The sequence below is a fragment of the Delftia sp. BGA-UO-ETr-SB1 genome, from assembly GCF_059567865.1.
In genome coordinates this window covers 1-221624 of the sequence record NZ_JCAQOW010000004.1, presented here as the reverse complement: position 1 = coordinate 221624, position 221624 = coordinate 1, and the positions used below count along the sequence as shown (strand labels likewise).

General features: G+C 66.8%; 216 protein-coding genes, 7 tRNA genes and 6 pseudogenes (1 of these 229 running past the window's edge). 96 read left to right on the top strand and 133 right to left on the bottom strand.

Annotated features, from left to right (window positions below; genetic code table 11):
• The 5 genes in view from pilV to AC57B5_RS01525 are tightly spaced (at most 10 nt apart) and all read left to right on the top strand, a layout consistent with a single transcriptional unit that may run on beyond the window.
• A protein-coding gene (gene pilV, locus AC57B5_RS01545) for a type IV pilus modification protein PilV (RefSeq protein ID WP_496398564.1) crosses the window boundary here: on the top strand, window positions 1-304 show its 3' portion. 185 nt of this gene lie to the left of the window's left edge; 304 of the gene's 489 nt are visible here — the last part of the coding sequence; its start codon lies beyond the left edge, outside the window; its stop codon occupies window positions 302-304.
• Entirely contained in the window at window positions 301-1401 is a 1101-nt protein-coding gene (locus tag AC57B5_RS01540; RefSeq protein ID WP_496398563.1) for a PilW family protein, read from the top strand. The genes pilV and AC57B5_RS01540 overlap by 4 nt, the downstream gene beginning before the upstream one ends.
• 2 nt (window positions 1402-1403) lie before the next feature.
• Window positions 1404-1961 (top strand): pilus assembly PilX family protein, encoded by a 558-nt coding sequence (locus AC57B5_RS01535; protein ID WP_179217907.1) that lies wholly within the window; start codon window positions 1404-1406, stop codon window positions 1959-1961.
• 10 nt (window positions 1962-1971) lie between these two features.
• On the top strand, window positions 1972-5286 hold the full coding sequence (locus AC57B5_RS01530; RefSeq protein ID WP_496398562.1) for a PilC/PilY family type IV pilus protein: 3315 nt from the start codon (window positions 1972-1974) through the stop codon (window positions 5284-5286).
• Between the two features lie 2 nt (window positions 5287-5288).
• Window positions 5289-5738 carry a type IV pilin protein gene (locus tag AC57B5_RS01525; RefSeq protein WP_269447115.1) on the top strand — a complete coding sequence of 150 codons (450 nt, stop codon included), beginning with the start codon at window positions 5289-5291 and terminating at the stop codon, window positions 5736-5738.
• A 30-nt stretch (window positions 5739-5768) separates the two neighbouring features.
• On the opposite strand, the gene AC57B5_RS01520 is transcribed toward AC57B5_RS01525, so the two are convergent.
• Both AC57B5_RS01520 and AC57B5_RS01515 read right to left on the bottom strand, forming a co-directional pair.
• Window positions 5769-6308, bottom strand: coding sequence for a DUF2721 domain-containing protein (locus AC57B5_RS01520; RefSeq protein ID WP_051941074.1), 540 nt, complete (start codon window positions 6306-6308; stop codon window positions 5769-5771).
• A gap of 116 nt (window positions 6309-6424) precedes the next feature.
• Window positions 6425-7414, bottom strand: coding sequence for a LysR substrate-binding domain-containing protein (locus tag AC57B5_RS01515; protein ID WP_492802636.1), 990 nt, complete (start codon window positions 7412-7414; stop codon window positions 6425-6427).
• 191 nt (window positions 7415-7605) lie between these two features.
• On the opposite strand from AC57B5_RS01515, the gene AC57B5_RS01510 reads away from it, so the two are divergent.
• From AC57B5_RS01510 to AC57B5_RS01500, 3 genes are all read left to right on the top strand, one after another.
• Entirely contained in the window at window positions 7606-8634 is a 1029-nt protein-coding gene (locus tag AC57B5_RS01510; RefSeq protein WP_447916251.1) for a tripartite tricarboxylate transporter substrate binding protein BugE, read from the top strand.
• Window positions 8631-10058: a M20 family metallopeptidase gene (locus AC57B5_RS01505; RefSeq protein WP_496398561.1), complete on the top strand. Its 1428-nt coding sequence runs from the start codon at window positions 8631-8633 to the stop codon at window positions 10056-10058. The genes AC57B5_RS01510 and AC57B5_RS01505 overlap by 4 nt, the downstream gene beginning before the upstream one ends.
• A gap of 238 nt (window positions 10059-10296) precedes the next feature.
• Window positions 10297-10431 carry a DUF3149 domain-containing protein gene (locus tag AC57B5_RS01500; RefSeq protein WP_012204679.1) on the top strand — a complete coding sequence of 45 codons (135 nt, stop codon included), beginning with the start codon at window positions 10297-10299 and terminating at the stop codon, window positions 10429-10431.
• A gap of 55 nt (window positions 10432-10486) precedes the next feature.
• Here the strand turns inward: AC57B5_RS01500 and AC57B5_RS01495 are convergent, their stop codons facing one another.
• The 4 genes from AC57B5_RS01495 to AC57B5_RS01480 form a co-directional block, all read right to left on the bottom strand.
• A complete protein-coding gene (locus AC57B5_RS01495) occupies window positions 10487-10744 on the bottom strand; it encodes a SlyX family protein (protein WP_088165271.1) in 258 nt (85 codons plus the stop codon).
• Window positions 10741-11937 (bottom strand): aminotransferase-like domain-containing protein, encoded by a 1197-nt coding sequence (locus AC57B5_RS01490; RefSeq protein ID WP_230356014.1) that lies wholly within the window; start codon window positions 11935-11937, stop codon window positions 10741-10743. Before AC57B5_RS01490 ends, AC57B5_RS01495 begins: the two co-directional genes overlap by 4 nt.
• A 137-nt stretch (window positions 11938-12074) precedes the next feature.
• Entirely contained in the window at window positions 12075-13061 is a 987-nt protein-coding gene (locus tag AC57B5_RS01485; protein WP_065346291.1) for a Bug family tripartite tricarboxylate transporter substrate binding protein, read from the bottom strand.
• 59 nt (window positions 13062-13120) lie between these two features.
• Window positions 13121-14608, bottom strand: a complete 1488-nt coding sequence (locus AC57B5_RS01480) for an amidase (RefSeq protein ID WP_492904633.1) — start codon at window positions 14606-14608, stop codon at window positions 13121-13123.
• Window positions 14609-14723: 115 nt separating this feature from the next.
• On the opposite strand from AC57B5_RS01480, the gene AC57B5_RS01475 reads away from it, so the two are divergent.
• Window positions 14724-15632, top strand: coding sequence for a LysR family transcriptional regulator (locus AC57B5_RS01475; protein WP_448677591.1), 909 nt, complete (start codon window positions 14724-14726; stop codon window positions 15630-15632).
• Between the two features lie 71 nt (window positions 15633-15703).
• Here AC57B5_RS01475 and AC57B5_RS01470 read toward each other — a convergent pair whose 3' ends face one another.
• Window positions 15704-16777 carry a PDDEXK nuclease domain-containing protein gene (locus AC57B5_RS01470; protein ID WP_496398560.1) on the bottom strand — a complete coding sequence of 358 codons (1074 nt, stop codon included), beginning with the start codon at window positions 16775-16777 and terminating at the stop codon, window positions 15704-15706.
• A 231-nt stretch (window positions 16778-17008) separates the two neighbouring features.
• Between AC57B5_RS01470 and nth the strand changes: the two genes are divergently transcribed.
• A complete protein-coding gene (nth, locus tag AC57B5_RS01465) occupies window positions 17009-17662 on the top strand; it encodes an endonuclease III (protein WP_043819386.1) in 654 nt (217 codons plus the stop codon).
• Window positions 17663-17665: 3 nt separating this feature from the next.
• On the opposite strand, the gene AC57B5_RS01460 is transcribed toward nth, so the two are convergent.
• Complete coding sequence (locus AC57B5_RS01460; RefSeq protein WP_013803189.1) at window positions 17666-18673, bottom strand: Bug family tripartite tricarboxylate transporter substrate binding protein; 1008 nt, start codon at window positions 18671-18673, stop codon at window positions 17666-17668.
• A gap of 48 nt (window positions 18674-18721) precedes the next feature.
• Window positions 18722-19210 carry a DUF3237 domain-containing protein gene (locus AC57B5_RS01455; RefSeq protein ID WP_448677594.1) on the bottom strand — a complete coding sequence of 163 codons (489 nt, stop codon included), beginning with the start codon at window positions 19208-19210 and terminating at the stop codon, window positions 18722-18724.
• 106 nt (window positions 19211-19316) lie between these two features.
• On the opposite strand from AC57B5_RS01455, the gene AC57B5_RS01450 reads away from it, so the two are divergent.
• Window positions 19317-20204: a helix-turn-helix transcriptional regulator gene (locus AC57B5_RS01450; RefSeq protein WP_496398559.1), complete on the top strand. Its 888-nt coding sequence runs from the start codon at window positions 19317-19319 to the stop codon at window positions 20202-20204.
• 9 nt (window positions 20205-20213) lie between these two features.
• On the opposite strand, the gene AC57B5_RS01445 is transcribed toward AC57B5_RS01450, so the two are convergent.
• Window positions 20214-21221 carry a tripartite tricarboxylate transporter substrate binding protein gene (locus AC57B5_RS01445; RefSeq protein WP_496398558.1) on the bottom strand — a complete coding sequence of 336 codons (1008 nt, stop codon included), beginning with the start codon at window positions 21219-21221 and terminating at the stop codon, window positions 20214-20216.
• A gap of 143 nt (window positions 21222-21364) precedes the next feature.
• Here AC57B5_RS01445 and AC57B5_RS01440 point away from each other — a divergent pair, with 143 nt between their 5' ends.
• The gene (locus AC57B5_RS01440) at window positions 21365-22270 is read left to right on the top strand and encodes a LysR family transcriptional regulator (RefSeq protein ID WP_026062687.1); all 906 of its coding nucleotides are present in this window, start codon (window positions 21365-21367) and stop codon (window positions 22268-22270) included.
• Here AC57B5_RS01440 and AC57B5_RS01435 read toward each other — a convergent pair.
• Window positions 22246-22992: a GNAT family N-acetyltransferase gene (locus tag AC57B5_RS01435; RefSeq protein ID WP_349613085.1), complete on the bottom strand. Its 747-nt coding sequence runs from the start codon at window positions 22990-22992 to the stop codon at window positions 22246-22248. The two genes, AC57B5_RS01440 and AC57B5_RS01435, sit on opposite strands and share 25 nt — an antisense overlap.
• Before the next feature lie 105 nt (window positions 22993-23097).
• Between AC57B5_RS01435 and pdxR the strand changes: the two genes are divergently transcribed.
• On the top strand, window positions 23098-24561 hold the full coding sequence (gene pdxR, locus AC57B5_RS01430) for a MocR-like pyridoxine biosynthesis transcription factor PdxR (RefSeq protein WP_097202814.1): 1464 nt from the start codon (window positions 23098-23100) through the stop codon (window positions 24559-24561).
• Window positions 24562-24581: 20 nt separating this feature from the next.
• On the opposite strand, the gene cobT is transcribed toward pdxR, so the two are convergent.
• Window positions 24582-25712, bottom strand: a complete 1131-nt coding sequence (cobT, locus tag AC57B5_RS01425) for a nicotinate-nucleotide--dimethylbenzimidazole phosphoribosyltransferase (RefSeq protein WP_496398557.1) — start codon at window positions 25710-25712, stop codon at window positions 24582-24584.
• A 206-nt stretch (window positions 25713-25918) separates the two neighbouring features.
• Between cobT and AC57B5_RS01420 the strand changes: the two genes are divergently transcribed.
• The 7 genes from AC57B5_RS01420 to otnI all read left to right on the top strand — a co-directional run bounded on the left by AC57B5_RS01420 (window position 25919) and on the right by otnI (window position 32983).
• A complete protein-coding gene (locus AC57B5_RS01420) occupies window positions 25919-26686 on the top strand; it encodes a FadR/GntR family transcriptional regulator (RefSeq protein WP_013803197.1) in 768 nt (255 codons plus the stop codon).
• A gap of 146 nt (window positions 26687-26832) precedes the next feature.
• Window positions 26833-27471, top strand: coding sequence for a 3-oxo-tetronate 4-phosphate decarboxylase (otnC, locus tag AC57B5_RS01415; protein ID WP_097202816.1), 639 nt, complete (start codon window positions 26833-26835; stop codon window positions 27469-27471).
• Window positions 27472-27585: 114 nt separating this feature from the next.
• A complete protein-coding gene (locus AC57B5_RS01410; RefSeq protein WP_492385357.1) occupies window positions 27586-28917 on the top strand; it encodes an MFS transporter in 1332 nt (443 codons plus the stop codon).
• Window positions 28918-28960: 43 nt separating this feature from the next.
• Complete coding sequence (gene denD / locus AC57B5_RS01405; RefSeq protein WP_496398556.1) at window positions 28961-29941, top strand: D-erythronate dehydrogenase; 981 nt, start codon at window positions 28961-28963, stop codon at window positions 29939-29941.
• Window positions 29938-30870: an L-threonate dehydrogenase gene (ltnD, locus tag AC57B5_RS01400; protein ID WP_065347925.1), complete on the top strand. Its 933-nt coding sequence runs from the start codon at window positions 29938-29940 to the stop codon at window positions 30868-30870. The genes denD and ltnD overlap by 4 nt, the downstream gene beginning before the upstream one ends.
• Entirely contained in the window at window positions 30867-32150 is a 1284-nt protein-coding gene (gene otnK, locus AC57B5_RS01395) for a 3-oxo-tetronate kinase (RefSeq protein ID WP_496398555.1), read from the top strand. The genes ltnD and otnK overlap by 4 nt, the downstream gene beginning before the upstream one ends.
• Window positions 32151-32185: 35 nt before the next feature.
• Window positions 32186-32983: a 2-oxo-tetronate isomerase gene (gene otnI / locus AC57B5_RS01390; RefSeq protein ID WP_496398554.1), complete on the top strand. Its 798-nt coding sequence runs from the start codon at window positions 32186-32188 to the stop codon at window positions 32981-32983.
• 85 nt (window positions 32984-33068) lie between these two features.
• On the opposite strand, the gene AC57B5_RS01385 is transcribed toward otnI, so the two are convergent.
• On the bottom strand, window positions 33069-33440 hold the full coding sequence (locus tag AC57B5_RS01385; protein ID WP_486640118.1) for a Gfo/Idh/MocA family oxidoreductase: 372 nt from the start codon (window positions 33438-33440) through the stop codon (window positions 33069-33071).
• 110 nt (window positions 33441-33550) lie between these two features.
• On the opposite strand from AC57B5_RS01385, the pseudogene AC57B5_RS01380 reads away from it, so the two are divergent.
• Window positions 33551-33838 (top strand): annotated as a pseudogene (locus AC57B5_RS01380) (TIM barrel protein); the annotation flags it as partial.
• 290 nt (window positions 33839-34128) lie between these two features.
• Window positions 34129-34692 (top strand): hypothetical protein, encoded by a 564-nt coding sequence (locus AC57B5_RS01375; RefSeq protein ID WP_013803205.1) that lies wholly within the window; start codon window positions 34129-34131, stop codon window positions 34690-34692.
• Window positions 34693-34832: 140 nt separating this feature from the next.
• Here the strand turns inward: AC57B5_RS01375 and AC57B5_RS01370 are convergent, their stop codons facing one another.
• From AC57B5_RS01370 to AC57B5_RS01295, 16 genes are all read right to left on the bottom strand, one after another.
• Window positions 34833-35264 carry a hypothetical protein gene (locus tag AC57B5_RS01370; protein ID WP_013803206.1) on the bottom strand — a complete coding sequence of 144 codons (432 nt, stop codon included), beginning with the start codon at window positions 35262-35264 and terminating at the stop codon, window positions 34833-34835.
• Between the two features lie 143 nt (window positions 35265-35407).
• Entirely contained in the window at window positions 35408-36913 is a 1506-nt protein-coding gene (locus tag AC57B5_RS01365; protein ID WP_496398553.1) for a cobyric acid synthase, read from the bottom strand.
• Window positions 36900-37943 (bottom strand): aminotransferase class I/II-fold pyridoxal phosphate-dependent enzyme, encoded by a 1044-nt coding sequence (locus AC57B5_RS01360; RefSeq protein ID WP_496398552.1) that lies wholly within the window; start codon window positions 37941-37943, stop codon window positions 36900-36902. The genes AC57B5_RS01365 and AC57B5_RS01360 overlap by 14 nt, the downstream gene beginning before the upstream one ends.
• Entirely contained in the window at window positions 37940-39034 is a 1095-nt protein-coding gene (gene cbiB / locus AC57B5_RS01355; protein WP_496398551.1) for an adenosylcobinamide-phosphate synthase CbiB, read from the bottom strand. The genes AC57B5_RS01360 and cbiB overlap by 4 nt, the downstream gene beginning before the upstream one ends.
• Complete coding sequence (gene bluB / locus AC57B5_RS01350; RefSeq protein ID WP_496398550.1) at window positions 39031-39738, bottom strand: 5,6-dimethylbenzimidazole synthase; 708 nt, start codon at window positions 39736-39738, stop codon at window positions 39031-39033. The genes cbiB and bluB overlap by 4 nt, the downstream gene beginning before the upstream one ends.
• 39 nt (window positions 39739-39777) lie before the next feature.
• On the bottom strand, window positions 39778-40347 hold the full coding sequence (gene cobO / locus AC57B5_RS01345) for a cob(I)yrinic acid a,c-diamide adenosyltransferase (RefSeq protein ID WP_496398549.1): 570 nt from the start codon (window positions 40345-40347) through the stop codon (window positions 39778-39780).
• Between the two features lie 63 nt (window positions 40348-40410).
• Window positions 40411-41067 carry an aspartate/glutamate racemase family protein gene (locus AC57B5_RS01340; RefSeq protein ID WP_496398548.1) on the bottom strand — a complete coding sequence of 219 codons (657 nt, stop codon included), beginning with the start codon at window positions 41065-41067 and terminating at the stop codon, window positions 40411-40413.
• Between the two features lie 29 nt (window positions 41068-41096).
• On the bottom strand, window positions 41097-41534 hold the full coding sequence (locus AC57B5_RS01335; protein WP_012204648.1) for a TA system VapC family ribonuclease toxin: 438 nt from the start codon (window positions 41532-41534) through the stop codon (window positions 41097-41099).
• On the bottom strand, window positions 41531-41776 hold the full coding sequence (locus tag AC57B5_RS01330) for a DUF6364 family protein (RefSeq protein ID WP_012204647.1): 246 nt from the start codon (window positions 41774-41776) through the stop codon (window positions 41531-41533). The genes AC57B5_RS01335 and AC57B5_RS01330 overlap by 4 nt, the downstream gene beginning before the upstream one ends.
• A 212-nt stretch (window positions 41777-41988) precedes the next feature.
• A complete protein-coding gene (locus AC57B5_RS01325) occupies window positions 41989-42780 on the bottom strand; it encodes a phytanoyl-CoA dioxygenase family protein (protein WP_496398547.1) in 792 nt (263 codons plus the stop codon).
• An 85-nt stretch (window positions 42781-42865) separates the two neighbouring features.
• Entirely contained in the window at window positions 42866-43666 is an 801-nt protein-coding gene (locus AC57B5_RS01320; RefSeq protein ID WP_496398546.1) for an aminoglycoside phosphotransferase family protein, read from the bottom strand.
• Between the two features lie 17 nt (window positions 43667-43683).
• Window positions 43684-44487, bottom strand: a complete 804-nt coding sequence (locus tag AC57B5_RS01315) for an ABC transporter ATP-binding protein (RefSeq protein WP_496398545.1) — start codon at window positions 44485-44487, stop codon at window positions 43684-43686.
• Window positions 44484-45467 (bottom strand): FecCD family ABC transporter permease, encoded by a 984-nt coding sequence (locus AC57B5_RS01310; protein WP_199139119.1) that lies wholly within the window; start codon window positions 45465-45467, stop codon window positions 44484-44486. Before AC57B5_RS01310 ends, AC57B5_RS01315 begins: the two co-directional genes overlap by 4 nt.
• A 41-nt stretch (window positions 45468-45508) precedes the next feature.
• Window positions 45509-46387, bottom strand: coding sequence for an ABC transporter substrate-binding protein (locus AC57B5_RS01305; protein ID WP_496398544.1), 879 nt, complete (start codon window positions 46385-46387; stop codon window positions 45509-45511).
• A complete protein-coding gene (locus AC57B5_RS01300; protein WP_013803219.1) occupies window positions 46384-46977 on the bottom strand; it encodes a bifunctional adenosylcobinamide kinase/adenosylcobinamide-phosphate guanylyltransferase in 594 nt (197 codons plus the stop codon). Before AC57B5_RS01300 ends, AC57B5_RS01305 begins: the two co-directional genes overlap by 4 nt.
• The gene (locus AC57B5_RS01295; protein WP_043781464.1) at window positions 46974-48374 is read right to left on the bottom strand and encodes a cobyrinic acid a,c-diamide synthase CobB; all 1401 of its coding nucleotides are present in this window, start codon (window positions 48372-48374) and stop codon (window positions 46974-46976) included. Before AC57B5_RS01295 ends, AC57B5_RS01300 begins: the two co-directional genes overlap by 4 nt.
• 316 nt (window positions 48375-48690) lie before the next feature.
• Between AC57B5_RS01295 and AC57B5_RS01290 the strand changes: the two genes are divergently transcribed.
• The 3 genes from AC57B5_RS01290 to AC57B5_RS01280 all read left to right on the top strand — a co-directional run bounded on the left by AC57B5_RS01290 (window position 48691) and on the right by AC57B5_RS01280 (window position 50544).
• Window positions 48691-48900 (top strand): hypothetical protein, encoded by a 210-nt coding sequence (locus AC57B5_RS01290; RefSeq protein ID WP_012204637.1) that lies wholly within the window; start codon window positions 48691-48693, stop codon window positions 48898-48900.
• Window positions 48901-48933: 33 nt separating this feature from the next.
• On the top strand, window positions 48934-49335 hold the full coding sequence (locus AC57B5_RS01285) for a cell division protein ZapA (RefSeq protein WP_012204636.1): 402 nt from the start codon (window positions 48934-48936) through the stop codon (window positions 49333-49335).
• Window positions 49336-49725: 390 nt separating this feature from the next.
• Window positions 49726-50544 carry a sulfite exporter TauE/SafE family protein gene (locus tag AC57B5_RS01280; protein ID WP_012204635.1) on the top strand — a complete coding sequence of 273 codons (819 nt, stop codon included), beginning with the start codon at window positions 49726-49728 and terminating at the stop codon, window positions 50542-50544.
• Here the strand turns inward: AC57B5_RS01280 and AC57B5_RS01275 are convergent.
• The 4 genes from AC57B5_RS01275 to hemN form a co-directional block, all read right to left on the bottom strand.
• A complete protein-coding gene (locus tag AC57B5_RS01275) occupies window positions 50508-52994 on the bottom strand; it encodes a bifunctional diguanylate cyclase/phosphodiesterase (protein ID WP_013803222.1) in 2487 nt (828 codons plus the stop codon). The two genes, AC57B5_RS01280 and AC57B5_RS01275, sit on opposite strands and share 37 nt — an antisense overlap.
• Window positions 52991-54337 (bottom strand): cyclic di-GMP phosphodiesterase, encoded by a 1347-nt coding sequence (locus AC57B5_RS01270; RefSeq protein WP_071954957.1) that lies wholly within the window; start codon window positions 54335-54337, stop codon window positions 52991-52993. The genes AC57B5_RS01275 and AC57B5_RS01270 overlap by 4 nt, the downstream gene beginning before the upstream one ends.
• A 69-nt stretch (window positions 54338-54406) precedes the next feature.
• On the bottom strand, window positions 54407-55123 hold the full coding sequence (locus tag AC57B5_RS01265) for a sulfite exporter TauE/SafE family protein (RefSeq protein ID WP_496398543.1): 717 nt from the start codon (window positions 55121-55123) through the stop codon (window positions 54407-54409).
• A 5-nt stretch (window positions 55124-55128) separates the two neighbouring features.
• A complete protein-coding gene (gene hemN, locus AC57B5_RS01260) occupies window positions 55129-56511 on the bottom strand; it encodes an oxygen-independent coproporphyrinogen III oxidase (RefSeq protein ID WP_034391810.1) in 1383 nt (460 codons plus the stop codon).
• A gap of 162 nt (window positions 56512-56673) precedes the next feature.
• Between hemN and fnr the strand changes: the two genes are divergently transcribed.
• Window positions 56674-57393, top strand: coding sequence for a fumarate/nitrate reduction transcriptional regulator Fnr (gene fnr / locus AC57B5_RS01255; protein WP_034391808.1), 720 nt, complete (start codon window positions 56674-56676; stop codon window positions 57391-57393).
• 81 nt (window positions 57394-57474) lie between these two features.
• Here the strand turns inward: fnr and AC57B5_RS01250 are convergent, their stop codons facing one another.
• The 9 genes from AC57B5_RS01250 to AC57B5_RS01210 form a co-directional block, all read right to left on the bottom strand.
• Entirely contained in the window at window positions 57475-57762 is a 288-nt protein-coding gene (locus AC57B5_RS01250) for a hypothetical protein (RefSeq protein WP_013803226.1), read from the bottom strand.
• A 179-nt stretch (window positions 57763-57941) separates the two neighbouring features.
• Window positions 57942-58256, bottom strand: a complete 315-nt coding sequence (locus AC57B5_RS01245; RefSeq protein ID WP_486640132.1) for a FixH family protein — start codon at window positions 58254-58256, stop codon at window positions 57942-57944.
• A gap of 57 nt (window positions 58257-58313) precedes the next feature.
• Window positions 58314-59768, bottom strand: a complete 1455-nt coding sequence (ccoG, locus tag AC57B5_RS01240; RefSeq protein ID WP_013803227.1) for a cytochrome c oxidase accessory protein CcoG — start codon at window positions 59766-59768, stop codon at window positions 58314-58316.
• A gap of 77 nt (window positions 59769-59845) precedes the next feature.
• Window positions 59846-60763 (bottom strand): cytochrome-c oxidase, cbb3-type subunit III, encoded by a 918-nt coding sequence (ccoP, locus tag AC57B5_RS01235; RefSeq protein ID WP_012204626.1) that lies wholly within the window; start codon window positions 60761-60763, stop codon window positions 59846-59848.
• A 27-nt stretch (window positions 60764-60790) separates the two neighbouring features.
• Complete coding sequence (locus tag AC57B5_RS01230) at window positions 60791-60928, bottom strand: cbb3-type cytochrome oxidase subunit 3 (RefSeq protein ID WP_012204625.1); 138 nt, start codon at window positions 60926-60928, stop codon at window positions 60791-60793.
• A gap of 11 nt (window positions 60929-60939) precedes the next feature.
• Window positions 60940-61572 carry a cytochrome-c oxidase, cbb3-type subunit II gene (gene ccoO, locus AC57B5_RS01225; protein WP_012204624.1) on the bottom strand — a complete coding sequence of 211 codons (633 nt, stop codon included), beginning with the start codon at window positions 61570-61572 and terminating at the stop codon, window positions 60940-60942.
• 19 nt (window positions 61573-61591) lie between these two features.
• The gene (gene ccoN / locus AC57B5_RS01220; RefSeq protein ID WP_012204623.1) at window positions 61592-63028 is read right to left on the bottom strand and encodes a cytochrome-c oxidase, cbb3-type subunit I; all 1437 of its coding nucleotides are present in this window, start codon (window positions 63026-63028) and stop codon (window positions 61592-61594) included.
• Window positions 63029-63091: 63 nt separating this feature from the next.
• A complete protein-coding gene (ccoS, locus tag AC57B5_RS01215; protein WP_013803228.1) occupies window positions 63092-63229 on the bottom strand; it encodes a cbb3-type cytochrome oxidase assembly protein CcoS in 138 nt (45 codons plus the stop codon).
• 163 nt (window positions 63230-63392) lie between these two features.
• Window positions 63393-65828 carry a heavy metal translocating P-type ATPase gene (locus tag AC57B5_RS01210; protein ID WP_496398542.1) on the bottom strand — a complete coding sequence of 812 codons (2436 nt, stop codon included), beginning with the start codon at window positions 65826-65828 and terminating at the stop codon, window positions 63393-63395.
• A gap of 116 nt (window positions 65829-65944) precedes the next feature.
• Between AC57B5_RS01210 and AC57B5_RS01205 the strand changes: the two genes are divergently transcribed.
• Window positions 65945-66388 carry a universal stress protein gene (locus AC57B5_RS01205; RefSeq protein WP_012204620.1) on the top strand — a complete coding sequence of 148 codons (444 nt, stop codon included), beginning with the start codon at window positions 65945-65947 and terminating at the stop codon, window positions 66386-66388.
• A gap of 108 nt (window positions 66389-66496) precedes the next feature.
• Here the strand turns inward: AC57B5_RS01205 and AC57B5_RS01200 are convergent, their stop codons facing one another.
• The 4 genes from AC57B5_RS01200 to AC57B5_RS01185 form a co-directional block, all read right to left on the bottom strand.
• Complete coding sequence (locus tag AC57B5_RS01200) at window positions 66497-68050, bottom strand: malonate--CoA ligase (protein WP_496398541.1); 1554 nt, start codon at window positions 68048-68050, stop codon at window positions 66497-66499.
• A gap of 43 nt (window positions 68051-68093) precedes the next feature.
• On the bottom strand, window positions 68094-69281 hold the full coding sequence (locus AC57B5_RS01195; RefSeq protein ID WP_239974612.1) for a CaiB/BaiF CoA transferase family protein: 1188 nt from the start codon (window positions 69279-69281) through the stop codon (window positions 68094-68096).
• A gap of 162 nt (window positions 69282-69443) precedes the next feature.
• Entirely contained in the window at window positions 69444-70412 is a 969-nt protein-coding gene (locus tag AC57B5_RS01190) for a Bug family tripartite tricarboxylate transporter substrate binding protein (RefSeq protein WP_496398540.1), read from the bottom strand.
• 182 nt (window positions 70413-70594) lie between these two features.
• Window positions 70595-71344, bottom strand: coding sequence for an enoyl-CoA hydratase/isomerase family protein (locus AC57B5_RS01185; RefSeq protein ID WP_238002893.1), 750 nt, complete (start codon window positions 71342-71344; stop codon window positions 70595-70597).
• A 39-nt stretch (window positions 71345-71383) separates the two neighbouring features.
• Here AC57B5_RS01185 and AC57B5_RS01180 point away from each other — a divergent pair, with 39 nt between their 5' ends.
• Entirely contained in the window at window positions 71384-72100 is a 717-nt protein-coding gene (locus AC57B5_RS01180) for a GntR family transcriptional regulator (protein WP_013803234.1), read from the top strand.
• 12 nt (window positions 72101-72112) lie between these two features.
• Here AC57B5_RS01180 and AC57B5_RS01175 read toward each other — a convergent pair whose 3' ends face one another.
• The 9 genes from AC57B5_RS01175 to AC57B5_RS01135 form a co-directional block, all read right to left on the bottom strand.
• The gene (locus tag AC57B5_RS01175; RefSeq protein WP_496398539.1) at window positions 72113-73267 is read right to left on the bottom strand and encodes an esterase-like activity of phytase family protein; all 1155 of its coding nucleotides are present in this window, start codon (window positions 73265-73267) and stop codon (window positions 72113-72115) included.
• Between the two features lie 116 nt (window positions 73268-73383).
• Window positions 73384-74382 carry a Bug family tripartite tricarboxylate transporter substrate binding protein gene (locus AC57B5_RS01170; protein WP_012204613.1) on the bottom strand — a complete coding sequence of 333 codons (999 nt, stop codon included), beginning with the start codon at window positions 74380-74382 and terminating at the stop codon, window positions 73384-73386.
• A gap of 96 nt (window positions 74383-74478) precedes the next feature.
• Complete coding sequence (locus AC57B5_RS01165) at window positions 74479-75924, bottom strand: malonyl-CoA decarboxylase (protein ID WP_043819465.1); 1446 nt, start codon at window positions 75922-75924, stop codon at window positions 74479-74481.
• Between the two features lie 233 nt (window positions 75925-76157).
• Entirely contained in the window at window positions 76158-77003 is an 846-nt protein-coding gene (gene lgt, locus AC57B5_RS01160; RefSeq protein ID WP_496398538.1) for a prolipoprotein diacylglyceryl transferase, read from the bottom strand.
• 61 nt (window positions 77004-77064) lie between these two features.
• The gene (locus AC57B5_RS01155; protein ID WP_496398537.1) at window positions 77065-77529 is read right to left on the bottom strand and encodes a MarR family winged helix-turn-helix transcriptional regulator; all 465 of its coding nucleotides are present in this window, start codon (window positions 77527-77529) and stop codon (window positions 77065-77067) included.
• A 109-nt stretch (window positions 77530-77638) separates the two neighbouring features.
• A complete protein-coding gene (locus AC57B5_RS01150; RefSeq protein WP_496398536.1) occupies window positions 77639-79429 on the bottom strand; it encodes an acyl-CoA dehydrogenase in 1791 nt (596 codons plus the stop codon).
• The gene (locus AC57B5_RS01145) at window positions 79426-80796 is read right to left on the bottom strand and encodes a spinster family MFS transporter (RefSeq protein WP_496398535.1); all 1371 of its coding nucleotides are present in this window, start codon (window positions 80794-80796) and stop codon (window positions 79426-79428) included. Before AC57B5_RS01145 ends, AC57B5_RS01150 begins: the two co-directional genes overlap by 4 nt.
• Before the next feature lie 106 nt (window positions 80797-80902).
• Window positions 80903-83074 (bottom strand): acetate--CoA ligase family protein, encoded by a 2172-nt coding sequence (locus AC57B5_RS01140; RefSeq protein WP_496398534.1) that lies wholly within the window; start codon window positions 83072-83074, stop codon window positions 80903-80905.
• A 149-nt stretch (window positions 83075-83223) separates the two neighbouring features.
• Window positions 83224-84066, bottom strand: coding sequence for a p-hydroxycinnamoyl CoA hydratase/lyase (locus AC57B5_RS01135; protein WP_013803241.1), 843 nt, complete (start codon window positions 84064-84066; stop codon window positions 83224-83226).
• Between the two features lie 263 nt (window positions 84067-84329).
• Here AC57B5_RS01135 and bfr point away from each other — a divergent pair, with 263 nt between their 5' ends.
• Entirely contained in the window at window positions 84330-84806 is a 477-nt protein-coding gene (bfr, locus tag AC57B5_RS01130) for a bacterioferritin (RefSeq protein ID WP_013803242.1), read from the top strand.
• Between the two features lie 192 nt (window positions 84807-84998).
• Here bfr and ilvD read toward each other — a convergent pair whose 3' ends face one another.
• Together ilvD and AC57B5_RS01120 are read right to left on the bottom strand one after the other, a co-directional pair.
• A complete protein-coding gene (ilvD, locus tag AC57B5_RS01125) occupies window positions 84999-86858 on the bottom strand; it encodes a dihydroxy-acid dehydratase (RefSeq protein ID WP_013803243.1) in 1860 nt (619 codons plus the stop codon).
• Window positions 86859-87047: 189 nt separating this feature from the next.
• Window positions 87048-87296: a TIGR04438 family Trp-rich protein gene (locus tag AC57B5_RS01120; RefSeq protein WP_013803244.1), complete on the bottom strand. Its 249-nt coding sequence runs from the start codon at window positions 87294-87296 to the stop codon at window positions 87048-87050.
• A gap of 106 nt (window positions 87297-87402) precedes the next feature.
• Here AC57B5_RS01120 and AC57B5_RS01115 point away from each other — a divergent pair, with 106 nt between their 5' ends.
• The gene (locus AC57B5_RS01115; protein WP_034398318.1) at window positions 87403-87708 is read left to right on the top strand and encodes a c-type cytochrome; all 306 of its coding nucleotides are present in this window, start codon (window positions 87403-87405) and stop codon (window positions 87706-87708) included.
• A gap of 103 nt (window positions 87709-87811) precedes the next feature.
• Here the strand turns inward: AC57B5_RS01115 and AC57B5_RS01110 are convergent, their stop codons facing one another.
• On the bottom strand, window positions 87812-88294 hold the full coding sequence (locus AC57B5_RS01110; RefSeq protein WP_013803246.1) for a hypothetical protein: 483 nt from the start codon (window positions 88292-88294) through the stop codon (window positions 87812-87814).
• A 175-nt stretch (window positions 88295-88469) separates the two neighbouring features.
• A complete protein-coding gene (gene acs / locus AC57B5_RS01105) occupies window positions 88470-90470 on the bottom strand; it encodes an acetate--CoA ligase (protein WP_013803247.1) in 2001 nt (666 codons plus the stop codon).
• A 231-nt stretch (window positions 90471-90701) separates the two neighbouring features.
• Here acs and AC57B5_RS01100 point away from each other — a divergent pair, with 231 nt between their 5' ends.
• From AC57B5_RS01100 to proX, 4 genes are all read left to right on the top strand, one after another.
• A complete protein-coding gene (locus tag AC57B5_RS01100; protein WP_012204594.1) occupies window positions 90702-91310 on the top strand; it encodes a TIGR00645 family protein in 609 nt (202 codons plus the stop codon).
• A gap of 743 nt (window positions 91311-92053) precedes the next feature.
• Window positions 92054-93376, top strand: a complete 1323-nt coding sequence (gene proV, locus AC57B5_RS01095) for a glycine betaine/L-proline ABC transporter ATP-binding protein ProV (protein ID WP_141834109.1) — start codon at window positions 92054-92056, stop codon at window positions 93374-93376.
• On the top strand, window positions 93373-94563 hold the full coding sequence (gene proW, locus AC57B5_RS01090; RefSeq protein ID WP_486301413.1) for a glycine betaine/L-proline ABC transporter permease ProW: 1191 nt from the start codon (window positions 93373-93375) through the stop codon (window positions 94561-94563). The genes proV and proW overlap by 4 nt, the downstream gene beginning before the upstream one ends.
• A gap of 110 nt (window positions 94564-94673) precedes the next feature.
• Entirely contained in the window at window positions 94674-95720 is a 1047-nt protein-coding gene (gene proX / locus AC57B5_RS01085) for a glycine betaine/L-proline ABC transporter substrate-binding protein ProX (RefSeq protein WP_012204550.1), read from the top strand.
• Window positions 95721-95778: 58 nt separating this feature from the next.
• On the opposite strand, the gene AC57B5_RS01080 is transcribed toward proX, so the two are convergent.
• From AC57B5_RS01080 to ptsP, 3 genes are read right to left on the bottom strand one after another with little or no spacing between them, the layout of a single operon-like run.
• Window positions 95779-97509: a PTS fructose transporter subunit IIC gene (locus AC57B5_RS01080; protein ID WP_496398533.1), complete on the bottom strand. Its 1731-nt coding sequence runs from the start codon at window positions 97507-97509 to the stop codon at window positions 95779-95781.
• A gap of 23 nt (window positions 97510-97532) precedes the next feature.
• Window positions 97533-98498, bottom strand: a complete 966-nt coding sequence (locus AC57B5_RS01075) for a 1-phosphofructokinase family hexose kinase (RefSeq protein WP_496398532.1) — start codon at window positions 98496-98498, stop codon at window positions 97533-97535.
• Window positions 98495-101038 carry a phosphoenolpyruvate--protein phosphotransferase gene (gene ptsP / locus AC57B5_RS01070; protein ID WP_496398531.1) on the bottom strand — a complete coding sequence of 848 codons (2544 nt, stop codon included), beginning with the start codon at window positions 101036-101038 and terminating at the stop codon, window positions 98495-98497. The genes AC57B5_RS01075 and ptsP overlap by 4 nt, the downstream gene beginning before the upstream one ends.
• 135 nt (window positions 101039-101173) lie before the next feature.
• Between ptsP and AC57B5_RS01065 the strand changes: the two genes are divergently transcribed.
• The gene (locus tag AC57B5_RS01065; protein WP_099734154.1) at window positions 101174-102160 is read left to right on the top strand and encodes a LacI family DNA-binding transcriptional regulator; all 987 of its coding nucleotides are present in this window, start codon (window positions 101174-101176) and stop codon (window positions 102158-102160) included.
• A gap of 21 nt (window positions 102161-102181) precedes the next feature.
• Here the strand turns inward: AC57B5_RS01065 and AC57B5_RS01060 are convergent, their stop codons facing one another.
• Both AC57B5_RS01060 and AC57B5_RS01055 read right to left on the bottom strand, forming a co-directional pair.
• Window positions 102182-103807 (bottom strand): SulP family inorganic anion transporter, encoded by a 1626-nt coding sequence (locus AC57B5_RS01060; protein ID WP_496398530.1) that lies wholly within the window; start codon window positions 103805-103807, stop codon window positions 102182-102184.
• Window positions 103807-104445: a ParB-like protein gene (locus tag AC57B5_RS01055; RefSeq protein WP_496398529.1), complete on the bottom strand. Its 639-nt coding sequence runs from the start codon at window positions 104443-104445 to the stop codon at window positions 103807-103809. Before AC57B5_RS01055 ends, AC57B5_RS01060 begins: the two co-directional genes overlap by 1 nt.
• Before the next feature lie 139 nt (window positions 104446-104584).
• Here AC57B5_RS01055 and AC57B5_RS01050 point away from each other — a divergent pair, with 139 nt between their 5' ends.
• The 4 genes from AC57B5_RS01050 (at window position 104585) to AC57B5_RS01035 (ending at window position 108205) form a co-directional block, all read left to right on the top strand.
• Window positions 104585-105271: a DUF3334 family protein gene (locus AC57B5_RS01050; protein WP_012204543.1), complete on the top strand. Its 687-nt coding sequence runs from the start codon at window positions 104585-104587 to the stop codon at window positions 105269-105271.
• A 150-nt stretch (window positions 105272-105421) separates the two neighbouring features.
• A complete protein-coding gene (locus AC57B5_RS01045; protein ID WP_496398528.1) occupies window positions 105422-105931 on the top strand; it encodes a MarR family winged helix-turn-helix transcriptional regulator in 510 nt (169 codons plus the stop codon).
• Between the two features lies 1 nt (window position 105932).
• Entirely contained in the window at window positions 105933-107159 is a 1227-nt protein-coding gene (locus AC57B5_RS01040) for a multidrug effflux MFS transporter (protein ID WP_216293632.1), read from the top strand.
• Window positions 107160-107305: 146 nt separating this feature from the next.
• Complete coding sequence (locus AC57B5_RS01035; protein ID WP_012204540.1) at window positions 107306-108205, top strand: alpha/beta hydrolase; 900 nt, start codon at window positions 107306-107308, stop codon at window positions 108203-108205.
• Between the two features lie 66 nt (window positions 108206-108271).
• On the opposite strand, the gene fumC is transcribed toward AC57B5_RS01035, so the two are convergent.
• On the bottom strand, window positions 108272-109663 hold the full coding sequence (fumC, locus tag AC57B5_RS01030; protein ID WP_310635558.1) for a class II fumarate hydratase: 1392 nt from the start codon (window positions 109661-109663) through the stop codon (window positions 108272-108274).
• A 313-nt stretch (window positions 109664-109976) separates the two neighbouring features.
• Between fumC and AC57B5_RS01025 the strand changes: the two genes are divergently transcribed.
• The 4 genes from AC57B5_RS01025 to murI all read left to right on the top strand — a co-directional run bounded on the left by AC57B5_RS01025 (window position 109977) and on the right by murI (window position 113796).
• Window positions 109977-111530 (top strand): fumarate hydratase, encoded by a 1554-nt coding sequence (locus tag AC57B5_RS01025; RefSeq protein ID WP_034391754.1) that lies wholly within the window; start codon window positions 109977-109979, stop codon window positions 111528-111530.
• Window positions 111531-111630: 100 nt separating this feature from the next.
• Window positions 111631-112263: a class I SAM-dependent methyltransferase gene (locus tag AC57B5_RS01020; RefSeq protein ID WP_063326648.1), complete on the top strand. Its 633-nt coding sequence runs from the start codon at window positions 111631-111633 to the stop codon at window positions 112261-112263.
• Window positions 112260-112847, top strand: coding sequence for a GNAT family N-acetyltransferase (locus AC57B5_RS01015; RefSeq protein WP_097202846.1), 588 nt, complete (start codon window positions 112260-112262; stop codon window positions 112845-112847). Before AC57B5_RS01020 ends, AC57B5_RS01015 begins: the two co-directional genes overlap by 4 nt.
• A gap of 58 nt (window positions 112848-112905) precedes the next feature.
• Entirely contained in the window at window positions 112906-113796 is an 891-nt protein-coding gene (gene murI / locus AC57B5_RS01010; RefSeq protein ID WP_496398527.1) for a glutamate racemase, read from the top strand.
• 1 nt (window position 113797) lies between these two features.
• Here the strand turns inward: murI and AC57B5_RS01005 are convergent.
• The 13 genes and pseudogenes from AC57B5_RS01005 to tig all read right to left on the bottom strand — a co-directional run bounded on the left by AC57B5_RS01005 (window position 113798) and on the right by tig (window position 123490).
• Window positions 113798-114407: pseudogene (locus AC57B5_RS01005) on the bottom strand (M48 metallopeptidase family protein).
• Between the two features lie 32 nt (window positions 114408-114439).
• The gene (locus AC57B5_RS01000) at window positions 114440-115066 is read right to left on the bottom strand and encodes a DUF6806 family protein (RefSeq protein ID WP_013803265.1); all 627 of its coding nucleotides are present in this window, start codon (window positions 115064-115066) and stop codon (window positions 114440-114442) included.
• Window positions 115067-115395: 329 nt separating this feature from the next.
• Window positions 115396-115486 (bottom strand) — tRNA-Leu (locus tag AC57B5_RS00995).
• Between the two features lie 98 nt (window positions 115487-115584).
• Window positions 115585-115660: transfer RNA gene (locus tag AC57B5_RS00990), tRNA-Gly, on the bottom strand.
• A 149-nt stretch (window positions 115661-115809) separates the two neighbouring features.
• Window positions 115810-116574, bottom strand: a complete 765-nt coding sequence (gene loiP, locus AC57B5_RS00985) for a metalloprotease LoiP (protein ID WP_043824220.1) — start codon at window positions 116572-116574, stop codon at window positions 115810-115812.
• A gap of 382 nt (window positions 116575-116956) precedes the next feature.
• Window positions 116957-117030 (bottom strand) — tRNA-Cys (locus AC57B5_RS00980).
• Between the two features lie 43 nt (window positions 117031-117073).
• A tRNA-Gly gene (locus AC57B5_RS00975) sits at window positions 117074-117149 on the bottom strand.
• 59 nt (window positions 117150-117208) lie between these two features.
• A tRNA-Gly gene (locus tag AC57B5_RS00970) sits at window positions 117209-117284 on the bottom strand.
• Window positions 117285-117351: 67 nt separating this feature from the next.
• A tRNA-Gly gene (locus AC57B5_RS00965) sits at window positions 117352-117427 on the bottom strand.
• Window positions 117428-117530: 103 nt separating this feature from the next.
• The gene (gene lon / locus AC57B5_RS00960; RefSeq protein ID WP_012204531.1) at window positions 117531-119945 is read right to left on the bottom strand and encodes an endopeptidase La; all 2415 of its coding nucleotides are present in this window, start codon (window positions 119943-119945) and stop codon (window positions 117531-117533) included.
• Window positions 119946-120065: 120 nt separating this feature from the next.
• Window positions 120066-121328 (bottom strand): ATP-dependent Clp protease ATP-binding subunit ClpX, encoded by a 1263-nt coding sequence (gene clpX / locus AC57B5_RS00955; protein WP_012204530.1) that lies wholly within the window; start codon window positions 121326-121328, stop codon window positions 120066-120068.
• A gap of 107 nt (window positions 121329-121435) precedes the next feature.
• Complete coding sequence (clpP, locus tag AC57B5_RS00950) at window positions 121436-122044, bottom strand: ATP-dependent Clp endopeptidase proteolytic subunit ClpP (protein WP_012204529.1); 609 nt, start codon at window positions 122042-122044, stop codon at window positions 121436-121438.
• Window positions 122045-122179: 135 nt separating this feature from the next.
• Window positions 122180-123490, bottom strand: a complete 1311-nt coding sequence (gene tig / locus AC57B5_RS00945; RefSeq protein ID WP_012204528.1) for a trigger factor — start codon at window positions 123488-123490, stop codon at window positions 122180-122182.
• 571 nt (window positions 123491-124061) lie between these two features.
• On the opposite strand from tig, the gene AC57B5_RS00940 reads away from it, so the two are divergent.
• The 24 genes from AC57B5_RS00940 to AC57B5_RS00825 all read left to right on the top strand — a co-directional run bounded on the left by AC57B5_RS00940 (window position 124062) and on the right by AC57B5_RS00825 (window position 143272).
• A complete protein-coding gene (locus tag AC57B5_RS00940; RefSeq protein ID WP_012204526.1) occupies window positions 124062-124280 on the top strand; it encodes a hypothetical protein in 219 nt (72 codons plus the stop codon).
• 385 nt (window positions 124281-124665) lie between these two features.
• On the top strand, window positions 124666-124869 hold the full coding sequence (locus AC57B5_RS00935; RefSeq protein ID WP_043824232.1) for a tail protein X: 204 nt from the start codon (window positions 124666-124668) through the stop codon (window positions 124867-124869).
• Between the two features lies 1 nt (window position 124870).
• Window positions 124871-125137, top strand: coding sequence for a hypothetical protein (locus AC57B5_RS00930; protein WP_099751452.1), 267 nt, complete (start codon window positions 124871-124873; stop codon window positions 125135-125137).
• On the top strand, window positions 125134-125715 hold the full coding sequence (locus AC57B5_RS00925) for a glycoside hydrolase family protein (RefSeq protein ID WP_496398526.1): 582 nt from the start codon (window positions 125134-125136) through the stop codon (window positions 125713-125715). The genes AC57B5_RS00930 and AC57B5_RS00925 overlap by 4 nt, the downstream gene beginning before the upstream one ends.
• Window positions 125715-126281, top strand: a complete 567-nt coding sequence (locus AC57B5_RS00920; protein WP_496398525.1) for a DUF2514 family protein — start codon at window positions 125715-125717, stop codon at window positions 126279-126281. Before AC57B5_RS00925 ends, AC57B5_RS00920 begins: the two co-directional genes overlap by 1 nt.
• Window positions 126265-126774, top strand: coding sequence for a phage tail protein (locus AC57B5_RS00915; RefSeq protein WP_313238680.1), 510 nt, complete (start codon window positions 126265-126267; stop codon window positions 126772-126774). The genes AC57B5_RS00920 and AC57B5_RS00915 overlap by 17 nt, the downstream gene beginning before the upstream one ends.
• A gap of 95 nt (window positions 126775-126869) precedes the next feature.
• Window positions 126870-127466, top strand: coding sequence for a phage baseplate assembly protein V (locus tag AC57B5_RS00910; RefSeq protein ID WP_202396721.1), 597 nt, complete (start codon window positions 126870-126872; stop codon window positions 127464-127466).
• On the top strand, window positions 127463-127813 hold the full coding sequence (locus tag AC57B5_RS00905; RefSeq protein ID WP_180317590.1) for a GPW/gp25 family protein: 351 nt from the start codon (window positions 127463-127465) through the stop codon (window positions 127811-127813). The genes AC57B5_RS00910 and AC57B5_RS00905 overlap by 4 nt, the downstream gene beginning before the upstream one ends.
• Before the next feature lie 8 nt (window positions 127814-127821).
• On the top strand, window positions 127822-128667 hold the full coding sequence (locus AC57B5_RS00900; protein ID WP_224986493.1) for a baseplate assembly protein: 846 nt from the start codon (window positions 127822-127824) through the stop codon (window positions 128665-128667).
• Entirely contained in the window at window positions 128664-129644 is a 981-nt protein-coding gene (locus AC57B5_RS00895) for a phage tail protein (protein ID WP_496398524.1), read from the top strand. Before AC57B5_RS00900 ends, AC57B5_RS00895 begins: the two co-directional genes overlap by 4 nt.
• A 2-nt stretch (window positions 129645-129646) precedes the next feature.
• A complete protein-coding gene (locus AC57B5_RS00890) occupies window positions 129647-130132 on the top strand; it encodes a BW3TFN family phage tail fiber component (protein ID WP_012204516.1) in 486 nt (161 codons plus the stop codon).
• Between the two features lie 10 nt (window positions 130133-130142).
• Window positions 130143-133259, top strand: a complete 3117-nt coding sequence (locus AC57B5_RS00885; RefSeq protein WP_496398523.1) for a DUF4815 domain-containing protein — start codon at window positions 130143-130145, stop codon at window positions 133257-133259.
• Window positions 133256-133795 (top strand): hypothetical protein, encoded by a 540-nt coding sequence (locus tag AC57B5_RS00880; RefSeq protein WP_349613003.1) that lies wholly within the window; start codon window positions 133256-133258, stop codon window positions 133793-133795. Before AC57B5_RS00885 ends, AC57B5_RS00880 begins: the two co-directional genes overlap by 4 nt.
• Window positions 133792-134931, top strand: coding sequence for a hypothetical protein (locus AC57B5_RS00875; RefSeq protein WP_496398522.1), 1140 nt, complete (start codon window positions 133792-133794; stop codon window positions 134929-134931). The genes AC57B5_RS00880 and AC57B5_RS00875 overlap by 4 nt, the downstream gene beginning before the upstream one ends.
• The gene (locus AC57B5_RS00870) at window positions 134921-135406 is read left to right on the top strand and encodes a hypothetical protein (protein ID WP_343740061.1); all 486 of its coding nucleotides are present in this window, start codon (window positions 134921-134923) and stop codon (window positions 135404-135406) included. The genes AC57B5_RS00875 and AC57B5_RS00870 overlap by 11 nt, the downstream gene beginning before the upstream one ends.
• Window positions 135407-135711: 305 nt before the next feature.
• The gene (locus AC57B5_RS00865; protein ID WP_496398521.1) at window positions 135712-136107 is read left to right on the top strand and encodes a hypothetical protein; all 396 of its coding nucleotides are present in this window, start codon (window positions 135712-135714) and stop codon (window positions 136105-136107) included.
• Window positions 136108-136593 carry a hypothetical protein gene (locus AC57B5_RS00860; protein WP_496398520.1) on the top strand — a complete coding sequence of 162 codons (486 nt, stop codon included), beginning with the start codon at window positions 136108-136110 and terminating at the stop codon, window positions 136591-136593.
• Window positions 136594-136650: 57 nt separating this feature from the next.
• On the top strand, window positions 136651-137844 hold the full coding sequence (locus AC57B5_RS00855; RefSeq protein ID WP_016450710.1) for a phage tail sheath subtilisin-like domain-containing protein: 1194 nt from the start codon (window positions 136651-136653) through the stop codon (window positions 137842-137844).
• 63 nt (window positions 137845-137907) lie between these two features.
• Window positions 137908-138417 (top strand): phage major tail tube protein, encoded by a 510-nt coding sequence (locus AC57B5_RS00850; protein ID WP_012204508.1) that lies wholly within the window; start codon window positions 137908-137910, stop codon window positions 138415-138417.
• A gap of 68 nt (window positions 138418-138485) precedes the next feature.
• Complete coding sequence (locus AC57B5_RS00845; RefSeq protein ID WP_012204507.1) at window positions 138486-138845, top strand: phage tail assembly protein; 360 nt, start codon at window positions 138486-138488, stop codon at window positions 138843-138845.
• 8 nt (window positions 138846-138853) lie between these two features.
• Window positions 138854-138970 carry a GpE family phage tail protein gene (locus AC57B5_RS00840; RefSeq protein WP_012204506.1) on the top strand — a complete coding sequence of 39 codons (117 nt, stop codon included), beginning with the start codon at window positions 138854-138856 and terminating at the stop codon, window positions 138968-138970.
• 113 nt (window positions 138971-139083) lie between these two features.
• A complete protein-coding gene (locus AC57B5_RS00835; RefSeq protein WP_496398519.1) occupies window positions 139084-141819 on the top strand; it encodes a phage tail tape measure protein in 2736 nt (911 codons plus the stop codon).
• A gap of 11 nt (window positions 141820-141830) precedes the next feature.
• Window positions 141831-142271, top strand: a complete 441-nt coding sequence (locus tag AC57B5_RS00830; protein WP_160856151.1) for a phage tail protein — start codon at window positions 141831-141833, stop codon at window positions 142269-142271.
• Window positions 142271-143272, top strand: a complete 1002-nt coding sequence (locus AC57B5_RS00825) for a contractile injection system protein, VgrG/Pvc8 family (protein WP_448677643.1) — start codon at window positions 142271-142273, stop codon at window positions 143270-143272. The genes AC57B5_RS00830 and AC57B5_RS00825 overlap by 1 nt, the downstream gene beginning before the upstream one ends.
• 48 nt (window positions 143273-143320) lie before the next feature.
• Here the strand turns inward: AC57B5_RS00825 and AC57B5_RS00820 are convergent, their stop codons facing one another.
• The gene (locus tag AC57B5_RS00820) at window positions 143321-143653 is read right to left on the bottom strand and encodes a helix-turn-helix domain-containing protein (protein ID WP_012204502.1); all 333 of its coding nucleotides are present in this window, start codon (window positions 143651-143653) and stop codon (window positions 143321-143323) included.
• Window positions 143654-143739: 86 nt separating this feature from the next.
• Between AC57B5_RS00820 and AC57B5_RS00815 the strand changes: the two genes are divergently transcribed.
• The 6 genes from AC57B5_RS00815 to AC57B5_RS00790 all read left to right on the top strand — a co-directional run bounded on the left by AC57B5_RS00815 (window position 143740) and on the right by AC57B5_RS00790 (window position 147410).
• A complete protein-coding gene (locus AC57B5_RS00815; protein WP_224986487.1) occupies window positions 143740-143961 on the top strand; it encodes a hypothetical protein in 222 nt (73 codons plus the stop codon).
• A gap of 61 nt (window positions 143962-144022) precedes the next feature.
• Entirely contained in the window at window positions 144023-144346 is a 324-nt protein-coding gene (locus AC57B5_RS00810; protein WP_043825225.1) for an Ogr/Delta-like zinc finger protein, read from the top strand.
• Window positions 144347-144498: 152 nt separating this feature from the next.
• A complete protein-coding gene (locus AC57B5_RS00805; protein ID WP_232244042.1) occupies window positions 144499-144903 on the top strand; it encodes a hypothetical protein in 405 nt (134 codons plus the stop codon).
• A 4-nt stretch (window positions 144904-144907) separates the two neighbouring features.
• On the top strand, window positions 144908-146881 hold the full coding sequence (locus AC57B5_RS00800; RefSeq protein ID WP_496398518.1) for a replication endonuclease: 1974 nt from the start codon (window positions 144908-144910) through the stop codon (window positions 146879-146881).
• Between the two features lie 21 nt (window positions 146882-146902).
• The gene (locus AC57B5_RS00795) at window positions 146903-147169 is read left to right on the top strand and encodes a hypothetical protein (protein ID WP_099734182.1); all 267 of its coding nucleotides are present in this window, start codon (window positions 146903-146905) and stop codon (window positions 147167-147169) included.
• Window positions 147170-147203: 34 nt separating this feature from the next.
• Window positions 147204-147410, top strand: coding sequence for a helix-turn-helix transcriptional regulator (locus AC57B5_RS00790; protein WP_012204496.1), 207 nt, complete (start codon window positions 147204-147206; stop codon window positions 147408-147410).
• A gap of 26 nt (window positions 147411-147436) precedes the next feature.
• Here the strand turns inward: AC57B5_RS00790 and AC57B5_RS00785 are convergent, their stop codons facing one another.
• The 6 genes from AC57B5_RS00785 to AC57B5_RS00760 all read right to left on the bottom strand — a co-directional run bounded on the left by AC57B5_RS00785 (window position 147437) and on the right by AC57B5_RS00760 (window position 155135).
• Window positions 147437-148744: a type II toxin-antitoxin system HipA family toxin gene (locus AC57B5_RS00785; protein WP_279214878.1), complete on the bottom strand. Its 1308-nt coding sequence runs from the start codon at window positions 148742-148744 to the stop codon at window positions 147437-147439.
• On the bottom strand, window positions 148744-149160 hold the full coding sequence (locus AC57B5_RS00780) for a helix-turn-helix domain-containing protein (RefSeq protein WP_496398517.1): 417 nt from the start codon (window positions 149158-149160) through the stop codon (window positions 148744-148746). The genes AC57B5_RS00785 and AC57B5_RS00780 overlap by 1 nt, the downstream gene beginning before the upstream one ends.
• A gap of 119 nt (window positions 149161-149279) precedes the next feature.
• On the bottom strand, window positions 149280-150296 hold the full coding sequence (locus AC57B5_RS00775) for a tyrosine-type recombinase/integrase (protein WP_496398516.1): 1017 nt from the start codon (window positions 150294-150296) through the stop codon (window positions 149280-149282).
• 185 nt (window positions 150297-150481) lie between these two features.
• A tRNA-Leu gene (locus tag AC57B5_RS00770) sits at window positions 150482-150568 on the bottom strand.
• Between the two features lie 119 nt (window positions 150569-150687).
• Window positions 150688-153903 (bottom strand): efflux RND transporter permease subunit, encoded by a 3216-nt coding sequence (locus AC57B5_RS00765; RefSeq protein ID WP_013803309.1) that lies wholly within the window; start codon window positions 153901-153903, stop codon window positions 150688-150690.
• Window positions 153900-155135 carry an efflux RND transporter periplasmic adaptor subunit gene (locus AC57B5_RS00760; RefSeq protein ID WP_496398515.1) on the bottom strand — a complete coding sequence of 412 codons (1236 nt, stop codon included), beginning with the start codon at window positions 155133-155135 and terminating at the stop codon, window positions 153900-153902. Before AC57B5_RS00760 ends, AC57B5_RS00765 begins: the two co-directional genes overlap by 4 nt.
• A 174-nt stretch (window positions 155136-155309) precedes the next feature.
• On the opposite strand from AC57B5_RS00760, the gene hpnC reads away from it, so the two are divergent.
• The 4 genes from hpnC to AC57B5_RS00740 all read left to right on the top strand — a co-directional run bounded on the left by hpnC (window position 155310) and on the right by AC57B5_RS00740 (window position 159635).
• Window positions 155310-156194 carry a squalene synthase HpnC gene (gene hpnC / locus AC57B5_RS00755; RefSeq protein WP_496398514.1) on the top strand — a complete coding sequence of 295 codons (885 nt, stop codon included), beginning with the start codon at window positions 155310-155312 and terminating at the stop codon, window positions 156192-156194.
• A 67-nt stretch (window positions 156195-156261) separates the two neighbouring features.
• Window positions 156262-157107: a presqualene diphosphate synthase HpnD gene (hpnD, locus tag AC57B5_RS00750; protein WP_013803312.1), complete on the top strand. Its 846-nt coding sequence runs from the start codon at window positions 156262-156264 to the stop codon at window positions 157105-157107.
• Window positions 157104-158492 (top strand): hydroxysqualene dehydroxylase HpnE, encoded by a 1389-nt coding sequence (gene hpnE / locus AC57B5_RS00745; protein WP_496398513.1) that lies wholly within the window; start codon window positions 157104-157106, stop codon window positions 158490-158492. Before hpnD ends, hpnE begins: the two co-directional genes overlap by 4 nt.
• Window positions 158493-158615: 123 nt before the next feature.
• Window positions 158616-159635: a Bug family tripartite tricarboxylate transporter substrate binding protein gene (locus AC57B5_RS00740; RefSeq protein WP_319073532.1), complete on the top strand. Its 1020-nt coding sequence runs from the start codon at window positions 158616-158618 to the stop codon at window positions 159633-159635.
• 33 nt (window positions 159636-159668) lie between these two features.
• Here AC57B5_RS00740 and AC57B5_RS00735 read toward each other — a convergent pair whose 3' ends face one another.
• Complete coding sequence (locus tag AC57B5_RS00735; protein WP_012204486.1) at window positions 159669-160352, bottom strand: GntR family transcriptional regulator; 684 nt, start codon at window positions 160350-160352, stop codon at window positions 159669-159671.
• A gap of 167 nt (window positions 160353-160519) precedes the next feature.
• Between AC57B5_RS00735 and AC57B5_RS00730 the strand changes: the two genes are divergently transcribed.
• The 3 genes from AC57B5_RS00730 to AC57B5_RS00720 all read left to right on the top strand — a co-directional run bounded on the left by AC57B5_RS00730 (window position 160520) and on the right by AC57B5_RS00720 (window position 162908).
• Window positions 160520-160918 (top strand): carboxymuconolactone decarboxylase family protein, encoded by a 399-nt coding sequence (locus tag AC57B5_RS00730; RefSeq protein ID WP_012204485.1) that lies wholly within the window; start codon window positions 160520-160522, stop codon window positions 160916-160918.
• A gap of 10 nt (window positions 160919-160928) precedes the next feature.
• A complete protein-coding gene (locus AC57B5_RS00725) occupies window positions 160929-161792 on the top strand; it encodes an NAD(P)-dependent oxidoreductase (RefSeq protein WP_026062100.1) in 864 nt (287 codons plus the stop codon).
• 132 nt (window positions 161793-161924) lie between these two features.
• Window positions 161925-162908: a tripartite tricarboxylate transporter substrate binding protein BugD gene (locus AC57B5_RS00720; RefSeq protein ID WP_496398512.1), complete on the top strand. Its 984-nt coding sequence runs from the start codon at window positions 161925-161927 to the stop codon at window positions 162906-162908.
• Window positions 162909-163082: 174 nt separating this feature from the next.
• Here AC57B5_RS00720 and AC57B5_RS00715 read toward each other — a convergent pair whose 3' ends face one another.
• Genes AC57B5_RS00715 through AC57B5_RS00705 form a run of 3 tightly spaced genes read right to left on the bottom strand, consistent with a single transcriptional unit; the run spans window position 163083 to window position 164986 of the window.
• Window positions 163083-163295, bottom strand: coding sequence for a DUF2788 domain-containing protein (locus AC57B5_RS00715; RefSeq protein WP_012204482.1), 213 nt, complete (start codon window positions 163293-163295; stop codon window positions 163083-163085).
• A gap of 56 nt (window positions 163296-163351) precedes the next feature.
• Window positions 163352-164185 (bottom strand): DUF2189 domain-containing protein, encoded by an 834-nt coding sequence (locus AC57B5_RS00710; protein ID WP_496398511.1) that lies wholly within the window; start codon window positions 164183-164185, stop codon window positions 163352-163354.
• 30 nt (window positions 164186-164215) lie between these two features.
• Window positions 164216-164986: an HAD family hydrolase gene (locus tag AC57B5_RS00705; protein ID WP_496398510.1), complete on the bottom strand. Its 771-nt coding sequence runs from the start codon at window positions 164984-164986 to the stop codon at window positions 164216-164218.
• 91 nt (window positions 164987-165077) lie between these two features.
• On the opposite strand from AC57B5_RS00705, the gene hemH reads away from it, so the two are divergent.
• From hemH to AC57B5_RS00685, 4 genes are all read left to right on the top strand, one after another.
• Window positions 165078-166175 carry a ferrochelatase gene (hemH, locus tag AC57B5_RS00700; protein WP_071954862.1) on the top strand — a complete coding sequence of 366 codons (1098 nt, stop codon included), beginning with the start codon at window positions 165078-165080 and terminating at the stop codon, window positions 166173-166175.
• Between the two features lie 146 nt (window positions 166176-166321).
• Window positions 166322-167296 carry a sulfurtransferase gene (locus AC57B5_RS00695; protein WP_197942923.1) on the top strand — a complete coding sequence of 325 codons (975 nt, stop codon included), beginning with the start codon at window positions 166322-166324 and terminating at the stop codon, window positions 167294-167296.
• Window positions 167297-167389: 93 nt separating this feature from the next.
• Window positions 167390-168487 (top strand): YeeE/YedE thiosulfate transporter family protein, encoded by a 1098-nt coding sequence (locus tag AC57B5_RS00690; RefSeq protein WP_047218325.1) that lies wholly within the window; start codon window positions 167390-167392, stop codon window positions 168485-168487.
• An 11-nt stretch (window positions 168488-168498) separates the two neighbouring features.
• Window positions 168499-168672 (top strand): hypothetical protein, encoded by a 174-nt coding sequence (locus AC57B5_RS00685; protein ID WP_012204476.1) that lies wholly within the window; start codon window positions 168499-168501, stop codon window positions 168670-168672.
• Between the two features lie 104 nt (window positions 168673-168776).
• Here AC57B5_RS00685 and AC57B5_RS00680 read toward each other — a convergent pair whose 3' ends face one another.
• The 14 genes from AC57B5_RS00680 to AC57B5_RS00615 form a co-directional block, all read right to left on the bottom strand.
• Window positions 168777-168995, bottom strand: coding sequence for a hypothetical protein (locus AC57B5_RS00680; protein WP_197942922.1), 219 nt, complete (start codon window positions 168993-168995; stop codon window positions 168777-168779).
• A 69-nt stretch (window positions 168996-169064) separates the two neighbouring features.
• Entirely contained in the window at window positions 169065-169385 is a 321-nt protein-coding gene (locus AC57B5_RS00675) for a DUF2845 domain-containing protein (protein ID WP_197942921.1), read from the bottom strand.
• A gap of 262 nt (window positions 169386-169647) precedes the next feature.
• Window positions 169648-170643: a rhodanese-like domain-containing protein gene (locus AC57B5_RS00670; RefSeq protein WP_012204475.1), complete on the bottom strand. Its 996-nt coding sequence runs from the start codon at window positions 170641-170643 to the stop codon at window positions 169648-169650.
• A 109-nt stretch (window positions 170644-170752) separates the two neighbouring features.
• Window positions 170753-171661, bottom strand: coding sequence for an alpha/beta fold hydrolase (locus AC57B5_RS00665; RefSeq protein ID WP_141834023.1), 909 nt, complete (start codon window positions 171659-171661; stop codon window positions 170753-170755).
• Window positions 171662-171726: 65 nt separating this feature from the next.
• A complete protein-coding gene (locus AC57B5_RS00660) occupies window positions 171727-173919 on the bottom strand; it encodes a 3-hydroxybutyrate oligomer hydrolase family protein (RefSeq protein ID WP_197945238.1) in 2193 nt (730 codons plus the stop codon).
• 77 nt (window positions 173920-173996) lie between these two features.
• Window positions 173997-175064, bottom strand: coding sequence for a branched-chain amino acid ABC transporter permease (locus tag AC57B5_RS00655; RefSeq protein WP_197942920.1), 1068 nt, complete (start codon window positions 175062-175064; stop codon window positions 173997-173999).
• Between the two features lie 13 nt (window positions 175065-175077).
• Window positions 175078-176070 carry a branched-chain amino acid ABC transporter permease gene (locus tag AC57B5_RS00650; RefSeq protein ID WP_197942919.1) on the bottom strand — a complete coding sequence of 331 codons (993 nt, stop codon included), beginning with the start codon at window positions 176068-176070 and terminating at the stop codon, window positions 175078-175080.
• Entirely contained in the window at window positions 176067-176816 is a 750-nt protein-coding gene (locus AC57B5_RS00645; protein ID WP_197942918.1) for a branched-chain amino acid ABC transporter ATP-binding protein, read from the bottom strand. The genes AC57B5_RS00650 and AC57B5_RS00645 overlap by 4 nt, the downstream gene beginning before the upstream one ends.
• Complete coding sequence (locus tag AC57B5_RS00640; RefSeq protein WP_197942917.1) at window positions 176813-177595, bottom strand: ABC transporter ATP-binding protein; 783 nt, start codon at window positions 177593-177595, stop codon at window positions 176813-176815. The genes AC57B5_RS00645 and AC57B5_RS00640 overlap by 4 nt, the downstream gene beginning before the upstream one ends.
• Window positions 177596-177598: 3 nt before the next feature.
• Entirely contained in the window at window positions 177599-178801 is a 1203-nt protein-coding gene (locus AC57B5_RS00635; RefSeq protein WP_183018491.1) for a substrate-binding domain-containing protein, read from the bottom strand.
• 258 nt (window positions 178802-179059) lie between these two features.
• On the bottom strand, window positions 179060-180085 hold the full coding sequence (locus tag AC57B5_RS00630) for a methionine synthase (RefSeq protein ID WP_034391642.1): 1026 nt from the start codon (window positions 180083-180085) through the stop codon (window positions 179060-179062).
• Window positions 180086-180189: 104 nt separating this feature from the next.
• Entirely contained in the window at window positions 180190-181173 is a 984-nt protein-coding gene (locus AC57B5_RS00625) for a DUF1852 domain-containing protein (protein ID WP_197942916.1), read from the bottom strand.
• A gap of 44 nt (window positions 181174-181217) precedes the next feature.
• Complete coding sequence (msuE, locus tag AC57B5_RS00620; protein WP_197942915.1) at window positions 181218-181799, bottom strand: FMN reductase; 582 nt, start codon at window positions 181797-181799, stop codon at window positions 181218-181220.
• A gap of 283 nt (window positions 181800-182082) precedes the next feature.
• Complete coding sequence (locus AC57B5_RS00615; RefSeq protein ID WP_197942914.1) at window positions 182083-182985, bottom strand: LysR family transcriptional regulator; 903 nt, start codon at window positions 182983-182985, stop codon at window positions 182083-182085.
• Between the two features lie 111 nt (window positions 182986-183096).
• On the opposite strand from AC57B5_RS00615, the gene AC57B5_RS00610 reads away from it, so the two are divergent.
• The 3 genes from AC57B5_RS00610 to AC57B5_RS00600 all read left to right on the top strand — a co-directional run bounded on the left by AC57B5_RS00610 (window position 183097) and on the right by AC57B5_RS00600 (window position 186209).
• Window positions 183097-184071, top strand: a complete 975-nt coding sequence (locus AC57B5_RS00610) for a Bug family tripartite tricarboxylate transporter substrate binding protein (protein ID WP_034391632.1) — start codon at window positions 183097-183099, stop codon at window positions 184069-184071.
• A 66-nt stretch (window positions 184072-184137) separates the two neighbouring features.
• On the top strand, window positions 184138-184995 hold the full coding sequence (locus tag AC57B5_RS00605) for a substrate-binding domain-containing protein (RefSeq protein ID WP_197942913.1): 858 nt from the start codon (window positions 184138-184140) through the stop codon (window positions 184993-184995).
• A gap of 146 nt (window positions 184996-185141) precedes the next feature.
• A complete protein-coding gene (locus AC57B5_RS00600) occupies window positions 185142-186209 on the top strand; it encodes a porin (RefSeq protein WP_496398509.1) in 1068 nt (355 codons plus the stop codon).
• Window positions 186210-186330: 121 nt separating this feature from the next.
• On the opposite strand, the gene AC57B5_RS00595 is transcribed toward AC57B5_RS00600, so the two are convergent.
• Entirely contained in the window at window positions 186331-186504 is a 174-nt protein-coding gene (locus AC57B5_RS00595; RefSeq protein WP_197942911.1) for a hypothetical protein, read from the bottom strand.
• Window positions 186505-186591: 87 nt separating this feature from the next.
• On the opposite strand from AC57B5_RS00595, the gene AC57B5_RS00590 reads away from it, so the two are divergent.
• Together AC57B5_RS00590 and AC57B5_RS00585 are read left to right on the top strand one after the other, a co-directional pair.
• Window positions 186592-186849 carry a hypothetical protein gene (locus tag AC57B5_RS00590; protein ID WP_155294193.1) on the top strand — a complete coding sequence of 86 codons (258 nt, stop codon included), beginning with the start codon at window positions 186592-186594 and terminating at the stop codon, window positions 186847-186849.
• 501 nt (window positions 186850-187350) lie between these two features.
• The gene (locus AC57B5_RS00585; protein WP_034391624.1) at window positions 187351-187674 is read left to right on the top strand and encodes a hypothetical protein; all 324 of its coding nucleotides are present in this window, start codon (window positions 187351-187353) and stop codon (window positions 187672-187674) included.
• Between the two features lie 92 nt (window positions 187675-187766).
• Here the strand turns inward: AC57B5_RS00585 and AC57B5_RS00580 are convergent, their stop codons facing one another.
• From AC57B5_RS00580 to AC57B5_RS00565, 4 genes and pseudogenes are all read right to left on the bottom strand, one after another.
• Window positions 187767-188126 (bottom strand): hypothetical protein, encoded by a 360-nt coding sequence (locus tag AC57B5_RS00580; RefSeq protein WP_197942910.1) that lies wholly within the window; start codon window positions 188124-188126, stop codon window positions 187767-187769.
• 22 nt (window positions 188127-188148) lie between these two features.
• Window positions 188149-188310: pseudogene (locus tag AC57B5_RS00575) on the bottom strand (transposase domain-containing protein); the annotation flags it as partial.
• A gap of 170 nt (window positions 188311-188480) precedes the next feature.
• Window positions 188481-188729, bottom strand: coding sequence for a hypothetical protein (locus AC57B5_RS00570; RefSeq protein ID WP_197942909.1), 249 nt, complete (start codon window positions 188727-188729; stop codon window positions 188481-188483).
• 29 nt (window positions 188730-188758) lie between these two features.
• Window positions 188759-189385, bottom strand: coding sequence for a hypothetical protein (locus AC57B5_RS00565; RefSeq protein ID WP_197942908.1), 627 nt, complete (start codon window positions 189383-189385; stop codon window positions 188759-188761).
• 479 nt (window positions 189386-189864) lie between these two features.
• Here AC57B5_RS00565 and AC57B5_RS00560 point away from each other — a divergent pair, with 479 nt between their 5' ends.
• Window positions 189865-190293, top strand: a complete 429-nt coding sequence (locus tag AC57B5_RS00560; protein WP_197942907.1) for a hypothetical protein — start codon at window positions 189865-189867, stop codon at window positions 190291-190293.
• Between the two features lie 207 nt (window positions 190294-190500).
• Here AC57B5_RS00560 and AC57B5_RS00555 read toward each other — a convergent pair whose 3' ends face one another.
• The 3 genes from AC57B5_RS00555 to AC57B5_RS00545 form a co-directional block, all read right to left on the bottom strand.
• The gene (locus AC57B5_RS00555) at window positions 190501-191007 is read right to left on the bottom strand and encodes a hypothetical protein (protein WP_197942906.1); all 507 of its coding nucleotides are present in this window, start codon (window positions 191005-191007) and stop codon (window positions 190501-190503) included.
• Window positions 191008-191425: 418 nt separating this feature from the next.
• On the bottom strand, window positions 191426-192094 hold the full coding sequence (locus tag AC57B5_RS00550) for a hypothetical protein (RefSeq protein WP_197942905.1): 669 nt from the start codon (window positions 192092-192094) through the stop codon (window positions 191426-191428).
• Window positions 192091-192555: a hypothetical protein gene (locus AC57B5_RS00545; RefSeq protein WP_197942904.1), complete on the bottom strand. Its 465-nt coding sequence runs from the start codon at window positions 192553-192555 to the stop codon at window positions 192091-192093. Before AC57B5_RS00545 ends, AC57B5_RS00550 begins: the two co-directional genes overlap by 4 nt.
• Before the next feature lie 221 nt (window positions 192556-192776).
• Here AC57B5_RS00545 and AC57B5_RS00540 point away from each other — a divergent pair, with 221 nt between their 5' ends.
• A complete protein-coding gene (locus AC57B5_RS00540) occupies window positions 192777-192911 on the top strand; it encodes a phage integrase N-terminal SAM-like domain-containing protein (protein WP_415750683.1) in 135 nt (44 codons plus the stop codon).
• 538 nt (window positions 192912-193449) lie between these two features.
• Here the strand turns inward: AC57B5_RS00540 and AC57B5_RS00535 are convergent.
• Window positions 193450-194100, bottom strand: a complete 651-nt coding sequence (locus tag AC57B5_RS00535; protein WP_197942903.1) for a LexA family protein — start codon at window positions 194098-194100, stop codon at window positions 193450-193452.
• Window positions 194101-194173: 73 nt separating this feature from the next.
• Here AC57B5_RS00535 and AC57B5_RS00530 point away from each other — a divergent pair, with 73 nt between their 5' ends.
• The 5 genes from AC57B5_RS00530 (at window position 194174) to AC57B5_RS00510 (ending at window position 197319) form a co-directional block, all read left to right on the top strand.
• A complete protein-coding gene (locus AC57B5_RS00530; RefSeq protein ID WP_012204455.1) occupies window positions 194174-194404 on the top strand; it encodes a helix-turn-helix domain-containing protein in 231 nt (76 codons plus the stop codon).
• A 4-nt stretch (window positions 194405-194408) separates the two neighbouring features.
• Entirely contained in the window at window positions 194409-195107 is a 699-nt protein-coding gene (locus AC57B5_RS00525) for a hypothetical protein (RefSeq protein WP_197942902.1), read from the top strand.
• Window positions 195108-195130: 23 nt separating this feature from the next.
• Entirely contained in the window at window positions 195131-195829 is a 699-nt protein-coding gene (locus AC57B5_RS00520) for a hypothetical protein (protein ID WP_197942901.1), read from the top strand.
• 37 nt (window positions 195830-195866) lie between these two features.
• On the top strand, window positions 195867-196610 hold the full coding sequence (locus AC57B5_RS00515; protein WP_197942900.1) for a hypothetical protein: 744 nt from the start codon (window positions 195867-195869) through the stop codon (window positions 196608-196610).
• 232 nt (window positions 196611-196842) lie between these two features.
• Entirely contained in the window at window positions 196843-197319 is a 477-nt protein-coding gene (locus AC57B5_RS00510) for a hypothetical protein (protein ID WP_496398508.1), read from the top strand.
• Window positions 197320-197358: 39 nt separating this feature from the next.
• On the opposite strand, the gene AC57B5_RS00505 is transcribed toward AC57B5_RS00510, so the two are convergent.
• From AC57B5_RS00505 to AC57B5_RS00405, 21 genes and pseudogenes are all read right to left on the bottom strand, one after another.
• A complete protein-coding gene (locus tag AC57B5_RS00505) occupies window positions 197359-198537 on the bottom strand; it encodes a DUF4272 domain-containing protein (RefSeq protein WP_197942899.1) in 1179 nt (392 codons plus the stop codon).
• Between the two features lie 180 nt (window positions 198538-198717).
• Window positions 198718-200250 (bottom strand): sigma-54 interaction domain-containing protein, encoded by a 1533-nt coding sequence (locus AC57B5_RS00500; protein WP_071954838.1) that lies wholly within the window; start codon window positions 200248-200250, stop codon window positions 198718-198720.
• Between the two features lie 71 nt (window positions 200251-200321).
• Window positions 200322-200642, bottom strand: a complete 321-nt coding sequence (locus AC57B5_RS00495; RefSeq protein WP_013803351.1) for an ArsR/SmtB family transcription factor — start codon at window positions 200640-200642, stop codon at window positions 200322-200324.
• Window positions 200643-200795: 153 nt separating this feature from the next.
• Window positions 200796-203318: a TonB-dependent receptor gene (locus AC57B5_RS00490; RefSeq protein ID WP_197942898.1), complete on the bottom strand. Its 2523-nt coding sequence runs from the start codon at window positions 203316-203318 to the stop codon at window positions 200796-200798.
• 86 nt (window positions 203319-203404) lie between these two features.
• Complete coding sequence (locus tag AC57B5_RS00485) at window positions 203405-204442, bottom strand: siderophore ABC transporter substrate-binding protein (protein WP_269670325.1); 1038 nt, start codon at window positions 204440-204442, stop codon at window positions 203405-203407.
• A gap of 64 nt (window positions 204443-204506) precedes the next feature.
• Complete coding sequence (locus tag AC57B5_RS00480; RefSeq protein WP_197942897.1) at window positions 204507-205469, bottom strand: iron chelate uptake ABC transporter family permease subunit; 963 nt, start codon at window positions 205467-205469, stop codon at window positions 204507-204509.
• The gene (locus tag AC57B5_RS00475) at window positions 205469-206473 is read right to left on the bottom strand and encodes an ABC transporter permease (RefSeq protein WP_269670324.1); all 1005 of its coding nucleotides are present in this window, start codon (window positions 206471-206473) and stop codon (window positions 205469-205471) included. The genes AC57B5_RS00480 and AC57B5_RS00475 overlap by 1 nt, the downstream gene beginning before the upstream one ends.
• The gene (locus AC57B5_RS00470) at window positions 206470-208275 is read right to left on the bottom strand and encodes an ABC transporter ATP-binding protein (protein ID WP_496398507.1); all 1806 of its coding nucleotides are present in this window, start codon (window positions 208273-208275) and stop codon (window positions 206470-206472) included. The genes AC57B5_RS00475 and AC57B5_RS00470 overlap by 4 nt, the downstream gene beginning before the upstream one ends.
• Window positions 208269-210083 carry an ABC transporter ATP-binding protein gene (locus AC57B5_RS00465; protein ID WP_496398506.1) on the bottom strand — a complete coding sequence of 605 codons (1815 nt, stop codon included), beginning with the start codon at window positions 210081-210083 and terminating at the stop codon, window positions 208269-208271. The genes AC57B5_RS00470 and AC57B5_RS00465 overlap by 7 nt, the downstream gene beginning before the upstream one ends.
• 153 nt (window positions 210084-210236) lie before the next feature.
• Window positions 210237-211244: a FecR domain-containing protein gene (locus tag AC57B5_RS00460; RefSeq protein WP_496398505.1), complete on the bottom strand. Its 1008-nt coding sequence runs from the start codon at window positions 211242-211244 to the stop codon at window positions 210237-210239.
• A gap of 17 nt (window positions 211245-211261) precedes the next feature.
• On the bottom strand, window positions 211262-211780 hold the full coding sequence (locus AC57B5_RS00455) for a sigma-70 family RNA polymerase sigma factor (RefSeq protein ID WP_013803359.1): 519 nt from the start codon (window positions 211778-211780) through the stop codon (window positions 211262-211264).
• 137 nt (window positions 211781-211917) lie between these two features.
• Window positions 211918-213231, bottom strand: coding sequence for an SGNH/GDSL hydrolase family protein (locus tag AC57B5_RS00450; protein ID WP_496398504.1), 1314 nt, complete (start codon window positions 213229-213231; stop codon window positions 211918-211920).
• Between the two features lie 227 nt (window positions 213232-213458).
• Complete coding sequence (locus AC57B5_RS00445; protein ID WP_496398503.1) at window positions 213459-214007, bottom strand: YbbD-related protein; 549 nt, start codon at window positions 214005-214007, stop codon at window positions 213459-213461.
• A 363-nt stretch (window positions 214008-214370) separates the two neighbouring features.
• A complete protein-coding gene (locus tag AC57B5_RS00440; RefSeq protein ID WP_139093465.1) occupies window positions 214371-214685 on the bottom strand; it encodes a hypothetical protein in 315 nt (104 codons plus the stop codon).
• A 105-nt stretch (window positions 214686-214790) separates the two neighbouring features.
• Window positions 214791-215147 (bottom strand): hypothetical protein, encoded by a 357-nt coding sequence (locus AC57B5_RS00435; RefSeq protein WP_496398502.1) that lies wholly within the window; start codon window positions 215145-215147, stop codon window positions 214791-214793.
• 186 nt (window positions 215148-215333) lie between these two features.
• Window positions 215334-215417: an RHS domain-containing protein gene (locus AC57B5_RS00430; protein WP_071957083.1), complete on the bottom strand. Its 84-nt coding sequence runs from the start codon at window positions 215415-215417 to the stop codon at window positions 215334-215336.
• 171 nt (window positions 215418-215588) lie between these two features.
• The gene (locus AC57B5_RS00425) at window positions 215589-216029 is read right to left on the bottom strand and encodes a hypothetical protein (RefSeq protein WP_496398501.1); all 441 of its coding nucleotides are present in this window, start codon (window positions 216027-216029) and stop codon (window positions 215589-215591) included.
• 456 nt (window positions 216030-216485) lie between these two features.
• Window positions 216486-216820, bottom strand: a pseudogene (locus tag AC57B5_RS00420) (RHS repeat-associated core domain-containing protein); the annotation flags it as partial.
• 304 nt (window positions 216821-217124) lie between these two features.
• Window positions 217125-217451 (bottom strand): Imm58 family immunity protein, encoded by a 327-nt coding sequence (locus AC57B5_RS00415; RefSeq protein WP_492904896.1) that lies wholly within the window; start codon window positions 217449-217451, stop codon window positions 217125-217127.
• A 4-nt stretch (window positions 217452-217455) separates the two neighbouring features.
• Window positions 217456-218835, bottom strand: a pseudogene (locus AC57B5_RS00410) (RHS repeat-associated core domain-containing protein); the annotation flags it as partial.
• 20 nt (window positions 218836-218855) lie between these two features.
• Window positions 218856-221624, bottom strand: a pseudogene (locus tag AC57B5_RS00405) (RHS repeat-associated core domain-containing protein); the annotation flags it as partial.

Genomic DNA, 221624 nt, shown 5'->3' with positions numbered 1-221624 from the left:
GCAAAAGGCCGCCGACATGGTGGAACGCCTGCGCGCCAACCGCCGGGGCGCACTGGCAGGCGACTTCGACGGCGGTGGCGGCACCGCGCCCAGATCCTGCAGCGACCCTGGCGAAGGCGGCGACGACAAGGCCCATGCCCAGTACCGGCTGTGCCTGTGGCAAAGGGACCTGGGCAACGCCCTGGCCCAGGGCCAGGGCAGCGTCAAGACTGCCGAAGGCAAGACCCTCATCACCGTGACCTGGAGCCATCCCCGCAGCGGGGATGGAAACCCCGAAGAACACAGCATCGAGGTCATCCCATGAGAGATCGGCTGGCATCCCGTGGCCCGCAGCAAGGCCCGCAACAGGGCCTGACCCTGGTGGAACTCATGGTGGCGGTGGTCATCGCCCTGTTTCTCCTGGCCGCCTTGGCGGGACTGTATGTGAACGCAAGAGGCCTGCTGCGCCATGAAAATGCACTGGCGCGCATGCAAAGCGATGCACGCCTGAGCTTTGGCGTGATGGGCCAGGCGGTGCGCAATGCGGGCTTCACGGGCTGCAGCACGGCCCTGACCAAGGTTCCCCCCTTCATCGCCGAGCCCGAAAGGCTCGGGCCCCACTGGAACCTGCTGGACCCCATAGGCATCCGGCGCGGACAGGCACAGGATGCCTGGACCAGTTTCGCGGAAGATGTCCCTGCCCAGGCCAGCGCCCGGTCGGACGTGCTCAGGACCGCGGGTACGGGCACGCACAAGAGCAGCCAGCAACTGAGCGACAACGATGTGGTCGTCGCGACCGATTGCTCGCAGACCTACATTTCCCGCCGGGCGCTCCTGGATACCTGCATCAAGCCCCCGCCCGGATCGGGAATTTCCGGCTTCTCCCCGGACCGGGGCGCCTGCGGCCTGACGCCCCTCAAGCGCGACGCACGCGTGCTGCCCGCAATCAATGACCTGTTCTTCATCGGGCGGCTCAAGGACGGCAGCGCCACCGGCCTCATCCACTGCTCCAGCAGCCTGATCGATCCCAAGCCCGGTCACCGCAAAGCCAATGACCTGAGCTGCCGCATGCTGGCCGAAGGGGCCGTGGATCTCAAGATCGAGTCCATACACGGCCAGCCCTCGGCCGCCGTGCAGCAAAAGGCGCCGGGCAACAGCGTATGGAACAACACCGGCTCCGGCCTGGCCGGCAGAGCGACGACGCCGGGTCCGACCCCGCCGCCACCGCCTCCTGCCATGCGCGCCGTGGAAGTGCGCCTTCTCATGGCCTCCGCGCCTGGCATGGGTGCGCTGCTGCACGCACCCCAGAGCTACACCTTCTATCGCGACAGCAACGGCGCTCCCCAGCGCACCACCGCAGCCGATCGGCGGCTGTACCGTGAATTCAGCGCGGTCTTCACGCTGCGAAACCGGGTGGAATGAGCATGGCAAGGACACGGACACAAACACGGACACAGGGCGGCCTGGCGCTCATCACCACCATGATCATCATGATGGCCCTGGTGATGCTGTCGCTGGCCGCCATGAACATGGGCCTGCTGCAGGGCCGGTCCACGGGCAACCGCAACGACTGGCACATCGCCTTCCAGGCCGCCGAGGCCGCGCTGCGCGACGGGGAGCAGGACATCACCACCCGCAACCCGGCCCTGGAGGCCTTTGACGATGCCTGCACAGCGGGCCTGTGCCTGCCCAGGGAAGACGGCAGCTCGTGGTCCGAGGCGCTCATTGCCCAGGACACGCTGGGCGTGGCGCTGGGCACGCACACCGGGCAGACCGCCCCCGGCCCCCAGGGAGCACCGGCACCGCGCTACCTCATCGAGCGGCTGGAGACCCCTGCGCAAAGCGTGGTGGTGCAGGGCTATGGCGCCGACCAGGGCCGCCCTCCCGTCTTTCGCGTGACGGCCATCGGCATGGGAGCGGCCCGGCGCGCCGATGGCAGTCCGGCCTCGCGGGTGGTGCTGCAAAGCATGTACATCAATTGAAGGAAAGACCATGCGCAAACTCCCTCTGCAAAAGCCAGCCCAGCACCCCCTCTTGCCGGCGGCAGTGGCGATGCTGCTGCTCGCCTGCATGGCCGGCCCCCGCGCGCAGCAGCCGGCGCGCCCCGTGCCACTGAACATCTCACAGGCGCCCCTGATGGCCACGCAGAACGCCACGCCCAACGTGCTGCTCATCATGGACAACTCCAACAGCATGGACGAGGCCCCGAACGGCTCCGCCGTAGGCAGCGACAGCACTGACAGCAAGTCCGAGATCGCCCGCGCCGCTGCCCGCACCATCATCGAACGCTACCAGGGGCGCATGAACTTGGGCCTGATGGCCTACCAGCAGGAAGACGTCGTCCCGCGCAGCCTGAGCAACTCGCTATACGACGTCAGCTACGACCCCAACCACTTCGACCCGCAATGGACGGGCACGCGCGCCAGCCCCACCCGCAAGCGCTTCAGGGTTCCCAACCCCAACGACAACGGGCGTTTCATCTACTACAACGTGGCCTTGCCGTTCTATGGTGGCGGCAACACCTCCAGCCACTGCTTTTCCGCCACGGCCAACGCCGGGCCCACGCCCGCCAATCCCGACGGCTTCCGCACCAACGAGACCGTCGATGGCCCCTGGGACGTCTATTCATGCTTCAGCGGCAAGACAGGCACTACCAACGCCACCAACACCACCGGCAATGCGGGATACCGAAACTTCCGGGGCCAGGCAGAGTTCATCCCCACCGACTCCGACTATGCCCAGGGCATCTACGACTTCGGCAGGCAGATCTTCGACACCCCCATAGGACAGGCCTGGTTCAGCGCAAGCTTTCCGGGCCGCGGCTTCCTGCACCAGCCCATCCGGCCGCTGGACGGCGCCCACAGGGCCGCCCTGGAACGCAAGCTCGCCACCTCGCAGTTTCTGCTTAACGCGCCCCGTGATCCCGCCCGGCCCCTGCAGAACGCGGGCAACACACCGCTTGAGGGAACGCTGCTGACGGCGCTGGACTACTTCCAGGGCGAGGAACTTTGGCGCAATGCCGGAGAAGGCTATGTGCCCGCCTGCTATCCGCTGCCCCAGTCCTGCGGCCGCAACTTTGTGGTGCTGCTCACCGACGGCCTGCCCTCGACCCGGCCCGACGGCACCATCATCCAGGACATGGCGGCCGGCCTGCGCCAGACGGCAGAGGCCGCGCGGCGCCTCAGGCAAGAGGCCAACGTGGAGACCTTCGTCATCGGATTCGCCCTGCCCTTCGGCACCAATCCCGAGCAATTGAACGAGGTGGCCGCCGCCGGGGGCACGGAGCGCGCCTTCGCGGCCAACGACCCCGCCACCCTCGATACCGCCCTGCAGGCGATCTTCGCCGACATCGCCGCCCGCTCCTCCAGCGTGGCCGCCGTGGCGGCCAACTCCACCAACGTGTCCAGCAGCACCAGGATCTACCAGGCACGCTTCGATCCCCGCGACTGGAGCGGCACGCTGTCAGCGCACAGCATCACAGGCACTGCGGTGGCCGAACAGGCGCAGTGGGAGGCACGCATTCCTGCGACACGCCGCATCCTCAGCTACCGGCCCGACACGCGCCAAGGCGTGGCCTTTGCCTGGGATGCACTGAACCCCGAGCAGCAAAGGCAGATCGGATCGCTCGACGTGCTGGCCTACCTGCGGGGCAGCCAGGCGCAGGAAGCGCCCCGTGGACCCCTGCGCAGGCGCACCAGCCTGCTGGGCGACATCGTGAACTCGGCCCCGGTGTATGTGGGCGCGCCCGAGATGCCCTACACCGAGGCCTCCTACCGCGAATTCCGCAAGGCACGGGCCGATCGCCGCAAGATGGTCTACGTGGGAGCCAACGACGGCATGCTGCATGCTTTCGACGCGGATACGGGGCAGGAGCTCTTTGCCTATGTCCCCTCGACCGTGATCCCCCACCTGCGCCAGCTGTCCGATCCGAACTACCGCCACCGCTTCTACGTGGACGGCTCGCCCATGGTGTCCGATGCCTTCATCGGCGGCCGGTGGCGGACCATCCTCGTGGGGGGTCTGGGCGCAGGGGGCCAGGGCGTGTACGCGCTGGACATCACCGATCCCGATGCGATCACCGAAGCCGCCGCCAAGGACGTCGTGCTGTGGGAGTTCGGCGACCGCGACCGGCGCGCACCGGGCAGCAACCGACCGGCCGGTTTCGATATGGACATGGGCTTCAGCTTCGCGCAGCCTTCCATCGCCAGGACCCGGGCAGGCTGGATGGCCCTGTTCGGCAACGGCTACAACAATGTGGAGGCGGACGGCGCGGCCAGCACCAGCGGCAATGCCGTGCTGTACGCCATCAACCTGGAGACCGGCGCGCTGCACAGGAAATGGGACACTCGCCGAGGCGTGCAAGACAGCACTCGCAGGTGGCCCAATGGCCTGAGCACGCCGGCTGCCGTGGACCTGGATGACGACGGGCTGGTGGACCGCGTCTATGCGGGAGACCTGCAGGGCAACATGTGGCGCTTCGACCTCATGGCCGCGAGCGGGGACGGGGACGGGATCGTTCCTTCGGTCAACGGCACTCCTGCACCGATGACCACCCCCTGGGGCGGCAGCTTCCACGGGCAGCCCATCACCACGCGGCCCGAGGCCAAGATCAGCCACGGCACGCTGCAATCGCACGTGCAGCTGCTGTACGGCACGGGCAAGAGCTTCGAGGTCGGCGACCATGACGCTGCGGCCCTGGCCTCCGCATCCCAGTACTTCTTCAGCCTGCTGGACGAAGGCACCGGGGGCTCCTCCGCAAGCCACAGCGTGCTGAAGGTCACCAGTGTCGACGCCGGCGCCGCCAACGGCGATGGCCGCACCACGCAGATGTCCCTGCGGCTGATCTCCGACGGCCGCCCCGGCAACAGGAACTGGATCATGCCCCTGGCCGACGCGGGCGAGCGCTTGATCACCCATCCCATGCTGCGCCGCGACCGCATCATCTTCACCACGGCCGTGCCCAGCACGCAGATGTGTACGGCAGGCGGCCATAGCTGGCTGATGGAACTCTCCCTGGACGGCCAGGGCGCGGAGAAGTATGCCGACGGCCTGTTCGACATCAACGGCGACGGTACGGTGGACGGCAGCGACCGCTACGGCGACAACGACCGCGCCACCGGGGGCGCGCGGCTGGAGGGCATCAGCTCGCAGCCCGCCATCCTGAACAACGGCAAGCAGGAAACCAAGGTCATGAACAGCACCGCAGGCCTGCAGTCGCTGGCCGAAAGCAAGGGGCCGCTGAGCAACAGGCGCATTTCCTGGCGCGAGGACACCCCGGCCGACATCCATCCGCTGGGCCTGGACTGACCATGGGCATGCAGAACAACCCGTTGCCGACGCCCGGCCGCCGCCGCCGGGCGGCAGGCGGCTTCACCCTGATCGAGCTGATGGTGGTGGTGGCCGTGATCGGCATCCTGTCGGCCATCGCCTATCCCAGCTATGCCGAATACCTGCGCAAGTCCCGCCGCACCGATGGCAGGCGCGCCTTGCTGGAGGCCGCAGGCGCCATGGAGAAGTACTTTTCCGCCAACCTGACCTACGAGGGTGCGACGCTGGGAGGCACCGGCGTCTATGCCAGCCGATCTCCCGACGGTTTCTACGAACTGTCGCTGAGCCCTGACCCCACCGCATCGAGCTACACCCTCATTGCCTCGCCGCTGCGAAGCCAGCTCAGCGACAAATGCCATACCTTCACCTACGACCACCTGGGCGTGGGCGGGGTCCGCAATGGCACCCTGCCTGCGCGCGATTGCTGGTAGCAGCCGCGCAGCGTGGCCCGGCAGCCGCGCTCAGGGTTCGCTGCCCGGCCCAGGGCTCGGGGCCGGCGCCCCGGGCCCGGCAGGCTCGGGCCGCTGTATGGTGCGCACGGCCGCGCGCACGCGGGTCAGGGTGTGGAAGTCCAGCAGGCTGGTGGCCATGATGGTTTCCCAGAGAAAGCAGGCCAGGGCCGAGAGAAACATCAGCACGCCGAACAGAAAGCCCAGCACCGCATAGCCATGGCCGTTGATGCCGTAGGCCTCGCCCAGGAACAGCAGGGCAATGGTCAGGCCGATGCAAAAGCCGCAGACGGTCAGCAGCCCTATGCAGACATTGGCCAGCCGGCCGCGCTTGCGCAGAAAGTGCAGTTCCGTGAGGCTGCGCGCGATGAAGTCCTCTTCCTGCGGGTTGCGCAGCAGTTCTTCCAGCTTGCGCGCGCGGTCGATGATGCGGGCCAGCCGCCCGGCCACGGCGCCGATCATGCCGGCCACGGCCGTCAGGAAGAACACCGGCGCCAGCGCCAGCTGGATGCTGTGGGTGACGGTATCGGCGTCTAGCGACCAATTGATCATGCGGTCCTCTGCGTGCTTTCTGTTGTCTGGTGCGGCCATGCTGCCGTGTTTTCGCGCGGACAGTATTGTGGCCGCAAGCGGGGGCCGCAAGAAGCCATGTCGCCAGCTTTTGGCATTCAGCGGGCCGGTGGCGCTGGCAGCATCTGCCGGCACAGCGACAGCATCTCGGTCAGCAGGGCGGGCGCCTGGTCGCGCCGGCAGACCACGCCCAGGGGCGCCAACCTGCCCGTCAGCCGCACATCGAGCCGGCACACGCGCGCATGGGTCTGCAGGCCCGGCGCAATGCTCAGTGGCACCAGGGCCACGGCTCCGGGCTGGCTCAACAGGCCTTCCAGTATCGGCAGGGAAACGGTGGAGACAGGAAACCAGGGCGCATCGGGCAGCGCCTGGAGCACCTCGGCCTCGAAAATCCCGCGCACGGCGATGTTGGCCGTGGGCAGCACCCAGCGCGCGCCGGTCAAGGCCTGCAGCGATACATCGCGGCGCCCGGCCAGTGCATGCGAGCGTGCGGCCACCACCACGGCCGTGTCGGCCAGCAGCGGCTCGAAGGCGAAGGGGCCGGGCAGCAGCGCCGGCTCGCGGCAGAACACCGCGTCCAGCCCGCCGCCCAGCAGCTGGGACAGCAGCCGGGTGCTGGCGTCTTCGTGCACATCGACATGCACCTCGGGGTGCTCGGCATAGAACCGCGCCAGCAGGGGCGAAAGAATGGCCAGGGCTGCCGCCGGAATAGCGCCCAGGCGCAGCGCGGCCGCGGCGCCCCGGCGAATGGCGGCCAGCGATTCCGCCACCTCCTCCAGTGCGGCCAGCACGCCGCGCACCGTGTCCACGAGGGTCTGGCCGGCCAGCGTGGGGCGTATGCCGCGCGCATGCCGCTCGAACAGGCGGATGTCCAGCACGCGCTCCATCTCGGCCAACGCCTGGGTGGCGGCCGACTGGCTCATGTGCAGCGTGGCGGCGGCCTGCACCACCGAGCCGCATTGCTGCAGCGCCACCAGCAGCTGCAGCTGGCGCAGGCGCACATGCTTGGTCAGGCGCGAATACAGCAGCCGCCCCTGGGGCGTGGCCGCATCGTCCAGGCCGTCGCGGTCATCGAAGTCATTGCTCATGGGAGTCTCAGTGTTTTCCCCAGGCAGGCCCTGGCGCGCCACAGGCGGCGCAGGGCAAGCTATCGGAACGGCTTATAGCTTGGCACAAATACCGTGGCCCACGCGGGCGGCAGGATTTCTATAGTCGCCTGCATCGGGAGCCGGCGCGGCCCAGGCCTGCGGCTCCTTCCCCCGTAGATGGAACCCATGCCATGCAAGCCAAACCCCTCTTTCAGCTGCCGCGGCGCACCCTGCTCTCGCTGGGCACGTCCGGTCTTGCCGCCGTGTTGTGCGGCCTCACCCTGGCCCACACGGCCTCCACGGCCCATGCGGCCGACGCCTATCCGAACAAGCCGGTCAAGCTCATCGTGCCGTTTGCGGCAGGCGGCTCCACCGACATCGTTGCGCGCGTGATCGCAGAGGGCCTGCGCAGCACACTGGGCCAGCCCGTGGTGGTGGACAACAAGGCCGGCGCTGGCGGCCTGATCGGCACCGAAAGCATTGCCCAGGCCGCGCCTGACGGCTACACCATCGGCATGGCCACGGTGAGCACGGCCACCATCAATCCCTCGCTGTACACGCGCGCCGCCAAGCTGGAAGGCAGGCTTTTGCCCGTGGCAAACCTGGTAACCATGCCTTCGGTCTACATGGTCCACCCCAAGATGGGCGTCAAGGATTTCCCGGGCTTTCTGGCCAAGCTGCGCGCCCAGCCCGGCGCCTACAGCGCGGGCGTTCCGGGCCTGGGCACGCTGGGCCATCTGATGGTGGCGTCCTTCAACGAGACCATGAAGACCCAGGTGCAGATCGTGCCCTACCGCGGCAACGGGCCGGCGCTCAACGATGCGCTGGCCGGCATGGTGCAGGTGATGACCGACCAGCTGCCTTCGGCCATGCCCCAGATCAAGGGCGGCAAGCTCATCCCCGTGGCGCTGTCGGGCGACAGCCGCTCGCCCGACCTGCCCGATGTGCCCACCTTCAAGGAGCTGGGCTACGCGCAGCTCAACGAACTGGGCATCAGCTGGTTCGGGCTGGTCGTGCCGGCCGGCACGCCACCGGCCATCGTCCGGCAGTTGCAGGATGCGTCGGTGAAGGCCGTGCGCCTGCCCGAGGTGCAAAAGCACCTGAAGCTGCTGGGCGCCTCGGTCACCGAGATGGACCAGGCCCGCTTCCCCGCCCAGATCGCCAGCGAACTGCAGCGCAACAAGGCGCTGCTGGACAAGGCAGGGGTGAAGCCGGAATGAGCGCAGTCGAGCATCTCCAGGACTTCTTCCAGCAGCAGTCCCCGCGCATGGCGGCCCTGGCCGACAGCATCTGGTCCCTGGCCGAGCTGCGCTATGCCGAAACCGCTTCTGCCCGGCTGCACATCGATGCGCTGGAGCAGGCCGGGTTTCGCATCACGCGTGGCGTGGCCGGCATTCCCACGGCCTTCCTGGCCGAATGGGGCGACGAGGGCCCGGTGCTGGCCTTCCTGGGCGAGTACGACGCGCTGTCGGGCCTGAACCAGCAAAGCGGCGCCCTGGTCTGCACGCCTTCGACAGACAGCCCGGGCCTGGCGGGCCACGGCTGCGGCCACCATCTGCTGGGCACCTCGGCGCATTTCGCGGCCGTTGCGCTGCAGGAGCACCTGCGCCGCAGCGGCGCCAAGGCACGCGTGCGCTACTACGGCTGCCCGGCCGAGGAAGGCGGATCGGGCAAGACCTTCATGGCGCGCGCCGGGGTCTTCGACGATGTGGACGCGGCGCTGACCTGGCACCCGGCCAGCTTCACCGGCGTGTTCAGCCAGAGCACGCTGGCCAACATCCAGGCGAAATTCATCTTCCACGGCAAGGCCGCGCATGCCGCGCATTCCCCGCACCTGGGCCGCAGCGCGCTCGACGCCGTGGAGCTGATGAACGTGGGCGTGAACTACCTGCGCGAGCACATGCCCACCGATGCGCGCGTGCACTACGCCATCACCGACTCGGGCGGCCTGTCGCCCAACGTGGTGCAGGCGCGTGCCGAGGTGCTGTACCTGGTGCGGGCCGCGCGCAACCACGAGGCAGCAGCGCTGTACGAGCGCGTGCAGAACGTGGCGCGCGGCGCCGCGCTGATGACGGACTGCCGGCTGGAGATCGTCTTTGACAAGGCCTGCTCCAACCTGCTGCAGAACCGCACGCTGAACCAGGTGATGTATGCGCAGATGCAGGCCCTGGGCCCGCTGCACGTGGACCCCGGCCTGCATCGCCTGGCCGGAGACTTCCAGGCCACGCTGGACAGCAACGACGTGGACCAGGTCAGCCGCCCGCTGGCCAGCGTGCTGCGCGGCAAGGTGCCGGCCGTGTTCGAAGGCCTGGCGCCCTACGATCCTGCCGTGGAGGACACCCTGTTCGGCTCCACCGACGTGGCCGATGTGAGCTGGATCACGCCCACCGTCCAGGCCTGGGTGGCCTGCTACGCCTTCGGCACGCCGCTGCATTCCTGGCAGATGGTCTCGCAAGGCCAGTCCGGCCTGGCCCACGCAGGCATGGTGCGCGCCGCCCAGGTGCTGGCGGCCACGGCCATCGCCTTGCTGGAGCAGCCCGAACGCATTGCCCAGGCCAAGGCGGAGCTGCTTGAGCGCCGGGGCGGCAGACCCTATGTGTGCCCGATTCCTGCGGAGGTGCCCTTGCCGTTCATGCGGGGGTGATGGGCTTGGCTCGCCCTGGATGATCGACTCGTACCCGATGCCCAGTTCCCGGGCTTGCCCGGGCTTGCCGGGGCTTGCCCGGGCTTGCCGGGGCTTGCCCGGGCTTGCCCCTTTGCGCTGCCGCAAACCCACCCCGCCGCCGCGTTGACCCATCACAAGCCCTCCGCGCCAGGCCACGGCGATAGTTGGATCGGGACCCCACCGATACCAACAAACCACAGGAGGACTTGTGAAGCTGATGATTGATCTTTTTTCCACCGACTACGGCCTGATGAGCCTGGGCGCCATCGTCTTCATGCTGATCATGGCGGGCTTTTTCCTGCGCCTGTTCCTGGGCAAGATGAAGCACGTGGCCAACAAGCCGCTTGAATGAAGAAATGCCCAGGCAGGGGCTGGCCTGGGCATTCGCACGCAGCAGCCCTGCGCACTCAATAGTGCGGGGGCAGCTCGTCGCGCAGATTGGTCGCGCCGCCGGCGGGTCCGCCTTCGGGCACCCGGCGGCGCAGGTCGCGCAGCTCGTCAAGCAGCCGGTCGATCTGCTGCTGCTGGCGGTAGATGGTCAGGTTCAGCTGCTCCAGCAGGTCTTCGGTGTAGCTGGCCTTGATCTCCAGCTCCATCACGCGCGCCTGCAGGGCACCGGCGTCTGCGTGCCCGCCGCCGTGTTCTGCGTCGTCAGCCACGCTCATGCCTTGAGCGCCTGGGCCAGGCGGGCGATGCCTTCGCGGATCTTGTCCTCGTCAGCCGTGGCGAACGAGAGGCGGAAGCTGGTGGCATCGGGGTTTTGCGCAAAGAATGGCGCACCCGGCACAAAGGCCACGCCCTGGGCAATGGCCCGCTTGGCCAGCTCACCGGCATCGGCCAGCGCGCCGCCCTTGCCGGTCAGGCGCACCCACAGGAACAGGCCGCCCTGGGGCTGCAGGAATTCCACGGCATCGCCGAGGTGCTCGCGCAGCGCATCGCCCATGGCCTTGGCGCGGCGCGCATAGACCTCGCGCACATGGGCCAGCGTGGCGGGCATGGCGCCGGACTTCAGGTACTGCGCGGCCGTGGCCTGGGCAAAGGTGCTGGTGTGGGCATCGCTGAACTGCTTGCACATCACGGCGCGGCCCAGCAGCTCGGCCGGGGCCACCAGCCAGCCAATGCGCAGGCCGGGGCTGAGCACCTTGCTCAGCGAGCCGCAGTGCGCCAGCCAGTCGCGGCTGCCGGGCACCTCGCTGGACAGCGCCAGCAGGCTGGGCGGAGGCGCTTCGCCAAAATACAGGTCGCCGTAGGGATCGTCTTCCACCACCAGGGTCTGGTACTTGACGGCCAGCTCCAGCACCTTCTTGCGGCGCTCCAGGCTCAGCATGGCGCCGCTGGGGTTGCCGAAGGTGGGGATCAGGTAGACCAGCTTGGGGCGGTGCTCGGCAATGAGCTTTTCCAGCGCATCGACCTGGGCGCCTTCGGCATCGATGGGCGCGCTGATGACTTCGGCGCCGTACAGGCGGAAGCACTGGATGGTGGCCAGGAAGGTCGGGCCTTCGACGATGACCTTGTCGCCGGGGTTGATCATGGTCTTGCCCAGCAGGTCCAGCGCCTGCTGGCTGCCCGTGGTCACCACCAGTTGCTCGGGGGCCAGCTCGCGCACGCCCTTGCCGGCCATGAAGGCGGCGATCTGCTCGCGCAGCGGCTGGTAGCCCTCGGTCGCACCGTACTGCAGCGCGGCGCCCGGCTCCTGCTGCAGCGCGGCCTGGGAGGCGGCGCTGATGCCTGCCACGTCGAACATGGCGCTGTCCGGGAAACCACCCGCAAAGCTGATGATGCCGGGCTTGCCCAGCAGCTTGAACAGCTCGCGGATGGCGGAGGTTTCTACGTTGTTCAGACGGTCGGCGAATTGCATGGGCAGGAGTCTCTTTGTCGGTGCAATGAAAAGGCGAAGCCTGCATTGTCGCCAATCCTGCCGCAGCTTTCCTGCACGATTAGAAGCCCCCTGAGTCGATTCGCGACTTCCCCCTCTCTCCCGGAAGGCAGCTGCGTTCAATCCACCTTGATGTCGGCTCTGGCGGCCACGGCGCGCATTTGCGGCAGTTCGCGCTCTATGCGCTCCTGCAGCGCGCTGGCCGGACCCCATGCGGGCGACAGGCCGATGTCCACCAGCTTCTTCTTCATGGCCGGCTCGGCCATGGCGTCGGCCAGCGCCTTTTCCAGCTTCTTCTGGATGGGTGCGGGCAGGCCGGCCGGGGCGAGGAAGGCAAACCAGGTGTCCATGGCAAAGCCCGGGTAGCCGCTTTCGGCCACGGTGGGCACCTGGGGCAGCAGGGCCAGGCGCTGCGGGCCCAGGGCTGCGATGGGACGGATCTTGCCGGCCTTGATCAGCGGCGTGGTGGCCACCACCGTGTCCACGGCCACCTGCACCTGGCCGCCCATCAGCGCGGTGAGGCTGGGCGAGCTGCCATTGAAGGGCACATGCACCATGCGCATACCCGTGGCGGTCTTGAGCATTTCGCCGCCGAAGTGCACCGAGGATCCCGTGCCGAAGGAGCCGTAGGACAGCTTGTCGGGGTCGGCCTTGGCCAGGGCCACGAGTTCGGGCAGCGTGCGTGCAGGCGTTTCGTTATGGGCCACCAGCACCAGGCCCATGTCGGCCACCAGCCCCAGCGGCGTGAAGCTGCGCAGCGGGTCATAGGGCAGCGGGTTGCGGATGGCGGGGTTGAGCGTCAGCGTGGTGCTGGCGCCCAGCAGCAGCGTGTAGCCGTCGGGCGGCGCCTTGGCCACCAGCGCGCCCGCCACCACCGTGCCTGCACCGGGGCGGTTTTCCACGACCACGGGCTGGCCCAGCCGCTCACCCAGCGAGGTGGCCAGCAGCCGGCCCAGGATGTCGGTGGCGCCGCCCGGCGCAAACGGCACGACCAGCTTGATCGGACGATCCGGGTAGGACTGGGGCTGGGCTTTGGCTGCGGGCAGCGCAAGTGCCGTGGCACCGGCCATCAGACACGACAGAAAACGGGAACGGGACAAGGCCATGGCGCGGATCTCCTGGGGGACGAGGGAACGGGAACCTGGGAAAACTCGATGCAGCGGTTTCAGTCGAGCAGCGGGCTGCGCACGCGCGAGAAGCCGCCGGCCTGGTCATAGGCATGGCCGATCTGCAGCACGGCCAGATCGGCCTGCGCCGGGCCGATGATCTGCAGCCCGGCAGGCAGCCCCTGCGGCCCGAAGCCTGCGGGCGCGGCCAGGGCCGGCAAGCCGGCCATGGTGGCGGGCACCACGGTCTGCATCCAGCGGTGGTAGGTGTCCATCTCGCGGCCGCCCACGGCATGCGGCCAGTCCAGCGCCGCATCGAACGGGAAGACCTGGGCGGAGGGCAGCACCAGAAAGTCGTAGCTGTCGAACAGGCGGCGCAGGGTTTCGTACCAGGCCGAGCGCACACGCGCCGCGTCATAGACCGCCATGGCCGGCAGCGCCAGGCCGCGCTCGATTTCCCAGAGGGCCTCGGGCTTGAGCAGGGCATGCGTGGCCGGGTCGCGGTACAGGGCGGCGTTGGCCCCGGCCACGCTGAAGCTGCGCAGGTCGATCCAGGCGCGCCACAGGCGCTCGAAGTCGAAGGCCGGCACGGCCTCTTCCACCGTGCAGCCGATGGTCTTGAAATGCCGCAGCGCCGCGCGGCAGGTCTCCAGCAGGCCGGGCTCGGTGGGCAGGTGCCCGCCCAGGTCCCCCAGCCAGCCGATGCGCAGGCCCTTGCAATCGCGCTGCAGCTGGGCGGTCCAGTCCTTGGGCGGCTCGCTGCGGCGCGTCAGCGGCAGGCGTGCATCAAAGCCTGCCTGCACGGACAGCAGCAGGGCCAGGTCGGGAATGTCCCGCGCCATGGGGCCGGCCACGCTGAACTGCTGGAAGAACACCTCCTCCGAAGGGCCATGCGGCACGCAGCCCACCGAGGTGCGCAGTCCGTAGACATGGTTGAAGGCGGCCGGCGTGCGCAGCGAGCCCATCATGTCCGAGCCATCGGCCACGGGCAGCATGCGCAGCGCCACGGCCACGCCGGCCCCGCCGCTGCTGCCGCCAGCGGAGCGCGAGGGATCGAAGGCATTGCGCGTGGTCCCGTAGACCGGGTTGTAGGTATGGCCGCCCAGGCCGAACTCGGGCGAATTGCTGCGCGCCACAAACAGCGCACCGCCTGCGCGCATGCGCTCGAACACCACGCAATCGGTCTGCGAGACCTGGCCTGCGAAGATGGGCGATCCCTTGGTCGTCACCATGCCGGCCGCCGGCATGATGTCCTTGGGTGCCTGGGGAAAGCCGTGCAGCGGCCCCAGGCTCTGGCCGCGCGCCAGCAGCGTGTCCAGCTCGCGGGAGCGGCCGCGCAGCCAGTCCCGGTCCAGCGGAGACACCAGCGCGTTGACCACGGGGTTGAGGCGGTCGATCTGTGCGCAATAGGCATCCAGCACCTCCACGCAGGACAGATCGCGGCCCTGGATGGCCTTTGACAGCGCGACTGCCGACATCTCCACGACGCCACCACCCCCGGTGGCCAGATCCGGCTGCTGCGTTGCGGTGCTTGCGTTTGACTCCATGGATTTCCTCGTTTTTGTGACAGAACGAAGTCAGCATAAGCAGGCGAAATTATTTCGACAATCGCCTTTTTCTTGGCTTATCGTTGCGTTTTTCGCAAACCACGAGCAGGCCATCATGCTTTCCAACCGCCTACAGGACACGGCCCTGCGCTACTTTCTCGAAGTGGTGCGCAGCGGCTCGGTCAGCGAAGCCGCCACGCGGCTCAATGTCTCGCCCTCGGCCGTGAGCCGCCAGGTCGCCGGACTGGAAGAGATGCTGGGCGTGCCGCTGTTCGAGCGCCGCCCGCGCGGCATGGCGCCCAGCCCGGCAGGCGAGCTGCTGGCCGCCCACGCACGCCGCGGTGCGCTGGAGGCCGACCGTGTGGTCTCCGACATCGAGGCCCTGCAGGGCCTGCGCCGGGGCGTGGTGCGCGTGTGCAGCTCGGGAGGCTTTGCCATCGAGTTCCTGCCACGTGCCATGGCGCTTTTCCGCGAACAGTACCCGGGCATGCAGTTCCACCTGCGTGTGGAGGCGCCTGCCGCCGTGACCCAGGCCGTGCTGGGCGGCGAGGCCGATGTGGGCCTGACCTACAGCCGCGCGGCGGCACGTGACATCGAGGTCTGGCACCGCCAGGTCTCGCCCGTGGTCGCCATCATGCGGCCCGACCATGCGCTGGCCCGGCATGCCAGCATCACCCTGGCCCAGATGCATCCCCATGCCATTGCCCTGCCCGAGGACGCCAACACCGCGCGCCAGCTGTTCGACATCGCCTGCAGCCACCGCCGCCTGGTGTTCGAGCCCGCCCTGGTCAGCGGCCAGTTCGAGACCCTGGTGCACTTCGTGCTGCACGGCGGCGGCCTGTCGCTGGGCGGTGAGGTCACCATGCGCGAGCGCGTGCGACGAGGCGAGCTGCATGCGGCGCCCATCCGCGAGCGCGGCATGAATGCGCGCGCCATCGAGCTGCAGACGCTGTCCGGACGCACCCTGTCCAAGGGCGTGCGGGCCTTTGTGGAGCACCTGCGGGAACTGCTGCCGGCTGGATAGGAGGAAGAGGAGAAGGGAACGAAGGAAGAAGAAGAAGAAGGGGAACGGGTCTCAAGCGCAGTGGCAGGCGCTCAGGCCGGCCCGCCTTCCAGCTGGCGCTGCGCCCAATGCCACTGCGCCCGGCGTGTGGCCTGCCGCAGCCGCTGTGCCAGCGCCTGGCGCTCAGGCAGGCCGGGCAGGTACTCGGCCATCTGCACGCCGCGCAGTCCCAGCTCCAGCAGCTCGATCTGCTCGGAGCTGTTGCCCGTGCACAGCACCATGCCCATCGGCGTGTTCTCGCCCTGCTCATGCTCATGCCGGTCCAGCCAGCGCAGGTATTGCTCCATCTGCTCCTTGTCCTCGGCCGTGAATTCGCCCACCTTCAGCTCCACCGCCACCAGCCGCCGTAGCTTGCGGTTGTAGAACAGCAGATCGAGGTGGAAGTCCTGCTCATCCACATGCATGTGCATTTGCCGCCCCACCAGGGTGAAGCCCGTGCCCGACCGCAGCAGGAAGGCCTCCATCTCGCGGATGATGGCGGCCTGCAGGTCGCCCTCCTGCCAGGCATCGTGCAGCCCCAGAAAGTCGAAGATGTAGGGATCGCGCATGAACAGCGCTGGCGACATGCGCTCGGTGCTGCGCGGCGTGACCGGCTCCTGCGCGATCAGCGCCTCGGCATCGCAGGGCAGCGCCAGGCGTTCATAGAGCTGGGAGTCGATGCGGCTGCGCAGCGTGCGTGCGCTCCAGCGCTCAAGGCTCGCCATGCTGGCGTAGTACTCGCGCTGCACCGGGTCCTTGATCGCAATCAGCACGATGAAATGCGCCCAGCTCAATTTCCGGGTCGGCGAGACGACCAGGGGCTGGTCGGGAAACGCGGTGGAGAACTGCGTCATGCGCCACAGGTTCTTCTCCGAGAAGCTGCTGCCATAGTCCTGGACCAGATGCCCGGCCAGCACCGGCAGGACCTCATCGCTGCAGCCTGCCTGCCGCACCTCGGATTCATGGCCATGGATGTGCTGGCCGATGTGCCAGTACAGCAGGGTGAGTTCACTGTTGACGTTGGCTGCCACGCGAAGCCGCGCGGCCTCGATCAGGTCCCGCACATTGCCCAGCAGGGCCTGTGACGATGCGAGCGCGGGAGAAACGGATATCTTGCGAGTGGCCATGTGGTCGCCCCCCTCCTGGTGGCGTGATGTCTGGATGTCTGGTGTCGGCGGAATCGATCCGGCCGACTATTGCGATGCGGCCTTGGCCAGTCAACGCCGCATCTGCATAACCAGACGATCTGACCCTGGCAGACATGAAAAATCAGAACATTCCTAGAGCCTGTTACGCACTTTCAAATACCCGCGCTTGCATGACAATGCACGCCACATCGATGGATACGCGCCCCCACAATGAAAACCACCAGCATCGAACCCTTCTTCGCCACGCTCAAGGCCGCCAATCCCTCGCCCCAGACCGAGCTGGAATACACCAACGTCTTCGAGCTGCTGTCTGCCGTGCTGCTCTCGGCCCAGGCCACGGACGTGGGCGTGAACAAGGCCACGCGCAAGCTGTTTCCCGTGGCCAATACGCCCCAGGCCATCCTGGACCTGGGACTTGAAGGGCTGGAGGGCTACATCAAGACCATCGGCCTGTACCGCAGCAAGGCCAAACACCTGATGCAGACCTGCCAGATCCTGGTCGAGCGCCACGGCGGCCAGGTGCCGCGCACGCGCGAGGAGCTGGAAGCCCTGCCCGGCGTGGGACGCAAGACCGCCAACGTGGTGCTCAACGTGGCCTTTGGCGAGCCCACCATGGCCGTGGACACGCACATCTTCCGCGTGGGCAACCGCACGGGCCTGGCACCGGGCAAGACGCCGCTGGCCGTGGAGATGCAACTCATGAAGCGCGTGCCCCCGGCCTATGCCGTGGACTCGCACCACTGGCTCATCCTGCTGGGCCGCTACGTCTGCCAGGCCCGCAAGCCACGCTGCTGGGAGTGCGTGGTGGCGCCGTACTGCGACTACTCGCCCAAGACGCCTGCCCCGGCTGCGGGCAAGCGCTGAGCCTCAATCGGCCTTGAAGCCCGTGGCCGCCACGGCCTTGCCCCAGGTGACCGTATCGGCGCGCATGATGCGGGCGAGTTCGTCGCCCGTGGTGCCCGTCACGCGGAAACCGGCTTCTTCCAGCCGGCTGCGGCTGTCGGGCTGCTGCAGGGCGCGCACGATGTCGGCCTGCAGCCTGGCCACGATCTCGGGCGGTGTCTTGGCGGGCGCGACCACGCCGAACCAGGAATTGAACTCCAGCGACGGATAGCCCTGCTCCCGGATGGTGGGCAGCTCGGGCATGGACTGGGTGCGCGTGGCGCCCGTGCTGCCCAGGGCCGTGAGCTTGCCGGCCTTGACCTGGGGCGCGGCCAGGGCCGCCGTGGCGAAGACGGCCTGCACGTCGCCGCTGAACAGGCCGCCCAGGGCATCGTTGGTGTTCTTGTAGTGCACGGGCTCGGGCTTGAGCTGCACGGCATTGCCGAACATGAAGGCGCCGAAATGGCCGGGCGTGCCGGCGCCGAAGGTGGCGATGAACAGCTCCTTGCGCTGGCGCGCCCAGGCCACGAAATCGGGCACATTGCGGGCCGGCACTTTCTGCGGATTGACCAGCAGCACGAAGTCGGAGGTGACGACCTGGCTGACGGGCACGAAGTCCTTTTGCGGGTCGTAGGGCAGGCGCTGGTAGGTGTTGGGGGCAATGCTGAGCTGGCCGGTCTCGCCCAGCATCAGCGTGTAGCCGTCAGGCACGGCCCGTGCCGCCTCGCTGGCGGCGATGAGGCCGCCAGCGCCCGGCTTGTTGTCCACGACCACGCCCAGGTTGCCCCATTGCTCGGAGAGTTTCTGCGCGAGCAGGCGCGCCACGATGTCCGGCCCCGTTCCCGCAGGAAAGCCGACGAGCAGGCGCACAGGCTTGCTCGGGAAGGCCGGCTGGGCGCCGACCACGGTCCAGGGAGCCAGCCCGGTGGCCAGTACGGCGGCAAGTGCGCAGGCCACGGCGGTGCGGCGCGACTTCGATGCCTGGTTTTTCATGTGTCTTGTCTCCTGCATTGTGGGTATCGAGAGGGGGAAAGGAGCGGCTCAGAGCAGTTCGTGAAAGCGCATCTGCACGCGGTCGGGATGGCGCGCGCCGGTGCCGAAGAACAGGCGCTCGTTGATCCAGGCCAGCGCACGGCTGGCCGTCTCCATGCGGGGCGCGCAGCGGAAATAGATGTGCGCGGGGTCCACGGGCTCGCCGCGTGCCAGCTTTGCCATGTGCGCCGGGTCGCCGCTGCGCAGTGCCTGGTTGCAGACATAGATCAGGTCGCCGGCATCGGTCTCCAGCACATAGCGCGCATCGAGCTCGGCCAGCCCGCCGTGCACGATGCGCTGGAAGTCCGCGCCTCCGGGCAGCACGCGCGCGCTCCAGCCGTCGCCCTGGGCCGTGCCGCCCAGGATGGGGATCAGTCGGCGCCCGCCGTGCGCCGTGGCACCGACCTCCTGCGGCGGGCCCACCTGCACGCTCAGGTCGGCGAAGAAGCGAAAGCGCGGATCGGGCAAGGCCGCAAGCTGCGGCACGTCATCTGGCATGGTTCTGGGGCTCCGGTGGATGGAATCGGGACCTAGCATAAGCACCATTGCCCGGGCCAGCCGTCATCCCGGAAGATGACAACGCCCTGCCCTCCCCTGCCATCCCTTGAGACACTGGACCGCCCCCTCCGACACCCCTGACGCCAGCGCCCTGTGCGCCCATGCGTCCGGCCATGCGTCCGGCCACGCGCCCAGCCACGCCATCGGCCACATGGTCGCCAGCCTGGGCGAGCCCGGCTTCGCCCGGCAGGTGCTGGAGGCCATGAACCCGCTGCTGCCCGCCGCCTCCTGGTCGGTCTACCGCACGGGCCCGCGCAGCCGGCCGCAGCTGTTCCTGTCGGCCAGCAGCGAGGCGCGCGACACCACGCGCGACTGCTGGTGGGCCTATCTCTCGGGTCCTTATCTGCGCGACAGCACCTGGAACCACGGCGACGCCGGCCCGGCACGCAGCACGGCGCTGTGCCACATCACGGCCCAGGAGGTGGAGGGCGAGCACCGCGCCCTGGTCTACGACGCGCACGGCATGGCCGAGCGCGTGTCCATCGTCGAGCACCAGGACGACGGCGGTGTGTTTGCCGTCAATTTCTACCGCCACCAGCACCAAAGGGCACTGGGCGATGCGCAGATCGACCGCTTCGGGAGCATGGCGCCCGTGCTGCTGGCCCTGGCGCACAAGCACATCGCGCTGACGCAGGCGCAGCCCGCCGTGGTAACGGCCTCGGCCTCGGCCCCGGCCACCCCACCCAGCCAGCCCCGGCAGCGGCAGACACTGCCGGCCCTGCGCATGCGCCTGCTGCAGGCACAGCCCGACCTGACGCCGCGCGAACTCGATGTCTGCGCCCGGCTGCTGCAGGGCATGACGCATGAGGGCATTGCCTGCGACCTGTGCCTGAGCCTGCCCACCGTCAAGACCTACCGCAACCGCGCCTTTGCGCGGCTGGGCATCCACTTTCGCAGCGAGCTGTTCGCGCTGGCCATGGAGCCGCAGGGCTGAGGCCTTGCGTCAATCCAGCGATGCGCCGGACGCCTTGACGATGCGCGCCCACTTGGCGATGTCCTCGCGCAGCAGGGCCGCCATCTGGGCGGGCGGCACGGGCCTGTCCGCCGGCCCGGCCAGCTCCACGCCCGAAGCTTCCAGCCGGGTGCGCAGATCGCCGGCCGCCAGCGCGCGGGCCATGCCGTCCTGCAACTGCGCCAGCACCGGCGCGGGCACGCCTTCAGGCGCAAAAAGACCCACCCACAGCGTGCCGTTGTAGCCGGGCACGGTCTCGCCAATGGTGGGCACGTCGGGCAGCAGCGGCGATCGCGCCGCGCCGCTCACGGCCAGCGCACGCAGCCGGCCGGCCTGGATATGGGGCAGCGTTGATGGCAGGCTGCCGAACAGCAGCGGCACCTGCCCGCCCAGCACATCGTTGAGCGCGGGCGCCACGCCCTTGTAGGGCACATGCTGCAGCTGGATGCCCGCCATGCTGTTGAGCATCTCGCCCAGCAGATGGTTGAGCGTGCCGTTGCCGGCCGAGGCATAGCGGAACTCGTCGGGCCGGCCCCGGGCCATGGCGATCAGCTCGGGCACGGATTTGGCCGCAAAGCCGGGATGGGCCAGCAGCACATTGGGCACGGAGCCGATCAGGCCGATGGGCCGGAAGTCCTTCACCGGATCGAAACCCGGCTTGCGGTACAGCGCGGGGTTGATGGCCTGGCTGCTGCTGATGGTCATCAGCAGGGTATGCCCGTCGCGCGGCGCCTTGGCCACGGCCTGGGTGCCGATGTTGCCGCCCGCGCCGGGCCGGTTCTCGACCACCACGCTGGCGCCCAGCACCTCGGCCAGCTTCTGGCTCACCAGCCGGCCCACGATGTCGTTGGTGCCGCCCGGCGCCTGCGGGACGATCATCACGATGGGCCGCGCGGGCCAGGCCTGGGCATGGCCCAGCAGGGGCAAGGCGAGTGCAGTTGCCAGCAGGCTTCGGCGGCGCAAAAGGCTCGACGGCAGGGGAAAGGAAGAATCCGGCATGGTCATGTCTCCATTTGTTCTTGTCGCAAGCCCGCATGGTTGCCCGTGCCGGGCCAGCGCACAATCGCGCATTTCCTGACCCGGCCTTCGGAATTGACAAAGCCTTGACCCCGCCCATGCCCTCTTCGCCCTTCATGCCCCTCATGCATTTCGACCTGACGGACCTGCGCCTGTTCGTGCATGCCGCCGAACTGGGCAGCCTCACGCGCGCCTCGCAAAGGCAGCACCTGTCCCTGGCCGCAGCCAGCCTGCGCATCAAGGCGCTGGAGGAGCAGGCGGGCATGCCCCTGCTGTACCGCGAGGCGCGCGGCGTGCGGCCCACGCCGGCCGGCGAAGCCTTCCTGCACCACGCGCGCGGCATGCTGCTGCAGTCCGAGCAGCTGCGCCACGACCTGCAGGAGTACGGCGCCGGCCTGCGCGGCCATGTGCGGGTGTTTGCCAACACCACGGCCGTGACCGATTTCCTGCCCGAGATCCTGCCCGCCTTTCTTGCCGACCACCCGCGCGTGAATGTGGACCTGCAGGAGCGGCCCAACGCCGAGATCGCGCGCGGCGTGCTGGACGGCCGGGCCGACCTGGGCATCGTGGCCGGCCAGGTGGATACGCTGGGCCTGCAGACCATCCACTTCAGCACCGACCGGCTGGTGCTGGCCACGCCGCGCGGCCACCGCTTTGCGCGGCGCAAGCGCATTGCGTTTGCCGAGACGCTGGACGAGGACGCCATCGGCATGCAGCAGGGCAGCACACTGCAGACATTTCTGGCAGGTGTGACCGAGCGCCTGGGCAAGCCCATGAAGCTGCGCATACAGCTGTCCAGCTTCGACGCCATGTGCCGCATGATCGGCGCCGGCGTGGGAATCGGCATCGTTCCCGAGAGCGCCGCGCGGCGCAACCGCGAAAGCATGGGGCTGGCGCTGATCGATCTGACCGACGCCTGGAGCGTGCGCGAGCGCCGCATCCTCGTGCGCGACCAGGGCCGGCTGCCGCGCCATGCGCAGGCCCTGATCGAGGTGCTGCAGGCCTACTACGCCGCGCCTGCCGTCTCCTGAGCCTGCGGCGCACCCTGCTCCATCAGGCTGGACAGCGAAAGGACCTGCCCGCCGCCCGCATCGAAGTTGCCCGGCTCCAGCCAGCGCTGGTAGGCCGCGCGCAGCGCCGGCCATTCGCTGTCGATGATGGAGAACCAGGCCGTGTCGCGGCTGCGGCCCTTGTAGACCACGGCCTGGCGGAACACCCCCTCGAACTGGAAGCCCAGGCGCGCCGCTGCGGCACGCGACGGCGCATTCAGGCTGTCGCACTTCCACTCGTAGCGGCGGTAGCCCAGCTCGTCGAAGGCGCGCTGCATCAGCAGGAACTGCGCCTCGGTGGCCGCACGCGTGCGCTTGAGCTGGCGCGAGTAGCAGACAAAGCCCACTTCCATCACGCCGCTGGCCGTGTCCACGCGCATCAGCGCCAGCGAGCCGATGGCACGGCCCGTGGCCAGGTCGATGACGGCGTGGTGCAGCGGGTCATCGCTGGCCTGGGCGGCCTCGGCAAAGCGCAGATAGGCCTGGGCATCCGCGAAGGGGCCTACCGACATGTAGGTCCAGTCGCTGGCGTCCGGCGCCTGGCTGAAGGCATCGAACAGATCGGCTGCATGGCGCGCGGCGGACAGCGGCTCCAGCCGGCAGTAGCGGCCTTGCATGGGCGTGCGCGGCGGGCGCTGGCGTGGGGTCCAGTTGGGAAGGTCGTGGCCTACGGGTTGGGAGTGGGCATTGAGTGCGGGGGGCATGGGAGATTCCTGGTCAGGTCATTTGGCAGGGCCACGATAGCGCTGGCGTGGCATCATTGAAAGCGCCATATCCCCCTTATTTCATGGTGCCACGCCATCCATTGCATGCACGCCTTCGACCTGCTGACCAGTCCCTTGCAATCCGGCCCTGGAGCGGCTCCCCGCCAGCGCCAACTGATCCAGCGCCTGAAGCAGGCCATCCTGGCGGGCCGCCTGCCGGCCGGTGACCGCCTGCCAGCCTCGCGCGCCCTGTCGGAGGATCTGGGAGTCTCGCGCAACACCGTGCTCATCGCCTACGAGCAACTGGCGGCCGAAGGCTATGTGGTCGCCGACCGGCAGGGCACGCGCGTGGCGGCTGTATCCACCCATTCCACGGCAGCCGCCGAGGCGGCAGCCGCGCCCCCTTGCGCACCCCGCACGGCCCGGCGCCTGGACCGCATCGCGCCCACGCGCCATGCCATCGACCGCAGCCTGCCCCTGACGCCGGGCACGCCCGCGCTGGACAGATTCCCCCTGCCCGCCTGGCGCCGTTCGCAGGACCGCGCATTGCGCCTTCCCGCCAGCGCCACGCTGGACTATGGCGATCCTGCGGGCGAGCCCGCACTGCGCCAGGCCATTGCGCAGCACCTGCGCATCTCGCGCGGCGTGCGCTGCGATGCCTCGCGCATCATCGTCACCGAAGGCGCCCAGGGTGCGCTGGACCTGTGCGTGCAACTGCTCACCAACCCGGGCGACCATGCCTGGCTGGAGGAGCCCGGCTACCGGGGCGCCAAGTCGGCCTTTGCAGGGGGTGACCTGTGCGTCAGCACACTGCGCGTGGATGCGGATGGCGCAGCCATCGCGCCCGGCCTGTGGGACAGCCATCCTCCACGGCTGATCCAGATCACGCCGTCGCACCAATATCCCACGGGCGCCGTGCTGTCGGTGGCTCGCCGGCTAGACTTGCTGGAGCGCGCGCGCCGCGCGGGGGCCTGGATCATCGAGGACGACTACGACAGCGAATTCCGCCACCAGGGCACGCCCATCGCCGCCATGCAGGGCCAGGTGCCGGATGCGCCCGTGCTCTATGTGGGCACCTTCAGCAAGACCATGTTCCCGGCACTGCGCCTGGGCTTTGTGGTGCTGCCGCAGGCCCTGGCCACCAGCGCGGCATCCGCCGTGCAGGAGATGCTGCGCGGCGGCCATCGGCTGGAGCAACTGGCCATGGCGGACTTCATGGAAAGCGGCCAGTTCTCGCGCCACCTGGGCCGCATGCGGCGCCTGTACCGCGAGCGCCAGGCGGCCCTGCGCGAGGCGCTTGCCACGCAACTGGGCGTGGAGCACGAGGTGCTGGGCGGCCACGGCGGCCTGCATTTGACCGTGCGGCTGCCGCCGGACCTGTCCGACCGCGCCATCGTGGAGCAGGCGCGGCGCGCCGGCATGAACCCGGGCGCCCTCTCGTCCTTCGCCCTGGCACCGCTGCCCCAGGACAACGGCCTGGTGATCGGCTATGGCAACACCGATGCCGCGCGCTTCGGCGCGCTGGTCAGGCGGCTGGGCAAGCTGGCGGCAGCTGCGTTACCGCGCTAGCCGCGGCGCGGCTCCAGCGGCTATGCCTCCTCCGAACGCGTGCTTACACCGGCCTGCGCAAAGCTGGCCATCTCGCCCAGCATGGCGCAGGCCGACACCAGCAGCGGCCAGGCCAGCGCCGCACCCGAGCCTTCGCCCAGGCGCAGTTGCCAGTCCAGCAGCGGCTCGGCACCCAGGTGGGCCAGCATGCGCACATGGCCGGGCTCGCCCGAGCGGTGCGAGAAAACGCAGCGCTCCAGCACGGCCGGCTGCAGGCGGCTGGCCACCAGCACGGCGGCCGTGGTGATGAAGCCATCGACCACGATGACGCGCCGCTCGGCGGCGGCCTGCAGCACGGCGCCCACCATGGTGGCGACCTCAAAGCCGCCCATGGCCGCCAGCGCGTCCAGCGGTTGCGTGGCCTGGGCGTGCAGCTGCAGCACCTCCTGCAGCACCCCGATCTTGCGCGCCAGCCCGGCCGCATCCAGGCCGGTGCCCGCACCCGTGACCTCGGCCAGCGGTTCGCCGCACAGCCGCGCCAGCAGCAAGGATGCGCTGGAGGTATTGCCGATGCCCATCTCGCCCAGCAGCAGCGCATTGCCCGGCAACTGGCGCACCAGAGCCATGCCGTTGCGCAGGGCCATGGCGCATTCGGTGGCCGTCATGGCCGGGCCCTGGCTGCAGTCGCGCGTGCCATAGCCCAGCTTGCGGCGCCACAGGCGCGGCTGGCCGGGCTGGGGAAGCTTGTCGTCGGGGTCCTGCTCGCGCGCGGGAAAGTCGCGTGCCACGCCGCAGTCCACCACGTTCAGCGCCAGCCCATGCTGGCGTGCCAGCACGCTGACGGCGGCGCCGCCGGCCATGAAGTTCTCGACCATCTGCCAGGTCACATCCACCGGATAGGCCGACACGCCGCGCGCAGCCAGCCCATGGTCGGCCGCAAACACCAGCATCTGCGGCTGCTGCAGCACCGGCCTGTCCTGGCCCAGGATGCAGGCAATGCGCAGCGCCAGCTGCTCCAGCCGCCCCAGCGCGCCCAGCGGCTTGGTCTTGTGGTCTATGGCGTGCTGCACGCGCTGGGTGAAGGCGGCATCGGCCAGCGAGGCGATGGCGGCATTGGCGCCATCGTGCGAGTGTTCTGTGGGTACAGCGGAATGCGGGGTGGGCGTTGACATGGCGAAGCGGCCTTGGCCCGGGACGGGCGTGGCGGGCGGATTGCAAAGGCGCAAGTATGGCGCGCCGCGCAACTCAGGCAGAACCATCGGCCTCTTTCCTGACGCCATGGACGGTCTGGGCGTCGATTGCCGCAGCAGGCCGTACAGGCCGCACCGTTCTGAGACAATCGCTGCCACACGTGTCTCCCCAGCCCCCCACCCCCTCCATGACGGTTTCCTTCTCGGCCATTCAGCCCGGTCTCAAGCTTGCGGACCAGGTTGCCCGGCAGCTGGAGGCGCGCATCCGCGCCGGCAATCTGCAGCCGGGGCAGAAGCTGCCGACCGAGGCCGAGCTCGTGCAGCAGCTCGAGGTCAGCCGCACCGTGGTGCGCGAGGCGGTGTCCCAGCTCAAGTCGCGCAACCTGGTGGAATCGCGCCAGGGCAGCGGCGTGTTCGTGAAGGCGGCAGGCATAGAGCCACTGGACTTCGAAGGCCTGCCTGCGGCTGGCAGGAATGCGCTGATCCAGATCACCGAGGTGCGGCGCGCGCTGGAGGCCGAGGTGGCCGAGCTCGCGGCGCGGCGGCGCAGCGAAGAGGACATGCAGCGCATCCACGATGCGGAGAGCGCCCTGGCCGAGGCCGTGCGGCTGGGCCGTGATGGCGTGGAGGAGGACATGGCGTTTCACCGCGCCATTGCCCAGGCTTCGGGCAACCCGTTCCTGATCAGCACGCTGGACTACCTGTCGCAGTTCCTGCGCGGCGCCATGCGCATCACGCGCGCCAACGAGGCGCGGCGCGAGGACTTCGGCAAGGCCGTGGAACGCGAGCACCACAGCATCGTGCTGGCCATCGAGGCCGGCGACCCCAAGGCCGCGCGCAAGGCCGCCGCCACGCACATGGGCAACGCCATAGACCGCATCCACCGCGCCGACGCCAGCTTCTGGGAGCAGGACGGCGAACGCCTGGCCCGCGACATCCTGGCCGCCAAGCCCTGAACCACCGAAACCACCCCTTGGCGCATGGCCAAGGGTTTCCACCTTGTTTGGGTTTTTGCGCAAAATTTGTATGATGACCTGATGACAATATCAGTCACACCTCTTTTTGCACCCCGCACACCTGGCCTTTGCCTGGGCGTTCACCCATGAGCGACGAATCCCGCATCCGCGAGCAGATCTGCGCCACCGGCGCCAGCCTCTTCCAGCGCGGCTACACCGTCGGCGCTGCCGGCAACATCAGCGCGCGCCTGCATGACGGCTGGCTGATCACCCCCACCGACGCCTGCCTGGGCAGGCTCGACCCGGCCGAGCTGTCCAAGGTCGATGCCAGCGGGCAGTGGGTCAGCGGCGCCAAGCCCTCCAAGACCCTGGTCCTGCATCGGGGCATCTACGGCAATGACGGCGAGGCGCGCGCCGTCATCCACACGCATTCCACCCATCTCGTGGCGCTGACGCTGTCCGGAGTCTGGCGCGAGGACGAGGTGCTGCCGCCCATCACCCCCTACCAGGTCATGAAGGTGGGCCGCATCCCGCTGATCCGCTACCGCCGCCCCGGCGACCCGCAGGCCGCCGCCGAGGTGGCCGCGCTGGCCGGCCAGGTGCGCGGCGCCTTGTTCGAGCGCCTGGGCCCCGTGGTCTGGGAACGCTCGGTGGAGCAGGCCAGCCATGTGCTGGAAGAGCTGGAGGAAACCGCAAGGCTCTGGCTCATGACCCATCCCCGGCCGCAGCCCCTGGACGCGGCCGCCATCGACGAGCTGCGCACCACCTTCGGGGCGCGCTACTGATTTGCACCGCGGCGCCCACGGCCGCATTCCACCACCCAGCCCATCCACAGCCGCGCAGCCGCCAGGCGGCGCACCAAGCGGCGAATCAAGCGGCGAACCCAAGGGAGACTTGAAATGACGACAACGGATATCGCATCCGGCCAGGCCGGGGCCCACCCTGCCCAGGCCGACTCTCCGGAGACGGCGCGCGCCTACGCCAAGGTGTTCTGGCGCCTCGTGCCGTTCCTGATGCTGTGCTATGTGATCGCCTACCTCGATCGCGTGAACGTGGGCTTTGCCAAGCTGCAGATGTCCCAGGACCTGGGCTTCAGCGAGACCGTGTTCGGCCTGGGCGCAGGCGTGTTCTTCATCGGCTACTTCCTCTTCGAGGTGCCCAGCAACCTGCTCATGCACCGCCTGGGCGCGCGCGTCTGGATCGCCCGCATCATGATCACCTGGGGCATTCTGTCGGCCATGTTCATGTATGTGGAAACGCCCACGGGCTTCTACATCCTGCGCTTTCTGCTGGGCCTGGCCGAGGCGGGCTTCTACCCCGGCGTGATCCTGTACCTGACCTACTGGTACCCGGCCCACCGGCGCGCCAAGATCGTGGCGCTGTTCATGTCGGCCATCCCCGTGGCCGGCATCTTCGGCAACCCGCTGTCGGGCTGGATCATGCAGGCCTTCCACGGCGACCATGGCCTGCACGGCTGGCAGTGGATGTTCCTGATCGAGGCCATCCCGGCCCTGGTGATCGGCGTGGTGACCATCTTCTATCTGGACAACGGCATCTCCAGCGCCAAGTGGCTGACGGCCACCGAAAAGCAGCTGCTGGCGCGCGAGATCGAGCTGGACCAGCAGCACTCAGGCGCCCAGAAGCATTCGCTCAAGGCCGTTTTCGCCGACCGCCGCGTCTGGTGGATGTGCCTGATCTACTTCGCCTTTGTCGCCGGCCAGTACGGCCTGACCTTCTGGATGCCCACGCTGATCAAGTCCACGGGCGTCACGGGCGCGCTGAACATCGGCCTGCTCAGTGCCATCCCCTTCCTGTGCGCCATCGTGGTGATGAACCTCATGGGCCACAGCGCCGACAAGCGCCGCGAGCGCCGCTGGCACCTGATCGTGCCCGCGCTGATGGGCGCCGTGGGCTTTGCGATGACGGCCTTCTTCGCCGACAACACCGTTCTTTCCCTGATCTTCCTGTCGCTGGCCGCAGCCGGCGTGCTGACCTGCGCGCCGCTGTTCTGGTCTCTGCCCACGGCATTTCTGTCGGGCACGGCGGCGGCGGCGGGCATTGCCATCGTCAACTCGGTCGGCAACCTCGCGGGCTTCGCCAGCCCTTACATGATCGGCTACCTCAAGGACCTGACCCAGTCCACGCAGGCCGGCATGTTCGTGCTGGCGGGAGTGCTCGTGGTGGGCGCCATCGCGGTCTGGCTCACCCCCGCAAAGATGGTCAACCGCTGACCGGTCTTTCTTCCCATCCTTCAAGCTCCAAGCCCCAAGACACATGAAAGTACTGATCACCGGCGGCGCCGGATTCCTGGGCCAGCGCCTGGCCCGCAAACTGCTCGAACAGGGCGCGCTGACGCTGGCCGGCACCCGCTGGCCCATCCACCAGATCGACCTCCTCGACGTGGTGGCCACCCACGCCATTGACGACACGCGCGTGCGCTCCCTGGTGGGCGACATTGCCGACCCGCAGGTGCTGCGCGGCGCCATAGACCAGGACACGGCCGTGATCTTCCATCTGGCCGCCGTGGTCAGCGGCCAGGCCGAGGCCGACTTCGACCTGGGCATGCGCATCAACCTCGATGCCTCGCGCGCCCTGCTGGAGACCTGCCGCGCCGTGGGCCACATGCCGCGCGTGGTCTTCACCAGCTCGGTGGCCGTCTACGGGGGCGAGCTGCCCGACACCGTGCTGGACGGCACGGCCCTGAACCCGCAGTCCTCCTACGGCACGCAAAAAGCCATTGCCGAGCTGCTGCTGGCCGACTACACGCGGCGCGGCTTTGTCGACGGCCGCGTGCTGCGCCTGCCCACGATCAGCGTGCGCCCGGGCCGGCCCAATGCGGCCGCCTCGTCGTTTGCCAGCGGCATCATCCGCGAGCCCCTCAACGGCGAGGCGGCCAACTGCCCCGTGGGTGCCACCACGCGCCTGTGGCTGCTGTCGCCACGCCGCGCCGTCGAGGCCCTGGTCGCAGGCTGCGAACTCGATGCCAGCGCCGTCGCCGACCGCCGCCCCATCAACCTGCCTGGCGTGTCCGTCAGCGCAGGCGACATGGTGCGCGCGCTGCGCGAAGTGGCTGGCGACGAAGTGGCCAACCGCGTGAGCTGGCAGCCCGACGACAAGGTCGAGCGCATCGTCGGCAGCTGGCCCGGCCGCTGGGATACCGCGCGCGCCAACCAGCTGGGCCTGCGCGGCGACGAGGACTTTGCGGCCATCGTGCGCGCCTACATCGCCGATGACCTGACACCGGCCAAGCCATGAGCAACGGCACCTCCACACCACAGCCCGCAGCACGCGCCGTCGGCGTGATCGGCCTGGGCGCCATGGGCGCCGGCATGGCGCAAAGCCTGCGCCGCGCCGGCCACCACGTGCATGTCCATGACATCCGCCCCGAGGCCGCAGCCGCCTTCGCCGCCGAAGGTGGCACGGCCTGCGCCACGCTGGCCGACATGGCCGCCGCTTGCCGCATCATCGTCAGCGTGGTGGTCAACGCCCAGCAGACCGAGGCCGTGCTGTTCGGCGAAGGCGGCATCGCCCCCGCGCTGCAGCCCGGCTCCGTCTTCGTCATGTGCTCCACCGTGGACCCCAACTGGTCCGTGGCGCTGGAGGCCAGGCTGCAGGCGCAGGGCGTGCACTACATCGACGCGCCCATCTCGGGCGGCGCGGCCAAAGCCGCGTCGGGCCAGATGACCATGATGACGGCAGGCCGTCCCGAGGCCTATGCCGCCTGCGAAGGCGTGCTCGACGCCATGGCCGCCAAGGTCTACCGCCTGGGCGACAGCGCGGGCGCGGGCAGCAAGGTCAAGATCATCAACCAGCTGCTGGCCGGCGTGCACATCGCGGCAGCGGCCGAGGCCATGGCCCTGGGCCTGCGCGAAGGCGTCGATGCCGCCGCGCTCTACGAGGTCATCACCCACAGCGCCGGCAACAGCTGGATGTTCGAGAACCGCATGGCCCACGTGCTGGCCGGCGACTACACCCCGCTGTCGGCCGTGGACATCTTCGTCAAGGACCTGGGCCTGGTGCTGGACACCGCGCGCCACAGCAAATTCCCGCTGCCCCTGGCCTCCACGGCCCACCAGATGTTCATGCAGGCATCCACCGCCGGCCATGGCCGCGAGGACGACAGCGCCGTCATCAAGATCTTCCCGGGCATCACCCTGCCCCAGGCTCCATCGGAATCCCCATGACCCTTCTTCTGGGCTGCATAGCCGACGACTTCACGGGCGCCACCGATCTGGCGAACAACCTGGTGCGCGCAGGCATGCGCGTGGTGCAAAGCATTGGCGTGCCTGCCGGCCCGGTGGACGAGGGCGTGGACGCCGTCGTTGTCGCGCTCAAGTCACGCACCATCGCGCCGGCCGACGCCATTGCGCAATCGCTGCAGGCCCTCGAATGGCTGCAGGCTCAGGGCGCCAATGGCCGCGCGCCGCAGATCTACTTCAAGTACTGCTCCACCTTCGACAGCACGCCGCAGGGCAACATCGGCCCCGTGACCGATGCGCTGATGGACGCGCTGGGCTGTGGCTTCACCATCGCCACACCGGCCTTCCCCGACAACCAGCGCACCGTCTTCAAGGGCCACCTGTTCGTGGGCGATGTGCTGCTCAGCGACAGCGGCATGCGCAACCATCCGCTCACCCCCATGACCGATGCCAACCTGGTGCGCGTGCTGCAGGCGCAGACAGGGCGCAAGGTGGGGCTGATCGACCATGTGGCCGTCGCGCAGGGCGAGGCCGCCATCCGCGCGCGCATCGCCGCACTCCAGGCCGAGGGCGTGGGCATGGCCGTGGTCGATGCCGTCTCCAACGACGACCTGCTGCGCCTGGGCCCGGCCCTGGCCGGCATGCCGCTTGTCACGGCGGGCTCGGGCGTGGCCATCGGCCTGCCCGCGAACTTCGGCATCCAGCCCACGGCCCAGGCCGCTGCCCTGCCAACCGCCACCGGCCTGCAGGCGGTCGTCTCGGGCAGTTGCTCGGTAGCCACCAATGCACAGGTGGCGCACTTCATCGCTTCGGGGCGCCCTGCCCTGGCGCTGGAGCCCCTGCGCATCGCCGCCGGCGAGGACGAAGCCGGCAAGGCCCTGGCCTGGGCCCGCCAGCACATCGCCAGCGGCCCGGTGCTGGTCTACTCCACGGCCGAATCCTCGGCCGTCAAGGCCGTGCAGGGCCGCCTGGGCGTGGAGCAGGCTGGCGCCCTGGTCGAACAGACCATCGCCGCCATCGCCCGGGGGCTGGTCGAGATGGGCGTGCGCCAGCTCGTCGTGGCCGGTGGCGAAACCTCGGGCGCCTGCGTGCAGGCGCTGGGCATCGAGCAGATGCGCATAGGGCCGCAGATCGACCCTGGCGTGCCCTGGTGCCATGCCGCCTCGCCCCTGGCGCCGCAGGGCCTGCACCTCACGCTCAAGTCCGGCAACTTCGGCACCACGGACTTCTTCACCAAGGCCTTCGGCGCGTTGCAGCGCGCCTGATGCCACACTCAGCCTCCGTTTTCAGGAAAGCCTTCATGCCCCGTTTCGCCGCCAACCTGTCCATGCTCTACAACGACCTGGACTTTCTTGACCGCTTCGAGGCCGCCGCGCGCGACGGCTTCCAGGCCGTCGAATACCTGTTTCCCTACGACTTCGCCCCCGAGCAACTGGCCCGCCGCCTGCAGGACCACGGCCTGCAGCAGGTGCTGTTCAACGCCCCGCCCGGCGACTGGAACGCGGGCGAGCGCGGCCTGGCCTGCATTCCCGGGCGCGAGGCGGAATTCGCCCAGGGCATGGAACGCGCCGTGGCCTACGCCCAGGCCCTGGGCTGCCCGCGAATCCACGTCATGGCCGGGCTCAAGCTCGCAGGCGCCAGCGATGACATCCTGCGCGCAACCTACATCGCCAACGTGAGCCACGCCGCACGGCTGGCCGCGCCCCACGGCATCGCCATCCTGCTGGAGCCCATCAACGGCCGCGACATGCCCGGCTTCTTCCTGAGCCGCCAGGACCAGGCCCATGCGCTGCTGGCCGACATTGCCGAGCCCAATGTCCAGGTCCAGATGGACCTCTACCACTGCCAGATCGTCGAGGGAGACCTCGCCATGAAGATCCGCCAGTACCTGCCCACGGGCCGCGTGGGGCATGTGCAGATCGCAGGCGTGCCCGAACGCCACGAACCCGACGTCGGCGAGGTCAACTACCCCTACCTGTTCCGCCTGCTGGACCAGCTGGGCTACGACGGCTGGATAGGCTGCGAATACCGCCCCGCGCGCGGCGCGGCGGCACACGCCACCAGCGAAGGGCTGGGGTGGATGAAGGAGTGGCCGTAGCTGTAGCGTCTGCTGCGGCAGCCCGTCATCCGCCAGGCACGGGAGGACGGGGCGGATAGCTGTCCTGCGTATCCGCCGCCTGCGTTCAGGAGTACTCCAGATCGCTGTGCTTGCCGACCACCAGCCGGCCGGCCGACAGCGACATCATCAGCAGCGCAATCGCCTCATGCATGATCAGCGTGTGCGTGTTGCCGGTCTCCACCATCTTGCTGCGCAGCGATTCGCGCACCTGCAGGGAGCCGGTCACGTCGATGATGATGTCCACCGCCGCGTCCACCAGTTCCATGAACCGGGTGGTGACCGGCACGCCGCGCGCGCGTGCCAGTGCGATGCCGGGCTGGTTCAAATCCAGGTCGGCCACCCCAAGCAACTGCACGAAGGGCGCGTCCAGCAATTGCTGCAGCAAGGGAGTGCCGGTCTGCCCCGCACCAATGACCACGATCCGGAAGGTTTGCATAGGTTGAATCCTTTTTTCCATGTTGGAAGTACGGTCCCATCATAGAAATGCCTTTGGCAGTGCATATCGCTGCGCAGCGGATGGAATGGGTTTGTATGACCCAGGTCAAATCCGGTGTCCAGGTCCAGATGGACCTCTACCACTGCCAGATCGTCGAGGGAGACCTCGCCATGAAGATCCGCCAGTACCTGCCCACGGGCCGCGTGGGGCATGTGCAGATCGCAGGCGTGCCCGAACGCCACGAACCCGACGTCGGCGAGGTCAACTACCCCTGCCTTTTCCGCCTGCTGGACCTGCTGGGCTACGACGGCTGGATAGGCTGCGAATACCGCCCCGCGCGCGGTGCGGCGGCGCACGCTACCAGCAAGGGGCTGGGTTGGATGAAGGATTGGCTGTAGGCCACGTTCCCCGCCCTCAACGCAACCACCTGCGCAGCGTGCGTCTGGTCGTGGACCTGAAACCGGCGACATCCAGCAACGCATGGACTACGACGCCTGGAGCCGCGTGGCCCACGACAGCAACCTGGGTTGACTCCAAACCAGTGGTGGCTTGGAACTGCGGTTAGGTGCACGGCCACGGTCCATTTCGCGCTCGAATTTTTAGACTATGAGCCGTCCTTGCCAGCAATGGAAATTGTTCAGATACAATCCCAAATCCATATGTAACACATCGTAAAACAAGGGAAGCTATGAAAATAATTCACAGATACGGCCGGCGGATCCTGTTTGCCCTGTTCGTTGCCACCGCCTTGGCGGGCTGCGGCACTCCCACAGGCCTTACGATTGACTACGCACCAAGCTCTACCAAGACCGCTCAAGGCAGTCTTGCTGTCGGCGAGTTTACATATTCAGCTGTAGACCCAAAGACATCCAAGCCCATGCCTCCGGATGTGATACGTAACACAGCTATGGGTGAAATAAAACTGGATCGCGACGTATCGAAATTTATCCGAGATGCTGTTTTTGTTGAACTCCGTTTTGTTGGCATAAATACCAGTTCGGGCGGGAAAGTACTGACCGGAGACATTCAAGATTTCTTCATTGATGACCTAGGCTACAGCATCGATTGGACTTACAAAGTCAATTACACCGTAAAAGAAGAAACCTCAGGAAATATCGTATATGCAGCAGTCAAAAACATTCAACGCAAGACCAATAAATTTGGTAATGCTCTTGGCGTGCTGAAGGAAAATATCAAAATGAGTGTCGAAGAGCTGATTGAAGATCCTGATTTTTTGAAATCAATCAAATGATCAACCATCCGACAGAAGTCGGCTCGAAAATACACCACGCCAATCCGATCTTCAAGCATTTCGTTTGAAGCTCGCTCATAAAAAAACCCGCCGGCTTCGTGGCCCGGCGGGTTTTCTCAGGAGAACAACAGCAGGTGCTGTTATTGCCGTACCGGAACTTGTTCCGTGTACTCGCGCAGCACACCGCCGCCTTCGACGGAGCCGCTGACCTGGCCGTCCTTGACACGCTCCACGCAGGAGCGGCGGTCGCCTTCATTCTTGAAGACATCGCAGCGGGCCACGGCATTGCGCTGGAAGTGGTCGCCCGACTGGACGCCGCCTCGGCGCGATTGCTCCTGGACGGCGGCAGCCTCGTGCTGGGCAGGGTCGCGGCGGTCATAGCCGCGCTTGGCGGGCCCCTTGGGCTCGGCATGCTTCTTGTGGTGGTGATGGGGCTTGGCCTTTTCCGCAGCGGGCGGCGGGGGCGGCATGCCATCGGGGCCAGGGGCGGGCTGGGCAGTGGCCAGTCCGGCCATGCCAAGCACGGCGGCGCCAATACACAGCTGCAGGGGACGAATCCATGGGTTTTTCATAGCTTCACTCCATTCCTCGTGAAAAAAGTCAAGGCCCAAGCATGCGTGTTTTTCAGCTCCCCATTTATCGGTACAGCGCGGCTGCGCATGCAGGCCATGGCCTACAGCTTGCCGTGCCCCCTGCAGGCGGCCCCTGACCTGGGTCAAGCCTGGTGCGCAAACCAGCGCTGCACGCCTTCGGCCATGAGTGCGAAGACGCTGTCCAGCGTGGGCACCTCGGCGCCCCACAGGGCGCGCAGCACCTCGGCGTTCTCGAACAGGCCGTGCCAGTAGCAGCCGGCGATGCGGCCATCGGGGCTGTGCCACAGCAGACCGGGCACGGGCTCGGCCACGGCACTGCCAGCGGCCACCATGTCGGGGCGCACGCTGGTCTGGCCGTGGTGGATTTCATAGACCTGTGCCTGCACGCCAGACAGCGGCGCCAGCGCACCCGGCAGCGGCGGCAATTGCACGCTGGCGGGCAGCACGGTCTTGTCGGGCGCGAACAGGGTCGTCAGCGGCAGAAGGCCCAGGCCGGCTGCGTTGCCGTCCACGCCATGCAGGTCGATCAGCGCCTCTCCCAGCATCTGCAGGCCGCCGCAGATGCCCAGCACCTGCCGGCCTGTCGCAGCGTGTGCAGCAACGGCGGCATCCAGGCCCTGGGTCCGCATCCAGGCCAGATCGGCGGCGGTGGCCTTGGAGCCGGGCAGGATGATCCAGTCGGCGCCTGCCAGCTGGGCCGGCGTGCGCGCCCAGACCACGCGCAGGCCCGGCACCTGCAGCAGGGGCTGGAATTCGTCGAGGTTGCTGATGCGCGGGTAGGCAATGATGGCGATGGTGGTGTGCACGGCGCGCCCCGCCCCTCCTCCAGAGCCACGGTCGTCAAAGACGCCATCCTCCTCCGGCAGGCCATGCTGGAACTGCATGGGGATGGTGGCCACGGTGGGCACGCCGGTGCGCTCCTGCAGCATCTGCGGGGCGGGTGCCAACAGGATGGCGTCGCCCCGGAACTTGTTGAGCACGAAGCCGCGGATCAGCGCCTGTTCTTCCGGCGGCAGCAGGGCCCAGGTGCCGTAGAGGTGGGCGAAGGCGCCGCCCCGGTCGATGTCGGACACCAGCAGGCAATACGCGCCGCAGTGGCGCGCCACGCGCATGTTGACGACGTCGCTGGCATGCAGGTTGATTTCTGCGGGAGAGCCGGCGCCTTCGATGACGACCACATCGTTGTCGGCGCGCAGGCTGTCCAGCGCCTCGGCGATCTGCGGCCAGACGCGGGCGCTGCGGCCGCGCCAGGGCAAGGCCGAGAGTTCCTCGCTGACCCGGCCCAGCAGCACGACCTGGCTGCGCATGTCTGCCTCGGGCTTGAGCAGCAGCGGGTTCATGCGCACATCGGGCGCGCAGCCTGCGGCCAGGGCCTGCAGGTACTGGGCCGTGCCGATCTCGCCCCAGGCACCGCCCGGCGCGGAGACCACGCGCGCGTTGTTGCTCATGTTCTGCGCCTTGAAGGGCGCCACCTTGTAGCCCTGCGCGCGGTACCAGGCGCACAGCGCGGTGGCGACCCAGCTCTTGCCGGCGCCGCTGCTGGTGCCCAGCACCATCACGCACAGCGCGGGGCGCTGGCCGGGCCTGGGCAGGGGCAGATTCACGGCGGCGGGTTCATTCGATTGCATGGTGTTTCTCCATTGGCTGCCAGGCGACCAGCAAGGCGTTCTGGGATGCGGGCGCCAGCACGCCCATGCGCACGCAGCCGGGCAGGCCGAAGCTGTCGCAGTCGCGCAGCTTGATGCCCTGCGCGCGCAGTTGGGCCAGACGCGTCTGCATGGCATCGCCCTGCTGGGCTTGCGGCCAGCGCGCCACAAAGTAATTGGCCTGCGAGCCGGGCAGTACCTGCCAGCCCAGGCGCTGCACCAGATCGATCTGTTGCGCCTTCCAATCGCGCAGCCGTTGCAGGCTTTGCGCCAGCCATTGCCGGGTGGCCGGTGCGGTCCAGGCGGTGAGCATGGCCTCGCCATGGGCGCCCACGGGCCAGGATGGTGACAGGGCGCGCAAGGCCTCGATCTCGTCGTGCGGCACGGCTTCGGGCGCAATGGCGTAGGCCGCGCGCACGCCGGTCATGCCCAGGGCCTTGTTGGGGGTCCACATCTGCCAGGCATCGCGCACCTGGGAGGGCACGGCGGGTTCCATGCCCGGCTCCAGTCTGAGGGGCGCATAGGCGCAGTCGATCACGCGCCAGGTGCCGGGCGGTGCGGGCTCGCTCCACAGGGGCCAGACGTCCTCGGGCTGGCCCAGAGGGCTCGATGGCGCGCAGGCCCAGTGCAGGCCGGGGCCGGCCTCGGTGATGCCGTCGCGCGCGGCCTGGCGCAGGCGCCAGACCTGGGCCGCGTGGGCGTAGTCGCCGTAATGGTGGGCCGGCAGGCTGGCGACGGCCGCGCCCTCGCGCGCTGCATGCATGGTGATGCGGTGGATGAAGTCGCTGGCGCTGGCCGCGATGACGATGCGCTCGGCCGGCACGCCATGAAAGTCCGCCAGCCGTGCGCGCAACGCCGTGTAGTGCGGGTCCGGGTACTGGGCCGCGTGGGCCTGGGCCAGCATGTCCAGCGCTTGCGGGCAAGGTCCGCAGGCATTGCGGTTGGTGGAGAAATCGTGCGCGGGCACGCCCAGCGCGTCCGTGCCGCCGTGGGTGACTGGGATCGGTTTCATGGTGTCTTTCCTGCCATCGCCCATCCAAGGACCAGGGCGGCGGCCAGCCCTGCAGCCACCAGCATGGCGACCACGCGGCCCGCATGCGCCACGGCCTGCTGCAGGTCGACCGCCTGCGGCACGCGGCCTGCGGGGTTGAGCACATAGACGCCGGGCTTGCCCAGGCGCACGCCCAGCAGCCTTGCCATAGCGCCCATGGGCCAGCCGCCGTTGGGCGACGGGGTGATGCGCGCGTCCTGGCGCAACGCACCCCAGCCTGGCCGCCGGCCAGCGGCCAGGCCGGACAAGGCCAGCAGCAAGGCGGTCAGGCGCGCCGGTATCCAGTTGAGCAGGTCATCGGCACGCGCCGTCCATTTGCCGGCCCATTGCCAGTGGCGCCGGTCATCGCCCTGCCCGCGCCAGCCCGGGTAGCCCCACATGGCATCGGCCGTATTGGCAAAGCGGTAGAGGGCCGCGCCCGGCAGGCCGGCCACGGCAAACCAGAACAGCGGCGCCAGCACCGAGTCGCTGAGGTTCTCGGCCAGGGTTTCGATGGCGCTTTCGCGCACCTGGCCTGCGTCCAGCTGCGCCGTGTCCCGGCTGACCAGCCAGGTCAGCCGCTCGCGGCCTGCGGGCAGGGATTGCTGCAGTGCGGCTTCCACGGCCAGCACCTCGTCGCGCAGCATGCGCCAGGACAAAAGCGGCTTGAGCAGCACGCCCAGCACCAGGGCGCCCAGCCACCATGGCATGGGCGGCAGCAGCCACTGGATGAACGCGTAGATGGCGAAGAACAGCAGAGCCAGCAGGCACCAGGCGATTGCGCCCAGCGCAAAGCGTGGCCAGTCGCGCACATGTTCTTCGCGTGGGGCAATTCTTCGCCCAACCGCACCCAGCAGCCGGCCCATGGCGACCACGGGGTGCATCCACACGGGCGGCTCGCCCCAGAGCCGGTCGATCAGCAGGGCCACGGGGATGGCCAGCGCGGCGGCCAGGGCGTGGCGCGCCCAGGGTTCGGCTTGGACCTGGGCCTGCGGCTGCGACAGCGCCTGCCAGCACCACCACAGCGGGCTGAGCGCGGCGCCCAGCAGTTGCCAGGAAGGACTGTCGCTCATGCCTTCGGTTGTGGGGCGGCGGCGCGCTGGCCCCAGAAGTCGTCGTAGAGCATGTCCTGCAGCGGTGCGCGGCTGGCCCACTTTTGCTGCTGCAGCATGGGCTCGGCATAGTAGGCCGACACGGGGCCCAGGCACAGCACGGCCAGCGGCCGGCTGCCCACGGGCATTTGCAGCAGCGCGGCCAGCACCTCGGGATCGAACAGCGAGACCCAGCCCAGCCCCAGCCCCTCGGCACGCGCGGCCAGCCACATGTTCTGGATGGCGCAGGCGGCCGAGGCCACGTCCATCTCGGGCAGGGTGCGGCGGCCGAAGACATGGGCCTCGCGCCCTGGCGGCATGGCCACGACCAGTACTTCGGCCGCATCCAGCACGCCCTGGACCTTGAGCTGCATGAAGTCTTCCTCGCGCTCTCCCAGCGCACGCGCGGTCTGCAGGCGTTCCTGCTCGATCACGGCATGGATCTCCTGGCGCAATTGCGCATCGCGCACGCGGATGAAGCGCCAGGGCTGCATGAAGCCGACGCTGGGCGCATGGTGGGCGGCGCGCAGCAGGCGCAGCAGCACCTCGGGCGCGACCTCGCCGCCGCAGAAGTGGCGCATGTCGCGCCGCTCATGGATGGCGCGGTAGACGGCTGCCCGCTCGGCCTCGGCAAAGGGTTGGGCGGGAATGGTCTCTGGCGCCCGGGATTGCGTTTCGCTGCTCATGCCGCCATTGTCCGCCGCAGGCCGGGCCTGCGGGCGGCATCAGTCCTCAATACCACGCTGGGCGGGAATGCCGGCCTGGAAGGCGTGCTTGACCAGTTCCATGCGCGTGACGGTATCAGCCAGGGCAATGATTTCCTCGGGGCAGCGGCGGCCCGTGAGCATGACGTGCACATGGCGCGGGCGGTCGGCCAGGGCCTGCAGCACAGGCTCCAGCGGCAGCCAGCCATAGATCAGCGGATAGGTGATTTCGTCGAGCACGACCAGAAAGTGATCACCCGAGAGGATGGCGGTGCGGGCGCGCTCCCAGCCCTCGCGCGCGATCTGGGCCGACCGCTCATGGTCCTGGCTCTTCCAGCTGAAGCCGTCGCCCAGTCCCTCGATGGGCATGCCCAGCTGCTCGAACATGCGGTGCTCGCCAAAGCGCGCCGTGGGCACCTTCATGAACTGGAAGATCTTGACGGACTTGCCCCGGCCATGCGCGCGCAGGGCCAGGCCGAAAGCCGCCGTGCTCTTGCCCTTGCCGTCGCCGGTGTTCACCAGCACCAGGCCACGGCGTTCACCTTCGGGCTTTTCATAGGGCTTTTCCGTCGGGGCCTGTTCGATCTGCATGGGTCTGTCATCCTCAAAAGTTGCACGCGCTGCGGCGGCCATGCGCCGCAGCGGAGCGCCACTTTAACCGAGGCGGACGCCCAGCCGGCGCTGCAGGGCACGCACGGCGCTGTCCACCGTGGTGAGCACGGGCAGGCCCGTGGCGGCCTCGCAGGCGGCGCGGGCACGCGCCATGCTGAACTGGGCCAGTGCAATGCGCGTGCAGCCACGCGCAGCCAGTGCCTTGGCCTGCTCGACCACCAGGCGGTCATGCGTGGCGGTGTCGCCCCGGTTGAGCGCGTCCATGGCGCCATCGGCCAGGGCGGGCACGAGTTCGATGCCGGCCGGAAACTCCGGCGGCATGGACTGCAGCGTGGGCCCGAAGCTGGAGATCAAACCCAAGGCACCCTGCTGGCCCTGCACGGCCTCCTCGATCATGGCCTCGTTGGGCTTGAGCACGGGCAGCGGCGCATGGCGCGCGGCCACGGCCTCGATGCATGGGCCAAAGGCCGAGCAGGTGAACAAGATCCCCTGCGCGCCCGTGTCCACGGCGTACTGCGCCAGGCGCTGGAAACGCTCGTGCATGGCGGCGTCCAGCCCGCGCCCGTTGCGCGCCAGGTCGGCCGAGAGGCTGTCGTCCAGCAGGTTCATGCGAACCGCCTCGGGCCAGTCGCGCGCAAAGGCTTCGTTGATGGGAGCGACGGAGTGGCTGAGGGCGTGGATGAGGGCGATGCGGGTCATGGATTGGGGGAGTCTGAAATGGAACGGAATTATTGGGGCGCCAGCCGGGTGAACTGGGAGCGCGGCAGCAGGCGCTTGAAATCGGCATCAAAGCTGACCACATGCTCGCCCTGGTGGATGGCGGCGGCAGCCAGCCAAGCGTCCGGCACGTCATTGGCGGCAAGCGCCTTGTCGGCGCACAGTTGCCTCAACGCCGGCCATTCGGCACCCAGCACGGCCTGCTCAACGCCGGGCGAGGCCAGCAACGCGTCGATGAAGCGCAAAGCCTCAGCCATGGGAGTCGGGTTGACGAAGATCTTCGGATGCGTGACCAGGCGCAGAAAGCTCGCCACCACCATGGGCTGCAATTTCAGCAGCACGCCCTGGCTGGCATCGGCCATGGCCTGCTCCAGCCAGTCGCGGGCCACCGAATGATGGGGGTGGTCGCTGCGCGATGCCGCAACCAGCAGGTTGACATCGGGCGTCATGGTTGATCCTGCTGATCGGCGGCATCCAGCAGCGCGCGGTTGCTCAGTGCGTCCAGCCCCGGTGCCAGTCCGCCCTTGCCGTGGTAGACGGGAAGGCGCACGCGCCGGGCAGGCGCCTGGGCCTTGCGCAAGCGCAATTGCAGGCCCTCCTCTATCAGGCGCGTCAGGCTGGTGTGCTGCTGTGCCGCATAGGTCTTTGCTTCGGTCAGCAATGCATCGTTGAGGTCAAGCGTGGTCTTCATGGCGCCCCCCAGAGCAGGAATTTCGTACAGATTTCTCGCACAGATCTTTCGTACAGATTTCTGTATGTTAGAAAAATTCTGCCGGCAGGGCAACCAAGCCGGCCTGCGCCCTTCAGATGCCCTTGGACGAGGAATGGGCGAAGGATGGGCGAAGGCATCATGCCCCTCACCACGCGGTCCACGATGGCCTTGACCTCGTCCCCGATACGCCTTCAGCGATTCAGGTGTTCCCTGCAGCCTTTCGCGCCGATGACGATGCCAGTCAGAGATTCATTGGCGTGTGTCATGGGCTCTGCACCCAGAGTGCCGATCTGCAGGATGACGTTGCGCCGCATTCCAGAGCCGGTATTCATGCCTCCGCCATGAAGCACCTTCGGGTGGATCGCCACGATCTGGCCTGGGTCACACTGCACCGTGACGGTGTTGGCCGGATCGGGACTGGGCCAGCTGCCATTCACCTTTTGCTGCTGCGCCTCCTGGTCGGAGATGCGATGAGTGCCCGCATCGAAGCAGGTGGCACCGCTCTCCACCGACATGCCATCCAGGCAGATCATCAGACGGACAAAGCTGGAATCCCTGGTGCAGAAATACCCATTGGGATAATCGCGGTGCCAGGAGATTGACCGTCCGAATCCGGGATTCTTGATGGTCACGTTCATGAAATGGACCACTGCCTCGTCCACGCCAAGAAGCGTTGTGGCCGCCGAGACAAGCGCGGCATCGTGAAGTGACTCTACGAAGACTTCATCAAAGCGGGCGGGATCTCCAACAATGAAGATCGAGTTTCCGGTAAGGGCCCCATCCAAGCCGGCGCGCTTGCTGGCCGACAGATTTTTCTCATACACCAACAGCTCGTCCAACGCCGGATCCAGTGTTCTGGCCTGCGCATTGCGCTGGATGGCTTCAACAGATGCCACCAAGCTGTCGAGAAGGCCCTTCTCCATGGGTCTTGGCCAGATGACAAATCCCTGCTGCTCAAACATCTCCAGTGCATCGGCAAGCATCGAAAAATTCCTCCACCCTCTTTTTTTGTGAAGCGCTATTCCACCCTGTTGGGGCAGAAAAAGAGATGTATCGCAGTCTGAAAATTCAGCATGCCAAGGCCGAAGCCGCCATTTGCGCCACAGCCAGCGCAGCGCCAGGATCGTCACCGTCTTCCATGCTCCAGACGGCAGACAGCCCCGACCAGGCCAGCACCCATTGCAGCAGGCGCCTTTGCTCCATGCCCGAGACTTCGGCAATGGTGGCCATGCGGTGCGCAAAGCGCCCCGGCGCCAGCGCGCTGGCGCGGTCGGGATTGCTCAGGATGTTGGCGTAGTCAAAGCCGCGCTCACCGTGCAGGCCCTTGGGGTCGATGGCCAGCCAGCCCAGGGGTCCGAAGTCCAGCACATTGCCGTGGTGAAGGTCGCCGTGCAGCACGGCCACGTCGCGCGGTGCGGCCAGCAGCTCGCGTGCCGTGGTGGCGCACAGGCCGAGCAGGCTGGTGGTTCCATGGCCTTGTGCAAGCAATGCATGGAACCACTGCGTCAGCGGCACCAGGGGTGGCAACGCCTTGGCGCGCGGTAGGTGCAGGCGCTTGGCAGCGGTGCACAGGATGCGCGTGGCCTCCTCATCGCGCGCGCCACGGGCCATGTCCACCAGCGATTCGGGTCCTGTGGCGCGCAGCATCAGCAGGGCCGGCCCTTCATGGGCCAGCACAGGCGCGGCACCATCGCCATTCCACCAGGCCATCAGGCGGGCGCCGGCCACCTCTTCGGGCTCCAGCGCAATCTTGAGCATGGCGGGCGCGCCGCCCTGGCGCACGGGCAGCAACACGCCGCGCGGCGTGGACAGGGGCTGGCCATCGATGGTCAGAGCCCAGCGGCTCAGATACGGCGCATGGAGAGACATTTTTTTCTAACAGGCGATCAGGCAGCTGCAGCTTGCCCCCGCAGCCGTGGCAGGGCCAGCCACTGCCCGTCGATGGCGCGGATGCGCAGCCGGTGCTCGAACACGGCCTCCAGCGCCGCATGCGTGGCCGCGTCGGCGCAGGCGCCCTGGTGCAGCACCTGCCCCTTGTCGAGAATGACCAGTTCCTGGGCCTGCAAGGCCATCGATATCTCGTGTAGCACGCTGACCACGGTGCAGCCCTGGGTGACCAGGGCCTGCACGCATTCGAGCCAGTCGGCCTGGTGTGGCGGGTCGAGGTTGGCCAGGGGTTCGTCCATCAGCAGCACGCGGGCCTGCACGGCCAGGGCGCGCGCCAGCAGCACGCGCTGGCGCTCCCCGCCCGAGAGACTGCCCACGCTGCGCATGCGCCAGTCCCAGCCCTGGGTCTGGCGCAGGGCCTGCTCCACGGCGGCATGGTCTGCCTGGCTGGGCGCAGCCAGCCAGCCCTGGTGCGGCAGGCGGCCCAGCATGACCACGTCATGGACCCGCATGTCGCCGGCCACGGGCTGGTTCTGGCCCAGCCAGGCGAGCGAGCAGGCCCGTTCGCGCGCACTCCATTGCCGCAGCGGGCGGCCCAGGAGCTCCACCTCGCCTTGCACGCCAGCGCCGGACTCCATGCCTGCCAGGGCGCGCAGCAGCGTGGATTTCCCGGCGCCATTGGGGCCGACGATGGCGGTCCAGCGGCCGGCGGGCAGGGCCAGGTTCAGGCCGCCCAGGACCTGTCGATCGCCCAGGCGAACCTTCAGGGCGCGCGCTTGCAGGGCGGGGGCCAGTGCCGTCATGCGCCCTCCCCGCCGCGCAGGGCGTGGCGGCGGTGCATGAGCCACAGCAGGTAGCTGCCGCCCAGCAGGGCCGTGAGTGCGCCCACGGGCAGCTCCTGCGGGGCGATGAGCCAGCGCGCCAGCAGGTCGGCTGCCAGCAGCAGCACGGCACCCATGCCCGCGCTGAGCACCAGCAGCCAGCGGTGCATGGACCGCACCATGGAGCGCACCAGATGCGGCGCGGCCAGGCCGACGAAGGCGATCAGCCCGGTCTGCGCCACGGCCGTGCCCGTGGCCAGGGCCAGCAGCAAGATAAGCACCATGCGCAGCGGCGCCAGCGGCAGGCCCAGGCTGTGGGCCGTGGCCTCGCCCAGGGACAGGCCGTCGAGCACGCGGCCCAGGCACCAGGCGACCAGGGCGGTGGCCAGCAGCACGGCCAGCATCAGCGCGCAGGCGCCCCAGCCGATGAAGGAGGTGCTGCCCAGCATGAAGGCCTGCATGGCCTGCATGATGTCCGGGTTCATCAGCAGCACCAGCGATGCGGCCGCGCCCAGAACCACCCCCACCACCACCCCGGCCAGCAGCAGGCGCATGGTGTTGTGCACGCCCTGGGCCAGCACCAGGGTCAGCAGCACGGCCAGGGCCGCGCCCGCAAAGGCCGCGCCCGTGACACCCAGACGTGCCAGGCCCGCCAGTGCGAAGGGCGAGGCGCCCAGCGCCGCCATGCTCAATGCAACGCCCAGCGAGGCGCCGGAGGCGCTGCCCAGCAGATAGGGATCGGCCAGCGGATTGCGGAACACGCCCTGGGCGATGGCCCCGGCCAGCCCCAGCAGGCCGCCGGCCAGCCACGCGCCCGCCGTGCGGGGCAGCCGGATCTCGGTGACGATCTGCCAGGACAGCGGATCGCTGCGCGCCGCCCACACGCTCTCCCAGCCCGTGCTGCCCACGCCCGCGCCCAGCAGCATGAGCAGGGCACTCACGACCAGCAGGGCCAGTGCCATCCAGGGCGCAGCCAGGCCGCTGTGGTGCCTGCGGGCCGGCCTCACCGTGCGGCCCCGTTCAGGCAACGCGCCATCAGCGCAGCGCCCTCGGCGATGCGCGGGCCGGCGCGCACCAGCACGTCCAGCTCAGCCGGCACAAAGCGGCAGACGCGCCCGGCTTGCATGGCACGCAGGCGGCCCCAGCCCGGATAGGGCTCGCCCGATGTGCCCAGGCTGCGGTCGCCGCCCAGGATGAAGTCCGGATCGGCGCGCACCACGAATTCAGGGTTGATGCGCGGGAACGGCCCCAGCTGCGCACCCACGATGTTGCGCATGCCCAGGCGCGCCAGGGTCTCGCCAATGAACGAAGACTCGCCCGCGGCAAAAGGGCCGCGGTTGACCTCGAAATACACGGTCTGCCCGCGCAGCGCGGGGGCCATGCTGCGCTCCACCTCCTGCATGCGCGCCTCGATGGCGGACCAGACACGGTCGGCACCCTGCGCGGGCGGCAGGTCCAGCAACTGGCCCACGGTGCGCAGCACGGCCTGCGCATCGGCATGGGTGCGCGGCTCCAGCGCCACGACCTTGAGGCCCAATGCCTGCAGCCGCGCCACCGAGCGCGATGCCATGGACACCAGCACCAGATCGGGCTTGAGCGCGACGATGGCCTCGATATTGGGGTCCATGCCGCCGCCCACCACAGGCAGGGTCTTCACATGGGCCGGCCAGTTCGAATAGCGGTCCACGCCAACCAGGCGCTGGCAGCCGCCCAGCTCGCACACGGTCTCGGTCAGCGAGGGCAGCAGGCTGACGATGCGCTGCGGCGGCTGTGGCAGCTCCACCGGAACGCCCCGCCCGTCCGTGACCCGGATGGCAGCCTGCGCCGCAGACAGCGCCAGTGCCAACGCCAGGCCCCACAGGGCGGGACGCCATGGCCTCACGGCTGCGGGCCCTTGAGCGCCAGCGGCAGGCCGGCGCACATCAGCGTGACGGTTTCACAGCTTTGCGCCGCACGCTGGTTGAGCACACCCAGCGCATCCACAAAGGCCCTCACCTGCGATCCCAGCGGGATCACGCCCAGGCCGATCTCGTTGCCGACCAGGATCACCGGGCCGGGCGCAGCTTGCAAGGCGGCCAGAAAGGCCGTGCATTGGCCCTCCCATCCGCGCGCCAGTTCCTCGGAAGGCTGGGCCGGCATCATCCAGTTGGTCAGCCACAGCGTCAGGCAGTCCACCACCAGCAGGCGCTGCGGCGTGCTGTGCCGCGCAAGCATGGCGGCCAGATCCAGCGGCTCCTCAAGCGTGGCCATGCCGGGCACGCGCTCGGCGCGGTCGCGCCGGTGGCGGGCGATGCGCTCGCGCATTTCGTCGTCCCAGGGCTGGCCGGTGGCGATCAGCGCGGCCTCGCGGTCCAGGGCGCCATCGAGCCAGGCGCGGGCCAGCAATTCGGCACGGCGCGACTTGCCGCTTTTCTGGCCGCCCAGAATGAGTTGGCTGCGCGCAAGCGAATAGGTGGAGATCTGGTCGGTCATGACGCCTGGCCTGCGGGAATGTCAGCGCCCAGCAGCGCCGCCACGGCGCGTGGCTGCGAGGCAAACCAGGCATGGAAATAGCTGGCGTGCACGCTGCCCTGGCGGTACAGCGCCTCGCCCCGGTCGGGCTGGGGAGCCTGGCCGGGGCGGCTGCTGCGCCCGGCCTCGGCCATGGACGTGTCCAGCCGGCTGTAGTGGAAGGTATGGCCGCGCAACAGGCCCCAGGGCGTGGGCAGTTGCTGCATGCCCAGGCCGGCCAGGCGTGGCTGCATGCGCGCATGGCCGGGCAACAGGCCCCAGAGGTCCGTGGTCCGGCCCGCAGTGTCGGTCAGTCGTTCGCACAGCGCGAGCATACCGCCGCACTCGGCCCAGACCGGCCGGCCGGCTGCCACGTGGGCGGCAATGTCACCGCGCAGCGCGGCATGGGCGGCCAGCGCGTCCAGGTGCAGTTCCGGATAGCCGCCGGGCAGCCATAGCGCATCGCACTGCGGCAGGCGCTCTGCGGCCAGGGGCGAGAAGAAGGCAATCCGCGCACCCATGGAACGCAGGCAGTCGAGGTTGGCCTGGTAGATGAAGCTGAAGGCCGCATCACGCGCCACCGCCACGGTGCGGCCCGCCAGCCAGGGCTGCACGGCTTCGGCAGGTTCCGGGCACGGTTCAAAGTCCACGGACCAGTCCTGCCAGCTGGCGCCCTGCCCGGCTTCGGCCTGCCAGGGCAACTGGCCCAGCGGCGTGGCCAGCAGAGCATCGGCGGCCACGTCCAGGCGCTGCAGGGCATCGTCCAGCTCATGCGCGGCGACCAGGCCCAGGTGCCGCTCGGGCAGCAGCGAGGTGGCGCCTGCACCCTGCACCCGCGCCAGCGCGCCCAGCCACAGCGAAGGCTCGCGCAGGCCGGCACGCAGCAGGTCGGCATGGTGGGCGCTGCCCACGCGGTTGGCCAGCAGGCCGGCCCAGCGCAGGCCAGGCCGGTAGTGCTGCAGGCCATGGGCCAGTGCGCCAAAGGTGCCGGCCATGCCCGAGGCGTCGATCACGGCCAGCACCGGCAGGCCCAGCCGCTCGGCCACATCGGCCGCGCAGGGTGTGCCGTCGAACAGGCCCATGACGCCTTCCACCAGGATGAGGTCGGCCTCGCAGGCGGCGGCGTGCAAGCGCGCGCGCATGTCAGCCTCGCCCGTCATCCACAGATCGACGCTGTGCACGGGCGCGCCGCTGGCCAGCTCGTGCCAGTGCGGGTCCAGGAAGTCAGGGCCGCACTTGAACACGCGCACGCGGCGCCCCTGGCGCGCATGCAGCCGCGCCAGCGCAGCCGTCAGCGTGGTCTTGCCCTGGCCCGAGGCCGTGGAAGTGATCAGCAGCGCCGGGCAGCGTGCCCCGCCCCGGCCAAGGTCAATATTCATGTGTATTTGTTTGCTCCGTGCGACGCTGCCTTGAACCGGCCGCTCCGCCAACGCGGCGCATTGTAGTGCGCACCCCCGCCGTATCCGCACCCGACCCGCACCGCGCCCGCAACCAATGCTTACGCATTACACCCCGCCGAAGCAGACGCGTCCTACACATGGCGCTACGATTTTGTGAGACAGTCTGCCGCCTGCGCTCGAATACCTGAGCACGGCGCTGACGTCAAGCCTTCTAAGCCCCCCTGCTATCAGGTTTCCTCGGATACTTCCACGGAATGCGCTCACTTCGTTCGCACGTCCTACAATCTCAGCGTCTATGACCTCCCAGACTTCCCTCGACCACATTGCAGAGCGCGTGGAGCGCCTGCTGGTTCGCCACGAGGAACTGCAACGCACGAATGCGCTACTCGCCGAACAGGTGGCGGCCCTGACCCAGGAGCGTGATTCACTGCGCTCGCGGCTCAACGCCGCACGGGCCCGCGTCGATGCCCTGATCGAGCGCCTGCCCTCCAACCAGGGGGCTTGACCCCCTTCGCAACCGCCGACGCCCCGAACGCCCATGAAGCAGATCGAAGTGCAAATCCTGCAGCAAAGCTATGTGCTGACCTGCCCCGATGGCCAGGAAGAGCGTCTGCTCGAGGCCGTGCGCCGTGTGGACACGGCCATGACCCGGATCCGCGACAGCGGCAAGGTCCGCTCGCGCGAGCGCGTGGCCGTGCTGTCCGCGCTGAACATGGCCTTCGACGTGCTGGACCGCGAAGCGCAGGAAAGCGCCATGGCCACGGCCCAGGCCGAAATGCAGTCCCTGCATGACGAGGTCACGTCGCAGCATGCCGCCCAGTCCCTGCCACCCGAGCCCAGCCCCGAGGAACTGGCCGAGCGCCAGCGCCAGCAGGCCCTTGCCGAGCAACTGGTGCTGCGCCTGGACCAGGCCCTGGAAAGCGATGCACGGCTGCTCTGAGCCGCCACAACCCCGCCCATGCAACGGCCTCTTCGGAGGCCGTTTTTCATGGCATCGGCCATGTCAATGGAAAGTCCATGCCGTTCAAAGAACTTGATTGCGGGCCTGCCCAATCGCCGTAGAATGGAGGCGTCTGCAAACCCGCCGGGCTTTATAGTTCCTTGGACCAATGCTCTATGAGCCCGGGCTTGGTACATTGCCATTCGAGCGTGATCGTCTCGCGTTAGATGAACCCAACGTCTGGCTGCCCTTGCCCCCCTGAACCCCGGTTCAGGATGACGGCCCGGTGGTCTTTGCAGACACCTGATTCCAACCCGGCGCACCTCCACGGTGCGCCGGGTTTTTTGTTGCCCTCCCCTCCCCGCCCATCCACTACCGACCTTCTGCCGCATGCCTGACCTGCTGTTTCTCGAACTGGCCCTGCTGGGCCTGTGCTCCGGTTTCCTGGCCGGCCTGCTGGGAGTGGGCGGCGGCATGGTGCTCGTGCCGTTTCTGACCTACTTCCTCGACAAGCGCGGGGTCGGCCCCGACCTGTCCGTGAAGATGGCGATCGCCACGGCCATGGCCACCATCGTGTTCACCTCGATCTCCAGCCTGCGCGCCCACCATGGGCGCGGCGCCGTGCGCTGGGACATCGTGCGCAGCCTGGCGCCGGGCATCATCACGGGCGGCCTGCTCGCCAGCCTGGGCGTTTTCGCGCTGCTGCGCGGCAAGTACCTGGCACTGTTCTTTGGCGTGTTCATCGGCTACATGGCGCTGCGCATGCTGCGCAGCAACAGCCAGCCCACGGCCACGCGCGCCCTGCCCGGCCCGCTGGGGCTGTACGGCGCGGGTACGGGCCTGGGCTTCATCTCGGGGCTGGTGGGTGCGGGCGGGGCCTTCATCAGCGTGCCCTTCATGATGCGCTGCTCGGTGCCCATGCACATGGCAGTGGGCACCAGCGCGGCACTGGGGTTTCCGATTGCCGTGGTGAATGCGGCGGGCCTGATCTTCACCGGCGCGGGCGACGCCGGGCGCCCCGAATACTCGCTGGGCTACCTGTGGCTGCCGGCCCTGCTGGCCCTGGCCTGCTGCAGCGTGCTGACGGCACCGCTGGGGGCACGGGCCGCGCACCGGCTGCCCGTGGGCCAGCTCAAGCGCATCTTTGCCACGCTGCTGTTCGGCCTGGCGGCCTACATGCTCTGGAAGGGCTTGAGCGCAGGCAGCTGAGCGCTCGCGGCCTGGGCCATTCTCTGCCGGTAGGCGATGGCGCCAATGCCGGCGCGCTGGGCCTGCAGGCATTCGCCGAACTGCTCGCGCGGCAGGCCAGGCGCACACAGAAAGCCCTGGAAGTAGTGGCCCTGCATGCGGTGGATGGCCGTCAGCTGCTCGTGCGTTTCCACGCCCTCGGCCACGATCTCCACGCCCAGCGCCAGACCCAGGCTGATGATGGCGCCGACGATGGCCTGGTCGCCCTCGTCGCTGGGCAGGCCGCGCACGAAGCTCTGGTCGATCTTGATCTTGGAGATGGGCAGCTTCTTCAGGTAGGCCAGGTTGGAGTAGCCGGTGCCGAAGTCGTCAATCACCATGCCCACGCCGAGATCGGCGATCTGGCATACGCGCAGCGCCATGTCCTGGGCGTCCTGCAGCAAGATGCTTTCCGTCAGCTCCAGCTCCAGCAGCTGGGGTGTCAGGCCGTAGCTGCGCAGCAGCTCGGTCACCCGCTCGACAAAACCTGACTGGCGGAACTCCAGCGCCGACACGTTGACCGAGACCTTGATGGGCATGCCCTGCTGCTGCCAGCGTGCAGCCTCCTGCACGGCCTGCTCCATGACCCAGGCGCCCAGCGTGACGATGTAGCCCGACTCCTCGGCCAGCGGGATGAAGACACCCGGCGAGACCACGCCGAATTCGGGATCGGTCCAGCGCAGCAGCGCCTCGGCCGCGACGATGCGGTCGCTGTCTATGTGCACCTGGGGCTGGAAGTAGACCGCCATGCGGCCATGCTCCAGCGCCTGGCGCATGGCGTGCTCCAGCTTCATGCGCGACAGCAGGCCGGCGCTCATCTGCGGCTGGTAGAAGCTGAAATGGCCCCGGCCCCGTTCCTTGACGCGGTACATGGCGGTGTCGGCCTGGCGGATCAGCTCATCCAGCGTGAGGCCATCGGCCGGGTACTGGGCCACGCCGATGCTGCACTGCACGGAGAAACCCAGGCCGTCGAGCAGGAAGGGGCGCTCCATCTCCTGCAGGATGCGCTTGGCCACCGAAGCGGCCAGCTCGGCGTTGCAGCCCTGCAGATAGAGCACGAACTCGTCGCCACCCAGGCGGCACAGGATGTCCACGGGCCGCATGCAGTCACTCAGACGCTGCGCGACCAGCTTGAGCACGCGGTCGCCGAACTGGTGGCCCAGCGAGTCGTTGATGATCTTGAAGCGGTCCAGGTCGATGAACAGGATGCTGAACACCGTGCCGCCTGCGCGCGCGGCCTCGATGGCTGCATCCACGCGCTCCGTCAGGTTCAGGCGGTTGGGCAGGCCGGTGAGCGCGTCGCTGTAGGCCAGCTGTTCAATGCGCTGCTGGGCCACGCGCTGCTGCGTGAGGTCGCGCATGAAGCCGATGCTCTGCACCACGTCGCCCTGCGCGTTGCGCAGCGGCACCCAGGACAGGCGCACGGCGCAGCGCGCGCCGCCGGCCTGGCGCAGCCACAGGTCGCCCTCCCAGAAGCCGCCCTGGTGCCACTGGATGCGGGCCAGGTCGCCCAGGGTGTCGGCCTGGCCTTCGGAGGCCTCGAACAGCGACTCCACCGTGCGCCCCTGCACGGGCATGCCGCCCAGCAGGCGTTCGCAGGCCGGGTTGGTGCGGGCCACATCCATGTAGCCGTCGGCAATGAAGATGCCGTCCAGGCTGGATTCGAAGACGCGCGCTGCCAGCTCCAGGCCCGCCTGGGTCTGGGCCTCGGCCGTGATGTCGCGGAAGGAAAAGATCCGCCCCATGGGCAGGCCCCGGCGCAGCTGGGGCACGGCGCGGCGCTCCAGGATGCGGCCGTCGCGCAGGTCCAGCACGTCGGCCGCCTCCATCAGGGGCTGGGCCGACAGCAGCTTCAACTGGCGCGCATAGGATTCGGCATCGCGCACCTGGCTGGCCAGGTGGTCGAGGATGGCCACGTCGTTGCGGCGCACCAGCAGCGCCTCGGGAATGCCCCAGAGCGTGGCAAAGCGGTGGTTGAAGGCGCGGATGCGGCCATCGGGATCGCAGACCAGGATGGCGTCGGCCGCGGACTCCAGCGTGGCGCGCAACTCGCCCAGCAGGCTCTCGAACTCGGCCTCGTGCAAGGCCTGCTCGCGCCGGTCCAGCATGCTGACCAGCAGCACCTCGCCGTCGAGCGCGCGCACGCGCATCTCCACGGGCGCCAGCTGGCCATCGGCGCGGCGCACCTCGGCAATGAACTGGGCTCCGGCCTGCCAGTTGAAGGGATCGCTCCAGAAAGCCTGCTGCTGCGGCGTGGCGGCCAGCACCTGCACGGGCAGGCCCGGGGCCGCATCGGCCTCATAGCCGGTGACGGATTCGCTGGCAGCGTTGGCGCGCAGCACCTTCAGGGTGCGCGCATCGATCAGCCACAGGGCCTCCTGCAGTGCATCCAGCAGGCGGGGCCAGGCGCGGTTGAGCGCTTGCTTGTTCAAGACGCCACCTTCGGTGGATCCAACTCCACCGCCCGTTCAAAGTAATAGCAGACACGCCGGCGCGGCGACAGGTAGTCCAGCGCATCGCGCGGCAGCTGCGCGGGCGCCACTCCCCGGCGTATGCCCAGCTCGGGAAACAGCTCCAGCGCCAGCACGGGCGCCTGCGCGGCGGGCACGCCGGCATCGTGCACCATCACCGAGGGTTTGAGCGGGCGTGATGCATTCACGGACATGACCATGGCATGGCGCCCATCGGTCAGCTCCACCACCGAGCCCGGGGGGAACACACCCATCATGCGGATGAAGCCATTGAGCACGGGCGCGGCGAACTTGTCGCGCAGCCGGCTGAACAGCATGGACAGGGCCTCGTGCGGCGTATGCGGCGTCTGCGCATCGCCGGGATTGCACAGGCGGTCGTAGCTGTTGACCAGGGCCAGGATCTGGCCCGTGAGTTCCATGTCTTCGGCCACCAGGCTCAGCGGGAACCCCGTGCCGTCGGCCCATTCATGGTGCTGGGCGATGGCCGTGGTGACCTGGGCCGACAGGCCCATGCGCATGGCAATGGCCACGGATTCGCCCACATGGCGCTCGTAGCGCTCGCGCAGGGCGTCGGGCACGGAAGGCTCCAGGGCCAGGCCGTGCATGCCTTCGACACCGGCCACGGGCTTGCCCGCGTCATGCAGCAGCGCCGCCAGGCCCAGGTCGCGCAGCAGCGATTCCTGCAGGCCCAGGGCCCGGCCCAGCAGCAGGCTGAGCACGGTCACGTTGACGGCATGCACGCTCTGGCTGCTGCCCACGCCATCGGACAGCAGGTGAATGGCCACGTCCTGCGGGCCCGCCAGTTCGGCCAGGCAGCCATCGACCAGGGCCTCGGTGGGCATGCGCGCCTGCTCGGGCGCGCTGGCGATGGTGGTCTCTATGGCCACATAGCCGCGCTCCACCTTCTGAAAGCGCGCATTGCAGTCCTCCAGCCGGCCGCGCCAGTCGGGCACGGACAGCAGCAGCGGTGCTGGCGCAGGTTCGGTGGGTGCAGGCTCGGGGGCCACCACGACGGGCGGCAGCTCCTGCGGCGGCGGGGTGCGCACCTCGGCGGGCCAGGTGTCGCTTTTGTGCGGGACACAGCGCACCACCTCCAGGCCCAGGGATTTCAGGGTCTGGATCTGTGCGCTGGAGGTGATCTTGAAGCTGCTGACCGGAAAGGGATGGTTCAGCCACCCAACATCGAGCTGGACAAACATGCCCGGACGGAGGTCTCGGATATCGATGAGGACGGAATGGTTCACGCGCGGCAACGGCCCCGAGGCTGAAGGAATCGGCAATATGTAAGCCGATGATTCGGGCATTATCTCCAGTTCTGAGGGCCTCGCAGCCAATCCGCGGCCCCAGGTGCCAAGTCTGGCCTCAGCTGTTGCTCAACGGCACCAGAGGCTGGGCTTGTAGATCAGGTCCATCCACAGCGCCCAGACGGCCACGCCCACCAGCATCAGGCCGGCCAGGCGCGTGCCCCATTCGGCGCGCAGGCCGTTCAGGCGCTGCCGGCCCAGCCGCCACAGCCAGGGGCCGGCCACCAGCCACAGCCCGCTGCCCACGCCAAAGGCCGCCATGGCCAGCGCGCCCTGCAACGGGCCGCCGCTGAGCGCGGCGACCAGCACGGCCGAATACAGCAGTCCGCAAGGCATGAGCGCCCAGGCATAGCCTGCCGCCAACGTGCCGCCCGGCGCCGACACCCAGGGCTGCACGCGCCGCCAGGCAGCGCGGCCGGCAGACTCCAGCCAGGCGGGCTGGCGGGCCTGCACCATCATGGCAAGGCCCCAGGCCATCACGGCGACATGGGTCAGCGTCCAGAACGGCTGCAGCGCCGTGGTCTGGCTGGTGATCCAGGACAGGCTCTCCATGGCCAGGGCCGAGGCAGCGCCCAGGCTGGCATAGCCGGCCAGACGGCCGCCGTGGAACAGCGCCGTGCGCAGCCACAGCCGGCTTTGCAATCCATGCACTGCCACCACCTGCGAGCCGCCGCCCTGCCCCGCCCCACCCGTGACCACGCCGCAGGGCGCAGCGCACATGGCAAGGCAATGGGGCCCGCCGACGAGCCCCATGATCAAAGCGGTCCAGAGCAGCGACAACAGCATGGGGCCTAGATGATCCTCGAAAACCGCGCCCGGTTCTTGTCCGCCTGCAGATATCGGTCAAACAGCATGGCCACGCCGCGCACGAAGTACCAGCCCATGGGAGTGACCTGGAAGCCCTCGTCGCTGATCTGCACCAGGCCCTTGGCCTGCAGGTCCTCCAGGGCCGCCATCTCGGGCGCGAAGTACTCGCGAAAGCCCAGCAGCCATGCCTGCTCCATGGGCTCGAACAGCACGGCGCCCTGGCACATGATGGCCATGATGACGGCGCGGCGCACCAGGTCGTCGCGCGACAGCGCCAGGCCCCGCACCACGGGCAGGTGGCTGGCGTCGATGGCGTCGTAGTACTCCTCCAGCGTCTTGGCGTTCTGGCTGTAGCTGGCACCCACCTTGCCGATGGCCGACACGCCCAGCGCAATCAGGTCGCAGTCGGGCTGGGTGCTGTAGCCCTGGAAGTTGCGGTGCAGCCGGCCCTGGCGCTTGGCCACGGCCAGCGAGTCCTCGGGCAGGGCGAAGTGGTCCATGCCCACGTAGACATAGCCACCGTCCATGAACGCGGCGATGGAACGCGACAGCATGGCCAGCTTGTCGGCCCCCTGGGGCAGATCCTCGGCCGCAATGCGCCGCTGCGGCTTGAAGCGCTCGGGCAGGTGGGCATAGGCATAGAGCGCGATGCGGTCGGGCCGCAGCGCGTTGACCTGGGCCAGCGTGCGCTCGAAGGATTCGGGCGTCTGCTTGGGCAGGCCGTAGATCAGGTCCACGTTGATGGAGGCAAAGCCCAGCTGCCGCGCGGCCGCCACCAGCTCGAACACCTGCTCTGCCGGCTGCACGCGGTGCACGGCGATCTGCACCTGTTCGTCGAAGTCCTGCACGCCGAAGCTCAGGCGGTTGAAGCCCAGCTCCTTGAGCACGGCCAGGCGCTCGACGCTGACGGTGCGCGGATCGACCTCGATGGAGTACTCGCCACCCGGCTCCAGCTTGAAATGCTCGCGCAACAGGCCCATCAGCGTGCGCAGCTCGTCGTCGGAGAAGAAGGTGGGCGTGCCGCCGCCCAGGTGCAGCTGGCTGACGGTCTGGCCCTTGCCGCAATGGGCCGTGTGCAAGGCCATCTCGCGCGCCAGGTAGTCCAGGTAGACGGCGGCGCGATCGTGGTGGCGCGTCACGATCTTGTTGCAGGCGCAGTAGTAGCAAAGCGACTCGCAAAAGGGCACGTGCACATACAGCGACAAAGGCATGGCACGCGCTGCGGTACTCGATTTGCGTTGTTGCAGCGCCAGGATATAGTCCTCTGCACCAAAGGCCTCGACAAAGCGGTCGGCGGTAGGGAACGAGGTGTATCGGGGCCCCGGTACGTCAAAGCGACGCAGCAGCTCTGGGGTGACAGCGGTCATGGGTTTTTTCCTCTAATACCTCGACTGTGCCGCAGCACATCGGTCATGTCCTTGACTCATATCAAGAGTTGTTTGAGGGACTGCTGCGACAATTTGATCCAACTCATCGCAATCCACGAGGTCACCGCCGGCACGCTGTGTGCCGCTGATGTTTATCACTCCATGAACCTTCAGACCATCAAAGCCTCCTGCTCCAACTGCAACCTGCGCGAACTGTGCATGCCCATGGGCCTGGATGCCGAGCAGATGCAGCGCATCGACGACATCGTGGCCACGCGCCGCAAGGTCAAGCGCGGAGGCCTGCTGTTTCGCAACGGCGAGACATTCACCTCGCTGTACGCCATCCGCACCGGCTTCTTCAAGACCTGCGTGGCCACCGAGGACGGACGCGACCAGGTCACGGGCTTTCAGATGGCCGGCGAGATCATCGGCCTGGACGGCATCGTCAACGACCACCACACCTGCGATGCCGTCGCGCTGGAAGACGCCGAAGTCTGCGTCATGCCCTTCGACAAGCTGGAAGACCTGTCGCGCGAGGTCACGGCCCTGCAAAACCATGTGCACAAGGTCATGAGCCGCGAGATCGTGCGCGAACACGGCGTGATGCTGCTGCTGGGCAGCATGCGCGCCGAGGAGCGCCTGGCCGCCTTCGTGCTCAACCTGGTGCAGCGCCTGCATGCGCGGGGCTTTTCCAAGTCGGAACTGGTGCTGCGCATGACGCGCGAGGAAATCGGCAGCTACCTGGGCCTGAAGCTGGAGACGGTGAGCCGCACCTTCTCCAAGTTCGCGGACGACAACATCATCGAGGTGCGCCAGCGCCATCTGCGCATCCTGGACACGGAGGCGCTCAAGCGCATCGTCAACAGCCAGCAGTGCCAGTGAGCCTGCGAGGGCGGCAAGCATTCATCCGCCAATGAACAAGGCCCGCGACAGCGGGCCTTGTTCATTGCGGCGGGCTCTCGCTCAGTCCCGCCCCAGCCCCTGCATGGCCAGGTCCGGGTCGGGCTCGGAGACCACGCCGTCATTGAGATCGCGGGCCGAGCGGCCCAGCATGGTGGTCATCAGGCTGGAGAGCATGGTCACGCCCCAGAAGGCGAAGAAGGCCAGCGTGTAGATGCCCTGGCGCGACCAGCCCAGGTCGCCGAGCCAATGCAGCTCCAGCGGGTCCACAAAGGCAAAAACCAGCATCTCCATCACGGCGGCTGCCAGAAAGGCAGGCCAGGCAATCCACATCCAGCGTTGGGCCAACATCAGCGATCTCCTTGTGCTGTCGAGGGGTCGCCTTCATTGTGCGCCGCGCCAACGCATGGCGCCAAGCCCCGCAGCGCCCTGCACGCCTGTAGGAAACCCTCACCCGTCGCGCATGCCGGAGATGCGATCCGCCATGCAAAAAGGCCGCGACTGCGGCCTCTTGCAGGGGTGCACGGCGATCAGCGGTCCGTGGGGTGATCGTGCGCGGGCGTGGCCGCATGGTTGCGGCCGGTGACGGCGGGCGCCATGCTCTTGGGCACTTCGCGCATGCCATCGGCACGCTCGTTGATCGTGATGCCGTTGCGGTAGTAGTCGGGGTCGATCACGGGATCGGCGCCATTGATGGCGATGATGGCCGTGATCACGGCAGCGACCACCACGGCCGCCGGGCCGGCCACCACCAGCCAGACATGGCCGAACTTCCACCAGGGCTTGCCGGCGTCGGGGTGCGAGGGAGCCTGCGCGGGCGCGGACACTGCGGGACTGGAAGACATGGGAAACCTCTTTCTTTCAGGCGGCAGGCGCGGACCGTGCCGCGCCTGCCAGGAACATCACCGGGGCACCAGGAAGACGGCCTTTTCGGACGCGCGTCCCGCGCCTGAATGCACGGCATCGATATCGAAGAATACGGTGTGCGAGCCCGGCTCGGCCGAACCGTAGGGAATCTGCAGGCGCGCCGCAATGCCGCGCGTCTCGGCCGGGCCGACCTCGACTTCCTGCTCGGACGCCAGCTCCAGCCCATCGAGGCCATGGGCGCTGATGCGGTAGCGCTGGGCCTGCTCGGTGGCATTCATGATCTGCAGGCGGTAGACATTCTCCAGCTTGCCGCCCGCCACGATGCGCGACAGCGAGGCGCGGTCGCGGATCACGTCCACCTTGACCGACTGGCGCAGCGCAAGGCTCACGATCATGGCCACGCTCAAGCCGATCAGCACGGCCGAGTAGATCAGCACGCGCGGACGGAAGATGCGGCGCAGCACCTGGGCACGCCGCCACAGGCCGGCCATGGCGTTCTGCGTGGTCAGGCGGATCAGGCCGCGCGGGTACTCCATCTTGTCCATGATGGAATTGCAGGCGTCTATGCACAGGCCGCAGCCAATGCATTCGTATTGCAGGCCGTTGCGGATGTCGATGCCCACGGGGCAGACCTGCACGCACATCTTGCAGTCGATGCAGTCGCCCAGGCCCTGGGCCTTGTAGTCCACCTTCTTGGTGCGCGGCGCACGCGGCTCGCCCCGGCCCGTGTCGTAGCTGACGATCATGGTGTCCCGGTCGAACATGGCGCTCTGAAAGCGCGCATAGGGGCACATGTACTTGCAGACCTGCTCGCGCATGTAGCCCGCGTTGCCATAGGTGGCAAAGCCGTAGAACAGCACCCAGAACATCTGCCAGCTGCCCTGCAGCGCCAGCAGCTCGCCGCCCAGTTCGCGGATGGGCACGAAGTAGCCCACGAAGGTGAAGCCGGTCCACAGCGCAATGGCGATCCACAGCAACTGCTTGAGCGACTTCTTCCAGGCCTTCTCGAAGGTCCAGCCGTTCTTGTCCAGCCGCATGCGCGCGCTGCGGTCGCCTTCGACCTTGCGCTCCACCCACATGAAGATCTCGGTATAGACCGTCTGCGGGCACGAGAAGCCGCACCACAGGCGCCCGGCCACGGCCGTGAACAGGAACAATGCCAGCGCCGAGATGATCAGCAGGCCCGCCAGGTAGATGAAGTCCTGCGGGTACAGCACCAGCCCGAAGAGATAGAAGCGCCGCGTTCCGAGGTCGAACAGCACCATCTGGCGCTGGCCCCACTCCAGCCAGGGCAGGCCGTAGAAAACCAGTTGGGTAAGAAACACCAGGGCCCATCGCCAGCGTGCGAAGACACCGCTGATGGAGCGCGGGTAGACCTTCTTTTCCGACTCGAACATCGACACCAGCTCGCCCGGATCAGGCGTGGCCGGCGTGATCGGAATGACTTTGCGGGGAGGCTTCCCGGTGTCATCCCCGCTCTCGGGCTTCATGGTGGGTTCCTTTGTTTTTTTGAAATATCTGAAAACTCAAAACGCAAAAAGGCGGCGCCGCAGCGCCGCCCCCGTGCTTACTGACGGACTGCGCCGTCTTTGTGCGACATGCCCCAGACATAGGAAGCAAGCACCGCGATCTGCGCCTCGGTCAGCTTGTCCTTCTGGGCAGGCATCTCGTTGTGCTTGCCGTTGTTGATCATGGCCGTGATGGCGGCCTCGCCCCAGCCGTGCAGCCAGATGTCATCGGTCAGGTTGGGCGCGCCCAGGGCCTGGTTGCCCTTGCCGTCCATGCCGTGGCAGGCAGCGCAGGCCGTGAACTTGGACTTGCCCAGCGAAGCCTTGAGCGAGTCGTGCGGGCTGCCCGACAGGCTCAGCACATAGTGCGAGAGATTGCGCACATCGTCGGGCGTGCCGACGGCAGCGGCCATGGGCGGCATGATGCCGATGCGGCCGCCCGTGATGGTTTCCCTGATCTTCTCGGGCGTGCCGCCATGCAGCCAGTCGCCATCGGTCAGGTTGGGGAAGCTCTTGCCGCCGCGTGCATCCGAGCCGTGGCACTGTGCGCAGTTGTTCATGAACAGGCGCTCGCCGATGGCCATGGCCTGGGGGTCCTTGGCCATGTCTTCGGTGCTCATGCTCGTGAACTTGGCGTACAGCGGCTCCAGGTCCGCGCGGGCCTTGGCCATCTCGTTTTCATAGGCGCCCAGCTGCGTCCAGCCCAGCTTGCCCGCGAACGAGCCCAGGCCCGGATAGGCCGCCAGGTAGGCGAAGCCGAACACCGAGGTGATGATGAACAGCCACATCCACCACTTGGGCATGGGGTTGTTCAGCTCGCGCAGGTCCTCGTCCCAGACGTGGCCCGTGGTGTTGTCGGCCGAGGGGACCACCTTCTTGCGTGCGGTGAGATACAGCAGCAGCAGGCAGCCGATGATGCCGCCCAGCGTGATCGCCGTGACATAGATCGACCAGAAGTTGTTTACGAAATCGCTCATGGGAAGTTCTCGTTCTGGTGGAGGGACTCAGTCTTGCTCGAACGGCAGCTGGGCGGCCTCGTCGAAACGGGCCTGGTTGCGGCGGGCGAACGCCCACCACCAGATGCCGATGAAGCAGGCCAGCGAGGCCAGCGTGGCCACGATGCGCATGGTGGTGATGTCCATGTCGCTCTCCTTTACTTGACCGAACGGCCCAGGACCTGCAGGTAGGCGATGACGGCGTCCATTTCCGTCTTGCCCTTGACCTGCTCGGCAGCGCCGCTGATTTCCTCGTCGCTGTAGGGCACGCCCACCTTGCGCAGCGCGCTCATGTGCTGGGCGACCACGGTGTCATCCACCTTGTTCTTTTCCAGCCAGGTGTAGGCAGGCATGTTGGACTCGGGCACCACGTCGCGCGGGTTGTTCAGGTGGATGCGATGCCATTCGTCGCTGTACTTGCCGCCCACGCGGTGCAGGTCGGGACCCGTGCGCTTGGAACCCCACTGGAAGGGGTGGTCATAGACGAACTCGCCAGCCACCGAGTAGTGGCCGTAGCGCATGGTCTCGGCGCGGAAGGGGCGGATCATCTGCGAGTGGCAGTTGTAGCAGCCCTCGCGCAGATAGACGTCGCGGCCCATCAGCTGCAGCGGCGTGTAGGGCTTGAGGCCCGCCACCGCTTCCGTGGTCGACTTCTGGAAGAACAGCGGAACGATTTCCACCATGCCGCCGACGGCTACCACCAGCAGGGTCAGCACGATCAGCAGGAAATTGTTGGTTTCCACCTTCTCGTGGGAAAAGCTCTTGGGAGCGCTATTGTTGTGATCGGACATGAGTAATGCTCCTAGACGCTCAGGCGTGGGCCACGACGGCAGGCACGGCCACCTTCACCGAACGGCCCGAGATCGCGGTCTTCCAGGTGTTCCACAGCATGACCAGCATGCCGCCCAGGTACAGCAGGCCACCGGCCACGCGGATCACGTAGAACGGATAGCTGGCCTTGACGCTTTCGACGAAGGTGTAGGTCAGCGTGCCATCGGGATTGACGGCGCGCCACATCAGGCCCTGCATCACACCGGCGATCCACATCGCGGCGATGTACAGCACGATGCCGATGGTGGCCATCCAGAAGTGCAGTTCGATGGCGCCCACCGAGTGCATCTTGGTCTTGCCGAACAGGCGCGGGATCAGGTAGTACAGCGAGCCCATGGTGATCAGGCCCACCCAGCCCAGGGCGCCCGAGTGAACGTGGCCCACGGTCCAGTCCGTGTAGTGCGACAGCGCGTTGACGGTCTTGATGGACATCATCGGACCTTCGAACGTGGACATGCCGTAGAACGACAGCGACACGATCAGGAAGCGCAGGATGGGGTCGTCGCGCAGCTTGTGCCATGCGCCCGACAGCGTCATCACGCCGTTGATCATGCCGCCCCAGCTGGGAGCCAGCAGGATCAGCGAGAACACCATGCCCACGGACTGCGTCCAGTCGGGCAGCGCGGTGTAGTGCAGGTGGTGAGGACCCGCCCACATGTATGTGAAGATCAGCGCCCAGAAGTGGACGATGGACAGGCGGTAGCTGTAGACCGGACGGCCAGCCTGCTTGGGGATGAAGTAATACATCATGCCCAGGAAGCCTGCGGTCAGGAAGAAGCCCACGGCGTTATGGCCGTACCACCACTGCACCATCGCGTCCTGCACGCCGGCGTAGGCCGAGTAGCTCTTCATCCAGCCGGCCGGAATGGCCGCGCTGTTGACGATGTGCAGCAGTGCCACGGCGATGATGAAGGCGCCGAAGAACCAGTTGGCCACATAGATGTGACGGACCTTGCGGATGCCGATGGTTCCGAAGAACACGATGGCATACGAGACCCAGGTCACGGCGATCAGCAGGTCGATCGGCCACTCCAGCTCGGCGTACTCCTTGCCCTGGGTGTAGCCCAGCGGCAGGCTGATGGCGGCGGCGACGATGACGATCTGCCAGCCCCAGAAGGTCAGGCTGGCCAGCTTGGGCATGAACAGCCGCGTCTGGCAGGTGCGCTGCACCACGTAGTAGCTGGTTGCGAACAGCGCCGATCCGCCAAAGGCAAAGATCACGGCGTTCGTGTGCAGCGGACGCAGGCGTCCGTAGCTCAGCCATGGAATGCCGAAGTTGAGTTCCGGCCAGGCCAGCTGCGAGGCGATCAACACCCCGACAGCCATGCCTACCACCCCCCAGACGACGGCCATGATAGAGAACTGCCTTACGACGGAATCGTCGTAATAGACAGCGTTTTTATTTGAACTATCCATCGTGCACCCCTTAGATTGCTATCAAAGTGTTACGTTCTTCGCTCCCGGGCGTGTTGACCCACGTCAATCGTCCCGAAGAATGCGCTCACCCTCTTGCTCCACACTCTCGAACTGCCCGCGATACACGGCCCACCACAGGGCCGCAAGGATGGCCAGCACCAGCACCACCGACAGCGGGATCAGCAAATACAAAATATCCATGGTCAGTTCCCCGTGGCGCTGACGCGCCACGCCTTGCCCCCAAAACGGGCGCGATCCAGCTCAGTGACACCGAGCAAGAGCCGCCTCGCGGCGAAGGTGTCGTTCCCCTCCCGCGAAGCGAGAGAGGGGGAAGCGGCGCAGCCGCTCAGGGGGTGTATTTCCATCAGAACCTCCCCACCGTTGCGGTGGAGCCCGTCTTCATCGCGACGGACGCTGCGGGCGCAGCAGGCGTGCCCGTGTGTTTCGTTGCAGCCAGTGGCAGGCTGCGCGCAAGGCGCGCGGCGTTCATCACCACCAGCAGCGAACTCAGTGCCATTCCCAGGCCGGCCACCCAGGCAGGCATGAAGCCCGCCAGGGCCAGCGGAATCGACACCGCGTTGTAAGCGGCTGCCCAGGCCATGTTCTGGCGCACCACCTGCAGCGTGCGGCGCGACAACAGGCATGCCTGGAGTACCAGTTCCAGGCTGTCACCCAGAACAACGAAATCTGCGCGCGATTGTGCCAGGGGCACTGCTCTACCAAACGCAAAAGAGACATGCGCTCCAGCTAAAACTGGGCCGTCGTTGAGGCCGTCGCCCACCATGGCCACGTGGTGGCCGGCAGCCTGCGCCTGCTGCAGGCGCTCCAGCTTGTCCTGCGGGCTGCAGCCGCCTTCGGCCTGGGTGATGCCCACGCGCGCCGCCATGGCGCGGGCCGCGTCCTCGCGGTCGCCGGACAGCAGCATCACCTGTACGCCGTGCCGGTGCAGCGCCTGCACCACGGCTGCGGCCTCGGGCCGCACGTCCTCGCTGAGGACGAAGCGGGCCAGCGTGTGCCAGCCCTGCGAGGTCTCCTCGGCCAGCAGCACCCCCTGCACGGGCTGCTCCCCGGCCAGGCCTGCGTGCAGGGCCGAGCCCAGCCGCAGATGGCGGCGCGCGCCGGCGCGCTGCACCCAGGCGTCCAGGCCCAGGCCGGCCATTTCCTGCATGGTGTCCAGCTTCCAGTCGGTGGCGGCATCGGCGCCGGCCTGCGCAATGGCGCGCGAGGCCGGGTGGATGGACTGGCGCGCCAGCAGCGCCGCCAGTGCCAGCACTTCGTCGGCATCTTCGCCCGCAGCAGGCTCGAAGGACGACAGGGCCAGGCCCTCGCGCGTGAGCGTGCCGGTCTTGTCGAACACCAGGGTGTCCACGGCGGCCAGCGCCTCCAGGCCCTGCAGGTTGCGCACCAGCACGCCGCTGCGCGCCAGCGTGCCGGCGGCAGTGAGCATGGCCACGGGCGTGGCCAGCGACAGCGCGCAGGGGCAGGTGACGATGAGCACGGCCACCGCCACCATCATGGCCTTGCCGGGATCGGTGGGCCACCACCAGATGGCGGCGCCCAGCGCAGCCAGCAGCACCACGACGAGAAAGGGCCGCGCCACCTTGTCGGCCAGCTGGGCCAGGCGCGGCTTTTGCAGCGAGGCGCTTTCCATCAGGCCCACGATCTGGGCGAAGCGCGTATCGGCGCCCACGCCATCCACGCGCACATCGACCACGGCATCCAGGTTGTAGCTGCCGGCCGTGACGGTATCGCCCTCGGCACGCAGCACGGGCGTGGACTCGCCGGTGAGCAGGGCCTCGTCGGCATGGGTGCGGCCGCGCACGATGGTGCCGTCGGCCGGGAAGGCCTCGCCACTGAGCACGCGCACCCGGTCGCCCGCGCGCAGGCGGCGCGTGGCCACGCGCTCGAAATGGCCGGCTGCGTTCTCGCGCAGTACGGCATCGGGCAGGCGGTTCATCACGGCTTCCAGTGCGCCGGCCGTGCGGTCGCGCAGGCGCAGCTCCAGCCAGCGGCCGGACAGCAGGAAGAAGACGAACATGGTCAGCGAGTCGTAGAAGACTTCCTCGCCGAAGGGCCCCGAAGGATCGAAGGTGCCCAGCGAACTGATCACGAAGGTGATCAGCATGCCCAGGGCCACGGGCAGGTCCATGCTCACGCGGCGCTGGCGTATGTCGCGCAGCGCGCTGGAGAAGAAGGGGCCGCAGCAAAACAGCACCACGGGCAGCGAGATGACCCAGGAGGCCCAGCGCAGCAGCGTCTCCATCTCCTGCGACAGGTCGCCGGGGCGGGCCACGTAGGCGGGCCACGCATACATCATCACCTGCATCATGCAAAAGCCGGCCACCAGCCAGCGCCACAGCGCACGGCGGCTCTCGGCCTGGCGGCGCTCGCGCGCAAAGGCATCGCGTGCGGGAAGCGCCTGGTAGCCGGCGCGCCGCACGGCCTCCATCCACTCGGAGGGAAGCACCTGCGCGTGGCGCCAGGTGACACGGGCGCGGCGCGTGGCAGCACTGACTTCGGCCTTCTCCACTCCGGGCACGGCACGCAGCGCATCCTCGATGGTCAGGGCGCATGCGGCACAGTGCATGCCTTCCAGAACGACGTGCGAATCCCAGGCGGGAAAGTCGGTGGGTTCCTTGGAAGGGTCGGCGGGAGTTGCGGGGCCTGCGGGCCGTCCGAACGAACTCCACTCCTGCGGATCATCCAGCAGCCGGGCGGTGGCCTGCTGCGAGGGCGAGGGGCCTGAATCAAGCGCCGCCACTGCCGCCTCGCTGGATGGGGCTATCGTGGTGTGGGGCATGGTTCTTAGCGTAATCGGGCCGCATGATAAGCGTATTGACATTAATCAACCGTTAACTCATGGTTGGGTCTATGCTGACTTCATCCCATCCATCAGCACACACGAAAGGAGCACGCATGTACAACCGCATCCTGATCGCCACCGACGGTTCCGAGCTTTCCGACAAGGCCGTGGACAGCGGGCTGGGCCTTGCCGCGCTGTGCGGCGCCAGCGTCGTCGTCGTCCAGGTGGTGCAACACTATCCGCGCAGCTACTTCGAGGGCGGCGAGACCGTGGACCTCAAGCAGATCGAGCGCATCGAAGGCCAGTGGACTTCCAACGCGCAGACCGTGCTGGATGCCATCCATGCCAAGGGACAGGCTCTGAAGGTCAACGTGACCACCGAGATCGTCAAGTCCGACCTGGTCGCCGAAAGCGTGATCGACGTGGCCAAGCGCCGCGACTGCGATCTCATCGTCATGGCCTCGCACGGCCGCAAGGGCCTGCAGCGCCTGCTGCTGGGCAGCGAGACGCAGCATGTGCTCACGCACACCCATATCCCCGTGCTCGTCCTGCGTTGAAGGGTAGCGGCAGCCTCGGCGGCCGCCACACAAAAAAAGGCATCGGCGGCGCCGATGCCTTTTGCTTTTTCAATCAGGCCAGGGCGCAATCCGCACCCTGGCGCCAACTCAGGCGAACAGCTGCTTGTGTTCGTCGCGCAGCAGGTTCTTCTGCACCTTGCCCATGGTGTTGCGCGGCAGCTCCTGCACTACGAAGCAGCGCTTGGGAATCTTGAAATTGGCCAGCTGGCCCTTGAGCGCATCGACCACCGCCTGGGGCTCCAGGGCGGCACCGGGGCGCGGCACGACCACGGCCACGCCCACTTCGCCGAAGTCCGGGTGCGGCACGCCGACCAGGGCGCTTTCGGCCACGCCGGGCAGCTCGTTGATGAAGCCTTCGATCTCGGCCGGATAGACGTTGTAGCCGCCCGAGATGATCAGGTCCTTGCTGCGGCCCACGATGCTCACATAGCCCCGCTCGTCGAGCTTGCCCACGTCCCCCGTGCGGAACCAGCCATCGGCCGTGAACTCCTCGGCCGTCTTCTCGGGCATGCGCCAGTAGCCCTTGAACACATTGGGGCCACGCACCTGGATGTTGCCGATCTCGCCCACGGGCACCTGCTGGCCTGCGTCGTCCACGATGCGCACGCCCACGCCGGGCAGCGCAAAGCCCACGGTGCCGGCGCGGCGCTCGGACTGGCCGCCGTTGTGCGCGTCGGGGCGGTAGGGGTTGGAGGTCAGCATGATGGTCTCGCTCATGCCGTAGCGCTCCAGGATGACGTGGCCGGTGCGCTCCTGCCAGTCGCGGTGCGTCTCCACCAGCATGGGGGCCGAGCCCGAGATGAACAGCCGCATGTGGGCCGCCGCCTCGCGCGTGAGCCGCGCGTCCGCCAGCATGCGCACGTAGAGCGTGGGCACGCCCATGAAGACGGTGGCGTCGCGCATGCGCGAGATCACCGTGCCGGGCTCGAACTTCGACAGCCAGATCATGGGGCTGCCATTGATCAGCGCGCCGTGGATGGCCACGAACAGCCCGTGCACATGGAAGATGGGCAGCGCGTGGATGAGCACGTCGCCGTCCTGCCAGCCCCAGTAGTCCTTGAGCGTCTCGGCGTTGGACAGCATGTTGCCGTGCGTGAGCATCGCCCCCTTGCTGCGGCCCGTGGTGCCGCTGGTGTAGAGGATGGCGGCCAGGTCGTCCTCGCCGCGCTCCACCACCTCATGCTCGTCGCCATGGTGGGCCGCGCGTTCCAGCAGCGTGCCGCTGCGGTCGTCGCCAAGGGTGTAGACATGGGCCACGCCCGAGGTGAAGGCGATCTTGGAGACCCAGCCGAAATTGCCCGGCGCGCAGACCACGACGGCGGGCTCGGCATTGCCCACGAAGTATTCGATCTCGGCGCTCTGGTAGGCCGTGTTCAGCGGCAGGAAGACATGGCCGCTGCGCAGCGTGGCCAGATAGAGCATCAGCGCCTCGACCGACTTTTCCACCTGCACGGCGATGCGGCTGGCGGGCGGCAGTTGCAGCGACTGCAGCAGGTTGGCCATGCGCGCGCTGCCACGGTCCAGGTCGGCCCAGCTGTAGAACAGGCTGGCGCCGTCCGCGCCTATGGCCTCTACGGCCCAATTCTGCAGATCCTGGGGAAAGGCGGCGCGCAAGGCAGCGAACAGATTGCGGTTGGTCATGGCTGTGAAGAAGAAGGAAGAGTCCGCGGGAAGCAGGGAAATCTCAGGCACGTTCATGGTTGGGCGAAGGCTGCGCCACGGACAGCTCGCGCAGGATGCGCTCGCGGTCCGCGTCCAGCGCGGGCGGCTGCCTGCGCACCAGGGGCTGATCGCACGCGGCCAGCAAGGGGTTGCCCGCCACGCGCAGCGTCTGGCCACCGGGGGCCTGCACCTGGGCCAGCATGCCGCGCTCGCGCACCTGGGGGTGCTCGACGACATCGGCCACGCTGTTGTACTCCCCCGCCGGGATGCCATTATCAGTGAGCAGGCGCAGCCAATGCGCCCTGGGACTGTCCCGCAGGCGCGCCTCCAGCGCGGCCTTGAGTTCGGCCTGGTGCTCGCAGCGCAGGGCATTGCCGGCAAAGCGCGCGTCCCCGGCCAGTTCGGGCAATTGCAGCAGGCTGCACAGCTTGCGGAACAGCGCATCGCTGCCCACGGCGATGACGAACCAGCCGTCCTGCGCCGCGAACACATCGAAGGGTGCCATGGACGGATGCCGCGTACCCATGGGCCCCGGCACGCTGCCCAGCGCGCCGAGCCGCGCCACGGGGTTCTCCAGCAGGGCCACCTGGCAGTCGAGCATGGAGACATCGACACGCTCGCCCTGCCCCGTGCGGGCGCGGCGCATGAGTGCGGCCTGCGTGCCGATGACGGCGTACAGCCCTGCGCCCAGGTCGCCGATGGACACGCCCACGCGGCAGGGCCCGGCGCCCGGGTGGCCGGTCACGCTCATCATTCCGCTCATGGCCTGCACCACCATGTCGTAGGCAGGAAAGCCGCTGTAGGGACCCGTCTGGCCGAAGCCAGAGACCGACGTCATCACCAGCCGGGGATGGCGCGCATGCAGGGTCTCCCAGCCATAGCCGAGCTTGTCCATGGTGCCGGGGCGGAAGTTCTCGACCAGCACATCGGCGCCTTGCAGCAGGCGCTCGAAGACCTCGCGGTCCTGCGGCTGCTTGAGGTCCAGCGCAATGGATTCCTTGTTGCGGTTCACCGACAGGAAATAGGCCGAGCCCCCGTCCACAAACGGCCCGATGCCGCGCGCATCGTCGCCCGTGCCGGGCTGCTCCACCTTGATCACGCGCGCGCCCAGGTCGGCCAGCATCTGCGTGCACATGGGGCCGGCCAGCACGCGCGTGAGGTCGATGACGGTAAGGCCTTCCAGCGGCAGGCCCGTGGCTTGTTCATTCATAGGGATTTCCATATCGTTATCTATTGCTTGATGCGACACCCACAACCTGTGGGACCGGCGGGGCCCAAGACCAGGACACCGAGGAAGGGCCGCTCCCGCACCGAGGGTGTCGTCCCCCCGCGAAGCGAGAGGGGGAAGGCGCGTGGCGCCTCAGGGGGTGTCTCACTGCAGCCCGGCGCCGGAACGCTGGGTCAGGGCCTTGGACTCCTGCCCTTCCTTGAGGGCCCAGGCGCGGAATTCTTCTAGGGATGCCGAGGGCGCGGCCAGATTGCCCTGCTTGGCCAGCCTGGCCTTCACATCGGGGTCTTCCAGGGCCTTGGTGCTGGCATCGAACAGCTTCCTGGCCACCTCCTCGGGCAGGCCCGCCGGTGCGAACAGCCCGAACCAGAAGGTGTAGTCAAAGCCCGGCACGCCGGACTCCTTCATGCCAGGCAGCTCGGGAAACAGCGGGGAGCGCTCGGCCGTGCTCACCGCCAGCATGCGCAGCTTGCCCGCCTGGGCCAGCGGCAGCACCGAGGGCGGCGTGCCGAAGGTCAGGTCCACATCGCCGGCGGCCACGGCCTGTATCGATGGCGCACCGCCCTTGAACGGCACATGCAGCATGCGCAGCCCACCGCTGGCGCCCGCGAACGACAGCGTGGCCAGGTGCGTGATCACGCCTGCGCCCGAGGAGGAATAGCTGAGCTTGTCGGGCTGGCTGCGCGCCAGCGCCACCAGATCGCCCACGCCCTGGCCCGGAAAATCCTTGCGCACGGCCAGCAGCATGGGGGCCGAACTCCAGCGCGTGATGCCCGTGAAGTTGCGCGCGCCGTCATAGCGCGCGCTCTTGTAGAGCAGCTGGTCCGAGCCATAGATATTGGCGCTGCCCAGCAGCAGCGTGTAGCCGTCGGGCGCTGCACGCGCCACATGCTCGGAGGCCAGCGTGGTGCCGGCGCCCGGGCGGTTGTCCACCAGCAGGGGCTGGCCCAGCAGCTTGCCGACCTTGTCGGCCACGATGCGCGCTACCGCGTCGGCGCCGCCACCGGGCGGAAATCCCACGACCAGCGTGACGGGCCGGGCAGGATAGGACTGGGCCATCGCGCCACCGGCCAATCCGGCCAGCAGCAACGACAGTGCAAAACGCTTGAACATGGCTTGTCTCCTGTTTATTGATACCCCCTGAGTCGCTGCGCGCCTTCCCCCAAAGGGGGACGACACCCTCGGTGCGGGAGCGGCCCTTCCTCGGTGTCCCCGAGTTGGGCCGCGCCGGTTCCGTGGGCTGTGGGCGGTAGGCAGCACCACGGGCAATCTGCGTGTATGCGGGAGGATGCGGTTCAGCGCCCCTTGAACTCCGGGCTGCGCTTCTCGCGCCAGGCCCGGCCGCCTTCCTGCAGGTCTTCGGAGGCGATGCTGCGCTGCACCTCGCGCGTGATCTCGGCCACGTCATGGCGGCCACGCGCGATCAGGTTCAGGTGCTTTTTCATGCCGAACAGGGGGATGGGCGCCATGGCGGCCAGCGTGCCGGTGAGCTGCTCCACGGCCGCAGCGAAGGCGGCGGGATCGGCCAGATGGGTGAGGAATCCGCAGGCCTTCATCTCCGGGGCCTGGATGCGCTCGCAGGTCAGGAACAGCCGCTTGGCCGTGTCCAGGCCCAGGCGCGAGACATAGCGCTCCAGCCCGCCCGCGTAGAAATGCAGGCCCAGGCGCGCGGCCGGCATGAACATTTCGGCCGCCGCGCTGCCCACGCGAAAGTCGCAGGCCAGGGCCATGTCGGTGGCACCGCCGTAGACGCCGCCGTGGATGGCGGCCACGGTCACGGCGCGGCATTGCTCGATGGCATCCACCATCTCGCCGAAGCTGCTGCCCTCGGTCTGGCTGCCCTGGATCTCTGATATATCATAACCACTGCAAAAGTACTTGCCTTCGCTGCGCAGCACCACCACGCGCACGTCGTCGCGGTGGTTGATATGCTCCATGTGCGCGACCAGCGCGCCCAGGTCTTCCGGAGCCAGCTTGTTGGCCGCTTCGGGGCGCTGCAGCGTGATGGTGGCCAGGTGATCCTGGATGTCGAGTCTGGGTGTCATATGTATCAGTCAATCAATCAGATATATTTAAATTAGAAAATGCTTCCAGCCAAGCAGCCATTGGAGAAAACCCCGGCCACGTCCAGCCTGCAGGAGCGTATACGGCAATCGCTGGAAGACGAGCTGCGCTCGGGCGCCATGCGGCCCGGCGACGCCATCGACGAGCCGGCCCTGTGCGAACGCTTCGGCGCCTCGCGCACCCCCGTGCGCGAGGCGCTGCTGCTGCTGGTGGCCAAGGGGCTGGTGGAGATCGTTCCGCGCTCGGGCATCTATGTGCGGCGGCTGGATGCGCGCGAGCTGGTGGCCATGATGGAAGGCCTGGCCGAGCTGGAAGGCGTGCTGGCCCGGCTGGCTGCCACGCGCATCCATGCGCAGCTGCGCGAGCGGCTGCAGGCGGCGCTGGCGCACACCGCCGCCTGCGCCCAGGCGCAGGATGCCGAAGGCTATGTGCAGGCCAACATGCAGCTGCACGAACTGATATACGAGGCCAGCGGCAACGACTTCATCGTGGAGCAGACGCGGCTGCTGCGGCTGCGCATCACGCCCTACCGGGGCCGCATGTTCGAGAAGCCCGGCCGGCTTGCGCGCTCGCAGCAGGAGCACGCCACCGTGGTGGCCGCCATCTGCGCAGGCCAGGCGGAGGTGGCCGCCGAGGCCATGCGCCAGCACATCTGCGCAGGCGGCAGCGCCTTCACCGACATGGTGCTGGGTGCGCCCGCGCAGGCGGGCTACGAGCGCCCGCGCAAGTCAAGGTAGCCCGAAGAGGGCTCAGGGCCGCACTTCGAAGGCCAGGAACTGCGTGACCTGGTTGTCCGCGAAGTTGTTGTCGGCCACCAGCACCAGGGTGCGGTTGCCGTTGGCCAGGCGCGGACCCCAGGAGATGCCTTCGATGTTGTCCAGCTTGACGCCCTGGTAGGTCACGGGCATTTCCAGCAGCAGCTCGCGCTTCATGGGCTTGTAGCTGGCGCCCTCCAGGCTCTTGAAGCTGCGCACATCGGTGGTGTCGGGCTCGATGGTGGCGCGCGTCAGGCGGATGGTGTTGCCCACGCCATCGGCAAAGGCGCGCTCGATGGCGATGAACTCGTTGTTGGAGACCGCCAGCAGCTCGGGCAGGCCGTTGTCCGGCGGAAAGCTGCCGCTGGCGGCCTTGTCCAGGGGAATCTTCGGCAATGCGTAGGCATACTGCGCGCCCGACTTGCCCGTGGCCGGATCGAGCTTGAGGACGCGGATGACGCTGCCCGCCGCCAGCGTGGTGAGGGGGCCGTCTTCCACCAGCGCATCCTCGTTGGCCGTGAACACGCTGCCGTCGGGCGTGACGGCCAGGGCCTCGAACAGCTTGTTGTTGCGCCCTCCGCTGGTGGTGTTGTCCACGTAGTTGAAGGCCGCAGGCGTCTCGAAGTCGCGCACGAAGCTGCCGTCGACCTTGATCTCGCGCACAAAGGGCTGGAACAGGCTGGCGGGGTCGGTGCTGAAGTTCCCCTCGCTGGACACGTAGAGGTTGCCGTTGGGCGCCACGCGGATGCCTTCGGGGTCCACGGTGCGGCGCGTGCCGGGCAGCGGCTGGCCGTCGCGGCCCTTGAGCGTGACCATCTTGCGGATGGTCACGGCCTGGATGGCCTTGTCATCGAACTGAATGCCCAGGTTGTAGAAGCGCGGCGTGCCACGCTCGCCGCCGCGCTCATCGGAGATGGCCCAGTAGCTGCCATCGGGCGCGCGGTCCAGGCCGGAGATGCCGCCGAACTCCACGCCGTCGAACAGTGTCTTGGTCTTGATGCTGTAGTCGCCGATCAGCCGCAGCGAGCCGATGGTCTCGGGGCCGTCGTCGCTGCCGCCGCAGCCTGCCAGGCCCGTGGCCGTGCCGAAAGCCAGGACCAGCGCGAGCAGCACGGATGCGGGCGAGCGGACCTTGTCTGCCTTGTTCATATTCCCTCCCAGGATGGATCTCAGAAGGGATGGACCGTAGCCAAGGCCCGTGACAGGGTGGTGACATGCACGCGCATGCCGCTGCCCTGCCCCTGCCCTGACCGGCCCCTCGTCCGCTACTCCAGCTTGGCGCCCGAGGCCTTGACCACCTGCGCCCAGCGCGCGATCTCGCCATGCACCATGGCCGCGAACTGCTGCTGGTTCATGCCGCCGTAGTCAGCGCCGTTGCGCGCCCAGATGGACTTGATCTCTTCGGCCGAACCTATGCGCTGCACCTGGTCGATGACCTGGGCCTGCACGGCCTGCGGCGTGCCCTTGGGCGCCCACAGGCCGTACCAGGTCGTGACCGTGTAGTCGGGCAGGCCGGACTCGGCCGCGCAGGGCACGTCGGGGAAGGCGGGGTTGCGCTTGTCGCCAGAGACCATCAGCGCGCGGATGCGTCCGCTCTTGATGTGCTGGGCCGACGAGCCCAGGCCGTCGAACATCATGTCCACATTGCCGGCGATCAGGTCCTGCAGCGCCGGGCCCGCGCCCCGATAGGGAATGTGGGTGATGAAGGTATTGGTCTGCAGCTTGAACAGCTCGCCGGCCAGGTGGTGCGAGGTGCCCGCGCCCGCCGAGGCGTAGTTGAGCTTGCCCGGCCGCTTGCGCAGGTCGGACAGCAGCTCCTGCACGGTCTTGTGCGGCACGTTGCGCGGGTTGACCACCAGCACCTGGGGCACGCTGGCCAGCAGGGCCAGCGCGATGAAGTCGCGCTCCAGGTCATAGTCCAGTCGCGGGTACATGGACGGCGCAATCACATGGTGGGTGCCGCCCATGAAGAAGTTGTAGCCGTCCGGCGCCAGCTTGGCTGCGTAGCTGGCGCCCAGGGTGCCGCCTGCGCCGCCGCGGTTGTCGATCACCAGGGTCTTGCCCGCGCTCTTGGCGAACTGGGCCGAGAACGGGCGGGCAAAGGCATCGGTGCCCCCGCCTGCCGGAAACGGCACGACCAGGTTTACGGGTTTGGACGGCCAGTCCGCCGCCGCGCGGGCTGCCATGGGCAGGGCCAGCGCGGCCATCGAGGCCCCGGCTGCGCGCAACACCGCGCGCCGCCCCGTGGGGTGGGAAGCTTGCATGACTTGTCTCCTTGTCGCCTCTTTGAGGCTGTCTTCGTTGTCAGGCGCAGCAGTCCCTGTGCAAGAAAAGGGGCACGGCCTGCGCCGCGCCCCTTTTCATTTGCACAGGGCTTCGATGTCCGAGGACACCGGTATGCGGCCCTGCGCCAGCAGGCCGCGATGCTTGTCCAGGCGCTTGAGGTCGTAGAGGTAGTTGACCATCAGCCCCAGCGACTGCTTGAGTCCCTTGGCCGACAGGTCGGCCGCCCAGTTGAGCCGCTCCACGCGCGCGCCATTGCCCAGGTGAAAACGCGCCACCGGGTCCAGCGGCCGGCCCTTGGCCGTCTCGCGCCCCAGATAGTGGGCAGCGCAGAACAGCAGTGCGCGGCGCACGGGTGCGTCGGGCTTGAGATCCTGCGGCGCATCCAGCGCCGCCAGCAGGTGCTCGGCGCCCATGCCGCCGGCCTTGAGCTCGAAGGCCTTGCGCTGGCGCTCGTCCATCTTCTCCAGGATGGCATCGCCGTGCTTGGCGATCCAGGCACGCAGGCCCGGAATGGGAGACAGCGTGGCGAAATGGCGCAGCCGGGGGAACTCGCCCGTCAGCGTCTCCACCACATGCTTGATCAGCGAGTCGCCAAAGCTCACGCCGCGCAGGCCGGCCTGGGTGTTGCTGATGGAGTAGAAGATGGCCGTGGTGGCGCGGCCCAGGTCGGCGGCCGCCGCCGTCTCATCCAGCAGCGGGGCGATGCTGTCGGACATCCGGTCCACCAGCGCCACCTCCACGAAGATCAGCGGCACGGTGGGCATGCGCGGGTGGAAGAAGCCGTAGCAGCGCCGGTCGCTGTCCAGGCGGTTCTTGAGGTCGGCCCAGCTGCGGATGTCGTGCACGGCCTCGTACTGGATGAGCTTTTCGATCAGCGAGGCCGGCGAGTCCCAGCTCAGGCGGCGCAGCTCCAGCAGGGCCACGTCGAACCAGTTGGCAAACAGATGCTCCAGCTCGGCGTCCAGCGCGGAAAAGCGCTGCTGCTCCGCCTTGGGCAGGGCCAGCAGTTCGGCGCGCAGGTCCACCAGAAAGCCCATGCCGCCCTGGGGCTGGGCAAAGCGCTGCAGCAGCCGCGTGCGCGGCGACATCAGCGCGCGGCGCAGGTCCATCTCGGCCTGGCCGCGCTCGGCATCGCTGGCCGCCGTGTCATAGCGCTTGCGCGCGGCCATCAGGGCTTCGGTATCGGGGCCGAACTGCTCGACGATCAGCGCCCAGAAATCCTTGTGCGCGGGCAGCTCGGCCTGGGCGTACCAGTCCATGAGCAGTTGCGCATGGCGGCCGCCCTCGACATCGCTCAGGCCGGCGTCGGCGGCAGCCTGTAGGTCTTCCATGAGCTTGCGCAGCTCGCGCGGGGACAGCACTTCCTGGCCGCGCCGCAGGGTGGCCTGCAGGCGCTGGGCCGTGCCGCGCGGCGCGGGTCCCTTGGCTGCCTCGCCCTCGGACTTTGTTGCAGGCGCAGCCGCATCGGTGCTGCGAAAGCGGGACACATTGCGGGCAATCCAGTCAGTAGCCAGACCCATTCAGAAGTTCCTCCATGTCAAGCGGTCACGGGACTGTCATGCCGCCAATCGGCCAATGACAATCTTTTGCTGCTCACATTATGAGAGTCTGCACGGCAGACCGTGTACGCCGATGTCGCGTTCTTGTCTTCGGGCTATCCCCATGCATGCCCCTGTCCCCTCTCCAGCCAACCTTGCACAAAAAACAAAGCGGGCACCAGGCCCGCTTCGTATCCGTGCGCGTACCGCCGGCCTCAGGCCGGCTTGCCCGCCTGGGCAGGATAGGCCGGGCGCCCTGCGGCCCAGAGCCACATGGCGACGCCGCCGATCACCATGGGCACGCACAGCCACTGGCCCATGCTCATGCCCAGCGACAGCAGGCCCAGGAAGTCATCGGGCTCGCGGAAGTACTCGGCAATGAAGCGGAAGGCGCCGTAGCCGACGAGGAAGACCGCCGCCACCTGGCCCGGCTTGTGCTCCTTGCGCGCATACAGCCACAGCAGCACGAACAGCAGCAGGCCTTCCAGCAGGAACTGGTAGACCTGCGAGGGGTGGCGCGGCAGCATGGAGCCGCTTTGCGGGAAGACCATGGCCCAGGGCAGCTCGGGGCTGGCAAAGCGGCCCCACAGTTCCCCGTTGATGAAGTTGCCGACGCGGCCGGCCGCCAGGCCCGTGGGCACGCAGGGCGCGACGAAGTCGGCCACCTCCAGCCAGGAGCGGGCCCGCGAGCGCGCGAACCAGACCATGGAGGCGATCACGCCGACCAGGCCGCCATGAAAGCTCATGCCGCCCTGCCAAACATAGAAGATCTCCAGCGGGTGGCTCAGGTAGTAGCCCGGCTTGTAGAACAGGCAGTAGCCCAGCCGGCCGCCGACGACCACGCCGAGCACGCCCAGGAAAAGAATGTCTTCCACGTCCTTGCGCGTCCAGGCGCGGTCGCCCTGCATGCGCACGAAGGGCGGGTGGCGCAGCCTGCGCGTTCCCAGCCAGAGGAAGAGGCCGAAAGCGGCCAGATAGGTCAGGCCGTACCAGTGCACGGCGAGGGGCCCGATCTGCAGGGCCACGGGATCGATCTGCGGGTACATCAGCATGGTCGGCATTGTGCCGCAGCGCCGCATGGCCGGCGCCGGCCAGGGGTTGGAAAGCTGGCGGCGCGGCGGTTCAACCCGGCTGGCTTTCCTTGATGGCCATGAGCTTGTCCAGGGCCGCGAACAGATGGCGCTGCTCGGTGGAGGTCAGCAGCTGCTCCAGCTCGTCTTCCAGTTGCACCACCACGCCCTCGGCCCGCGCCTGCAGCGCGCTGCCTTCGGCCGTCATGTGCAGCTGCTGCAGCCGGCGGTCGCGCGGATCGGGCTGGCGCCCGATGAGCCCGCGCTGCACCAGGCGCTCGACCACCGGCACCAGGTTGGAGGGCGAGATGTCCAGCGCCTCGCCCAGCTGGCGCAGGTAGATGCCGGGATTGGAGTGGATGAGCACCAGGATGGAGAACTCGCTGGGCTTGAGGTCCAGTTCGGCCACGCGCCGCGCGAACAGCTTGTGGATGTGGATTTCCGCGCGCGTGAGGCGGTAGCCCAGGAAACGCTGCAGGCGCGACTGATCGACGGCGGGTTCGGAGGAGCTGTCCATGGACACGGATCTGGAAGAGGAAGAAGGCACACCGAGGCAAAGCCGCCCCGGCGCCTGCGGATCTTCAGGGCCGGTGCGGCGTTCCATCATAAAAGCCCCGGCTGCCCGCTCAGGCCAAGGCAGCCGGCAGCGGCGTGCGCGCGGCGGACTCGGTGCGGCGCAGCCAGTGCTCCGCATCCAGCAGCCCATGCGCGAAGAACCAGGCCGCGCTGTCCGCCTTGGAGCGGCGCAGCGCCGGATCGGCCAGCGGCTGGCTGACACGCGCCGCGCGCGCCCAGGCAAAGGCCATGCACAGCGTGCCGACCAGGCGCAGATAGTCCTCGGCGCAGCGCGCCAGCAACGGGGCGTCGCCTGCGGCGCGGGCGCACAGCGCGCCCGTCAGCGCTTCGGTGCGATCGCTCCAGCTGCGCAGCGCGCCGGCCAGGCCGGGCTCCATGCCCGCCGCCTCGCAGGCAGCGGCCTCCTCGCGCAGTGCCGCCAGCAGCGGTGCCAGGGCGGCCCCGCCGCTGGCTGCCACCTTGCGCTGCAGCAGGTCCAGTGCCTGGATCTGGTTCGTGCCCTCGTAGATCATGGCGATGCGGGCATCGCGCAGCGTCTGCTCTATGCGGTACTCGTGCACATAGCCGTAGCCGCCGAAGACCTGCAGCGCCTCGCTGGCCAGCGCAAAGCCCCGCTCGGTGAAGAAGGACTTGACCACGGGCGTGAGCAGCGAGGCCAGCGCATGGGCCTGGGCGCGCTCCTCGGCATCCGGCGCCTGTTCGGCCAGGTCCAGCTGGTGCGCCACCCAGCCTGCAATGGCGCGCATGCCTTCGGTCCAGACACGCAGGTCGGCCAGCATGCGCTGCACGGCCGGCTGCAGGGCGATGGGGTCGGCGGGGCCCTGCGCATCGGCGGGCCGGGGCTGGGCGCGCATCTGGCGGCGCTCGGCCGCATAGGCGCGCGCCAGTTGCCAGGCCATCTCGGCATGGCCCAGGCCCTGCAGGCCCACGTGCAGGCGGGCGGAATTCATCATCACGAACATGGCGGCCAGGCCCTGGTGGGGCTGGCCGACCAGCCAGGCCTGCGCACCCTCGAAGCGCATGGCGCAGGTGGCGCTGCCCTTGATGCCCATCTTCTTTTCGATGCCGTCGCAGTGAATGGCGTTGGGCAGGAACCCGCCGCCGTCCTGCGGAATGCCGCGCGGCGCCAGGAACAGCGACAGCCCGCGCGTGCCCGCCGGCGCATCGGGCAGGCGCGCCAGCACCAGGTGCACGATGTTCTCGCTCATGTCCTGGTCGCCGCCCGAGATGAAGATCTTGCTGCCGTCCAGGCGGTAGCTGCCATCGCCCCGGGGCCGGGCCTGGCTGCGCAGCAGGCCCAGGTCGGAGCCGGCCTGGGGCTCGGTCAGGCACATGGTGGCCAGCCAGCGCCCGCTGACGATGTGCGGCAGATAGGTGGCGCGCAGGTGCGCGTCGCCATGGGCGTGCAGGCAGGCATAGGCGCCGTGCAGGATGCCCGGGTACATGGTCCAGCCATGGTTGGCCGAGGCCAGCATTTCGTGCAGCGCGGCATCCAGCAGCTGGGGCAGGCCCTGGCCACCGGCCTCGGGCGCGCAGGCCAGGGCCGGCCAGCCGGCTTCCACGAAGGCCGCATAGGCCTCGGGAAAGCCGTCGGGCGTGCGCACCCTGCCCTCTTCCAGTCGGCAGCCCTGCAGGTCGGCCGGGCCGTTGAGCGGGGCCAGCACGTCGGCGCAAAAGCGCCCGGCCGCCTCGACCACCATGTCGGCCGTCTCCTGGTCCAGGGCCTCATGGGCCGGCATGCGGCGCCAGTCGGCCTCTGCGCCCAGCCAGTGCTGCTGCACGAAGCGGATGTCCTGCAGCGGCGGCTGGTAATGCGAGCAAATTGATGCCTGCGCGCTCATGCCCGGCCCTCCATGGCCGCGACCAGGCGGCGGTAGGGACCGATGGCGCTGGCCAGGCACAGCACGGACAGCAGCGCGGCCAGGGCGGACACCAGGCCCAGCGACAGGCCCACGAGCTTTTCGTCATGGAAGACGAAGTCCGTGAAAAAGGCCACGAGGAAGGGGCCGAGCCCCAGGCCGATCAGGTTGATCAGCAGCAGGTAGATGGAAGTCACCTGGCCGCGCAACTGGTTGGGCGTGACCGCCTGCAGGATGGGCGGCGCCAGCGCCACCGGCATGCCCAGGAAGAAGGTGGTGACCGCCACGGCCACCAGGGCCACGGTGGGCGAAGGCGCAAAGGCCAGCATCAGGCCGCTGGCGATGAGCACGCCGGTGGCCACCAGCGAGATGACGATCGAGCCCACCTGCTTGCCGCGCGCCGTGAGGTAGTCGGCCAGGAAGCCGCTGAGCAGCATGCCGCCAATGCCGAAGGTCAGGATGATGACGCCGTAGGCGGGGCCGATCTCGCCGGGCGTCCAGCCCCACTGGCGGATGAAGGTGGCCGGCAGCCAGGCCGTGACGCCGAAGGTGATCATGGCCGTGATGCCCGGCGCCAGCAGCAGCGGCAGGAAGGCGCGCTTGTTGCGGAACACATGGGACAGATCGGGCGCGGGGCCTGCTGCAGCGGCGGCCCTGGCGGAGGCGCCTGCCGCCTGCAGGCCGCGGCGCACCGGCTCGCGCACGGTGTACATCAGCGCCACCAGCGGAATGCCGGGCAGGGCCACGAAGATGAAGGCCGCCTGCCAGGGCTTGAAGCTGCCCAGCAGCGGGAACACCACCTCGCCGGCTTGGCTGGTGGCCTGGATGACCAGGCCGCCCACGATGAAGGCCGTGGCCGAGCCGATGTACACGCCCGAGGTGTAGATGCTCATGGCGCGCGCGCGGCGCTCGGGCGGGAAGTAGTCGGCCAGCATGGAATAGGCAGCCGGCGACAGCGCCGCCTCGCCCACGCCCACGAACATGCGCGCCACGAACAGCGAGACAAAGCCCGTGACATAGCCACCGGCCGCCGTGGCCACCACCCAGATCGCCATGCCGATGACGATGAGGTTGCGGCGGTTCCAGCGGTCGGCCAGGCGCCCCAGGAAGATGCCGACGAAGGTGTAGAAGATGGCGAAGGCAAAGCCGTGGACGATGCTGAACACCCAGTCCGACAGCTGCAGATCCTTCTTGATGGGCTGCACCAGCAGGCCCAGGATCTGCCGGTCCACGAAGGACAGGGTGTAGGCCAGCAGCAGGATGATGGTGACGTAGTAGGCATAGCCGAGTCCGTTCGACTCGGCCGGCGCGGGCGTGGACACGCGGCCCGGCGGGTAAGGCAGGCTCATGGAGACCTCCTGTGGAGGAAGGGAAAGCGGAAAAAGGAAAGCGGGAAAGCGAGACAGGGATGCGCATGAAAAGGGCCGGCGCACCGCGCCAGCCCTTGCGCGGGCATCAACCCGCGCTGTGCTCGACCAGCATCAGCGCATCAAGCGCCACCACGCCCTGCCCTTCGGGCAGCACGATGACCGGGTTGAGGTCGATCTCGCGGATGGCCGGCGTGCCGCGCAGCACCTGGCCCAGGCGCACGATGAGCTCGGCCAGCGCCTGGCGGTCCAGCGCCGGGGCGCCCCGGTAGCCGTGCAGCAGCGGCGCGCCCTGCAGGCGGTCCAGTTCGCGCAGCACCTCGCCGGTGGACAGGTCGGCGTCCAGCAGGCGCGCATCGCGCATGATCTCGGCCGTCACGCCCCCCAGGCCGGCCAGGATCACCGGGCCCCACTGCGGATCGTTGCGCGCGCCGATGATCATCTCCAGGCCACGTTGGCCCATGGCCTCGATCAGCACGCCGTCCAGCGCAATGGCGCTGTCATAGGCCGCCACGTTGGCATGCAGTCGCCCCCAGGCCTCGCCCATGGCCTGCGCATCGGCAATGTTCAGGATCACGCCGCCCGCATCGCTCTTGTGGCTGAGGTCGGCGGACTGGGCCTTGAGCGCCACGGGCCAGCCGATCTCCGCCGCAATCGCCACGGCCTGCTCGGCCGAGGTGGCCAGCCGGCCGCGCGCAAAGGGTATGCCGGCCTGTGCCAGCACGGCCTTGGATTCGTACTCGGGCACCACCGTGCGGCCTGCGGGCAGGGCCAGGGCGATGGGCTGGGCATCGGTGCGCTCGAAACTGCGCTGGCTGAAGGCGGTCAGGCGCTGCACGGCGCGCAGGGCACGCTCGGTGCTGGGGAAGTACGGCACGCCCAGCGCACGCATCTCGGCGATGAACTCGGCAGGCACGGCCGCGCCCTCGTCCAGGCCCGCGACGATGACGGGCTTGGCCGGCCGCAGCTCGCGCACGGCGCGCAGCACGGGTGGCATCTTGATTCCGCAGGTCACCGGGTCGCCCTGGATCAGGCCGACCAGGACGGTGGAAAAGCGCGCATCGCCAAACAGCGCGTCCAGCGTGCGGAAATACAAATCCGGCTCCACCAGGCCCTGGGCCGTGAGGTCCAGCGGGTTGCTCACGCCCACGAACTCGGGCAGTGCCGCACGCAGCGCGGGCGAGTCGTCGTCGCCGATGGCGGGCAGGGCCAGGCCCAGTTCCTCGGCCCAGTCCAGCGTCAGCGCCTTGAAGGCGCCGGACTCGCCCAGCACGGCAACTCCCGATGCAGCGGCTGCACCGGCCCCACCAGCCGATGGCAGCACGGGGCAGCGGATGGCGATCTCGGCGATGTCGCCCAGCTCCTCCAGTGTCTCGGCAAACACGGCGCCTGCGCGTTCCAGCTTGGTGCGCATCAGCGCATAGTCGCCGGCCATGGCGCCGGTGTGCGTGGCAGCCGAGGCGCGCGCCGCACTGCTCTTGCCCGGGTGCAGCAGCACCACGGACTTGCCCAGGCTGCGCGCACGGGCCACGGCGGCCAGGATGCGCGCGGGCTGGCGGAACTGCTCGACGATCATGGCGACCACGCGCGTGGAAGGCTGCTCCAGCAGGAAGTCCACATAGTCCTCGGCATGGCTGGCGGCCTCGTTGCCCGTGGAGATGGCGTGCGACAGCGGCAGCGCGCGGCTGGCCAGCGTGGTGCACAGCACGGTCATCATGGCGCCGCTTTGCGAGACCACGCCAATGGCGGGCCGCGTGGCATCGGCCTGCTGCGCGTCGATATTCACCTCGACAAAGGTCAGCGGCACGCGCTGCAGGTAGTTGATGCAGCCCAGGCAGTTGGGGCCTTCCACCACCATGCCGGCCTCGGCGGCAATGCGTGCGATCTCGCGCTGCTCGGCCATGCCGCGCTCGCCCGCCTCGGCAAAGCCTGCCGAGAAGATCACCGCCGCGCCCACGCGGCGCGCCGCCAATGCACGCACCGTGTCCAGCACAAAGGGCTGGGGGATGGCCAGCACGGCCACATCCACGCCTTCGGGCAGCTGATCGACCGAGGCCAGGCAGGCCCGCCCGGCGATCTCGCTGCGCTTGGGGTTGATCAGGTGGATGTCGCCGGCAAAGCCGTTGCGCTCCAGATTGCCCAGCACCGATGCGCCCAGCGCACCCGGCGTGGCCGAGGCGCCGACGATGGCGATGGAACGCGGCCTCAGCAGCCTGCCGATGTCGGGCCGCAGGGCGGCCGCCATCTCTGTCGTTGTCATTCTTGTCTCCAATGATTAAAGCTGGGAGGCCTACCGCCCGTGGTGGACGCTGCCCAAGCGAGGGACACCGAGGAAGGGCCGCCCCGCACTGAGGGTGTCGTCCCCCTCCCTCGCGAAGCGAGTTAGAGAGGGGGAAGGCGCGAAGCGCCTCAGGGGGTGACTTGCTTGCTCAAGTCGTAGGTGCCCAGGCCGGGCTTGTAGGTCTTGTCGTCCAGGAACTGGCGCATGCCTTCCTTGCGGCCTTCGTTGTCGTAGCTGTTGGCAGCTTCCTGGGCGCGCACCAGGTAGTCCTCGGCGTTGTCGTAGCTCATGTCGCGCACGCGGCGGATGGCGTCCTTGGTGGCCTTCAGGGCGCTGGGGTTCTTCTGCAGCAGGGCCTCGGCCACTTCGGTGACGCGGGCCTGCAGGCGATCGGCCGGCAGCGACTCGTTGACCAGGCCCCACTCGGCGGCCGTGCGGCCGTCGATGTTCTCGCCCAGCATGGCGTGGTACATGGCACGGCGGAAGGACAGCAGCTCCACCGCCACCTTGGAGGCGCCGCCACCGGGCAGGATGCCCCAGTTGATTTCGGACAGGCCGAACTTGGCGTCATCCGAGGCAAAGGCCAGGTCGCAGGCGAACAGGGGGCCGTAGCCGCCGCCGAAGCACCAGCCGTTGACCATGGCAATGGTCGGCTTCTGGAACCAGCGCAGGCGGCGCCACCAGCCATAGCTCTCGCGCTGGGCCTTGCGGGTTCCGGCCAGGCCGGTGGCCTCGGTCTCGCGGAAGTATTCCTTCAGGTCCATGCCGGCCGTCCAGGCCGTGCCTTCGCCTGCAAGCACGACCACGCCCACGTCGTCACGGAACTCCAGGTCGTCGAGCACACGCATCATCTGGCGGTTGAGCTGGGGGCTCATGGCGTTGCGCTTTTCGGGGCGGTTGAATTTCACCCAGGCCACGCGGCCTGTGACGGTGCAGGACACGGTCTGTTCTTCGGTACGTTCGGTGCTCATTGCGCTTCCTTGTGCAAAGGGGAAATGGGGTTTTGGACACCGATGCTTCGGCTCCATAATCGTTATGATAAATAACTATTATTGAAGCCCGCAATACAGCGTTTACCCTAGCCCCAGTCCCCCGCCAGCCTGCCGCGATGCGAATGCTTCTGCGTCGCGCATGCATGCAATGCGCCGTCCACGGGGAATTGCAGCGCGCGCTTTGGCCCAAGGGCCGGTTCACGCGATACTTGCGGCGTTCACACAGTCAGGAGAAGAAGAACATGCAAGGCCAACCAGAAGTCATCGAATGCCTCATAGAGTTGCTGCGCGGCGAGCTTGCCGCGCGCGACCAGTACTTCATCCACTCGCGCCAGTACGAAGACCAGGGCCTGCTGCGCCTGTTCGAGCGCATCGGCCATGAGATGGAAGAGGAAACCCAGCACGCCGACGCCATCCTGCGCCGCATCCTGTTCCTGGGCGGCCGCCCCGACATGCGCCCGCACGAGTTCACGCCCGGCGAGACCGTCGAAGAGATGCTGCGCAAGGACCTGGCCACCGAATACCGCGTGCGTGACAGCCTGCGCTCGGCCATGGCCCTGTGCGAGCGCCACAGCGACTTCAACAGCCGCGACCTGCTGCTGGCCCAGCTGCGCGACACGGAAGAAGACCACGCCTACTGGCTGGAGAAGCAACTGGGCCTGATCGAGAAGATCGGCCTGCCCAACTACCTGCAAAGCAAGATGGGCGAGCCGGCCTGAAGACAAGTCGCCCCACGATGAAAAGCAAACCGGCAGCCACGATGAAACGGCAAGCCGGTCGCCCCGCGATGAAACAAGAGCCCTCAAGGGCCTGAGAGAAGAGAAAAGAAAAAGGGATGGAAAGCCGCAAGGCCTTCCATCCCTTTTCATTTTCATAGGGTGCGCACCGCCGGGCGGCGGTGCTGCCCGGTGTCAGTCGTCCAGCAGGGACAGGTCGCGCACGGCGCCCTTGTCGGCCGACATCACCAGCTTGGCATAGGCCTTGAGAGCGGCCGAGACCTTGCGCGGGCGCGGCTCGGCGGGCTTCCAGCCCTTGGCATCCTGCTCGGCACGGCGGCGGGCCAGCTCCTCGTCGGAGACCAGCACGTTGATGCTGCGGTTGGGAATGTCGATGCGGATGCGGTCGCCGTTGCGCACCAGGCCGATGGCGCCGCCAGCGGCAGCTTCCGGCGAGCAGTGGCCGATGGACAGGCCCGAGGTGCCGCCCGAGAAGCGTCCGTCGGTCAGCAGTGCGCACTCCTTGCCCAGGCCCTTGGACTTGATGTAGCTGGTCGGGTAGAGCATTTCCTGCATGCCGGGGCCGCCCTTGGGACCTTCATAGCGCACGACGACGATGTCTCCGGCCTTGACCTTGTCGTCCAGGATGTTCTGCACGGCCTCGTCCTGCGACTCGGTCACGTGGGCCGTGCCTTCGAACACATGGATGCTTTCGTCCACGCCGGCCGACTTGACCACGCAGCCGTCCAGGGCGATGTTGCCCGTCAGCACGGCCAGGCCGCCTTCCTTGGAGAAGGCGTGCTCGTAGGAGCGGATGCAGCCTTCTGCACGGTCCAGGTCCAGGCTGGGCCAGCGCGTGTTCTGGCTGAAGGCCACCTGGGTGGGAATGCCGGCCGGGCCTGCCAGGTAGAAGTGCCTGACGGCCTCGTCCTGGGTGGTGGTGATGTCCCACTGCGCCAGGCCTTCGCCCAGGGTCTTGGCGTGCACGGTGGGCACGTCGGTGTGCAGCTTGCCGGCGCGGGCCAGCTCGCCGAGGATGGCGAAGATGCCGCCGGCGCGGTGCACATCCTCGATGTGGTACTTCTGCGTGTTGGGCGCCACCTTGCACAGCTGGGGCACGGAGCGCGAGAGGCGGTCGATGTCGGCCATGGTGAAGTCGATCTCGGCTTCACGGGCAATGGCCAGCAGGTGCAGGATGGTGTTGGTGGAGCCGCCCATGGCGATGTCCAGCGTCATCGCGTTCTCGAAGGCCTTGAAGCCCACGGAGCGCGGCAGCACGGAGGCGTCTTCCTGCTCGTAGTACTCGCGGGCCAGCTCGACGATGCGGCGGCCGGCGCGCTTGAACAGTTCCTCGCGGTCGGCATGCGTGGCCAGCACCGTGCCGTTGCCGGGCAGGGACAGGCCCAGCGCCTCGGTCAGGCAGTTCATGGAGTTGGCGGTGAACATGCCCGAGCAGGAACCGCAGGTCGGGCAGGCCGAGCGCTCGACCTGGGCGACCTGCTCGTCGGTGTAGTTGGAGTCGGCCGCGATCACCATGGCATCGACCAGGTCCAGCTTCTTGAACTCCAGCTTGTGCGTGTTGGGATTGGCCAGCTTGGTCTTGCCCGCTTCCATGGGGCCGCCGGAGACGAAGATCACCGGAATGTTCAGCCGCATGGCGGCCATCAGCATGCCGGGGGTGATCTTGTCGCAGTTGGAGATGCACACCAGCGCGTCGGCGCAGTGGGCGTTGACCATGTACTCCACCGAGTCCGCGATGATGTCGCGGCTGGGCAGCGAATACAGCATGCCGTCGTGGCCCATGGCGATGCCGTCGTCCACGGCGATGGTGTTGAATTCCTTGGCCACGCCGCCTGCGGCCTCGATCTCGCGTGCCACCAACTGGCCCAGGTCCTTGAGGTGGACGTGGCCCGGAACGAACTGCGTGAAGGAGTTGGCGATGGCGATGATGGGCTTGTCGAAGTCGCCATCCTTCATGCCGGTGGCACGCCACAGGGCGCGCGCACCGGCCATGTTGCGGCCGCCGGTGGAAGTCTTGGAACGGTATGCGGGCATGGGGAATCCAGTTGTCTGTCGTCTCGGTCCATCCCTGGTCCTGTGGGGAAGGCCAGGGTCTGGGCGAAGATTATGGCGCAGCGCCCGCCGCACCGCTGGGGCACAGGAATGCCCCGGCCGGCATGGGCCGCCCCTTTGCAGACCCCAGGCATCGCCTGCGGCGAAGCCTGCGCCGCCGTTCAAGGCCCCTCAGCGGCGCGAACGCGAGCGCGTGCCCGTGCCCATGGCTTCCTTGTTCTTTTCGATGCGCTTCAAGCGCCGCTGCTCGATCTTGTCGGCCGCGCGCCGCTTGGTGTAGCCAGAGGTGTCGGCCCAGGCCCACCAGGCTGCCGTCACGCCATAGGCGCCCAGGATGACGTACCAGGACCAGGAGGCCACAGGCTCGATATCGGCCAACTTCAGCAGGGTGAGCAGGACCGCGATTCCCAACAGATACATAACTTCTCCTTCACCAGACGGTGCTTCACACGAGGTAACGCATCAGGCATGCGCGCCCACTACAATGTTTCGCATAATTATTCCCGACAACCCCCAGGAACTCATGATGAAGCAGACATTGATCGCATTGGCCTTGACCGTCGTCACCGTGGCTCCCGCCATGGCCGACCAGGCTCTTGCCGCCTCCAAGAACTGCATGGCCTGCCACGCCGTGGACAAGAAGCTGGTGGGCCCGTCCTATAAGGATGTGGCCTCCAAGTACGCAGGCCAGAAGGACGCGGTGGACAAGCTGGCTGCCAAGATCATGAAGGGCGGCAGCGGCGTCTGGGGCCCGGTTCCCATGCCCGCCAACCCCCAGGTCAACGATGCCGACGCCAAGAAGCTGGCCGCCTGGGTGCTGTCGCTGAAGTAAGTTCCGCCGGCCTCCCGCCTCGGGGCCCGCAACGAAAAAAACCGCGCAACGCAAGTCGCGCGGTTTTTTTCATGATCCGCCCATAAATCCGGGTGTGGGCCGCCTACCTGTAGTCCGGAGCGCCTGCGCCGGGCTGCTGGTACAGGCGAACCTGCTGCTCCAACTGCCCCACATAGGCGGCCGTGCTGTTGTCCGACTCCTGGGCACGCTGCACCAGGTGCGCCTCCAGTCCGTCCAGCCGCGCCATCAGCACTTCCTTGTCACGCGCATGCAGGTCCTCCAGCACGGTGCGCAGCTCGGTGAAGCGCGAGGCCTCGGCCTTGTCGGCCAGGTCACGCTGGGCCTGCATTTCCTTGGCGTGGCGGCGCGCCTCCATCAGTACCGAGCCCTGCAGCCACAGCACATAGGCGACGAAGAACACGCCCAGCAGGCAGGTCAGCGCCAGCATCAGCACGCCCAGCGGCGCCTGGACTTCGGTCACGCCCAGCGACACGACGGACGGCGCAGCCAGCGTGTTCCAGTTGAATGCCGCCAGCAGCGCAATCAGGGCCACGGTGATCAGCAGCGACAGGGTTCTCAGATTCATGGTGCAACGCCTCCCTCGGCAGTGGTGAAAACAACAGCTTCGGTTGTACTGCAACCATCATGCCTGAGCTGTCGGCCCACACAAAATAGGACTGCAAGACAGCGCGCCGCCCGCAGTCCAGCCAAAAAAAAACCGGAGCCTGTGCTCCGGTTCTTCATGGCGGGCGTGTCCGCCCTCAGTTCGTCTCGGCCAACTGGTCGAGGATGGCCGGGTTCTCCAGCGTGCTCGTGTCCTGGGTGATGGCCTCGCCCTTGGCAATCGAGCGCAGCAGGCGGCGCATGATCTTGCCGCTGCGCGTCTTGGGCAGGTTGTCGCCAAAGCGGATGTCCTTGGGCTTGGCGATGGGGCCGATTTCCTTGGCCACCCAGTCGCGCAGCTCCTTGGCGATCTGCTTGGCCTCCTCGCCCGTGGGACGCGAGCGCTTGAGCACCACGAAGGCGCAGATGGCCTCGCCGGTCAGGTCATCGGGGCGGCCCACCACAGCGGCCTCGGCCACCAGGTCGGTCTTGGACACCAGGGCCGACTCGATCTCCATCGTGCCCATGCGGTGGCCCGAGACATTGAGCACATCGTCAATGCGGCCCGTGATGCGGAAGTAGCCCCGGTCCTCGCTGCGCACCGCGCCGTCGCCGGCCAGGTAGGTCTGCCCGCCCAGCTCGGCCGGGAAGTAGCTCTTCTTGAAGCGCTCGGGGTCGCCCCAGATGGTGCGGATCATGCTGGGCCAGGGCTTGGTGACCACCAGCAGGCCGCCTGCGCCGTTGGGCAGTTCATGGCCGGTCTCGTCGACGATGGCGGCCATGATGCCCGGCAGCGGCAGCGTGCACGAACCCGGCACCAGCGGCGTGGCGCCAGGCATGGGGGCGATCACGTGGCCGCCGTTCTCGGTCTGCCAGAAGGTATCCACGATGGGGCAGCGCTCGCCGCCCACATTGCGGTGGTACCACATCCAGGCCTCGGGATTGATGGGCTCTCCCACGCTGCCCAGCAGGCGCAGGCTGGACAGGTCCGAGTTCTTCGGATGCACGGCGGCATCGCCGTCGGCGGCCTTGATCAGCGAGCGGATGGCCGTGGGTGCCGTGTAGAAGATGGTGCAGCCGTGGCGCTCGATCATCTGCCAGAAGCGGCCCGCGTTGGGGAAGGTGGGCACGCCCTCGAACACGATCTGCGTGGCGCCAGCGGCCAGCGGACCATAGGCCACGTAGGTGTGGCCGGTGATCCAGCCGATGTCGGCCGTGCACCAGAACACGTCGCTGGGCTTGAGGTCGAAGGTCCACTCCATGGTCTGCTTGGCCCACAGCACATAGCCGCCCGTGCAGTGCTGCACGCCCTTGGGCTTGCCCGTGGAGCCGCTGGTGTAGAGGATGAACAGCGGGTGCTCGGAATCCACGGCCACGGGCGCGCACTCGGTGCTCTGGCCGGCCAGGATCTCGCCGAAGGTCTTGTCGCGGCCTGCCGTCATGGCACAGGCCGTGGCCGTGCGCTCGTAGACGAAGACATGGCGCACGGCCTCGCAGCCGCCCAGCGCCAGCGCATCGTCCACGATGGCCTTGAGCGGCAGCTCCTTGCCGCCGCGCATCTGGTAGTTGGCGGTGATCACGGCCACGGCGCCCACGTCCACGATGCGCTCCTGCACCGCCTTGGCAGAGAAGCCGCCGAACACCACGCTGTGCGTGGCGCCGATGCGCGCGCAGGCCTGCATGGCGATCACGCCCTCGATGGTCATGGGCATGTAGATCAGGACACGGTCGCCCTTTTGCACGCCCTGCGCCTTGAGCGCGTTGGCGAACTGCGAGACGCGCTCCAGCAGTTCGCGGTAGCTGACCTTGGTGACCTCGCCGCCATCGGCCTCGAAGATGATGGCCGTCTTGTGCTCGACGTCCGTGCCCATGTGCTTGTCCAGGCAGTTGGCGCTGGCGTTGAGCTCACCGTCGGCGAACCAGCGGAAGAACGGGGGATTGCTGTCGTCCAGCACCTGGGTGAAGGGCTTGGACCAGACCACGTTCTCGCGCGCCAGGCGGGCCCAGAAGCCCTGGTAGTCGTTCTCTGCCTCGGCGCACAGCGCCTTGTACTGCTCCATGCCGGAGATGCGGGCCTTGGCGGCGAAGTCTGCCGGCGGCGGGAAGACCCGGTTCTCCACCAGTACCGATTCAATGGGGGATGCTGTTGCGGTGCTCATGCTTGCTTGTCTCCTGGGCTGGCCAAATAAAAATTGTGGTGTGACTGTCGGGGGCCGGTCTTACATGCCACTGACTGAAACCCCCTTGGGCGCGTCTACCTGGGGATTCCCCGCAGTTCCCGGCTGTCACTGGCAATGGCCTGTTTCGCCGCTAAAATCGCGCGCCCGTTTTCCACGGCCATTGTCCCCTCCCATCCACGCTCCCACACCAGACAAGCGCGACCGACCACCATGGCCCGCCAGCAAAACTCCAATCGAGCCCCCGGCTCCCCCCTGCGTCCCCTGCCCTCCCTGATCTTCGCCAGCCGCTGGCTGCAGCTGCCGCTGTACCTGGGCCTGATCGCCGCCCAGGGCGTCTATGTCTGGCACTTCCTGCTCGAGTTGTGGCACCTGATCGAGGCCGCCTTCGGCAACCAGGAGGCGCTGCAGGCCCTGATCACCAGCATCGGCTACAAGCACGATGCGCCCATCGGCGCGCTCAACGAGACCATCATCATGCTGGTGGTCCTGGCGCTGATCGACGTGGTGATGATCTCCAACCTGCTGATCATGGTCATCGTGGGTGGCTACGAAACCTTCGTCAGCCGCCTGGGCCTGGACAGCCACCCCGACCAGCCCGAGTGGCTGGGCCACGTGAACGCCTCCATCCTCAAGGTCAAGCTGGCCCTGTCCATCATCGGCATCAGCTCCATCCACCTGCTCAAGACCTTCATCAACGCAGGCAGCTACGACGTCAAGGTGCTGATGTGGCAGACCATCATCCACGTCACCTTCCTGGCCAGCGCCCTGGCCATCGCCTACACCGACAAACTGATCAACAGCACGGCCAGCAACCACTGAGCCCGTCGGCATCCCGCACCGAAGCCCCGCAGCGCCAGCCGCTACGGGGCTTTTTTCATGGGCGGGCGCAGGCAACGGATCGGACACCTGCTGGCGCCCGGCCGGCCAGCGCGCCGGGCACGCTTTTTGCCGCAGATCGGGCCTGAAGCTTTCCTCAAGCTGACGCTTGACCGATTTTATTCATCGATGACAGCATATGCCTTGTGAATCATGGCCTCCATGCTCTTATTAAATGAGCAAATACTGGCCGGATTGCAGCCCCCAAGGGCTTGAAACAGCCCAAAACAGGCCTTCTTCGGCTCATGCGTTTTGACGCAGTAAAACCTGTTTTATATAATTTCGGCTTCTTTACAACCTGCCAAGCAGGTCATCGGCACCGTCTTCACGGCCTGCCGATACACCCCGGCGGATCGTTGTGCTCCCGGCACAGCCCCGTCAACCGGGCCGAAACTCGGTCCTGATGTTGTGGGGCATCGCGCTGGCTGATCTTCAGCCACGATGCCCGACTGAGACACCGCGCGCCTCGCCGCCGGCTGCTCTCGACTTCTGGCTCTTGCGCACCGCTTCGCGTGCCATCCGAGCCGCCTCGGGTGCTTTCGCACCTGTTTGAATCCCAGCAACGGGGGACGGCAGTCCCCTGCAGCGAACGGCATCAGGGCTTCATTTTTGGCTTGCGCGCCAGCGTCTTCGCCTGTCGAGGACGCTGGACTGTGTTCCATCTCACCCAAAAGGAGAACGCCACAGTGGCCAAGCAGATCATCATCGATCATGTGTTCAAGGTGTTCGGGGACGACCCCAAGACCGCACTAGACCTCGTCCAACAGGGCCTGAGCAAACAGGAGATCCTGGAGCGCACGGGCCAGTCCATCGGCGTGTTCGACGCCAATTTCACCATCGAGGCCGGCGAGATCTTCGTCGTCATGGGCCTGTCGGGCTCGGGCAAGTCCACCCTGGTGCGCATGCTCAACCGCCTCATCGAGCCCACGGCCGGGCGCATCGTGGTCGATGGCCAGGACATCAATGCCCTGAGCGAGCGCGATCTGCGTGCGCTGCGCCGCAAGGACATCTCCATGGTGTTCCAGTCCTTTGCGCTGATGCCGCACATGACGGTGCTGGACAACACGGCCTTCGGCCTGGAGCTGGCCGGCGCCGACAAGGCTGAGCGCCAAACACAGGCCCAGGCCGCGCTGGAGCAGGTGGGCCTGGGCGCCTGGGGCGCCAGCTACCCCGACGAGCTGTCGGGCGGCATGCAGCAGCGCGTGGGCCTGGCCCGGGCGCTGGCGTCCGATCCGTCCATCCTGCTGATGGACGAGGCCTTCTCGGCCCTGGACCCCATCATCCGCACCGAGATGCAGTCCGAGCTGCTGCGCCTGCAGCAGATCCAGCGCCGCACCATCGTCTTCATCTCGCATGACCTGGACGAGGCCATGCGCATCGGCGACCGCATCGCCATCATGAAGGACGGCCAGGTGATACAGGTCGGCACGCCCGACGAGATCCTGCGCAGCCCCGCCGACGACTATGTGCGCAGCTTCGTGCGCGGCGTGGACGCGGCCTCGGTCTTCAAGGCCGGCGACATCGCGCGCCAGGCGCTGACCGTGGTGTCCGAGCACAGCGACCGTGGCTGCCGCGCAGCCCAGCGCCTGCTGGAAGACTCCGACCGCGACTACGCCTATGTGGTCAACGCGCGCCGCCGCTTCCTGGGCGTGGTGTCCTCGCAATCGCTGCGCGACGCACTGCACGGCCGCCCGGGCATGCTGGGCCTGAGCCACGCCTTCCTGCCCAACGTCGAGCCGCTGTCCGCAGGCACGCCGGTGGCCGAGCTGTTCGGCCCCGTGGCCGCCGCGCCCTGCGCGCTGCCGGTGACCAGCGACGACGGCCAGTTCATGGGCGTGGTCAGCCGCACCACCATGCTGCGCTTCCTGGACCGCGACACGCCGCCCGTGCCACCGCCGCAGGAGATCGTGCCGCCGGTCACGCTCAACCCGCATTTCCCGGCCTCCAACGCCCCCACCGTCGCGCCGACCGTGGAGCCGATTGAACAACGACAAGGAGATGCCGCATGAGCGATGCAACCAATAGCCTGAACCCGAACACCGCCGCTGCCGCCACCGATCCCTGGGCCGATGCGAGCGCAGCCCCTGCTTCCACCGATGCCGCAGCCTCTGCAAGCGCCGATCCCTGGGCCACCGCCGCCACGCCGGCGCCCGATGCCTCGGCCGATCCCTGGGGCGCCGCCAGCGGCGGTGATGCCGCAGGCGGTGACTGGCTGGGCGCCTCGGCCGGCTCGGGCGTTCCCGACGACGCCCATGCCAGCCTCTGGCACCAATTGACCACCGACGGCCTGCCCGTGCAGGGCTGGATCAACAGCGGCCTGGAATGGGTGGTCCACCATTTCCGCCCCTTCTTCCAGGCCGTGCGCACGCCCATCGACGGCACGCTGTCGGGCATCACCGATGCCATGCTGGCCCTGCCGTGGCCGCTGCTGGTCCTGGTCCTGACCCTGGTGGCCTGGCAGTTCGCGGGCCGCGCCATGGCCATTGGCGCAGCCGTCTCGCTGGTGGTGGTCGCCATGCTGGGCATCTGGCCCGAGGCCATGGTGACGCTGTCCCTGGTGCTGACCTCGCTGGTGTTCTGCATGGTCATCGGCCTGCCCGCGGGGATTTTGCTGGCCTCCAGCGACCGTGCGCAGCGCTGGACACGCCCGCTGCTCGACGCCATGCAGACCACGCCGGCCTTCGTCTACCTGGTGCCCGTGGTGATGCTGTTCGGCATCGGCAACGTGCCCGGCGTGATCGTGACCATCATCTTCGCGCTGCCGCCGCTGATCCGACTGACCAACCTGGGTATCCGCCAGGTGCGCCCCGACCTGATCGAAGCCAGCCGCGCCTATGGCGCATCGCCCTGGCAGTTGCTGTGGAAGGTGCAGCTGCCGCTGGCCATGCCCTCCATCATGGCGGGCGTGAACCAGGCGCTGATGCTGTCGCTGTCCATGGTGGTGATCGCTTCCATGATCGCCGTGGGCGGCCTGGGCCAGATGGTGCTGCGCGGCATCGGCCGCCTGGACATGGGCCTGGCCACCGTGGGCGGACTGGGCATCGTGCTTCTGGCCATCGTGCTGGACCGCATCACCCAGGCCATGGGGCAGACGACCCGTGGCGGTGCGCGCTGGTGGCACAGCGGCCCCGCCGGCTGCATTGCCCGCCTGCTGGGCGCCGGCAACAAGCCGGTCCATCGCGGCAGCACCAGCTGAATGCCTTCACTGCGGCGCGGATGGGCCCACTGCCGCGCCGCCTTCCCGAAAAGCGGCCAGCCCCGCTGGCCGCCCACTCCCCTTTCATCACACAACGGAGGAACCCGAGGATGAACCAAGCCCTGAACCACAATCGACTGCCAACTGCCGCTGCCAGCCACTGGCTGCGCACCGCCACGATGGCTGCCGGCATCGCACTGGCCTGCGCAGGCGCATCAGCCGCCAGCGACCAGCCCGGCAAGGGCGTGAAGGTGTCGCCGCTCAAGAGCTCCATCGCCGAAGAAAGCTTCCAGACCCTGATCGTCATGAAGGCCCTGGAGAAGCTGGGCTACGACGTGCAGCCCTTCCAGGAAGTCGAGTACCCCACGGCCCACGTGGCGATTGCCAATGGCGACGCCACTTTCCTGGCCACGCACTGGAACCCGCTGCACGCCGACTACTACAAGAACGCGGGCGGCGACGCCAAGCTGTTCCGCAAGGGCGTGTACTCGGACAATGCCGCCCAGGGCTATCTGATCGACAAGAAGACGGCCGACGAATACAAGATCACCAATATCGGCCAGTTGAAGGACCCCAAGATCGCCAAGCTGTTCGACTCGGACGGCGACGGCAAGGCCGACCTCACCGGCTGCACGCCGGGCTGGGGCTGCGAGGCCGTGATCGAGCACCACCTGACGGCCTACAAGCTGCGTGACACCGTGACCCACAAGCAGGGCACGTACTCGGCGCTGATCGCCGACACCATCTCGCGCTACAAGGCCGGCAAGCCCATCCTCTACTACACCTGGACGCCCTACTGGGTGAGCAACGTGCTCAAGCCCGGCAAGGACGTGGTGTGGCTGGAGGTGCCCTTCTCCTCGCTGCCCGGCGAGCAGGCCAAGTTCGATACCAAGCTGCCCAACGGCAAGAACTACGGCTTCGTGGTGAACAAGCAGCAGATCGTGGCCAACAAGGCCTTCACCGACAAGCACCCCGACGCCGGCAAGCTGTTCGAGCTGATGCAGCTGCCCGTGGGCGACATCAGCGCGCAGAACCACATGATGAGCCAGGGCCAGAACAAGCCCTCGGACATCAACCGCCATGTGGACGGCTGGATCAAGGCCCACCAGAAGACCTTCGACGGCTGGCTGGAACAGGCCCGCGCCGCAGCCCGCTGAACGCTGCGGGGGGAGCCGCTACAGGCGTTCCCCCGGCTTCCTGCTTCAAAGGCCCTCTTCAAAGGCCCGCTTCGGCGGGCCTTTTGAACATGCGCAGGGCGATGGCCGTGACCACCACGCCCGCCACCAGCGCCACCGCATACATGGCCACGTGGGTCACGGCGTTGGGAATGGGCGCGACGAAGATGCCGCCATGCGGCACCTTCAGCTCCACACCCGCCAGCATGGACACGGCGCCGGCCACGGCCGAGCCCAGCACCAGGGCCGGAATCGTGCGCAGTGGATCGCGCGCCGCGTAGGGAATGGCCCCCTCGGTGACAAAGGCCAGGCCCAGCACGCCGGCCGAGGCGGCGCTGCCGCGCTCCTCGCGCGTGAAGCGGTCGGCAAACAGGCGCGTGGCCAGGGCCAGCCCCAGCGGCGGCGTCATGCCGGCGATCATGGCTGCTGCCATGGGCGTGTAGACCTGGCTCGCGATCATTCCCGTGGAAAACGCATAGGCGGCCTTGTTCACCGGCCCGCCCATGTCAAAGGCCATCATCGCGCCCAGCAACAGGCCCAGCAGCAAGGCACTGGCACCCTGCATGCCGCGCAGCCAGGCGCTCAGCCACTGCAGCAGCTCGGCCACGGGCGCACCGACCAGATAGAACATCAGCAGCCCCGTGAAGAGGCTGCCCAGCACAGGCAGGATCAGCATGGGCAGCAGGCCCTTGAGCGCCTGCGGCAGCCGGATGTGCGCCGCCATGAAGGCCACGCCGTAGCCTGCGATGAAGCCGGCCGCGATGCCGCCGATGAACCCCGCGCCCATGCTGGACGCGATCATCCCGCCGATCATGCCCGGCGCAATGCCGGGCCGGTCGGCAATGGAATAGGCGATATAGCCGGCCAGTGCCGGCACCATCAGCGCAAAGCCGCCCTTGGCGCCGATCTGGAACAGCGTCCAGCCCAGCGTGCCCTGGTGCGCATCGTCATGGACATAGATGCCGCCCAGCGCAAAAGCCATGGCGATCAGAATGCCGCCCGCCGTGACGAAGGGCAGCATGAAGGACACGCCGGTCATCAGGTGGCGATAGGCACCGCCGCCCTGGGTCCGGGCCGGCGTGGGCGCGGCGCCGCCTGCAGCAGCGCCCACGGCGGCACCATGCACGGTGGCTTCGGCCAGCGCCTTGGCGATCAGCCCCGAGCCGTCGCGTATGGCCGGCTTGGTGCCGCTGCGCAGCAGCGGCTTGCCCGCGAAGCGCGAAAGATCGACCTCGCGGTCGGCGGCGATGATGACCAGGTCGGCCTCGGCAATCTCCTGCGGCGTCAGCGCATCGAGCGCGCCCACCGAGCCTTGTGTCTCCACGCGCATGGCGTGGCCCAGCGCCGCCGCGCCGCGCTGCAGTCCCTCGGCCGCCATGAAGGTGTGGGCGATGCCCGTGGGGCAGGAGGTGACGGCCACGATCCGCTTGCCCGTGCGCTGTGCTGCGGGACTGGCGGCAGCGCAGCGTGCAAGCACGCCGGCCGGATCGTCGAGCGCCTCGCGCAGGCTGCAGCGCTCGACGGCGGCCTGCACGAAGCGGGAGGCATCGGCGGCGGTGTCAGCATCGTCATCGGTGCCGGCATCCCCCACGATCAGCAATTGCCCGGCCTGCGCGGCGGCATCGGCCGCATGCAGCCCGATCACACCGCCGCTGGCGCGCACTTCCACGGCCAAGGGACGCTGTCCGGCCGCATGGCGCAGGGCTTCGGCGGCCAGCAGCGCTTCGGCGTCGTGCCCGGCGGCTGCGATCACCACAAAAAGAGGGTTCATGAAAGCTCCTGAAGAATGGGGGATCACGGCCACTGGCATGGCTCCAGCAGCACGCTGGCGGCCAGGGCCTGGACGCGGTCGGCATCGACTTCGCGCGCGGGCGCGGCCTGCAGCCAGGCCAGCGCGCTGGCCGTGGACAGGCGTGCGGTGTCCGCCAGATCCAGTCCGCGCAGCCGCGCGGCCACCATGCCCGCGACCATGGCATCGCCCGCGCCCACGGAGCTGCCGCGTGCCCGCTGCGGCGGCCGCGCAATCACCGCGCCTTGCGCGCTGGCAAACAGCGCGCCCTCCTCGCCCATGGACACCACGGCCAGCCCCAGCCCCCTGTCCAGCAGGCTGCGCGCGGTGGCCAGAAGCGCATCGCGGCCGTCCAGGCGCTGGCCTGTGGCGGCCTGCAACTCCTCCCGGTTGGGCTTGATGGCCCAGGGCATGGCCGCATGGGGGGCCGTCGCCAGGGCGGCGGCCAGGGGGGCCTCGCTGGTGTCCAGCAGCACGTCGGCACCGGCGGCCACGGCCTGGGCCTGGAGCCGGACCCAGCTGTCCGCAGGCAGGCCGGCCGGCAGGCTGCCCGAAAGCACCACGGCCAGGCCGGGCCGCAGATACCGGGCCAGCGCGGCCATGACGGCGTGCAGATGCGCTTCGGTCAACACCAGGCCCGGCAGGTTGATGTCCGTGGTCTGGCGCCCGTCGTCGGCCACCAGCTTGATGTTGGTGCGCGTCTGGCCCGGCACGCGCAGGCAGGCGTCGGCAATGCCGCGCTGGGCGAACAAGGCCTCGAACATGCCGGCGTTGTCACTGCCCAGCACGCCCAGCGCGGCCGTGGAAACGCCCAGGCCCGCCAAGGCGGCGGCAACATTGATGCCCTTGCCGCCCGGCGCCTGCACGCTGCCCAATGCGCGCTGCACCTGGCCGGGCAGCAGCGCATCCAGGGTCACAAGCTGGTCTATGGCCGGGTTCAGGGTCACGGTGATGGCTTGCGGGGCGTTCATGCCGTCACCTCCTTGGCCAGTGCCCGCACCTGCGCGGCATCCTCGCAGCCGAGCGCCCTGTCTGCGAGCGCCTGCAACTGCCGCAGGCTGGCCGCGCGCAGGCCGGCCTTGACACCGGCGATGTCGTTGGGCGTCATGGACAGCTCGCCCACCCCCAGCCCGGCCAGCAGCAGCGCACCGAACGGGTCGCCGGCCAGTCCGCCACAGACGCCCACGGGGCGCGCGCGGGTGGCAGCGCCCTGCACGGTGGCGCGCACCATCCGCAGCACGGCCGGATGCAGGCTGTCGGCCTCGGCCGCCAGCTGCGGGTTCTGGCGGTCCATGGCCAGCACGTACTGGGTCAGGTCGTTGGTGCCTATGGAGAAGAAATCGGCATGGCGGGCCAGTGCGTCGGCCTGCACGGCGGCGGCGGGCACCTCGATCATGATGCCCAGCGGCAGGACCGGGGCGTCCAGTTCGGCACGCAGCCGTTCGCAGGCCGCGCGCAGCGCCAGCAGCTCCTGCACGCTGGTGACCATGGGAAACATTACCGACAGCCTTGTGCCATCGCGGGCCGTCCGGTACAGGGCGCGCATCTGGGGCTCCAGCAGGTCGGGGCGGCGCAGCAGCAGCCGCGCGCCGCGCACGCCCAGGAAGGGGTTGTCCTCGCGCGGCAGCTCCAGGTGGGCCACCTGCTTGTCGCCGCCGATGTCCAGCGCGCGGACGATCAGCGGCCGGCCCTCCAGCGCCTGCGCCATGGCGCGGTAGGTTTCGTACTGCTCGTCCTCGCCGGGCGTGCTGCCGCGCTCCAGGAACAGGAATTCCGTGCGCATCAGGCCCACGCCCTCGGCACCCTGGGACAGGGCCAGCGGCACCTGCTCGGGCAGGTTGACGTTGGCGCAGACTTCGATGCGCACGCCATCGGTGGTGATGGCAGGCAGGCTGCGCTGCGCGGCCACGCGTTCCTGCAGCGCCCGCTGCTCGGCCATGTGGGCATGCGCCGAAGCCAGGTCCTGCTCCGAGGGATCAAGGTAGATGCGGCCATTGGCGCCATCGACGATGGCCAGGGCCCCATCGGCCATGCCCAGCACGCCGCCGCCTGCCGCCACGGCGGCCGGCAGCCCCAGCGTGCGCGCGAGTATGGCCGTGTGCGAGGTGGGACTGCCCTGCGCCGTGACCAGCGCGGCCACGCGCGCCGTGTCCAGCTGGGCGGTTTCCGAGGGCGAAAGATCGGCCGCGACCAGGATGCAGCCGCCTTCCGGCAGGCCCTCCGGTCCCGCCGCTGCCAGCGAGGGCTGCAGCTGCACGAGCACGCGCCGGCCCACGTCGCGCAGATCGGCGGCACGCGCGGCCAGCGCAGGGTTGTCCAGCGCCTGGAGACGGGCAGCGCCCTCCTGCACGGCGCAGTCCCAGGCCCAGGCCACGCCGTGGCCCTGGACCATGAACTGGCAGGCGCGCGTGATGAGTCCGGTGTCGCCCAGCCACTCGGCCTGCGCGCTGAAGATGGCCGCATCGCCTTCGCCCAGGCGGCGGCGGGTGTCGTCATGCAGGGCGCGCAGCTGGCCCTGCGTCTCGGCCAGCGCCGCATGCAGCCGCGCACCGCCCACGCTGAGCGGCTCGGGCAGGTCGGGGATCTCGGCGGCCTCCACACGCCACTGGTGGATGCGGGCCACGGCCAGCCCCGGGCTGGCGCCCAGGCCCACAAAGGCAGGCCGCGCCGGCGGCGGCAGCCAGCCCGTGGCGGGCGATTCGGCCGCCTTGCGCGCAGCGGCGTCGGCATCGGCACGTTCCTGGGCCACCAGCGCCTGGGCCACGGCACACAGGCGCTGGACCGCGGCACTGGCGTCGGGGCCCTCTGCCGAGACGGTGACCTTGTCGCCTTCGCGCAGTCCCAACTGCAGCAGGCTGGCCATCTGCCGCGCATCGGCCACCTCGCCGCCATGGCGCACCTGGATGCGCGAGGCAAAGCCGCGCGCCGCCTCCGCCCAGCGCGTGGCAGGCCGCGCATGCAGGCCGTTGGGATAGGCAATGGTCCATTCGCGCGCCTCGGCCAGATCCGCTGCCGCCGGGCGGGCGGCAGGCGGCGCCGGGTCCGCTTGCCCCTGGAGCACATCGATGACCTGCTGCGCATCGCCGGTGGTGAACAGCGCCTGCAGCCGGGGTGTCTGCAGCAGGCCGGCCAGGCGGCGCAGCAAGGTGATGTGGGCATCGGAGCGTGCCGCCACCGCCACGACCAGATGCACGTTCTGGCCGGCATTCCAATCCAGGCCCTCGCGCACCTGGAGCACGGCCACCGCGTCGCGCAGCACCAGGGCCCGGTCTTCGGCGCGGCCGTGGGGAATGGCCACGCCGTGGCCCAGAAAGGTTTCGGCCTGGGCCTCGCGCGCCTGCATGCCGGTGGCATAGCCAAGGGCCACGCAGCCAAGGTCCTGGAGCAGCCGGGCCGCCTGGGCAATGGCGTCGGCCTTGTCGCGCACCCTGGCGTCCAGGCGCACGGCGATCTGCAGGCCCGCAGGGGCGGTGGGTGCAACCGCCGGGAGGGATGAATGGGCATTGATCATGGCGCGGATTGTGGGAACGTTCCCAACCATCAGTCAATCTGCACTGCAACATAACCCGGCCATAATCCGGCAATAACTCGGCATTTCTTTGGAGTTATCCTCTGCGGCACACCACAACCAACGGGAACGATTGCATTGAGCATCAGCATCAACGATGTGGCCCGTGCGGCCGGGGTTTCCAAATCGACGGTATCGCGCGCGCTGGCGGGCGGCTCGGTCAGCGAGGAGGTCCGGGCGCGGGTCGCGGCCGCCGTGCAGGCCACGGGTTACCGGCCCAATCTGATGGCGCGCCGGCTGCGCGCGCGCGACGCTGGCCCCATGGGCGTGCTGGTGGCCGACATACGCAACCCGTTTTTCACTGCCCTGATCCGCGCGGTCGAGGCCGAGGCCTATCGCCAGGGCCGGCGCGTGCTGTTGTGCAATACCGACGAAGACCCGCAGCGCGAAGCCATGTACCTGCAGCTCATGCAGGAAGAGCGCATCGCGGGACTGATCTTTGCGCCCACCCAGGCCAGCCTGCACAAGCTCGAGCGCATGCAGCTGGAGTTCCCCGTCGTCCTGGTGGACCGGGCGGGCGCCCCGGCCTTCCATGACAGCGTGGTGCTGGACAACGCCCAGGCCTGCGCCACCCTGGTCAGGCATCTGGTGGACCAGGGCCGCCGCCGCATTGCAGGCGTCTTCGGCAGCACCAGCAGCACGGCGCGCGAGCGCTGCGACGGCTATCTGGCCGCCATGCGCGATGCGGGCCTGGCGCCCGACTTGCGCCAGTTGCCTCCGACCAGCGATGCCGCCGAGGCCGAGGTCGCGCAATGGCTGCGCCAGCCGCAGCGGCCCGATGCCTTCGTGGCCAGCAACAGCCTGCTGCTGGAAGGCTGCCTGCGCGCGATACGCGCCGCAGGCCTGCGCATCCCCGGCGATGTGGCGCTTGCCGGTTTCGACAACGAGCGCTGGACAGAACTGGTGGCCCCCGCCATCACCGTGATCGAGCAGCCGGTGGAGGCCATGGGCCGCGCCGCATTCGGCCTGCTCATGGAGCGGCTGCACGCGCCCGACCTGCCGCTGCGCAAGGTGATCATGCAGGGGCGCTGCATCGTGCGCGAGTCCACCCAGGCGGCGGGCTGAGGGGCTGCGCCGGGGCGGGGATCACGCAGGGATCTGCAACTGGCGCACGGCGTCGTCCACGCTCCAGCCCGCATAGCTGGCGTGCGGCAACGCCGGATTGCCCACGCGCGCCAGCAGGTCGCGCACGGGGTCCTTGACGCGGGCCAGGGCCAGCGGCACGCCCAGTTGCCGCAACTGGGCCGCGAAGTCGCACAGCGCCTCGACACTGGTGGCATCGAGATCGGCCGAATCTTCCAGGCTCAGCACCACGCCGCGGGGCGAAGGCAGGGATTGAAGCCGCTCCCGGATGGCCGCAAACACCGGGTCGGCATTGCCGAAGAACAGCGGCGCCTCGGGCCGCGCGATCAGCAGGCCGGCCGGCACCACCGCGTCGGGGTGGCGTGCGGCATCGACAAAGTCATGCGTGTCCCCCAGCCTGCCCAGCCAGCTCACATGTGAGCGGGACAGCGTTTGCAGCAGCATGAGCAGGCTGGCCGCAATGGCCAGCAGCAGCCCGTCGAGCACGCCCAGCGCCAGCACGGCAAAGAAGGCCAGCACCACGATCAAGCGATCCCGCCGCCAGGCGAAGTAAGGACGCAGCGCGGCAGGGTTCAGCGTATGGCCCACGGCGTGGATGACGATGGCGGCCAGCAGCGGCTGCGGCGTGCGCTCAATCCAGGGCAGCAGCAGCCAGACGGCCAGGCCCACCACGGCGCAGGCCACCAGGCCCGCAGCGCGGCTTTGCGCGCCCGCCACCTCGTTGGCCGAGGTGGCCGAGTAGCCCGCGCCCACGGGCATGCCATGGAACACGCCCGACAGCAGGTTGGCCGCGCCCAGCGCCATCAGGTCGCGGTTGGCATCGACGCGGTCGCCATGGCGCAGCGCAAAGCTGCGGATGGAGCCGTAGGACTCGGCATAGAGGATGAGCGCCATCGCAAAGGCCAGCTCGCCCAGGCGCAGCCATTCGGCGCGCGACAGCGAGGGAATGCCGGGGTTGGAGAAATCCAGCCGTATCGGCCCCACGGCCGCAATGCCCCAGCGCGCGCACCAGCCGCCCGCATCCAGCGCAATGCCGGCCGCAATCACCAGCAAGGCCGCAGGCAGGCCACGCCAGCGGGCCAGCGCACGCATCAGCAGCAACGCCGCAACGGCCATGGCCAGGCCCGCTGCATTCCAGTGCCGCCAGCCGGCCAGCAGCTCCCAGACAAAGCGCGGCAGATCGCCATGCACGGGCTGGAAGGCGACGGCATGCGGGATCTGCTTGACCACGATGGTCAGCGCCAGCCCCAGCGCAAAACCGCGCAGCACGGGCTTGGCGATGAAATTGGAGACCGCGCCCAGCCGCGCCAGCCCCGCCACCACGAAGAACAGGCCCGTCAGCAGCACGATGCCCACGCCCAGCAACATGCGCTGCTGCGGCGAGGTGCCGGCCATGGACGCCGTGGCCGCCAGCAGCACGGCGGCAGAGGAGGATGTGGCCGAGACGATGGCGAAGCGGCTGGTCCCCAGCAGGCCATAGGCCAGCAGCCCGGCGAACAGCGCAATCACCCCGGCCTGCGGCGGCAGGCCGGCGATGCCGGAATAGGCCACGGCCTCGGGCAGCAGCAGGCCGGCGATGGACAGGCCGGCGCCCCAATCGGCCAAGGCAGGCAGGCCAGGCGCACGCATCAGGATTGCGGGGCAACGACGCCGGACCAGCCCGGCAGGTAGCGCGCCTCGGCGCCGTGCGCCAGGCCCAGGGCCTCATGCAGGGCCTGCTCGGGCAAGGCGACATCGCTCTTGCCGCTGCGCAGGTCCTTGGGTGCAAAGCGCGTGCGGAAAAAATCGGCCCAGAGGAATTCGACGAAAGGCGCCGTGTCCTTGGCATAGCCACCGGCCTTGCGCACGGCGCCGGCCAGGCTGCGGTAGGGGTCGTCGCGCAGGCGGTCCAGCTGCTCGGGCATCTTGGCCCAGTCGCATCGGCGGCCGCGCTCGTCATATGGATGGGCCCATTGGTGGAACTCCATCAGGCGCCAGAACATCAGCGGATCGGCCTCGCTGAAATCGGCCAGCTGCATGACCCAGACCTGCTCCACGGACTCCTGCGTCAGCGCCAGCCCCAGGTGGTGGTGGTCAACGATGTAGTGCAGGCCACGCGGCCCCAGCACGGCAGGAAACCAGTGCGAGGCCAGAAGGCCTTCGCGCTCCTTGCGCTTGAGGTGGCTCCACTGGGCGCGCTTGGTCTGCACTTCGGCGGCGCCGATGGTCATCTGCGTGGGACGCAGTGCGTCCAGCGGAACCCGGGTCAGATGCTGCTGTGCTCTCATCGTCCAACCTCCGTTGCATCAAAGGTGCGGTCCCGGCGGGCTGCCTGGTCCGGCATCCAGAATACGCCTTCGTAGTTACAAATGGTCGCAACAACGGACTTGCACCCATAATCGCTCACAATTTTGTCCCGTTGACCTCATGAACCAGCCCCAACATCCCATCGTCCATGGCACGGAAGACGTGCTGATCAGCCTCTGCAACTCCGTCTCGCGCGTGCTCCAGGTGGCCACGCAGTGCCAGATCCAGTATTCGGGCATGGTGCAACGCATCACCAAGACCAGCCTCAAGCCCGACATCGGCTGCTTTGTCCTGGTGGACGGTGGCTTCTCGGGCCTGGTGATCATCAATTTCTCGGCCGCCGCCGCCATGGAGCTGTACCGCAGCTACATGCTGAGCATGGGCATGGGCGAGGACGACCTGGCCACCTCCTATACCTCGGACGATGTCAGCAACGTCATGGGCGAGCTGATGAACCAGGTGGTGGGCGACTTCACCAGCAAGGTCCAGCGCGAGCTTCAGACCTACATCACCCAGAGCCAGCCCAAGATGATCCGCCTGAACAAGCAGGTCAACCTCAGCGTGGACGCCAACCTCGACTCCCCCGAGGCGCGCCGCGTGACCTTCTACACGGGCAACAACAACATCTTCTATCTCGAACTGGCCATGGACCGCACCGAGTTCATCAAAGTCGTGGACTTCGAGCCCCAGGAGCGCCCCGATCCCGATGCGCTCATGGCCCAGACCGCCGCCAGCGCCCCGGCCGCAGCGCCCGCGCCGGCCGCCAGCACCGACACCGACGAACTGCTCAAGTCGCTGGGCATGTAACTGCCGGCACACGCCCCGGCTTACAACCCAGGCACACAGCCCCGGCACCGCGGGCAAGACCCTGATGCATGCGGATGTATCAGGGCGGCCCCGCAAACGACATCGTTGATATGCAGATAATTGGGATGCCAACTATTTGAATATCACCCGATGTCGTCCCCTTCCGCCCCCTTCTCGCCCACGCAGGCCGACCCCGCCGCCGTGCAAAGGCATTTCATGTTCACGCTGGGGCAGGTGAACAAACAGTGGCGCCGCACGCTGGACCGGCTGCTGGCCCCCATGGGACTGACCCAGGCACTGTGGATGCCGCTGATGCACCTGGCGCGCTCGCCCGAGGCCATGCGCCAGAAGGATCTGGCCCACTCCCTGGCGCTGGACAGCTCCTCCGTCGTGCGGCTGGTGGACGGCCTGGCCGCCCAGGGCTGGATAGAGCGCGTGGACGACAGCGACCGCCGCGTCAGAAAAATCCAGCTCACGCCAGCCGGCCATGCCCAGGTAGAAGCCGTGCAGGGCCTGCTGCAGCAGGCGCGCGCCCAGGTGCTGGGCGCCGTGCCGCCCGAGGAACTGGGCGCGGCCTATGCCACGCTGCAGCGCCTGCTGGAGGCCATGGCCGCCGAGCCCGCCTGCGACACGGACCTGCCCGACGAGCAGGCTGCCTGAGATGGTGGCCGAGCACTCTTCGCTGCCACCCGCCCAGGACCATGCAGCGGCCAGTCGCAAGGCACCGCTATGGCTGCTGGTGATCGTGACCATCGTCGGCACGCTGGCCATGCACATGTTCCTGCCCGCCCTGCCCGATGCGGCACGCCAGCTCCAGGCCGGCGCCAGCCAGATGCAGCTGACCATCACGGTCTACATCCTGGGCCTGGGCGTGGGCCAGCTGATCTATGGCCCGCTGTCGGACAGCCTGGGGCGCCGCCCCATGCTGCTGGCAGGGCTCATCCTCTATGCGCTGGCCAGCCTGGCGGCCTTTCTCGCCCCGTCCGCCCCCTGGCTGATCGGCGCGCGGCTGCTCCAGGCGCTGGGCGGCTGCGCGGGCCTGGCCCTGGGCCGCGCCATTGCGCGCGATTCAAGCACGCCCGAAAACGCCGTGGGCAGCCTGGCGCTGCTCAACCTGATGATGATGATCGGCCCCGGCATCGCGCCGGCCATCGGCTCGGCCATCGACGACGCCCTGGGCTGGCGCGCCATCTTCGGCACGCTGGCCGTGGTCGGCGGCGTGACGGCCTTCGCCATCTGGAAACTGCTGCCCGAAACCGGCCAGCCCACGGGCCGCCTGCACCTGGGCACCATCCGCGACGACTACCGCAGCCTGCTGCGCTCTCCTGCCTTCGTGGGCTTTGCCGTGGGCGGCGGCTGCGCCACCACGTCCATCTATGCATTCCTGGCGGCGGCGCCCTTCGTCTTCATCGAGCAGCTGCATTCCACCAAGCATGAGGTGGCCATCTACCTGGGCCTGCTCATGGGCGGCATGGCCGTGGGCAATGCGCTGGCCCGCCAGCTGATACGCCACTGGCCCCTGGAGCGGCTGATGCTCAACGGCAATCTGCTGAGCCTGGCCAGCGCGGCCATGCTGCTGTTGCTGGCCCTGTTCAACCAGCTCACGCCGGCCATCGTGGTGGGGCTCATGGTGCTGTTCGCGCTGGGCTCGGGCCTGACCAGTCCTGCGGCGCTGGCCAGCGCGCTCAGTGTGCATCCGCGCCTCACGGGCTCGGCCGCCGGGGTCTACGGCAGCACCCAGATGGCCGTGGGCGGCCTGTGCACGCTGGGCGCCAGCCTGGGCAGCAACCCGGCGCTGTCGGCAGCGCTGGCCCTGGTGGTGGCCTGCGTGCTGGGGCAACTGGGCTTTCGCAGCGCGCTGCGCCACGCGCAGCGGGCGCCCGGCTGAGGGCCGCCCCGGCGAGGGCCGCCCCGGCTGAGGGCCACAGTCCCCCAGGCGACGCTCCGCCCGCATGCGGGCCCGAGGCGCACAGGCCCTCGATTACATTGGCGCAGCCGTGGCCAGCCGCCACGGCCCACAGGAGACAAAAAACCATGCGCCAACTTTCCTTTTCCATCGTCCTGCGCCAGGCCGCCACCGGCACGCTGGCAGCCGCCGCGCTGCTGGCCGGCACAGCCGCCCAGGCCGGCTCCATCGAGGCCGCCGAGTTCAAGAGCGCCACGCTGCAGCGCAGCTGGACCTACAACGTCTACCTGCCCACGGGCTACGACGCCCAGTCCAGGCTGCGCTACCCCGTCATGTACCTGCTGCACGGCAATGACGGCCAGCGCAATGATTGGCCCGTCAAGGGCAATCTGCTGCGCACGGTGGACCAATTGATCCAGAACGGGGAGATCCCGCCCGCCATCATCGTCATGCCCGACGCGGGAACAACCTGGTACGTGGACCTCAAGGAGCCCATGGAGACGGCCTTCTTCCAGGACCTCGTCCCCCATGTCGAGAAGAAGTACCGCACCCTCACCAGCCGCGATGGCCGCGTGATCGGCGGCCTGTCCATGGGCGGCTACGGCGCGCTGCGCTACGTGCTCAAGTACCCCGAGAAATTCCAGGCCGCCGCCCTGCTGAGCCCCGCCATCTACAACCCCGAGCCGCCCGCCGATTCCTCGGCACGCTCGGTCAAGGTCTTTGCCGAACCCAACACGGGCGGCCAGTACAGCACCACGGTCTGGAAGAGCTACAACTACCCTGTGCTGTGGGACAGCTTTCTCGCCCGCAAGATCAGCGTGCCCATGTACATCAACTCGGGCGACGACGATGAATTCATGATCGAGTCCGACGCCGCCCAGCTCTACGCCCAGCTGCGCAGGAACAAGCAGCCTGCCGAGCTGCGCATCGTCAACGGCAAGCATGAATGGCCGGTCTGGGAAAGCACCATCGGCGACGCGCTCAAGTATGTGTTCCGCACCGTGCGCCGCCCGCAGGCGGACAACTGAGCCAGGCCATGAAGCAAAAAAAAGGGGAGCCGATCGGCTCCCCTTTTTTGATTGCATCAGCAGGTCTTACAGGTTGCCGACCATCTTGGCAGGGATCACCCAGGCGTCGAACTGTTCGCCGGTCAGGTGGCCGGAAGCCACGGCGGCTTCGCGCAGGCTGGAGCCTTCCTTGTGCGCCTTCTTGGCGATGTAGGCCGCCTTGTCGTAGCCGATGTGCGGGTTCAGCGCCGTCACCAGCATCAGCGAGCGCTGCACCAGCTCGGTGATGCGCTCGCGGTTGGGCTCGATGCCCACGGCGCAGTGGTCGTTGAAGCTCTTCATGCCATCGGCCAGCAGGCGCACGCTCTGCAGGAAGTTGTGCGAGACCATGGGGCGGAACACGTTCAGCTCGAAGTTGCCCGAGGCGCCGCCGAAGTTGATGGCCACGTCGTTGCCGAAGACCTGGGCCGCCAGCATGGTCACGGCTTCGCTCTGCGTGGGGTTGACCTTGCCGGGCATGATGGACGAGCCGGGCTCGTTCTCGGGGATGGATATCTCGCCCAGGCCGCTGCGCGGGCCCGAGGCCAGCCAGCGCACGTCGTTGGCGATCTTCATCATGCTGGCGGCCAGCGTCTTGAGCGCGCCGTGGGCGTGGACCAGGCCGTCGCACGAGGCCAGGGCCTCGAACTTGCTGGGCGCCGTCACGAACGGGTAGCCGGTGAGCTGGGACAGCTCGGCCGCCACGCCCTCGGCGTAGCCCTTGGGCGCATTCAGGCCCGTGCCCACGGCCGTGCCGCCCAGCGCCAGCTCGTACAGGTGCGGCAGCGCGGCGCGCACATGCTTTTCGCCATGGGCCAGCTGGGCCACCCAGCCCGAGATTTCCTGGCCCAGCGTCAGCGGCGTGGCGTCCTGCAGATGGGTGCGGCCGATCTTGACGATGTCGGCATAGGCCTCGCTCTTGGCCTGCAGCGTATTGCGCAGCAGGGCAATGGCGGGCAGCAGCTTTTGCTCGATGGCCGTGACGGCAGCCACGTGCATGGCGGTCGGGAACACGTCGTTGCTCGACTGGCTCTTGTTCACATCGTCATTGGGGTGGACCAGGCGCGACTCGCCGCGCTCGCCACCGAGGATTTCGCTGGCGCGGTTGGCCAGCACCTCGTTGACATTCATGTTGGTCTGCGTGCCCGAGCCAGTCTGCCAGACCACCAGCGGGAACTCGTCCGGGTGCTTGCCGGCGATCACCTCGTCGGCGGCGGCCAGGATGGCCTGGGTCTTCTTCTCGTCCAGCAGGCCCAGCTTGTGGTTGACGGAGGCCGAGGCCTTCTTGACCTGGGCCAGCGCGTGGATGATTTCGCGCGGCTGCTGCTCTCCGCTGATGTCGAAGTTCTGCAGCGAACGCTGCGTCTGCGCACCCCAGAGCTTGTCTGCGGGGACGGCTATGGGTCCGAAAGTGTCTTTTTCCTGGCGGGTCGCGGTCATTGGTATGGACTCCTTGGTGAAAACAACGCGGCGCAGTTGGCTGGAGGCAGGTCGGCGGGCCGCGCAGGACGTGGCTCGGGGATATCTGGCTGGCAGGGCCGCAATGGCAAAAACCCGCTCATGGTAACTCCGTAAATGGGAACCTCTCGCATCCGTCCCCCACTGAGGTGTCGCCGAGGCGGGCTTGTCCAGGCAAACCCCTCGACTCTTGTACAAGACTGCGCCCATTGCGTGCACTTTTCCCCCTGCAGCGCCGATAATCGCCCCCGGGATTCCCCTCCCCTGTTCCCCCGATCAAAAAGACACCCCACCGATGACCACCACGATCCGCCAGCAGGACCTGATCGATTCGATCGCAGGCGCCCTGCAGTACATCAGCTACTACCACCCCGCCGACTACATCGCCCACCTGGCCCGCGCCTACGAACGCGAGCAGAGCCCGGCGGCCAAGGACGCGATGGCCCAGATCCTGACCAACTCCAAGATGTCGGCCACCGGCCACCGCCCGATCTGCCAGGACACCGGCATCGTCAACGTGTTCCTGAAGGTGGGCATGGACGTGCGCTGGGAAGGCTTCACGGGCGGCCTGGAAGACGCCATCAACGAAGGCGTACGCCGCGGCTACAACCACCCCGAGAACACGCTGCGTGCCTCGGTCGTGGCCGATCCGCTGTTCGCGCGCAAGAACACCAAGGACAACACGCCTGCCGTCATCAACGTGCAGATCGTGCCCGGCGACAAGCTGGACGTGACCGTGGCGGCCAAGGGCGGCGGCTCGGAGAACAAGTCCAAGATGATCATGATGAACCCCAGCGACAACCTGGTGGACTGGGTTCTCAAGACCGTTCCGACCATGGGCGCGGGCTGGTGCCCGCCGGGCATGCTGGGCATCGGCATCGGCGGCACCGCCGAGAAGGCCGTGCTGCTGGCCAAGGAAAGCCTGATGGAAGACCTGGACATGTACGAGCTGCAGGCCAAGGCCGCGCGCGGAGAAAAGCTCGACCAGGTCGAGGAACTGCGCCTGGAGCTGTACGAGAAGGTCAACGCCCTGGGCATCGGCGCGCAAGGCCTGGGCGGCCTGGCCACCGTGCTGGACATCAAGATCAAGATGTACCCCACGCACGCGGCCTCCAAGCCCGTGGCCATGATCCCCAACTGCGCGGCCACGCGCCATGCGCACTTCGTGATGGACGGCTCCGGCGCGGTCTACATGGACGCACCCTCGCTGGACCTGTGGCCCAAGATCGACTGGGAGCCTGACTACAACAAGTCGCGCCGCGTGGACCTCAACGCCCTGACCAAGGAAGAAGTGGCCAGCTGGAAGCCCGGCGACACCCTGCTGCTCAACGGCAAGATGCTCACGGGCCGCGATGCCGCCCACAAGCGCATCCAGGACATGCTGGCCAAGGGCGAGAAGCTGCCCGTGGACTTCACCAACCGCGTGATCTACTACGTCGGCCCCGTGGACCCGGTCAAGGACGAAGCCGTGGGCCCCGCAGGCCCCACCACGGCCACCCGCATGGACAAGTTCACCGACATGATGCTGGAGCAGACCGGCCTGATCGCCATGATCGGCAAGGCCGAGCGCGGCCCGGTGGCCATCGAGTCCATCAAGAACCACAAGTCGGCCTACCTGATGGCCGTGGGCGGCGCCGCCTACCTGGTGTCCAAGGCCATCAAGAACGCCAAGGTCGTGGGCTTCGAGGACCTGGGCATGGAAGCCATCTACGAATTCGACGTGGTGGACATGCCCGTGACCGTGGCCGTGGATGCCGGCGGCACCAGCGCCCACATCACGGGCCCTGCCGAATGGCAAAAGCGCATTGCATCCGGCGAATTCAAGACCATTGAGATCGCCTCGGCCTGAAGCCGGCGCCAAGCGCAAAGGGACCGCCTTCGGGCGGTCTTTTCATTGGTGCGGGCATTTGTGACAGACTGCCCGCTGCCTGCAACACTGCCCATTCAACATGACCATCGCGCTCGTCCTCATCGCCCTGCTGGCCGTGACCAGCCTGGCCTGGCGCCTGTCCTCCCGCCGCCATGTCCTGCCCTGCCCGTCCTGGCTGCGCTGGATGGTCGAGCTTGACAATCCCTTCGCGGCCAGCAACAAGGCCGCCTTCATCGTCGGGCAACTGCAGATCCAGCCGGGCATGAAGGTGCTGGACGCAGGCTGCGGCCCGGGCCGCGTCACCCTGCCATTGGCACGTGCCGTCGGCGCGCAGGGACAGGTGCTGGCCGTGGACCTGCAGCCGGCCATGCTCGAACAGGTGGCTGCCAAGGCGCGCGCCCAGGGGCTGGAGAATGTGCGCACCCAGGCGGCTGCGCTGGGCCAGGGGCAGCTCGCAGCCGAGCAGCACGACCGCGCCGTGATGGCCGCCGTGCTGGGAGAGATCCCGGACCGCCAGGCCGCGCTGGCCGATATCTTCCAGAGCCTGCGCCCCGGCGGCCTGCTGGCCGTGGCCGAGCTGGTCTTCGACCCGCATTTCCAGCGCCGCACCAGCGTGGAAAAGCTGGCAGGCGAGGCAGGCTTCATCCCCCACTCCTTCCACGGCCATGCAGCCGCCTATCTGCTGGTGCTGCAGCGCCCTCTCCAACCATGACCACCACACATTCCCCTGTAGCGACCCTGCGGACACCGCGCCTGATACTGCGCCAGTGGCAGGCCGGCGACCGGCAGCCCTTTGCCGCGCTGAATGCCGACCCACAGGTCATGGAGCACTTTCCGGCACTGCTCAGCCGTGAACAAAGCGATGCCATGGCAGACAGGATCCAGGCACTGATCGAGGAACGCGGCTGGGGCTTCTGGGCGGCAGAGCACCTTGCCAGCGGCGAGTTCATGGGCTTCATCGGGCTGCATGCTCCCGCCGCGTCTTTGCCGTTCTCGCCCTGCGTGGAAATCGGCTGGCGGCTCGCCCGGCCTTTCTGGGGCAAGGGCCTGGCCAGCGAAGGCGCACGGGCGGCGCTGGAGCACGGCTTCGGCGCGTTGCATCTGGAGTCCATCGTCTCGTTCACCGCGCTGTCCAACCTGCGTTCGCAGGCCGTGATGCAGCGCCTGGGCATGGAGCGCGACGCCCATGACTTCGACCATCCGGAGGTGCCGGCAGGCCATGCGCTGCGCAGGCATTGCCTGTATCGCCTGACACATGCCCGATGGCTGCAGCAGCAAGCCATGGCCCAAGCATGAACGCGCCCGAGCGGGCATACTGGGCGCCGCCTCCAAAAGCCTTTATCCGCATCTCCACATGACCTCCCCGGCCTCTCCCATCGGCGTCTTCGACAGCGGCATCGGCGGCCTCAGCGTGCTGCAGGCGCTGCGCCATGAACTGCCGCATGAGCGCTTCGTCTACCTGGCCGACAGCGGCAATGCACCCTATGGCGATGCGCGTGGCGATGCCTTCGTTCAGCAGCGCACGCGCACCATTGCGCGCCATCTGCGCGAGCAGCACCAGATCAAGGTACTGGTGATCGCCTGCAACACAGCCACGGCAGCGGCCGTGGACATGCTGCGCGCCGAAATGCCCGAACTGCCCCTGATCGGCGTGGAGCCCGCCATCAAGCCCGCCTCGCTGTCGAGCCAGACCGGCCACGTGGGCGTGATGGCCACACGCGGCACGGTGAGCAGCGCACGCTTTGCGCGTCTGGTGGCCGACCATGGCCAGCGCGTGCAATTCCATGTCCAGCCCTGCGACGGACTGGCCAAGGCCATCGAGGAAAGCACGGAGCAACCCGTTCCCGCCGACCCCATGGCCACCGAGGTCGCGCAACTGTGCACCAAGTATGTGAATGCCCTGGGCAGCTTCGGACAGAAGACGGGTGAGATGGATTCCCTGGTGCTGGGCTGCACCCACTACATATTCGCCCGCGAGCAGTTGCGCACACTGCTGGGGCCGGACATCCAGTTCATCGACACAGGTGCCCCGGTAGCCCGCCAGACGCGGCGCGTGCTGGATCGCCTGGGCACTCTGGCCAGCGAGTCAGGACCCTTGCCCGCGGCAGAGGGCCAGGTCCAGTTGATGACCACGGGATCGCTGCAGGCCCTGCAGTCCGCCGCATCGCGCTGGCTGGAGCTGCCCGCGCAATGCTGCTCGTCCGTTCAGGTCGGCGAATCCAGCGCTGTCCCCACGGCCGCTTGAATCAGGGCTGCGCCAGCCACAGGCGCCGGCCCGAGTGGTCCATCCAGCTCAGGTACAGGCGCAGCTCGAACTCCAGCTGGTGGTAGTCGGGCTCCATGTGGGTACACAGCTGGTAGAAGGCCTTGTCGTGATCGGGCTCGCGCAGATGGGCCAGCTCGTGGACGACGATCATGCGCAAGAAAGCCTCGGGCGCCTGCTTGAACAATGCGCCGATGCGGATCTCATGCCGGGCATTGAGGCGGCTTCCCTGCACCACGGTGCGGCGCGTGTGCAGGCCCGGCGTTGTGGACCACATGGATGCGGCCGTCATAGGCCACCTTGTTCAGCGTGCCGGCATTGCGCATGTGCCGGCCCTTGAGGGCATCCACGTAGTCATAGAGGCTCTTGTCCGTGCGCACGGCATGGGCCTCGGGATGCTTGCGCAGCAGCCAGGCCTCGGCCTTGTCCTCGGCCAGCCAGCCACGCACCTGTGACTGCAGCGCGGCCGGGTAGGCGGACAGGTAGGGAAGCGGCAGCGCGCCACCGGCCACCTCGCGCCGCTGCTCGCGCTGGCGGCGTACGGTCTCGGTGACTGCTCCGGAATACTTGGGCGTGCTGGCCTGTGCCGCCATGGCTGTACGCTGCGCGGGGCAGCGCCTTGCGCTCAATGCAGGTGGCGTGGGCGGCGGTTGCCGCCGTGGCCCGAACCCGATCCACCCATGCCGCGCGGCGGCTTGCCGATCTCCAGCGAGCTGACCAGGGCGTCGAAGCGCTGGGAGAACAGCTTGTCGATCTCCTGCACCACGCCACCCAGCTCGGAGCCGTCGAAATGGCGCTCCATCAGGTTGACCACGTCCTGCACCAGCAGATCGCGCTGCACCTGCATGATGGCCGCGGGCGTCGGGCCAACGAAGAGCATGACGAAGTCGTCGCGCGACTCGGCCTCTTCGGACTCCTCTTCCTCGTCGAACTCGGTGTCGTAGAAGGTCACCTCGATGGCCGCGCCCTGCTCGGCCAGCTCATTGATGCCCATGCACATGTCGTCCAGCGACTGGCGGAAATCCTCGTCACCACGCACGGTCCAGCACACCTGGAGCAGGCGCTCCTTGGTATCGAACTGGATGCCTGGCTCTTCCTCATAGACGCTGCCAGCGCCATCGGCCAGGGAACGGGCCCCCGCATACTTCCACAGCGGACCCAGCGCTTCCTGCAACTGCTCGTAGGTCGTGTCGGGGCGCAGCAGCACTTGGCCGTGCACGTGGATTTCAAATGGAGCGTTGTAATTCGACATGTTCTCGTCTGGGATGAGTTTGGCCACACCTGTCACGCCGCACCATGTGCCACGATCAACGTCAACGGAACGCATGCAGGCATCGCCATCACTGTCTGCCCGAGCCGCGCCATCCAGGCAAGCAGCCCGGGGCCTGATGAATGGATTCTCGCACGTTATGCCAACGGGCAAGGACTTGGCAACGCATGGACACCGTGCAGCGCAGCAAGCGGGCAGGACCGTCGATGCACGTTGCGGCCCGACGCCTGAATTTGCGGAACAGCAGGCGCCTTGGCTGCTTCAATCCGCTACCGTATAGATAGCAACAATGCCTAGTACGTATTGGGTTGTGGTGCCCCGAGCCGGGATCGAACCGGCACGCCCCTGTTCGGAAGCGGCGGATTTTAAGTCCGCAGTGTCTACCAATTTCACCATCGGGGCCCTGCACCGCAGCGTCACAGGTCAGCGCGAACTGCTCACACCTGCAACTGCAGCACCAACGAAAAAGGGAAGCGTTACCGCTTCCCTTTTTTCTGAATTGGAGCGGGAAAACGGGTTCGAACCGTCGACCTCAACCTTGGCAAGGTTGCGCTCTACCAACTGAGCTATTCCCGCGTATCTGTAAAGCTGTGCGCTTCACAGAGCAGAATTGAATTCTAGCGCAGATTTTTGGCGCTTCGGAAGAAGCCCGCAAAAAATCTGCACCAAGGCAGATCGCAGCCCGCCTTGCACCTTGCGGCGGCAGGCTGCTTCACCGTCGACGCCTACTTGCCGTCGATGCGATCCTGCATGCGCTTGGCCCGCTGTTCGGACGGCGGATGGGAGCTCAGGATGGAGCTGCCGCCGCTGCCAGCGCTGAGCTTGGCCAGCTTCTGGAACGATGTGACCAGCCCCTGGCGGCTCATCTTCTTTTCCGTGAGCAGATCGAAGGAGTAGTCATCGGCCGCCGACTCCTGCGACTGCGAGAACTGGGCATTGATGAACTTCTCACCCAGATCACCCGCCTGCGAACGCGACAGCGAGGCCAGCGCCGAATTGCCGCTATTGGCCGCAATAGAGCGTGCAGCCGAAGCCGCATAGGCCGTCTGCATGCGCTTCTTGCTGTGACCCAGTGCCACGTGCCCGATCTCATGGCCAATCACGCCACGCAGCTCGTCATCGTTCATCAGATCCATCAGGCCGCTGTAGACACGGATGCAGCCATTGGCCATGGCCCAGGCATTCACGTCCTGCGTCATATAGACCTTGTAGACAGCCTTCTTCCCATTGACAGCCTGCGGCATGCCGGCAATCACCTTGTTCAGCCGCAGCGTGTACTTGCTCTTTGCATCTGCCACCTTGTTCTGGGCATCCATGGCTGCGCAGGAATCATTGGACAGCGTGACCACGTCGTCATCCGTGAGCGTCATGGCTTTCATGGCCGTGGAGCCCGAATCCAGCAACCCGCCCACATCGGCAGACTCCATGGTTTTACAGCCCGCCAGCACCACGCCGCTGGCAACAATCGCCGTCAATAACTTGATCTTCATAATCCCTCCCGATAAATGAAGCGCGCATCATATCCACGACCCGCCAATTCAATCTACCGGCAATGACAACCCATTTGCAATTTCTTGCAATTTCTCAATGGACAAGCAATGCCAAATTTCAATGACGACTGTTCATCACAACAAATGGAAACAATTAAATTCACCAAATCAGCGATGAATGACCAAAACAGGCATGCAGCCATGCTCTCGATGCACATAGCGTGAAGCACTGCCACGGCACTGAATCGGAAGAGAAGAAGATGCGCCAGCCAAGTCGAGGCCGCTGCGGAGACATGGCACCAAGGACCAACAACGATCCGTGATGCAGAAAAAGAAAAAGGCCCCGAGGGGCCTTTTGAACACTGTGTCTGCAATGAATTTTTGGAGGCGCGAACCAGAGTCGAACTGGTCTAACCGGATTTGCAATCCGGGGCATAACCGCTTTGCTATCGCGCCAAGATCACTATCAAACATGCAGCATTGCTGCAGTTTCTAAAACTGGAGCGGGAAAACGGGTTCGAACCGTCGACCTCAACCTTGGCAAGGTTGCGCTCTACCAACTGAGCTATTCCCGCAAAAAATTCAAGCAACCAACCGTCACCTGAATCGGCTGTGCACTAGGCACATCCAAAACTGGAGCGGGAAAACGGGTTCGAACCGTCGACCTCAACCTTGGCAAGGTTGCGCTCTACCAACTGAGCTATTCCCGCTTGAATCATCCATTCTGGCAGCCAACCGCCACCAGAACCGAACACACCCGAAAGCATGTTCAAAATCTGGAGCGGGAAAACGGGTTCGAACCGTCGACCTCAACCTTGGCAAGGTTGCGCTCTACCAACTGAGCTATTCCCGCATTTCTACCGAAGCCTGACATTCTACAACGTCGTTTGCTGCGATGGGATGAATTGTAGCGTAGTTCTTGGAGGGTTCAGGAAAAACGCTACATTTTTTCATCTTCAGTGCTTGACGGCTGGCTCCACAGGCTTGGATTCCGCTGGTGGCGGCGCTGCGGCCTCCTCCTCGGACAAGGGCTCGGGCACGCGCTCCAGCGCCACCTTGAGGACCTGGTCGATCCACTTGACGGGGATGATTTCCAGGCCGCTCTTGACGTTGTCGGGGATCTCCTGGAGGTCCTTGACGTTCTCTTCGGGGATCAGCACCGTCTTGATGCCGCCACGCAGGGCCGCCAGCAGCTTTTCCTTGAGGCCGCCGATGGCGGTGACCTCACCGCGCAGCGTGATTTCGCCGGTCATGGCGACATCGGCACGCACCGGGATACCGGTCAGCGCAGAGACGAAGGCCGTCGTCATGGCCGCACCCGCGCTGGGGCCGTCCTTGGGCGTGGCGCCATCGGGCACGTGCACGTGGATGTCCTTCTTCTCGAAGGCCTCGTCCTTGATGCCGAGCATGCGCGAGCGGCTGCGCACCACGGTGCGGGCGGCTTCCACGGATTCCTTCATCACGTCGCCCAGCGAGCCGGTGCGCGAGATCACGCCCTTGCCGGGCATGATGGCGGCCTCGATGGTCAGCAGGTCGCCACCGACCTCGGTCCATGCCAGGCCCACGACCTGGCCGACCTGGTTGTTGTGCTCGGCACGGCCGTAGCTGTACTTGCGCACACCCAGGTAGTCGGTGAGGTTGTCGGCATTGACGACGACGGTGGGCTCCAGCTTCTTGAGCTGCAGTCCCTTGACCACCTTGCGGCAGATCTTGGAGAGCTCGCGTTCCAGCGAGCGCACGCCGGCTTCACGCGTGTAGTAGCGCACGATGTCGCGGATGGCGGACTCGTCGACCTGCATTTCGCCGTCCTTCACACCGTTGTTGGTGAGTTGCTTGGGCAGCAGGTAGCGGATGGCGATGTTGACCTTTTCGTCCTCGGTGTAACCCGACAGGCGGATCACTTCCATGCGGTCCAGCAGCGCGGGCGGGATGTTCATGGAGTTGGAGGTCGCCACGAACATCACGTCGCTGAGGTCGAAGTCCACCTCGACATAGTGATCGCCGAAGGTGTGGTTCTGCTCGGGGTCCAGCACTTCCAGCAGGGCGCTCGATGGGTCGCCACGGAAGTCCATTCCGAGCTTGTCGATTTCGTCCAGCAGGAACAGCGGGTTGCGCGTGCCGACCTTGTCCAGGCTTTGCAGCACCTTGCCCGGCATGGCGCCGATGTAGGTGCGGCGGTGGCCGCGGATTTCCGCCTCGTCACGCATGCCGCCCAGCGCCATGCGCACGTACTTGCGGCCCGTGGCCTTGGCGATGGACTGGCCCAGCGAGGTCTTGCCCACGCCCGGAGGTCCGACCAGGCACAGGATGGGCGCCTTGACCTTGTCCACGCGCTGCTGCACAGCAAGATATTCAAGGATGCGGTCCTTGACCTTTTCGAGGCCGAAGTGGTCGGCATTGAGCACGTCCTCGGCATTGGCAAGGTCGTGCTTGATCTTGGTTTTCTTGCTCCAGGGCAGGCCCGTGAGCACGTCGATGTAGTTGCGCACCACGGTGGCTTCGGCCGACATGGGCGACATGAGCTTGAGCTTCTTGAGCTCGGCCTCGGCTTTCTTGCGCGCCTCGGCGGGCATGCGGGCCAGCTTGATCTTCTTTTCGATCTCTTCGATGTCGGCGCCGTCTTCGCCCTCGCCCAGTTCCTTCTGGATGGCCTTGACCTGCTCGTTCAGGTAGAAGTCGCGCTGGTTCTTCTCCATCTGGCGCTTGACGCGGCCGCGGATGCGCTTGTCGACGTTGAGGATGTCGACTTCGCGGTCCAGTTGCTCGAAGAGGTTTTCCAGGCGCTCCTTGATGTCCACCAGGTCGAGCACGGCCTGCTTGTTCTCAAGCTTGAGCGGCAGGTGCGCGGCAATGGTGTCGGCCAGGCGGCCGGCATCGTCGATGCTGGCGATGGAGGTGAGGATCTCGGGCGGAATCTTCTTGTTGAGTTTGACGTACTGGTCGAACTGCTGCGTCACGGCGCGGCGCAGGGCCTCGATCTCGCTGGGCTTGTGCGTTTCGGCCTCAGGCGCCACGGGCACGACGGAGCCCACGAAGTGGGTCTCTTCGTCCATGACCTGCTTGACCAGCGCGCGCTGCTGGCCTTCGACCAGCACCTTGACCGTGCCGTCGGGCAGCTTGAGCATCTGCAGGATGGTGGACACGCAGCCGACATCGAACATGTCAGCGGCCGTGGGCTCGTCCTTGGAGGCGGTCTTCTGGGCCACCAGCATGATGCGGCGGTCGCCCTCCATGGCCAGCTCCAGCGCCTTGATGCTCTTGGCGCGCCCCACGAACAGCGGGATCACCATGTGGGGGAACACGACCACATCGCGCAACGGCAGCAGCGCCAGGTCTAGGGGGGTGGAAGGCAAAGGGGTATGTCCTGACATGGGAATCCTCGGTTTGTCAGCGGAAGATGGTCCGCACACCGGTGTATTTCAACCCTGCGGCCCGAAAGGATTTCGGGACGCAGGGACTTGCGCTGCCGGACCTTTGCAGGCGGCGGCGCATCAGGCCTTCTTGGCCGCTTCGCGGTAAACCAGCAGCGGCGCCTTTCCGTCTTCGATGGTGGACTCGTCCACCACTACCTTTTCGACATTGTCGGCATTGGGCAGCTCGTACATGGTGCCGATCAGCGATTGCTCCAGGATGGAGCGCAGGCCACGGGCACCCGTCTTGCGCGCCAGCGCCTTGCGGGCGATGGCCTTGAGCGCGGCAGGCCGGATCTCCAGCTCCACGCCTTCCATGGCCAGCAGCTTGCTGTACTGTTTGACCAGGGCGTTCTTGGGCTCGGTCAGGATCTGCACCAGGGCGTCTTCGCCCAGTTCGGCCAGGGCCGTGACCACGGGCATGCGGCCGACCAGCTCGGGGATGATGCCGAACTTGATCAGGTCTTCAGGCTCGATCTCCTGGAACACTTCCGAGATGGAACGCTGCTTCTTGCTCTTGACCGTGGCGCCAAAGCCGATGCCCGACGCCTCGGTGCGGTTCTCGATGACCTTCTCCAGGCCCGCGAACGCGCCGCCGCAGATGAACAGGATGTTGGTCGTGTCGATCTGCAGGAAGTCCTGGTTCGGATGCTTGCGGCCGCCTTGCGGGGGAACGCTGGCCATGGTGCCTTCGATGAGCTTGAGCAGGGCCTGCTGCACGCCCTCGCCAGACACGTCGCGCGTGATGCTGGGGTTGTCGGACTTGCGCGAGATCTTGTCGATCTCGTCGATGTAGACGATGCCGCGCTGTGCACGCTCGACGTCGTACTCGCAGCTTTGCAGCAGCTTCTGGATGATGTTCTCGACGTCCTCGCCCACGTAACCGGCCTCGGTCAGCGTGGTGGCGTCGGCCATGACGAAGGGCACGTTGAGCATGCGCGCCAGCGTCTGCGCCAGCAGCGTCTTGCCGGAGCCCGTGGGACCGATGAGCAGGATGTTGCTCTTGGCCAGCTCAATCTCGTCCTTGCCGGCCTTGTCCTTGTGACGCAGGCGCTTGTAGTGGTTGTAGACGGCAACGGCCAGCGTGCGCTTGGGCAGGTCCTGACCAATCACGTAGTTGTCGAGGTTGGCCTTGATTTCGGCGGGCGTGGGCAGGTCGCCTCGGCCGTCCTTGGCCTCGGTGCTGGGCTGCTCGTCGCGGATGATCTCGTTGCAGAGATCGATGCACTCGTCGCAGATAAAGACTGACGGACCCGCGATCAGCTTCTTGACCTCATGCTGGCTCTTGCCGCAGAAGGTGCAATAAAGGTTTTTTTCGCTGGAGGAGCCTTTTTTCTCGGCCATGGGGTCGGTGCCTTGTTACAGAAATATGGAAAAGGATGATAACCAAATGGAAAGCGGCGTTTTCCGTAGGGGGAAAACGCCGCCCATTCTCATGCAGCCTCCGGACTTCAGGAGCGCTTGTTGATCACCTGATCGACCAGGCCGTAGTCCTTGGCTTCCTCGGCGGACAGGAAGTAGTCGCGTTCGGTGTCGTGCTGGATCTTTTCCAGCGGCTGGCCCGTGCGCTCGGCCAGGATCTTGTTCAGGCGCTCGCGGGTCTTGAGGATCTCGCGTGCGTGGATTTCGATCTCGGTGGCCTGGCCCTGCATGCCGCCCAGCGGCTGGTGAATCATGACCTGGGAGTTGGGCAGCGCAAAGCGCTTGCCCTTTGTGCCAGCGGCCAGTAGGAAGGCGCCCATGCTGGCTGCGATGCCGGTGCACAGCGTGGACACATCGGGCTTGATGAAGTTCATCGTGTCGAAGATGGCCAGGCCGGCGCTCACGGAGCCGCCAGGGCTGTTGATGTAGAACGAAATGTCCTTGTCGGGGTTTTCGCTTTCAAGGAACAGCAGCTGGGCCACGACGAGGTTGGCCGTCTGGTCATTGACAGGGCCCACCAGGAAGATCACCCGGTCCTTGAGCAGGCGCGAGTAGATGTCGTACGACCGCTCTCCGCGGCCGGACTGTTCGATGACCATTGGGATCATGCCCAAACCCTGAGTTTCCAATGCGCTCATGTTTTCTCCAGTACTAGGGGGCTACTTTAGCCGTATCCGGAAAGAAAATGGGGCTTGTGCGCCAAAGCACAAGCCCCGCAGATGCCAACCCGCCCGCCGATCTCACGAAGCGGCAGGCAGGCGGTGCTCAAACCCTCAGGCCTGGCCCATCAGTTCGTCGAAGGACACGGCCTTGTCGGAGACCTTGGCCTTGCCCAGCACGAACTCGGTCACGTTGTTTTCGATGACAACGGCTTCGACTTCAGCCAGGCGTTGGCGGTCGCCGAAGTACCAGCGTGCCACGTCTTCGGGCTTTTCGTAGCTGGCGGCCAGCTCTTCCACGTGGGCCTTGATCTGGTCGGGCGTGGCGTGCAGCTCGTTGGCGCGCACCAGCTCGGCCACCACCAGGCCCAGGCGCACGCGGCGCTCGGCTTGGGGCAGGAACACGTCTTCAGGGATCTCGGCCTTCTCGGCGTCCTTGATGCCGCGCTGCTGCAGCTCGGCGCGGGCACCTTCCAGCAGACGGGCGACTTCAGCCTGCACCGAAGCCTTGGGCAGTTCCAGCTCAGCCTTGGACACCAGGGCGTCCATCACGGCCTGCTTGTTGCGGCCCTGGACGCGGAACTTGACTTCACGCTCCAGGTTCTTCTTGATGTCGGCGCGCAGGCCTTCGACCGTGCCTTCAGCCACGCCCAGTGCCTTGGCAAAGGCCTCGTCCACTTCGGGCAGGTTGGCGGCTTCGATCTTCTTGACCGTCACCAGGAAATCGGCGGTCTTGCCGGCCACGTCCTTGCCGTGGTAGTCAGCGGGGAATGCCAGCGGGAAGGTCTTGGACTCGCCAGCCTTCATGCCGCGCACTGCGTCTTCGAATTCCTTGAGCATCTGGCCTTCGCCGACCAGGAACTGGAAGTCTTCAGCCTTGCCGCCGGAGAAGGTCTCGCCGTCGATCTTGCCTTCGAAGTCCACGGTCACGCGGTCGCCGTCCACGGCCACATCGGCCTGGGCGCGCTGCGCGAAGGTGCGGCGCTGCTTGCGCAGGATGTCCACGGTCTTGTCGATGGCGGCGTCGTCCACTTCGGCGGTCAGCTTCTCGACTTCGGCCGAGGTCAGGTCACCGATCTTGACTTCAGGCATCACTTCGAAGATGGCTTCGAACTGGGCCTCGCCCTCGGGAGCGCCTTCCTTTTCGGAGATGCGGGGCTGGCCAGCCACGCGCAGCTTGGCTTCGTTGACGGCCTGTGCAAAAGCCTCGCCAACCTTGTCGTTGAGCACTTCGTACTGCACCGAGTAGCCATAACGCTGGGCCACCACGCTCATCGGCACCTTACCGGGACGGAAGCCGTCCATCTTCACGGTGCGCGCCACTTGCTTGAGGCGGTTCTCGACTTCGCTCTGGATGGAGTTCAGGGGCAGGCTCAGCGTGATCTTGCGCTCGAGCTTTTCAAGGGTTTCAACAGTAACGGCCATGTTTGTTCCTATGAGGGATTGGACCGTGCCGGCTGCTGTACAGCCCGCACCGTATTGCGCAAAAGTCACGGTGCGACGCGAGCCAAGCCAGTCGGCCGCGCGGCACCTCAGATTTCAAGGGCTTACATCACATGCACCTGGCCGCTGGGGACCGCACATGGTTCGCTCAACCCGTGATGTAAGCGAAGCCGGACATTATAAACGAGGCGGTTTTGCCTTCCAGACGCGCGCTCTTGCAGGGGAATCCCGCAATCCGCCTGGCCAATGCGCCTCCTCTACAGGAAGCGGGCTTGAGCAGTGTTCGCCGCAGTTGAGCGGCGTTGGTGCGTGGTGCGCGGGGGGCGGGTCGTCAACCATTCAAAAACAATCACTTGCCTTCACTGCGCGGGATCCGTGCGGGCCAATAAAAAGCTTTCGAGGCCGCCCGGCACACGCCAACCCAACATGCGCGCAGCCCGACCAAAGGCCCTGCCAGTCATCGCCAATCAGCAGATGAAAAAGGGTCACATCAAATTGAAACATCTGGTCATTCGACCTATACTGTATGTGCATACAGTAGAAAGAAGACGCGATGCAGCACCAGATTGAGACGGTCAGGGACGATGTGGAAAGCGCCAGCGAGCAAGTGGCCGCCATCTGCGAGCTGCTGGCTGCAGCCCGGGGCACGGCCGTGCACGCCTCGGCCATTACCGCATTGCTGCTGCCCGTGTCACGCAAGCTCAGCGCGGCGGCGGGTGACCTGTCCGACCATCTGCATCGCAGCCAGGTAGTTGGCAGCAAGCGCTGCTAGACCCGCTCACCCCCACCATGACAAGACCCCGCTCTGCGGGGTCTTGTCATTTCTGCGTTCGGCATGGCCGCTGGCGTGCCCGCAGCGCGCACAGGCTGCAGCGATTGCCGGGCCTGCTCCCGTCGGCAAACATGGCATTCATACCCGGCCCGCGCGCCGGACCCGGCCTACCGCCTGCCCGGTGCCACCGCGATCCGGTGGCCTGAGGCGTTCCCGGCATCCGCAGCCACACGCATGGCGGGTGCACCAGGAACAGGTCCGCGCGGGCCGGCCCACGAGGAGCTTCAGTGAGTCTTGCCATTCCCTTTCCCGCGCCGGATCAGGCGATACCGCCACCGGCCCGTGCCGCCGCTCCCGCCGACCCTGCACACAGGGAGCGCGCCTGATGCTGGCCATTGCCCGTGAATACGAAACGCTGGACGAGCTGTGCATGCGCCAGCTGGGCGCCACGCGCGGCGTGGTGGAAGCCACGCTGGAGCGCAACCCGGGCCTGTCGGCCCACGGTCCCCATCTGCCCGCCGGCCTGGCCGTCGAGCTGACCGAACCCGCCCAGGCGCCCAGCCTGCCCCTGATCAGTTTCTGGGATTGACATGGACCGAGAAACCATCGTCAAGACCGCCGCCCTGGAAGGCGCCAAGGCCGCGCCTCCCGTCACCGTCGTGGCCGCGAACGTGGCCAATGGCTGGACCATGACCCATACCGCCACCGCGCTGACCATCGTCTACGTGCTGCTGCAGGCCGCGTATCTGTTGTGGCGCTGGCGCAATGAACGCGAGGACCGGCGCGCGCGCCAGGCCGAGGACGCCGCGCGCAGGAAGGCGTCTTCGACCTCCACAGACACCGGAGCGGCCCCATGAGCACAGCGCGCATGCCAGCGGCAGGACTGGGCATTGGCGCGGCCATCGTTGCTGCCTGGATTGCCGCAGAAGGCTTCAGCGCGGCGCCCATCATTCCCGTGCAGGGCGATGTGCCCACCATCGGCCACGGCGCCACGCGCTACGAGGACGGCACGCGCGTGACCCTGGCCGACCCGCCCATCACCCGCGAACGGGCGCGCGAACTGGCCATCAACCTGCTGGAGCAGCAGTACGGCGCCTGCGTGCGCGATTCGCTGGGTGACACGCGGGTGCACGCGGCCGAGTTTGCCCAGGCCGTGGACTTTGCGGGCCAGTACGGCTGCGGGGCCTGGCGCGGCTCCTCGATGCTGTCCAGGACACGGGCTGGCGACTACGCCGGCGCCTGCCACTCCTACCTGGCCTGGCGATTCATGACCAGCACTCAGCCTTTGCAGGGCTTCAGTGCCTATCGATGGGATGGCGCAGGCCGGCCCACGCGCTGGCGCTTTGACTGCTCGGCACCCGGCAACAAGGTATGCCGCGGCGTGTGGACACGCCAGCAGGCGCGCCACGCGGCCTGCATGGAGGTCCAGCCTTGATGGACCGCCTGCAAACCCATGCCTGGCAGCTGCTGGCCCTGCTGCTGGCGGCACTGCTGGTCTGGCAGTCGCTGGCGCGGCTGGGTGCCGAGCGCGATGCGGCGCAGGCACGCACGGATCTGGCGACCGACCGCCAGGCCGCTGCCACCGCCGCGCTGCACGCATCCGAACGCTATCGACAACGGGAAGGAGCCTACCGTGAACGCCTCGACTTTCTTGCACGCGACACGGACCTGGCCCTGGCGCGCGCTGCGGCGGATGCCGATGCTGCCCGCGCTGCTGCTGGCCGGCTGCGCGGCGACCTCGCCAGCTACCTCACCGCCCACCGTGCCGCCGCCCAGGCTCGCGCCGCTGCCGGACAGTGCGCGCCAGACACCGCAGCCCTCGATCTGCTCGCCGAGCTGCAGCGCCGCGCTGACGAGCGAGCGGGAGCGCTGGCGCGCATTGCTGACGACGCCCGCCACCGAGGCAGCGCCTGCGAGCGCGCCTACGACGCCGGGCTCGCGCTGACCAGCGCCCTGACCAGCACCATGACCCAGGACCCCCGCCATGCTCAAGCCCGCTAGCCTGCGCGACGCGCTCGTCGCTGCCCTGCCCCAGCTGCAACAGTCGCCGGGGAACATCCGTTTCACCATCCAGAGGGGCCGTGTGGTCAACACGGGCACGCCGTCCCTTTCCTGGGAATACCGCTATACGCTGAGCCTGGTGATTGCGGACTTCACCGGCAGCATCGATGCCGTGACCGTGCCGCTGCTGGTCTGGGCGCGGCGCCACCAGCCCGACCTGTTCGACCATGCCGAAAGGCGCGAGCAGGCGATCCGCTTCGACATTGCGCCCCCTTCCACGGACCCTGCAGCCGCCTCTCAGCCGCAGCAGCTCGCGATCGAGATCGACCTGGTGGAGGCTGTGCTGGCGCGCCCGCGCGAGGGCGGCCCCGGTGCCTTCGACCTGATCTACAAGCCCGAGCCGCCAGGCCAGCTCGACATTGCGCAGCGCCAGTTGTGGGAGCTGTTCCTGTTCGGCGAGAAGGTGGCCGAGTGGAACTACGACCCGCGCTGAGGCGTGGCCGGGCCGCATGCCGGGCTGCATGTGGCAGCGTGCGCCACGCCCGGCACACGGCGACACGCAAGGGCCCGGCCGGCACCATGAACGCCATGGATTCGCCCGTCGCACAAACCGAGAGCCCGTACGAGATCATCCGCCGCCTGGAGGGGCTGATCCGCACGGGCACCATCGCCGCAGTCCGCCATGCGCGTCCTGCGCGCTGCCGCGTCAAGACCGGCAACCTGACCACCAACTGGATTCCCTGGCTGGCCCTGCGCGCCGCAGGCGAGAACGCCAGCGTCTGGTGGCCGCCTGCGGTGGGCGAGCAGTGCGTGTTGCTGTCGCCCGGCGGCGACCTGCTGGGCGCCGTGGCGCTGACCGGCATCTACAGCAGTGCCGCAGCCCAGCCCAGCGACCGCGAAGGGGTGTGCCACACGCAGTGGAGCCCCACCGATTTCATGGAGCACGACAGCACCACGGGCCGTCTCAACATCAACGTGGCCCATGGCATCACGCTGCGCGTGGGCAACTCGGTGATCAGCATCGACGAGCAAGGCATCAGCCTGCAGGCCGGTGGCGGTTCGGCCACCGTCAATGCGCAGGGCCTGGCCGGCGCGCCCGATGTGACCACCGGCCCCATCAGCCTGCTGCGCCATCGCCATGGCGGCGTCAGGGCGGGTGACGCCATCACGCAGGGGCCGCTATGAACCGCCACACAGGCCGCCGCATCGAGGGCATGGAGCATCTGCGCCAGAGCGTGGCCGACATCCTGTCCACGCCCATCGGCTCACGCGTGATGCGCCGCGACTATGGATCGCTGGTCCCGGCGCTGCTGGACCAGCCCGACAACAACGCCACCCAGGCGCGCCTGCGCGCCGCCGTGGCCAGCGCGCTGATGCGCTGGGAGCCGCGCATCCGGCTGACGCGCATCGTGATCGAGCGCGATCCGGCCACACCCGGGCGCGCCGACCTGACGCTGATCGGCACCTTCAACAACACGCGCCGCCCGGCCCCGCTGAGCCTGCAGATGCCCATCGCCCGCACCCTTTCATGAAGCAAGACATGACCCCTGCACTGGACGCCCTGCCGCCGCCCGGCGTCGTCGAGACGCTGGATTTCGAGCGCATCCTCGACGCCCACCGCGCCGATCTGCTGGCGCGCCACCCCGAGGCCGCCGAGGTCCTGGCGCTGGAGAGCGAGCCGCTCAACAAGCTGCTGGAGGCGCACGCCTACCGCGAGCTGCTGTATCGGGCGCGCGTCAATGATGCGGCGCGTGCGCACCTGATTGCGTTCGCCCAGGGCTCGGACCTGGACCACAAGGGCGCCTTCTACGATGTGGCCCGACTGCCCGGGGAAAGCGACGAACGCTACCGCCAGCGCATCCTGCTGCGCGTGCGCGCCCTGGCTGGCAGCGGCACGGCCGAGCACTACGAGCACCTGGCCATGACGGCCAGCGCCAATGTGCACAGCGCCATCGCCACACAACCCCAGCCCGGCCGCGTGAGCGTGCAGCTGTGGCTGGTCGAGCCCGCACAGGCCGAAGAAACCCTGGCCATCGTGCTGTCGGCCCTCAATGCGCCAGGCGCACGGCCGCTGGGCGTACCCGTGTCGGTATCGCTGGCGCGCCCGCACCCCATCGACATCACGGCGCACCTGCTGCGCGAGCCCGGTGCGCCCGTGGACATCGTGGCGCGCCTGCAGGCCGGCCTGGCCGCCCAGATCGCGGCCTACGCGCTGCTGGGCCGCGATGTGCCGCGCTCGTGGATCACCACGCGCCTGCATGTGGACGGCATTGCCCGCGTCACCTACCCCGACGCCCAGGCCCCGGCCGAGCTCACGCCGCTGGCCGCCGACGAATACCCGGTGCTGGGCCGCGTCCAGCTGGTGGACGAGGGCCTGCAGGCATGAGCACCCCCGCCATCGTCCCGACGGCGCCCCGCCGCCACGTGCTGCCGCCCAACGCCACGGCGCTGGAGAAGGCCGTGGACCAGGTCGTCCCGAATTGGGATGGCCTGGCCGGCGCCTTTCCCGCGCCGGCCCAGGGCGAGCCTGCGGCCTTTCTGCCCTGGCTGGCGGCCGAATGGGGCATTGCCCAGTTCGACCGCTACTTCGACGACGTGCCCGCACTCATCGCCAACGGCCTGCCCTGGCTGCGCGAGCGCGGCACGGCCGCGTCCCTGCAGCGTGCGCTGGGCTGGCTGGGATATGACGGCGCACAGCTCGACGAGGATGGTGCCTGGCTGCACCTGGACCTGGGCCGTATCATCGGCGACGCAGAGCTGGCCAGCGTGGCCCATGTGGTGCGCGCCAGCCTGCCGGCGCACGTGCGCTTTTACCGCGTCTTCCACGGCCACGACCTGCGCCCGCTGCGGCTGGACCACGGCCCGGGCCTGGACGCCGGCATGCTGGACAACGACAGCGGCACCTGGATCGATGTGTCGCCGTATGGCGAACCCGTCAAGCTCAGCCAGGGCCTGCCCCGCCGCACCGGCACCGAGGCACCGCCTTCGGACGGCGTGCTCACGGCCCAGCTGTTCCGCGTCACCACCATCGCCACCTATGCCGACCGCATGCTGCTCGATGCTTGGACGCTGGACAGCGAGATCCTGATCGACGCCAGCCTGGGCATCACCGAAGTCAACGCCACCACCACGGGCGAGCCCGCCTACTACGCGCCGCTGCGGCCCATCCCAGCCCAGGCCATGGCCACCCACAGCGCCTGGACGGCGCCCGCTCCGCTGGCCCTGGCCAGCCTGCACCCCTGGGCCAGCACCGAGCGCCCGCACGACAACACCCGTACCTGGACCGGACGCTGGGACAGCACGCCCTGGCGCCGATCCTTCGAAACCCGCACCACCACCACCGAAGAACCCGAGGAACCCTGAACATGGCAGTTCTGCAGCAAGCGGGCCGCATCGCCCTCGCCAAGGCCGTCGCCGCCCAGACCATCCACATCGCCTGGGGCCGCGGCCTGCCCGCCTGGGACGCCGCGCCCGAGCCCGAACCCATCACCGCCAACGCCCTGGTCGACGAAATCGGCCGCCGCCTTGTCACCGAGGTGCGCTTTGCGCGGCCCGACGACAACGGCGAGATCGAGCTGCCCAGCGGCGCGCGCTACAGCGTCAGCGACACACCCACCACCTTCGTCTACCTGCGCGCGGCCTTCGGCTTCGACGATGCCAAGGGCGAGGACGTGCGCGAGATGGGCGTGTTCTTCGGCACCCAGGTCGCCACGGACGTGCCGCCCGGCCAGCGCTGGGTGCTGGCCAGCCAACTGACCGGCAAGGGCGAGCTGTACACGCTGGAGCGCCGCCCCCGGATCCTGCGCAGCGGCAGCGTGCGCCAGGTCGAAGAAATCATCCTCCCCTTTTGAACGGCACCCCATGAGCCAGACCAAGATCTACGACCGCTTCGACGCCGGCAAGCGCTACGACAGGCTGCAGTTCGCGGCCGACCGCGTGCTGCAATCGGCCGAACTCAACGAGCTGCAGAGCATGCAGCAGCACCGCCTGCGCGGCATCACCGATGTGCTGTTCAAGGAGGGCGACATCGTCCGCGGCTGCCAGTGCATCACCTCCGCGGACACGGGTGCCACCACCATCGAGGCCGGCGCGCTCTACGTGGCCGGCGCCGTGCGCGGCATCACGCCGGGCACGCTCACCGTGGCCACCGTGGGCACGGTCTACGTGGGCGCCTACCTGCAGACCGATACCGTCACCGAGCTGCAGGACCCCGAACTGCTCAACCCCGCCGCCGGCACGCGCGGCTATGGCGAGCCCGGTGCGCTGCGCGAGCGCGTCACCCTGGTCTGGGGTGCGCAGGGCGACGGCACGGCCGGCACCTTCTATCCCGTGTGGACCATCATCGACGGCTCCGTCATGCCCAAGGAGCCGCCGCCCAACATCGACGCCGTCACCCAGGCCCTGGCCCGCTATGACCGCGACAGCGCGGGCGGCACCTACGTGGTGCGCGGCCTGGACGTGATCATGGGCGAGGACCTGGCCACCGGCCAGCAGGTCTACACCGTGCGCGAGGGCGCCGCCCGCGTCAACGGCCATCCGCTGGAGCTGGGTGCCAGCCGCCGCCTGGTCTACGAGGCCAAGCCAGACCTGTTCTTCGTGGACAGCGAGCCCCACACCTCGGCCGGCACGGCCGCCCAGCGCATCCGCTTCGACCGCCAGCCCGCTGTCGGCACGCCCCAGGTGCGCGTGCAGGCGCGCAAGACCGTCACGCTCACGCATGGCGGCTTCACGGGCGCGGCCGACCCGCTGCCCGACAACGCCGTGCTGGCCGTGGACAGCGTGGTCCAGGCCGGCACCACGTACGTGCAGGGCACGGACTGGAAGCTGGTCGGCGGCCAGATCGACTGGAGCCCCTCGGGCGCCGAGCCCGTTCCCGGCAGCACCTACCAGGTCACCTACCAGTACATGCTCAACGCCACGCCCACGGCCGTGGACTCCACGGGCTTCACTGTGGAAGGCGCGCTCAAGGACACCCTGGTACTGGTCAGCTACCACTACGCGCTGCGCCGCTACGACCGCCTAGTGCTCAACAGCGAAGGCCAGCTGCAATGGGTGCCCGGCGTGCCCGCCGCCTGGTCGCCCAAGGTCCCGGCCGCACCCAGCGGCACCCTGGCCCTGGCCTCGGTCTACCAAAGCTGGGACAGCAACCGCCGCGTGGACCAGGACGCCGTGCGCGTCGTGCCCATGCAGACCCTCAAGGCCTACCAGGACCACATCCAGACCATCTACGCCGACCTGGCCGAGCTGCGGCTGTCGGTGGACGTGTCGGGGCGGCACAGCGGGGTCAAGAAGGGGTTGTTTGCGGATCCGATGCTAGATGACAGCCTGCGGGATGCAGGCCGTGCGCAGACAGGCCATATCCTGGGTGGCCATCTGCGCCTGCCGCTGAATGTGCAGTTGCACCAGATCGGCACCGACATCACCTCACCCCAGACCACGCCCTACCAGGCCGTGCCCGTGCTCAGCCAGCTGGGCCGCACGACCACCATGCTGGTCAACCCCTACGGGGCCTTCGACCCGCTGCCCAGCTCCACCAGGCTGACGCCCGCCGTGGACTATTGGACCGAGGTGCAGACCACCTGGGCCAATCCCATCATCGCAAGCTTCTGGAGCGGAGAGTCCGAGCGTGTGCTCTCGGACACATCCAAGAACATTGAGTTCCTGCGCCAGATCGAGGTGCAGTTCTGGATCGACTTCCCTGTGGGCGAAACGCTGACGGCAGTGACCTTCGATGGCATCGCCGTCACGCCAGAGCCTTTGGCAGGCGGCACGCTGGTGGCCACGGAACAAGGTCTGAAAGGCAAGTTCAAGATCCCGGCTCGCGTGCCCGCAGGCACCAAGGCCGTGCGCTTCACAGGCCGAGGCGGCAGCCATGCAGAAACCATCTTCACCGGTCAAGGCACGCTGCGCAGCCGTACGCTGGCCTCGGTGGTGGTCGTCATCATGTTGACCAACGGCTGGGATCCGCTGGCCCAGACCTTCACACTGGGCACCACGCGCGAAGTCTGCGGAACACGCCTGTGGTTCACGACTCCGGGCAAAGAGGACGTGCAGGTGCAACTGCGCGAAGTCACAGGCGGCGTTCCCTCGCGCGGCGTCATCTCCGAATGCGTGCTCAAGCCGGAGCAGATCCGGGCCGACGTCGCCGCAGGAAAGCCCACCCTTGCGCAATGGGCGCCGCAGCTGCTGGAGGCCGGCGTCGAATACGCCATCGTCATCCTCACCAACGACATGACCACCGCCGTGGCCGTGGCCGAACTCGGTGGCTGGGACCAGGCCCGCGCGCAATGGGTCACCAGCCAGCCCTACAGCGTGGGCGTGCTGCTGTCCAGCAGCAACGCCAGCACCTGGACGCCACACCAGACGCGCGATCTCGCCTTCGAACTGCTGGCGGCTGAACACACGGCCAACACCCGCACCGTCGAGCTGGGCCGCGTCACCGTGGAGGACGCCACCGACCTCATGGTGCAGGCCGGCGCCATGCTGCCGGCAGCCGACTCGCAGGTGGTCTTCGCCATGCAACTGGAGGATGGAACCACGTTGGAGGCCGCAGCCGGCCAGCCCGTGCAACTGGCCAGCCGCTACAACGGCGAAGTGGCCGTGCGCGCCAAGCTCTCGGGCAACACCCAGTTGGCAGCCCATCTGCTGCCCGGCATGCAACTGGCCGCCGCCAGCCTGCAAAACACCGGCGACTACATCAGCCCCACCATCAACGCCGGCAGCAACACCACGCTCAGCGTAGTGGCAGAGGCCGCGCTGCCCGCTGGCAGCTCCCTGGTCGTGCAGATGCAGGCCGAGGGCAGCAGCACCTGGGTAAACGTCCCCTACCTGAGCACCAGCCCGCAGACCGCCGGCGTGCTGGAGATCACCTATCGCCTGGCCGGCATCAACGCCGAGCGCCTGCGAGTTCGCCTGGTGCTCACGGGCAGCCATAGCGCCCGTCCCCAGGTCACCAACCTGCGAGCCATCGTGATATGACATTGCACGACGACAAGACAGCGCAGGGCTGGCCCCTGCCCCATCCCGACAACCGGCTCGAGGACGACGTGCTGCGGCTGCGCCAGGCGGTGCAGGACGTGGACCAGGCGCTGACCGCAGCGCGCCAGCTCATCGACACCAAGGCCAGTTCCCAGGGCGTGCAGGACGCAATGGACGTGGTGGCACACCGCATAGAGCAGCTGGAGACCGCTGCCCAGGCATTGAGCACCGGCAAGGTAGCCAGCGTCAACGGTGTTGCCGGCATCAACGTCAAGCTCAACCCGGAGCACATCGCGCTGGGCCCGGCCAATGGCGCCACCAGCGAAAGCTTCGGCTACGACGCCCAGGGCCGCATCAGCAGCATCACGCGCAGCGTCAACGGCTTCAGCGCCACCACCGCCGTCAGCTACGACGGCGCCGGCCGCGTCTCCCAGCAGCAGACCAGCTACCGCGGGCGCGTGCGTACGGAAACCTATGCCTACGACGCCGCCACGGGACGGGTGTCGGGGGTGAATGCGACGGAGGTACAGGGATGAGTTTCGATGTGGTGACGCACAGCGAGGTGCGGAGGCTGGCGCAGAGCCTGGACAAGGGGATGGGGCTGCAATTGCGGTCCCGATCGGTGTGGGAAAGCAATGATCAGTTGCAGCAAGAAGTGCGGCTTGGTGGAGACAGTCCATATCGACTAGCCCCGAAATCCAATCCTGACTATGCTTTCGAGAGCATTTGCCACAATGGTGAAATTTACGCTGCCACTCAAGTCTCAGGCACCAACACAAACTATGTATACACCTCACCCGATTTGAAAACCTGGACATATCGCTACAGTTCTTCGATTTCCGGACTCATTACCGTTGGCAAGACCATATGGTGCACCCAAATCTCAAGCCCTCACAATATCATCTCATCCCTGAACAATGGTATCAATTGGGCAGCGGTATCTGGTGGCAGCGGTTACTTCTACCCTCTTTGTTCTGCAGGAAAGTACGGCTACGCCTTCTCGACCTCCACCAGCAGTAGCATTTTCTTGCTCACGGAAGCTGGTCAGCGAGAAAGCATCACGCTACCAGAAGCAGGCATCTGGAGGTTTGCACTGCACAATGGTTCGCAGTACGTAATACTCAGTCACTACTGCGACCGAGCCTTCGTGAGCAGTGACGGGAGGACAAACTGGAAGCCCGCTGTCGACCTCACTGCCATGCTTACGGAAATGCCAAGCCACTATGGCGCCACCGGGCCACGCATACCTTTTGAGATCAATGGCAGGCTCATCATTTTCGACAGCAGCAGTGGAGGCATTTCCTCAATTATTTCCGACAATGGGGTCAATTGGCGTATTGGAGCGCGAGGCACCTGCTTTGGCAGCGACAATTTCATTTCAGATATCGGAAAATTTGCAGGCGTATACAAAGGGGCCCTGTACGTGGCCGTACGCCTGAGCAGCAGCATCCCCACCGACATAGGAAGGATGGCGTTGCTGGAGACTAGAGACGGTATCCGGTTCCGGCTACTTCCAAGTTTCCCCACAGGCCGCAGTTCTGCTGCCGAAGCTCCGCCAGGTGTGTATGCCAAGGTGGACGGTAGCGGAATCATCTTCAACTCGAATGCAAACAGCTTAGGCCCGCGCTACGAAAGTGCGCCCCAGGCAATGGAGCTTTACTGTGCATTATGAATACGACCTCCGGGGCTGGTACGTCGGCGAACACGAAGGCTGGCGCGAACGCTGCACCACACTGGCGCCATCATGCACCGACATGCCCGAAGAGCCCGGCGCCACACGCTGCCTGTGGACCGGCAACGGCTGGATAGAACACCCCTACGAGAAGCCGCCGATCCTGCCAGATTTGCCACAGCATCCAGACCCACGCCACATCACCCCCCTGGCCCTACGCCGCCGCTTCACCCTGGCCGAACGCTCGGCCATCGAATGGGCAGCCGTGGACCGTTCCGACACCAGCGAGAAGCAGCGCAAGGATGCCGCCATGCTGCGCGCCTGCCTGAAGGACCAGGAACAGGCCGGCTTCATCGACCTGGACGATGCGGATGTGGCCGCCGGCATGCGGCTTATCGAGGACCTGCAACTGATCGCACCAGGCCGCGCAAGCGAGATCCTCGGGGCACCCGTCCAGCCCGGCGAACGCCCCTGACATCTCCACCTGCAAAAGCCCCGGCGCCCGTTGAGTGGCCGGGGCTTTTCCTTTCCTGGTCGGCACCCCGAACCAGCGCCAAACCAAGCCTCTGTGCAGCCCTCCGGCACAGCCAAGGTCGCTGGTGCCCAAGCCCCCGCCGCGAGAACATCAATGCAACCCGGGCACAACGCCAGCGGCCTTGCAGGCTGCAGGCGCCAGGCCCTGCCAGGACAACCAGGCCGCCTTGGCTGCATGAACTTCAGCATGACCCAAACATTCACTGTCGATCCCGCCAACACCGCAGCTTGCGCAAAGGTGACTGCATGAGCCTGGATGCCGTCATCAGCGCCGATCTGGTGAAGACGCGGGAGGAGATTGCTGCGCTGGGCAGTGCCGTGGTAGCCGTGCGCAATGAGATTGCAGGGCTGAACACACAGATAAGCGGCAGCAGCATTATCAAAAGCGTGCAACGCGGTCTGATCACCTTCGTCACCGATGGGCCAACTGAGTTGACCATCAGCATCGCGCCAGTGAACCCCGCCAAGAGTGTCCTGCATAGCCTCGGATCGCAGGGCTTTTGGCAGAGCGGCGAAACCTACTACCCCTACGATACGTTCATCCAGCTATTGAGCGGCAATCAGATCAAAGCATCGGCTTATTGGCGCTCGTGGTGGTGGTCCCAGGCCAAAGTCTCCTGGGAACTGGTGGAGTACAAATAAATGCCCCACCACTACGCCCAGCTCACCCCCGCCGGCGTGGCCTTCGCCATCACCGAAACGCACGCCGAGCTCAACGCCCCCGACCTGCTCCCTCTGCCCCGCTACGACACCTCGGTGCTCGGCCGCCGCTGGACGGGCACGCACTGGGAAGACGTGGCGCAAGCCTTGCCTGAAGACCAGGCAGCGTCCAACGAACCCGCCCCCCGCCAAATCACCCCCCACGCCCTGCGCCGCCGCTTCACCGTGGTCGAGCGCACGGCGCTGGAGTGGGCCGTGGTGGACCGTGCCGAGGCGGGCGAGGCCGACCGGCTCAACGCGGCCACGCTGCGCTCGCTGCTCAAGGACATCGAGCAGGCGCGGCAACTCGATCTTGACGACCCCGAACTGGCCGACAGCCTGCGCCAGTTCGAGGCCTTCGGACTCATCGCCGCGGGGCGTGCCCAGGAAATCCTGGACGGCCCCGTACAAGCCCACGAACAGCCGTGACCACCCCTTTTTGACGACAGCCCCACGGCCCAACCACCCCCCAACCCGGAGAACACCATGGCGACAGCCCCGTTCCATCATGGCATTCGCGTCACGGAAGTGAGCGAAGGCATCAATTCCATCCGCATCGTGTCCACGGCCGTGATCGGCCTCGTGGCCACGGCCAGCGACGCCGATGCGGCCACTTTCCCGCTGAACCGTCCGGTGCTGGTCACCAAGGTCGATGCGGCCATCGGCAAGGCCGGCACCAAGGGCACGCTGGCCCAGGCGCTGAACGCCATCAAGGAGCAGTGCCGCCCGGTGCTGGTCGTGGTGCGCGTGGCCGATGGCGAAGGCGCCACCGAGGCCGAGCGCCGCACCGACCAGGACGCCAAGGTCATCGGCACCACCGCCGGCAACCAGTACACGGGCCTGCAGGCGCTGCTGGCGGCCCAGGCCCAGCTCGGCGTCAAGCCGCGCATTCTGGGCGCACCGGGCCTGGACAGCCAGGCCGTGACCGACGCGCTGGCGTCCGTGGCCATCAAGCTGCGCGGCTTTGCGTATGCAGCGGCCATCGGCAACGATGTGGCCGAGGCCCAGGCCTACCGCGAGCACTTCGGCCAGCGCGAGCTGATGCTGCTGTGGCCCGGCTTCAAGGCGCTGGACCTGTCCACCGCCGCCGTGCAGGACGCCTCGCCCGTGGCCTACGCGCTGGGCCTGCGCGCGCGCATCGACCAGGAGCAGGGCTGGCACAAGACGCTGTCCAACGTGCCGTTGTCCGGCGTTCTGGGCATCTCGCGCGATGTGCACTGGGACCTGCAAAGCCCCGATACCGAGGCCGGCATCCTCAACCAGGCCGGCATCACCACGCTGATCCAGAGCCAGGGCCACCGCTTCTGGGGCTCGCGCACCTGCACGGACAGCGAGCTGTTCCGCTTCGAGTCCAGCGTGCGCACCGCGCAGGTGCTGGCCGACACCATGGCCGAGGCGCATTTCTGGGCCGTGGACAAGCCCATGCACCCCAGCCTGGTCAAGGACATCCTGGAAGGCATCAACACCAAGTTCCGCGAGTTGAAGGCCCTGGGCTACATCCTGGACGGCAAGGCCTGGTACGACGAAACGGTCAACGAGACCGCCACGCTCAAGGCCGGCAAGCTGGTGCTGGACTACGACTACACGCCCGTGCCTCCGCTGGAGGACCTGGGCTTTCGCCAGCGCATCACCGATCGCTACTTCGCCGACTTCGCCCTGCGCGTGGGCACCGGCCAGTAAGCGGTGGCCGCACCCGACACACCCAATACACCGAACACACCGGATACACAGGAGAAAAGCACCATGGGACTGCCCCGCTCTCTCAAGAATTTCGCCACCTTCGTGGATGGCAACTCGTACATCGGCGACATGCCCGAAGTGGGCTTGCCCAAGCTCACCCGCAAGATGGAGAAGTACCGCGCCGGCGGCATGAACGGCGAGGTCAGCCTGGACTTCGGCATGGAGGCCATCGAGGCCGACCTGACCGCTGCCGGCTACATGAAGGAATTGATCTCCACCTGGGGCACGCTGCGCCACGACGGCGTGCTGCTGCGCTTCGCCGGCGCCCTGCAGGGCGATGACAGCGAAGGCGTGGACTCACTGGAAGTGGTCATGCGTGGCCGCTTCTCGGAGTTCGACCCCGGCAAGGCCAAGGCCGGCGACAAGACCGAGATCAAGTACAAGCTGGCCGTCAGCTACTACCGCCTGTCCATCAACGGCCAGGTGCTGATCGAGATCGATCCGGTCAACTTCGTCGAAGTCGTCAACGGCATCGACCGCCTGGCCCAGGTCCGCGCCGCGCTGGGCATCTGAGCCTGGCTCAACTGACCGGGCCGGCCGGCCCGGTCCTCCTCTTTTCTTCACCCGAACGCTGACACACCATGGACACCACCAAGCCCCAGGAAGACCTCCAGAACCAGGCTGCCGCCAATGCGGCCGCCCTCGCATCGGGCGATGCGCGCGAGATCACGCTCGACGTGCCGCTCAAGCGCCCCGGCGGCGACCTGGCCCGGGTGCTGGTGCGCCGCCCCAATGCCGGCGCGCTGCGCGGCCTGTCGCTGGTCGAGCTGCTGCACATGAACGTGACCGCGCTGCAGACCCTGCTGCCGCGCGTGACCGAGCCCATGCTGCACAAGGCCGAGGTGCTGCAGCTGGACCCCGCCGACCTGGTGACCCTGGGTACGGAGGTGGCCTCTTTTTTGGTGCCGAAGGCGCAGAGGGAGCAATTCCCGAGCGCGTAGAGGACGCCATGGCCGACCTGGCCATGGTCTTCCACTGGCGGCCGGCGGACATGGAGGACATGTCGCTGGCCGAACTCGGCCAATGGCATGAGCGGGCGCGCGAGCGCTACGAAAGCCAGGACTGAGCCAGGACTGAGCACCACCCCCACTCCATCGCCCGCCTCTCGCCCCTCTATTGCACGCCCCTTGCCCATGACCTCCACCCAACGCCAACACCGCACAGGCCAGGGAGCCTTCCATGGCCGTTGACACCCTGCGCCTGGACGAGGTGCTCAAGCAGGCCGAGCGCGTGCACCAGCCCCTGGCGCTGCTGGGAAGAACCAGCAGCAACACGGCCCGGGAGCTCAAGGAAACGGTCGACCAGTTGAAAAAGCTGCAGCAGCAGCAAACCCAGCTGGGCGACTACCGCGCGCTGCGCAGCGGCCTGGCAGACACCACGGCACGGCTGCGCGGCGCGCGCCAGCAGATGGCCCAGCTGCGGCTGGAATCGGGCGCGGGCGAGCAGCCCTCGCGCGCCATGCTGCGCGCGCTGCGTTCGGCCCAGGTCGAGGAGGAGCGCCTGGCGCTGCTGCGCGCCACGCAGCGATCGCGCCTGATGGATATGCGCGAAGGCCTGCGCGGCGCGGGCGTGGACACGGGCAACCTGTCCGCGCACGAGCGCAAGCTGCACAACGACATCCGCGCCACCACGGCCCAGATGGAAAAGCAGCGCAAGGTGGTGGCACCGGCCGCCCAGCGTCTGGAGAGGATCGACGCCCTGCGCGAGCAGAGCAAGACCCTGGCCGATCGCGGCCAGGCGCTGCGCGAGACGGGCGGCAAGATGCTGGCGCCCGTGCGCGCCGTGAGCCAGGCCTTCATGACCGACGACCAGGCCGCCGCGCAGCTGCGCGCCACCATGGCGGGCAGCAACGGCAAGCCGGGCGCCGATTACCAGCAGGTGCTGGACTTGGCCAAGAGCCTGGGCACCGACATGCCCGGCAGCACGGCCGACTACATCGCGATGATGAACCAGCTGCAGCGCCAGGGCGTGTCCTCGCAGGATGTGCTGGGCGGCGTGGCCCGGCAGGCGGCCAACCTGGGCGCGGTGCTGAACATGCCCGCCAAGGAGGCCGGCGAGTTCGCGGCGCAGTTGCAGCAGGCCACCCGCGCAAGCGCGGGCGACATGGCCGCACTGGCCGACACGGTGCAGCGCACCTCCCACCTGGGACTGGACCCCACAGGCATGGTCAAGGGCCTGGACGCCATCGGCAAGGCCCTGCCGCAGCTGGGACAGCAGGGCGCAAGGTCGGGACAGATGTTCGCGCCGCTGCTGCTCATGCTCAACGACGCCAGCATCAGTGGCGAGGCCGCCGGCAAGGCCGTCGGCAACCTGGTCAAGAACTCCATGGACCCGGCCAAACTGGGCCAGGTCAACAAGATGCTCGCGAGCCAGGGCGTGTCGCTGGACTTCAAGGACGCCAGCGGCCAGTTCGGCGGCACCGAGCAGATGATGGCCCAGCTGCAAAAGCTGCAGAGCCTGGGCAGCGACAAGCTGCGCGCCGCTGCGCTGGACAAGCTGGCCGGCGGCGACGCGCAGACGCGCAAGGCCTTGGAGGCGCTGATCCAGCAGGGCCCGGGCGGCTACCAGCAGATCGCCTCCCAGCTCAAGTCACAGGCGGATCTGGATGGGCGCGTGGCCATCCTGAAGGACTCGGTCTCGGCCCAATACGAGTCCGTCAAGGACAGCTACAACGGCCTGTTGAGCGACATGGGCTCGACCATCGAGTCCGACCTCAAGGCCGTGCTGGGCACGCTGCGCGAGATGACCGAAGGAATGCGTGCCTGGGTCAAGGAGCATCCCCAGATCGTGCAGTGGACGCTGCGCATCGTGGCCGTGCTGGGCCTGCTGGTGGCAGGCGTCGGTTTGGTGAGCAGCGTGCTGTTCGGCCTGCTGGCGCCGCTGCTGCTCACGCGCACCGTGTTCGGCCTGCTGGGCGCGGCCATGGGCGCAGGCAGCGGCGCCTTGGGCGTGCTCAGGCGCGGCCTGGCGGCCGTGGTCCTGTCGCTGGGCATGATGGGCGGCGGCGGCAGTGCCATGGGCCTGTTGGCCGGCGGCATGCGCATGGCCAGCAACGCTGCAGGCGTGCTCAGGCGCGGGCTGGGCGCCGTGGTCCTGTCGCTGGCCATGATGGGCCGCGGCGCTGCCATGGGCAGCATAGGCACCGCCCTGGCCGGCGCGGGCCGCGCTGCAGGCCGCATCTTCGGCGGCGGTGCAGGTGCAGCCAAAGGCGTGGCCGGCAAGGGGCGTGCGGGCGCCGTCATGGGCCTGCTGGGCGCCGGCCTGGGGGCCGCAGGTGCCGTCGGCGGTGGCCTGGGCGGTAGTCTGGGTGGTGCAGCCGCATCGCTGATGGGCCTGGTGCGCATGACACCCATGGGCCGGCTCGCAGGTGGCCTGATGGGCGCGGGCGGCTCGATCATGCAGAACTGGGACGGCCTGTCCACCGCCTTCAAGGCCGGCGACTGGAAGGGCGTCGGCGGCACGCTGCTGGAGGCCGGCAAGGCCGGTCTGGATGGCGCCACGGGCGGGTTGTTCGGCGTGGTCTCTGACCTGGCCGGCAAGGGCATCAGCGGCCTGGCCTCGTCGGTGGGCTCGTGGTTCAAATCCGGCGATGCATCAGCACCCGACCAGGGCCGCGCCGGCGCACTGCGCCAGGGTGTTGCGGCCGCAGCCACGGCGGCCACGCTGGCCACGGGTGCCATGCCGGCCCTGGCCGACACGGGCGCCGTGCGCATCGACAGCCGCCCGCCGCTGGCCAGCGCCGCTGCACCCGCGCCGGCACCGGCCCCGGTGGCCGGCGCCACCATCCATATCACCGTCAACGCTGCGCCCGGCCAGGATGCGCAGGCCATTGCCCGCGCCGTGGCCGCCGAGCTGGACCGCCGCGACATGGCCAAGCGCTCCAGCGTGCTGTCGCAGCTGTCGGACATCGACTGAGGAGCATGAGCATGCTGATCACACTGGGCCAGTTTGCCTTCGGCATCGACACACTGGCATTCGACAAGCTGGTGCGCAGCAGCACCTGGCGCCACCCGAGCAACAGCCGCGTGGGCGCGCGCCCCGCCCGCCAGTCGCTGGGCCCAGGCGATGAAACGCTGGGCCTGACCGGCGTGCTCGCACCCGAGTTCCGGGGCACGGCCAAGTCGCTGGACGACCTGCGCGAAATGGCCGACCAGGGCAAGGCATGGGCCCTGGTGGGCGGCGAAAGCATCCTGGGCGCCTGGGTCATCGAGAGCCTGCAGCAGACCGGCACGCACTACACACCGGGCGGCAAGCCGCGCCGCATCGAGTTCGATCTCAAGCTGGCCCGCGTGGACGACCACCTGGCCGAAGGCGGCGGCGGCGTCGACCCCTGGCCCGATGAAGACTTCTGGGAATGGTGGATCTGATGACCACACAGGAATACCTGCACGCCAAGCCCCAGTACGAGATCGTCCTGGACGGGCGCAACATCACCAGCCAGGTGGACACGCGGCTGATGAACCTGACGCTGTCCGAATCGCGCGGCGAAGAGGCTGACAAGCTGGACATCACGCTGGACGACAGCGATGGGCGCCTGCCCATGCCGGGCAAGGGATCCAAGATCGCGCTGAAGCTGGGCTGGGCCGGACATGGCCTGGTCGACAAGGGCACCTACGAGGTGGACGAGGTGGAGCACCAGGGTGCGCCCGACAGGATCGTGGTGCATGCGCGCTCGGCCGAGCTCAAGCGCCAGCTGCGCACGCGCTCCGAGCACAGCTACCACAACAGCACGCTGGGCCAGATCGTGCGCAGCATCGCCCAGCGCAACGGCCTGCAGGTGCGCGTGGACGCGCAGTTCGAGAACCTGCGCGTGGACCACATCGACCAGACCCACGAAAGCGACCTGAACTTCTGCAGCCGCCTGGCGCGGCAGTATGACGCCGTGTGCACGGTCAAGAAGGGCAAGCTGGCCTTCATCGCCATCGACAGCAAGATCACCGCTGCCGGCCAGGCCGTGGAGGCCGCCACGCTCACGCGCGCCGTGGGCGACAGCCACAACTATCACACGGCCGCACGCAACGACTACAGCGGCGTGCGCGCGTACTGGAACGACGCGGATCGGGCCGAGAAACGCAGCGCCACGCAGGGCGCCGAGGACAACGAAAAGCGCCTGAAGGACACCTACGGCAGCGAGGCCGAGGCGCAGGCCGCCGCCAAGGCCGAGATGGGCCGCATCAACCGCGCCAAGGCCACCATGGGCCTGAAGCTGGCGCTGGCGCGGCCCGACCTGATGCCGCAGACGCCGCTGAAGCTGCAGGGGTTCAAGGCGGAGATCGATGACACGCCGTGGCTGGTCGTCAAGATCCAGCATGAGCTGGGCGACGGCGGCTTCACCTCCAAGCTGACGCTGGAGACGCGTGCCAAGTGAGCGAGAGGGGCAGGTAGAGCGCGTCCTGGAGCGGCCGGCGCAGGCCGTTCAGCGCGCGGCCAGGGTCGCCACGGCCATGATGGCGGCGCGGCCCGAATCGTCGGCCCGGCCGTAGCAATCGAGCAGCTCGCGCTCGTCGGGCGCCAGGGTCTGGACCGATGCGTTCGCATGCTGGCCCGTGACCACATACAGGACATCCACGCCCAGACCCGCCATCACGGCCAGGGCGGCCGCATTGGGCGATTGCTCGCCCTTCTCCCAGGTGGCCAGGGTGCCGCGCGAGACGTCGCAGGCGTCGGCCATGGCGAGCTGCGCCACGTCCAGACGCAGACGCTCTTGCCTCAGCCTTTCACCGATGTGATCGAAATTTCTTCTATTCATCAATTGACATGCTCGAAATTTCGAGCAATGATGCAGTCAGCGTGTAACCAAACCATCCAAACCATCCCAAATACTACATGACAGCCATGCACTCCCCCAGAGCCGTGCCCGGTATCCCTGCGGATCCGGTGCTTCATGACAGGCCCGTGCCACTGCGCATGACGGCATCCGAACGCGAACGCCACGCCCGCTATGCCAGCCGTGAAAGCCGCAGCGCCTCCAACTTCGCGCTGAAGCTGTACCGCATGGGCATGCAGCAGTACGAGCAGCAGATGCCGCCGCTGCCCCAGGCCGATCAGGCGCGATAGCCACCCGCGCCGACCTGTTCACCGCCTTGTCTTCGATCCCAACTGCCCCCAGGAGCCTGCCATGCGCATGATGTGCCCCCACTGCAACGAACACGCCTACACCCGCACCAGCCTGCAGCTGACCAGCACCAGCCGCGAGACCATCTTCCAGTGCCGCAACTTCGAGTGCGGCCATGTGTTCTCGGCGGTGACCGAGATCAACCGCACCATCAGCCCCAGCGCCATCCCCAACCCCATGGTGATCCTGCCGATGAGCACGCACATCAAGCGCAAGCTGCTGCAGACCCAGCTGGACGCCATGCCGTCCTCGCAATACGAAGGCGCAGCGCACCGCGCAGCCCAGGCGGCCGAATCCGCCCAATCCACCGAAGGCGCGCGCAGCTAGCGCGGCCGGCGCCTTCGCCGCTCCTGACGGCGCCCCACCCGGCGCGCGGGCAGCCCGCCTGCACCGCCGCCACCCCCCCCCTTTCCGCAACCTGCGGAGCCTGCATGAAGGCCCTGCGGGATGCGCTCACCCTGAAACGACCTGGACAGACCATGAAGCTCGGCGACCTGCGCCTTTCCGATCTGATGCGACTGCTGCGGGCAGACGATGCGCCCGCGCCCGAATACCGGCCCGAGGACCCGCCCGCGCTGCCCGAGGCCTACCAGCGCCTGAGCGTCCAGGACTGCCGCATCCGCCTGCGCGAACTGCAGCGCGAGGCCGCGCAGCGCTGCGCAAACGGCCGCTGCGGCAGCGCCGAAAGCCGCGAATGGGCGGGCCTGGCCAGCCACTACCGCATGGCCCTGGTGCTGCTGGCGGGAATAGACGGCGAGATCGAGGAGCTGGCCCTGCGCGACTGGCGCGAAATGCCGCCGCCCGAGCGCGACGCCATCCGCCGCCAGATCCGCGCGCTGCGCAGCTGCCTGCTGCCGCTGCGCGCGCTGGCCCTGAGGACCTGAGCCCATGTCCGTCCTGCTCGCCGCCAAATCCACCGGCCGCAGGCTGCGCACCGCCAGCCTGCAGCAATGGGACCAGCACAAGCCGCGCCCCCACATGGTCCAGCGCGCCATGCAGGCGCTGGAAAAAGCCTTGCCGCCGCAGTGGCTGCAGCCCATGAAGCTGCTGGGCCTGGGCGACTGGCAAAAGGGCGCGCAACACGCCAACGGCCAGCCCGAATGGGCTGCCTGCCACGACGCGCTGGCCGCCATTGACGACTTTGCCAGCCGCCACGGCCGTGCGGCCGAATGGAATCTGGACGACTACGAGATCTGCCAGATGGCCAGGCGCCTGAGCGACGAAGTCGGTGAGCTCGACGCCGGCGCCCAGGCCCAGAACATGGACCTGGCCGCACGCGTGGACCTGGTGCGGCTGATGCTGCGCATGCTGGGCCTGCAGGAAAGCACGCCGCTGGCCGGCGAGCCCGCCATCCGCCGCGCGCTGGATGCCGCCTGGTGGCGCCGCATGCTGCGCCGCCACGTCACGCGCACCGTGGAGGCCGGTGCCGTCAAGCTGGGCATCGTCAACCGCAGCGCCGGCGGCTATGCCAGCAATGCCACCGTGCGCCGGCGCACCGCGCAGATCGAGCGCAACGCCCGCGCGCTGGAGCGCAGCCTCTACCGAAACGAGGCCGGCCAGGTCTTCACCCTGGCCGAGCTGGCCGCGCTGTCGCCGGCCAACCCCGTGATCCGTGGCGGCGAGCTGATGACGCGCATCCGCGGCGCAGAGGAATATGCCGACGCGCGCAGCCACGTCGGCCTCTTTCTCACGCTGACGGCGCCCAGCCGCTTTCACGCCGTCACGCTGGGCAGCGGCGGCCGGCCGCGCCCCAATCCCCATTACGACGGCCACAGCACGCCGCGCGATGCCCAGCTGTGGCTGCGCACCATGTGGGCGCGCGTGCGCTCCCACCTGGGCCGCCAGCGCGTCGCCATGTACGGCATCCGCGTGGCAGAGCCGCACCATGACGCTACGCCGCACTGGCACGCCCTGGTCTGGGCCGAGTGCGAGGAGCACGCCCAGCACATCGAGGCCGCCATCCGCAAATGGTGGCTCAGCGAAGATGGCGACGAGCGCGGTGCCCAGCGCAACCGCGTCAACGTCAAGCGCATGACCGGCGGCGGCGCTGCCGGCTACGTGGCCAAGTACATCGCCAAGAGCGTGGGCCATGCGGCCCTGGCCGACCACCTGGACGTGGTGCAGGGCCGCCTGTGGGATGTGGAGCAGGGCGGTATGCCCGGCCACCGCCGCGTGGACGCCTGGGCCGCCTGCTGGGGCATTCGCCAGTTCCAGGCCGTGGGCATGCCCAGCGTCTGCGTCTGGCGCGAGCTGCGCCGTGTCAGCAAGGACCAGGTCGAACAGATCCGCATCGACGGCGACAAGGCCAGCTGGAAGGCCTGGGGCGCCAGCCACCGCCACGGGCCCGACATCCCCGCCGACTGGCGCCGCTACATGGAAGCCATGGGCGGCCACTGCCTGGCCCGCGACCGCTGGCACCTGCGCATGGCACGCCGCCCCGTGCCCGCCGGCGCCGTCAACCAATACGGCGAGGCCATCGCGCCCGGCTGCGGCCGCGTGGTGGGCCTGGAAACCCGGCGCGGCCAGTGGCTGGTCTCGCGCCGCATCGCCTGGCGCAGCGTGGCTCGCGCCACGCTGGAGTTCCAGGAAACCCACGGTGCAGAAAGCGCCGAGGGCGCCGAGGTCGCCGACGTGGCCCCGCCCACCTTGCCCGCCCGCGCGCCGCTGGCGCGCGCTTGGACTGGTTTCAATAACTGTACGGCCCGGCTCACGGGCCACACGCTGCGCGCCCTCATCGGCCGCGGCGGGCACCAGCGCGAGGACCGGGCCAACCCGGCCGAGCCCGGTTCGGGTGCCGATTCCGTGCTGCACCGCTCCGCATCCGGCGCCACGCCATCCAACCACCCTTTCTTTACCAGCTGATCCACCCCAGGAGGACCCACCATGCACCACAACATCACCGCCCTGCGCAGCTACCGCGCCACCCTCATCCCCCACGGCGTGGACGCCGCACAGCTGGATCAACTGGCCGACGCCCGCCTGCTGCCCGTGCTGCGCCTGAAGGCGGCCAGCGCCAGCCACGCCCAGGCCTGCGCCCTGCTGGCCAGCGGCCGGCCCGTGCTGCGAGTCGAGCGAGTTGAGCGAGTCGGGCGCATTGAACGTGTGGAGCGCAAGAAGGCAGGCAAGTCCATCACGCCGCGCCACGCCTGATCAAGCACCGGACACGACATCGGAGAACACCGCAATGACGCAACAGAACATGGAACTCTTTCACAGCGCCCCGCGCCTGGACACCCAGGGCATCGCCAACTACCTGGGCCTGAGCCGCGAGCACGTCACCGCGCGCCTGACCAAGCGCCCGGACTTTCCCAAGCCCTTCATCAACGCCAGCCGCCGCATCCGCTACTGGCGCATGGCCGACGTCAAGGCCTGGGCCGAGGGGCGCCGGTGAGCCGGCACCAGGCCATCGCCGTGCGCTCAGTGATCGCTGCCCGCAAGAAAGCGGCGTGCCTGGTCGCGCGCCCCGTCGAAGATCTGCCGGGCCATAGGCTGCGGCACGCTGGCCGGCAGGCGCGGCTGCAGCCGGTCGATGGCGCCGTCCAGCGCCTCGACCATCTCCACCATGCTCTCCCACAGGCCTGCGATGCGCGTGGTCTCGGCCAAGGCCTTCCAGTGGCGGCGCTGGATCTCGGCCAGGCGGTAGTGGCGGCTGCGCCCCGGCAGGGCCATGGCCATCCTGGCGCGTTGGCGGGCAATCTTGCCGTGGCCGTGACCGATGATGGGCCAGGCCGACAGCACGTCGTACAGAGGTGTCATCTCATAGCCTCCGCCCGGCTGCAGGAACACCGAGAAATTCTTGGCATGCCCGTCCGTGGCCCCCAGCAGCCAGAATGCCAGCTGGGCCATCACGAAGCGGGCGCAATCCTGGGCAGGCTCGCTGCCATGCTGCAGCACCTGCAGGCACTGCAGCATGCCGGGCCCGCCGTGGGTCTCGTACTTGTTGGCGCTGGCAACGCCGCGCACCTGGCAGAAATCTTCCTGGGGCAGACGCGCAATCCAGCCCTGGGCCGTCCAGGCGCGGTCAAAGCGCTCCACGCACAGCACCTGCTGACCGCCAAAGGTCTCGATGCTGCTGTCGGCCACGGCAAAGCCCAGCTCGGCCAGCAGGCGGGCGCACAGCCACTCATTGGCCACTGACTCGCTCAGGTCGTAGTGCCAGTGCGGCACCACGCCGATGGCCGGCTTCAGGATATGCGTGGTCGGCGTCGCACCCAGCGGGCGGCACCACTGGCCGCCATGGCGCAGCACCGCCGTCTTCTCCTGCGCACCGGCGATGGACAGCCGGAACTCCTGGTCCACCTCCAGCGCGCCAAACCCGCCACCCAGGCTGGCCAGGTGCTCTGCAATCTGCGCCTCGCTCAGCGGCTCGAAGCGCACCTGGTCAAAACCGTCGGGCACGGCCCCCTCGGGCAGCAGCTGCACGGCACCCACGCAATCGCGGCCAATGGCCTCCAGCAGCGAAAACGCGTCGATCCCGCGCAGTCCGAAGCGCTGGTGAATGCGCCGGCGAATGCCCTCGCCGTCCGGCAGCAGGTTGTCGAAATAATGGGCCACCACCTCGCCCGCCACCGTCAGGTCGCGCGTGAAGGGCATGGACAGTGACAGCGGCCGCGCATGCGCGCTCTGCGGCCAGGCCGGGTCATAGGCGAACACATGGCGGCCCGTGCGCGTGACCTCCCAGGTGCCCACCCGCTCCCCATTCATCCAGACGCCCAGCGCCGCCATCACCAGGACCCTTTCGGCTTGCGGTCCTGCCAGTGCGGCGGCAGCGCCTGCGGCTTGAAGGCCACGGGGCGGTCGGCGGGCTTGCGGGGCACGTTGTCACCCGCGTACGGTTGTGGAGCGGGCTCAGCCACCCTCAATGCAGCAGGCGCAGGCACAGGCACAGGCACAGGTGCTGCAGACGCAGGAGAAGCCACCGCATCCGCCCTGGGCCGCATGAGCAGATCGGCATCCAGCAGCTGCAGGATCTCCATCAGCTGGCGCACGCTGACGGCGGCCGGGTCACGCTCTATCGCCGCCACACGCGACTGGGACACGCCCAGCCGCTGTGCCAGTTGGGCCTGGCTCACGCCAGCGGCCTTGCGCAGCGACTTCAGGTGCAGCGCAAGCTGATCGGGCAGTTGCAACAGGTGGTCCATGGTGTTCTCCTGGCCAGGGCATTCAAAATATCATCTCAAGATGATGAATTGAAATTATCACTTTAGAATAATATTGTCAACATATCATATTGGAGTGATATTTCTAGCAACCATACTGCCTACAACCGTGCCGCGATGTCCTCGGCCGTCTCCCGGTAATAGGTATTGAACAGCTCGTTGATATCCACGTGGCCGCTGATGCGGGCCAGCGTCATCACATCCACGCGCTTGCTCAGCCAGGTCAGCGCCGTGGCGCGCAGGTCATGGAAGCGCAGGCCCTCCACCATCACCCGGTCGCGCAGCTTGCGGTAGAGCGTGTCGCGGCTGGCGTCGCTGATGGTCCAGTAGGCGTCGCGCCCGGCGGCTTCGGCGGCCGCGTCCAGCACGCGCAGCAGGCGCACGGCACGGCGCGTCAGCGGCACATGGCGCTCGCCCACCTTGGCCTCGGTCTTGTGGTGCGGCAGGCGGTAGACCCGGCGCTTCAGATCCACATTGCTGCGGCCCATGCGCAGGATCTCGCCGCTGCGCATGGCCGTGTGCAGGGCCACCAGCATGGTCCAGGCCGTCTGCTCCATGGCGGTGACAGGCGCCAGGCGCGGCGAGACATTGGCCGAGCGCAGCATGCGCCGCACCTCGCTCCACTGCCCCGTGCGCCGGCGCGCATGGGACTTGGCCGGCAGCTTGATCTCGGGCCAGGGGCTCTTGCCCACCCATTTCCACTGCTTGACCGCCAGCGTCCAGATCGGACGGAACTGCTGCGCCTCGCGCAGCACGCTGGCGCCAGAGACCTGCTGCAGCCGCGCATCGCGCCAGCGCGCCAGGTCGTCGCCCGTGATCTCGTGGAAGACCTTGGAGGCCAGCTCGGGGAACTCGCGCAGCCAGGCATCAAAGCGCAAATGGTCGGCCCGCGCCGTGCTGGCCGTCTTTTTGTCGGTGACCTCGCGCCGATAGCGCTCCACCGCCTCGGCCAGCGTGCGCCGCGGAAACTCCCCGCGCGCCCCGGCCAGAATGGCCGCCTCCTCGGCCACGGCCCAGCCCTGCGCCTCGGCCTTGGTCGCCCGCGTGGCGGTGCGCCGAATACCCGCACGCTCCACCTCGGCCCGCCAGCCGTTCTTCACTTTCCGGAAATACGCCATCCCACCTCCTGCAGCCCGCGCGGGATCACAAGCGGGATCTGCGCGGGATTGTGATGTGATTTTGCGCTGTTTTGTGCCGGTTTCAACCCGTTCCGTTTTGCCCCCAGAACCCAGAAAAAAAGCCCGCCTCCTCTACAGGAAGCGGGCTTGAGCAGTGTTCGCCGCAGTTGAGCGGCGTTGGTGCGTGGTGCGCGGGGGGGGACTCGAACCCCCACACCATTGCTGGCGTCAGGACCTAAACCTGGTGCGTCTACCAATTTCGCCACCCGCGCTGGTTCTTGGGGAGCCGCCTGCGCGGCGGCTCCTAGGTCAGGGCGCAGATTCTAGCCGCAATTGCGGGGTGGATTGCCATACCCCGGATTTGAGCGGCGGCCTCTGCGCTTTCGCCGCATCAATGCGTGGGCTCGCGGCGCACGCGGAACACGGCGGCGTACATGGCCGGCAGCGCCAGCAGTGTCAGCACGGTGGCCACGATCAGCCCGCCCATGATGGCCACGGCCATGGGGCCCCAGAACACGCTGCGCGACAGCGGGATCATGGCCAGCACGGCGGCGGCAGCCGTCAGCACGATGGGGCGCAGGCGGCGCACGGCGGCTTCGATGATGGCGTCCCAGGCCGGCACGCCGCGCGCGCGGTCGGTCTCGATCTGGTCGATCAGGATCACCGAATTGCGCTGGATCATGCCCATCAGCGCCACCACGCCCAGCAGCGCCACGAAGCCGAAGGGCCGGCCCAGCAGCAGCAGCGCCGCCGCCACGCCGGGAATGCCCAGCGGCCCGGTGATGAACACCAGTAGTGAACGGCTGACACTGCGCAGTTGCAGCATGAGCAGCGTGAAGGTGAGGAACAGCATCACCGGCACGCCAGCAACGATGGCATCCGAGCCCTTGGAGCTTTCCTCCACGGCGCCGGCCACATCGATGCGGTAGGCCGTGTCGCCCGCAGCGTGCCAGCGCGCCTCGATCTCGCGCAGGCCCGGCAGCAGCGCATGGGTCAGCGTTGCGCCCTGCAGGCCCTCGCGCACATCGCCCTGCACGGTGATGGCGAACATGCGCTTTTCTCGCCACATCACGCCGGGCTCCCAGACCATCACGGGCTTGGCGATCTGCGTGAGCGGGATCGACTTGCCCGATGCCGTGGGCAGGTAGGCGTTGGCGATGTCGGTGATGGCGTCGCGCTCCGAATACGGCGTGCGCAGCACGATGTCGATGAGCTTGTCACCCTCGCGGAACTGGCCCACGGTGGAGCCGCTGAGCATGACGCGGGCCGCCTGTGCGATGGCCTGGCTGCTCACGCCCAGGGCGCGCGCCTTGTCCTGGTCCACCTCCAGGCGCACGGCCTTGACGGACTCGTTCCAGTTGTCGTTGACGCCGCGCATGTCGGCGTTGGCGATCATGACCTGCTTGACCTCGTCGGCATAGGCACGCAGCTTTTGCGGATCGGTGCCGGACACGCGGAACTGCACCGGATAGGGCACGGGAGGCCCGTTGGGCAGCAGCTTGACGCGGCCGCGCACCTCGGGGAACTCCTGAGCCAGCAGCGCGGGCAGCGCCTTGCGCAGACGCTCGCGCGTGGGCAGGTCCTGGGCGACCAGGATGAACTGCGAGACGTTGTTCTGCGGGAACACCTGATCCAGCGGCAGGTAGAAACGCGGCACGCCCGAGCCCACCCACTCGCTGACCGTGCGCACGCCGTCCAACTGCATGAAGCGCTCTTCCACGCGGCGCGTGACGGCTTCGTTGGCGGCCAGCGATGTGCCCTCGGGGAACCAGATGTCCACCAGCACTTCGGGCCGGCTGGAATCCGGGAAGAACTGCTGCTGCACGCGCGACATGCCCACCAGGCCCAGCGCGAAGACCAGCACCGTGATGGCGATGGTCAGCCAGCGGTGCGTCACGCACCAGTTCACGGCGCGCCGGAAGCGGTTGTAGAACGGGCTGTCGAAGACTTCATGCTCGGCCGACGAGGCATTGAGGTTGGTCTCCTCGATGGGCACCTCGCCCGAGGCCACCTCGGGCGGCAGCGTGGCCGCGTGCGGCGGGCGCTTGAGCAGCAGCATGCCCAGGTAGGGCACGAAGTACACCGAGGCGAACCAGCTGAGCACCAGCGCAATCACCGTCACCGCGAAGATGGCGAAGGTGTACTCGCCCGTCATGGACTTGGCCATGCCGATGGGCAGGAAGCCCGCCGCCGTGATCAGCGTGCCGGTCAGCATGGGCTTGGCCGTGATCTCGTAGGCAAAGGTGGCGGCGCGGTACTTCTCGTAGCCCTCCTCCATCTTGCGCACCATCATCTCGACGGCAATGATGGCGTCGTCCACCAGCAGGCCCAGCGCGATGATCAGCGAGCCCAGCGACACCTTGTGCAGGCCGATGTTCCAGTACCACATGGCCAGGAAGGTCGCGGCCAGCACCAGCGGAATGGTGATGGCCACCACCAGTCCCGGGCGCGGGTCGATGTACCAGCGCTTCCACAGCGGCTGGTGGCCCTCGCGCTTGTGCAGGCCCAGGCTGATGAAGCTCACGGCCAGCACCACCACCACGGCCTCGATCAGCACCTGCAGGAACTCGTTGACCGAATCGGCCACGGCCTTGGGCTGGTCCTGCATGTTGGCCAGCTCCACGCCAGCCGGCAGCGTGCGCGCGATGTCGCCCACGGCGCCGCGCAGGGACTTGCCCAGGCGGATGATGTCGCCGCCCTTGGTCATGGACACGCCCAGCGCAATCGTCTCGCGGCCCTGGTGGCGCACCTTCACATTGGCCGGATCGGCATAGCCCCGGCGGATCTCGGCGATATCGCCCAGGCGCAGCTGCGCGCCCGATGCGCCGCGGATCGGCATGGCGCGCAGCTCGTCCACCGCCAGGAACTGGCCGGCCACGCGCACCTGCACATCCTCGCGCGGCGTCTGCAGCACGCCTGCGCCCTCGATGGCGTTTTGCTGGCCCAGCTGGCCCAGCACCTGGTTCATGTCCAGGCCCAGCTGCGACAGGCGGCGCTGCGACAGCTCGATGTAGACCTTCTCGTCCTGCACGCCGAACAGCTCGACCTTGGCCACATCGGGCACGCGCAGCAGGCGCTGGCGCACATCGTCGGCCATGGTCTTGAGCTCGGCGTAGCTGAAGCCGTCGGCCTGCAGGGCGTAGATCACGCCATAGACATCGCCGAACTCGTCATTGAAGAACGGCCCCTGCACGCCCTGCGGCAGGGTGTAGCGCATGTCGCCGATCTTCTTGCGCACCGTGTACCACAGCTGCTGGACATCGCCGGGGCGCGAGTTGTCCTTGAGCTGGAAGATGATCATCGACTCGCCGGGCTTGGAGTAGCTGCTGATCTTGTCGGCGTAGGGCACCTCCTGCAGCGTGCGCTCGATCTTGTCGGTGACCTGCTCGGCCATCTGCTGCGCCGTGGCGCCCGGCCAGTTGGTACGCACCACCATGGCGCGGAAGGTGAAGGGAGGGTCCTCGTCCTGCCCCAGCTGGAAGTACGAGGCAAAGCCCAGCAGGAGCAGCACGACGATGAAATAGCGCGTCAGCGCCACATGGTCCAGCGCCCAGCGCGAAAGATTGAAGTGCGCGCCCTGCGGCGCCTTGTGCTTGGGCCCGCTCATTGGGCCGCTCCGCTGGGCGCAGCGCCTGCGGCGGCAGGCGCCTGTGCAGGCAGTGTCTGTTGCGGCTGCTGCTGTGCCGGCTGCGGGGCCTTGTCATAACGGTCCTGATAGACCGTGACCTTCTGGCCTGGCGTGAGCACATGCACACCGGCGGCCACCACCTGCATGCCGGGCGTCAGGCCAGCGGCAATCACGGCCTCGTTGCCATCGGCCGTGGCCAGTTGCACGGGCTGCAGCTTCACCGTGCTGCTGGCGGCATCGAACACCCACACGGCCGTGCCCTGGCCACCGCCGCCTTCCTGGCGCAGCGCGGTGGTGGGCAGCTTGATCACGGGCTGGCCCATGGGGCCCATGCCCTCGGGCAATGCGTGGACCGTGGCACCCAGCGGCGGCACGGCGGCTGCGTCCGACGCGGGCAGTGCCACCTTCACCTGGTAGGTGCGCGTGACGGGATCGGCACTGGCCGCCACCTCGCGCACCTGGCCCTGCAGCGGCTGCATGCCGGCCGACCATGGGCGCACATTCACCTTCTGGCCCACCCGGATGGCGCCGCGCTTGTCTTCGGGCACCACGAAGACCACGTCGCGCGGGCCGTCCTGGGCAATGCGCACCACGGGCGATCCGGCCGACACCACCTGGCCGGGTTCGGCATCTATGCCGGTCACCACGCCGGGCACATCGGCCAGCAGCTGCGCGTAGGACTCCTGATTGCTCTGCGATGCCAGCTGCGCCTTGGCCTGGTCCAGCGTGGCCTGGGCAGACTTGAGCGTGGCCTCGCGCCGCTCCAGCTCCGCACCGCTGATGAAGTTCTGCGCCTTCAGCTGCGAGTAACGCCTCACATCGGCGGCGGCAAGATCGCGCTGCGTGGTCGCGGCCGCCACCTGGGCGCGCGCGGCGTCAGCTCCCAGCCGGTAGTCGCTGGCATCGAGCCGCGCCAGCAACTGACCTGCCTGCACGTGCTGGCCCAGCTCCACCTCGCGGCGAACGAGCTTGCCGGCCACGCGAAAGCCCAGGCGCGACTCTATGCGCGCGCGCACCTCGCCCGCGTACTCCAGTTGCGTGTCCAGCGCGCCCACGCCTACGGTGAGCAGCTTGACGGCGCGCACCGGCTCGGGCGGCGGCTCGGCCTTGGAGCAGGCGCCCAGCGCCAGCGCGGCGGCCAGGCACAGAGGGGCAAGAAGAAGATGGCGCGGCAAAGCGCGCGCGGCAGGGTTCGATGGCAAGTCGGGCATGTGGATCCGGGAGGGCTGGTGCGAAAAGCGGCTGCGGGCTGCAAGATCCGGGCAACATGCCGCGGCAGCTGGCTGGCGCCGTTTACTGACTGACGGGTTAGTAATTTAGGAGAAGCCCTTGAGCCCGTCAAGTGAAATGCATGGCCTTGCGCGCAGCATCGACAATCGGCCACCGTGAAGTCCACCGCTCCCACCCTGCCCGCCTCCCCCGCCCCGGTCACGCACTACGAGAACTTTCCCGTGGCGTCCTGGCTGTGCCCGCCCCGCTTGCGCCCGCCGATTGCCGCGCTCTACCACTTCGCACGCACTGCAGACGATCTGGCCGACGAGGGCGACGCCACGCCGTCCGAGCGCCTGGGCGCGCTGGCCGCCTACCGTGCCGACCTGATGGCGCTGGGCACCGAAGGCGAGGCCTACATGCTCGCCTGCACGGCCTGGCCTCTTGTCTTTGCAGGGCTGGCGCCGCAAGTACGCGCCCACCAGCTGCCGCTGGCGCTGATGGACGACCTGCTCAGCGCCTTCGCGCAGGACGTGCGCAAGACCGAATCCGGCACCACCTACGCCGACCGCGCGGAGCTGCTTGACTACTGCCGCCGCTCGGCCAACCCCGTGGGCCGGCTGCTGCTGCATCTGTACGGGGTGGATGATGCCGAATCGCTGGCCCGCAGCGACGCCATCTGCACCGCCCTGCAACTGATCAATTTCTGGCAGGACTTCAGCGTGGACCTGCCACGCCAGCGCCACTATCTGACCGATGCCGACTGCGCCACCCATGGCGTGCGGCGTGAAGACCTGCGCGCCGAACCCGCTGCACTGACCCCTGCCGTGCGCGCGCTGTTGGCCGACCAATCGGCCTGGGCGCGCGCCCTGATGCAGTCCGGCGCACCGCTGGTGCACCGCCTGCCGGGCCGCATCGGCTGGGAGCTGCGTCTGGTCGTGCAGGGCGGGCTGCGCATCCTGGACAAGGTCGATGCGCTGCAGGGCGCCAGCCTCTACCGCCGCCCCACCGTCGGCAAGGCCGATGCGCCGCTGCTGCTGTGGCGCGCCCTGCGCATGTGATGGCGGGCCGGCCGTTGCGACACCCAGGCTTTGGCCCCAAGCCGTCCATGGGACAATCCGGCCCCATATGAATCCGGATCAGTACGTCCAAGACAAGGCCGCCGCCTCGGGCAGCAGCTTTTATTACGCCTTCCTCTTCCTGCCGCGCGAGCGCCGTGCGGCCATCACCGCCTTTTATGCGTTCTGCCGCGAAGTGGACGACGTGGTGGACGAAGTCTCCGACCCCGGCGTGGCCGCCACCAAGCTCGGCTGGTGGCAAAACGAAGTGCACCAGGCCTTTGCAGGCAAGCCCTCCCATCCCGTGATGCGGGCGCTCATGCCGCACGCCCCGGTCTACGCCATCGAGGAGCGCCACCTGCAGGCGGTCATCGACGGCTGCCGCATGGACCTGGAGCAGACCCGCTACCTGGACTTCCAGGGCCTGACCCGCTACTGCCACCTGGTCGCAGGCGTGGTCGGTGAAGTGGCCGCGCGCATCTTTGGCCAGACGCAGGAAGAAACCACGGCCTACGCCCACAAGATGGGCCTGGCCTTCCAGCTGACCAACATCATCCGCGACGTGGGCGAGGACGCCATGCGCGGACGCATCTACCTGCCCATCAGCGAGCTGCAGCAGTTCGACGTCAAGGCGCATGAGATCACCAAGCGCGAGTACTCGGACCGCTTCACCGCGCTGATGCGCTTTCAGGCCGAGCGCGCCCACCGCCTCTACGACGAGGCCCTGGCCTTGCTGCCCGCGGCCGACCGCCGCACGCAAAAGCCCGGCCTGATGATGGCCAGCATCTACCGCACCCTGCTGCGCGAGATCGAGGCCGACGACTTCCGCGTGCTCCACCAGCGCATCAGCCTGCCGCCTCTGCGCAAGCTGTGGCTGGCCTGGAAGATGCAGGCGCTGGGGCGCATGGCGCGGTGAGCAGAGACAGCGCCAAGGACACGCCTCGCGCCGCACAGCCGCGCGCCGCCATCCTCGGCGGCGGCTGGGCAGGCTTCGCGGCCGCCCTCACGCTGGCGCGCAGCGGATGGCACATCACATTGCACGAGGCCGCACGCGAACCCGGCGGCCGTGCGCGCGGCATGGACCTCGACACGCCACAGGGCCCGCTGCGCGTGGACAACGGCCAGCACATCCTCATCGGTGCCTACACCGAAAGCCTGCGCCTCATGCGCGAAGTGGGCGTGGACCCTGAACGGGCGCTGCACCGCCAGCCCATGGCCCTGCCCTATGCCGATGGCAGCGGCCTGCGCTTTCCCGACTGGCCTGCGCCGCTGGATGCGCTGGCCGGCATTGCCACCGCACGCGGCTGGAGCCTGGGCGAGCGTGCAGCCCTGCTGGCGCGCGCCGTGCGCTGGCGGCTGGCGGGCTTTCGCTGCGCGCCGCAGGCCACCGTGGCCGACCTGTGCGCCGGCCTGCCGCAGCGCCTGGTCAGCGAGTTCATCGACCCGCTGTGCATCTCGGCACTCAACACGCCCATTCACCTGGCCAGCGGCACGGTGTTCCTTCGCGTGCTGCGCGATGCGCTGTTCAGCGGCCGTGGCGGCTCGCATTTCCTGGTGCCGCGCCGTGACCTGGGCAGCCTGTTCCCGGCGCCGGCCGCGCAGTGGCTGCAGGAGCGCGGCCACGCCGTGCGCCTGGGCAGCCGCGTGGCCGAACTGCAACCCCAGGGCCCGCACTGGACGCTGGGCGCAGCCCAGGCCGAAGACGCGCCCTTCGACGCCGTGCTGCTGGCCTGCCCAGCGCCCGAGGCGGCGCGCCTGGCACTCACCGCCGCCGAGCACGACAGCCTGCCTGCGCGCGACGGCATAGCCCTGCAGCGCTGGGCGCAACTGGCCCAGGACCTGCAGCACCGCCCCATTGCCACCGTCTATGCGCAGGCCTTTGACGCCTCACACACATTGCCCCCGGACGCGCCCTGGCTGGCGCTGCGCTCCACGCCCGATGCGCCTGCGCAATTCGTCTTCGACCGTGGGCAACTCGGCGGCCCTCAGGGCCTGATGGCCTTCGTCATCAGCGACAGCGCATCGGACCGCGAAACCCTGCAGGCCCAGGTGCTGGCCCAGGCCCGGGCGCAGTTGGGCTGGCATGGACTGGTTGCGCTGCGCACCGTGATCGACAAGCGCGCCACCTTCGCCTGCCTGCCGCAGCTGCAGCGCCCCGGCATGGAGTTGGGCCACGGCCTGTGGGCCTGCGGCGACCATGTGGATGGACCGTATCCGGCCACCATCGAAGGCGCCGTGCGCAGCGGCCTGCAGGCGGCCGAGGCCATCGGCCAGGCCCTGGGTGCCGAGGGAAAAGCCTGATCCCCCGGGTATCTCCGTAGCCTGCAGACCCTGGTTTGACAGCAGATTGACAGCCGCCGGCGCCACCATCGCTGGCGCCGCATCCGCTGCCCATTCACTACAACGATAGCCAGGAGACCAGACATGCCTTCGCGCGACTTTCTTCACCACGCAGACCTGCCCCTGCTCGGCCGCCGCCAACTGCTGGCCGGCACGGGCGCCATGGCCCTGTCGGGCCTGCTGCCTGCGGCCGCGCTGGCGCAGGACGCCTGGCCCACGCGTCCCATCCGCTTTGTCGTGCCCTTTGCGCCGGGCGGCAGCTCGGAAATCGTGGCACGCTCCACGGCCGCCGAGCTGTCCAAGACCCTGGGCCAGAACGTCTTCGTGGACAACAAGCCCGGCGCGGCCGGCAACATCGCCATGCAGGAAGTGGCGCGCGCCGATGACCAGAGCACCGTCATCCTGGGTCACATCGGCACGCTGGCCGTCAATCCCTACATCTTCGACAAGCTGCCCTACGACGCGAACAAGGACTTCCAGCCCGTCAGCCTGCTGGCCAAGGTGCCCAGCCTGTACGTGGTCCACCCTGACGTGCCGGTCAAGAACCTGCGCGAACTCATCGCCTACGCCAAGAAAAAGCCCGGCCAGCTCAGCTACGGCTCGGCCGGCAATGGCAGCGCCGGGCACCTGGCCTTCGAGTACCTGAAGATGACGGCCGAGATCTTCATGCTGCACGTGCCCTATCGCGGAACGGGGCCGATGATGACGGACCTGATGTCAGGCCGCCTGGACGCTGCCTCCGTGGGCGCTGCCGCCCTGCTGCCCTTCATCAAGGCGGGCAAGGTGCGCTGCATCGCCACGGGATCGACCCAGCGCCTGCCCCAGTTGCCCGACGTGCCCACCGTGGCCGAGCAGGGCTTCCCGGGCTTCGAGATGACGCAGTGGTACGGCATGCTCGCGCCCTCCAGCATGACCCGAGCCCACGTGGACAAGCTGGCTGCCGAATGCGCCAAGGCCGTCAAGGCGCCCGACGCGCTCAAGCGCCTGCAGGGCGATGCGGCCGAGCCCATCGGCAGCACGCCCCAGCAGTTCGCGCAGTTCATTGCCACCGAGCAGACGCGCTGGCAAAAGGTGCTCAAGCGCGCCCAGGTCAAGCCGGACTGAGCGCAGGCTCAGACCCAGGCACAGGCTCCGGCATCAGCTGGCCGGGCCTGCCTTCTCGGCCATGGCGCGCAACACGCCCTGGCTGGCCTTTTGCACATGCTCGGCGCTCAGGCGCGCAGCCTGGTCCGCGTCGCCCTGCTCTATTGCCGCCACGATGGCATCCAGCTCGGCCAGCGTCTGCGGCAGGCGCCCGGGCTGGGACATGGAGATGCGCCGCAGCACCGTCACGCGGTTGTTCAGCTGCCGCAGCATCTGGCCGGCCACCAGATTGCCGCAGCCCTCGATAAGGATGTCGTAGAACTGGTTCTTGATCGCCAGCAGGGCCACCTTGTCGCTGGCCACGGCGGGCACGGCCAGCTCGCCCAGCTTGGCGCGCAGCGCGGCGCGCTGGCCTGCCGAGGCATGCAGCGCAAAGCCCCGGCTGGCCAGCCCCTCCAGGCTGGCCCGCACCTCGTAGATATCGCGCACCTCCTGCACCGAGATGTCCGTGACCTCGGGGCCACGGTGCGGAACGATGGTGATCAGCCCCTCGGCCTGCAGGTGCTGCAGGGACTCGCGCAGGCACGAACGGCTCACATCAAGGCTCTCGCACAGTTCGCGCTCGGACAGCTTCTGGCCCGGCGCAAACACGCCATCGAGGATGGCCGTGCGCAGGGTCTGCGTCGTGCGCAGGCGCAGCGACGTTTCTTCGCGGGGGACACGCAGCATCTGGTTCATGGGATGAATCCTACCTGCCAATCCAGGGGCTGGACGGACTGACGGATTGTCATACACACACCTGGCACGGCAGGCAATCCCGATTTTCATCAAGTAGGATTGTCTGACAATCTGATTAAATCCATTCCACCGAAAGACACCCTCACCGCCTTCCATCAGGAGTTTTCATGACCCGAGCCTATGCACCCAAGAACCCCGCCCTCTTCGACCAGGGCCTGTCCACCCGCCGTGAGGTGCTGGGCGCCGAGTATGTCGATGCGTCCATCCAGAACGCCACGGACTTCAACATCGACATGCAGGAGCTGGTCACCCAGTACTGCTGGGGCGATGTCTGGAACCGCCCCGGCCTGGACCGCAGGACGCGCTCCTTCCTGAACCTGGCCATGATCACGGCGCTCAACCGCCCGCATGAACTCAAGCTGCATGTGCGCGGCGCCATCAACAACGGCCTGACCAAGGAAGAGGTCAAGGAGGTCTTCCTGCAGACCGCCATCTACTGCGGCGTGCCGGCCGCCATCGACTCCTTCCGCGTGGCTTCGGAAGTCTTCAAAGAGATGGACATCTGAGGCACGCAGCATGACCACCATAGGATTCATCGGCCTCGGAATGATGGGCCAGCCCATGGCCCACCTGCTGCACGCCGCAGGGCACGCCCTGGTCATCCGGGACGCCGTGCCCGCCGCCACCGCACGATTCGCGCAGGAGCATGCGGGCGTGGCCGTGGCATCCGGCGCGGCCGACTTTGCCGGCTGCAGCGTGGTCTTCACCATGCTGCCCGACTCCCGCATCGTCGATGCCGTGGTCGGCGAACTGGCACCGCACCTGCCGCCCGGCGCCTGCATCATCGACATGAGCTCGGCCGACCCCAACCGCACGCGCGCGCTGGCCGGCCTGCTGGGCGAGCGCGGCATCGGGCTGCTGGATGCGCCGGTCTCCGGCGGCGTCAAGCGCGCCATTGCGGGCACGCTGTCCATCATGGTCGGTGGCGATGCGGACCTGCTCGCCCAGCACCTGCCGCTGCTGCAACGCATGGGCCAGGCCATCACCCATGTCGGCCCCGTGGGCGCGGGCCATGCGCTCAAGGCCTTGAACAACTATGTCTCGGCAGCGGCCCTGATCGCCACGGCCGAGGCCATCCATGCAGGCGCGGCCTTCGGCATTGCGCCGGCCACCATCGTGGACGTGATCAATGCCTCCACCGGCAAGAACAACACCACCGAAAACAAGGCCCACCAGTTCATGCTGAACGGCGCCTTCAACTCGGGCTTCTCGCTGGCGCTGCAGGCCAAGGACGTGGGCATTGCCCTGTCGCTGGGCCAGGCCATGCACACGCCCATGGCACTGGCCGAACAGGTCAGCGCCATGGCGGCCGAGGCCTCCAGGTCCCTGGGACCCGCCGCCGACCACACCGAGCTGTACAGGTACGTGGCCCCGGCCTGAGCCTGCGCCGTCTCGCCGTCGTCAAGGGCCGCATGCGGCCCTTGCCTTACTGCCTCACGCCACCAAACACGCCACCGACAACCGGCCGCACAGAGCCGGCGGCCCCTGCACGCGCCTCCAGGAGACAAACCCATGCGCCCCCTCATCCGCAATCCCTTTGCCCAGACCCTTCTCGCCGCCGCGCTGTCAGCGGCCAGCCTTGCCGCCCTGGCCTTCCCCAACAAGCCCGTCACCATCGTCGTTCCCTACGCGGCCGGAGGCTCCACCGACGTGCTGGCCCGCGTGCTGGCCGAGGCCATGACGCGCGACCTGGGCCAGCAGGTCATCGTCGAGAACCTGGGCGGCGCCGGTGGCACCATCGGCACCAGCCGCGTCACACGTGCCCAGGCCGACGGCCACACCCTGCTGCTGCACAACATGGGCATCGCCACGGCACCCGCGCTCTACAGCAAGCTCGCTTTCGATGTGAGGCGCGACCTGGAACCCATCGCGCTGGCCGGCGACGTGCCCATGATCCTGGTGCGCAGCAAAGGCTTTGCGCCCGCCACGCTGGCGGACTTCATCGCCCACATGAAGGCCAAACCGGGCGAAGTGCGCTTCTCGCATGCCGGCGTAGGCGCCACCTCCCACCTGTGCGCCATGCTGCTGCTGCAGACCACCTCCACCGAGGCCACCCTGGTGCCCTACCGTGGCACGGGCCCGGCCCTGCAGGACCTGGTGGCAGGCAATGTCGATGTCATCTGCGACCAGCCCGTGGCCACCGGCCCGCACATACAGGCCGGCATGCTCAAGGGCTACGCCGTCGCCACGCGCGAACGCCTGCCCTCCCTGCCCGATGTGCCCACCTTCGCGCAGGCCGGCCAGCCCGGCTTCGAGCTTGCCGTATGGCACGGCCTCTACGCCCCGCGAGGCACGCCCCAGGCCATCATCGAGCGCCTCAACAAATCCCTGCGCACCGCCCTGTCCGAGCCCGCCCTGGTCAAGCGCTTCACGGACATGAGCGTCATCATCCCGCCCGCAGACCGCCTCACCCCCGACGCCCTGCGCCAGCACACCGCCGCCGAAATCAAGCGCTGGGACCCGGTGATCAAGGCTGCGGGGGCCAAGGCGGAATAGAGGCGCAGCAAGGAGCAGGCAGGCCAGGAAGATAGGTGCGCTGAGCAGGGCACAAAAACCCGACGCAGCCCAAAGCCTGGGACACCGAGCGAGGGCCGCCCCGCCGCGAGGGTGTCGTCCCCCTCCCGCGAAGCGAGAGAGGGGGAAGCCGCGCAGCGGCTCAGGGGGTGACGATCATTTTTCCATCCACCACTGGATGACGATCTTGGCGATGTAGCCGACAAAGCCCACGCCCAGGCCCAGGAAGATCACGAAGGTGCCGAACTTTCCTGCCTTGGACTGGCGCGCCAGCTGCAGGATGATGAACACCATGAAGAGGATGAAGGCCCCCACGCCATAGGTGAGGAAGAAATGGGCGATCTGTTCTTCTGTATACCCGAATATCACGACAACACCGTCCTACATCCTCCCCTGCAGGCCCGGCCGGTCCGGGCCCGCCCGGCTCAACGCGCCGGAAAGGCCGACGCATCAACCAGATCGCGGTACGCGTGCCAGCTCGCGTGCCCCAGCAGGGGCATCACGGCCACCAGTCCCAGCAGCCAGCTGCCCAGGCCCAGCAGGGTCAACAACACAATGAGGGCGGCCCACAGTGCCAGAGGCACAGGGTTGGCCAGCACGGCCAACCAACTGGTCAGCACGGCCTGGCGCACCGTCACCCGCCTGTCCAGCATCAGCGGCATGGCCACCACGCTGGACGCAAAAATAGGCGCTGCCAGAAAACTGCCCAGCGCCAGCCATATCGCAAACAACTGCCCGTCGCGGGCCAGCACCACGTGCTGCACGAAATCCGCCGGGGTGGCGATGCGCACGGGTGAGAGCACGGTGATCAGCGAGGCCGACACCAGCACCCAGCCCGTGGCCGCCAGCGACAGCAGCAGCCCGAACTGCACCAGGCACCAGTAGCCGCCCTGCCCCTCGGCCTTGGACGCATGGCCGCTTTGCCAGCGCATCCAGGTGATGCGCACCAGGGACAGGTCGGCGCGCTCGCCGCGCTCCAGCGCACGGCTGATGGCGTAGAGGCTGGTTGCCACGACAGGGCCGACGATCAGGAACCCCGACAGGGCCCCGGCCATCAGCCAAAAGCGATTGTGCCCCAGCGTCAAGATCAAAAACCCGATCAAGGTCAAGACCAGGCCATGTGCCAGGCTCAGCAAGGGCGCCCTGGCCATGTCGCGCGCGCCACGCGCCAGCCAGCTCAGGGGGTGTTTCCAGCCGATGCTGCGCACGGCGGGGAGGACGGGGGGGTGGAAGAAAGCGGTGCTGTGGCTGGTGGGCATGGCATGGCGCGGCTTCGCGAGCAGGCAGGGTCAGCTGTCAGCCAGCCCCTGGCACAACTGCGCAAGGCTGGCCACCGTGACGTGGGGCGTGGACCCCTCGTGAGGCCATGCTACGCCCGTGCGGTTGAGCCAGACTGCGTGCATACCCGCATCCATGGCGCCCAGCGCATCGAGCCGCGCGTCGTCGCCAATGTGCAGCACCTCGTCAGGCGCCACGCCTGCCGCCGCCGCCGCCGCGTGGAAAAAGCGCACATCGGGCTTGGCCATGCCCGCCTTGGTGGCGCTCAGCGCGGCATGGAAATGCTCGCCAATGCCCACCACGTGCACGCTGGCGTTGCCGTTGCTCAGCGCCACCACGGGCCAGCGCGCGGCCAGGAACTGCAGGGCGGGCAGCGCGTCCTCGTACAGGTCCACGCGCTGGCGCTCGGCAAAGAAGATGTCGAAGGCCGTTTCCGCCAGGCCGCCATCGTCGCCATTGCGCTGCAGCGCCAGGCGGATGGACTCGCGGCGCAGGCCGCTCAGGTCGTGGGCAAGGTCCGGGCGGTCACGCTCGATCTGCACGCGGATGGCGCGCAGGGTGGCCACGTCGCGCAGCGCTGCGGCCGTGGTGGGCGCATGGGCGTGCAGCCAGTCCAGCAGCACCTGTTCGGCGCGCGAGATGGCGGGCCATACGGGCCACAGCGTGTCGTCCAGGTCGATGGAAATGGCGCGGATGCGGCCGCTGCGGCGCAGCTCCTGCAAGGCGGCCAATGCAGGGTCAAGAGAGAATTCGGCGAGGGGGGCGATGGTGGCTTGGGACATGGTTCGAGCATAGCGAAGGCAGCCGTTGCCGGCAGCAGCCGGGTCATCCGACTCGCGTGGCAGGCGGCTCCGTCCTGCCACAATCGGCCCCATGCCTTCCCGCTTCGCGCCAGAACCTCCATTCCGCCACGACCAACCCCAGCGCACCGCCGTGCTGCTGTGCAACCTTGGAACGCCCGATGCGCCCACGGCCCCGGCCGTGCGCCGCTACCTGGCGCAGTTCCTGGGCGACGACCGCGTGGTCGAGATCCCCAGGATTGCCTGGCTGCCCATCCTGCACGGCATCATCCTGCGCACGCGGCCGGCCAAGTCGGCGGCCAAGTACGCCACCGTCTGGCATGAGAAGGACGGCTCCCCCCTGCAGCACTGGAGCGCGCGCCAGGCCCTGCTGCTGCGCGGGTGGCTGGGCGAGGCCGGGCACAACGTGCTGGTGCGCCATGCCATGCGCTACGGCAACCCGTCCATCCCCAGCGTGCTCGATGCCCTCAAGGCCGAGGGCGCCACGCGCATCCTCATCCTGCCGCTGTACCCGCAGTACTCGGGCACGACCACGGCCAGCGTGTTCGACGCGGTCTATGACTGGGCCCGCACCCAGCGCCATATTCCCGAGCTGCGCTTCGTCAACCGCTACCACGACGATGCTTCCTACATCGACGCGCTGGCCCAGCGCATCGAGGCCCATTGGCGCAGCAACGGCCGTGGCGAAAAGCTGGTCATGAGCTTTCATGGCGTGCCCGAGCGCACGCTGCACCTGGGCGACCCCTACCACTGCGAATCACGCAAGACCGCCCGCCTGCTGGCTGAGCGCCTGGGCCTGTCGCCCTCGCAATACCTGGTGACCTTCCAGTCGCGCTTTGGCAAGGCCAAATGGCTGGAGCCCTATACCGAGCCCTCGCTGATCGAGCTGGCACGCAGCGGCACCAAACGGGTGGACGTGGTCTGCCCCGGCTTCACCAGCGACTGCCTGGAAACGCTGGAGGAAATCAGCCAGGAAGCGCGCGAGGCCTTCATGCATGCCGGTGGCGAGCAGTTCGAGTTCATTGCCTGCCTCAACGACAGCGCGCCCTGGATCACGGCGCTGAGCCGCATCGCCCAGCAGCATATGCAGGGCTGGCCCACGCAGAAGGCGCCGCAGGCCGAACTGGACGCCAGCCTGGAGCGCGCCAAGGCCGTGGGCGCACAGCGCTGAGGCCGTTCTGCATCTTCTGCACCGCGCCATATAACCCTGCCTCATGAGCAGAATGCATAAGCGTCTTTGTATATAGATGCTGCAAGCGGGACAATTGCACTCCAGTTGCTTGTTCCGCCGGTCTTCCATGACCGGCCCCAGCCATCATGACCAAGACATTTCTTCCCTCGCTGCGCCTGGCAGTCCCGCTGCTGGCGCTGGGCCTCGCCTGCACCGCCTTCGGCACGGCCCAGGCCGCCGAACCCCTGCTCACCCCTGCCGGCGTGCAGGCAGCCGCCGGCCAGGACGCCGTGCGCATCATCGACATCCGCGATCCCAAGGCCTATGGCGAGCGCCACATTCCCGGTGCGCTCAACGCCCCCTACGGCAAATGGCGCGGTCCCGCCACCAACCCCGGTGAACTGCCCGAGCTGCCCAAGCTCACCGAACTCGTGCAGTCCCTGGGGCTGACGCCGGCCACCCACGCCATCGTGGTCTCCACGGGCGCGGACGCCACCGACTTCGGCGCCGCAGCGCGCGTGTACTGGACGCTCAAGCTGCTGGGCCTCAAGGAGCTGTCCGTGCTCAACGGCGGCATGAAGGCCTGGAACGAGCAAAAGCTCCCGCAGGACAACGAGGCCGTCAAAGTGGCCCGCAGCAGCTACCAGCCCCAGCTCGACACCAGCCTGATCGCCACGCGCGAGGACGTGGGCCAGCACGTCAAGCTCAGCAACGCCGCCCTGGTGGACTCGCGCCCCGACGCCTTCTACCAGGGCAAGACGCGCGCGCCCGCCGCCAAGCTCTCGGGCACCCTGCCCGGCGCGCAGCAGCTTGACTTCAACCAATGGTTCGTGCCCGGCACTTCCACCTTTGTCGATACCGCCACGGCCAAGCAGATCGCGGCCAAGGTCAAGCGCGAGCAGGGCCAGGACATGGTGGCCTTCTGCAACACCGGCCACTGGGCAGCCACCGACTGGTTCGGCCTGTCCGAGGTCGCGGGCCTGCCGGGCGTCAAGCTGTATGCGGGCTCCATGGTGGACTGGACGCAGCAGGCCGATGCGCCGCCCATGGCCAACCAGCCCGGCCGCGCCGAATCCCTGGCCTACGACGCCAAGCAGTGGTGGGAAAAAAAGTTCAAGTAAACACCCCCTGAGGCGCTTGCGCGCCTTCCCCCCGTGGCACGGCGCCTCTCTACCCGCTCCGCGGGGGAGGGCGACTGCATGGAGAAAAATGATATGAAACGACTTCCTCTTGCGGCCATCCTGGCCGTTTTCTTTGGCTGGCTGCTGTGGAGCGTCTCGGTGCGCCAGGCCGCGCTGTTCGCCGTGGGCCTGGGCCTGGGCGCGGTGCTGGCCGGCAAGCGCTTCGGCTTCACCACGGGCTGGCGCATGCTAATCGAGGACAAGGACGCCAGCGGCGTCTTCGGCCAGTTGCTGCTGCTGGCGCTGGCCGCCGCCCTGGCCATGCCGCTGCTGGGCCACTATCCCGAACTCACGGCCGCCCTGGGCCCGCCCAGCATCAGCCTGCTGGTGGGCGCCTTCGTCTTCGGCCTGTGCATGCAGATCGCGGACGGCTGCGGCAGCGGCACGCTGTACAAGGCCGGCATGGGCATTCCCATGAATGCGGCCATCCTGCCCGTGTTTGCCATCGGCAGCTTCCTGGGCAGCCTGCACCTGGGCTGGTGGCTGGACCTGGGCAACACCCAGCCCGTGGGCCTGGTCACGGCCTGGGGCTGGGCCCCTGCCCTGCTGGCCACGCTGGCGGCGCTGGCCGTGGTCGCGCTGGGCGTGGCCTGGTATGTGCGTGGCGCCAACGTGGCACTCAAGCGCCCGGCCAAGCCGCTGTTCGTGCGCAAGTGGGTGGTGGGTGCCGTGCTGCTGGCCGTGCTGGCCACGCTCAACCTCGTCATTGCGGGCCAGCCCTGGGGCGTGGTCTACGGCTTCGGCCTGTGGGCCGCCAAGATCGCCAACGCCACGGGCGCCGTGGACCTGGCCGGCAACTGGTTCTGGAGCCAGCCCGGCAACGCCGCGCGCCTGCACGAGACCGTGCTGCTGGACGTGACCAGCATCACCAACATCGGCATCCTGGGCGGCGCCCTGTGGGTGGCTGCCGCCAAGCCCGTCAATGCCAAGCCGCTCACGGGCACGCAATGGATGGTGGCCCTGGTGGCCGGTCTGGTGCTGGGCTACAGCTCGCGCCTGGCCTTTGGCTGCAACGTGGGCGCCATGCTCTCGGGCATCTCCACGGGCAGCATCCACGGCTGGATCTGGGTGCCGCTGGCGTTTGCCGGCACCATCTTCGGCCTGCGCATCCGCCGCCACTTCAATTTCTGAGAGGACCCGCCATGACACAGCAAAACACCCTGCGCGCGGTCTTCTGGGCCGTGCTCGTCCTCTTCCTGGCCTGGGACCACCTGCACTCGCCGCCCGTGGACCTGCGCTTCGAGGCACCGCTGATCGCGGCCGGCTCGGGCAAGGCAACGCAAGGCGGGCACTGCTCGATGCCGGCGGGCAAATAGGTCTGCTGATGGCAGGACCTCACGACTGAATTCGCCTGAATGAAAAAGCCCCTTGGCAGTGCCAAGGGGCTTTTTTGCTTCGCACGCCCCCTCAGGAGCAGGTTTCATTTGTCTTGAGCGATGACTCTCAGCAACTCGATGATCTTCTTCCTTTGCTCTTCTTCCACCGCCGACTGCCGGACCCTGAAAACAACGTAGGGGATGATGCAAAAAGCACAGGCCATAGCTGCAAGTGCCGCCTCTTGCGGTGCTCCCTGGACGCCAATGGTTGAGAGCATGAAAAAGACACCCATCGCGGCGCCGATGTAGACAACGTACTTCATATTTCTTCTGGAACGAACCTGAGACAAGGATAAAAAATTGAACTGCAACGGGTGAGACGAGGAAGCTGCCTATTTTTGATCCCATCCGACGACATACCCGTCATCCACCGTGATACGCAGCCGATACCGGTTCCGGCCTGAGGGCTGGTACTTCCACACCTGACGATGTCTCGTCTTCATGACCTTGGAGTCGATGTCGACTGGGTTTCCAAGCGAATCGCATAGCTGCTCCTCTGTCTGCCCCTGCCAGAACATCTTTTTCATGATGCGCTCGACAATGTCCGCATCGCCGTACTTCTCCATAAGCCGCGCCCTCTTCTTCTCATTCAAGACATGCGCCAAATAGAAATATCCAACAGCGCCAAGAATCAAGAGAATCAGCAATGTCATGACCATGCCCTCATTCAAATGAACGGCAATAGTAACAAATTAAAACATTGAAGCATGGCGCGCTTCAGGCACCAGCAAACGCTAGGTGACCATCCTGCATCTTGGCAAGCGATAGGGCGAGGAGCGCATCAGAGAGAGCAAGGACCACTTCAGGTCCAGCCCGCTGACGTCTCTACCAGAACAGACGACTCGTTATCAACTTCGTGTGAACGTTAACGTTTTCTCGCACTCAATCCGGCAGCAATCCGAGGACCTTCAGCCACTACGGCACGCTGGGCGCCGGCCCCTCGTCCGCGCTGGCCGTCACGGGCAGCGGCGCGGTTTCCACGTCGAAGCCAGCCGCCTGCCAGGCCTTGAGGCCGCCCACCAGCGGGCGCACATTGGCAAAGCCGGCGCGCTGCAGCTGGCGCGCCAGGCGGGCGGCGGATATCTCGTTGGGGCAGTCGCAGTAGATCACCAGCCCGTGGGGATGGTCGTGCTGGGGCAGCAGGTGCGCATGCGACTCGCCGCCATCGCGCGGGCGCAGTTCCCAGGACTGGGCGCCGGGGATATGGCCCTGGCGGTACTGCGGCAGGGCGCGCACATCGATCACCGTGGGCTCCATGCCCTGGGCATGCAGGCCCGCCAGCTCGCGCACCGACATGCGCGGCATGCGCAATGAACGCACCATGCGATGGCGCTGCCACCACTTGCGCACGATGAACAGCCCCAGCGCCACGCCCAGCAGCAACAGGCCCCACTGGCCCAGCGCCGTGAGCACGCCCAGCAGGTCTTCCACCGTGGAGCTGAACAGCGAGCCCAGGTACACGGCCGAGCCTACCCAGATCAGCGCGCCCAGCCCGTCATACAGCACGAAGCTGCGCAGCGGTGTGCCCATGACGCCGGCCAGCGCGCTGGCGATGGAGGCAAACCCCGGCACGAACTTGGCCACCAGCAGCGACCTTGCGCCCCAGCGGCCGTAGACGGTTTCGGTCTGGCGGATGCAGGCATCGGGCGACAGCGAGATGCGGCAGATGCGGCCCAGCACACGGTGGCCGTAGGCCTTGCCGGCCTGGTACCAGAACAGGTCGGCAATCAGCGCCGCGCTCACGGCCACGGCCACCAGCCACAGCAGGCGCACCCAGTCAGCGCCTTCCAGCGCCCCGGTCACGACAAGCACCGGGTAGGCCGGAATCGGCGCACCCAGCTGCTCGACGAACACATTGAGAAAGACGATGCCGAAGCCGTACTCGCGGATCAGCTCCACCAGAAAACCCATGTCAGGCCTCTCTTGCCCAGACGGTGCCCGCACCCGAAAAGAAGGCGAGGCTGCACCCGTCGCAAATGCTAGCGCGGCAGCAACATCCGCGCCCGGCCCGGGTTGATGCTCAGCCGCGCTGCAGATGCTCCAGCACCCATTGCCAGTGCGCGGGCACGTTCAGCGCCGGCGCATGGCCGCAGCCGGGCACCTCCTGCCAGTGCAGCAGGCCGCGCGCACCGGGGCCGCGCGTGGTCATTTCCCGAGCCACCTCGGGCAGCACCAGGTCCGAGTCCACGCCCCGCAGCAGCAGCACGGGGATCTCCAGCGCGTCGTAGTGCGGCCAGATGCCGTAGTCGTCGTCATGGGCCGTGAACTGCTCGATCATGGCCGGGTCGTAGTGCGGCGTGACGCGCCCATCGGGCAGGCGGCGCACGCTGGTCTCGGTGAGCTTGCGCCACTCGGCCTCGCTGAGCCAGCCATAGGGCCGGTAGGCCTGGCGAAAGAAGGCCTCCAGCTCGCCCACCGTATCGAAGGCCGGGGGCTGGCCCGCATAGGACCTGATGCGTGCAAGCGCTGACTCGGCCAGCTGCGGCGCATTGTCATTGAGTACCAGCGTCGCAATGCGTGCGCGCAGCGACGGCTCGAACAGGCCCGAGGCGCAGACCGTGCCGATCGCCCCGCCCATGGACGTGCCCACCCAATGCGCGCGCTCCAGCCCCAGCGCATCGAACAGCCCGCGCGCAATGCGGGCGTAGAAGCCCAGCCGGTATTCCTCGCGCGGCGCGCGGCTCCACTGGCTCAGGCCCCGGCCCGGCGTGTCGGGGCAGATCACGCGCCAGCCCTGGCCTGCCAGGAACTGCGCCAGTGCATCCATATCACGCCCCGTGCGCGCCAGCCCGTGCCAGGCGACGACGGTGCCCGCTGGCGCCACATCGGGCGCGGGCTGCCAGTCCATGTAGTGGATCTCGTAGCCCGCGCATTGCGTGTAGCAGGAAGCGGGTACGGGCGCGGATGAGGAAGATGCTTTGGAAACCATGGGAGAAATCTCTGCGGTGCAGGAGCGGCCGGCCGCCTTGGCCGCCGGCCGCTCCAGGGCCTGGCTCACTCAGGAATGCGGATCAGCCCGTCGCTGACCTCGATGGTGTTGGCCGTGCTGGGCCGCGCCACGAAGGGCGGCACCTGGGCCGCCGTGATGGCGGGCGCCGCGCCCGGCTGGCCGCCGCGCGGCGTGGTGCGCACCACCTGGCTGGCCGGCAGTGCCGTGCTGCTGCGCAGGTTGGCCCACACGGCATCCATGGCCTGGTTGAAGTACGGATGCAGCGGCACAAAGCGCGTGTCGAAGCCGGAGAACGGCAGGAAGGCATCGAAGTGCTGGGCATTCACCACCTCGATATAGCGCAGCCGCGTGTTGCTGCCGTCCAGCCCCCGGTTGAGCACCGTGTAGGCGCGCGCATTGTGGTTGACCGGCACCAGCGCATCGCTGCGGCCCGCCACGATGATGGTGGGCTTGCCGCGCAGCTTGGCGGTGTGCAGCACCTCGGCAATGCCGGCGCGCACGGCGTCGCTCTGAGCACGCGTGGGCACGCTGCTTTCGGAGAGATTGAAGCCCGTCACCGGATCGAAGCCCGTCACCAGCGCGTGCTGGCACAGCGCGTTGTCCAGGCCCAGGTCGGCCACGCGCGTGGAGGGCGACACGGCAAACTGCCAGGCCTTGGCCCCGCCCACCGAGTCGTTGTAGACCACCGTGGCGGGCGTGCCGTTGGCCGTGCCATTGGCCGTGGCAAAGCTCTGGGCCAGCGCGGCCCCCGTGGCGGGCACCACGTCGCCCGTGGCATTGGCGGCCGCAAAGCTGGTGCGGCACAGGTTGGCATCCACGCCAAACCGGCCATAGGCCATGGTGTACATGGCCGACAGGATGGGGCCGTTGCCCAGCGCGTAGTGGGCGTTGTGCATGCGGTCGTGGTCACGCGTCCAGCCGTACAGGCGCAGCTTGCTCAGCGCATTGGCGGCGCGGTCGGCCGTGGTGCTGCCAATGACCAGGCCCTTGGCGGCCAGGCTGGTGCAGCGTGCCTCGGCCCGCGCCGTCATGGCCGTGAGGCCTATGTAGTTGAAGATGGATGTCTCGGTCAGCGCCGCATCGGGCGCCAGCGCCGCGCAGGGCTGGTAGATGTTGCCGTAGGTGGTGTACTCGGCCAGCGTGCGGCCCGGGTTGGGCATGGTCGCATTGCCCACGGCAATGGTGTAGCCCTGGCGCGTGGGCATCTCGGTCACGGGTTCGGAGGCCACCACGCCGTCGATCAGGCCGTCCGCATCCAGCTCGGCCGCACGCAGCACGGCCGCGCCGCCGTTGGAGGCCGAGCCCGCCAGCACCAGCGTGTTGTCCTTGCCGAAGGGCACGGGGTCCTGCGTGGTGCCATAGCGGGCATTGAGCACGTACAGCGCATAGCGGGCCGCGGCCAGCGTGTCATTGCCCCAGTCCTTTTCAGGGTTCTGCTGGGAGTGCGCGTGCTTGATGGCAATGCGGTTGGGAAACGCCGCGTTGTAGGCGGCGCGCGCCGCATCGGTCAGCCGTGCGGCAAAGAAGGACAGGCTGCCCGCATCCGTGCGCGTGGCGCGTGTGCCGTCCAGCTTGTTGACGGTGTCGTCGCTCAGGTTGTGCAGGCCCACGCCCTTGCCCGCATCGGTCAGCGCCACGGCGCAGCCCTTCTTCAGGCCCCACTCGCCCGCCGTGCCGATGGCGCCATACACGCCGCGCGAGCCAGAGGACGGGCCCAGCACGATGCAGGGCCGGTTGCGGTCAAAACTGTCCGGCACCTGCACCGCCACCATGGTCTGCTTGCGGCCCGTGCCGTCGTCCAGCACGGCCAGGTACTCGCGCCCGGGGATCAGCCCTTCGCCCGCAGTCACCTGCCCGTCTGCCGTGATGTTGGGGCCGTACAGCGTGCCGTAGCCGCCGCCCGCCGTGGGGTCCAGGATGCCCCGGTAGTTGGAGTACAGCGCATTGCGCCGCAGCTCCGCCGCCGTGGGATTGGCAGGGTCCGCGTACAGGGGCGCAGCTGCGGCGCCCAGGCCGGTCTTGCCCAGGCCGCCCGTCAGCAAGTCCTGCGTGGCCGCCGTGGCGCCCGTGCCGGTGGCCGTGGCCGGATACACCGTGGCGCCCAGCTCGGTAAAGCCCTTGGGCAGGTCGTTGCTGGGTTCATGCTCGCCGCTGCCGCAGGCCGCCAGCGCGGCCGCCGCAACGGCGGTGGCCGTCCAGCGCCAGGGCTGCGCCCGCCTTGTGTCTCGCCCATCCATCAATGCCACACCTTCACGCTTGAACATGCTCATCTCCTTTTGATATTTCTCTGATGCACGAATGCGCCACAGGCTGGTCAAGCCTTGGCAGCGGGGGAACGCAAACGGCCCACGACCCCGGTGGGAAAGTAATACACGGACAGTACAAACAGCAAGCCCAACCACAGCAGCCAGCGGTCGGGCGACAGCAGCGCGGCCAGCCAGGGAAGCGCCTGGGCCGACTCGCTGGCCACGCGCAGCAGGTCCTGCAGATAGCTCTGGGCGATGAGGAACAGCACCGAGCCGATCGCCGCGCCATAGATGGTGCCCATGCCGCCGATCACCACGATCAGCAGGCAGTCCATCATGATCTCGAACGACAGCGAGGTATCGGGCCCGTTATAGCGCAGCCACAGCGCCAGCATGGCACCGGCCACACAGGCGAACAGGGCCGACAGCACGCTGGACAGAGTGCGGTACACCACCACCCGGTAGCCGATGGCCTCGGCACGGAACTCGTTCTCGCGGATGGCCTGCAGCACGCGGCCGAACGGGGAATTGACGATGCGCAGCAGCGCCAGCACCAGCACCACGGCCAGCACGAACAGCAGGTAGTAGGTGATGATGCGCCCGTCGATCAGCACGCCCAGCACCTCGTTCTCGAAGGGCTCGAAGCTGGGCGACAGCCACTCGGGCAGCTTGAAGCTCAGCCCGTCCTCCCCGCCCGTCCATTCCGACAGCTGCGAGGCCAGCGTCTGGAACGCCGCCGCCACGGCCAGCGTGATCATGGCAAAGAAGATGGCCCGCACCCGCAGCGAGAACAGGCCGATGGCCAGCGACAGCAGCAGTGACACCAGCAGCGCCGCGCCGAGGCCCAGCGCCAGCGCGCCCCAGCCCGCACCCATGCGCGACGATGCAATCGCCACGCCATAGGCGCCAATGCCGAAGAACATGGTGTGCGCAAAGCTCACGATGCCGGTGTAGCCCAGCAGCAGATCGAAGCTGGCCACCAGCACCACGAAGATCAGCACCTTGGCCGCCACGTTCAGCGCCTTCACGCCAGGGAACACGAAGGGCGCCGCCGCCAGCCCCACAAAAATCAACAGCAGCAGCACCGCCAGCACGCGGCTGCGCGGCATGTCGCCGGAAAGCAATCGGTTGAGCATGTCGATCACTCCTTCAGCGGTTCGCCACGGGATAGACGCCCTGCGGGCGCCACAGCAGGATGGCCACCATCAACGCAATATTGGAGAACAGCGCCACCTTGGGCACCAGGAACCCCGTGTAGTTGGCCATCAGCCCCACCAGCAGCGCGCCGATCAGCGCCCCGCCCGTGCTGCCCAGCCCGCCGATGATGATCACGATGAAGATCAGCACATTCACCTGCGCCCCCATCTGCGGCACCACGCTCTGCTGGTACATGCCCCACATCACCCCGCCCAGCCCGGCCAGGGCCGAGCCCGCCACGAACACGCCCACGAACAGGCGGCGCACCCGGTAGCCCAGGGCCTCCACCATCTCGCGGTCCTGCACGCCCGCGCGGATCAGCAGGCCGATCTTGGTGCGCGACAGCGTCCAGGCCAGCAGGGCAAACACCGCCAGCCCCACCAGCACGGCCACCACGCGGTACTTCTCCACGGCGGCATCGCCCAGCAGCCAGGCGCCCTTCATGCCCTGGGGCAGCGGCAGCGGAATCTGCTGCGGGCCCCAGATGAGCTTGATCAGCTCCTCGCCGATGATCATGCCGCCCATGGTGATCAGGATCTGCTTGAGATGCTGGCCGTACACGGGCCGCACGATGAAGCGCTCGAACGCCAGCCCGATGGCGCCCGCCACCAGCATGGCCACCACCATCGCCGGCAGCACGGCCAGCAGGTTGCGCCACAGCTGCTCGGAGCCCGTCCAGTCGCCCATGGCGCCCAGCACGCTGGTGGCCACGAAGGCGCCCAGCGCGATGAACACGCCGTGGCCGAAGTTCAGCACATCCATCAGCCCGAACACCAGCGTCAGCCCCGAGGCGATGATGAACACGATCATCCCCATGGCCAGCCCCGCCACCGTCAGCGTCAGCCAGGTCGAGCCTGAGCCCACCAGCGGCAGCGCCACCAGGGCCAGCACGGGCACCAGCAGCAGCGGCTTGAAATCCACATCCAGCTTGTTCAGCTTGTTCATAGCGAAAGCCCCAGCAGCGACTGCTGCAACGCCGCGTCTGCCGAGAACTCGGCCATGCCGCCCGCGTGCACCACGCGGCCGTTGTCCATCACCGCCACGCGGTCGCCCAGGCGGCGCGCAAAGCCCAGGTTCTGCTCCACCAGCACAATCGTCGTGCCGCCCGCCTTGAGCTGGGCGAAGGCCGCGATCATGTTCTCGATGATGGCCGGTGCCAGGCCCTTGCTTGGCTCGTCCACGATCAGCAGATCACGCGGCTCCACGATGGCGCGCGCCACCGCCACCATCTGCTTTTGCCCGCCCGACAGCTTGCCGGCCGGGTGGTTCCAGAACTTCTCCACGGCCGGGAACATGCCGAAGATCCACTGCAGCCGCTGCGCGTCCATGCGGTCGGCGTGCGAGGCGCCGCGCGCGGCCAGCAGCAGGTTTTCCTGCACCGTCAGGTCCGCGAAGATGCCCATGTTCTCGGGCACATAGGCAATGTTCAGCCGCGCGATCGCCGGCGTGGGCAGGGCCGTGATGTCGGCCCCGCCAAAGGCGATGCGCCCCTGGCTGGCCCGCCACAGGCCCATGATGGTGCGCAGCGTGGTCGTCTTGCCCGCGCCGTTGCGCCCCAGCAGCATGGTCAGCTGCCCGCGCGGCACGGCCAGGTCCACGCCATGCAGGATGTGATAGGCCCCGATATGCGTGTGCACGCCCGACAGTTCGAGCAGGTTGGGGTTTGGGTTGAGGTTGGCGGCAGCGCTCATGCGGCCTCCTTCACGGCGCCCTGCTCCGACACCACACCCAGGTAGGCCTGCTGTACCACAGGCGAGGCAATGACCTCGGCCGGCGGCCCATCGGCCACCAGCGTGCCATTGGTCAGCACGATGATGCGGTCGGCCAGCTCGCGCACCACATCCATCTTGTGCTCCACCAGCAGGATGATCTTGCTGCGGTCCTGCTTGAGCTTGCGTATCAGGTCCAGGATCACCGGCGCCTCGTCATGGCTCATGCCAGCCGTGGGCTCGTCGAACATATAGACCTGGGGTTCCAGCGCCATCAGCAAGGCCACCTCCAGCTTGCGCTGGTCGCCATGCGGCAGCGCGGCCACGGCCTCGTCGCGCCGGGCGGACAGGGCCACCTGGTCGAGGATGTGCAGCGCCCGCTGCGTGAGCGCGCGGTGGTCGCTCCAGATGCTCCACAGGTTCAGGCCGCGCCGGTGCGGCCCCTCGTCGCGCGCCTGCACGGCCAGGCGCACGTTCTCCAGCACGCTCAGGTGCGGGAACAGATTGGTGAGCTGGAACGCCCGCCCCAGCCCGGCCCTCGTGCGCGCCGAAGGGGCCAGCCCCGTCAGCTCGCGCCCGCCCAGCAGCACGCGCCCGGCAGTGGCCTTGAGCTGCCCCGAGATCAGGTTGAAATACGTGGTCTTGCCCGCCCCGTTGGGACCCACGATGGCCGTCAGCGTGCCCGGCTCGAAAGCGCAGCTCACGCCGTTGACGGCCACATGGCCCCCGAAGCGGATGGTCAGATCTTCTGTGCGCAACATTGCTCAGCGGCCGTTGCGGATGGGAACCTGCATCTCCTCGGGCTTGATCTCGCGCACCAGCTCGGGCACGCCCCAGGCCAGCGCCGGGTCCACGCGGATCTTGAAGTGGTACATGCTCTGCAGGGCCTGGTGGTCTTCCTTGCGGAAGGTCATCTGGCCCTTGGGCGTGTCGAAGCTCATGCCCTCCATGGCCTTGATCAGCGTGTTGGTCTTGGTGTCTCCACCTGTCTTCTTGAGCGCCGTCACGATGGCCATGGCCGCAGAGAAACCGCCCGCCGTGAAGAAATCCGGCGGCGTCTTGTACTGCTTGTAGTGCATGGACACCAGCGCCTCGTTCACCGGGTTCTTGGGAATGCCGTAGTAGTAGTACGTGGCGCCCTCCATGCCCGGCAGATTCTTGTAGGCCGCCATGGCGGGCAGGATGTTGCCGCCCGTGGCGATCTCGATGCCGTAGCGCTTGAGATCCATGTCCGCGATCTTGAACGGATTGCCCGCCCCGGCCCACACGATCCAGATGATCTTCCGGCCCGGCTGGTCCTTGAGCTTGTCGATCAGCCGCTGCGCCCCTGCCGTGAAATCCGTGGTGGCGGCAGGCAGGTACTCCTCATGCGCCAGCTTGCCCTTCTTTATGGAATCCTTGAAGGCCTTCACCCCGTCGCGGCCGAAGGCGTTGTCCTGGGCCAGCGTGGCAATCGTCACGCCCGCCCTGTCGATGGCCACCGCATTGCTGATGGCGTCCTGGCTGGAATTGCGGCCCGTGCGGAAGATGTACTTGTTCCACTTGTCGCCCGTGATCGAATCGGCCACGGCCGGCTCCACCAGCAAAATCTTCTTGTACTCCTCGGCCACCGGCAGCATGGCCAGCGCCACGCCGGACGACGTGGGCCCCACGGCCAGATCGGCCTTGTCATCGGAATACGCCGTGGCCAGCAGGCTCTTGCCCAGGTCGGGCTTGCCCTGGTCGTCCTTCTCGATCACCACCAGCTTTTTGCCATTCACCGCCATGCTGCCGCCCGTGGCGTACTCCAGCCCCATCAGCAGCCCCGCCTGGGTCTGCTTGCCATAGGCCTCCAGCGCGCCGGTCTTGCTGTAGACGTGGGCAATGCGGATCTCGCCCTGCTGGGCCATGGCGGCAGGAGCCGCAGCGGCCATGGTGGCCATGGCGGACAGTGCGAGGGCGGAATGCAGGAAGGGGCGGCGTTGCATGGTTTGTCTCCTTGGGTTGGCGGCTGGGCTGGCGCCCGCTGCTTTTGTGGGGAGGGACCATGCATGCTTTGTGCCAGGCAGGCCCAGGCGGGCCAAGCAGGCGCAATGGCGGGCACGGGCAGAGCACGGGCAGCGAGTGCCCGACTATTGAACAGATTCAGTGTCTTGATTTCAGACAGTTGCCTGAATCCGATACAGGGCAAACCATGAACCCCTGGCACCCCTGGCATCTTCCTCTGTGCGTGGCCACGCAGGGCATCAGGCCTTGGCGAGCCGCTCCTTTGCCAGCTTCGTGCCTTCTGCCAGCGCCTTCAGCTTGCGCCACGCCACGTCCCGGCCCATGGGCGCCAGGCCGCAGTTCGTGCAGGGGAACAGCCGCTCCTTCGGCACGAACTCCAGTGCCCGGCCGATGGTGTCCGCCACTTCCTCGGGTGTCTCCACCACGTCGCTGGCCACATCGATCACGCCGACCATCACGTCCTTGCCGGCCAGCAGCCTCATCAGGTCGGGCGGCACATGGGAGTGGATGCATTCCAGGCTCACCTGGTCGATGCGGCTCCTGGCCAGCGCGGGAAACACCGTCTCGTACTGGCGCCATTCCTCGCCCAGCGTGCTCTTCCAATCCGTATTGGCCTTGATTCCGTAGCCGTAGCAGATATGCACGGCCGTCGTGCAGGTCAGGCCCTGCGCTGCGCGCTCCAGCGCCTGCACGCCCCAGTCGGCGGCATCCTTCATGTAGACATTGAAGGCGGGCTCGTCGAACTGGATGATGTCCACGCCATCGGCCTGCAGCGCCAGGGCCTCCTGGTTGAGCAGCTCGGCAAAGGCGAAGGCCATCTTGACCTTGTCGCCATAGAAGCGGTCTGCCACGGTATCGACGATGGTCATCGGGCCGGGCAGCGTGAACTTCAGCTTCTTCCTGGTGTGCGCACGCGCCAGCTGCGCCTCGAAGGCATGCACGCGGCCCTTCAGGCGCAGGGCGGCGACCACCTGCGGCACCATCGCGTCGTAGCGGTTGTCGCGGATGCCCATCTTCACCTTGTTGTCGAAGTCGATGCCCTCCACCTGCTCCAGAAAGCCATGCACGAAATGCTGGCGCGACTGCTCGCCGTCGCACACGATGTCCAGGCCTGCATCTTCCTGGGCCTTGATCCACAGCAGGGTTGCATCGGCCTTGGCCTGGCGAAGCGCATCGCCCTCGGCCTGCCACTGGGGCCAGAGCTTGTTGGTTTCGGCCAGCCAGGCTGGCTTGGGCAGGCTGCCGGCGATAGAGGTTTCAAACATCGGAGAATTCCTTCAAGGCAAAAATGGGTGGTGCCAGCGTACTTCAGGACCGTTGTCCCAAGCCGCTGTGCAATGAATGAAAAATGGTCTGTCTGTCTGGCCGGTCAGAGCGCGCAATCGGCAGCCCATTGCTCAAGAACATTCCTGTACGGCTTGATGAAATGCTCCTGCGCAAACCTGCCCTGCTTGACGGCCAGCTGGCTGCGCTCTTCACGGTCATAGACAATCTGCGTCAACGAGTAATCATGGTTCTTCAGGCTCGGCTGATAGATTTTTCCTGCCGCGCAATTGGCGTTGTAGATCTCGGGGCGATAAATCTTCTGGAAGGTCTCCATGGTGCTGATGGTGCCGATCAACTCGAGATTCGTGTAGTCGGCCAGCAGGTCGCCCTGAAAATAGAAAGCCAGGGGTGCCACGCTATTGGGCGGCATGAAGAATCGAACCTGCATTCCCATCTTCCCGAAATACCGGTCCGTCGATGAAAGCTCATTTTGCTGATACTCGGCACCCAGTACGGGATGCTGGTTTCCGGTGCGCTGATAGGTCTTGCTGGTAGAGGCGCTGATGCAGATGACCGGGGGCTTGTTGAAGTGCTCCCTGTACGTGCTCGAACGGGCGAACTGCTTGAACAGCTTGCCATGCAGGTCGCCAAAATCGTCGGGCGTGCCGAACTCCTGGCGGTTGATGTTGTATTCCGGCAGCAGAACACTGAAGTCATAGTCACGCACGTAGGAAGAAAAATTATTCCCTGCAATGCCGGCTATGCGCTTGTTCGATCTTCTGTCGAGAATGCTGGTCTTCAATATCTCGATCAACGGAAATACGCCACTTCCCATCTCGGCACTCATGCCCATGTCCACGGAGATGATGTCCAGCTCGACTGAGTAACGGTCTCCCGTCGGATTGTCCCAATGCGCCAGGTCATTGAAGCGGTTGTCAATCATCCTCAGCGTGTGGCGCAGGTTCTGTTGCCGGCTCGCTCCCCGGGCCAGATTGGCAAAGTTGGTGGTAATGCGCGTGCTGTCCGATGGATGATAGTTCTCATCGAAACGGATGCTCTTGAGGCTGAAGTGCAGTTCTGCGTTCATGGTGATCCAATGACCTGATTTAGAAACAAAAAACGTGGGGTGATTCAGGCCGCAGCCATTTCCTCGGCCAGGCAGGGCCTGGCGCGGTGCATCAGCTCGACCAGCGGCAATGCCCGTTGCACCGCCAGAGCGGCCCGCTGTATCAGGGCCTCGTCGTGCAGGCGGTAGTCCACGAAATCCTTGTCGGTCGCGTAGACGCCCAGCGGCAGCGTGCGCGCCTGGAAGAAGCTGAACAGCGGCCGCAGCTGGTGGTCGATCACCAGGGCATGGCGCTCACTGCCACCGGTGGCCGCCAGCAGCACGGGCTTGTCGATCAAGGCGTCCTGGTGGACGAAGTCGAAGAAGTGCTTGAACAGCCCGGTGTAGGCGCCACGAAAAACCGGTGTGACCACCACCAGCACATCCGCCTGCTCCACCGCCGCAAGCTCACACTCCACCCTCTCGGGCAACTGCGAGCGCCACACCGCGCCGGCAAGCTGCGGTGCGAGCTGGCCCAGTTCCACCAGGCGTTGTTCGCACGGAACTTCGTCGGCGATCAGATCAGACAGATGCTCTGCCAGCGCGGCAGATTTGGAGGGGCGTTGCAGTCCACCGGAAACGGCGACCAGACGGAGCGGACGTGACATGGCTGCGCTCACGCGAGATGGCCAAGTTCAGCGCGGGAGCCGGCTCTGGCATACATGCGATCCGAGGGTGTGGTGTTGACCATGACTGCTTCCCAAATGCAAACGAACAATGGGAGCGAATGGTATGGATGCGAATCGATGAAGTAAAATGGTTTTATTTCACAGATGCATGAACTGCATTCATGTGAAAGTATGATCCCATCCTTCTGCGCACTGCGCTATGCGGCAGCCATGCCAGGGCCTGCGCGCAACGGAGTTGCAGCGCAGTGAATACAAGGCCAGTTCAGCCGCCCGCCCCCTGAACCTGCACCAGGCACTCCCGCAACGCCTGCGCCACAGGCCCCAGCACGCGGTCACGCCTTTGCAGCAGGCCCAGCGTGCGCCACACATCGGGCGCGGTCAGGGGTACGCCGCAGACCTGGGCGTGGTCCTGGCGCAGGGCCAGCTGGGGCACGGCGGCCAGGCCCAGGCCGGCTTCCACCAGGGCCAGGGCGCCTGTGACGTGGTTGCACTCGTGCCAGGCCACGGGCTGCTCGGGCAGGCCGGCCATCACCTGGTCCAGCAGCAGCCGGTTGCCGCTTTTGTGGGAGACGGAGACCAGGCGCTTGCCCGCCAGCTCGGCCCATTCCACCTGGCTGCGCGCGGCCCAGGCGTGGCTGCGCGGCATGGCCAGCACATAGCGCTCGCGCGTGAGCGCCTCAAAGCGCAGCGACGGCTCCTGGCTGCCCGTGAAGCTCAGGCCAAAGTCCGCATCCCCGCGCAGCACGGCCTCCACCACCTGCTGCGCACTCTCGTCGATGACATGCACCTGCACATCGGGCTGCTCCACGGCAAAGGACTTCAGCACGGGCGGCAGCAGATTGGTGGCCACCGAAGGCACGCAGGCAACCGTCACGCGGCCACGGCGCAGCTTCAACTGGTCATCCACGCGCTGCACGGCCTCGTCCAGGCCGGCCAGGGCCCTGCGCGCCTCCTGCAGGAATTCATGGCCCACCTCGGTCAGTTCCACACGCCGCGTGGTGCGCTCCAGCAGCCGCGCGCCCAGCACGGACTCCAGCCGCTCCACCCGCCGGCTCAAGGCAGGCGGCGACAGGAAAAGCGCTTCTGCGGCCAGGCGAAAGCTGGCTTTCTCGGCCGTGGTCACGAAGGCGATCAATTCCCCCATGTCGAATTTGATGCGCTGCACGCAACAGTCCTTCCAAAAGTTGCAATTCACAGAATAACACCCGCTGCATAGGATGGCGCCCTTGATAAGGCTGCCCCCTGAGGGCAGGCAAGACCAACAAACGGAGACGACATGCACCAACGCAGACTGATCGCAGGCGGCGCCCTGGCCGCCCTTCTTTCCCTGGCCGTGGGCACCGCCCAGGCCCAGGACTTCCCCCCCAAGAAACCCGTGGTCATGGTGGTCGGCTTCGCCGCAGGCGGCTCGGCCGACATTGCCGCGCGCATCATCGCCAAGAAGCTGGGCGAGAACATCGGCCAGAGCGTGGTCGTGGAAAACAAGCCCGGCGCGGGCGGCAACCTGGCCCACACGCAGGTGGCCAATGGCCCGTCCGACGGCTCGGTGCTGCTCTTCGGCTCCATCGGCCCGCTGGCCATCGCGCCGCACTTCATGAAGATCGGCTACGACCCGCTCAAGGACCTGGCCCCCATCACCATGGGCGTGAACTTTCCCAACGTGCTCGTCGTGCCTGCCGCCACCGGCATCAAGACCCTGGGCGAATACGTGGCCAAGGCCAAGCGCGAACCCGGCAAGCTGGACTTCGCCTCCACCGGCCCCGGCTCCGCATCGCACCTGGCCGGTGAACTGCTCAACGATGTCGCCAAGATCGACACCCTGCACGTGCCCTACAAGGGCGGTGCGCCCGCCCTGCAGGATGTGCTGGGCAACCGCGTGACCTCCTTCTACGCAGCCCCGCCCACGGCCCTGCCCCACATCGAATCGGGCAAGCTCATTCCGCTGGCCACCACGGGCCTCACGCGCCCGGCCTACCTGCCCAACGTGCCCACCGTGGCCGAGAGCTTCCCCGGCTTCAACGCCACCAACTGGTACGCCTTCGTGGCATCCGCCAAGACGCCCAAGCCCTTGCTGGACCGCTGGAACACCGAGCTGGTCAAGGTGCTGAACACCCCCGAAGTGCGCGACAACCTGCTCAAGCACGGCCAGACCGCCGCCCCGGGCACCCGCGAGGAACTGGGCCAGTTCATCGCCGCCGAGCACGCCAAGTGGGGCCGCATCATCCGCGAGCGAAAAATCACCGCCGATTGATCCCCCTCAGAAGGCTCGGCTGCCTCGGCAGCCATCCCCCAACCATAAAAAACCAGGAGACAAACCATGACCGCCATCCGTTCCACCCCCCTGCAGTCCGCTGTGCAGCTCTCCGTGCCATCCACCCTGCGCCGCCGCACCCTGGGCGCGCTGCTTGGCGGCGCCCTCAGCCTGGGCCTGGCCCTGGGCGCTGCCACGCCCTCCACTGCCGCCGCAGATGAAATCCGCGTGGTCACCTCGGGCGGCTTCTCTGCCGCCTACGACCAGCTGATACCCCTGTACGAGCAGGCCACGGGCCACAAGGTCGTCACCTCGCGCGGCGCCTCCATGGGCAATGCGCAGGACTCCATTCCCAGCCGCCTGGCGCGGGGCGAGCAGTTCGATATCGTCATCCTCGCGGATGGAGCCTTGGACAATCTGGCCGCCCAAGGCAAGGTGGAAGCGGGCAGCCGCGTGGACCTGGCGCGTTCCATGATCGGCATGAGCGTGCGCAAGGGCACGCCCAAGCCCGACATCAGCACCGTGGACGCGCTCAAGCAGACCCTGCTGGATGCCAAGACCATTGCCTACTCGGCCAGCGCCAGCGGCACCTATCTGGCCAACGAACTGTTCCCGCGCCTGGGCGTGGCCGAGCAGATGAAGGGCAAGGCCACCCGCATCCTCAGCGAGCGCGTGGGCGCTGTGGTGCTGCGTGGCGATGCGGACATCGGCTTCCAGCAGGTCAGCGAACTGCTGCCGTTCAAGGAACTGGAATTCGTCGGCCCCCTGCCCGATGAAGTGCAGCAGCGCGTCTTCTTCTCCGCAGGCGTGGCCACCGGCGCCAAGAGCCCTGAGACGGCGCGACACCTGATCCGCTTCCTGGCAGCCCCCGCCGCCGCACCCATCGTGCGCAGCACGGGCATGGAGCCGGCGGCCAAGCCCTGACGGCAGGCCCCCGAGCCCTCAAGGCACTCAAGGCCCTCGACACACAGGGGGCCTTCACCCCTCCCCAGTTCGACCTCCATTCAGCGGCGCTGCAACGGCACTGCTGCGGCATGCCGCTGCCCCGCCCTATCACCCTCGCCACACCCATGAACACCAAAACCCTGGTGCTGATCACCCTCGCCGCCGCACCGCTGTCGGCCCTTGCGCAATCCAGCATCACGCTCTACGGCATTGCCGATACCGGCGTGCGCTACACCAGCGGCCTCACCGCCGCCAACGCGGCCAGCAACACCTCGGGCGCCGCGCTGTCCAGCGGCGTCAACACCACCAGCCGCTTCGGGTTTCGCGGCCGCGAAGACCTGGGTGGCGGCATGTACGCCCTGTTCAACCTGGAGACCGGCCTGAACCTGGACACCGGCACCACCGCCAACTCCAGCAAATTCTTCGACCGCGCAGCCATCGTGGGCCTGGGCGGCGGCTGGGGCCAGGTCACGGCCGGCCGCCAGACCAACCTGCTGGCAGATGCCATCAGCCCCGTGGACCCCGTGGGCATGCGCTTCGCCGCCTTCAACCCCAACATCGCCACCGCCGCGCTCAGCAGCCACGGCCTGGGTGTGGAATACGGCAGCGCAGGCGCCACCACGGGCTCATACCGGCTGGACAACTCGGTCAAGTACACCGGCCGCTTCGGCGGCCTCACCGCCCGCGCCATGTACAGCTTTGGCGAGACGGCGCAAGGCGGCTCCGCCCGCTCATCGGCCGGCGCGGGCCTGGCCTATGGCACGCAGACATGGACGGTCTCCGGCGCCTACCAGCGCTTCAAGACCGCAGACCAGTGGGAGCTGAAAGCCGCCACCCTGGGCGCCTCCTACAAATGGGACAACCTGCGCCTTGCGCTGAACACCGCGCGCAGCGACGGCCAGACCAACGCCACCACCAGCCGCACCGTGCAGCGCGTGCACTCGCTGGGCGCCACCTGGTCCGCCCGCAGCACGCTGGACCTGACTGCCGCCCTGTACCGCGTGGAACGCGAACGCAGCGGCCGCGCCGCAGACGGTTACACCCGCGCCCTGCTGTTTGCGGAATACAAGCTCTCGCGCCGCAGCAAGCTGTATGCGGAGCTGGACCGCACGCACTGGAGTGGCGGGTTTCAGGGCGGGCAGAACAAGGATGTGGCTACGGGGGTGACTGCGGGGTTGATGCATAGTTTCTGAGGGGCGTTGCAGCGACCCGCAGCGCCCACTTTTGAGGTGCTTGTGTAGGGTTGCTGCAGGCCGACCCAATCCCCCTCAGGCGCGGGCCAAGCGCGGGACGGACAGCGAATGGGCTGGCCGCTCAGCCCTCGGCGATCTCCAGGCAGACTTCTACGGTAAAGACTTCGAGCGTGAAGGATTTGAGGTTCGCGTGCTCGCTGGCCAAAAGACCAAAGGCAGTGGACAGGCGCGCCGGCGCGCCCATGTGCTTGATGGCTTCCGCCTTGACGGTGACTTCTACAGAGCCGCGCTTCAAACTGCTTCATTGACCGGTTGACTACACCGCCAAAAGAGATGGGTTGGCGCTGAGGCAGAATTAACCTATTTCCTTGCTGAGTGCGCAATGGATCAAGACATCTGCTTTTTCTATTCTCAAGACCGCCAACGTCGCATCGCGCTTTTTCGTCGAGAGGTGGGGAGTTTTGGATTTGTCGAACAGTATTACTTCGACAACGAAGCCGCCGGCATCGAGGGGTGGGCCTCCTGCCCGTCAGAGTCATCCTTCTACGCTGACTTGGAGACTGCCAAGAAGGAAGCGGTACAAGGAATCCGATGGGCTGCGAGCGAAGATGGATTTGTCGCTGCCGGAAATGAGGTTTAGTCGCTGCGCTCGGTCAGGAGGGGCAAGCCACGGCAGACTTTGGAGCGGCGGCTTAAGGCTGAGGGCGGACGATCCGCCTCGTTGCTCGACCTGCAGCTTGCGACCCGAAACGGAAGTAGCGACCGCAGCAAAGCGGAAATTCAAGCGCAACAATTGCTACGTGTCTCAGGCTTACGTGGAGTTGGACTTTGGAAACTGCCTGGCATATGCCGCCACATGAGCCGGAAACAGCTCTTCGTAGATGGGATACGCAATTCCCAATACGCTTAGCTCCAAGCCTTCTGGCCCGAGCTCAAACGAATGGTCTTCGAGATGAATGGTGCCGCCGCTGGGCAGAGGCGAGCCGTTCGTTAGCCTTACTGAGAGGAAGAGGTGGTCCTGGCTCCCTCCAGCAGATTCGACGACTGCCTTCTGAACGTTGACGTATGCTGGGAGGGGAACGAAGCGCCCGAAGGCGACGTTCACCCCATACCCGACCTTCCACCGCCCGATAATTGACGCATGAACCCCTGGAAGCATGTCATCGCGAAGTTGTCCGACACTGGACCTCTTTTGGCTCACTGGCATCTTTACTCGGGCGTAGCGTTCTACATGTACGTGCCGAGGAAGTCAGACATCGGCTCGGAGACTATCAAGCCCGACTCCGAAGTGCGCTTTGAGGAAATAGCGCGGCTGGACATCATGCGCTCCCTGCGCCTTGGAGGCTTGGAGGCAACAAACGACCTCGACGTATGTCAACGTGCTGTTGCTTCAATTCCGGAAATAGCCTTGCAGGAAATCGAAGGCGGCATTCAGCTGAGTCTGCGCGGCACCGAAGTCCGCTAGTGGCCGAAGCCGGGCCTAGCTACTTGTGAGCGCAGCACCGCAAGGCTGACTGTAAGCGTCCGGTAAAGGCATCCGGCTGACGCCAGTCCCGCTCAAGCGTCAGAGTCGCTCCACCTCTTCGGCGCCCAGCTTGAACCGCTGGCCCGTGATTCGGTGCCATGCACCTCGAATTCCGTTGCAGCGTCTCTGAGCGAGCTGCGGATGCTGCGAAGCAGTTCAACGGGCATGCCGCGATCCGGATCACTGGTATATCGGCACACCGACGTCTGCGTCTCGCTTGCTGGCACGAGATGGGTTCGAGCAATGTCGATGTCGTTGAAGTCCCCTAATGTGCCCAGTGCCCACTCGTATTCGTTCTCAGCGTCGAACTCGACGGGGGCCAGCCCGATTCGTTCGGCAAGCTCCTCGAGCGAGAGCCCGGTTCTGAAGCTGATCGACAGGTATGTCTTCATCGAGTAAGTTGTGTTGTTGACTTCACTCTTGACATTCTCCTCGCCAGCAATGGGGCAGGAGCTCATTGATGCGGCTGGCCGGCTGCGTCGGCAGCAGTTCCAGCACGTCGCGCAAGTAGGCGTAGGGTTCAAGCTCGTTGAGCTTGGCCGAGTGAATGAGGCTCATCACGGCCGCGCCCTGCTGTTTGCGGAATACAAGCTCTCGCGCCGCAGCAAGCTGTATGCGGAACTGGACCGTACGCATTGGAGTGGAGGGTTTCAGGGCGGGCAGAACAAGGATGTGGCTACGGGGGTGACTGCGGGGTTGATGCATAGCTTCTGAGGGGCGCTGCGAGCACTCGCCCCATTGCCAGCTCAGCCGCTCAGCTTTTTGAACGGCGTGTCGGAAGTGATCCAGCCCTTGCCTTGGGGGCAGATCACTTCCTTGTAACGCAGCTCCTTTTCAAAGCTCCACTGCTGGCCGAGTGCGCAAACGTCCCCTGCGTTGAGGACAAATGCCACCGTCTGTGGATCGCCTTTTTTCAGCAGAACATCGACGCTTTGCGTCGCTTCCCACCGCCCACTCGGCGACTGGCTGCATCCCAGAGTTGCCAGCAACGCCATGATCGCGCCCCTTCGCAATACGGTTCTCATCAACTGCCTTTCTTGTAGTTGTCGCGCTTCAGAACTCTGTCGGATCGAGAGATGGCGATCAGAAGCTCTTTGGGAGAGACCATACGCGATGAAGACGGAACCATCTGGAACCGTGGGTCATGGGCAAGAATCCCAGCGATCTCAAGCACTTCAGCCACATTGGTAGAGCAGCTGTTGTCTGTAAGACTGTATGGCTTCTGGGCGGCGACACGGCTGTCAAGTTCAGACTTGATTTTTGCCTTTTCCGCCAATGAAACTCGCAAAGTCAGCCCCACAACATCCCGATACTCCAATTTGGAACTCAAATAGCCAGATCTTTCAAGAACGGCGTAGCGGCTGTGCGACTGGCTATAGACCTTGCCATCCAAATCAATCGCCGCGTGCCCCCACTGCGATCCTGTGCTGATCAAACGTCCATCAAAGATCAGCACCTCAATCGTTGATGCTTGCTGTACAGGCTCTACGCGCATGCGTTGCGCCATTCTTCTCTCGTAGCCAAAAATCGCAGGCGGCTGCTTCAGGAGCTCGAACATACGCGTCGCTGGTGCTATACGCCCCTTGATCATCACCTGATCACCGGTCAACAGCTGAAACGCCTCGATAGCACGCTCCAGTTCCTGGGACATCTTCCATCTACCCGCAACTGTCTGCGGCAAGGATCACGTTCAAAGTGCCCATTGAGCAATTTCTGAACAACCACCACGTCCTTGGGATGGTTCATTGCCGAACGGCCCACTGGGCCCGAAATTTTCTCAGTCTGTGACACTCCCGCTCCCTCCGTAGCTATGCATCATGAAAACGATAGCTATAAGCTATCAACAAAGAATGCAAAGCTTTATCTGACAGAGGTACACAGGTTTCACGCATGCTCAGGTCACGAGAGCCCCTGCAAACTGCTCTTGCTTACCCTCGAGAGGGCCGAAAACTCCGTTTCCAACGACACTGGGACCACCGCAGGAAGGAAGCCGCTGTGGTCATACGCTGACGGGCTACACGAAACGTGCAGTCTGTCCACTTTGCGGCGGGGTCGCGTCTTTAACGTGAGGCGCACTTCGGCCAGCACCGGACTTTCGATGCCAACACCCAGCTTTGCTCAGGAGACCCTGTGAATCATGCAATCGAGGACTTAACGGCAAAGCCGCCACTGCTGGAAGACCCGACATATCCAGGGCGCACCGGCGGATACGTGGCGCGCATCACCGGGAAGCTTTTGCAGGAAGCGGCGATTGCTGGGCATCGTCAATTGTTTTTGCCCTCGCCGGCTTCGGCGACGAGCTCGTGCGTGTATTTGGGCTCGGACGCCAGAGGAACGCCATTGTTCGAGGTGCCTGGCGAGTTTTACGCCGCCGTCTTTTCGCGAATCAAGACTCTGTTCGATCCTGATGCGGTAGACGACGCAGGGGTGCGCATCGTAGCGTACGGCGGTTGTTCATTTGCAATCTCCATCACCGCTCCCTTAGCGGAGCATTGCGGCGCATCGCTCAGCATCCGTCCAGCAGGAGTGGACGAGGTAGACGCCAAGGATGGGGGATAGTGGGCATGGCCTGCAAGAATCGGCCATGAACAGTCAGCCACAGCAGACTTCCGAGCGGCGGCTTAAGGCTGTGAGCGTTCTGTCGCCGGACGGCAGACTTGATGGGACAGCGCGACAAACCGGAGGTACCCATCAGCGGTCGTTCGTGTCGGCCTGCAATCGACCCAAAGCGGAAGTTCGCTTCAAATGGTTTTGAAAAACCGCACATTATGGTTCATAACTCAGTATTGCACGGGCAACCGCTCTGTTACATTCTGGGTCTCCAGCAAATTCACTGAGCGCACGCGCAAAAGGGGCGTTATCAACCCTCTTTATTTCTTGCAATTCCGCTGGTGAAAGTTGGTCATTTCTCCCTGTTCGAATTTCACGGTTCATCTTATCTCTCAGGCGTTGAGTTCTAGGGGATGCATAGTAAGCGATGACGTCCCGTGCCTCGGAGCCAGACACATACCTTCGCGCGAATGGCAGAGCAGCATCATTAATTAATTTGTTCGAGATAAATGACAACTTGGGGCAGAGGGCAATGTAGGCTGCTGTCCTAGATAAATTATTGTCAGGAAGACACCCTCTGGCTAGACTCGCTTTCGCGATTTCCGCATATCCCATAACTTCAAGCATCTGCGCCCAAGGTTGCTGTTGCTCATTGTCCGCTGCGCTTAAGCTGCCTGTAATGGTTGCAATAACGAAAAATGCAATGATTCGCAATTTTTTCATGAGTGGCTCTCGATAGGAATTTTGATCACTGCGGAAAACCATGCCCCCATGCAAGCAATGGTGAAAAAAATAGACAGCAGGTTTTGTGGTTACAGGCGTTGGATTTTAAACCAAAGGCATTTGGGCACGACCTTCGATGCTCAACTCCAATTCAGCAAGATATTTCAGCATGTGTCTGCTCCTGGCCGACTGGAGACGGCCTGTACCCGTTGAGTGCCCACCCTAAACCGGACGCTCAAGGCGCATTCCCGAAGATCTGCTTTGCAGTGCTGTACTCACCAGTAGCTAGGCCCGGCTTCGGCCATGAGCGGCCGGTGGCGGCGAGTAAAAGCGGACGCTCAACGGTTGAGCTCAGCCGCCTGCGTAGGCTGACGAAGCCAGACGTAGCAGGTCGACTGCAGCGAGGGGTTAGCCATGGCTAACGGCGCTTTGCGAGTGCGTTTCTGAAGACCTCGCGGAACATCGCTACCACCTGACCCTCGGAGTCTGTCTTCAGCGGCGTAAGTCCGAAGTGGCGTCTTCTCTTGTGGTGTGCTAGCACTCGGTCTACTGAGCGGCCATCGCTATTGCTCAGGATGAAACGTCCTTCTGCGCCTAGATCGGATGTTGTGCCCAGAAACTCTCTTCCAATCGCAATCCCAAGCTTCCCTGTGTAGAACTTGCATTCGGCGGTCAGAAGAACGTCGGCTTTCTTCGGATGAACATGTGTTCGCCTACAAAACTGCGCTTCCGAAGCCTCAATGATGGAGAGGTCACATTCGTGTAGAACGCCAGCAAGGCCCTCCACGTAGACTCCGATATGCGCCTCAAACACCAGTCCTTGTGGGAAGGTCAATAGGCCATGCGTGTAGTCGTTCTTAGGTAAGTAGATGCGACCCGGTGAGGTGCGGAATCTAAGGGGTGATGGATTGTCTACGCCTGCCGCAGACTGAAAGTTCACGGAAGCCCCTTCTTCGCAGCCGGCCCTAAGCGCCAAAGTTAATACGTAGATTTCAAACGCATCGTTGGCCGCGGATGGTGTGGTAACGGGGGCGTGGCCTGCAAGAATTGCGTCGTATGCTGACTTCAGGTCAGCCAGAGTCGTCACGAGCTGATCCTCTGAAGAAACTCATTAAACCGGCGGCTTAGCTCCTGCTGCGAAGCGCGATTAGGATTGGCTGCTTCGGCATATGAGCCTTCCTCTCGCTCCTCTTCGTCGGGTACAGTAAATTCAATGGATGAGGCGGTTGAACCTAGTTCGCGAAGCGATTCGAAGGTTGACGCTTTCATAGCGGGTAGCGTTAGAAAAATTTCTTTCAGAGCGAACTTTGTGAGTTCTAACTTCTCGTCATCCGTGTATGGGCGCGAGGTTTCGTACTTCTCGCGTTTCGACTTCTCTCGTGCGGAGAGCGACCCTGGCACGATAAATTCGGCAAGAGGCTGAGAACTCGCATCCTTCGCACTTTGTGATATTCCCTCCGCGAAGGACGCGTTTAGTTGTTCAACCACCCAGAATAATTGTTCGTCTGTGCGTATCGCGTCAAGCAGATCTCGGACTCTGTCTTCCATGCATTTGCCTCAAGTGGAAAGGGGGTAGACGGTTATTGCGATGGTTAACGTAATGTAGACCGCACCAAACCGCAGGCCATCTCTAGCGCTTGTGGTCTAAATTGGTTTTGGGAAAACGCTAAAAGGGCCTGTAGCCTTGCTTTGCGCAAGCGGCTGTATTTAAATACAGCACTAAATTCATCCATAAAACCCGCCGCTCCTCCTATGTTGCACGCTGCACGGTGCTGGATCAGGTCCGTGAGCGAATTTGTTACAAACACTATAACCTACGCACGGAGCAGACCTATGTGCAATGGGTGCGCGTGTTTGCGAAATGGCACGGCTTGTGGCATCCCCGAGACATGGAGCTGCAGTAAATCGAGGCTATTCTGGCCATGCCAGCCATGCCAGCCATGCCAGCCATGCTGGCCAGTGAGCGGCGGGTGGCTGCGACTACTCACTTGTTGCATCGGGCTCCGACAACCGCACGGTGCAGGAGCTACTGGGGCATTTGGGCATGAGCACGACGATGATCTACACCAATCTCCTGAAGAACGCAGGAGGCACCTCCAGCCCGTTGGATGCCTTGGCGCTGCACTTGCAGTCTGGCTGGGTGACGGCTTGCAAGCTTCTAGCTGGATAGCGGCTCAGGGTCGATTGCTGACTGACGCGAACGACCAATGACGGGGAGTTCAGCGCTATACCGCTGATCCCCCGAGCCCGCCGTCAGGCGACTGACTGCTCACGCTGCAAAGCCGACACCTGCAGGCAACATATGAGCGTCACCAAATGGGCAGATATCAGACCAGAAGCTGGCCCTCCAGCCAAGCCGGTTGACCAGTCAGGAGATGCTCCGTGTCGCATTGCTTTCCAAGGCGGCGTTCACGGAGCTGCGCATACTGGCAGATCCTAGGCTCAAGGTCGCGGAAACTTCCGCCGCAACTCCAGCATGGTTCCGATCACAGAAAGCCCATGTTCGTCACTGCGCATGACGGGATGGTCTTGATTGAGCGGGATCAGCTCAAACACCTCATTACCAAGCCTATCGTTTCCGTGTAGCCGGTATTTCCGAAACAAGGCTTCGGTCTTTCCAACCTGGGCGGCCACGTAGTCTCCGGGCTGGGGCTTGACACCTGGATCGATCAGCACGCGGTCTCCTTCTCGGAACTCCGGAGTCATGGAGTTTCCAGCCAACTGGAGGAAGAAAGCATGAACTGACGCATCGTTGGCAGAGACTTCCGTGCCCAGACTCTCCAAGCCCTCGACGGCTTCACTTCGGGCAACGGCCTGGCTGGAAGTAAGCACCGGGTATCGCCGAATTCCACGGGGAAGCTGAGCAAGCATCGCCGCCTCGTCAGGCGTCATCACCCCCTCGCCGCTTTCCAGCCAAAGAGCGCTCACTCCGCACGCTGCTGCCATCGTGGCAGTCCGCTTGGAACCATGTCCCTTCGACTCAAGATCTCCAATGGAGGACTGCTTCAACCCTGCCTTTGCGGCGAGCTCCTCTTGAGTAAGACCTGCATGAGCACGAGCTGCTTTAAGACGCTTAGCGAAATCTGTGGACATAGCGCCGAAGCTTACGGAAAACCGATAACGATATATCGTTTGTTTTTTAACGATTAAACGTTAGACTGCGTGCATGCAATGGAAAGACTACCTCGCCAAGCTTGCAGCGAAGGGTGTCAGTCAAAGCCAGATCGCCCGCGAAGTGGGCTGCGGTCAAGCAACGATTTCTGACCTCGCACTGGGCAAGACCAAGGAACCACGAACATCTTTGGGTATGGCGCTCATGCGCATCGGTGCCCGCTGCGGTATCGAGACACCCTTCGGTTCGGTTCACCCAGGCCAAAGTCGCAAAACCGATGAGTGAAGCGATGCACATCACCCACCACTTCACCCCCGGCCTGCGCTTCGCCGCACGCTGGAAGTACGCCGCCCGCGCGCCATCGGGGCGGGCCTATTGGTCGCGGCTGCCTCTCGGGCAGCCGGATGCGGGCAGGGCCGATCCGCATGGCGCCTGGTGGTGCGTGAGGCGCTGCGCTGCCGTGCTGCGGCGGGAGATGTGGCAGTCGGTGGATCTGCCGCCAGGCATGCCCTTGCGGCCGGGGCCGGAAGATGTGGCGCTGGCTCTGCACGCGCTGATGCCGCGTTGGCAGGTGCAGCTCAGCGCAGGGGCCGGGCACAGTCCGCTGCAGTCCTGCACCCGGGCGCTGTTGGCGGGCGGCGGGGCCGTGCTGCAATTGCAGTCAGAGGCGCTGCACCGGTGCCCGCAGAGCACGTTCTGGGCCTGGGTGATTGGTGTGGAGATGCATCAGAGAATGCTGCCCGCGCCGGTGAAGCCATGGCCCTCACGCCGTGCGCCCCGCCCTGCCGCGCTGCTGACCATTCCCTTTGGCTGGAGCATGCCCTGGGCCTGCGGCTATGCGGCGCGGGTGCAGGTGAACCGCGACGGGCATTGCGATGTGGATGGCATAGACGGGCAGTGGCGCGAGTGCCGCTGCCTGGCCGCGATCACGCTGTCGCCCGCGCAACGCGGCAATGCAGGGCCATTGACGGGGCAAGCACCGTGTTGAAGTCCACCACGACAAGGTCCCACATGGATGAGACCACGCACCTCACCCACCGCTTCACCCGAGGGCTTCGCTTTGACGGACTGTGGACCTACTCGGCGCTCACGCCTTCAGGCCGAGCCTATTGGGCACGGCTGCCGGCAACCCGGGCAGGCGGCATGGCTGCAGCAGATCCACAGCGGGCCTGGTGGTGCGCGCGCCAGTGCGTTGCAGTGCTCAATCGCAGGCCCTGGCGTTCCGCGCATCTGCCCTCGGGCCTGCCTGCGCAGCCGGAATGTGGCGATGTGGCGCTGGCCCTGGGCGCAATGCTTGGGGACTGGAACGTGAAGGTGCTGGATGACCCCTCGACACAGGCGCCGCTGCTGCGCAGCACCGATGCGCTGCTTGCCGGTGGCTGCTCTTTGCTGCAACTGCAGACCGAGGATTCAAGCGATGGCGTGCAAGCCGTTTTCTGGGCCTGGGTGATCGGCGTGGAAATGCACGAGAGGTTCCAGCGTGCCAAGCGCATTTCAGCCTTTGACATGCCCGGGCGCCCTGGCGCGCTGCTGATCTGGCCCTTCGGCTCGCCCCTGGCATGGAATCACGCCTTGAGGGTGACGGTGGATGGCGAGGGGCTGTGTGATGTGGATGGCCTGGATGCGCGCGCAAGCCGGTACCGCTGCACGGCGGCCATCACGCTGGAGCCACTGAGCAACGACATTGCCATCAACGGCAGCTTCTCCTGACCGGCTTCTCCTGACCGGCTTTTCCTGACCCGAAGAAATGCAGAACTCCAATCTCACCCCAGAGCAGTACGAGCGGGAAATTCCGCTGGAGCCGAGTAGTCCCGGTCAACGCCTCATCAGCGGCCTGCTCTTTGATGGTCACTGGCAATACAGAAGGCGCGCGGAAGCCGGCAAGACCAGCTGGACACAGCTGCCGATGGCCTCCGACCTTGCTGGCCCGGCCGACCCTTATGGCACCTGGTGGTGCGTTCGCCGGTGCGCCGTGGTTCTGGAGCAGCACCACTGGTTGTTCCTGCGGCTGCCCGTTCACCTGCCCCCGCTTCCCGGCGTGGAGGAGCTGGCGCAGATCCTTGATGTGCTGCTGCCCGATTGGGACGTACAGGCACCTGCTGAATGCGCCCGGACGCCCTTGCTGTGCGCCCAGGCAGTCGAGCAGGGAGGCAGTGCCTTGCTGATGCTGGAGTCACCGGAATGCGAAGGGCCCAAGCCGGGCATTTTCTGGGCCTGGGTGGTGGGGTACGAGCCGGAGCTGCCGTTGTCGTGCACCGACGATTGCGTTGCGTCCGACACATTGCCGTCACCGGGTGCGCAGGCCATGGCGCCTCCCAAGGCTTTGCTTGCCCTGCCCTTTGGCTCGACCCTGCCCTGGTCCAGCGGGTACGCCACCCGGATCCAGGTGCAAGCCGACGGGACCTGTCTCCTGCATGATGCGGGCGGCCCCTGGCACCCATGCCAGTGGCTTGGTACGGTCACGCTTGCAGCCAGGCCCGCACCGGCCTGACGCTGGTGACTCTGCAGCCGCAATGCACATGCCCAGGTCTCCCATTCGTACCTTCATGCCCGGCTTGCGCTTCGATACGCAATGGCGCTACGAGGTGGGTACACAGACGCGCAAGACGCGCTGGGCCACACTGCCCACGGTTCCCGATGCCCAGTGTCTGCCCGATCCGCTGGGCGCCTGGTGGTGTGCACGGCGATGCGCTGCCGTGCTGCGGCAACGGGCATGGCTGCAGGTGCAATTGCCGCTGCAGTTGACGCCACAGCCCGGCCCGCAAGAGCTGGCTCAGGTTCTGGCTTTGCTGCTGCCCGGCTGGAAAGCGCAGCTTGAGAATTTCCCCGCCCTCGCTCCGCTGCGTTGTGCCCAAGCCATGCAGCGGGGCGGCAGCGCCATGCTGCTGCTGGAAATGCCAGGTCACAGGTTTCGCCACCCGGCGCTCTTCTGGACCTGGGTGATCGGCATGGAGCGATCACCGCTGCGCCTGCGTTCTGCAAAAAATCTCACGCGCCTCGAACCCTATCCACCAGCGCAGCCGCTGCCCGAAACCTTGCTGGCCATGCCCGCCCGCCGGTCAAGGCCAGGCGCCAACCGCCACGTCACCCGCATCCAGATGGATGCCACCGGGCGCTGCATCTCGGATGACGCCGCCTGGCCATTGGATGGATGCAGGTGGCTGGCGTGCATCACGCTGGAGCAGTTGGGCGTGGGTTGAGCTGTGGCCGCGGCAGCCAGGCGCCCTGCGCAGCACGCCTCAGGTCGGCGTGTCCACGTCATCCCAGTCATTGCCTTCGAAGCGCACCAGCCAGTTCAGCGCATGGTGGCGCTCCATGAGCACGTCGGCGTTCAGCCCGGCTGGCGCGGGCTGCTGTTGCACCTGGGCCTGGCGCACGATCCAGTGCAGGCGGTAGTGCTGGTCCAGGGCGTCGAGGATTTCGCTGTCGGGCCGCATGCGTGCGGCATGCAGGGCGCCCTTTAGGTCGCCCGCCTGCAGCAGGGTGCGCGAGGTGAGCGGCACGTCGCAGATGGCGTCGGGGAACGGCAGCGTATCGACCAGGCCCAGCACCCATTCCAGCAAATACGCGGCTTCGTAGCGCCAGCCGAACTTGGCGATGGCCTCTTCGGAGGGCTGGGCAGTGGCCATGAATTCGCGCTCGTTGGGGGTGAGCGCGGCCTGGGCGGCCGGCAGGCGCTGGAACAGCTGCTCGGGCGTGAGCGGTTCGCCACTGTTCAGTGCTTCGTTCAGTGCGTCGTTCAGTGATTCGGCGCGCACGGCGACGGCCAGCAGGGCGAAGGCGCGTGCGGCGATCTCGTCGGGTGCGCGCATGCGCAGTTCGGGCTCGGAGATCAGCGGCGGCAGGCTGGCCGCTGGCGTGAAGCCGCGCTGCGCCAGCAGCTGCTCACTGCGCTGCTTGCGCTGCCAGGCCTGCTGCGGATAGGGCAGCACAGCCTGGTCATCAGGCTCGGCGCCGTTGGCATCCAGCAGGATGCGGCCTTGCGGATCGCGGATGCTGCCGTCCGTCAGAAAGGCGATGGCGTTGGCGCGCTGCGCCCAGCCGGCAAAGGCGTCGAGCTGGGCCGGCGCAATGCCCAGGCTCAGGTGCTGCTGCACACGCTGGATGTGGCGCATGGCGTGGTAACGGTTGCGCGTCATCTGCCCATCGCCGCGCCCCAGCACATAGCCGACAAAGCCGGAAAGATGGGACGCCAGCTCAGGGTCCGCAAGATCGCGGCGCCCGGCCAGCGTGTGCGGAAAGTCAAGCGCGGGAAGGTCCCAGACTGTGCAGTAGGCGTTGATGAGTACTTCGTCTTCTGCGGCATCCGACTGAGGTTCGTGCGGCTGGTGCTCGTTTTGCGGGTGTTCCTGTTGGCGAGCGGTCTCGGGGGCGGGCTTGCTGAATGCGGTCTTGAGGCGGGTGAGGAGATTTTTCATGTTCACGGGCTTGGTTCCGGGCTTGGTTCCGGGCTTGGTTCCGGGCTTGGTTCCGGGCTTGGTTCCGGGCTTGGTTCCGGGCTTGGTTCCGGGCTTGGTTCCGGGGTTGGTTCCGGGATTGGGAGCGGCAGGAAACGCACCGCCTCTTGGCCACAGTGCGGCCTGCAGGCGGCGGGTGACTCACCCCTGCAGCTCCAGCACCGCCATCCGGTCATACAGCGTGGCCCGCGAGATGCCCAGCTGGCGCGCCGTGGCCAGTTTGTTGCCGCTGTTGGCGGCCAGGGTGGCGGTGATGGCCTTGCGTTCCAGCTCGGCCACCTGCTGGGCCAGGGGGCGCAGCAGGTCGGTGTCGGCGGGGCTGTTGTGGGCAGGGGACGGGGCGGGTGCAGTCTCGGGGCCCGGTGCGGGGGCGGCGGGTTCCACGCCGGATGAGCGCAGCACTTCGCGCAGTTGCTCTGCGTTGATGGCGGTGTCTTCGCTGCGCATGGCGGCCTGCTCCAGCACGTTGCGCAACTCGCGGATGTTGCCGCGCCAGGTCTGGCCGGCCAGCAGGGCCAGGGCGTCGGGCAGGAGTTCGGGCGGGGGCATGTCGTTGCGCAGGGCCAGTTCTTCGGAGAGGACTTCGACCAGGGCCGGGATGTCGCGCCTGCGTTCGCGCAGCGGCGGCACGCGGATGGGCAGCACGTGCAGGCGGTAGAAGAGGTCTTCCCTGAAGCGGCCGTCACGCACCATCTGCGGCAGGTCGCGCGAGGTGGCGGCCACCACGCGCACGTCAAAGCGCACGAGCTGGTTGGAGCCCAGCGGTTCGATCTCGCCCTCCTGCAGTGCGCGCAGCAGCTTGGCCTGCAGGTTCAGGGGCATGTCGCCGATTTCGTCGAGGAACAGCGTGCCGCCGTCGGCCAGCCTGAACTTGCCGTCGCGCGGCTTGCGGTCTGCGCCGGTGTAGGCGCCGGGGGCAACGCCGAAGAATTCGGCCTCCAGCAAGGCGTCCGGCACGGCGGCGATGTTGACGGTGACGAAGGGGCCGCCGGTGCGGGCCGATGCCGCGTGGATGGCATGGGCCAGCAGTTCCTTGCCGGTGCCGGTTTCGCCCAGCAGCAGCACGGGGCTGAGCGACTGGGCCGCGCGGCGCGCCTGGCGCTTGACCTCCACGGCCGCCGGGCTGCTGCCGACAAAGCTGGCAAAGCTGTATTTGGCGCGGCGCTCGCCCTGCACGGCCACGCGCAGGCTGCGGTTGCGCTGGGCGGCCAGCTCGCGCCGGGCCTCGTCCAGGTCGCGCTGCAGAACGGCGAACTTGCTGATGAGGGGCTGCAGCGTGGTCTCCGGCTGGTCGAAGAGCACGATGCCGATGGCACCGATGACCGCGCCCGCATCGTCCTTGAGCGGGATGCGGCTGACCACGAAGGTGCCGGCGCGGTTGGTGAGCAGGTCGATGAGTACGGGCTCGCCGGTTTCCAGCACGCGGCGCATGCGGGTGTTGGGGATGACGTCCTCGACCATGTGGCCCAGGAAGTCGTCCACCGAGGCCACGCCCAGGTCGGGCAGGAAGCGCTGGTAGCCCTCGTTGACCCAGACGATGCGCCCTGCCCTGTCGGCCAGGAACATGCCCTGGCTCATGGTGGAGAACAGCTGGAACATGGAGCGCGCTGCCAGCGCGAGGATGCCGTCGGCATCGAGCGGCAGGGGCTGGACCAGGGTGGGTGTGGGCGGCATGGATGGCATCCTAGCGGAGTCGCCTTGGGTCCCCTTGAGATCCCTTCTTGCAGCCTGCGGGTCTGCCGCGCTCAGCCCTGCGCGATGGCGACCTGGGCGCAGATGGCGCGGCACATCTGCGCCGCCTGCGCGTTGGCGATGAAGTAGTAGATGCTGACGCCTTCGCGACGCCGGCCCAGCACGCCGGCCTGGTACAGCGTGTTCAGGTGCTGGGACATGTTGGGCTGCGTGGTGGTGATGTCGGCGAGCAGTTCGGTCACGTTCTTCTCGCCATGGCACAACACGCTGATGATCTTCAGGCGCACGGGCGCCGCCATGGCACGGAACAGCTCCGCAGCGCTCTCGAACACGCTGTCGTCGCTCAGGTCCATGCTGTCATTGCGGCTGTCCATAGGCGTCTGTCATCCTGGTAATGGAGGGTGGGCGGGTGAGCGGGCCGGCATGCTCGCCGCCCCATCGGGCTAGTTTATAGCCCGCAGGGCGGCAGCGCAGGCTCGGCCCGGCTCGGGTTCGGCTTGATCTACGGCAAGGCGCCGTGTCATCGCTCAGAAATCAACCGTGGCCGACAGCATGAAAGTGCGCGGTGCGCCCAGACCCAGGCTGGTCCACAGCGGCGTGGCCCAGTAGGCCTTGTTGGCCACGTTGGTGATGCTGCCGCGCAGCGTGAGCGGGTGGCCGGCCGCCGTGGTCACATAGCGCGCGCCAACGTCGAACACGGTGCGGCCCGGCACGGACAGCGAGTTGTCGGCATTGATGTACTGCCTGGATGCCGTGGTGGCATTGGCCGTCAGCGTCAGGCCCTGCAGGGCAGGCACGTCCCACTCCACGCCCAGCTTGCCCTGCAGCCTGGGCACGCCCGCCGCCAGCTTGCCCTGGTTCACGCCGCCTGCCGTGCGGGTGAGCTTGGGCTGTACGTAGGCAATGCCGCCCATCAGGCGCACGCCCGTGGCCACGTTGCCGAAGAAGCCCCATTCCACGCCCCGGTTGCGTTGCTCGCCGCCGAAGGAGAAGACGTTGGAGACAGGATCGGTGTAGCCGTTGGGGCGCTGGATCTCGTAGAGGCTGAAGGTGTGGGCGAAGTCGCCCAGGTCCAGCTTCAGGCCCAGCTCCTTTTGCCGGGACTTGTAGGGAGCGAACACTTCGCCCGCGTTGGCCGCCGTCATGGGTGCGGTGGCGCCCTGGCTCAGGCCTTCGATGTAGTTGGCGTAGACAGAGACACGCTCGCTGGCCTTCACCAGCAGCGCGGCGGCCGGCGTGGTGGCGCCCTGGTCATAGCGCGAGGTGCGCGCGCCCGTGGCCACGTTGAAGGTGTCGCTGAGCACCTGCTGGCGGCGCAGGCCCAGGGTGAGCTGCACGCGGTCCTGCGCAAAAGACAGGGTGTCGGCCACGCCGATGCTGGTCAGCCGCAGTTCGGTGCGCGAGATCGGTGGCGCATTGAAGCTGGTGGCCGGGCCCCAGATGGGGTTGTAGATGTTGGTGATCCAGTCCTGGGCCAGCACGTTGCGGCGGCCGAACTGCTTGTCGGTATGCGTGTAGTAGGTGGCGTTGAGCGCCCACTGGTGGCCCACGCCGGCCGTGTTGAACTTGCCCTTGAGGCCGGCCTCGGCCGACTTCTTGTCCATCTCGAATCCCAGGTCGGCCAGGTTGGTGCGGTAGTCGCCGGCCGTGTTGAAGACCTGGATCAGGTAGGCGCCCGTGGAGCGGTACCGGGTCTTGCTGGTGCCCACGGCGGCATAGGCCGTGACGCTGTCGCCCAGGTCAAGCTCGCCGCGCACCATGGCGCCCTTGTCCTTGGTGTCGTAGAAGGCCCAGCTGGGGTTGAGCAGGGTGTCGGCCTTGGGCGGCCTGGGCACGGGCAGGCCTGCGGCCAGGTTGATGCCGCGGTTCAGGCCGTCGGTACGGTCATCGCTGCTGTACAGGTCGGCCGACAGGCGGGCACGGTCGCCGCGCCAGTCCAGGCCCAGCGAGGCCAGCCGGGTTTCCTTTTCCTGGTGGTTCACGGCGCCGTCGCCGTCGCGCAGCACGCCGTTGAAGCGGATGCCGAACTGCTTGCGCTCGCCAAAGCGCCGCCCCAGGTCGATGTGGGCGCCCAGTTGCGCATCGGACATGAAGGAGGTGGTCAGCCGCGTGAGCGGCTCATCGCCCGCGCGCTTGGGCACGAGGTTGACCGTGCCGCCCACCGAGCCGCCGGGCGGCATGCCGTTGAGCAGGGCCGATGGGCCCTTGAGCACGTCCACGCGCTCGAACATTTCTGGCGATGCGCGGTAGAACGGCGCCACGCCGAACAACCCGCCAAAGGTCACATCGCCAATGCTGGAGCTGAAGCCGCGAATGGAATAGTTCTCGCTGATGATGCCGGTCATGCCCGTGCTGAACACGGTGGGGTCGGCGGCCGAGATCACGTCGGTGATGTCGCGGGCCTGGCGGTCGGCCATGAATTTCTCGGTGTAGCTGATGGTGTTGAAGGGCGTCTCCATGAAGTCCTTGTCGCCCAGCAGGCCCATGCGGCCGCCCGTGGATACCTGGCCGCCGGCATAGGCTTCCGGCGCCTGCTGAGCCTGTGCGCGCACGGTAACGGCGGGCAGGAGCACGCCGCCCTCCACGGGCGCTGCGGCGTTGCGGTCGCGGCCCAGGGTGTAGCTGCCGTTGGCTTCGCGCAGCGCGCGCAGGCCCTGGCCGCGCAGCAGCTCGGCAAAGCCTTCGGCCACGCTGTAGCTGCCCGACAGGCCTGCGCTGCTGCGGCCTTGCAGCAGGCTGGAATCCACCGTCAGCTCCACGCCGGCCGATGCGGCAAAGGCGTTGAGCGCCTGGCCCAGCGGACCGGCGGGGATGCTGAAGGCGCGGGAGGCCTCGCCGGGTGCCGCCCCGGAGGCTGCTCCAGATGCGGCCCCCTGGGCAGCCGCCTGCGCCAGCGCGGACGGCATGGCCACGGCCAGGCCGCCCAGTGCCAGGCCCGCCATGCAGAGCATGTGCACGGCGATGGCCGTGTGCCTGGAGGCAAAGGCCGGGTGCGGCAGGGGGCGCGATGCGCCGTTCTGCGCGGGGCGGGATGGATGGCGTAGTGCCATGCGGGACTCCTTTCGGTTCGGGTAGGCGTTGGGTGTTTCACCTTGTCTTCCGAACGAGAAAGCCAAACCCTCAATCGAGAATGCGATCAATTTGCAACCGCAGCGGCCACCGGGCCCGCGCCCGCTGCCGGCGCATCGCCGTAGCCCTTGAGCACGTCATCGACCATGAGCTTCACCGAGGTCACGCTGGCCGCCGTGACGTACCAGGCCTCTGAATCGACGAAGACCACGCGGTTGTTCTTCCAGGCACGGGTCTGGCGCAGCAGCGGGTTGTCCATGCCTGCGGCGTCCATGCCGGGGCGGCGCTGCATGATGGCCGTGCGGTCGATCACGTAGAGGATGTCCGGGTTGGCCTGCTGTATGAATTCGCTGGAGATGGGCTGGCCGTGCATGTCGGCCTCGGCCGCCGTGCTGGCGGGCTTGACGCCCAGTGCGTTGAAGACAAAGCCGTAGCGCGACTGCGGCCCGAACGAGCTGAAGGCGCCGTTGTTGTGCATGACGATGAGGGCCGTCTCCGCACGGCCCTCGGTGGCGCGCCGGGCCTGGGCGACCTTGTCGTCCATCTCGGCCGCCTTGGCGCGCGCCAGGTCCTCCTTGCCGAAGATGCGGCCCAGGGTGAGCAGATGATCGCGCACGGTGTCCAGGTGCCGGGTGCCGCTATTCCTGAAGTCCACGTCGAAATGCACCGTGGACGCAAAGCCCGAAAGCTCCTGGTAGGCGCTGGCCTGGATGGGCGAGATCAGCACCAGGTCAGGCTTGAGCGCGTGCACGCGCTCCAGGTTGGGCTGGACGATGGAGCCCAGGTCCTGCACGCCGGCATCGTCCTTGTACCGGGCCAGGAAGTGGGGCACGAAGTCCTTGGGCATGCCGGCAATGGGCACGCCGAGCTGGTCGAGGAAGTCGGCCTCGTTCATGTCCAGCGCGGCCACGCGCTGCGGCGGGCGCTCCACCACCGTGGTGCCCAGCTGGTGCTGCACGGTGACGGGCTTGAACTCGCCGGCCGCCGCCTGCGGCGCTGCGGCCTGTGCCGACGGGTTGGCGGGCCGGTCGCAGGCCGACAGGGCCAGGGCAGCGGCCAGGGCCAACATGGAAGCGTGATGGGGAATGCGGAACAGACGGGTCACTGGCTTTCTCTCCTGAAAAATGGGATGCATTGCATTGGGTGTTTTTGGGAGGCCGGGGGTCGGCTCAGGCCCGGCCGCGCCCGCGCACCATGAGCGCGAGGAAGTAGCTGCCGCACACCAGGTTGACGAGGATGCCCACCGAGGTGCGGTAGTTGAAGACATGCTCCACCGCCAGCTGCGCCGCGATGAAGATGGACACGGCCACGGCGCAGCCCAGCGGCAGCGTGATGCGGTGGCGCGCCGTGCCCGCCAGCGCATAGCTGATGTGGGCCACGAAGATGCCCATGAAGGCCGTGGGCCCCAGCAGGCTGGTGGACACCGCCACCAGCGCGGCAATCAGCGCCAGCTGCAGGCGCAGCTGGCGCTGGTAGTGCACGCCCAGCGAGATGGCCTGCTCGCGCCCCAGGGCCAGCACATCCAGCACGGGCAGGCTGCGCCGCACGATCACGCAGGCCACGGCCACGATCAGCGCCGACCACAGCAGCTGCGCGGGCCGGGCGCGGTTGAACGAGGTGTAGCTGTAGCCCTGCAGCACAGAGAACTCTCCGGGGCTGATGCGCAGCTGCACGAACTGCGTGAAGGTGCCTATCACCATGCCCAGCACCAGGCCCAGCAGCAGCAGGAAGTACACGTTGTCCCGGCCCCCGCCCAGCAGCCAGCTTTGCAGGGCCCAGGAGTAGCCCAGCATGCAGGCCACCGACAGCCAGAAGTTGCCGCTGGGGCCCAGCACCACCAGGCTTTGCACGCCCATGGCCAGCACCAGCAGCGCCTGCAGCAGCAGGTAGACCGCCTCGTAACCCATGATGGCGGGGGTGAGGATGCGGTTGCCCGCAAGTGTCTGGAAGACGATGGACGACAGCGCAATGCAGATGCCGCCGATGACGATGGCCGACAGCCGCGTCAGCCGCCGTGCGATGACGTAGCCGAAGTCCAGCCCCGAGCCCAGCAGCACGAAGCAGGCCGCCAGCGCGACGGCAACCACGGCAGCCGCAATCCATGCAGTTGTCTGAGGCAAGGCCTTGCGCATCACGGCCTCCTGCGCAGGATGAGCACGAGGAAGAGCACGCCGCCCACGCTACCCGCCGTCAGGCCGATCGGCACCTCGAAGGGGTGCATGATCAGCCGGCCCACGATGTCGCAGGCCAGCAGCAGCGAGGCGCCGCTGAGCGCGACGATGGGCAGTGTGCGGCCCAGGTTCTCGCCGCAGCGCATGGCCACCAGGTTGGGAATGACCAGGCCCACGAAGGGAATGGCGCCCACGGTGATGACCGTGGCCGAGACGGTGACGGCCACCAGCACCAGGCCCAGCGTGGCCAGCGCCGGATAGCTCAGGCCCAGGCTGGTGGCCATGCCCTCGCCCATGCCCAGCACGGTGAAGCGGTGCGCAAACGCATAGGTGAGTGCCACGATGGGCACGATGAGGTAGATGATTTCGTAGTGCCCCTGCACGATGCGCGAGAAGTCGCCCAGCAGCCAGCCCTGCATGCTTTGCAGCAGGTTGTGGCGAAAGGCCCAGAACTCGGCGATGGCGCTGAGCACGCTGCCGTACATCAGGCCCACCACGGGCACCAGCACCAGGTTGCGCAGGCGCATGCGGCGGATGATGGCCACGTACAGCAGGCTGGCGCCCAGGCAGAACACCAGCGCGAACACCATGCGCCAGGCCACGCCCCACGCGCCCGAGGTGAAGGCCGAGGCGGGCGCCACCGTCAGCGACACCAGAATGCCCAGCTTGGCCGCATCCAGCCCGCCACAGGTGGCAGGCTCCACAAAGCGGTTCTGCACGATCTGCTGCAGCACCACGCCGCACACCGACAGACCTACGCCCGTGAGTACCAGCGCTGCCAGGCGCGGCAGCCGGCTGGCCGTGAGGGTGAGCCAGGCATCGCCCGACAGCGACAGCAGCTGCCCCCAGTCCACCTGCCGCGCGCCGATGAGCACGGACGCGCAGCACAGCGCGGCAAACGGCAGCAGCCACGGCGCCAGGCGCGGGGCCTGCGTCTTCGGCCCTGGCTTCGCAGGCTCGCTCAACGGAGGTCCTCGCCCATGCCTGTGGCCGTTCCCGTGCGCGTTCCCGCAATGCGCCAGCCCTTGGCGGCGCGCCGCCGCGCCAGAAAGCGCGCGTACAGACCCTGCGCCTGCGCCAGCTGCTGCGGCGTGCCCTGCTCGCTGACGCGGCCCTGGTCCAGCACGATGATCTGGTCGGCCATGGCCACGGTGGACAGTTGGTGGGCAATCACGATCAGCGTGCGCCGGCCGCGCAGCCGCGCCAGCGCCTGGGCGATGGCGGCCTGGTTCTCGGCATCCAGCGCGGCCGTGGCCTCGTCGATCAGCAAAATGGGCGCATCCTTGATGAGCGCACGCGCAATGGCGATGCGCTGGCGCTCGCCGCCCGACAGGCGCGCCCCGCCCTCGCCCACGGGCGTGTCCAGGCCCTGCGGCAGGCGTTCGATGATCTCGGCCACGCCGGCCTGGCGCGCGGCCTCCATCACCTCGGCATCGCTGGCCTGCGGGCGGCCCATGCGGATGTTGTCGGCAATGGAGCCCTGAAAAAGGTAGCTGTCCTGGAAGATCTGGCTGATCTGCCCGGCCAGCCGCTCGCCCGCGATCTGGCGCACGTCGATGCCGCCCACCAGAACGCTGCCCTGCTGCACATCGAAAAAGCGCGCGATCAGCCGCAGCACGGACGATTTGCCCGAGCCCGAGACGCCCACCAGCGCCGTCATCGAGCCCGGTTCCACGCGCAGGCTCAGGCCGCGCAGCACCTCGGGCTGGCCCGGCGCGTAGCGGAACACCACGTCGCGCAGTTCCACCGAGGCATCGCGCGGCGCCTGGGGCACGGCAGGCTCGGGCAGCGGCTGGACCGCGAGGATGTCGCGCACGGCATCGAGCTGCACGCGCGCGGCGCGCAGCGAGTCGGCGTAGCCGGCCACCTCCAGCAGCGGATCGACATGGCGGCAGGCCAGCAGCAGGGCCACGATCACCGGGATGGCAGCTTCCATTCCCATGCCCATGCCCTGTGCTGCAACGCCGCCCAGGCGCTCGTCCAACCACAGCGCGCCGGCCACCAGCAGGGCCGCAAACACGGCCTGCACGGCCCAGCCATTGAGCACGCCCGACAGCGCCGCCAGGCGGATGGATTGCGCGCCCGATACGCGCTGCCGGCCCAGTGCCTGCTCCAGCCAGCGCGTGCCGCCGCCTTCGCCATTGAAGGCGCGCAGCACCGACTGCGCCTGCGCAAACTCCACCATGCGCTGGCTGGCGCCAGCCATGCTGCGCTGCAGGCGCTCGTCGGCACGGCGGCCCAGGTGCGCGGTGACCAGCAGCACGCCTGCCAGCAGCGGCAGCGCCAGCAATGCAATCAGGCCCATGCGCCAGTCCATGGCACACAGCGCGGCCACCACGGCAACGGGCGCCACGGCGCCGCTGAACACGGGCGTGAACACATGGGCCGGCAGCTGGGCCACTTCCATCATTCCCTGCGAAACGACGTGGTTGAGCCGGGCCGTGTTCTCGGGGGTGAACCATCCCACGGGCAGGCGGGCCACATGGTCACCCAGGCGGTGGCGTGCCACGCGCAGCACGGCGGCGCCCAGGCCCAGGCCGGCTTTTTCCACCTGGCGCTGCCAGGCCCAGCACAGCACCACGCCCGCCAGCAGCACGGCCAGCCAGGCTGCGGCGCCGCGCGTATCGCCTGCCAGCAGGCGCGACAGCACGGGCACAAGAGCGGTGACGACCAGGCCGCTGAGCAGGCCATGCAGCACGGCCATCCAGGCATAGCGGCGGAAAAGCCGGGCGTCGTCGCCCAGCAGTTGCATCAGGGTCTTCAGCATGGGGGCAGCTCCGGGGCCAGGGCGGGGGTGAAAGGCTGGGCTTGCGTAGGCGGTGGTGCATACCCGCCCAGCGCCCACAGCCGTGCGTAGCGTCCGCCCAGCGCCAGCAGCTCGGCATGGCGGCCGCGCTCGCGGATGGCTCCGCCCTCCACCACCAGGATCTGGTCCGCATGCATGACGGTGTCCAGCCGGTGGGCGATGACCAGCAGGGTGCGTCCGGCGGCCAGGCGCGACAGGGCTTCCTGGATGGCAGCCTCGCTCTCGGCATCGGCAGCGGCCGTGGGCTCGTCCAGCACCAGCACGGGCGCATCCAGCAGCACGGCGCGCGCAATGCTCACGCGCTGCTGCTCGCCGCCGGACAACTGGGCGTCTTCGCCGATCACGGAGTCATAGCCGCGCGGCAGCGCCAGGATGCGCTCATGGATGTGGGCGGCGCGCGCCGCCTCTTCCACCTCCTGCGCGCTGGCCGAGGGCCGGCCCAGGGCGATGTTCTCGCGCACGCTGGCGTGCACCAGGCGCACGTCCTGCAGCACAAAGGCCAGGTGGCGGTACAGCTGCAGGGTCTCGATCTGCCGCAGGTCCACCCCGCCCAGCGTGATGCGCCCTTCGTTCGGGTCGAAGAAACGCAGCAACAGCCGGGCGAGCGTGGACTTGCCCGCGCCCGAGGCACCGACCACGGCGGTCACCGTGCCGGGCCTGAGCGTGAAATCCATGCCCTTGAGCACGTCATGCCCCGCCTCGTAGGCATGGCCAACGCCTTCGAAGCGGACTTCGCAGCCTTGGGGCAGCCTGCATTGATCGGCGGCCGGTTGCTTCAGCACGGGCGTGCGCAGCAGCGCCTGCACGCGCTGGGCGGCGCCCGTGGCGTGGTTGAGCGCATGCAGGTTGAAGCTGAGCAGCTGCAGCGGCGCGCTGATGCCCGGCGCCACCAGGGCAAAGGGCAGCACGTCCACGGGCGCCATCCAGCCCAGGGCCGTGAACAGCGTGCCGAAGGCCAGCACCACGCCCAGCACGGCCACGGGCGCGATCAGCGCATTGGCATTGGCGCGCGCCGACACCAGCGGACGCGCAAAGCCGAGGAAGGCGTCGGTAAAGCCATCGACGGCCTCGCGGTAGCTGCCATGGGCGCGCCCGCTGGCACCAAAGGCCTTGACCACGGGAATGCCGTGCACGAACTCCACCACGGCGTTGTTGATGCGCGCCAGTCCCGCGCCAAAGGCCGGCGTATGGGCGCCGCTGGCCTGCATGGCGTGGCGCATCACCAGAAAGAAGATGCCGAACGGCAGGGCCGAGACCAGGGCCATGCGCCAGTCCATGGCAACCAGGTAGACCGCAGAAGCGGCCACCGTGCCCGCACCGCGCCCCACCGTGGTGTAGAAGTGCGCGGTCAGCTCGTGCAGGGTGGCCACGTCGTCCTGCATGGCCTGCTTGACCTGGCCCGAGGCCCGCTCGGAAAACCAGCCCAGCGGCACGCGCGCCAGCCGCTGCATGGCCGACAGGCGCAGCCCGTGGGTGAGTCGGTTGTCGGCCAGATGGGCGACCAGCTCGCCCGCCGACACCAGGGCCATGCCCGCGAACAGGCAGACAAGGCACGGCGCGATGACGCGCCAGGCATCGGCCGCCACCATGCCGCCATCGGCCAGCGCCAGCCGCGCGATGTGGGCAATGCCCGCCAGCGGCGCCAGCGCCAGCACGGCGCCCGCAAACGACAGCAGCGCGGCAAGAACAAGCTGCGCGCGGATGGGCTGCAGCGTCTGCGCAATGGGGCCGGGGCCGGCCTGGGGGTCACCGGCATCGGTGGAGTGCATGGGATTTCCTGGAAGGCATGGCGGAACAGAAAACAAGGGCTCTTGCCTGTCTTCCGAACGAGAACGCCAAACCCTCAATCCGCAGGGGCAGGAAGTTGAATCAGCCGGTAACGGGTTTCGAGAGACGAGGAAGGCGCCGCGGTGAAAGGCGCCTCAGCCCGCCGCCTGCACCGTGACCCAGTAGCGCGTGCGCGCGACCACCTGCACGGGCAGGCCCAGCGCCAGGTTGTGCAGGGCGCGGTCGGTATCGCGCAGCGAGAACACGCCCGTGACGCGCAGGCCGGCCACCTGCGGGTCGCAGCGCAGCAGGCCCGTGCGGTAGCGCGCCAGCTCGGCCACCAGTTCGCCCAGCGGCATGTTGTCGGCCACCAGCACGCCGCGCGCCCAGGCGGCGGCGCTTTCCTGCGCGGCCACCGGGGGCTGGGCCAGATCGCCGGAGAAGACGGCGCCCTGCCCTGCCTCCACGCGCACCACCTGGCCCGGCGCCCGGGCGGGACGCACTTCCACCGCGCCCTCGAACACGGCCACGCGGGACTGCTCATCTTCCTGGCGCAGCGTGAAGCGCGTGCCCAGGGCCTGCACCGTGCCGTGGCGCGAGCGCACGCGCAGCGGGCGCGGTGTGCTTTGCGGGTCAGGCGCAGTGGTCACGAGGATCTCGCCAGCGCGCAGCAGGATCAGGCGTTCGGCCCCGTCAAAGCGCAGGTCGATGGCCGAGGCCGAGGCCAGCACCACCTGCGTGCCATCCGGCAGCGTGATCTCGCGGACCTCGCCACGCGCCGTGCCATGGCTGGCAGCGGCGATTTGCCAGGCATCGGTGCCGCGCACCACATGGGTAATGCCACCGGCCATGGCCATGAAGCCCAGCAACTGCATGGCGCGGCGGCGGCCGCGGCGTGGCGCCGGCGACGCAGCGGAGGTGTCCGCCAGCGCATGCCGCGCAATGCCGCCGGGCATGCTGCGCAGCTTGTCGTCAAAGGCCTGCAGGCGGCTCCAGGCCAGCTCGTGCCGCGGATGCTCGGCACGCCAGCGGGCGCAGGCGGCGCGGTCTTCGTCGCTGGCGTCATCGGCCCACAGCCGGGCCATCCATTCGGCGGCGCGCTGGACAATGGCCGGCTCCAGCAGCTCGCTGGAGGCGTCGGGCGATGCCGGTGATGAGGACATGCGGGCGGGCCGGCCGTTCAGCACACCGGGCCGTGCAGCGCCTGGTAGCAGGCCAGCAGGCCGGCGGCGATGTATTTCTCCACCGAAGACACGGACACGCCCAGCTCGGCCGCGATGTCGCGGTAGGCCATGCCGTCGAGCTTGCACAGCAGCAAGGCCTTGCGCGCCTTGGGCGGCAGGCCGTTCAGTGCGGCGTCGATCTCCACCAGCGCCTCCAGCGCCAGGGCACGTGTTTCTTCGGAGGGCGCCATCTGCTCAGGCAGCAGGGCCAGCGCTTCAAGATAGGCCGCCTCCACGCGGCGGCGCCGGTACAGGTCGATCACCAGGCCGTTGGCGATCTGGGTGAGATGGCGGCGGTGCTCGTCGGCCGGTGGAACACGGCCGGTGCGCAGCAGTTGCAGGTAAACGTCGTGCGCCAGATCGGCCGCATCAAAGGCATTGCCCAGCTTGCGGCGCAGCAGGCCGCGCAACCAGCCGTGGTGATCGGTGTAGAGAATTTCGACTTGTTGCTGAAGCGCAAACTCGGCGGCGGCCACGATACCCCTCCCTGTATCCCAGGGCGCAGGCAGGCCTGGGATGAATGACAAATGAGAACCATTTGCATTTTATAGGGAGACAGCCCCGCCGCCGCCAACGCCACCATCAACGCCACCTCCACCGCGTGCAGGCGCCGCTAGCGCGGCAGCAGGCCCGGCAGTATGGCGTTCAGATCCACCGCATCGGCCATGGCGCGGTTGCCTTCGTCGCCAGGATGCAGGCGATCGCCCGAGTCGAAGCGCGCCGCCATGCGGGAGGGATGGGCGCCATCGCGCAGCACGGCATCGAAGTCGATCACCGCATCGAAGGCGCCGCCCAGGCGTATCCAGGCGTTCACCTGCCGGCGCAGATCGTCCTTGTCGTCCTGGTAGTAGTCGTCCAGCGGCGTGCCTGGCAAGGCGCCCTCGAAGGGCGGCAAGGTGGCGCCGATCACGCGCAGCCCGTGGCTGCGCGCCCTGGCGATCAATTGGCGATAGCCCTCTGCCATGTCCCGCAGCGTGGGACGCGGCGCCTGCCGCGCAAAGGCCGTGCCGGGCCAGGAAATATCGTTGATGCCCAGCAGCACGATGAGGCTGCGCACACCGGGCTGGGCCAACACATCACGCTCCAGCCGCGCCAGCGCATGCTCGCCCATGCCATCGGACAGCAGGCGCGCGCCAGAGATACCAGCATTGACCACTGCCGCGCCGTGCGGCGCAAGGCGCGCGGCCAGGAAGTCCGGCCAGCGGCTGTCCCGGTCCAGGCTGGCCGTGGCGCCGTCGGTGATGGAGTCGCCCATCACCGCTACCACGGGCGCCGCGGGTGACGCGGGGTTGGCCTCAACCTGAATACCCGCCAACAGCGGGCGGGCCGTGCTGCTGATTGCGCCAGGGTCCGAAGTCCGCAGCGCCGCAGCAGCGGACTGGTCGCCCGCCACGATCCAGCCAGTCTGGCGCCCATCCCAGTGAAAACTTTGCACAGGCGTGGCGCCGGGCACGTACAGGCTCACGGCCACCTGCGACAGCGAGGCCAGCGGCAAGGCCACAGGGTCGCTGACCAGGGATGCGCCTGCGGCAATGGTGGCTTGCGCGCTGCCGCCAAAAGTCACGGCCTGCAGGCTGCCAGCGTCAATGGCGCCCTCCGGCAACGGCTTTGCCACGGTCGCCCTGCCCACGGTCACAGGCTGGCCGCCGTAGGCGTTGGACAGCACGATGCGCAGGCGCGGCCCGCCCAGGCTGATGCGCGCCACCTGGCGCACGGTCTGGTCCTGCAGAACGGCGGGCAGGTTGGTGGGAAAGAGGAAGTCCGCCCCCCAGACCGGCTGCGGGCTGGCCTGCCACGTGGCAGCCCAGTTGGAGGCTTCAGCCGAACCCGCCGGCACCGTCGAATCCGCCATGGCAGGCGTGGAAATCACAAGCGCCAGAAGGGCCGCGCCCGAGGCCGTGGAAAGCGATGGAAAAAGTTGCCGCATGCAAGGAATCCGATGTCTGTCGATGGCGGGATCATGGATTCAAGGGCTGTGCGGGACTAGACAGTCTGCTGGAACACCATCTGTGAATTTAATTCACGACGAGGCCTGTGCTGTGCTTTGGCAGCGAGGATGGGATGCGTATTCAAGCGTTTTTTTGTAGGAGCGATGCAAGGCTGAGGCGGTCTTTTGATGGCAAAAATCACATCCTATAGATTCACCCGCGTCAATTACCTGATGTCCAGATATTGCATTTCAGGCTTGAAATCGCCATGCTCACAATATTTCTTCACCATTTCCGAAGTGTATTCAGTCGAATTCAAATTAGTAGCCGTTGTCGCCTTCGTCACATAATAAATTTCTTCACTAGAGCTTACTTTTCCCACCAGATATAGATTTTCACCAAATCCATTCGAAATGTCCTGAAAAGCGCACCACCCTGATTTTATTTTCTCAACGCCCTTTTGAAGCAGCGCCACTCCATTTTTTGATGCTTTCATATTCATCTTTTTCTGAAAATCAAGAGATTGAATTTTTTCCAGCTGAAAGAACATATAAAAATGATTAGTTTCCACATCAGCATATATTCTGATATTAAAGGCAGTCTTTGGTAAAAAAGCGGGAACCCAAGAGATATATCTTTGTCCATCTTCATCCAATAGATCATAGGAAGAGAAGAAGCTCTCCTTTTCATTCTCGATTGAAGAAATAAGAAAAATAAATCCCAGAAGTGCAACCACAACGAATGATCCGAAAGATACTTTTATTATCTTCTTCATGGGCTTATGTATTCAATACTCATAAAACAAGCGCTTATTTCGCAATACCCAAGAATGAAACTCCAAAAATTCCAGTGGAGCCTCTATTACTTGCAGCCTAACTAATCTACATCCGCCACCAAAATTACCGTGACTATTGGACAATTTGACATGCATAACAGTAGCGCCCCGGCCAAAAAGAGCCATTTATTTTTTGCAACAACAGCTAGTCCAACATCAGCAAAGAAAGATCTGTGCACACCCACTCCAGATTGGATGCAGTACTAAAATACTCGCTTAACTGTGTGAGTGCATTAGTTAAAAAAGACTATGGCACTTGGCACAAGTCTTCACTTCAAGGAAAGTTAAATCGCGGTAATATCTTCATCTACCCAAACAACCATATTCACCCATCGAATTATTCTTCACCATTTCTTCTCCAGAAGAAATTATTTCATTATTTTTTATAAAGAAATAAGTAAAAATACCATCGTCCATTGATTCTTTGTACGCCACATCATCCTTTAAATCACTTGAATATTTTCTCAGCTCTTCAAGAACAACTAATTTTGGCGTATATGGCGGAAATACACAAACAAAGTCGTAATCTTTATTTATATAATAATCAAAACCATCTTTTCTGAAGAAAAAATATCCATTTAGCAAGATTAAAATAATAATTACCAATTTAATCTTCATGGAGTTTTCCAGTCTTTTCTTGCATTAAGCGCATCAGAGTTTTTTCTATGATCCATACCCCGCCATCATCAATACTATCTTGGAAATTATTTTTCACGATCTTTGTCAGGTGTTATTTTTTTCTCTCTCGCTCTGCTGCTTATTATTACTTCTACAAAAAATCAACACAAGAATAATTATCGGACTAATGAGCAAATAAATCGTCACCAGCATTTTTATATTTCTTGGAACCTCACAATAAACAGAGGAAAATATGCTTATTATCCAAATTGATGCATATATTGCTTTCCTTGTTGAATGCAAATATATAGATCCAACAATGCAAACCAAAAATACGAAAAATATTGCCCAAAAATAATACAACACCACATCGGTTGCAAAAGCGAAAGCCGGCATGGGTAATGCAAGAAAGAAAATCAGTCCAATCGCATCCGCAAGTAATTTTGAACGCATTGATTTCATTGCCTTTGAAATCTTTCTAAGCTTGTTCTGTAATTTTTCCTAGGTCACTATTCTCGCCCGGTTGTACTATTTCCTGGCTTACGTGATGTGCTTTATGAAGCAATCCTTATTCACCACTCCATAGCTGAAACCTCTGCGAGACGTCCCCTGTGGGTTGTATTCCTGCAGCACATTGCCACAGGGGTCCTACTGTGCGACCCAGGCCACTAACCCTCGCTGGTCGGTCAGGGCCATGGGCGTGCCCAGATGGTCGCAGTGGTAGTGATGGATGGCTACGGAGCCCTGTTACGCTCGCTCCTGCTTTTGCAGTTACTTGCGCATCTCCTGCAGCATTTTCATGGTGTGCTCGTCGTGCATACCCAACATGACCAAGCGATCTGCGCGCGTTTTGGCCCATCTTGTTATAACCCATGGGGCTGAACAATCTACGCATATCGAGACTCACTGTGACTGGTGATCTTTATTTTCAACAATCTCTTTACTTATTAGAAAATCACCGTATGGCCATACGGTTATGGTGGTCGTTCTAATAAAATTGTTATTTCCGTCAGATCTTGAGTGTTTTGATAACTTGAAATAATGAGTTTCTTCTCCCAATGTATTTGAAACACTTATTGATGCAGGGAAAGCAGTTGGTTTAATGTTCGATTCTTTTATCCTAATTACGACATTTTTACGAATTAGGCAGCGATGGCTTTGCCATCCCAATATATCTTTGACACTCAAATCATAGCCTGGATTTCCAAGCTTATTAAAAATATAAGACAAATTAAATCCCTCTATATCCGATAAATCAATTTTCATCGGTGCCATCAAGAAAATTAGCAAAGATATTATTTGAAAAACAAGCGCTGCCGCTATTATGTAAACTGCTGCTTTCATAATCTTTTTCAATCTTTTCATCTTCTATATATTTGATTTTCTTTAGGCTATACACCATTCCATGCCCAACCAGTTGAATGTGATCCGTCTTCTGAGCCTGCGCCAATGGTTGTACGACTCCCCGTCACGAATGGCACATGCCCAGTAGCGTCCCCATATAGGCATGCTACTGCAACAATATTACCAGGCTTTGTAGAAGTAACAAATTCAAATACGGGAATTGCTTTTTGTGGATTTTCCCAATCTCCAGCAGTTGCTGGTCCTCTTGGGATAATTCCGAATCTGTAGCGCGAGGGAGATTCGACATCTGCATTTTCTAGCCCCTCATGAACAAAGAGATTACATTTATTTATTTTCGACCCAAAGCCATAATTGGAGGTGTATGAATATCTTTTTTGATTTTTTATTTTTCTCCGCTGCTTTCAAAATTCTCTCTACACACGTTTTTACGGGAGCCAAGCCCAAAGGATCCATGGAAATGATGGGATTTATCGCATATATACTTTGTTAACCCCTCCGGCCAACCCGATCGGTTCCTGATTCACATAACTCCTCACCACCATATCGTAATACCGATGCCGGTTGTAATACAGCCCCGTTTCCCTGTCATGGTGCTGCCCCGGCAGCCGGATCGTCTGGTGGATGCCCTGCGGGTTGTGTTCCTGCAGCACATTGCCCCAGGAGTCCAGCTTTGCGGCCCAGGCCACTTGGCCTGTCTGGTCTGTCAGGGCCATGGGCGTGCCCAGGTGGTCGCAGTGGCGGATGGCGATGCGGGCGTGCTGTTCTTTTTCCTATTTCTGCAGTTTTGTAGTCTTGCTGAAGATCATTAATCGCATGAGCGAGGATGCACTTAATAGAATTAGTAAGCGCAAGATTTTGAAAAATTCCTTAACCTTGCGCTTGATCCATGAGTATTGAATGCAAAGCCACTATTCCATGTTTCCACGAAAGTTGATGTATTAAAAAGAAGTAATTATTTATATAATCTTTATTGATGGTAAATATAATTTATTATAAAAAATAATATTATTACTTCTCTATTATTTCAAAATATACGTTGAAATTTTGTTTACCAAAATAAACATAATCTCATTTTCAATATTCAACTTTTACCAATCGATCAGAAGAGAAGATAAATCTAACATCACCATACCATATCAGATCATTTTCTTTTTTTATTTGAGGATTAGTTTCTTTTTTATTTATGGATGTATTCTCTAACTTATATGCAATCTGCTCCATATTCATCCCCTTCCATTCACGCTCAATGAGCGAAGTGATATTGTCAATATCTGCACGCGCTGATCCACACCCTTGGTCCGAGTAAGATAATGTTATTGATTTATCGACAACCGAGTATGACAAGTAAACAATAACCAAGGTTAGAGCAATTATTAAGATAGATGATTTGTTTATTTTCATAAAATTATTGTCCTGCTTTGGCAGCATCTCTTGCAAAAGTGCGGCAGTGATTTGAGTTGAATGGATTCCAGTTATATTTTTCTCTATCTTTATTTTCTGAAATTTCTTTTGCGTAGTCAGCAACTTTTTTGGGGTCGGCAGAACTGCAGGTTAACTTTGCCGGTGTTCCTTTGCCTGATCTTTTCGAAAGCTGCTCTTCCAGACTTCTCATGGACTCATCTGTTGGAGCACCATCTTTGCCTATTTTCAGATTAGGCATTGGGGTTTGCCGAACGTTTCCGTCGTCTTGGGGTAGTTTGGAGCCCATAATTCCTTTTGCACTTGGGTTGTATCTACCGTATTCGAAATATTGTGTTTTCCCTGAAGCATCATATGTCAATACACCACTATGTCCACCAAGCCATGTGCTTGTTTTACCTTCGGCGTACTCAACCGGATAATCTGGAAAATTAACAACACAGGCTTGCTGTAAGCCTAACGAATCTATCCATCCCGTGGGATTTACAGGGTAGATATAGTGATTATTACCCCCCATCAACCCAATAGGGTCCTGATTGATATAACTCCCCACCACCGGATCGTAATACCGATGCCGGTTGTAATACAGCCCCGTTTCCCTGTCATGGTGCTGCCCCGGCAGCCGGATCGCCTGGTGCAGGCCCTGCGGGTTGTACTCCTGCAGCACATTGCCCCAGGGGTCCAGCTTGGCGGCCCAGGCCACCTGGCCGGTCTGGTGCGTCAGCGCCATGGGCGTGCCCAGGTGGTCACAGTGGTAGTGGTGGATGGCGATGCGGGCGTGCTGTTCTTTTTCCTGTTCCTGCAGCTTGGCCTGCATGNTGTGGTTGGGGTCGTCCTGGTCGGGCAGGCCTGCGGTGATGGCTTGCACCAGCAGGTGGGGCTCGTCTTGGGGGTCGCCGCTGGCCGTGGTGCTCAGGCGCACCAGGGGCGTGAAGCTGCCCGGTTCGTAGATGGTGTGCTCTATGTGGCGGGTGTCATCGCCGCCCTGCAGGCGCTCGGTGTGGATGAGGCGGTCGCCGTCCCAGCCGTAGTAGTGGGTGCGGGTGGATTCTGTGGAGTCCGCGCTTTCGACCTGCTGCTTCAGGCGCCTGCCCAGGGCGTCGTAGGTGTAGCGGCTGTGGTGGCGCAGCTGCTCGGCGTTGCCCTGGATCTGGCTGCTGCGCACTGCTATGAGCTGGTGGGCTCCGTCGTAGTGCAGTTGCTGCTGACTGTGGTCTGCCTGCATTTGCGCGATGCGGTTGCCGCAGGGGTCGTAGCGCCAGACGCAGTCTTCGGTGAAGCCGACGCGGTTGTCTTCCCAGCGCTGCACGGGGCCTTGGCGCTGGCCTGCAAGGTGGCCCAGGCCCATGAGGTTGAAGTCGGTGTGCCNCTGTGGTCTGCCTGCATTTGCGCGATGCGGTTGCCGCAGGGGTCGTAGCGCCAGACGCAGTCTTCGGTGAAGCCGACGCGGTTGTCTTCCCAGCGCTGCACGGGGCCTTGGCGCTGGCCTGCAAGGTGGCCCAGGCCCATGAGGTTGAAGTCGGTGTGCCGCCAGTGGGCGTGGACCTGGGCGGCCCAGTTGTCCTGGGTGTTCGTCTGGCCCGTTGCGCCGGGTGCACCGGGTGCTGGCAGGCGGTTGCCTGCAGGGTCGATCTGCCAGCGGGTGGTGGTCTGGGGGTCCTGGCTGTCGGTGGCCGCTCTGAGGCGCCCGGCGCTGTCGTAGCCGTAGCGCAGCAGTTGTGCGGCCTGGCCTGGGGCACCGGCCTGTTCGATGGCGACGAGCTGGCCCAGGCTGTCGTAGTGGTAGCGGCGGCCGAGGATCTGGCCGATGAGGGTGTGGACCTGGGCGCCGGTGTCTGTCAGGTCGGTGTGCTGCAGCGCTTGCAGGCCCGTGGTGCCCAGGGCCGTGAGGCGGCCCAGGCTGTCCCATTGGCGTTGCACCTGCAGGGGGTTGTGTGCGTCTGCGTCTGCTGCGTGGGTGGGTGGGTGCAGGCTGCGGCGGACTTCGCGGTGCAGGTTGTCGCGCTCGAAGTCGATGAGGCTGGCTCCGTTGAGTTGCAGTCCGTGTACATGGCCTGAGCCGTAGGTGAGCCAGGCGATCTCTCCCAGGCCTTGCAGCTGGCTGTGCTGGCGTGCGCCCAGCGCATCCAGGGTGTGGGTGATGCGGTGTTCGTATTCGATCTGGTCTGCGCCCCCGTTGCCGTTGCCGTCCTTGCCGGGGCGGTACAGCTGCTGCACTTCTGCGGTGATGCGGCCCAGGGCGTCGCGTTCCAGTGCTATGCGGCTTTGCAGTTGGGCGATGAGGCCGTTGTCGTTGTCTGCGGTGCTGTGCTGCCAGACACTGGCGGCCGTGAGGCGCCCGGAGGCATCCCATTCGTAGCGGTGGGTTTGTGCGGGCGCATGGGGCGTGGCAGGCAGCTGGCGTTCGGCGAGGCGCCCGCCTTCGTCCCAGCGGTAGTGGCTGCTGCTTTGCTGTGCGGCGTTGCCGTCCGTGGCTTCCATGAGCTGGCCTGCCGCGTCCCAGCGGTAGCGCTGCAGCCGTTGGTCAAACCCTTCTTCCTGCACGAGCCGGTCCAGTGCGTCCCAGGCAAAGCGGCTTTGGGCCCCGTTCTCGTTGACGAGGCGCAGGAGGCGGCCGGCGCTGTCGTATTCGAAGGCCAGGGTGAGGCCGCCATGTGTTCGCTGGACCAGCCTGCCCCAGAGGTCGTAGCGCAGGTGGATGCTGTGGTCGGCGGCCTGGGTTTCGCTGGAGGTGCCCGCAGGCTGGGCCGGATCGATGCGCGTGAGGTGGCCTGCGCTGTCGTAGTGGTAGCGCTCGATCTGGCCGTTGGGCAGTTCGCTGGCCACGATGCGGCCCTGGCCATCGCGCTGGTGGCGTTGGCGCTGGCCCAGGGCGTTGTCCACTTCGATGAGCGCCCCCCAGCGGTCGTAGTGGTAGTGCGTGCTGTGGCCCGAGCAGTCGGTGTAGCTGAGCAGTTGGCCCGCGTCGCTCCAGGCCAGTTGTTTGCTGCCGCCCTGGGCGTCTTCGATGCGCCGGGGGCTGTCGCAGGTGAGCGGCGCTTCCTGGGGATCGGGGTAGTGGTAGCGCTCGGTGCTGCCGTCGGCCTGGGTGATCTGGGTGAGACGGCCCCAGCTGTCGTATTGGTAGCCGGTGGTGGCCCCTGCGGTGTCAGTGCTTTGCAGCAGGCGGCCGGTGGCTTCGTCGTGTTCCTGCTGGGTGCTGCGCCCGTCGGGCAGTTGCACGCCGATGAGCCGGCCCTGGCCATCACGCCTGAGGTGGACGCTGCGCCCCAGCGGGTCGGTGCGCGAGGCCAGGCGGCCGAAGCTGTCGTAGGCCTGCAGCCAGCGGCTGCCATCGGCCTTGTGGTGGGCGATGAGGCGCGACAGGCCCGCTGCGCCTTCGAAGTAGTAGGCCTCGATGCGATCCAGGCTGTCGCTGACGCGGGTGGCGGCACGCGGCTGGCCGTCCGGGCCCGGGGGCTGGGACAGGTAGTCGAAGCGGTAGCTGAGCCCTTCCTGGTTGCTGTGCTCGATGACGCGGGCGCCGGGCTGGGCGCTCTCGTAGCGGTAGCGGTGCCAGGGTCCGCTGGCATGGCGGTGGGCGCTGATGCGGTGGTGGTCCCATTCGAATTCACGCACGAGCTGGCCTGCACGGTCGTGGACGGTGATGAGGTCGCCTGCGCTGCTGTAGCCGTAGCGCACGAGGGCGATGGGGGTGGACAGGGGATGCAACGGGTCCTGCACCAGATCCACGCCTGTGACTCGCCAGCCGTCGTCGGCGCCCCACAAACCCAGCGCATCCTTGCCACCATGGATGCGCTGGTGCAGCAGTCGGTAGCGCCGGCCCGTGCCGTCGCTCAGCGAGACCAGGCGGCCTGCGGGCACAGCCGCTTTGCTGGCACTGTGGCCGCCCTCGGGCGTGGTGCCATCGCTGTAGTGGTAGAGCTGGCGGCGCCCGAAGCGGTCGATCTGGGCCATGAGCCGCCAGGGACCGTCGACAGGTTCACCGGGCGCAGGGCCAAAGCCCCAGAGCGTGTCGCCATCGCCGCTGACCGCGAGGATGGCTTGCGGGTTGCGCACCAGTGCCTGTTCCACATGCGACCACCGAGGATTGGCGGCCCAGGGCGCAGTACCTCCGTCCGGCTCCGTGCTGCCGCCGCGCAGCAGCCAGATGTC

Excerpts from the sequence above, each read along its gene's own strand:
- AC57B5_RS01540 (WP_496398563.1), top strand. The coding sequence starts at position 301 with ATGAGAGATCGGCTGGCATCCCGTGGCCCGCAGCAAGGCCCGCAACAG.
- AC57B5_RS01535 (WP_179217907.1), top strand. The coding sequence starts at position 1,404 with ATGGCAAGGACACGGACACAAACACGGACACAGGGCGGCCTGGCGCTC.
- AC57B5_RS01530 (WP_496398562.1), top strand. The coding sequence starts at position 1,972 with ATGCGCAAACTCCCTCTGCAAAAGCCAGCCCAGCACCCCCTCTTGCCG.
- AC57B5_RS01525 (WP_269447115.1), top strand. The coding sequence starts at position 5,289 with ATGGGCATGCAGAACAACCCGTTGCCGACGCCCGGCCGCCGCCGCCGG.
- AC57B5_RS01520 (WP_051941074.1), bottom strand. The coding sequence starts at position 6,308 with ATGATCAATTGGTCGCTAGACGCCGATACCGTCACCCACAGCATCCAG.
- AC57B5_RS01515 (WP_492802636.1), bottom strand. The coding sequence starts at position 7,414 with ATGAGCAATGACTTCGATGACCGCGACGGCCTGGACGATGCGGCCACG.
- AC57B5_RS01510 (WP_447916251.1), top strand. The coding sequence starts at position 7,606 with ATGCAAGCCAAACCCCTCTTTCAGCTGCCGCGGCGCACCCTGCTCTCG.
- AC57B5_RS01505 (WP_496398561.1), top strand. The coding sequence starts at position 8,631 with ATGAGCGCAGTCGAGCATCTCCAGGACTTCTTCCAGCAGCAGTCCCCG.
- AC57B5_RS01500 (WP_012204679.1), top strand. The coding sequence starts at position 10,297 with ATGATTGATCTTTTTTCCACCGACTACGGCCTGATGAGCCTGGGCGCC.
- AC57B5_RS01495 (WP_088165271.1), bottom strand. The coding sequence starts at position 10,744 with ATGAGCGTGGCTGACGACGCAGAACACGGCGGCGGGCACGCAGACGCC.
- AC57B5_RS01490 (WP_230356014.1), bottom strand. The coding sequence starts at position 11,937 with ATGCAATTCGCCGACCGTCTGAACAACGTAGAAACCTCCGCCATCCGC.
- AC57B5_RS01485 (WP_065346291.1), bottom strand. The coding sequence starts at position 13,061 with ATGGCCTTGTCCCGTTCCCGTTTTCTGTCGTGTCTGATGGCCGGTGCC.
- AC57B5_RS01480 (WP_492904633.1), bottom strand. The coding sequence starts at position 14,608 with ATGGAGTCAAACGCAAGCACCGCAACGCAGCAGCCGGATCTGGCCACC.
- AC57B5_RS01475 (WP_448677591.1), top strand. The coding sequence starts at position 14,724 with ATGCTTTCCAACCGCCTACAGGACACGGCCCTGCGCTACTTTCTCGAA.
- AC57B5_RS01470 (WP_496398560.1), bottom strand. The coding sequence starts at position 16,777 with ATGGCCACTCGCAAGATATCCGTTTCTCCCGCGCTCGCATCGTCACAG.
- nth (WP_043819386.1), top strand. The coding sequence starts at position 17,009 with ATGAAAACCACCAGCATCGAACCCTTCTTCGCCACGCTCAAGGCCGCC.
- AC57B5_RS01460 (WP_013803189.1), bottom strand. The coding sequence starts at position 18,673 with ATGAAAAACCAGGCATCGAAGTCGCGCCGCACCGCCGTGGCCTGCGCA.
- AC57B5_RS01455 (WP_448677594.1), bottom strand. The coding sequence starts at position 19,210 with ATGCCAGATGACGTGCCGCAGCTTGCGGCCTTGCCCGATCCGCGCTTT.
- AC57B5_RS01445 (WP_496398558.1), bottom strand. The coding sequence starts at position 21,221 with ATGCCGGATTCTTCCTTTCCCCTGCCGTCGAGCCTTTTGCGCCGCCGA.
- AC57B5_RS01440 (WP_026062687.1), top strand. The coding sequence starts at position 21,365 with ATGCATTTCGACCTGACGGACCTGCGCCTGTTCGTGCATGCCGCCGAA.
- AC57B5_RS01435 (WP_349613085.1), bottom strand. The coding sequence starts at position 22,992 with ATGCCCCCCGCACTCAATGCCCACTCCCAACCCGTAGGCCACGACCTT.
- pdxR (WP_097202814.1), top strand. The coding sequence starts at position 23,098 with ATGCACGCCTTCGACCTGCTGACCAGTCCCTTGCAATCCGGCCCTGGA.
- cobT (WP_496398557.1), bottom strand. The coding sequence starts at position 25,712 with ATGTCAACGCCCACCCCGCATTCCGCTGTACCCACAGAACACTCGCAC.
- AC57B5_RS01420 (WP_013803197.1), top strand. The coding sequence starts at position 25,919 with ATGACGGTTTCCTTCTCGGCCATTCAGCCCGGTCTCAAGCTTGCGGAC.
- otnC (WP_097202816.1), top strand. The coding sequence starts at position 26,833 with ATGAGCGACGAATCCCGCATCCGCGAGCAGATCTGCGCCACCGGCGCC.
- AC57B5_RS01410 (WP_492385357.1), top strand. The coding sequence starts at position 27,586 with ATGACGACAACGGATATCGCATCCGGCCAGGCCGGGGCCCACCCTGCC.
- denD (WP_496398556.1), top strand. The coding sequence starts at position 28,961 with ATGAAAGTACTGATCACCGGCGGCGCCGGATTCCTGGGCCAGCGCCTG.
- ltnD (WP_065347925.1), top strand. The coding sequence starts at position 29,938 with ATGAGCAACGGCACCTCCACACCACAGCCCGCAGCACGCGCCGTCGGC.
- otnK (WP_496398555.1), top strand. The coding sequence starts at position 30,867 with ATGACCCTTCTTCTGGGCTGCATAGCCGACGACTTCACGGGCGCCACC.
- otnI (WP_496398554.1), top strand. The coding sequence starts at position 32,186 with ATGCCCCGTTTCGCCGCCAACCTGTCCATGCTCTACAACGACCTGGAC.
- AC57B5_RS01385 (WP_486640118.1), bottom strand. The coding sequence starts at position 33,440 with ATGCAAACCTTCCGGATCGTGGTCATTGGTGCGGGGCAGACCGGCACT.
- AC57B5_RS01375 (WP_013803205.1), top strand. The coding sequence starts at position 34,129 with ATGAAAATAATTCACAGATACGGCCGGCGGATCCTGTTTGCCCTGTTC.
- AC57B5_RS01370 (WP_013803206.1), bottom strand. The coding sequence starts at position 35,264 with ATGAAAAACCCATGGATTCGTCCCCTGCAGCTGTGTATTGGCGCCGCC.
- AC57B5_RS01365 (WP_496398553.1), bottom strand. The coding sequence starts at position 36,913 with ATGCAATCGAATGAACCCGCCGCCGTGAATCTGCCCCTGCCCAGGCCC.
- AC57B5_RS01360 (WP_496398552.1), bottom strand. The coding sequence starts at position 37,943 with ATGAAACCGATCCCAGTCACCCACGGCGGCACGGACGCGCTGGGCGTG.
- cbiB (WP_496398551.1), bottom strand. The coding sequence starts at position 39,034 with ATGAGCGACAGTCCTTCCTGGCAACTGCTGGGCGCCGCGCTCAGCCCG.
- bluB (WP_496398550.1), bottom strand. The coding sequence starts at position 39,738 with ATGAGCAGCGAAACGCAATCCCGGGCGCCAGAGACCATTCCCGCCCAA.
- cobO (WP_496398549.1), bottom strand. The coding sequence starts at position 40,347 with ATGCAGATCGAACAGGCCCCGACGGAAAAGCCCTATGAAAAGCCCGAA.
- AC57B5_RS01340 (WP_496398548.1), bottom strand. The coding sequence starts at position 41,067 with ATGACCCGCATCGCCCTCATCCACGCCCTCAGCCACTCCGTCGCTCCC.
- AC57B5_RS01335 (WP_012204648.1), bottom strand. The coding sequence starts at position 41,534 with ATGACGCCCGATGTCAACCTGCTGGTTGCGGCATCGCGCAGCGACCAC.
- AC57B5_RS01330 (WP_012204647.1), bottom strand. The coding sequence starts at position 41,776 with ATGAAGACCACGCTTGACCTCAACGATGCATTGCTGACCGAAGCAAAG.
- AC57B5_RS01325 (WP_496398547.1), bottom strand. The coding sequence starts at position 42,780 with ATGCTTGCCGATGCACTGGAGATGTTTGAGCAGCAGGGATTTGTCATC.
- AC57B5_RS01320 (WP_496398546.1), bottom strand. The coding sequence starts at position 43,666 with ATGTCTCTCCATGCGCCGTATCTGAGCCGCTGGGCTCTGACCATCGAT.
- AC57B5_RS01315 (WP_496398545.1), bottom strand. The coding sequence starts at position 44,487 with ATGACGGCACTGGCCCCCGCCCTGCAAGCGCGCGCCCTGAAGGTTCGC.
- AC57B5_RS01310 (WP_199139119.1), bottom strand. The coding sequence starts at position 45,467 with ATGGCACTGGCCCTGCTGGTCGTGAGTGCCCTGCTCATGCTGCTGGGC.
- AC57B5_RS01300 (WP_013803219.1), bottom strand. The coding sequence starts at position 46,977 with ATGACCGACCAGATCTCCACCTATTCGCTTGCGCGCAGCCAACTCATT.
- AC57B5_RS01295 (WP_043781464.1), bottom strand. The coding sequence starts at position 48,374 with ATGAATATTGACCTTGGCCGGGGCGGGGCACGCTGCCCGGCGCTGCTG.
- AC57B5_RS01290 (WP_012204637.1), top strand. The coding sequence starts at position 48,691 with ATGACCTCCCAGACTTCCCTCGACCACATTGCAGAGCGCGTGGAGCGC.
- AC57B5_RS01285 (WP_012204636.1), top strand. The coding sequence starts at position 48,934 with ATGAAGCAGATCGAAGTGCAAATCCTGCAGCAAAGCTATGTGCTGACC.
- AC57B5_RS01280 (WP_012204635.1), top strand. The coding sequence starts at position 49,726 with ATGCCTGACCTGCTGTTTCTCGAACTGGCCCTGCTGGGCCTGTGCTCC.
- AC57B5_RS01270 (WP_071954957.1), bottom strand. The coding sequence starts at position 54,337 with ATGCCCGAATCATCGGCTTACATATTGCCGATTCCTTCAGCCTCGGGG.
- AC57B5_RS01265 (WP_496398543.1), bottom strand. The coding sequence starts at position 55,123 with ATGCTGTTGTCGCTGCTCTGGACCGCTTTGATCATGGGGCTCGTCGGC.
- hemN (WP_034391810.1), bottom strand. The coding sequence starts at position 56,511 with ATGACCGCTGTCACCCCAGAGCTGCTGCGTCGCTTTGACGTACCGGGG.
- fnr (WP_034391808.1), top strand. The coding sequence starts at position 56,674 with ATGAACCTTCAGACCATCAAAGCCTCCTGCTCCAACTGCAACCTGCGC.
- AC57B5_RS01250 (WP_013803226.1), bottom strand. The coding sequence starts at position 57,762 with ATGTTGGCCCAACGCTGGATGTGGATTGCCTGGCCTGCCTTTCTGGCA.
- AC57B5_RS01245 (WP_486640132.1), bottom strand. The coding sequence starts at position 58,256 with ATGTCTTCCAGTCCCGCAGTGTCCGCGCCCGCGCAGGCTCCCTCGCAC.
- ccoG (WP_013803227.1), bottom strand. The coding sequence starts at position 59,768 with ATGAAGCCCGAGAGCGGGGATGACACCGGGAAGCCTCCCCGCAAAGTC.
- ccoP (WP_012204626.1), bottom strand. The coding sequence starts at position 60,763 with ATGAGCGATTTCGTAAACAACTTCTGGTCGATCTATGTCACGGCGATC.
- AC57B5_RS01230 (WP_012204625.1), bottom strand. The coding sequence starts at position 60,928 with ATGGACATCACCACCATGCGCATCGTGGCCACGCTGGCCTCGCTGGCC.
- ccoO (WP_012204624.1), bottom strand. The coding sequence starts at position 61,572 with ATGTCCGATCACAACAATAGCGCTCCCAAGAGCTTTTCCCACGAGAAG.
- ccoN (WP_012204623.1), bottom strand. The coding sequence starts at position 63,028 with ATGGATAGTTCAAATAAAAACGCTGTCTATTACGACGATTCCGTCGTA.
- ccoS (WP_013803228.1), bottom strand. The coding sequence starts at position 63,229 with ATGGATATTTTGTATTTGCTGATCCCGCTGTCGGTGGTGCTGGTGCTG.
- AC57B5_RS01210 (WP_496398542.1), bottom strand. The coding sequence starts at position 65,828 with ATGCCCCACACCACGATAGCCCCATCCAGCGAGGCGGCAGTGGCGGCG.
- AC57B5_RS01205 (WP_012204620.1), top strand. The coding sequence starts at position 65,945 with ATGTACAACCGCATCCTGATCGCCACCGACGGTTCCGAGCTTTCCGAC.
- AC57B5_RS01200 (WP_496398541.1), bottom strand. The coding sequence starts at position 68,050 with ATGACCAACCGCAATCTGTTCGCTGCCTTGCGCGCCGCCTTTCCCCAG.
- AC57B5_RS01195 (WP_239974612.1), bottom strand. The coding sequence starts at position 69,281 with ATGAATGAACAAGCCACGGGCCTGCCGCTGGAAGGCCTTACCGTCATC.
- AC57B5_RS01190 (WP_496398540.1), bottom strand. The coding sequence starts at position 70,412 with ATGTTCAAGCGTTTTGCACTGTCGTTGCTGCTGGCCGGATTGGCCGGT.
- AC57B5_RS01185 (WP_238002893.1), bottom strand. The coding sequence starts at position 71,344 with ATGACACCCAGACTCGACATCCAGGATCACCTGGCCACCATCACGCTG.
- AC57B5_RS01180 (WP_013803234.1), top strand. The coding sequence starts at position 71,384 with ATGCTTCCAGCCAAGCAGCCATTGGAGAAAACCCCGGCCACGTCCAGC.
- AC57B5_RS01175 (WP_496398539.1), bottom strand. The coding sequence starts at position 73,267 with ATGAACAAGGCAGACAAGGTCCGCTCGCCCGCATCCGTGCTGCTCGCG.
- AC57B5_RS01170 (WP_012204613.1), bottom strand. The coding sequence starts at position 74,382 with ATGCAAGCTTCCCACCCCACGGGGCGGCGCGCGGTGTTGCGCGCAGCC.
- AC57B5_RS01165 (WP_043819465.1), bottom strand. The coding sequence starts at position 75,924 with ATGGGTCTGGCTACTGACTGGATTGCCCGCAATGTGTCCCGCTTTCGC.
- lgt (WP_496398538.1), bottom strand. The coding sequence starts at position 77,003 with ATGCCGACCATGCTGATGTACCCGCAGATCGATCCCGTGGCCCTGCAG.
- AC57B5_RS01155 (WP_496398537.1), bottom strand. The coding sequence starts at position 77,529 with ATGGACAGCTCCTCCGAACCCGCCGTCGATCAGTCGCGCCTGCAGCGT.
- AC57B5_RS01150 (WP_496398536.1), bottom strand. The coding sequence starts at position 79,429 with ATGAGCGCGCAGGCATCAATTTGCTCGCATTACCAGCCGCCGCTGCAG.
- AC57B5_RS01145 (WP_496398535.1), bottom strand. The coding sequence starts at position 80,796 with ATGAGCCTGCCTTACCCGCCGGGCCGCGTGTCCACGCCCGCGCCGGCC.
- AC57B5_RS01140 (WP_496398534.1), bottom strand. The coding sequence starts at position 83,074 with ATGACAACGACAGAGATGGCGGCCGCCCTGCGGCCCGACATCGGCAGG.
- AC57B5_RS01135 (WP_013803241.1), bottom strand. The coding sequence starts at position 84,066 with ATGAGCACCGAACGTACCGAAGAACAGACCGTGTCCTGCACCGTCACA.
- bfr (WP_013803242.1), top strand. The coding sequence starts at position 84,330 with ATGCAAGGCCAACCAGAAGTCATCGAATGCCTCATAGAGTTGCTGCGC.
- ilvD (WP_013803243.1), bottom strand. The coding sequence starts at position 86,858 with ATGCCCGCATACCGTTCCAAGACTTCCACCGGCGGCCGCAACATGGCC.
- AC57B5_RS01120 (WP_013803244.1), bottom strand. The coding sequence starts at position 87,296 with ATGTATCTGTTGGGAATCGCGGTCCTGCTCACCCTGCTGAAGTTGGCC.
- AC57B5_RS01115 (WP_034398318.1), top strand. The coding sequence starts at position 87,403 with ATGAAGCAGACATTGATCGCATTGGCCTTGACCGTCGTCACCGTGGCT.
- AC57B5_RS01110 (WP_013803246.1), bottom strand. The coding sequence starts at position 88,294 with ATGAATCTGAGAACCCTGTCGCTGCTGATCACCGTGGCCCTGATTGCG.
- acs (WP_013803247.1), bottom strand. The coding sequence starts at position 90,470 with ATGAGCACCGCAACAGCATCCCCCATTGAATCGGTACTGGTGGAGAAC.
- AC57B5_RS01100 (WP_012204594.1), top strand. The coding sequence starts at position 90,702 with ATGGCCCGCCAGCAAAACTCCAATCGAGCCCCCGGCTCCCCCCTGCGT.
- proW (WP_486301413.1), top strand. The coding sequence starts at position 93,373 with ATGAGCGATGCAACCAATAGCCTGAACCCGAACACCGCCGCTGCCGCC.
- proX (WP_012204550.1), top strand. The coding sequence starts at position 94,674 with ATGAACCAAGCCCTGAACCACAATCGACTGCCAACTGCCGCTGCCAGC.
- AC57B5_RS01080 (WP_496398533.1), bottom strand. The coding sequence starts at position 97,509 with ATGAACCCTCTTTTTGTGGTGATCGCAGCCGCCGGGCACGACGCCGAA.
- AC57B5_RS01075 (WP_496398532.1), bottom strand. The coding sequence starts at position 98,498 with ATGAACGCCCCGCAAGCCATCACCGTGACCCTGAACCCGGCCATAGAC.
- ptsP (WP_496398531.1), bottom strand. The coding sequence starts at position 101,038 with ATGATCAATGCCCATTCATCCCTCCCGGCGGTTGCACCCACCGCCCCT.
- AC57B5_RS01060 (WP_496398530.1), bottom strand. The coding sequence starts at position 103,807 with ATGCGTGCGCCTGGCCTGCCTGCCTTGGCCGATTGGGGCGCCGGCCTG.
- AC57B5_RS01055 (WP_496398529.1), bottom strand. The coding sequence starts at position 104,445 with ATGAGAGCACAGCAGCATCTGACCCGGGTTCCGCTGGACGCACTGCGT.
- AC57B5_RS01050 (WP_012204543.1), top strand. The coding sequence starts at position 104,585 with ATGAACCAGCCCCAACATCCCATCGTCCATGGCACGGAAGACGTGCTG.
- AC57B5_RS01045 (WP_496398528.1), top strand. The coding sequence starts at position 105,422 with ATGTCGTCCCCTTCCGCCCCCTTCTCGCCCACGCAGGCCGACCCCGCC.
- AC57B5_RS01040 (WP_216293632.1), top strand. The coding sequence starts at position 105,933 with ATGGTGGCCGAGCACTCTTCGCTGCCACCCGCCCAGGACCATGCAGCG.
- AC57B5_RS01035 (WP_012204540.1), top strand. The coding sequence starts at position 107,306 with ATGCGCCAACTTTCCTTTTCCATCGTCCTGCGCCAGGCCGCCACCGGC.
- fumC (WP_310635558.1), bottom strand. The coding sequence starts at position 109,663 with ATGACCGCGACCCGCCAGGAAAAAGACACTTTCGGACCCATAGCCGTC.
- AC57B5_RS01025 (WP_034391754.1), top strand. The coding sequence starts at position 109,977 with ATGACCACCACGATCCGCCAGCAGGACCTGATCGATTCGATCGCAGGC.
- AC57B5_RS01020 (WP_063326648.1), top strand. The coding sequence starts at position 111,631 with ATGACCATCGCGCTCGTCCTCATCGCCCTGCTGGCCGTGACCAGCCTG.
- AC57B5_RS01015 (WP_097202846.1), top strand. The coding sequence starts at position 112,260 with ATGACCACCACACATTCCCCTGTAGCGACCCTGCGGACACCGCGCCTG.
- murI (WP_496398527.1), top strand. The coding sequence starts at position 112,906 with ATGACCTCCCCGGCCTCTCCCATCGGCGTCTTCGACAGCGGCATCGGC.
- AC57B5_RS01000 (WP_013803265.1), bottom strand. The coding sequence starts at position 115,066 with ATGTCGAATTACAACGCTCCATTTGAAATCCACGTGCACGGCCAAGTG.
- loiP (WP_043824220.1), bottom strand. The coding sequence starts at position 116,574 with ATGAAGATCAAGTTATTGACGGCGATTGTTGCCAGCGGCGTGGTGCTG.
- lon (WP_012204531.1), bottom strand. The coding sequence starts at position 119,945 with ATGTCAGGACATACCCCTTTGCCTTCCACCCCCCTAGACCTGGCGCTG.
- clpX (WP_012204530.1), bottom strand. The coding sequence starts at position 121,328 with ATGGCCGAGAAAAAAGGCTCCTCCAGCGAAAAAAACCTTTATTGCACC.
- clpP (WP_012204529.1), bottom strand. The coding sequence starts at position 122,044 with ATGAGCGCATTGGAAACTCAGGGTTTGGGCATGATCCCAATGGTCATC.
- tig (WP_012204528.1), bottom strand. The coding sequence starts at position 123,490 with ATGGCCGTTACTGTTGAAACCCTTGAAAAGCTCGAGCGCAAGATCACG.
- AC57B5_RS00940 (WP_012204526.1), top strand. The coding sequence starts at position 124,062 with ATGCAGCACCAGATTGAGACGGTCAGGGACGATGTGGAAAGCGCCAGC.
- AC57B5_RS00935 (WP_043824232.1), top strand. The coding sequence starts at position 124,666 with ATGCTGGCCATTGCCCGTGAATACGAAACGCTGGACGAGCTGTGCATG.
- AC57B5_RS00930 (WP_099751452.1), top strand. The coding sequence starts at position 124,871 with ATGGACCGAGAAACCATCGTCAAGACCGCCGCCCTGGAAGGCGCCAAG.
- AC57B5_RS00925 (WP_496398526.1), top strand. The coding sequence starts at position 125,134 with ATGAGCACAGCGCGCATGCCAGCGGCAGGACTGGGCATTGGCGCGGCC.
- AC57B5_RS00920 (WP_496398525.1), top strand. The coding sequence starts at position 125,715 with ATGGACCGCCTGCAAACCCATGCCTGGCAGCTGCTGGCCCTGCTGCTG.
- AC57B5_RS00915 (WP_313238680.1), top strand. The coding sequence starts at position 126,265 with ATGCTCAAGCCCGCTAGCCTGCGCGACGCGCTCGTCGCTGCCCTGCCC.
- AC57B5_RS00910 (WP_202396721.1), top strand. The coding sequence starts at position 126,870 with ATGGATTCGCCCGTCGCACAAACCGAGAGCCCGTACGAGATCATCCGC.
- AC57B5_RS00905 (WP_180317590.1), top strand. The coding sequence starts at position 127,463 with ATGAACCGCCACACAGGCCGCCGCATCGAGGGCATGGAGCATCTGCGC.
- AC57B5_RS00900 (WP_224986493.1), top strand. The coding sequence starts at position 127,822 with ATGACCCCTGCACTGGACGCCCTGCCGCCGCCCGGCGTCGTCGAGACG.
- AC57B5_RS00895 (WP_496398524.1), top strand. The coding sequence starts at position 128,664 with ATGAGCACCCCCGCCATCGTCCCGACGGCGCCCCGCCGCCACGTGCTG.
- AC57B5_RS00890 (WP_012204516.1), top strand. The coding sequence starts at position 129,647 with ATGGCAGTTCTGCAGCAAGCGGGCCGCATCGCCCTCGCCAAGGCCGTC.
- AC57B5_RS00885 (WP_496398523.1), top strand. The coding sequence starts at position 130,143 with ATGAGCCAGACCAAGATCTACGACCGCTTCGACGCCGGCAAGCGCTAC.
- AC57B5_RS00880 (WP_349613003.1), top strand. The coding sequence starts at position 133,256 with ATGACATTGCACGACGACAAGACAGCGCAGGGCTGGCCCCTGCCCCAT.
- AC57B5_RS00875 (WP_496398522.1), top strand. The coding sequence starts at position 133,792 with ATGAGTTTCGATGTGGTGACGCACAGCGAGGTGCGGAGGCTGGCGCAG.
- AC57B5_RS00865 (WP_496398521.1), top strand. The coding sequence starts at position 135,712 with ATGAGCCTGGATGCCGTCATCAGCGCCGATCTGGTGAAGACGCGGGAG.
- AC57B5_RS00860 (WP_496398520.1), top strand. The coding sequence starts at position 136,108 with ATGCCCCACCACTACGCCCAGCTCACCCCCGCCGGCGTGGCCTTCGCC.
- AC57B5_RS00855 (WP_016450710.1), top strand. The coding sequence starts at position 136,651 with ATGGCGACAGCCCCGTTCCATCATGGCATTCGCGTCACGGAAGTGAGC.
- AC57B5_RS00850 (WP_012204508.1), top strand. The coding sequence starts at position 137,908 with ATGGGACTGCCCCGCTCTCTCAAGAATTTCGCCACCTTCGTGGATGGC.
- AC57B5_RS00845 (WP_012204507.1), top strand. The coding sequence starts at position 138,486 with ATGGACACCACCAAGCCCCAGGAAGACCTCCAGAACCAGGCTGCCGCC.
- AC57B5_RS00840 (WP_012204506.1), top strand. The coding sequence starts at position 138,854 with ATGGCCGACCTGGCCATGGTCTTCCACTGGCGGCCGGCGGACATGGAG.
- AC57B5_RS00835 (WP_496398519.1), top strand. The coding sequence starts at position 139,084 with ATGGCCGTTGACACCCTGCGCCTGGACGAGGTGCTCAAGCAGGCCGAG.
- AC57B5_RS00830 (WP_160856151.1), top strand. The coding sequence starts at position 141,831 with ATGCTGATCACACTGGGCCAGTTTGCCTTCGGCATCGACACACTGGCA.
- AC57B5_RS00825 (WP_448677643.1), top strand. The coding sequence starts at position 142,271 with ATGACCACACAGGAATACCTGCACGCCAAGCCCCAGTACGAGATCGTC.
- AC57B5_RS00820 (WP_012204502.1), bottom strand. The coding sequence starts at position 143,653 with ATGAATAGAAGAAATTTCGATCACATCGGTGAAAGGCTGAGGCAAGAG.
- AC57B5_RS00815 (WP_224986487.1), top strand. The coding sequence starts at position 143,740 with ATGCACTCCCCCAGAGCCGTGCCCGGTATCCCTGCGGATCCGGTGCTT.
- AC57B5_RS00810 (WP_043825225.1), top strand. The coding sequence starts at position 144,023 with ATGCGCATGATGTGCCCCCACTGCAACGAACACGCCTACACCCGCACC.
- AC57B5_RS00805 (WP_232244042.1), top strand. The coding sequence starts at position 144,499 with ATGAAGCTCGGCGACCTGCGCCTTTCCGATCTGATGCGACTGCTGCGG.
- AC57B5_RS00800 (WP_496398518.1), top strand. The coding sequence starts at position 144,908 with ATGTCCGTCCTGCTCGCCGCCAAATCCACCGGCCGCAGGCTGCGCACC.
- AC57B5_RS00795 (WP_099734182.1), top strand. The coding sequence starts at position 146,903 with ATGCACCACAACATCACCGCCCTGCGCAGCTACCGCGCCACCCTCATC.
- AC57B5_RS00790 (WP_012204496.1), top strand. The coding sequence starts at position 147,204 with ATGACGCAACAGAACATGGAACTCTTTCACAGCGCCCCGCGCCTGGAC.
- AC57B5_RS00785 (WP_279214878.1), bottom strand. The coding sequence starts at position 148,744 with ATGGCGGCGCTGGGCGTCTGGATGAATGGGGAGCGGGTGGGCACCTGG.
- AC57B5_RS00780 (WP_496398517.1), bottom strand. The coding sequence starts at position 149,160 with ATGGACCACCTGTTGCAACTGCCCGATCAGCTTGCGCTGCACCTGAAG.
- AC57B5_RS00775 (WP_496398516.1), bottom strand. The coding sequence starts at position 150,296 with ATGGCGTATTTCCGGAAAGTGAAGAACGGCTGGCGGGCCGAGGTGGAG.
- AC57B5_RS00765 (WP_013803309.1), bottom strand. The coding sequence starts at position 153,903 with ATGAGCGGGCCCAAGCACAAGGCGCCGCAGGGCGCGCACTTCAATCTT.
- AC57B5_RS00760 (WP_496398515.1), bottom strand. The coding sequence starts at position 155,135 with ATGCCCGACTTGCCATCGAACCCTGCCGCGCGCGCTTTGCCGCGCCAT.
- hpnD (WP_013803312.1), top strand. The coding sequence starts at position 156,262 with ATGAATCCGGATCAGTACGTCCAAGACAAGGCCGCCGCCTCGGGCAGC.
- AC57B5_RS00740 (WP_319073532.1), top strand. The coding sequence starts at position 158,616 with ATGCCTTCGCGCGACTTTCTTCACCACGCAGACCTGCCCCTGCTCGGC.
- AC57B5_RS00735 (WP_012204486.1), bottom strand. The coding sequence starts at position 160,352 with ATGAACCAGATGCTGCGTGTCCCCCGCGAAGAAACGTCGCTGCGCCTG.
- AC57B5_RS00730 (WP_012204485.1), top strand. The coding sequence starts at position 160,520 with ATGACCCGAGCCTATGCACCCAAGAACCCCGCCCTCTTCGACCAGGGC.
- AC57B5_RS00725 (WP_026062100.1), top strand. The coding sequence starts at position 160,929 with ATGACCACCATAGGATTCATCGGCCTCGGAATGATGGGCCAGCCCATG.
- AC57B5_RS00720 (WP_496398512.1), top strand. The coding sequence starts at position 161,925 with ATGCGCCCCCTCATCCGCAATCCCTTTGCCCAGACCCTTCTCGCCGCC.
- AC57B5_RS00710 (WP_496398511.1), bottom strand. The coding sequence starts at position 164,185 with ATGCCCACCAGCCACAGCACCGCTTTCTTCCACCCCCCCGTCCTCCCC.
- AC57B5_RS00705 (WP_496398510.1), bottom strand. The coding sequence starts at position 164,986 with ATGTCCCAAGCCACCATCGCCCCCCTCGCCGAATTCTCTCTTGACCCT.
- hemH (WP_071954862.1), top strand. The coding sequence starts at position 165,078 with ATGCCTTCCCGCTTCGCGCCAGAACCTCCATTCCGCCACGACCAACCC.
- AC57B5_RS00695 (WP_197942923.1), top strand. The coding sequence starts at position 166,322 with ATGACCAAGACATTTCTTCCCTCGCTGCGCCTGGCAGTCCCGCTGCTG.
- AC57B5_RS00690 (WP_047218325.1), top strand. The coding sequence starts at position 167,390 with ATGAAACGACTTCCTCTTGCGGCCATCCTGGCCGTTTTCTTTGGCTGG.
- AC57B5_RS00685 (WP_012204476.1), top strand. The coding sequence starts at position 168,499 with ATGACACAGCAAAACACCCTGCGCGCGGTCTTCTGGGCCGTGCTCGTC.
- AC57B5_RS00680 (WP_197942922.1), bottom strand. The coding sequence starts at position 168,995 with ATGAAGTACGTTGTCTACATCGGCGCCGCGATGGGTGTCTTTTTCATG.
- AC57B5_RS00675 (WP_197942921.1), bottom strand. The coding sequence starts at position 169,385 with ATGACATTGCTGATTCTCTTGATTCTTGGCGCTGTTGGATATTTCTAT.
- AC57B5_RS00670 (WP_012204475.1), bottom strand. The coding sequence starts at position 170,643 with ATGGGTTTTCTGGTGGAGCTGATCCGCGAGTACGGCTTCGGCATCGTC.
- AC57B5_RS00665 (WP_141834023.1), bottom strand. The coding sequence starts at position 171,661 with ATGGTTTCCAAAGCATCTTCCTCATCCGCGCCCGTACCCGCTTCCTGC.
- AC57B5_RS00660 (WP_197945238.1), bottom strand. The coding sequence starts at position 173,919 with ATGGATGGGCGAGACACAAGGCGGGCGCAGCCCTGGCGCTGGACGGCC.
- AC57B5_RS00655 (WP_197942920.1), bottom strand. The coding sequence starts at position 175,064 with ATGCTCAACCGATTGCTTTCCGGCGACATGCCGCGCAGCCGCGTGCTG.
- AC57B5_RS00650 (WP_197942919.1), bottom strand. The coding sequence starts at position 176,070 with ATGAACAAGCTGAACAAGCTGGATGTGGATTTCAAGCCGCTGCTGCTG.
- AC57B5_RS00645 (WP_197942918.1), bottom strand. The coding sequence starts at position 176,816 with ATGAGCGCTGCCGCCAACCTCAACCCAAACCCCAACCTGCTCGAACTG.
- AC57B5_RS00640 (WP_197942917.1), bottom strand. The coding sequence starts at position 177,595 with ATGTTGCGCACAGAAGATCTGACCATCCGCTTCGGGGGCCATGTGGCC.
- AC57B5_RS00635 (WP_183018491.1), bottom strand. The coding sequence starts at position 178,801 with ATGCAACGCCGCCCCTTCCTGCATTCCGCCCTCGCACTGTCCGCCATG.
- AC57B5_RS00630 (WP_034391642.1), bottom strand. The coding sequence starts at position 180,085 with ATGTTTGAAACCTCTATCGCCGGCAGCCTGCCCAAGCCAGCCTGGCTG.
- AC57B5_RS00625 (WP_197942916.1), bottom strand. The coding sequence starts at position 181,173 with ATGAACGCAGAACTGCACTTCAGCCTCAAGAGCATCCGTTTCGATGAG.
- msuE (WP_197942915.1), bottom strand. The coding sequence starts at position 181,799 with ATGTCACGTCCGCTCCGTCTGGTCGCCGTTTCCGGTGGACTGCAACGC.
- AC57B5_RS00610 (WP_034391632.1), top strand. The coding sequence starts at position 183,097 with ATGCACCAACGCAGACTGATCGCAGGCGGCGCCCTGGCCGCCCTTCTT.
- AC57B5_RS00605 (WP_197942913.1), top strand. The coding sequence starts at position 184,138 with ATGACCGCCATCCGTTCCACCCCCCTGCAGTCCGCTGTGCAGCTCTCC.
- AC57B5_RS00600 (WP_496398509.1), top strand. The coding sequence starts at position 185,142 with ATGAACACCAAAACCCTGGTGCTGATCACCCTCGCCGCCGCACCGCTG.
- AC57B5_RS00590 (WP_155294193.1), top strand. The coding sequence starts at position 186,592 with ATGGATCAAGACATCTGCTTTTTCTATTCTCAAGACCGCCAACGTCGC.
- AC57B5_RS00585 (WP_034391624.1), top strand. The coding sequence starts at position 187,351 with ATGAACCCCTGGAAGCATGTCATCGCGAAGTTGTCCGACACTGGACCT.
- AC57B5_RS00580 (WP_197942910.1), bottom strand. The coding sequence starts at position 188,126 with ATGAAGACATACCTGTCGATCAGCTTCAGAACCGGGCTCTCGCTCGAG.
- AC57B5_RS00570 (WP_197942909.1), bottom strand. The coding sequence starts at position 188,729 with ATGGCGTTGCTGGCAACTCTGGGATGCAGCCAGTCGCCGAGTGGGCGG.
- AC57B5_RS00565 (WP_197942908.1), bottom strand. The coding sequence starts at position 189,385 with ATGTCCCAGGAACTGGAGCGTGCTATCGAGGCGTTTCAGCTGTTGACC.
- AC57B5_RS00555 (WP_197942906.1), bottom strand. The coding sequence starts at position 191,007 with ATGAAAAAATTGCGAATCATTGCATTTTTCGTTATTGCAACCATTACA.
- AC57B5_RS00545 (WP_197942904.1), bottom strand. The coding sequence starts at position 192,555 with ATGGAAGACAGAGTCCGAGATCTGCTTGACGCGATACGCACAGACGAA.
- AC57B5_RS00535 (WP_197942903.1), bottom strand. The coding sequence starts at position 194,100 with ATGTCCACAGATTTCGCTAAGCGTCTTAAAGCAGCTCGTGCTCATGCA.
- AC57B5_RS00530 (WP_012204455.1), top strand. The coding sequence starts at position 194,174 with ATGCAATGGAAAGACTACCTCGCCAAGCTTGCAGCGAAGGGTGTCAGT.
- AC57B5_RS00525 (WP_197942902.1), top strand. The coding sequence starts at position 194,409 with ATGCACATCACCCACCACTTCACCCCCGGCCTGCGCTTCGCCGCACGC.
- AC57B5_RS00520 (WP_197942901.1), top strand. The coding sequence starts at position 195,131 with ATGGATGAGACCACGCACCTCACCCACCGCTTCACCCGAGGGCTTCGC.
- AC57B5_RS00515 (WP_197942900.1), top strand. The coding sequence starts at position 195,867 with ATGCAGAACTCCAATCTCACCCCAGAGCAGTACGAGCGGGAAATTCCG.
- AC57B5_RS00505 (WP_197942899.1), bottom strand. The coding sequence starts at position 198,537 with ATGAAAAATCTCCTCACCCGCCTCAAGACCGCATTCAGCAAGCCCGCC.
- AC57B5_RS00500 (WP_071954838.1), bottom strand. The coding sequence starts at position 200,250 with ATGCCGCCCACACCCACCCTGGTCCAGCCCCTGCCGCTCGATGCCGAC.
- AC57B5_RS00495 (WP_013803351.1), bottom strand. The coding sequence starts at position 200,642 with ATGGACAGCCGCAATGACAGCATGGACCTGAGCGACGACAGCGTGTTC.
- AC57B5_RS00490 (WP_197942898.1), bottom strand. The coding sequence starts at position 203,318 with ATGGCACTACGCCATCCATCCCGCCCCGCGCAGAACGGCGCATCGCGC.
- AC57B5_RS00480 (WP_197942897.1), bottom strand. The coding sequence starts at position 205,469 with ATGCGCAAGGCCTTGCCTCAGACAACTGCATGGATTGCGGCTGCCGTG.
- AC57B5_RS00470 (WP_496398507.1), bottom strand. The coding sequence starts at position 208,275 with ATGCTGAAGACCCTGATGCAACTGCTGGGCGACGACGCCCGGCTTTTC.
- AC57B5_RS00465 (WP_496398506.1), bottom strand. The coding sequence starts at position 210,083 with ATGCACTCCACCGATGCCGGTGACCCCCAGGCCGGCCCCGGCCCCATT.
- AC57B5_RS00460 (WP_496398505.1), bottom strand. The coding sequence starts at position 211,244 with ATGTCCTCATCACCGGCATCGCCCGACGCCTCCAGCGAGCTGCTGGAG.
- AC57B5_RS00450 (WP_496398504.1), bottom strand. The coding sequence starts at position 213,231 with ATGCGGCAACTTTTTCCATCGCTTTCCACGGCCTCGGGCGCGGCCCTT.
- AC57B5_RS00445 (WP_496398503.1), bottom strand. The coding sequence starts at position 214,007 with ATGAAGAAGATAATAAAAGTATCTTTCGGATCATTCGTTGTGGTTGCA.
- AC57B5_RS00440 (WP_139093465.1), bottom strand. The coding sequence starts at position 214,685 with ATGAAGATTAAATTGGTAATTATTATTTTAATCTTGCTAAATGGATAT.
- AC57B5_RS00435 (WP_496398502.1), bottom strand. The coding sequence starts at position 215,147 with ATGAAATCAATGCGTTCAAAATTACTTGCGGATGCGATTGGACTGATT.
- AC57B5_RS00425 (WP_496398501.1), bottom strand. The coding sequence starts at position 216,029 with ATGAAAGCAGCAGTTTACATAATAGCGGCAGCGCTTGTTTTTCAAATA.
- AC57B5_RS00415 (WP_492904896.1), bottom strand. The coding sequence starts at position 217,451 with ATGAAAATAAACAAATCATCTATCTTAATAATTGCTCTAACCTTGGTT.